The following is a 229,680-nucleotide window of genomic DNA, read 5'->3' as shown; positions in this document are numbered from 1 at the left end:
CCGGCCTGACCGGGGAACAGGTCCGTGCCGAGCTGGCGGAGCGCCTCCCGGAGTACATGCTGCCGCACGTGATCGCGCCCCTGCCGGCCCTGCCGCTGACCGCCAACGGCAAGGTCGACAAGGACCGGCTGCTCGCCCTGGCCGCCGAGCGGCATGCCGGCGCGGCGACAGGCGGCGAGGAGCCGCGCGGGCCGGTGGAATCGGCGATCGCCGCCATCTGGGCGGAGGTGCTGGGGGTGCCCCGGGTCGGTGCCGACGACGACTTCTTCGTCCGCGGAGGGTCCTCGCTGCTCGCCTTCCGGGTGGTCGCGCTGCTGCGTGAGAAGGGGGTGGCCATCCGCGCCGCGGACCTCCTGCAGGCCCGCACGGTGCGGGCCCTCGCCGAGCGGGCCACCACCGACGGGCAGCTCGCCGCAGCCGACGGGACCGACGCACCGGACGACGGCGCGGATGACATTGCGCTGCTGCCGGACCCCCGGCACGAGCTGGCGGACGACACGGGACAGCACCTCGACCTGCCCCCGGCCACCTCACTCGCTCTGCTCACAGGGGACACCGAGGACGTCGGCGACCACGCGGTCCTCACCCTCGGGCTGCCCCTGGACATCGATCCCGATGCTGTGCGCGAAGCACTCACCGAGGTCGTCCGACGCCACCCGCTGCTGCGGACGAGGCTCGACACGAGCCAGGCGCGGCTGCGGCTGCGGGCCCTGCACGTCGTCCGCTTCGACCTGCCGGTCCTGGAGGGGAACAGCCCGTCCCTGGTCGACCGGGTGCGTCCGCTCCTCTTCGGCCACACCGGGCTGCGCCGCCAACTGCCCGTGGCCGCCGCCCTGGTGAGGCTGCCGGGCGGAACGCGGCTGCTGCTGGCGGTGCGGCATCTGCTGGTGGACGGCAACGCCCTGCGCCGTATCTCCCGTGAACTCGCCGCCGAACTGGGCCTGGGGGCGCGGCCCACCGCGTCGGCGCCGCTCACCGAGCAGTTGGCTGAGCTGCGCGAGCGAGCCCGCGGCATGCGCCCCGTACGGCATCTCAACGCCTACCTGGAGGCGGAACGGCAGGCCCAGCGACGGCTGGCCCCCCGCCTCACCGCCGAACACACGGTGACCGAGGTGGCGGCCGGCGAGCTGCCGGCGTCTTTCCTCGACGGCGCCGGGGGCGCGCTGGAGCCGCGGCTGCTCGCGGCGGCAGCGCTCGCCGTGCGCCGGTGGCTGGGCCTGACGGCCGTACCGCTGAGCCTGCCGCGGCAGGGCTCCCCCGCAGAGACCGTGGCCAACCTCTCCGACGTGGTCCCGCTGTTGATCACCGCGGACGGCGACGGTGACGGCGAGGCGGGACGGGCGCTCGGCGCGGCCACCGCCGCGTGGGCCGAGCACGCACGGCCCGAGGCCCACTGGTCGGCGGCACTGCTGATGCACTGCCCCGGGCTCGCGCACCGCTGGCCCGGCCGGCGGGAGGTGCTCACCAGCTCGTTCCTGGTCGCGGTGGAGCTCGCGGAGGCGACCACCGCCGGCCTCGGCACCGCGGTACCGGGCACGGGAGGGCGGATGACCGACCACGACAGTCCCACCGCCGCCGACCCGGCGCGCTCGGGATCCGTCCAGTTCACGGTCGCAGCCGGTTCCGCGGGCCCTTCGCTGCGGCTCATCGGCTGGGACCTTCCCGCGGCGGTCCTCGAAGAGCTCGCCCCGCTGTGGCGTGCCGCGCTGGCCGATGTCGCGGATCTCCGGGTGAGCGGAGGAGAAGCAGTATGAGTGAGCTGACCGACACCCGGTGGCTGCGTCCGTGCGCGGGGCACTGGCGAGAGGGGACCGGGCCCGTGCTGCTGTGCCTGCCCCACGCCGGCGGTGGCGCCCTGAGCTATGCGGGATGGGACCGCCACCCGCTGGGCGGCTTCGAACCCGTGGCCGTGTGCCTTCCCGGCCGCGAGGACCGCTTCGCGGAGGATCCCGTCTCCGGCTGGGCGGCGTTGGTGTCCGCGATCGCCGACTCCCTCACGCCCCTGGCGCACCGCCCGTTGGCGGTGTTCGGCCACAGCATGGGTGCGCTGACCGGCTACGAACTGCTGCGCGAGCTGGCGCGGCGCAAGCGGCCGGCCCCCCTGCTTCTGGCCGTCTCCGCGCACCGGGCGCCGCAGGAGATGCCGACCGCGGCCGGACCGCCCCGCTCCCCGCGGGAGCTGCTCGACTACGTACGACGCCTCGACGACGGCGGCACGGCCGAGCTGCTCGACGACCCGGAGTGGCGCGATCTGGTGCTGCGGCCGCTCGGCGCCGACCTCCGGCTGCACGACACCTACCGGTCGTCCGCCGAACCCCCGGGACAGCCCCCGCTGGCCACGCCCTTCGTCGTGCTCACGGGCGAGGACGACCCCACCGTCTCCGACCGCACCTACGCGGGCTGGGCTGCGCTGACCCACGCGGTCAGCGCCCGAAGGGTCTATCCGGGCGGCCACTTCTACCTCAGGGAGCAGCGGGACCGGCTCCTCACGGAGCTGGGCCGGGACCTGGAGAACGCGATGAGAGGAGAACTGCGATGACGGCGATTCCGGGGAGCAGGTCACCGGCGGTCATGGACACCCCGGACGCCGCTGTCGCCCTGCTGGACACCACCAGCACGGCCCTGCGGGACGTGCTGGACCTCCATCGGATCGACCCCGAGGCCAACTTCTTCTCCCTCGGCGGGAATTCGCTGCTCGCGGTGCGGGTCGCGGGACGGCTGAGCCATGCGCTGGGTCAACGGATCCCCGCGACCGCGGTACTCAACCATCCGACGGCGCGGGGCCTGGCCCGCCACCTGGCGGAACTGGTGTCCGAACCTGCCTCCCCCGCGTCCCCCGCCCCGTCCTCCGCTCCCGCCGATGCCACCGGCACCGACCGGTTCCCGCTCTCCGCCGCGCAGCGACGCGTCTGGCTGCTGCACGAGGTCGATCCGGAGCGGCTGGACCATCTCGTCACGGTCTCCTTCGAGGTGACCGGCGAACTCGATCCCGTGGTGGCGCGCACCGCGTGGCACCGGGTGGCCGAACGGCACGAGGCGCTGCGAACCCGGTTCGAGCCCTCCGCCCCAGGGGGTGAGGAGCCTTGCCAGGTGGTCGAGAGCGAGCCGCTGACCGAGTTCACCTTCCTGGACACCGTCCGTTTCCCCGAGGCGGTGCGCGCCCGGATCGTCGATGAGCGCGTCGCGCTCCTGCGCCGCACCCCGCTCTCCCTGCGCACCGGGCCGCTGTCCCGGATCGCCCTGCTGCGCACGGCCCCCTCGCGCTACCGGCTCGAACTGATCGTGCATCACATCGTGTGCGACGGCTGGAGCCTGGCGCTCCTGTGGCAGGACTTCCTCGACGCATACCGCCGGGTCGCGGCGGGCGAGCCGGGCCCCGGCCCCTCTCCCCACCGCTTCCGCGACCACGTCCGCTGGGAACGCCGCACCGAGTCGGCCCGATGGCCGGCGCAGGCCGACCGGGTCACCCGCCGCTTCGCCGACCGGCCGGAGGAGCTGCCGCTGCCCATCGCTCCGGCTCCCGTCGACGAACACGACGACGGAGACGACGTCTCGCTGCCCCTGCCGGCGGGGCTGGGCACGGCGCTCGCCCGAGCGGGTGCCGAGGGTGGTCACACCCGGCTGACCCTCGCGCTGGCCGCGCTCGCCGTCCTGCTGCATCGGATCAGCGGTTCGGAGGACCTGGTGATCGCCGTACCGATGGCCGGGCGGGTACGCCCCGAGGACGAGGGGACCGTGGGTCTCTTCGTGAACACGGCGCTCGCCAGGATCCGCCTGGCCGGGGCCCGCGACGTGCCCACGCTGGTAGCCCGCGCCAGGGACGAGGCCGCGGAGGTGCTGGACTGCCAGACGTACCCCTTCGACCAGCTCGTCAGCAGGCTCGGGGTGCCCCGCGACGGCACGCGCATGCCGCTCGCCAGGGTGTCGCTGGCCGTCCAGGACTTCGCCGAGGCCCCCTTGCCCGACCCGGATCTCGGCTTCACGTGGGTCGAGCACGATCCGGCCGAACGGCAGAGCAAGCTGGACCTGGCGTTCAGCCTGACCAGTGGCGGCGCGGCCGGACAGCCGACGCTCACCGTCACGTACCGGCCCTCACTCTTCCGCCGTCGGACCGTGGACGCCTGGGCCGAGCAGTACCTGATCGCTCTGGAGAACGTCACCCGTGCGGTGACGGGGGGTGCGTCATGAGGCTGGACCGACACCATGAGCTCTTCCGGGCCTCGGTGCGCGCCGTACTGGAGCGGCTCTTCCTGCCGGAGCTGGAGGACTGGGAGAAGGCGGGAGAGATGCCCACGCACGAGCTCTACCGCTCACTGGGCGAGGAGGGCCTGCTCGGGCTGACGCTGCCCGTCGACGACGGCGGCCTCGGGCTCGATCTGGGCTACTCCCACGTATGGGCGCGGGAACTCGGCAGACTCCCGGCAGGCTCCCCGGCCATGAGCCTGTCGGTGCAGACCGACATCGTGCTGCCCCTGCTCGCCGAGGAGGGCGGGACGGGCGTCCGGGACGCCTACCTCCGGCCCGCGGTACGCGGTGAGCTGGTCGCGGCCCTGGCCGCCACCGAGCCCGGCGGCGGCTCGGACCTGGCCGCCGTGCGGACGACGGCCGTACGGGACGCCGACGGACTGCGGCTGACCGGCGACAAGGCGTTCCTCACCAACGGTTCCGTGGCCGACTTCGCCGTCGTGCTCTGCCATCTCCTTCCGTCCGGGGCGGACGAGGGCGGGAACCCGCCGGACGGACTCGACTCGCTGACCCTGGTGCTGGTCCCCACCGGGCTCCCGGGCGTGCGCCAGGAACGGCACACCGGCAAACTCGGCAACCGCGCGTGCGACCACGGTCGGCTGTCCTTCACCGACGTACGTGTGCCGGAGGAGAACCTCCTGGGCAAGCCCGGCTCCGGATACGAGGCGCTGACTCGCGTCTTCACCCGCGAGCGCACCTTCCTGGCCGCGGTCTGCACGGCACGTGCCGCGACCATGCTCGACAGGGCCACCACGTACGCGCGGGGCCGGGCGGTGCTCGGCAGGCCGTTGCTCCAGCACCAGGCGATCGCCTTCCGGCTGGCCGAACTCGACGCCGAGCTGGCGCTGATCGAGCAGTACACGGACGCGGCCTTCGAGCGACTCCAGGAAGACGCCGCCGCTCTGCGGCAGGCGAGCATCGCCAAGCTCCGCGCCAGCCGGCTGGAGCGCGAGTGCGCCGATCTCCTGCTCCAACTGCACGGCGGAGCGGGCTACCTGGAAGGCGGGCCGGTCGAGCGAGGCTACCGCGACGCCCGTGCCTACGCCTTGGCCGGCGGCGCGGACGAAGCGCTGCTGCATCTGATCGCCGGTCATCCGCGGACCGACGTCTGACCCGCCGACGACCGCACCCGCACCCGAGAGCGAGAGGACTCGCACCGACATGACCATCCAAGCCGTGCCCGAACCTGCCACCAGGACGGAGCACCTGCTGTTTCTCGACCGAGCCGCCGTGCGCACCTGCGCCGCGGGCATCGACCCCGTGGCGGCGGTGGAGGACGTGCTGCGCGCTCATGCGGCGGGGCACACCGCGCTCCCCGCCGAGGGCTATCTTCCCTGGGCCAACTCCCAAGGGGCGTACTGCCGTTCCATCGCGATGCTCGGCTCGGTCGGCGCCGCCGACCCGACCGTCCCGACGGCCTACGGGATGAAATTGATCAACGCCGCCACTTCCAACCCTGCCCAGGGCAGGGAGCGCGCGGGTGGGGTCAGCTTCCTGTTCGACCCCGAGACCGCGCGCCCGGCGGTCGTGGCCGAGGCCGCCTACCTGTCGGCGCTGCGCACCGGCGCGTACACCATGTCCAGCCTGCGCCACCTCGGTCCGGAGCGGTTCCAGGAAGTGACCCTCATCGGCTGCGGCGCCCAGGCGCGGACCCACGCCGAGCTGCTGGCCCGGTACTTCCCCGACGTCCGCACGCTGCACGTGCACGACCTGCTGCCGGAGCGCGCGTCCGCGTTCGCCTCCTGGGTGGAGGGCAGCGAGCTGCCGTTCACCGTGGTCCCGCACGGCCGGGCCGCCGAGGCCGCCGCGGCGAGCACGGTCGTCATCACCCTGACCATCACCGACACCGGCTATCTCTCCCCGGACCACCTGCGGCCGGGCACGTTCGTCGCCCACGTCTCCCTGGACGATCTGCTGCCCGAGGTGTTCGACCGGGCGCAGGCGCTGTACGTCGACGACGTCGAGCTGGTCCGTGACAATCCGCGCCGCGTCCTGGGCCGGCTGCTGGGCGAGGGCCGGGTGCTCGCCCCCGGCACCCCGAAACCCGGGACCAGCACCATCCGCGGCACCCTCGGTGACGTCCTCACCGCGGCCGTGCCGGCCGAGCGCCCCGGCACCGGGGTCGTCGTCAGCAACCCCTTCGGGATGGCCGTCCTCGACGTCGGTCTGCTGGCCCGGGTGTACGCCCGGGCCGCCGCCGACGGCCACGGCACCCGCCTCGACCTCCTCGGAGCAGACCGGTGACCGAACCCCGCGGCCTGTACTCCTTGGCCGACCTGGACGACGCGAGCGTCCAGCGCATCGTCCGCCGGACCATCGAACTCCACGCCGACCGCGACGCCCACACCCGCCCGCTGGCCGGGCTCGTCGCCGGGCTCCTCTTCACCAAGACCTCCACCCGCACCCGCACGGCGTTCACCTCGGGCGCCATCCGGCTCGGCGGGGCGCCGATCGCCTTCGGACCCACGGATCTGCAGACCAACACAGGGGAGTCCGCCGCCGACACCGGCAGGATGCTCGCCGGGATGCTCGACCTGCTCGTCGTGCGCACCGCGGGCCCGATGCGTGAACTGCGGGAGCTCTCGGGTGAGGGCGAACTCCCCGTGGTCAACGCGATGTCGGCGGAGGAGCACCCCACCCAGGGCCTGGCCGACCTGGCCACACTGATTCACCACTTCGGCGGGCTCGACGGCGTCCGTGTGCTGTACGTCGGCGAGGGCAACAACACCGCCGTCGCGCTCGCCCGGGTACTGTCCCGGCAGCCCGGCTGCCACGCCGTCTTCGCCTCTCCGGCCGGTTACGGGCTTCCGGACGCCGTGCTGGCCGAGACCGCGGCCATCGCGGATCGGCGCGGCGGCTCCGTCACCCAGGCGCACGCCCCGGGCGACGTGGTCGGCGAGGTCCACGCCGTGTACACCTCGCGCTGGCAGACGACGGGCAGTACCAAGCCCGACCCGTCCTGGCGGGACGTCTTCCGGCCCTTCCACGTCGACGCCGCGCTGATGAACCGCTGGCCGGACGCGGTGTTCCTGCACGATCTGCCCGCCCACCGGGGCGAAGAGGTCTCCGGCGAGGTGCTGGACGGCAAGTCCTCGCTGGCCTGGACGCAGGCAGGGCTGAAGGCCGCCGGCGCGATGGCCGTCCTGGAATGGGTGGTCACGACGTGAGGACGCGGATCGCGCTCCGTACCGAGCAGGTGGCCCCGCTCTCCCCCGCCCAGTACAGCCTCTGGTTCCTCGACCAGCTCACCGGACCCTCCAGCGAGTACGTCCAGCCGTACGCGTACCGGCTGCGCGGACCGCTGGACACCTCGGCGCTGGAGGACGCCCTGAACGCGCTGGTCGAGCGGCATGAGCCGCTTCGTACGCGCGTCGACCAGGTGGCGGGCGAACCCCGGCAGGCCGTCCGGCGCCACCACCCGCGACCGTTGCGGCGACTGGATCTCTCGCAGGACCCGGCACGGGCCGGGCGGGAGGCGGCAGCCTTCGCGCTGCGCCCTTTCGACCTGGCGGGTGAGGATCCCCTGCGCACTCTGCTCGTCCGGCTGGGCCAGCGGGACCACCTGCTGGTCTGCTCACTGCACCACATCTGCTGCGACGGGCTGTCCCTCGCGGTCCTCGGCGAGGACCTCTCCGCGCTGTACCGGGCGGCGGCGCACGGGCAGGATGTCGGACAGGCGCTGCCGCCGTTGCCGGTGCATTACCGCGACACCGTCCTCGCCCGGGCGCGGCAGGCCGACTGCCCCGCCGGGCGGCCGGCGCTGGCGCGCTGGCGCGCACGACTGGAGGGTGCCGCGCCGCTGCGGCTGCCCACCGACCGTGCCCGGCCCGAGGTCCGTACGGCGCGCGGCGACCGCGTCGAGGTCGTCGTCCCCGCCGACGTCACCTCGGCGGCTCGCGCGGCCGCGGCCCGTCACCGGGTGACCCTCTACATGGTGATGCTGGCGGTGTTCGCGATGCTGCTGCACCGCCGTGGCGGCGGCCGGGACCTCTGCGTCGGTACTCCCGTGTCCGGCCGGTCCGCCCCCGAGGAAGAGGCGCTGATCGGCCTGTTCACCAACACCGTGGTGCTCCGTCTGGACCTCTCGGACGACCGGGACCTGGCGGAACTGCTGCACCAGGTGCGCGGCCGGGCGCTGGCCGCATACCAGGACGGCCACGTCCCCTTCGAGCACGTGGTGGACGAACTGCGGCCGCCCCGCGACCTGTCACGCACCCCCGTCTTCCAGGTGATGTTCAGTTTCCAGGACTTCGAGGAGGACGCCCTGGCCCTCGACGGGCTGCGCTGCACGCCCTGGGAGATCCCGGTCGGCAGCAGCAAGTTCGACCTCGAACTCGAACTCGGCCGCGAGGGTGACCGGCTGCGCGGCTTCCTGGAGTACAGCACCGATCTGTACGAGGCCGGCACGGCCCGTGGGATGGCGGACGAGTACCTCGCCCTGCTGCGCGAGGCCCTGGGCCTCCCCGGCGACTCTCCCGGCGGAGCCGCCGATCCTGTTCGATCCTCCGATCCTTCTCCCGAGGAGCCCACACGATGAACGACACCCCTGCGGACACCGCGTACCAGGTCGTCCTGAACGACGAGGAGCAGTACTCCGTGTGGCCGGTGGGCCGGCCGCTCCCGGCCGGCTGGCGGGCCGAGGGCACTGTCGGTGGCCGCCAGGCGTGCCTGGACCACATCGAGACGGTCTGGACCGACCTGCGTCCGCTCAGCGCCCGCGCATGACCACCATGCCCACGACCGGCACGGCCGCCGACCGGAGCACCGACACCGTGCCCGCACTGCTCGCCGAGGTGGCCCGCCGCATGCCCGGCGCCCCCGCGCTCCTCACCCCGGACCGGACCCTCACCCACGACGAACTCGACGACCTCACCGCGAGGTTGGCCGGCCTGCTGCGCCGGCACGGCATCGGCAGGGGGCAGCGGATCGCCGTGCTCGCCGACCGTACCTGGCAAGGGGTCTGCTGCCCGCTGGCGGTGCTGCGGGCAGGCGCCGCCTATGTGCCGCTCGACCCGTCCGATCCGGAGGACCGCCTGCGCGAGGTGGTCGCGCTCACCGGTGCGCGGGCCGTCCTCGGCCGGGCCGAGTCGCTCGGCGAGTTGCCCGGCCTCGGCATCCCCGTGATCCCCGGCGACCTCGCGGCCGGGGCCCCGCCGGCCACGCGGGCCGATGCCGAGCCGCCGTTGCCGGACGACCTCGCGTACGTCATGCTCACCTCCGGCACCACCGGCACTCCCAAGGCGGTCCTGGTGCCGCACCGTGCCGTGACCCGCGCCGCCAGGTCTCTCGTCCCGCTGTTCGGCGTCACATCCACCGACCGGGTCCTGCACTGGACTTCGCTGATCTGGGACACCAGCGGCGAGGAAATCTATCCGGCTCTCCTCGGCGGTGCCGCCCTGGTGGTCGACGGACGGGTCGAGACTCGCTCCGTACCGGCCCTGCTCGCGGCGGTCCGCGAGCACCGCGTCACGGTCGTCGACCTGCCGACGGCGATGTGGAACGAGCTCGCGCACTATCTGGCCCTGGGCGGCGAGGAGTTGCCGCCCGCGCTCCGGCTGGTCGTCATCGGCGGGGAGGCGGCCCACGCCCGGACCGTACGGCTGTGGAGCGAACGCGTCCCGGACCGGGTTCGCCTGCTCAACACCTACGGACAGACCGAGACCGTGATGGTGACCCACGCGGCGGAGTTGGGAGGCCCGGCGGGCCGGGCGCTGCGGGACGGCGATCCCGTGCCCATCGGCCGTCCGTTGCCCCACATCCGCCAGGTCCTGGTCCCCTCAGATGACAGGCCGGATGAGCTGTGGACCGGCGGGCCCGGCCTCGCCTGGGGATACGCCGACCGTCCCGCCCTCACCGCGGCGGCCTTCGGACCCGCCCCCGGCGCCGGCGGACGGTTCTACCGCACCGGTGACCTGGTGCGAACCCTGCCCGACGGTTCGCTCGTCCACGCGGGCCGCGCCGACCGCCGGCTCAAGGTGCGTGGGGTTCGTGTCGAACCCGCCGAGGTGGAGCGGGCGATGACGACCTGTCCGGGAGTCGTGGCCGCCGCCGTCTTCCCCGTGGGGGACGACCCGGAACACCTGCGCCTGTACGGGGCGTTCGTCCCGTCGAAGAGCGGACCCGCCACCGAGCGGGAGGTGGCGGAGCACTGTGCGCGGCGGCTACCGCGCTCCCTGCTGCCGCACCGTATCGCCGTGGTGACCGCGCTGCCCCTGCTGCGCACGGGCAAGGTCGACCGGGCGGCGCTCCAGGCTCTCTTCACCGACGCCACCACGCCCTCCGAAGGGGCGTCGGCCGGGTCCGCGTCCGGGCCGTCGCTCACCGCGCGACTCGTGGAGCTCTGCGGCCGGGCACTGGGCGCTCCGTGCGGCGCCGGCGAATCCCTCTTCGCACGGGGCGGTGACTCCCTGACCGTGACCCGCCTCATCTCGCTCGTCCATCGGGAACTGGAGACCGATCTGACGTTTCAGGACGTGTTCGACCACCCGACCCCGCAAGAACTGGCGCAGCTAGTCGAAGTCTCCGGACCCTTCCGAGGAGAGCCCCAGTGACCAGGCCGACCGCCCCTCCCCCGCCCGAGCCGGCATCCTGCCCCCAGCCGTACGACTACCGCCGCCGGGAACTCGTGGAACCTGACTGGCGCAGACTGCCCGGCTGGCATGACGTCACCGCGGCCCAGTGGCACGACGTCCAGTGGCAACGGGCGCACTGCGTCAAGAACGCCCGCCAGTTACGGGCCGTGGTCGGCGACGGACTCGACGACAAGTTCTACGACGACCTCACGGAGGACCAGGAGCACATGGCCACCATGGCCATGCTGATCACCCCGCAGATGCTCAACACCATCGCGCCGGAGACCCCCGCCGACTCCGACGGTTACCACGACGCCTTCTACGCCGACCCCGTACGCCGGTACATGGTCCCGGTCCGTTCCGACCGCGACCTCCGGTGGCCGAGTCACCCGTTGTCGTCCCGGGACTCCCTGCACGAGGCGGAGATGTGGGTGGTCGAGGGACTGACTCGCCGCTACCCGACGAAGGTGCTCGCCGAACTGGTCGCCACCTGCCCGCAGTACTGCGGGCATTGCACGCGGATGGATCTCGTCGGCGGCTCCACCCCCAGTGTGGACAAACAGCGGCTGACGCTGCGCCCCGCCGACCGGCAGGAGGCGATCCTCGACCACCTGCGCCGCACACCGGGCGTCCGGGACGTGGTGGTCTCCGGCGGCGACGTGGCCAACGTGCCGTGGCCACGGCTGGAGTCCTTCCTGCTGCGCCTGCTGGAGATCGACTCCGTCCGGGACATCAGGCTGGCCAGCAAGGCGCTGGTGGGCCTGCCCCAGCACTGGCTCCAGCCGCAGGTCGTGTCAGGCCTGGAGAACGTCGCCGGTGTCGCCGCCCGGCGCGGCGTCCATCTGGCCGTCCACACCCACGCCAATCACGTCCAGTCGGTGACACCGCTGGTGGCGGAGGGGGCCCGGGCCCTGCTCGACGCCGGAGTCCGCGACGTGCGCAACCAGGGCGTGCTGATGCGCGGGGTCAACGACAGCACGGCGGCCCTGCTCGACCTGTGCTTCTCCCTGCAGGACGAGGCGGGCATCCTCCCGTACTACTTCTACATGTGCGACATGGTGCCCGGGGCGGAGCACTGGCGGACATCACTCGCCGAGGCCCAGGACCTCCAGCACGCGATCATGGGCTATCTGCCCGGCTACGCCACTCCGCGCATCGTCTGCGACGTGCCGTACGTCGGCAAGAGGTGGGTGCACCAGGCCGTCGAGTACGACCGGGAGCGCGGCATCTCGTACTGGACGAAGAACTACCGCACCGCGATCGAGCTCGACGACCCGGACGCGCTGACCCGCCGCTACCCCTTCCACGATCCGCTGTCCACGCTGCCCGAGAGCGGGTGGCGCTGGTGGGAACGGCAGGTCGCGGCGCGTGAGGGCCAGGCATGCGCCTGACCCCCCGGCCGGGTAGGTGCGCGGCCCAGCGGCCCCTACCGGTAGCCGCTGAGGCCGTCGGCGAGTTCCTCCTCGTCGCCGTCGCGCTGCGCGTAGAGAGCCTGCTGGAGTGCGAAGGTGCCTCGGATCGCCGAGATCCGCTCGGCCGTTCCGTTGTCGGCCCAGCCGCCGAGCGCGAGCACTCGGCCCAGCAGTTCCTCGCCGTAGCTCGCCCCGATGGCGGCCAGGTCCTCAGCCGGGTCGCCGATGCCGACCTCGTCCCAGTCGACGACGCCGCTCATGCGCGGCACTCCGTCCACCGTCTCCCACAGGACGTTCTCGCCGCCGAGGTCACCGTGGACCACCGCGGAGGTGAGATGGGGCAGGGCGTCGAGCGCGGCGAGCTCGCGCTCGGCACGCTCCCGGCCGCCGTCGGACATCAGCGGGAACAGTTCGGTACGCACCCCCGTGGCGAACTCCTGCCACTCGTTCGCGGGAGCCTCCGGCAGCGCGGCGCGCACCTTCTCCTCGTCGCCCGCCGCCGCGAGCCCGGACAGCAGGGTCGCGTACTGTCGGGCGACGGCCTCCGCCACCTCGGGGCTGGTGAGCACATCGTCCTCCAACGGTGCTCCGGGAATGCGGCTCAGCACCAGGTACGGCGGCTCGTCCGTGCCCTGGGCGCCTCCCTCGGACAGCGGCTGCGGCGTGCGGAACCCGAGGTCGATCCCGGCAAGAGCGCGCAGGACGTCCGCCCTGCCGGGCAGCCGATCGGCGGCCGCCCGGGTGCGGGCGAAGCAGACCACCCGGTGCGATCCGATCACCACATGGTGGAACTGCCCCTCGTGGACGGCGAGTCCGCCCACGGTGTCCCCGGGCAGGAGCCGGCTCAGCAGATCGCGGTGCGTCTCAATGATTCTCATGGTGGGCGAAGTCTCCACTTCTCAGATGTGTGCCGGCTGACGCCTGGTGCATGCCGACGTGTCGAGTCATCAGAAACTGGGGTGTGACGATGGATCCGGTCGAGTACGAGATGCTGCGGCACATGTGGTTCCCGGTCGCCCGGGTCGCCGACCTGAAGAACGGCGTCGCGAGCGGCAGCATCCTCGGCGAGGAACTCGTGGTCTACGGGGACGAGGGCTCCGTCACCGTCGCGCAGGGCTTCTGCCCGCACCGGGGCATGGCCCTACGACTCGGGCAGCTGCGCGACGGAGCACTGGAATGCCCCTACCACGGCTGGTTGTTCGAAACGGGCAGCGGGCGGTGCACGCGCATTCCGTCGCTCCCGCCGGGCCGGGGCAGGCCGCACACGGCGCTGCGCACCCATCCCGCCGAGGTCGCCTACGGCCTGGTGTGGAGTTGTCTGGGCGATCCGTTCCTGCCTCTGCCGCGGTTGCCCGAGTACGTCGACGACAGCTGGCGACTCGGCGCGGGCGAGCCGTACACGCTGAACTGCGGTATGCGGCTGCTGACCGAGAACTTCCGGGACAAGGCCCACTTCCCCTTCGTCCACGCGGACTCGATGGGCCATGTGGACAAGGTGGTGGAGCCCTATCGCATCAGCAGAGACGGCTGGCGGCTCGGCTGGTCCTCCTCGCTGGGCTCCGAAGGGGTGCCCGAGGACCTCGCGGAGGAGTTGAGCCATCGGCTGGACTACCACATCACCATGCCGGTGTTCGCCTCGATCTGCGTCTCCTCGCCGTCCGGTGGGCGCCGGCTGGTCGCGCAGGTGGCCACTCCCATCTCGGCGGACGGCAAGGCGGTACGGCAGTTCTGGCTGGCGGGCACGGACGCCGAGTCGACCGCACAGGGAGCCGTCCTGGCCGACGTACTCGGCTTCGAACGGCAGGTCTTCGAGGAGGACCACCCCATCGTGGAGAACCAGTGGCCCGTCGAGGCGCCTCTGGACGTTCACTCTCAGGTGCACACACCCGCGGACCGGTTCAGCATCACCTACCGGAAGGTGTACGGGGAACTGCTGATGAATTTCAAGGAAAGCCGGTGACGTGGGCAGTCGCGACATCGAACCCGCTCCGGGAGGTCTCAGGTCTGCGGAAGGAGAGACGGGGAGCCGAGGCCGAGCCGCCACACCAGTTGGGCGGCGTGGACCCGGTCGCGGAGTTCGAGCTTCGCGAGGACGCGTGAGACATGGCTCTTGACCGTGGCCTCGCTGACCCGGAGTGTGCGCGCGATCTCCCGGTTGCTCCGTCCGTCTCCGACGAGGAGGAGTACCTGCTGCTCCCGTTCGCTGAGCAGTTCCAGTTCCGCCGGTCTGTCCGTGCGGCGGGGCACCAGATGGAAGTTCCTGACGAGACGTCGGGTGACATGGGTCGGCAGGAAGCCTCCACCGGCAGCGACGGCCTGGATCGCCGCGTCGAAGTCCTCGCGCGGAGAGCTGAGCGGAACGTAGCCGTGCACCCCGGCCGCGAGCGCCGCCGACAGCAGTTCGTCGGTGTCCCGTTCGGCCGCCATGACGGTGTTCCCCGAGACAGCCTCGGGCAGCCGGCTCAGCGCAGGGAGGCCGTCGGGGAGCACCAGGGAGGTTCCGGCGACGACGACATCCGGCGACAACCGGGTCGACTGGTGAACCAACTCCTTTCGGTCCACCGCCGTGCCGACCACCTCGGCATTGGCGATCTCCGAGAGGAGGACGAACAACCCCTCCCGATAGACATCCCTGTCCTCCGCCAACAGGATCCGGACCCGGGCGCCTGGCTCATCCGCCGGGGGCGCACCGCACGGTCGATGCGGCACGAGCCACCCTGATGAGGTCTGCCCCATATTTCCCCCTTGCTCGCTTTACACACCCGTAATCGGCGCCGGGCCACGAGCAATAGTAGATCTAAAACTTCTTGGGCATCGCTTTACCGCTAATCGATTGACCGAAAAACAGTTTCAGTCAAAACAATTTGGCCACCGAGGATCATTCGCAGGGAAGGCACTCCACGGCGCCCAGGCAGTTCAGACACGACATGGAGAGCGGCAGGGGCACCCGTTTCAAGTCTTCCGAACACGGCTGGCTTGAGTCACTTGACAGAGGCATCCGGCATGCCGTATGCGCCATTACCTGCGTTATTAATTTCCCTGACACTGGCCAGAAAATGCCAGATATGAATTTAACACCACTGGAGGTTCGTGACTATGAAATGCAGGGTACTGGGGAGCGCCCCTTACACGCGGCAAGCCTTGGCGGGCGCCGCACTGCTCATCGCCGGCACCGTGATGGGGCCCGCCGCAGCGTCGAGCGGAGACGAACGGGACACCTCGCGGGCACGCAACGTGATCCTGCTGGTCGGTGACGGCATGGGCGACTCCGAGATCACCCTCGCGCGCAACTACACCGTCGGCGCGGGCGGGCGGCTCCACATGGACGGTTTCCCCATGACCGGGTCGTACACCACCTACTCGGTGGACCGCGACGGACGTCCCAACTACGTCACCGACTCCGCCGCCGGCGCCACAGCCTGGGCCACCGGCCACAAGACGGTGAACGACCGGATCTCCAAGACGGCCGAAACCGACCGCGCCGTGCCCACGATCCTGGAGCTCGCCCGGCAGGGCGGACTAGCCACCGGCAGCGTCACCAGCGCCGAGCTGACGGACGCCACCCCCGCCGCCCTCACCTCGCACGTCACCGACCGCAGTTGCCAGGGCCCAGCCGACATGGATCGGTGCCCGACGGACACGCGGGCGGCGGGCGGCCCGGGCTCCATCGCCGAGCAGACGGTCGCCCACCGCGTCGACGTCCTCCTCGGCGGTGGCAGGCAACGCTTCGACCAGACCATCACCCAGGGTCCGGAGCGTGGCTCCACGGTGCTGCAGCGTGCACGTCAGCACGGCTATCGCGTGGTGACGGACGCCAGGGGCCTGGACGCCGTCCGCCCCGGACGCCCGGTTCTGGGCCTTTTCGCACCGGAGGAGCTGCCGGTCGCCTGGACCGGAACGCCGGCCGCGGCCGGCGGCACCGCACCACAGCGCTGCGTGACCGACCGCGAACCCTCCGACGGCATCCCGAGTCTGGAGGTGCTGACGCGCAGGGCCATCGCGCTGCTGGATGCCCGAGCACGCCAGAAGGGCGCGGGGAAGGGGTTCTTCCTTCAGGTCGAAGGCGCCGCCATCGACAAGCAGAATCACGATGCCGACCCCTGCGGCCAGATCGGTGAGACCGTCGCCTTCGACCGAGCCGTCAAAGCCGCCAGGGAGTACGCCGCACGGCACCCTGACACCCTCGTCATCACCACCGCCGACCACGGGCACAGCAGTCAGATCGTGCCCATGGCGGCCAGGCCCTCAGGACTCTCCGCGACGCTGATCACGGACGAGGGCGCCCCGATGAAGGTCAGCTACGCCACGCACGCGGGCGAGGAGGGACAGGAGCACAGCGGCGTACAGGTACGCATCGCGGCCGAGGGGCCCGAGGCGCACAGAGTGCTCGGCACCACGGACCAGACCCAACTGTTCACCACTCTCCGCATCGGTCTCAACCTGCGGTGACCTGCAACAGCCCCTCGGCGGTCACTCGGCGCGCCTGTGGCAGGGAGGGCTTTCGTCTCGTCGGTACTGGTGGCGTCGGCTTTCCCCGGGGAGAAGCCGGAGATTATCCGCGCCGCTGGGGAGCGCCTGGGGAGAATCGGCCAGATAACGCGAGACGAGCCTGAAACCCGCCCTGCCGTAAGCGAGGGCGTGGAGCCACCCATCGCCGGTTGGCCGAACCGGCGTATCCGCAGATGAATGTTGTCCACCGTCCGCCCCCAGCACCGATGCGAATCAGTCCACCCGAGGAGACTCACTTCTTCCGGCGCACACGGAATCCAGCCGAATCTCCACCCTGCGGACTGCGTGCGCCTGTCGACGGCCGCTTTCCGCTGTATCCCTCTGGCGCTCTCCACCGCCGAATTTCCCGTCGGCTCCCAAAACTGATCGAGGGCCGGTTTCGGATTGCTCCGAAACCGGCCCTCGATCAACGACTGTCTCCAGTCGGGACGACAGGATTTGAACCTGCGACCCCTTGACCCCCAGTCAAGTGCGCTACCAAGCTGCGCCACGTCCCGCCGCGTTCCCTCCCGGTCTCCCGGGTGGCCGCGCAGGACAAACATTACCTCACTCGGAGGACCGGATCGACGCACGTGCCTGCTGGGCGCGGGCGGCCAGGCCCTCGGCACCGCAGGTCATCGCCTGCTTCTGCGCGCGGGCCAGCTCCCGGTGCGACCCGATCGCAGCGCCGTACTCGAACCGGGCGAGGGCGTGTTCGTAGCCGGAGGTCGATTTCTCCAGGTGGCCGACCGCTTCGGCGAGCAGTTCCGCGGAACGCTCCGGCGGGGCGAACAGAGCGACACAGCGCAGGGCCTCGCCCATGGCGGTGGGTGTGCCGAGCCGCTCGGCGTGCACACGGTTGCGGGCGGCGAGGTGAGCGGCGCGGGCCGGGTCCTCGTCGACCAGGGCCCGAGCGAGGTCGGCGGCCCAGGGAGCCCAGATGCCGTTGAAGCGTTCCCGGGCCTCCAGGGCGGCGCCCGCCGCTTCGAGTTCGGCGATCGCCTCCTTCGTACGCCCCTCGGCCAGCAGCAGACGGCCCCGGATGCACGGTCCGTCCGGCAGCACCATGGCGCTGGGGTAGGGCGGTCCGAAGTGGTAGCGGTCGGCGATGCTGCGTGCTTCCTCGGTCCGGCCGCGGGCCAGCAGGGTGTCGATGAGCAGACACGTCGCATCCCAGTGCACGGGCAGCCCGGAGCCGACGCGGTCGGCGAGGCGCAGCCCCTCGCGCAGGAAGCCCTCGGCCTCCGCGAGGCGGCCGCGACGGCGGTGGACCATGCCGAGCAGGGTGTGGGCGAACGCCAGGTGGGCCCCGCTCCAGCCGGAGATCTCGAAGGCCCGGACGGCTTCGCCGAAGAGGCTCTCGGCGCGGTCCAGCTGGTCCACGAAGCTGTACGTGATGCCGACCATGGTGGGGAGCTCGAAGCCCCACTCGGTGTCGGTCCAGCCGAGCCCGCGCGCCGGGCTGCCGTCGACCAGGGCGCGTTCGCAGAGGTCCACGATCAGCTGGGCGTTCTCGCCGCGCAGCATGCCGTCGAAGGCGCGCAGGGTGAGCAGTGCCCGCTCGGCGTTGTCACGGCCCTTGAGGTGGTCGGCGTTGCGGGTGAGCCGGCGGGAACGGGTCGGCCCGTCGTCCTCGACGGCCTGCATGCCCTCCCACATGAAGTGCGCGGCCTGGAGCCGCATCAGTCCGGGGCCCGGATCGGTCCGCGCGGCCTCGGCGGCCAGCGCGAGCGCCGCTTCCTTGAGCTGGTTGTTGTGGGCGAGCGCGGCGGCGAGCCGGAACGTGGCGTCGACCCGCAGTCCGTCGTCGAGCCCCGGCATGTCCAGCGCGGCGCGCAGGTGCTGGACCGTGGTGGGCGGTGAGCTGAGCAGGGTCGCGCAGCCCAGCTCGTACAGCAGGGCCGCCCGGTCCTTGGGGCGCGGCGGTTCCTCCAGCGCCCGTTCCAGGCAGCGCCGGGCCGCTTCGGGCGCACCGACGGCGAGGTGCTGCCGGGCGGCTTCCCGCAGTTGGGCGACCAGCTCCTGATCGTCGTCCGGGTGGACCTCCAGCAGATGTCTGGAGGCCGCGGCAGGCCCGAGCCCGGCCCGGGTGATCGCCCAGGCGGCTCGCCCGTGCATGGCGGTACGGGTGGCCGACGGGATCGAGCGGTAGACCGCGGACGCGATCAGCGGGTGGACGAACTCCAGCGGGTCGAATCCGCTGACGATACGGGCGTCGCGCAGCCGGGCCGTGCAGTCGGCGGCCTCCGCCGGGCTCATGCCGGCGAGGGTGGCGGCCAGTTCCTGGGAGATGTCGGTGCCGAGCACGGCCGCCGCCCAGGCGAACCGGTTGGCGTTCGTACCGAGCCGCTCCAGTCGGGCGACGAGCCCGCTGCCCCGGGCGGAGGCGCCGAGCGCGCGGAGTTCACCCGCGGACTCCTCCACGGGCGGCAGTTCGTGGTCCTGGACCTTGGCGACCAGTTCGACCGCCTCGTACGGGTTGCCGCCGGTGACCGCCCACACCTCACGGCAGAACGGGTCGTCGGCGTGCTCGCCGAGCGCCGACCGGACCAGTACGGCGGTGGCGTCCGGTGTCAGGGCGCGCAGCGCGACGCGGGTCACCTTCTCCTGGCCGTGGGAGTCACGCTCGGCCGCCCGGTCCGCGACGTAGCCGGCGTTGCGTTCGGCCATCTCCTGCGGACGGTGCGCCTGCACCACCAGGACCGGCAGTTCACCGAGGCGGGCGGTGAACGAGGCCAGCCAGGCGAGGGATTCACCGTCCGCCCAGTGCGCGTCGTCCACGATGAGCAGCAACGGGCGGTGGCTGAGCCGGCCGACGACGTAGTCCAGGCCGTCGCGCACACCTTGCGGGTCGGGCTGCGGTCCGCTCGGCTCGGCCAGCCCGAGGGCCGGGGCGATGATCTCGAACCAGTCGCCGAACAGGGCCCGGGTCTCGTCCGGCGGGAACTGGTCGAGGGCGGGCTGCAGCAACTGGCGTACGACGTGGAACGGTACGGAGGTGACGGTCTCGCCTCCCCGGCCGGACCAGACGGTGCAGCGGTCGGCGGCCATCGCCTGGATCTCGTCGAGCAGCGCGGTCTTGCCGATCCCTCCCTCTCCGCTGAAGACCAGGAACCCTCCGGCGGCCTGCGCGCCGCACAGGGCGTCCAGCGCCTCGGCAGCGACGGCGAGTTCCGGTTCACGTTCGTACAACGGCCGGGACGGCTTCATGCCCACCCTTCCCACAGAGGCTGTGTTCTCGGCCTCCGAGCCTAGTCGTGCGCGGGTGCTCACCGACAGAGTTCGCTCGATTCCCTGCAGGTACGGGGCACAATCGAGTAGTGAACGAGACGCGCAGGGACCGTGATGCCGAGGGCCGGGCGCACAACGCGCGCCCCCGAGACGGGCTGGGACGCCCCTTGCCGTACGGGACGCCCGGCGTCGCACGGCAGCCGGAGGGGATCGTGCGCACGCCCCGGGAGACGCTGGCGGAGGCGCAGCGGCTGCTGGACGAGGGGATGCCGTTCCACGCCCACGAGGTCTTCGAGGACGCCTGGAAGTCCGGGCCGGAGGGCGAACGCGAGCTCTGGCGCGGCCTGGCCCAGCTCGCGGTGGGGCTGACCCATGCCGCGCGCGGCAACATCACGGGCGGGCCACGGTTGCTGCGCCGCGGTGCGGGGGCGCTCGCCCCGTTCGCCGAAGCCGCGCCGTACGGGATCTCGATCGCCGGACTGTCCGCCTGGGCGCAGGAGTTGGCGGACCGGGTGGAGTCGGGTCCGACGGTCGACGCGGCGGCTGAAGCGCCCCGGCTGCGCGGGTGATCGTCGTGGCCGGTCGGGTCCGGTCGGATCGCCGGGCGCGGGTCCGGAAATCGGGGTCGCCCACAGCTACTACGATCCGGCTTCATGAGCACTTCTGACCAGGACCAGGAACAGCACCGGGACCAGCCCCGCGACCGGCGCGAGGGCGGACCGGACGACGAGCGGACCGACGAGGACCGCAGCACCGACACCCTCATAGCCGAGGACGCCCCGGCGAGCGGAACGACGCCGGGCGGCGGGGCGAAGCCGGACACGGCCGACGAAGCGGCCGGGGAAGCGGTCCCGGATCCGGCGGAGGCGGATGAGGCGCGGGGAGAGGCGGAGGCGCGGGCCGCCGAGCCGGTCGCGGCGCGGGCCGGAGGCGGCCTCGCCGGAGCCGGTGCCGCGAAGGACCGGGGCGTGTCGGCCGATGCGGCCCTCCCGGAAGGCGGGCACGGTCCGGACGGGTCGGCGGCCGAGGACGACTCCGCCGAGGCGGTGGTACCGAAGGGCGCGGCCACCCCCGCGGCACTGGAACGCACGGACGGCTCGGCGGCGCCGGCAGGCAAGAACGAGACGCCGGCCCCGGATCACGCGGACGAGACGGCGGCCCCGGGTCACGCTGACGAGACGGCGGCCCCGGCAGGCGCGGACGAGCCGGACGAGGCGGATGACCCGGGCGACAAGAGGCTGACCCCACGTCAGGCCCGCCGACTGCGGATCCTGCTCTCCGCCGTGGGCATGGTGGTGATGGCCGTCGTGCTCGCGCTGCGCATCGCGAGCCGTTCTTCGGTGCTGGTGGTCGGCGTCTACGGGCTCGCGCTCATCCTGTGCGGCGCAATGATCGAGCTGAGCAGGAACGGCCGTACCCGGCTGGCCAGTTGGCTGCTGGCCGCCGGGCTGCTGGCCGCCGTGGGCGCGGACTGGCTGCTGCTCCCCTGACGTGGTCGGCCCGGCGCCGACCGGATGAGGAAGATCGTGCCGTCTCGGCGCACCCGGCGGCCGATGCCGTGACCACCGCGTCCAGGCGGTCCAGCCGGTCGGCCGTGACCCCGTCGTCGTCCAGCCGCACCTCGCCCTCGTACTCCTCCAGCCGCTGAGCGGCGGCGGCCGCGAGATCGTCCCGTCGCGCCCCGCGACGATCCGGCCGAGGACGGACTCCTTCTGTGCCGCGGTGTACAGGGAGGGCCGGCGCATCACGGCGCCGGCCGCCTTCGCGGCCGGCTTCTCCAAGGTGGCTCCGGCCTGCTCGGTGTGCTGGTGGCGCGACTCCACCAGCAACGGCGGGATGTCGATCTTCACGGGGCAGGCGTCGAAGCAGGCTCCGCAGAGGGTGGAGGCATACGGCAGGGAGGCCGGGGGTGATGCATGCGGGCGCCACCCGAAAGGGGGACGCGGGTCGGGAGAACGAGGAAGCCGTGCGGCTCGGGGGCCGGGGAAGGCGGCTCCTTCAGCGGGTGCTCGGGATGTTCCGCCCGTGCTGACGCCCGCGCTGGGGGTCGAAGAGGTGGGCCGCCGCACCGGTCACCACGAGGCCCGTGGCGATCAGGAGCCCGTGGCCCGCGGCGATACCGATGCCCAGGACGGCGAGGCCGGCGACGAGCCACAGCCAGGCGCTGCGGCGACGGTACTCGCGCGGGGGACGCGGGGTGCCGCCGGACATCGCCTCGGCGAAGCCGGGGTCGTCGTGACGCAGCTGTTCCTCCAGCTCACGCAGCCGCTCGTCGTACGTGGGCATGGTGTCTCCCTCCCGGTACGGATACCCTCTCGGCCTCCGCGAGCCCCGGCCCCGCTTCGCGGTGCGGGGCAGGGCCCCCTGGGCCCTGGACCTCATGGTCGTCGGGGCGGCCCACCGGAGACCATCGGGGGCAGCACCCATATCCGGGGGTGCGCACCATGCAGAGCGGGCCGCGTCGACAGCGCACTGCGCCCACACCGCCCCGCAGTCCGGGCTGCGGGCTGCGGGCTGCGGGCTGCGGGCTGCGGGCTGCGGGCGATGTCATCCGACGGAGCGGCGATAGTGGAGGCTGTCAGCGCGCCCTGCTCCCCCGATCCCCCGAAGGAGCCGTTCGACCTTGTCCCTGTTCTGGCGGATCTTCCTGCTCAACGCGGCCGTGCTGGTCGCGGCCGGTGCCCTGCTGCTGCTCGGACCGATCACCATCTCCACCCCGGTCCTGCTCACCGAGGCCATGATCCTGACCGGCGGCATCGCGTTCATGCTCGCCGCCAACGCGGCACTGCTCCGGCTCGGCCTCTTCCCCCTCCAGCGCGTCACCCGCGCGATGACGACGACCGATCTGCTGCGCCCGAGCCCGCGCCCCGAAGTGGCGGGACACGGGGAGATCGCCGCGCTGATCGAGACGTTCAACACGATGCTGGACCGGCTGGAGGCCGAGCGGGCCACGAGCAGCGCCCGTGCGCTCTCGGCGCAGGAGGCCGAGCGACGCCGTGTGGCCCAGGAGTTGCACGACGAGGTCGGGCAGACGCTGACCGCGGTCCTGCTGGAGTTGAAGCGCGTCGCCGACCAGGCCCCGGAGCCGTTGCGCGAGGAGTTGCGGCAGGTCCAGGAGATCACCCGCGGCTCGCTCGACGAGATCCGCCGGATCGCCCGCCGGCTGCGGCCCGGCGTGCTGGAGGAGTTGGGCCTGGTGAGCGCGTTGACGGCCCTGATCACCGAGACGCCGACGCCGGACGGGCTGACGATCCGCCGGCAGATGGGCAAGGACCTGCCCGAGCTGGGCACGGACGCCGAACTCGTCGTCTACCGGATCGCGCAGGAGGCCCTCACGAACACCGTCCGGCACGCCCGCGCCACCCGGCTCGACCTCTCCTTGCGGCGAACCCCCGGCGGCGTGGAACTCCGCATCCGCGACGACGGCCGCGGCCTCGGCGACGCCCCGGAGGGGGCCGGCCTGCGCGGCATGCGCGAACGCGCTCTGCTGATCGGCGCGGAGGTCTTCCTCGGCCCGGGCCCGCTGGGCGGTACCGAAGTCCGGCTCGACGTACCCGTACCGAACGGAAACCAGTGACCATGCCCACCTCAACGTCCACCGCCGCCTCCTCCGGGCCCGCCGCCCCGACCCGCATCCTGCTGGCGGACGACCACGCGCTCGTACGGCGGGGCGTCCGGCTGATCCTCGACGGCGAACCGGACCTGACCGTCGTCGCCGAGGCGGGCGACGGCGCCGAGGCCATCGAGATGGCCCGGGCGGAACAGCCCGACCTGGTCATCCTGGACATCGCGATGCCCCGGCTGACGGGCCTCCAGGCGGCGCGCGAACTGTCCCGGGTCATGCCGGGCCTGCGCATCCTGATGCTGACCATGTACGACAACGAGCAGTACTTCTTCGAGGCGTTGAAGGCGGGTGCGGCCGGCTACGTGCTCAAGTCGGTGGCGGACCGGGACCTGGTCGAGGCCTGCCGGGCGGCCATGCGCGACGAGCCGTTCCTCTACCCGGGCGCGGTGACCGCGCTCATCCGCAACTTCCTCGACCGGGCCAAGGACGGCGAGGGCCTGCCGGCGCGGGCCATCACGGAGCGCGAGGAGGAGATCCTCAAGCTGGTCGCCGAGGGCCACTCCTCGAAGGAGATCGCCGATCTGCTGGTCATCAGCGTCAAGACCGTGGAGCGGCATCGCGCCAATCTGCTCCAGAAGCTCGGACTGCGCGACCGGTTGGAGCTGACCCGTTACGCGATCCGGGCCGGCCTGATCGAGCCCTGACCCGGTCCTGACCAAGCCCCGCCCTGGCCAGGAAACGGCCCCGCCCCGGTCCTGATCCAGCCCCGCCCTGGCCGGGAACGGCACCGACCCGACCCTGACCCGGCCCTGGTCCGTCCCGGAGCATCCGCCTTCCACCGGTCGTTTCATGTGATTCTCAGCCGGTCCGCATAGGGTGCCCCCGTGACCCAGATGACCCCGCCCGGCTGGCACCCAGACCCCGGGCACTCAGGCAAAGGCCCCGCCCAGGAGCGCTGGTGGGACGGTGCGCAGTGGACCGGCCATGTACGCCCGTCACCGGATGCGGCGCGCCGTCGCGGGCTGCGCGTCGGCGCCGCCGTGGTGACCGGCGCGGTGGTGCTCGCCGCCATCGGAGGCGGCGTGTACCTGCTGGGTGAGGACGACGGCGGCAAGCCGGGCGCCGCGGTCTCCTCGCCGTCCGGCGGCCCCGAACTCCCCGGTGCGCCGGACGGCGGCGGGAAGGACGGCGGAAAGGGCGGCAGCGGCGACGGTGAAGGCGACGACCGCGAGCGTGGTGCCGAGCCGCCGACCGAGCCGGGATTCGCCACGGACGTCGCCGCCGGGATCAGCCTTCCGGTACCCGAGGGGTGGAAGGGAACGTCCGGGATGGTCGGCGCCGGGCTGACGACGGGTGAGCACCCGTGCCCCGGCGACACCGCCGAGACCTGTGTACGCGGTGGGGTGTTCTCGGCTCCGGCGGCGGCCATGAAGCTGTCGGCGAAGACTCCGGAGGAAGCGGCGAAGAAGGACATCGCCGCGAACGCCACGGAGTCGTACGGCGGCAAGAGCTACGGGCGGATCACCTCGCACGACGAGCTGAGGTCCGAGGCCGTCACGGTCGCGGGCGGCAAGGGGTACGTCGTGCGCTGGAAGGTGGTGACGGAGAAGGGCGACGACGGGTACGTCGAATCGCTGGTGTTCCCCTCCCCCACGTCCAAGGGCATGCTCGTGGTCGTCCGGTCCGGGTTCGACATCAACGAGGACGCGCCCGGACTGACCGTCCTGGACGAGATCACCGGTGGGATCAAGGCCGCGTCCGGCGCGGGCTCGGGAGCCGGCGGAGCGGCCTGATCCGCTCGCACCGCACACGGCGGCGGGGCTCGGACCGGTCCCGGTCCGCGCCCCGCCGTCTCCCGTGGCCCCGCCCGCTTCCTCAGCGGGTGACGGTTCCGGGATCGCTGACCCCGGCCTCACCCGTCTCGACGTGCCCGGCGAAGCGACGCAGGAAGCCGGAGTCCCCCTCGGCGGTGACGGTCACGTCGTACCAGCGCTTCCCCGCCCGCAGGTCGATGGTGCGGGACACGGTGGCACCGGGCCGGACGGTGACGGCCTGTTCCGCTCCCCCGTACGCGTCGGCGTTGGCGAGGGTGAGGCGGACCTCGGCGTCGCCGGCGTTCCCGATGGTCAGGTCGAGGTTGCCGCTTCCCCCGTTGTGGCGGGCCGTGACCTCGGGTCCGGCGGTGGACCCCGGGCTCCTGAACGTACGCAGGAAGCCGTTGGGGCCGTGGACCGTCAGATCGTGGGAACCACCGGAGTAGGCGGAGTTCCAGGCGTCCGTGACCGTCCGGCCGGCTCCCGCGGTGTACGTCCACGGGGCGTCGGCGCGGTTCCCGGAGGTGACGTAGAACTGCGCGCCGGCCTCGGTCCCCGGACTGAAGGTGAGCGCGATCTTCCCGGTGCCGGTGTCCACGGCGGCGTCCACGTAGGGGGCGTACGGGAGCGGCCGCGCGGGGCGGCTTCCCGGCTCCTGCAGCGGCATCGCGCCGACGGCGGGAGGGGTGGGCCGGTAGACGGGGTGCCGTTCGCGGTCCGGCGGCTCGTACGCGGAGGTGTCCGGCAGGTCGCCGGGGGCCGGCTCGGTACGGGCGAAGTCGAAGGCGGAGGTCAGGTCGCCGCAGACGGCGCGCCGCCACGGCGAGATGTTCGGCTCGCGCACCCCGAAGCGCTGCTCCATGAAGCGCAGCACCGAGGTGTGGTCGAAGGTCTCCGAACAGACGTAGCCGCCGGTGCTCCACGGCGAGACGACCAGCATCGGGACGCGCGGCCCGAGCCCGTAGACGCCGGGACCGTACGAGGGGCCGCCCCCGTACACCTCGGTGGAGGTGTCGGCGGTGGACAGGCCCCGGTCGGCGGAGGTCGGCGGGTAGGGCGGTACGACGTGGTCGAAGAAGCCGTCGTTCTCGTCGTAGGTGATGAAGAGGGCGGTACGGCTCCACACCTCGGGGTCGGACGTCAGCGCGTCCAGCAGCCGGGCGATGTACCAGGCGCCGTAGTTCGAGGGGAAGTTGGAGTGCTCGGTGAACGCCTCGGGCGCGGCGACCCAGGAGATCCGCGGCAGCGTCCCGTTCCGCACGTCGGCGGCGATGCCGTCGAAGTAGTCGTCGCCCCCGGCCACGTTCGTACCGGTGCGCGCCTTCTCGTACAGCGGGTCGCCGGGCCGGGCGTCGCGGTAACGGTCGAAGTAGAGCAGCGAGTTGTCGCCGTAGTTGCCCCGGTAGGCGTCGTCGATCCAGCCCCAGCCGCCGGGCCCGTCCAGACCGTCGCCGATGTCCTGGTAGATCTTCCAGGAGATTCCGGCTTCCTCCAGCCTCTCGGGATACGTCGTCCAGCCGTAGCCGCGCTCCTCGTTGCCGAGGACGGGCCCGCCGCCGGTTCCGTCGTTGCCGGTGTGTCCCGACCAGAGGTAGTAGCGGTTGGGGTCGGTGGCCCCGATGAACGAGCAGTGGTACGCGTCGCACACGGTGAAACGGTCGGCGAGCGCGTAGTGGAAGGGGATGTCGTCCCGGGTCAGATGGGCCATCGTCGTCGGCGTCTTGGCCGGAATCCAGCGGTCGTAGCGCCCGTCGTTGTACGCCTGGTGACCACCGGCCCAGTCGTGGTTGAGGCCCTGGAGGAACTGCATCCCCAGGTCGTCGGCGGTCGGGTGGAACGGCAGCGTCTCCTTGCCCGACGCATCGGTCTGGTGCCAGACGGACCTGCCGCTCGGCAGTGTCACCGGGCGCGGGTCGCCGAACCCCCGGACGCCCTTGAGCGCCCCGAAGTAATGGTCGAAGGAGCGGTTCTCCTGCATCAGGACGACGATGTGCTCGACGTCTTCGATCGTTCCGGACGCGCGGTGGGCGGGGATGGCGGCGGCGCGCTCGATACTGCCCGTCAGCGCGGCGAATCCCGCGGTCGCACCGGCTATCTGGAAGAAGCGGCGCCGATTCATATCAGCCATGCGTGCAGAGCCTCTTGGAGTGGGGGGACGGTGGCACGTGCGGGGAACAGAAGCGAACAGGATGCTCCAAGAGAATCCAACAGAATGGAAGAGGCCGTGACGGATCGGTTAACAGCGGCGGTACGCGGGACGCGCCCGTCGGGGACTCCACCCGCTGCTCACCGTACGGAGCGCACTCATCCGCGCGGAACGCCGCCGGCGAGCAACTCCCGCAGGAGCTCCGCGAGAAGACCGGGTTCCCCCACGAACGGCGAGTGGTCCACCGGCCACTCCCGTACGTCCGTACAGCGCGTGGCCATCCGCCGTTGCAGCGCCGGGGCGAGGACGCGGTCCCGGCCGCAGACGACATAGGTGGCGGCCGTGTCCTTCCAGCCGTGGTGGAGGGGCACGCCGCGACCGCAGCCGGGCGCCTGCGCGCGGAGCAGACCGACCGCCCAGGCGGCGAGGGGTGCGGGACTGTCCTGGTAGAGGAGGTCGGCGGCCAGGTCGGGGCAGAGGGTGGTCGACCCGTCGGGTTCGGCCCTGACGGCCTCCTGGAGCCGTGAGGGCGATGTCGCGCTGAGCGCCGCCGCGCTCTCTCCGACGTCCGGGACGAAGGCGGCGAGGTAGACCAGCCGTCCCGCTCCGCGTACTCCGGTGATCACCGACCCGCCGTAGGAGTGCCCGAGCAGGAGCGGTGGCTCCGGCAGCGCGTCGACGACGGCCTGGACCACGGCGGTGTCGGCGGCCAGGGAGCCCCTGTGCAGTTCGGGGACGAGGACCTCGACGCCTCCCGCCCGCAGGAGTTCCGTCACCCGGTCGAAATGCTCGGGTCGGTGGTAGAGGCCGTGGACGAGTACCACGGTCCGCGTGGGGCACGCCTCCTCCCTCGGCCGCGAGGGCGCGACCCGGTGCGTCATACGGCCGGGCCCGGCGCGGAGGACCGCCGGGCGGTGTCCCTCCGGGAGACGGCGGCCGCCACCTCTTCGACGGCGGTGCGCAGGGAAGCGCCGTATGCGTCCTGCGAAAGGCGGGGCACGTGCTCCCTGGCCGCGTCGATGTGCTCGGCGGCCGCGTCGAACGACCCGAGCCGACGGTAGTCGTCGGCCAGATTGAGGTGGAGGGAGGGGTAGAACCCGGCGATGTGGAGCCCGGCGTGGTGCTCCTGGGCACGCTGTTCCGTCACGGCGTCGGCCGCGTCCAGGGCCCGGACGTCCCAGGCAAGGGCCTGCGCGGGATCTTCGTAGAGGTCCGCCAGGTAGTGGGCGAGCGAGCAACGGTGCAACGGGTCGCCGGTGACGCCGATCTCGGACCACAGGGCCAGAAGTCTGCGACGGGCCGAACGGACGTCTCCCGACCGGCCTTCGGTGACGGCTCCGCCGATGGCTTCCATGGTCGGATCGGGGCTTGCGGGCGTGGTGGACATGAGGTTCCTCGTCGTGCTTGCGGAGTCAGTGGTCGAACGTGACGGGCATGGTCAGGGTCGTGAGATCGCCGCGGTCGGCCGAGCGGATCGTGACGGGCTGGAGAGGTCCCCGCAGATCGAGCATGACGTCGGGGCCGATCGCCGTGCTCACGGCGGCGTAGAGCGTGGTCATCTCGAACCGGATCCGGAGGTCCTCCCCCGTCACGGCGGCGGGGAGCAGGATTCCGGAGAGCTCGTCGTCCGGCGCCTGGACCCGTACGCCGCGGTCGGTGAGACGCAGGACGGGACGGTCCCCGGGGTGTTCTTCCAGGGCTCGCAGCAGCGCGCCCTTCGCGACCGTCGCCCGGGTGGTGGCCTCGCCCAGGGAAGCGAGGAGCGACCGGTGGTCGGGGTACTCCTCGGGCAGCACCCGGCAGTGCCGGTCCTCCCGCCCGGACATGCGCAGCCAGATCCCGTGCGGAACCGCTTCGACCCGGACCAGCGCGCTGCGCCGCACATCGGCGACCGCGTTCCGGAGGTCGGCGCCGTCGACCGTGCCGGCCCACGTCCGCTCCCCCGTACGGACCGGCACCAGGGTCCGGGTGGAGAGCCGGTACCGGTCGGTCGCCGTCAGGGCGACTGCCTCATCGCTCGCCTCGATGTGCAGACCGGCGAGCACCGCCGACGCCGGTTCGTGCGTGGGCCCGGTGGCGGTGGCTGTCGCTGTGGGGTTGGGGGTGGCCGTGGCGGTCAGAACCTGCTCAACCGCTTCCGCCAGTACGGGGCCCTTCAGCACGGCGATCAGCGAGCCGGGGGCGTCGCCGCCGAGCGTAACCTTGATGGCCGCGGCCCGCTGCCGTGCCACCGCCGCGTCCCCCTCGATCCTGGCGACATGCTCGTCGAGCAGACGGGCCGCTTCCTCGGCCCCGGCCCCGAGGACCGCTGCGACCCCGGCCAGCGGCATGGCGATCTCACGGAGTCGGCGCAAGGTGACGGCCCGCTCCAGCTGGTGGACGCCGTAGGAGCGGTAGCCCGTGGCCGGGTCCACGTCGGCAGGGGGCAGGAGCCCGGAATCGGCGTAGAAGCGCAACGCGCTGGAGGTGAGGCCACTGCGCTGGGCGAAGGCCCCGATGGCCATGAGTTCGGAGTTCGGCACCCCGCCATCCTGAGGCTTCAACCAACTCGAAGGTCAACATGGCCGGGGCTCCGGGAACGCGGCCGGTCACGGCGTGGCCCTGTTCGCGGCCGCGACGCGGTCGGTTCCGCCGGCCGGGCCGCCACCGGCGCGGCCGGGCAGGGTGCCGACGAGAGCGGGCTGGCCGGGCCGCCATCGTCAAGGGCGGAGGCGGTACGTCACCGCATGTCAGGCCAGAAGGGCGGTCGCCTCGACCTCGACGAGCACATCCGGCTCGAAGAGGTAGTCCACGCCGATGAGCGAGGCGGGAGGCAGCGGGTTCGGGAGGCCGATCTCGTCCGCGACCGCCTCCACGCCCGCCATGAAGTCGCCGATCTTCTCCGGAGCCCATCGGGTCACGTAGAACGTCAGACGCAGCACGTTCGAGAAGGTCGCGTCCGCGCCGGCCAGCCCGACGGCGGTGTTGCGCAGGGCCTGGGCGACCTGACCGGACAGGTCGCCCGGGGCGACAGGGGTTCCGTCGGGCCGGCGTGCGATCTGGCCGCTGACGTGTACGTGCGTGGTGCCGGTGCCCACGGCGACGTGATGGTACGGAACCGGCTGGAGCATGCCTTGCGGAGTGAAGCGGCGCACAGTCATGGATCTCTCTTCCCTGGTAGGTATCGTGAAGCTACCTAATATCGGAAAGACACTTCAACGAGACCAGGTTTCACCATGGATACCGCCGACGAGGTCCGCCTCGACGCTCCGCACCGTGAACTGCTCGACCAGATACTCGACAAGTGGTCCCTGGCCGTCCTCAACGAGCTCTGCGAACGGCCGTGCCGCTTCAACGAACTGCGCCGGGCCATCCCTCAGGTCACCCAGAAGTCGCTGACCGCGACGCTACGACGTCTCGAACGCAACGGCGTGATCGACCGCGAGGTCGTCTCCACCCGCCCCGTGGCCGTCCGCTACCGCATCACGCCCCTCGGCAAGACGCTTCGGCACCCCGTCGACGTGCTCCTGGCCTGGACCGCCCGGCACCTGCCCGCCATCGAGCGCGCCCGCGAGGAATTCGACGAACGCGACGCCGGATCCCGGACCGGCCCCCAGACATGACCACAGGCCGGTCCCGGATCGCTCCGCAACCGGCCCTCGATCAACGGCTGTCTCCAGTCGGAACGGCAGGATGTGGATCCGCGCCCCCTCGACCCCAGGGGCGAGGGCCGTCGAACCAGCCGATGGCCACGAGCCGCCGGACGCTCGCGCCGCCGCGAGCCCCCCACTGCGAGGAGCGGCTCGCCGGTTACGAACGGTCCCGCTCCCTGGCTCCATCGCCGCCATGCCCCGCGACCCCGACGGCACGTTCCGCACACTGCGGCTGCGCGAAACGTACGGGGGCGAGCGGCCGCCGTAGCCGGAGCGGGTTGCGGGAGGGGCGTGCGGGCGGCGCGCCCCTCCCGGACGTGTGCTACCGCCGCTCGTGCACCCGCACCACCCTCAGGTCCGGCGAACGTGCGATGTCCTTCTCGCAGAACCGGGACGTCACCCAGCGCTCACCCGCGTACAGCCGGGTCTGGTCGCTGGAGTGCGGGGACTTCGGGTTCTCCGACTGGGAGTACGTCAGCAGCGTCCGTGCCACCGGGCAGCGGCTGTCGTCCCAGCCGACCGCCTGGATGTAGCTGGAGCCCGACGACACCTCCGTGTAGCCGCCGCCCGCCGCGTTCCACACCGGCTCGGTCTTGTTCCAGATGCCCAGCGACTCCGTCCCGCCCCCGATCGGAAGCCGCTTGCCGTCGCGGACGACGAACTGGTGCTTGCCCAGCGGCGCGTCCAGCGCGATGCCCGCCGCCCGCAGCTCCGCCACCGCGTCCGCCAGTGCCCTGCCCACGCCGGGCGCGGCGGTGTTGAGGTCGCGCGGGGTGCGCACCGGATCGGCCGGGTCGAACGGCGTCTTCCACAGCTCGGCCGCCGGCACCGCCGACGCCTTGCGCCAGAAGCGGTCGAAGAGCAGCGCGCCCCGGCTGTCGCTGTCCACGCTCCGGTCCCAGCGCCGCAGCACCGTGCAGGCATCGGACACGTCGACGGGCGTACCGCCGGTGCCCACCGCCGTACCGCCCGGCAGCGCGGCGCACCACTTCGCCACCTCCGACGCGGCCAGCTCGCCGGCCGGCGCCCGGTTGGCGAACTGCTGGCGCTGGAGGTCGGAGACCTTGAGGCGGCCCTTGTCCGCCATCGACGCGACGTCCTCGATCGCGCCGCGCGTCCGCATCGACCGGGGGGTCGCGATCGTGCCGAAGACCCGCTCGTACCCGGTGAGCGGCCGGTCCGCGTTGGTCAGCCACGCGCTGTCGTTGGAGTTCTCCACGTACGGCCGGTTCTTCAGCACCGGCATCCGGCCCGGGCCGAAGATCCCCGGCTGCACCGCGTCCCGGTCACTGCCCAGGGCGCAGTCCTTCCGCGAACCGTCGAGCACCGCGAGGCCGGAGGCGGGGTAGGTGGCCCGGCCCAGCGGGGTCGAACAGCGCTCCGCCAGGTCGTCCGTGATCCTCGGCAGCACCTGCGACTGGGCGAAGAAGGAGTGCCCCGCCCGGTCCGCCGCGATCGTGTTCACCCACGGCATGCCCTGATTCCGGTGCAGCGACCGTTCGACGTCCTTCGTACCCCGGGCCTTGCTGAAGCCGAGGCCCGTGTCCGCCATCCGCAGATTCGTCGCGTTCGGGTCGTTCAGCGCGTACGCCGTCGTCGCCGTCCACGGCAACGGGAGCGCCGCCCCCATCGACGTGGTCACAGGTCCGTAGCGGGTCCACCACTGGGTGCGGGTCACGTCGGCCGCGCCCTTCACCGGTACGCTCACCGTCCGCTTCGTCATCCGCTCCGGCTTCCCGTCCACCAGATAGACGGTCGGGTCGGCCGGGTCGAGGGTGAGCTGATGGAGATTCAGCGTGACGCCGGTGGCGACCGTATGGCTCCACGCCACATCCGCGTTGTGCCCGATCGAGATCGTCGTCGCGCCGAGCAGCGACGCCCCCGAGACGTTCAGCTCCCCGGGGATCGTCTGCTGCGACTGCCAGAAGCGGCGTCCGCCCTGCCACGGGTAGTGCGGGTTGCCCAGGAGCAGCCCGCGCCCGTTCACCGTGGTGGAGCCGTCGAACGCCACCGCGTTGGACCCCATGTCCGCGTTCTGCGCCGACAGCAGCCGCTTCGCCGCCGACGCCGCCTCCTCGGGGGTGACCCCGGCCGGCGGGGGAGCCGCGGTCGGCGGCTGCGCGGCGGTGATGCCGTCGGTCCCGCGCCCCTGGCCGCCGAGCACCGCCAGCGCGTACCCGCGCGCCGCCACGTCCAGCGCCGTCACCGGGCGCACCCAGGACGCGTCCCGGCAGGCCGGATCGGTGATCCGGTTCTGCGCGATCCACGCGTTGTAGCCGGCGGCGAACCCGCGCATCGTCTCCTTCACGTCCCGGCTCGGGCCGGCGGGCGCGGGGACCTTCAGCAGCTTCTCCACCGTGCCGCTGTCCCGCACGCCCCGGAAGTACAGGTCGCTGGAGAGATTCGTCGCCGCCGAGGACAGCGAGTAGTCCGTGGCCGCGTCCGGCCCGAAGAACCTCGACCGCTCCCCACGCACCGTGAGGAAGCCGTCCGCCAGCGTGCACACCTGGTCGGCGGCCTGCGCCCAGCCGGTACCGAAGCCGAGCTGCGCGTAGTCCTTGGCCACGATGTGCGGAATGCCGTACTCCGTGTACCGGACGACGGCGGAGAGCCCGCCGCCGGACGGGTGCCGTTCCCGCCCCGCCCCGGAGGCGGTGGCCGGCGGCAGCGACGCCGACACGGTGAACAGGGCGAGACCGGCAACCCCGAGCAGTCTCAGACGGTTTCGCAATCTCAAGGTGTTCCTCCCAACGGTGCGGGTGGCACGGGCGGTTGACCGGACCGTCCGGCCAGCCACGCGCCACTCAGCCAGGGAGCCCCGGCAACTGTCAACCGTCTGGTCGGTATCCGGCCTCTTGACCCCCGGGCCCGGCCCGCACAGGATCACGCCATGACAGGTGTACGCAGCAGCACATTGGACGGCGTCCTCACCCGCAGCGCCCGGCGCACCCCCGACCGGACCGCCGTACGGTACGCCGACCGGACCTGGACCTACCGCTCGCTGGACGCCGCCGTCTCCACGGCCGCCGCCGTCCTCACCGAGGAGCACGCGCTGGCCCCCGGCGACCGGGTGGCCGCCTACGCGCACAACTCCGACGCCTATCTGATCGGCTTCCTCGCCTGTGCCCGGGCCGGCCTCGTCCACGTCCCGGTCAACCAGAACCTCACCGGTGACGACCTGCTCTACCTCCTCGACCAGTCCGGCTCCTCCCTCGTACTGACCGACCCGGACCTCGCCGGCCGGCTCCCCGCAGGCCGCGCCGTGCGCGCCCTGCGGGACGCTCCCGGTTCGCTGCTCGACGCCCTGGGGACGGAACAGCCCTTCACCCCCCGGCGCCCGCCCGCCTCCGACGATCTGGTGCAGCTGCTGTACACCTCCGGCACCACCGCCCTGCCCAAGGGCGCGATGATGACGCACGGGGCCCTGGTCCACGAGTACGTCAGCGCGATCACCGCGCTCGGCCTCACCGCCGCCGACCGGCCCGTGCACTCCTTGCCGCTCTACCACTCGGCGCAGATGCACGTGTTCCTGCTGCCCTATCTGGCGGTGGGCGCGGAGAACACCATCCTGGACGCCCCGGACGCCGTCCGTATCTTCGACCTCGTCGAAACGGGCCTGGGCGACTCCCTGTTCGCCCCGCCCACCGTCTGGATCGCCCTCGCCAACCACCCCCAGTTCGCCACCCGCGACCTCGGCGGACTGCGGAAGGCGTTCTACGGGGCCTCGATCATGCCCGTCCCCGTCCTGGAGCGGCTGCGTGAACGCCTGCCACACCTGGCCTTCTTCAACTGCTTCGGGCAGAGCGAGATCGGTCCGCTGGCCACCGTCCTGGGCCCCGACGAGCACGAGGGCCGCCTGGACTCCTGCGGCCGGCCGGTCCTCTTCGTGGAGGCCCGCGTCGTCGACGAGAAGGGCGAGGACGTCCCCGACGGAACCCCCGGCGAGGTCGTCTACCGATCGCCCCAGCTGTGCACGGGCTACTGGGAGAAGCCCGAGGAGACCGCGGAGGCGTTCCGCGACGGCTGGTTCCGCTCGGGCGACCTCGCCGTCCGCGACGCCGAGGGCTTCCTCACCGTCGTCGACCGGGTCAAGGACGTCATCAACTCCGGTGGCGTCCTCGTCGCCTCCCGCCAGGTCGAGGACGCCCTCTACACCCACCCCGCCGTCGCCGAGACCGCCGTCATCGGCCTTCCCGACGACCGCTGGATCGAGGCCGTCACCGCCGTCGTCGTCCGGCGCGCCGAGGCGGGCGTGGACGAGGGTGAACTCATCGCCCACGCCCGCGAGAAGCTCACCGCCTTCAAAGCGCCCAAGCGCGTGGTGTTCGTCGACGAACTGCCGCGCAACGCCAGCGGAAAGATCCTCAAGCGGCAACTCCGGGACGAGCTGGCCTGAACCGTCTCCTACAGCCGCCCCGGCCTCCGGCGCACCGCGCTCACTGCCGGGCCCCGTCGTCATGACCCGCTGACCCGGTCAGGGACGTCGGCCCCCCCGGCTGGTCCCCAGAAACGATCGAGGGCCGGTTTCGGATTGCTCCGAAACCGGCCCTGATCTACGACTGTCTCCAGTCGGGACGACAGGATTTGAACCTGCGACCCCTTGACCCCCAGTCAAGTGCGCTACCAAGCTGCGCCACGTCCCGATGCCCGCCTGACCTGGGGTTTCCCCTTGGCCGAACGCGCATGAGAACAATACCGCACTCCACCGGGTGGTCACCAACACCATTCACCACTTGACCTCGACCAAGGTTGATGTTGAACGCTCGGTGTCATGACGAACACGACCGCCGTACCGGCCCACGGCCGCCACGCCGCTTCCGCGGCCACCCCCGACTTCGCGGGCCTGCCCCGGCTCATCGCGCTCATGACCGGGGACGAGAAGCACGCCCCCGCCGCCCACTCCACGCTCGACGCCCTCTGGGTCCTCTACGACCGCGTGCTCCGGGTCACACCCGACGCGGTCGACGATCCCGGGCGGGACCGGTTCCTGCTCTCCAAGGGCCACGGACCGATGGCCTACTACGCCGTCCTCGCCGCGCACGGCTTCTTCGACGAGAGCCTGCTGCCCGGCTTCGGCTCGTACGACTCCCCGCTCGGCCACCACCCGGACCGGCTGCTCGTGCCGGGGGGCGAGATCGGCAGCGGCTCCCTCGGCCACGGGCTGCCGATCGCGGTCGGGACCGTGCTGGGGCTGCGCGCCCAGGGGCTCACCGATCCCCGGGTATGGGTCCTGATCGGCGACGCGGAGCTGGACGAGGGCAGCAACCACGAGGCCATCGCCCACGCGGGCCCGGCCGGGCTCGAACAGCTGCACACGCTGGTGATCGACAACGCGTCCGCCACCCACGGCTGGCCGGGCGGCATCGCCTCGCGTTTCACATCCGCCGGCTGGGCCGCGGAGACCGTGGACGGCCGCGACCACGAGGCCCTGTACGCGGCCTTCACCGCACCCCACCCGGGCAGGCCGCTGGCCGTCGTCGCCCGCGTCGAACCCAAGGGCTGACCGTTCCGCCCGCCGCCGATCCGTCAGCCGCAGACCGCAGACCGCAAGCCCCGGGAGGGAACCCCATGGACTCCATGCGCGACCGATTCATCAGCACCGCTTCGCGGCTCCTGGACGAGGAGCCCCGGCTGGCCGTCGTGCTCGCCGACATCAGCGCCGACGGCTTCGCCCCGGCCGCGCGCGCCCACCCCGACCGTGTGATCAACGTGGGCATCCGGGAGCAGCTTCTGGTGGGGGCCGGAGCGGGCATGGCCCTGGCGGGGATGCGGCCGGTCGTGCACACCTTCGCCAGCTTCCTGGTCGAGCGCCCCTTCGAGCAGGTCAAGCTGGACTTCGGGCATCAGGGGGTCGGCGGGGTCCTGGTCAGCGCCGGTGGCTCGTACGACTGGCCGGCCGGGGGCTTCACGCACATGGCGCCCGGCGACGTCGCCCTTCTGGACACGCTCGACGGCTGGAACGTGCACGTGCCGGGCCACCCGGACGAGGCCGAGGCACTGTTGCGGGACGCGGTCGCCGGGGAAGGCCGCGTGTACGTACGCCTCTCGCTCCAGGCGAACCGCGAGGCGCGCCCGGTGAGCGGCGCAGGCGGGTTCATGCCGGTGCGCGAGGGGCGGCTGGGGACCGTGGTCGCGGTCGGCCCGATGCTCGACGGCGTCCTCGCCGCCACCGAGGGGCTGGACCTGACCGTGCTGTACGCGACGACCGTGCGGCCGTTCGACGCGGCAGGGGTGCGCCGGGCGGCCGGCGTGACGAACGCCGCCGACGTGGTGATCGTCGAGCCGTATCTGGCGGGCACCTCGGCCGCGGCCGCGGGCGAGGCGCTGGTGGACCTGCCGCACCGGGTGCTCGGGCTCGGTGTGGGCCGCGCCGAGTTGCGCCGGTACGGCACGATGGGCGAGCACCTCCGGGCACACGGACTGGACCCGGCGGGCCTGCGAGAGCGGATCACCGGTTTCCTGCGTCTCTGAGCGGGGCCGGGCGGACGTTCCGGGGCCGGGAGCGCGCGATGGGCGCGGAGCCGGCACAGTACGTCCGTGTCCAGGAGTTGAGCCCCGTACCCCTGCAGGTCAGAGGGGGTGGTGGCCTTCCCGGTCGCCGATCTGGCAGACGAGTTCACGGGCGAGCGACTTGATGGTGTCGAGCCCCGCCCTCCCCCAGGGGCGCGGCACGGTGTCGACGGCGCAGACGGTGCCGAGGGCGGTGCCCGTGCGGTCGATCAGCGGCGCTCCGAGGTAGGAGCGGATGCCTATGTCGTCCACCACCGGATTTCCCGCGAACCGCGGGTAGTCGCAGACGTCGTCCAGCACGAGGGCCTTGCGCCGGACGAGGACGTGCGGGCAGTAACCGTGGTCGCGGGCCATGTGGCGGCTGCCCCGGTTGCCGCGCGCGGCGGCCGAACCGAGCTCCCGTCCCCGGCAGGTGCCCGCCGGGGTGTGCAGCCCCGCGAAGAACTGCCGGTTCTCGTCGATGAAGTTGACCATCGAGAAGGGGCTGGCGGTGGCTTCGGCCACCTTGTCGGCGAAGGCGTCGAAGTCGTCGTACGAGGAGTCGGGGCGCTCGCCCAGGTCCAGCGCGCGCAGGCGCGCGGCGCGGGCCGGGCCGTGCCGGTCGGTGGGTGTCAGGAGCATCCTGCCGGTGGCGAAGGATGTCACGAAGGGGCTCCGAACGTCTGGAGTGGGGCGGGGGCCGAGGTGGCGTTGATGAGGTGCTGGACCAGGGTGACGAGGGTGCCCGTGCCGGAGCTGGCGATCCGGGCGTCGCACAGGACGACGGGCACCTCGGGGCCCAGGTCGAGCGCGGCCCTGACCTCGTCGGGCTCGTAGCGGTAGGCGCCGTCGAACTCGTTGACGGCGACGATGAATCCGATGCCGCGCCGCTCGAAGAAGTCCACGGCGGCGAAGCACTCGGCGAGGCGACGGGTGTCGGCGAGCACCACCGCGCCGAGCGCGCCCTGGGAGAGCTCGTCCCACATGAACCAGAAGCGCTCCTGACCGGGCGTGCCGAACAGGTAGAGGACGTGCTGTTCGGAGAGGGTGATGCGGCCGAAGTCCATGGCGACGGTGGTGGCCGTCTTGGACTCGACGCCCTCCAGGTTGTCGGTCCCCACGCTGCTCTGGGTCAGCAACTCCTCGGTGGACAGCGGCGCGATCTCGCTGACCGCGCCCACGAACGTCGTCTTGCCGACGCCGAACCCTCCGGCGACCAGCACTTTCAGGGCCACGGGAAAGAATTCGGGGGCTCCGGCGCGGTCAGAGCTGTCGTCGTAAACCATCGAGCACTGCCTCCAGCAGAGATCGGTCGGTGGGCATGTCGTGAAAGGCGGGGGCGTGTGCGGTGACCGCGCCGCAGGCGGCCAGGTCGGCGAGGATGACCTTGGCGACGACCGCGGGCAGTCGGAGGTGTGCGGCGATCTCCGCGACGGACATCGGCCCTTCGCAGAGGCCGAGGGCGATGGTGTGCTCGGGGCCGAGCGGGACGTCCGGCTCGATGCCCGTGGCCATGATCAGGGAGAGCAGGTCGAACGCGGTGGACGGCCGGGTCCGGCCGTTGCTGATCGTGTACGGGCGGATCAGCCGGCCGGCCGCGTCGTCGAGCAGGGGCCCGTCCTGCGGTGCCGGCACTCTCAGATCCCCGGAGTGAACGGCGCCCCGGCGGGCTGCCGCAGCGGGGTCGTCAGGTAGGGGCGGACGCTCTTGACCAGCATCGCCATCTCGTAGCCGAGCACGGCCGCGTCCGCCTCGCGCCCGGCCAGGACGGCGAGGCAGGTGCCCGATCCGGCGGTGGAGACGAACAGCAGCGTGGAGTCGAGTTCGACGACCACCTGCCGTACGTCCCCGTTGTCGCCGAAGCGGGCCCCGGCGCTGCGGCCCAGCGAGTACAGGCCGGCGGCCAGGGCCGCCATGTGGTCGGCGCTGTCCGGGTCCATGCCGTGGACGGATTTCACCAGCCCGTCGGCGGAGAGCAGGACCGCGCTGCGCGTGTAGGGCACGCGCTGGACCAGTCCGCTCAGCAGCCAGTCCAGGTCCGAGACCTGCCCGGACCGCATGTCGCTCGTCATGGTGTCTGCTCCTTGAAGGTGGTGTCTTTCCGGGGTTCCGGCACGGCCCCGCCCGGCAGGTACGTGGGGAGGTCGTGCGGGTACGCGTCGGGCGGGTAGCTGTCCGGTACGGGCAGGTCGGCGGCGGAGAGCGCGTGGTCCTGCCGGGGCCCCCGGGCCGGGTTGGGCCGCTCGTGCGGGGCGGTGGCTCCGCGTACGGGCAGGGGCGAGAGGGATTCCAGCGGGGCGTCGAGCGCGGTGTGCCCGCCGGTGTGTCCGAAGCCGCCCTCGGTGCTCTCCTCCTGGGCGGTCTGGGCCTCGGCGAGGTCGATGCCGCGCCGGAAGGCGGCCATGAGACCCGGGTCGTGCAGGGCGTGCTCGTCCTCGACGCGCGGGGTGGGCGCTTCCCGCAGCTGCGGTACGAGGTGCTCCTGGTTCGACCGCTTGGGCAGCGCGGGACGGGCGGGGGGCGCCGCTCGGTGTTCGTCGTGCTCGCCCGCCTCCTCCGGTGCGGGACCGCCGTCCCCCCCGGGCGGGGACGCGGACGGCGCGTTCCGGTCGACCCGCTCGGCGCGCAGCGGGAGGGGCGGCGCCTGCCCGGCGGGCGGTTGCGGCCTGTCGTCCCGCGCGGGGGCGGGCGGCTGACGATCGGCGTCCGCGGCCGCCCGGGCCGGGGGCACGGAGGCCGCGGGCCCGCTCTGCTGCGGCACGGCGGGGGCCGGTCCGCCGGCCTGCGGGGAGGCGACGGGTGCGGCCTCGACGGGCGGGCGGTGCACGGCCCCGGGGGGCGGTACGGGGGCGGCGTCGGCCGACAGCGGGGCGTCCGGGTCGTCTCCGAGCAGCGCCTGCGGGAGCACCAGGACCGCCTGCGTACCGCCGTAGATGTTGCTCTGGAGGCGGACCGCGATGCCGTGGCGGCGGGCCAGCGCGGAGACGACGAACAGGCCGATCCGGCCGTCCTGGAGCAGATGGGCGACGTTGACCTGGTCGGGGTCGGACAGCAGGGCGTTCATCCGCTTCTGCTCGTGCTCCGGCATGCCGAGGCCCCGGTCCTCCACCTCCAGGGCGAGCCCGGCGGTGACGTGCTGGACGCGCAGGAGGACCTGGGTGTGCGGGGCGGAGAACACCGTGGCGTTCTCGACCAGTTCGGCCAGCAGGTGGATGACGTCGGCGACGGCGTGGCCGCGCAGCGTGCCCTCCATCGGCGGGACCAGCTTGACCCGGGGGTACTGCTCGACCTCGGCGATGGCGGAGCGGAGCACCTCCGTCATGGTGACGGGGTTGCTCCACTGCCGGCGGGACACGGCGCCGCCGAGCACCGCGAGGTTCTCGGCGTGGCGGCGGATCCGGGTGGCGAGATGGTCGACCTGGAAGAGGCCCTTGAGGAGGTCGGGGTCCTCGACCTCGTGTTCGAGCTCGTCGAGGATCTGGATCTCGCGGTGCACGAGGGACTGCAGCCGACGCGCGAGGTTGACGAAGACCTCGACCTTCTGTTCGTTGCCGGCCCTGCTGAACATCTGGGACGCCTGGACGACGGCGGCGACGGCGGCCTCCTGGCCCCGCGCCATCTCCTGTCCGAGCAGGTCGAAGGCGTCGCCGCCGGCGGCCTGGGTCCGCCGGGGTGAGGCCGGGGGCACGGTCCCGCCGTCGCGCAGCTGCTCCATCACCCGCCGCAGCTCCGCCTGCCCCTGGGCGCCGGCCCGCCGGAGGGCGAGCGTCCGCTCCAGCACCTGGCCCGCCACCCGGCTGGCGCCCAGGTAGGCGGCGGCGATCGCGGCGACGGCCAGGGCCCCCGATCCGCCGAGCGCGGCCCACAGGCTGGGCGAGGGGGCGACGGCGCCGGCGCGGGCGGTGAAGATCACCGCCGCGGCCCCGCCGAGCACCGCGGCGACGGTCGGCAGCAGCGCGGTGCGCATCAGCTGGGGCCGGATGCGGACGTCGGGGGGCGGGCCCGCGGCACGCGGCCCGCTCGGGGCCGAGTGGGTGCGCGGTCCGGGGCGGCCGTGCCGCCCGCCGTCGCGGCGGTCCGGTCGCGCGTCGGGTGCGCGAAGTTGAGACATCAGCGTCCTCGGTACAGGGGGCACCGGGGAGCGGCGGTCGTGCCGGCGTCCATGCGGTGGCCCCTACGGTGGTCGGTCAGGCGCGGGTCATCGGTCGGGCAGGCCCGAACGTCATGAGCCCACCGCTGATCACCGGGCACACACGGTAGTCGTCAATGTCGTATGCGCGACGGGCAGTTGTCGAACTTGCCCGCCATCCGTCCCACTCTGGTATGAGCCGTCGCACGCGCGCCCGATTGCATCGCACCGACTCCGCGTCACGCCGCACCGATCCGGGCCGCCCACATGCTGGACACCGCGAGCACTCCACGCCCCTCCGGACGGCCGGAAACGTGGCCCTACCCGCAGGTAGGGCACCCCCTGACAGCCTCGGAAACCATCCGGTTACCATATGAGCGCCGCCTAGCTCGAAAGAGAAACCTGTGACTGTCAACGACGACTCGTTCACCAACTGGATGCACCGCGAGGAGATCGCGGAGTCGATGATCCCGATCATCGGGAAGCTGCACCGTGAGCAGGACGTGAACGTCCTGCTGCACAGCCGCTCCCTGGTGAACAAGTCGGTGGTCAGCATCCTCAAGACCCACCGCTTCGCCCGGCAGATAGCCGGTGAGGAGCTCTCGGTCACCGAGACGATGCCGTTCCTGCGGGCGCTCACGACGCTCGACCTCGGCCCGTCCCAGATCGACATCGGCATGCTGGCCGCCACCTACCGGGCCGACGGCCGCGGGCTCTCCGTCGAGGAGTTCACCGCGGAGGCCGTCGCCGGGGCGACGGGCGAGAACAAGATCGAGCGCCGCGCGTCGCGCGACGTGGTGCTCTACGGCTTCGGCCGCATCGGCCGGCTCATCGCCCGCCTGCTCATCGAGAAGGCCGGCTCGGGCAACGGGCTGCGCCTGCGGGCGATCGTCGTCCGCAAGGGCAAGGGCCAGGACATCGTCAAGCGCGCCTCGCTGCTGCGGCGCGACTCGATCCACGGCCAGTTCCAGGGCACGATCACCGTCGACGAGGCGAACGGCAAGATCATCGCCAACGGCAACGAGATCCAGGTCATCTACTCGGACGACCCGACGACGGTCGACTACACGGCGTACGGCATCGACGACGCCATCCTGATCGACAACACCGGCCGGTGGCGCGACCGCGAGGGGCTGTCGAAGCACCTCCGGCCGGGCGTCTCCAAGGTCGTGCTCACCGCGCCGGGCAAGAGCGACGTCCCCAACATCGTGCACGGCGTCAACCACGACACGATCAAGCCGGACGACCAGATCCTGTCCTGCGCGTCCTGCACGACCAACGCGATCGTCCCGCCGCTCAAGGCGATGGCGGACGAGTACGGTGTGCTGCGCGGGCACGTCGAGACCGTGCACTCGTACACCAACGACCAGAACCTGCTGGACAATTACCACGGCTCCGACCGCCGCGGCCGTTCGGCGGCGCTCAACATGGTCATCACCGAGACCGGCGCCGCCTCCGCCGTCGCGAAGGCGCTGCCCGACCTCAAGGCCCCGATCACCGGCAGCTCGATCCGCGTGCCGGTGCCGGACGTCTCGATCGCGATCCTCAGCCTGCGGCTGGAGCGCGAGACCACGCGCGAGGAGGTTCTCGACTACCTGCGCAACGTGTCGCTGGCCTCGCCGCTCAAGCGCCAGATCGACTTCATCAGCGCGCCGGACGCGGTCTCCAGCGACTTCATCGGCTCGCGCCACGCCTCGATCGTCGACGCGGGCGCCACCAAGGTCGACGGCGACAACGCGATCCTCTACCTCTGGTACGACAACGAGTTCGGCTACTCGTGCCAGGTCATCCGCGTCGTCCAGCACGTCTCCGGCGTGGAGTACCCGACCTTCCCGGCCCCGGCGGTCTGACCCCCGGTAGTCCCTTCCGCACGGCTCCCGGTGTCCGGCAGGTCCTCCTGCCGGACACCGGCGTCATGTGCGGGTGCCGGGCGCCGAGGGGCTGTCCGCCGGGCTCAGCCGTGCGGTGGGCCCGCCGAAGTCGAGGAAGAGCCGCCGTTCGGCGAGAAGCCACCTGCCGTCGCTCTCCCGGAAGGTGTCCTCGTAGCGCCCGACCTGGACGGGGAGGCGCGGCGGCAGCATGCCGCCGGTGTGGCCGTCCACGCGGTACGTCGTGAAGTACGTGCCGGCGGTCGCCGTCGAGGCGGACGTGAGGGTCACCAGGATGTTGGTGCACAGACGGCGCGAGAGCCGATCGGCGGGACGGCCCGCGAAGTAGGCACGCAGAGCGTCGCGGCCCTCGATTCGCCGCTCTCCCTCGGCCCACTCCCACACACCGTCCGGGGTGAACAGCTCCGCCACGTCGGCGGGATCCCCCAGATCCAGCCTGCGGACGAACTCGACGACCAGCCGCTCGCAGGCACGCTCGGCGATCAGGCGCCTCAGGGCGTTCCCATGGTCCAGGGGGTTCTGCGCATCCGTCTCCACAGCGCCTTCCTACCAAGCCGCCCCGAAGCCGGGCGACGGGTTTTCGGCGGACGCGGGGTGCTGCCCGACGCCGCCGCCCAGCCCGGTCGGCCGGGCAGGGCGCCCCCGAGGCCCGCCGGGTGTGCGGCCGCGAGATCCGCTCCCGTCTCGCCGCCTCCAAACCGTCCGCCGTACGGAGCCGCGGCAGGGCCATCACGCCGCCGCCCGTACGGCGACGGCTCAGACCTGGCCGAGGTCCGAGCTGACCCAGCGCTCGGGACGCAGCGTGATCACGATCTGTTCGCCGTGGTTCTCCCAGGCGAAGTCCACGTACCCGGCGACCTTCTCGGCGGGGAGGTAGCGCGCCGACATGCGCTCCAGGTCGGCGCGCGTGGCGGGCCGGGTGTCGACGACGGGCCCCTCGACGGAGACGTACCGGATGGTCGGCTCCAGCCGGTCGACCAGCAGCGTGAACCGGCCCGCCGCAGCGATCAGTTCGGCCTTGCGGGAGGTGCGGCCGGTGAGGACGCGGACGTCGCCGCCCGGTTCGTACGCGTACCAGATCGGCACGCTCAGCGGGGCCCGGTCGCCCTCCCCCGACGCCACGGACAGGGCGGCGACATGGGGGTCGGCGAGGAACCGTTCGCGCTCTTCACGGCTGAGTGCCACGGCATGCTCCTTCGTACGGGAATGCGGGTGGGCGCGGGAACGCGGAATGCGGGAGAGCCGCCCCAGTGTGCCCCGCCCGCGACGGAAGCGGCCCTCAGGCGGCGGTCGGCGTGTCCCGAGGCGGTCGCGGGGCCTCCCCGGAGCGTCGGACGACCGACGCCCCACGCCAGGCGACAGCGCACCAGACGGCCACCAGGAGCAGCCCGGCCGCGGCGAGACCGGCGACCTCCAGGGGTTCGGGCCGCCAGCCCAGCGACAGCCGCGTACCGATCATGACGACGCCGATGACCGCCGACTCCGGTTCGTACACCGGCACCCTGGCGGCGACGCACCGCAGGAGCGCGGCCGAAGCAACGCCGATCACGGTCCAGGCGAGCAGGTACGGCCAGAGGGCGCCGGGGGCGGCGGGCGGCAGGCCGAACTCCTCCGGTCCGATGCGGAACAGGGCGCCCACCCACCCGAGCGCCACTCCGGCGGCGGTGACGGCCACGACCCACAGCGCATGGCGCCGGAACGGGCCAGGCCGTACCCGCGCGTCCTCGTCGTCGATGTCGGCGGGGTCTTCAGGAAGATCCATCATGCCGGAGTAGACGCGCGTGGCGCGGTGATCGTTGCGTTGTGGGCCGCGGCAGGACGGCCCTCCGGCAGCGCGCACCGCCCCGACGGCCGGGAGCGGCGACACCCTAGGCTCGCCCCATGAGCCGGGACCGTGACGACGAGCCGATCATCATCCGTGAGAAGTGGGGGACGAATCGCTATGTCTACAATCCGAACAACCCGATCGGTGTGGCACTCATCATCGGCTCCCTGCTGTTCGCGGTCGGCGGCATCTACTACCTCCACGCGAGTTCCTCGTGGAGCGAGGGCGAGCTGAGCGACGCCGTGCGCGTGGCCGCCCGGGATCTGGAGGAGCATCCCCGCACCCTGGGTTCGTGGACCGGTGGATACGAGAGCCTGATCCGCGACGCGCTGAAAGACAGCGGCGAAGGCCCCTCGGCGGGCGGCGTGCTCCACGTCGACAAGAGGACCGCCACGTCCGCCACGCCCGCAGACAAGGCCGGTGACTCCGTCGAGCGGTTCGAGGTCTCGGCGAAGGACGTCGATGCGGCGTTCTGCCTGAGCGTGTCGCCGCCGGAGCCCGAACCGGGTCTGACGAGTGTCACGGTCAGCCTTTCCGTCTCCGTCGAGGAGGGCGGGTGCTGAGCCGCCGGTCCCGGCCCGGCGGGCAACGCCGCCGACCGGTGCGGCCGGAGGCTTGAAGTTGCCGCTGCGGCAGCTCCTACGGTCATGACCAGGGCCGGAGAAACCGGCCCGGTGAAGCGATGGTGAGGGAGTGAGGACGTGGCGGAGGACTGGCCGATCTCCGAGGTGGCCCGCATGTCGGGGGTGACCGCTCGGACCCTGCGGCACTACGACGAGATCGGCCTGCTGCCGCCGGCCCGGATCGGCTCGAACGGCCACCGCTACTACGAGGAGCACCAACTCCTGCTGCTGCAGCAGATCCTCGTCCTGCGCGCCCTGGGCGTCGGGCTGCCGGAGATCGGCCGGGTCGTGGCCGATCAGGTCGACACGGTGGAGGCCCTGCGGAGCCACCGCCTGCGGCTGGTCTCCGAGCGGGACCGGCTCGACGCCTTGGCCGCGACCGTCTCCCGCACGATCGCCGAACTGGAACAGTCCAGAAGGGACGGTACGACCATGACCGCCATCAACCGACCGGAGAACCTGTTCGAGGGCATCCAGCCCTCCCGGTACGAGGAGAACCTGCGCGACTTCCCCGGCCTCGCCGAGGAGACGCGGCGGCGGACCGCCGCCATGCCCCCGGCCGAGGTCGAGGCGGGACAGCGCGAGCGCACGGCGCTGATGATCCGGCTGGCCGAGCACATGGCCGGCGGTACCCCGGCCGACGCCGAGCCCGTGCAGGCGGAGATCGACGCGCAGTACCGGGCGCTGAACGACCTGCATGTCGCCTCGGCCGACGAGTACCGGGCCGTCGGGCGGTCCTGCGTGGAGAACGAGGAGTGGCGCGCGGCGTACGAGGCCATCGCACCGGGCCTGGCCGCCTACCAGCGCGACGCCATCGAGGTGTACGCGGTCCGGCTCGCCTGACCACCGGGACCGACCGCCCGGAACGGGTGGAGCCGCCGCCGGACGGCCCGGCGGCGGCTCTGCCGTGAGGTGCGTGTCGAGTGTCCGGGGTCAGCGCTCGCCGGCGAGGTCGAGGTCGCCCCGGGCCGCCGGTGCGGGACCGGCGGCCGCCTGGCCCTCGGCAGGGCGCCACGGCCGGGCGAGCGCGGGTGACAGCGGTCGCCACCACGGCTCCACGGGCAGGATCCCGGCCGGCTCGAACGGTTCGCCCGGCCGGGGGAACGCCAGCGGCTGGTCCGCCTCGTCGCCCGCGTCCTTCGTCCACTCGGCGGGCTCCGCCCAGGCGTGCGGGGCCAGGTTGAAGGTGCCCCAGTGGATCGGCAGCAGCACCCCGTGCGGGCTGCCGCCCTGGAGGTCCAGATGGGCGCGCATGCCCTCGGCGGGGGTCATGTGGATGTCGGGCCAGTACTCCGAGTACGCACCGATCTGGATCATGGTGGCGTCGAAGGGGCCGTGTTCGGCGCCGATGTCCCGGAAGCCGGGGAAGTAGCCGGTGTCACCGCTGTGGTAGATCCGGTGCTCCGGGCCGACGACCGCCCAGGACGCCCAGAGGGTGTGCTGCTGGTTGCGCAGCCCGCGCCCGCAGAAATGGCGTGCGGGGGTGGCGGTGAGCCGGATGCCGCCGACGGTCGCGGTCTCGTTCCAGTCGAGTTCGCGCAGCCGGCCGGCGGGGACGCCCCAGCGCTCCAGGTGGGCGCCGACCCCGAGCGGCACCGCGAAGACCGTGTCGGTTCCGGCCAGGGCGCGGATCGTCGGCAGGTCGAGGTGGTCGTAGTGGTCGTGGGAGATCACCACCACGTCGACGGGGCCGAGCGCGGCCAGCGGCACCGGCGTCGGGTGCAGGCGCTTGGGTCCGGCGAACGGGAACGGGGAGCAGCGCTGACCCCATACCGGGTCGAACAGGACGCGGCTGCCGTCGATCTCCGCCAGCACGCTGGAATGGCCCATCCAGGTCAGCCGTAGGCCCGAGACGGGTGGTGCGGCCAGATCGGCGAGGGTCGTGGGGTGCACGGGCACGGTGCCGTCCGGCGTCCGGCGGGCCCGCTGCTCCTTCTGGAAGTAGATCTTGGCGAACTCGACGGTCGAGCCGGAGGGCCGGGTCCGGGCCCCCACCGGGTTCTGGAAGGAACCGTCGACGAAATGGGGCGAGCGGCGGATGCGCTCCATCCGCGCTCCGGCCGGGTCGGCCCCGAAGGGCGCGGTGCGCAGGGAGCGCAGTTTGGTGCGGAGCGGAAGCAAGTGGTCAGCGCCGGTCACAACATCTCCTGAGGGAGTCGGTGTCGTCTCATTATGGTCGTGCTGTACGACAGGGCGACCAGAAGATGCTGAACGGGGCAGCCGCTCCGGTCGGCGGTGTCAGCCACGCGGCTGCCCGTAGACGTGCTCGATGTGCAGGGTGAGCAGTACCCGGCGGTCCTCGACCATGGCCCGTCGGTAGTCGTCCCAGTCGGGGTGCTCGCCCCGGAGGTCCCGGTAGAGGGCGATCAGGGCTTCCACGGTGTCGTCGTCCGGGGCCGCGGCGGGCGGGGTCAGCTCGGCGGTCCCGTCCACGACGGTCCAGGCCCAGCGGTCGTCGCTGGTGACGTGGTAGCTCGCCCGGGGATCGCGCCGGAGGTTCCGGGTCTTCGCCCGGTCCTCGGTGATGGAGACGCGGATGACCCGCTCGTCGGGGGAGAAGGCGTGGTTGACGTTCGACAGTTGCGGCCGCCCGTCCTGCTTCAGCGTGACGAGGACTCCCCCGTCGTGCTCGCCCATCAGGCGGAGCAGCCCTTCCTGTGCCTGTTCGCTTCGCGTCATGCAGTCTGCAACGTACGGGCCGGTCGCAGGATTCCGGAGCGGGCCGCACCGCCCGTCCGGACGGCCTTGCGGCGGGGGTCGCCGGCCTGACCGATTCGTTAGGGTGTCCCGGTGGCAAGAGTCCGGTTGAACGTGGCGGAGCGCCGTGAGGAGATACTGCGCGCGGCGGTCGGGCAGATCGAACTCCGCGGGGTCTCGTCCGTGCGGATCGCCGACGTGGCCTCCGTGCTGGGAGTGAGCAACGCACTGGTCCTCTACCACTTCTCGACCAAGGAGAAGCTGGTTGCGGCGGCGTTCGCGTACGCGGCCGAGGCCGATCTCGCGCACCTCCGGAAGCTGCTGGCCCGGCGCACCACCGCCGTGCGACGGCTCCGGGCGGCCGTTCGATGGTACGCGCCGACGGGGCAGGCCAAGGGCTGGCGGCTGTGGATCGAGGGCTGGGCCGCCTCCCTCCGCGACCCGGCGCTGCGTGAGGTCGCGGGCGACCTCGACCAGCGGTGGAAGGCGGAGCTGGCCCAGGTCATGGCGGAGGGCGCCGCGGCCGGGGAGTTCCGGTGCGAGGACCCCCGGTCGGCGGCCTGGCGGCTGACGGCCCTGCTGGACGGGATGGCGGTGCAGACGACCTCGTACGCGGGTCCGGTATCCCGGGCCACGATGCTGCGGTGGACCGACGAGGCGCTCGCCCGGGAGCTGGGACTCGGGCTCGCGGCGCTGACCGGCTCCCCGGTCCCGGGGCGGGCGGTCGCACCGTCGCGCGAGAGCGGCTGAACGGGCGGCCCGGCGGCCGGGACGACGACGCCCGCACCGGGTGGGCCCTCCCCCGGCTCCGCGCCGCCGGCCCGCCGGCTCCGCGCCCCTCAGGTCTGTCGCAGCGGTGCGTACGCCGCCCCTTCCAGCCCGAACGTCCAGGCGACCCCGTCCTTCGCGGTGCGGGTGGCGGGCGGCACGCGCAGCCAGTAGGTGCGGTACGTGCCGTCCGGCTCGGGGGTGGAGTTGACCACCTCGACCATGACCACGTCCTCGTCTCCGTCGAGCGCGATCCGCCACAGGACGCCGGTCTCGTCGCGGTGGACGGGCTGGGCGCCGGACTCGGTGAGGTAGCGGTCGTAGCCGTAGTACTCCAGCATCACCCGGCGCAGCTCGGCGTTCTCCTCGGCCCGGACGCGCTCGGGGGTCAGGGAGGGCAGCTCGGCCAGGAACGCGGCGGGCACGGGCATGCCGCGCCAGGCGTACAGGGAGAAGCCGTCCCCGTAGGCGAGGGCGGGGCCCTCCCCGTGGTCGAGCCGGCCCGCCTCGTCGCGGTGGAGGACGTCGGGCCGTTCGGTGATGACCACGGCGTGCTCGTAGGGCCACCACCAGCCGGCGTTGCGGGCCACCTCCGCGAGGCCCGCCAGCCGGTCGCCGCGCCCGTCGAACGCGGCGAGCCAGGCGGCGTCGTGCTGGCCGAGCACCGCGTCCAGGAGCACCAGCCGCACGGCTCCCTCCTCCCCGGTCCCGGAGGCCAGGTCGGCGGCGACGCCGGTCCGTATCCGCTCGGCGAGCGCGGCCGTCGTCTCCCACAGCTGGGCCCCGGTGGCGGACCAGAGCGCCGCCCAGCCCGAGGGGCCCAGCTCGTCGTACATCCGGCGGCGTTCCGCGGCCCAGGGCCGGGTGCGGACCTCCTCCCGTACGGACCGTCCGGCGTCCGTCAGCTTCTCCACCGTCTCGACGGCGGCCCGGGGCGACGCCGCCCAGATGATCCGGTCCGGCTCGGTCAGCCCGGCGGTCCGGTAGGCGCGCCGCACCCCCGCCTCGGCCGCCGCCCGGTCGGCCCGGCCCGTCGCCGCCGCCACGTTCCGCCACGCGTTCACGTCACTGCTCATCCGCTTGTCCCCGTCCCCTGCTGTGCTCGTTCTGATCTGTGTCTGTGGTGGGTGGTGCCCGGTGCGGCCGCCGCCCGAAGCCCGGCGCGGGCCGGGCCCCGGAGGGCCGCCCCCGGTCTCGGTCAGTCCGCCACGATGCGGACCGCGCCCGGCGCGTACTCGCGCTGGCGCACGACGCGGAACCAGCCCTTGGGGAGCGGGATCACCGCGTGCTCCTCGTGCACCACCCGCCCGCCCTCCGGGAGATGGAGCAGCATCGGGCCGAACGGCCCGGCTTCCCGGATCAGCCGTCCGGGCCCCTGCACGGCGTGCGCGTGCCCGGTGACCTCGCCCAGCGCGAGCACCAACCGTCCCCGTGCGTCGCGCTGTTCGCCCGGGGCCTCCAGGTAGGGGGCGGGCACCGCCGACTCGTCCAGTTCCATGATCAGTACATCGCCCTGCCGGTACACGGACGTCTCCCCTCGGTCGCGGCACCCGCTGTGCCGGCCACGGAAAAAACGCTACGGGCAGGGTCTGACAACGCCCCCGGGAGCGGGGCCGAACGGGTCCCGGTCGCGGCGCTGTCAGTGCGGCTTGATAGACCTTGCGGACATCAGCCGTTCCAGGATCAGGAGCTCAGGGCCATGTACGGTGCGCAGCATCTGCACGAGTTCGGCGGCCTTCCGGCCGTCGACTTCCAGCACACGGGCGACGGGGGCTCCCGGCCCGCCGCGGACGCCGCTGCCTGGCGCATCTCGGTCGATCCGTACGGGGACGACGACCTGACCTGGGAGGAGGCGTTCGCCCGCTTCCTGGAGACGGTGGATCCGGCCGGGGTCCGGGCCCTGATCATCGGTCAGTGGGGCGAGGCGTACGAGGAGAAGTCCTCGGTGCCGATCGGCCTCGTCATCGCCGCCGCCGACCGGCTGACCGCTCTGGAGGCGGTGTTCGTCGGTGATCTGGAGGCGGAAGAGGCCGAGATCACCTGGATCGAGCAGTCCGACGTGACGGCGCTGCTGCACGCCTTCCCCGCGCTGACGGAGTTCGGCGTGCGCGGTGGCACGGACCTGGTGTTCCCGCCGACGAAGCACGAGCGGCTGCGGGCTCTGACCCTTCAGGCGGGCGGGCTGCCCGTCGAGGTCGTGCGCGGGGTGCTGGACAGCGAACTACCCGCCCTGGAGCGCCTCGACCTCTGGCTCGGGGTGTCCGCGTACGAGGGGAACACCGACGTCGCCGACCTCGCTCCGCTGCTCTCCGGCACCCGTTTCCCCCGGCTGGTCCACCTGGGTGTGCGCAACAGCGAGATCCAGAACGAGATCGCCGCGGCCATCGCGTCGGCCCCGGTCGTCGCCCGGCTGCGGGTGCTCGACCTCTCGAACGGAACGCTGGGCGACGAGGGGGCGGCCGCCCTGCTGGAGGGCCAGCCCCTGACCCATCTGGAACTGCTCGACCTCCACCACCACTTCCTCACCGAGGCGATGGAGGAGCGGGTCCGCTCCTCACTGGAGCCGCACGGGGTGCGCGTCGACCTCTCCGAGCGGTGCGAGCCCTGGGGCGACCGGGGCGCCGAGGGCCGCTACACCGCCGTCTCGGAATAGGGAGCACGCCGCCATGACGCATATCGACATCGAACACCTCGAGCACTTCCACGGGCTGCCGGTGCACAACCCGGATCCGTCGTCCGGACCGCTCCCCGCCGCCGACTCCGTGGCCTGGCGGCTGGTGTGCGAATACGACGAGGAGACCGGTTTCGCCGACCTGTGGGAGCAGTTCCTGGAGACGGTGGACACGACCCGGGTCCGGGCGCTCGTCATCGGCCCCTGGTGGAACGACGAGTACACGCCGTTCGCCCCGGTGCTGGAGCTGATCGTCGCCCACGCGGACCGCTTCCCGGCGCTGCGCGGACTGTTCCTCGCCGATGTGGAGGGCGAGGAGTGCGAGATCTCCTGGCTGCGGATGTGCGACGTCACTCCGGTGCTCGAAGCGCTGCCGCTGCTGGAGGAGTTCGGCGTGCGCGGCTGCGGGCAGGAGGGGCTCGCGCTGCGTCCGCTGCGCCACCGGGCGCTGAAGTCGCTGCGCTTCGAGTCCGGCGGGCTGCCCGGTGAGCTGGTGCGCGCGGTCGCCGCGAGTGAGCTGCCCGCGCTGGAGCGGCTGGATCTGTGGTTCGGCAGCTCGTGGTACGGAGGCGACGCGACCGTCGAGGACGTGCGGCCGGTCCTGGCGGGCGGGCTGTTCCCCCGGCTGCGCCACCTGGGGCTGCAGAACAGCGAGATCCAGGACGAGATCGCCGCCGCCGTGGGCTCGGCGCCCGTGATCGCCCAACTGGAGTCGCTGGCGCTGTCGATGGGCACGTTGAGCGATACGGGCGGGGAGGCGCTGCTCAACGGTCAGCCGCTGAACCACCTCTCGCTGCTCGACCTGCGTCACCACTACCTCACCGAGCCGATGGTGGAGCGGATCCGGGCGGCGTGCGCGCCCGCCGTCGTCGAGGCGGGCGAGGCCGAGGAGGACTACGGGGACCCGGACGACGAACCGGAACGCTATGTCGCGGTCAGCGAGTAGCGCCGGGGGCGGTCCGGCGCCGCGTTTCGCGGTGGTCGGCAATCCGGACAACCGCCGGGTCGCCTTCTTCGAGGAGGCCGTGCGGGCCGCCGGTCTGCCGCCGGCCCGGGTGGTGCCCTGGATCCGGGTGCTGCGCGGCGAGGCGGAGTTCCGTCCCGGCGAGAGCGTTCGGCTCGATTCGCCCGGCGAGGACGCCGAGGTGGAACGGGCGCTGCGCGGGGTCGACGACCCGACCCGGGTGGAGGGTTCGGCCCGGTGGTACGCGCGCTTCACCGCGGCGGTGGAGGCGGTGGCGGGTGCGGCAGGGGGGGCGGGGGCCGAGGTGCTGGGCTCCCCCGCCGACATCGGCGTGCTCTTCGACAAGCGGCTGTGCCACGGTGTCCTCGACCGTGCCGGGGTCCCCGTGCCCGCCTCGCCGACGTCGGGCCCGGCGGCGCCCCCGGTCCGCGACTGGTCCGACGTACGCGAGCTGCTGCGCGACCACCGGATGCCGCGCGCGTTCGTGAAGCTGGCGCACGGCTCCTCCGCGTCGGGGGTGCTCGCCGTGGAGACGGCGGGGCCCGGCCGGATCCAGGCGAGCACGTCGGTGGAGCGGGACGGGTCGGGCCGGTTGTTCAACTCGTTGCGGGTGCGGCGCTACACCTCGGAGGCGGAGGTCGGCGCGGTCGTGGACGCGCTGGCGCCCGACGGGCTGCACGTCGAACGCTGGCTGCCGAAGGCGTCGCAGCGGGGGCGCGTCGCCGATCTGAGGATCGTGGTGGTCGGCGGCCGGGCGACGCACGCCGTGGTGCGCACCAGCACGAGCCCGATGACCAATCTGCATCTCGGCGGCGTGCGCGGCGACCTCGACGAGGTCCGGGCCGCCGTGGCCGCGGCCGGGGGCTGCTGGCGCGAGGCCCTGGCGATGTGCGAGCGGGCGGCGGCCTGCTTCCCGGCGACGCCCTGTGTGGGCGTCGATCTGCTGCCCGCCGTCGGCTGGCGGCGCTTCGCCGTCGGCGAGGTCAACGCCTTCGGCGATCTGCTGCCCGGACTGACCGGTCTGCCGGGCAGCGGCGCCGAGGGCCTGAACACCTATGCGGCGCAGGTCGCCGCCGTACTGGACCGAGCAAGGAACCACCGTGCAGTCACCGCTTCCTGACCCCGACCCCGCCCGCCCGGCCGACGGCTCGGGCCACCTCGACATGGGCGAGGTCGTGGGCAGCCACGATCTGCTGCTGGTCACCCTGGACACGCTGCGCCACGACGTGGCCGTCGAACTGGCGGCCGCCGGGCGCATCCCCCACCTGGCCCGGCATCTGCCCGGCGGCGTGTGGGAGGAGCGGCACGCTCCGGGCAGTTTCACCTACGCCTCGCACCAGGCGATGTTCGCGGGCTTCCTGCCGACGCCCGCGTCCCCGGGGCCCCATCCGCGGCTGTTCGCGGCGCGGTTCGCGGGCAGTGAGACGACGGCGGACGGCACGTTCGTCTTCGACACACCCGATCTGGTGTCGGGGCTGGCGGCCGAGGGCTACCGCACGGTGTGCGTCGGCGGCGTGGGTTTCTTCAACCGGCAGGGGCCGCTCGGCTCGGTGCTGCCCGGGATGTTCCAGGAGAGCCACTGGGAGCCCGGCTTCGGAGTCGCCTCGCCCACCTCGTTCGAGGAGCAGGTCGCCAGGGCCGAGGAGGTCGTCGCGGCGCTCCCGCGCGAGCAGCGGCTGTTCCTCTTCGTCAACGTCTCCGCCCTGCACCAGCCCAACTGGTTCCATCTGCCCGGTGCGACACGGGAGGCGGGCGACTCCCGTGCCACGCACGCGGCCGCCCTGGAGTACGTGGACCGGCACATCGGCCGCCTCTTCGCGGCGGCGAGCAGCCGGCGCCGCTGCTTCGCCGTCGTCTGCTCGGACCACGGCACCGCCTACGGGGACGACGGTTACACCGGCCACCGGCTCGGCCACCCGTCCGTCTGGACCGTCCCGTACGCCCACTTCTTCCTCGAACCGACCGGATCGACCGACTCGACCAAACTGACCGGACCGACCGAACAGACGGTGACCACCGAGCCGACCGGCTCCGCGAAACCGGCCGAGACGACCGGACCGGCCGATACCGCCGTACCCGCCGTACCCGTCTCACGTACCGCACCGCACGAACCGGGGGCCACCCGATGACGACGACCACGACCGCCGCCACCAGCGCCGGGGCGACCGCGCCCCCTCTCCCCGCCGTCCGGCCGTACGAGAGCTACGTCTACGCCTATCCACACAAGACGGCCTACCGGCCGCTGGAGGAACGGCCCCGGTTGCGGTCGCTCTGGGCGGCGGAACCGAAGGACGCCCTCTCGCTCTACCTCCACATACCGTTCTGCGAGGTCCGCTGCGGCTTCTGCAACCTCTTCACCCGGATCGGCGCGCCCGAGGAACTGACGACGCGCTATCTCGACGCGCTGGACCGCCAGGCCCGGTCGGTGCGCGAGGCGCTGGGCGACGAGGAGCCGGTGCGGTTCGCTGCGGCGGCGTTCGGCGGCGGGACGCCCACGTTCCTCACCGCCGGGGAGCTGGAACGGCTCTGCGACACGGCCGAGCGGCGGATGGGCGCCGACCTGCGCTCGATACCCCTGTCCGTGGAGACCTCGCCGTCCACCGCCACCGCCGACCGGCTGGCGGTCCTCGCCGACCGGGGCACGACGAGGGTCAGCATCGGCGTCCAGAGCTTCGTGGACGAGGAGGCGCGGGCCGCTGTCCGTCCGCAGCGCCGCGCCGACGTGGAGGCGGCGCTGGGCCGGATCCGCGAGGCCCGGATACCGGTGCTGAACATCGACCTCATCTACGGCATCGACGGGCAGACCGAGCGCACCTGGCTCACCTCTCTGGACGCCGCGCTGGCCTGGCGCCCGGAGGAGCTGTACCTGTATCCGCTCTATGTGCGCCCGCTCACCGGGCTGCACCGCATCGGGGCCCCGGCCGACGCGCCGGGACGGGCCGAGGAGGACGCCGCCTGGGACCGGCAGCGGCTGCGGCTGTACGCGGTGGGACGCGATCACCTCCTGGCGCACGGCTACGAGCAGGTGTCGATGCGAATGTTCCGGCGCGCCGACGCCCCCCGGGAGCAGGAGGGGCCCGAGGACTACGCCTGCCAGACCGACGGCATGATCGGACTCGGCTGCGGTGCCCGTTCGTACACCTCGGCCCTGCACTACTCCTTCGACTACGCGGTGGACATGCGGGAGATCCGGTCGATCATCGACCGTTTCACCGCCACCGAGGACTTCTCCCGGGCCGAGGTCGGCCGGTACGTCGACGCGGACGAGGCGCGCCGCCGGCATCTGCTGCAGTCGCTGCTCCAGGCGTCGGGGCTGCCGGTGGCCGACTACCGGGCCCGGTTCGGTACGGAGCCGGGCACGGACTTCCCGGCCGAGCTGGCGGGTTTCGCGGCGCGCGGCTGGCTGGACGCCTCGGCGCCGGACGGTCTGCTCCGGCTGTCCCCGTCCGGGCTCGCGCACTCCGACGCGCTGGGACCCGCGCTGTTCTCCCCCGGTGTACGGGCCGCGATGGCCGCGTACGAGCGGAAGTGACCGGGCCGTGGACCTGACGATCCTCTACCGGGGCCCGCTCGCCTCGTGCGACTACGACTGTCCGTACTGCCCGTTCGCCAAGCGGCGCGACAGCCGGGCGCAGCTGACGTCGGACCGGGCGGCGCTGGAGCGGTTCACCGGCTGGGCGGCGGAGCAGACCGACGACCGGCTGTCCGTGCTGTTCACCCCGTGGGGCGAGGGGCTGGTGCGCTCCTGGTACCGGCGGGCGCTGACCGAACTGTCGCACCTGCCGCACATCGGGCGGGTCGCGATCCAGACGAACCTGAGCGGCCGTACCGCGTGGCTGGCGGAGGCCGATCCGGAGCGGATCGCCCTCTGGTGCACGTATCACCCGGGGCAGACGCCGTACGAGCGGTTCCTGGGCAGGTGCCGGGAGCTGTCCGCGCTGGGGATCCGGTACAGCGTGGGCGTCGTGGGGTTCGACGAGCACCTCGGTGAGGCGCGGCGGCTGCGGGCGGCGCTGCCCGCGGAGGTCTACCTCTGGGTGAACGCCGCCGAGGGCCGTACGTACACCGACGAGGAGGCGGCGCGGTGGACGGAGCTGGACCCGCTGTTCCCCTACAGCCGTGATCCGCACCGTTCGGCGGGGCTGCCGTGCCGGACGGGCGAGTCGGTGATCTCGGTGGACGGTGAGGGCACGGTGCGGCGGTGCCATTTCGTCAAGGCGGAGCTGGGCAATCTGTACGACGGCAGCTACCGCCGGGCGCTCGGCCCGCGGGCCTGTCCGCTCGCCGTGTGCGACTGCCACATCGGCTATGTGCATCTGGAGTCGCTGCCGCTGTACGACGTGTTCGCCGGCGGTGTCCTGGAGCGGATACCGGCCGGCTTCGGCGCCTCGGGCGGAGCGCCGCGGGACGGGCTCGTCATGCCGGACCCGTCCCGTCGCGCGCTGCCGCTGCTGGAATCCTGAGGCCGCCCGCCGCGTGAAGGACCTCTACAGGGGCAGCAGGTCCGGGCGCTTCGCCTCGACGTGGTCGCCGGAGGACTCGCCGCGCAGTCGGCGGCCGATCCACGGCACCAGGTACTCGCGGGCCCACTGGATGTTGTCGCGCCGCGTGTCGTAGGGGGTGCGCTGGGCCTGCGGCGGCCAGGGCTGGTCGGGGTCGGCGGGCACCTGGTGGCCGAGGACCTGGGCGGCGCGCAGGGCGACGCGGGTGTGGCCCTCGGGCGACAGGTGCAGCCGGTCGGCGTCCCAGGCGCGCCGGTCCTGGACGGAGCGCAGCGACCACAGGTCGAGCACCGGGCACCGGTAGCGGTCGGCGATGGCCCGCAGGTGGACGTTGTACGTGGCGATCTTGCCGCGCATGTGGCGCAGGACCGGGACGCCCCGGGTGTCGAAGCCGGTGGTGACCATGACCGTGCCGACGGCGTCGCTCAGTTCGGCGACCGCCCGCTCGTAGCGCTCGGCGAGGTCGTCGGGGTCGGTGCCCGGCCGGATGATGTCGTTGCCGCCGGCGCAGAAGCTGACCAGGTCGGGGGCCAGCTCCTTGGCCCGGGGCACCTGCTCCGCCACGATCTGGTCGAGGAGGCGTCCGCGTACGGCGAGATTGGCGTAGCGGAAGTTCCCGTGCGGGGAGTCGTCGGGGCCGGCCGACGTTTCGGGGGCGGGGAGCCGGTCCGCGAGGAGTACCGCGAAACGGTCCGCCCAGCCGACGAAGGCCCCGTCCGGTCCGGGGTCGCCGACGCCCTCGGTGAAACTGTCGCCGATCGCCGCGTACGACCCGATGGTGTGCTGCTGGTTGTTTCTCGAATCGTCTGCCACAACCACGTATCCTGCACCGTTCGATGTGACCTACGCGACCGTAATATGGGGTTGACGGGTGGTGAGATAGACCACCCGGTCAGTTTTTGGTAAAGACGGAATAAGCGAGGGGCGATGTGCTGACGGCACATCGCCCCTCGCTCACTCCTTCCCGCGCCGGATCAGACGGAGACGCCGTGCTGACGCAGGTACGCGATCGGGTCGACGTCAGAGCCGTAGCTCGGGCCGGTGCGGACCTCGAAATGCAGGTGCGGTCCGGTGGAGTTGCCGGTGGAGCCGGAGAGGCCGATCTGCTGGCCGCCCGTGACGGTCTGGCCGACGGAGACGTTCAGCGAGGACTGGTGGGCGTACTGGGAGTACATGCCGTCCTCGTGCTTGATGACGACCTCGTTGCCGTAGGACCCGCTGTTGCCGGCCGAGACCACGGTGCCCGGGCCGATGGCCAGGACGGGGGTGCCGGAGGCGGCCTGGAAGTCCGAGCCGGTGTGGTAGCCGCTGGACCAGCTGGCGCCCGAAGCGCGGTACTGGGTGGTGACGTTGGGGTTGGCCAGCGGGGCGGACCAGCCGGAGCCGGTGGCCTCGGAGGAACCGGTCTGCGCGGACTTCTCCGAGCCCTCGGAGTCGTCGGCGGAGATCGTGTCGCCCTTGGGCGCCTGCTTCGGCGCGGCCTTCGGGGCCGGGGCCGCCTTCTTCGGGGCGGCCTCGGGGGCGGCGGACTTTTCGGCCGGGGCGGAGCCCTTGGCGCCGAGGGTCAGCTTCATGCCCGGGTGGATCAGGCTGGGGTCGCCGCCGACGGTGGAGCGGTTGTCCTGGTAGAGCTTCTCCCAGCCGCCCTTGATCTTGTGCTCGGCGGCGATCTTCGACAGGTAGTCGCCGGAGACGACGGAGTACGTCTTCGGGGCGGCCTTCGCCGGGGCGGCGGCCGGCGCGGTGTGCGCGGCGGCCACCGAGGCGGCGGCGGGCTTCGCGGCCGGGGCGGCCTGGTCCGCCGCGTTGGCGGCGGTGGCGCCGATCAGCGGGAGGGCGAGTACGGCGCCTCCGGTCCCGGCGGCGAGGACGCCGCGGGAGATCGGGCCGGACTTCGGACGGCGGTGCTTACCCTTTGCGGGCATGGGGAATTCCTCTCCGGCGCCTGCGAGGTGAGCTGTCGGGTTCGGGCTGGAGATGCCCGGTCGCGTTGCGGCGACTTCACCCCGAGCCGGCCCGGATCACTCCGGTCCGGCGGCTTACCTGGTTCCCCCGCTCCTGCCACGTCTGTGTGGATGGGTGCGAATTCCGGGCGGCGGCAGGATTAGGCGGTCCGTCCGGATTGACGGTGACCGTAAACCGGCCGGGACGAGCGGAACAAGCCATCGGTTGCGCACCGGAATCATCGATTCGGCATCGCCCGGCATTTCCCGTGACACTCCGTGGATTACGGATCTTGAATTTCCGCGCGAGCCATGGGAATACCCCTGGGCGCGTTCACCACGGACCGTCACGAATATGATCCCGCTCACCCCCGCATTCCCATCTCCCCCATTAGCGGGGCATGTTCTGCGAAATGCACCAATACGGACATGGGGTGCGCGGAACCACTGACGCGGGATCAGTTCCGGCGTTCGCGGCCCTCCTCACCGGGGTGCTCGACCGTGATGATTTCCGGGGGAATCGATGTCGTATCGTCACGGGAGCGCCCTCGCCGGCGAGCCGCGCCGGCGCCAGAGATCCCAGGAGCCCCCGTGACGCAGCAGGTGCCGCAGGTCCCGCCGACAGAGACCGTGCTGGCCGGAGTCCGCAACTTCCGCGACGTGGGCGGGCTGCCCACCACGGACGGGCGGCGCACCGCCTTCGGCCGCCTCTACCGCAGCGGCCACCTGGCGCACGCCACCGCCGAGGACGCGGCCTTCCTCGGCGGGCTGGGACTGCACACGATCTTCGACTTCCGCCACTCGGCCGACCACCGGCTCGACGGGTACGACGTGGAGCTGGCCGGTGTCCGCAACATCAGCATTCCGCTCTCGGACCCGGCCGACGGCGCGGAGTTCTGGCGGCTGGTGGGCGACGGGAACATCGAGCAGCTCCGCTCGGTCCTGGCGGACGGCCAGGGGGTGGACCGCATGCTCCGGATGTACCGCGCGACGATCGAGGAGCGCACCGCCGAGCACAGCCGGGTCCTGCACGCCCTGGCCGAGGACAGCGTGCCGGCGCTGATGCACTGTGCGGCGGGCAAGGACCGGGCCGGCCTCTCGATCGCGGTCGCCCTACTGGCGGTCGACGTCGAGAAGGAGGCGATCGAGGAGGACTACCTCAAGTCCAACGACCTCCACCGCCGCTATGCCGTCAAGCGCTCCGACACCACCGAGGCCGGCATGTCGCCCGAGGTCCTGGAGCTGCTGGACCCGCTCTTCGGAGCGCGGCCCGCCTATCTCGCCGCGGCCTTCGCGGCCATCGAGGAGAACTGGGGCACGACGGACCGCTACCTGTCCGAGGGCCTGGGCGTCTCCCCGGAGACCCGGGACCGGCTGCGCGAGCGCCTGCTCGACCGGGGCTGACCGCTCCGGCGGCGGCCCGCCCTCACTTGCTCCCGGCCACCACGAACAGCACGTAGAGGAAGGCGGCCACGACATGGCCCGCCACCAGATAGGCGAAGAGCCGGATGACGAGGCCGCGCGGCATCCGCTTCTCCTGCGGGTCCTCACCGACCCGGCGTCCGGGGCCCAGCGGGTCGTAGTGTTCGGAATCGGACATGACGGTCCTCTCTGTCGGCCTCACGGCCGGTGGAGTGAAGGGCGGACCCGGCGTATGGCGCCGGTCAGCGCGCGTGGAGTCCGCTGCCGAGGCAGAGCTCGGCGGCGGGGCTCTGCAGCAGCGAGTGGACGAAGAGCAGCTCCGCGCCGCAACGGTCGACCGCCGCGATCCGGTGCGGGGTGAGCGAGTCGAAATGGGCGCTGTCACCGGGACCGAGGTCGTGGACGGTGTCGCCGAGCCCGACCCGCAGTCGGCCCTCCAGGACGTACAGCCACTCCTCCCCCGGGTGGACCCGGACCAGGTCGCCCTGGGCCCCGTACGGGACGCGTACCCGCAAAGCCTGCATCGCGCGGCCGGAGCCGCCGGCCTGCCGGTACATCCAGCCGTCGGCCTCCGTCCCCTCGAAGGCGCCGCCGCGCACGATCGCGTCACGTTCGGGTGGCTGCTCGCCGAGAAGTTCGGAGACCGTCGTACCGTAGATGCGGGCGAGCCCGAGCAGCATGGGCAGCGAGGGCTGCCTGCGGCCGGTCTCCAGCCGGGAGAGATGGGCCGGGGAGAGCCCGGCCCGGCCGGCCGCGGTCTCCAGGGTGAGACCGCGGGCGCGGCGCAGGTCGCGCAGGCGGGGGGCGACGCCGGGGAGCTCGTCCGGCGCCCCTTCGTCCGGAGGGTTCATGGAACCATTGGGCCAGGATCTTTCCCCAGAGGCAAATAACTTGCCTCAGAGGTAAACCCTGGGGCTCTATCCCCCCGGCTCAGCGGTGGGCCATCGCCTGTCTGACGAGGGTCCGGCCGAAGTCCCACATCAGTCCGCCCCCGCTGTGCGCGTCGTCCATGACGGAGGTGAACGCCGTCACGAAGCGGTCCACCTCCGCGTCCCCGATGATCAGGGGCGGGATCAGCTTGATCACTTCCAGGTGGTCGCCGGAGACCTGGGTGAGGATGCGGTGATTCTGGAGCAGCGGCACCACGACCATCTGGGCGAAGAGCCCCTTGCGGGCCGCTTGGAGCATGGTCCAGCGGCTGCGCAGCTTCAGTGACGAGGGCCGGCCGAACTCGATGCCGATCATCAGCCCTCGGCCGCGGACCTCGTGCAGCAGCTCGTAGCGGTCCACCAGGGCGGCGAGGCGCTCGCGCAGCAGGTCCCCGGTGCGGCGGGCGTTCGCGGTGATCTCCTCGTCCTCCATGACCGCGAGGACGGCGAGCCCGGCCGCCATCGCCTGGGCGTTGGAGCCGAAGCTCGCCGAGTGGACGAGGACCCGGTCCATCGAGGAGTAGACCTTCCGGAAGATCCAGTCCTTGCCGAGGGTCGCGCCGACCGGCACATAGCCGCCGGAGAGCGCCTTGGCCACGCACACCAGGTCGGGCTCCACGCCCTCCTCGTGCTGGTAGGCGTAGAAGTCCCCGGTCCGGCCCAGGCCGGTCTGCACCTCGTCGGCGATCAGCAGCGCCTTGTACCGGTGCAGCAGCTCCTGGGCCGCGCGCAGATAGCCGGGTGGAGCCGCGTGCACGCCCTTGCCCTGGATCGGCTCGACGACCAGCGCCGCCACGTCCCCCCGCTTCAGCTCCCGGCGCAGCGCGTCCAGGTCACCGAGGGGTACGGCCGTGTCGGGCAGCAGCGGGGCGAAGCCGTCGCGGAAGCCGCGTTCCCCGTTCACGGACAGGGAGCCGGTGGTCAGACCGTGGAAGGCGTGGTCGCAGTAGAGGACGCGGGGCTTCCCGGTGGCGTACCGCGCGAACTTCAGGGCCGTCTCGACCGCCTCCGTGCCGCTGTTCCCGAAGAAGACCCGGTCCAGGTGCGGACTGTGGGCGAGCAGCCTCTCGGCGAGCAGGCCGGGCAGCGGCTGGCAGTCGAAGCGGGTGAGGTCGGCGAGCCGGGCGTCGAGCACGTCGTGCAGGGCCCGGCGGACGACGGGGTGGTGGCGGCCCAGGCCCATGACGCCGAACCCGGCGAGCATGTCGAGGTAGTCGTCGCCGTCCGCGTCCCAGAAGTACGCGCCCTCGGCACGCTCGTAGACCTTGTCGAAGCCGAGGGTGTGCAGCATGCGCGGCAGCTGGTGGTTGAGGTGGCGCGTGTGCAGGTCGTACCGCTCGGCCCCGCGCTCGGCGAGGAGCCGCGCCAAGTCGAAACCCCGGTTTCCGCCGTCCGTCATCGCCCGCTCGTCTCCTTCGTCTGCGCCGCCGTACGGCTTCTGTCCCGTGGAGCCGTACGGGTCCGGCCGCCCCGGGGAAGCCGGGACGGCCGGACCCGCCGCTTCGGTCACCGGGTCACCGGTTGCTGCTGACGGTCTCCCGCGCCGCGCGCAGGGACTCCTTGAGCGATCCCATGGTGGCCAGCACCGCCGTGGGTTCGTAGCCGCAGTGCGCCATGCAGTTGGCGCAGCGCGGGTCCTTGCCCCGGCCGTACTTCTCCCAGTCGGTCTCCTCGATGAGCTGGCGGTACGTGGGGACGTAGCCGTCGCTCATCAGGTAGCAGGGGCGCTGCCAGCCGAAGAGGGAGTAGTTGGGGATCGCCCAGGCGGTGCACGGGAAGTCCGCCTTGCCCTCCAGGAAGTCGAGGAAGAGCGGCGAGTGGTTGAGCCGCCACCGGGCCCGGTTGCCGCCCGCGAACGCCTTCTTGAACAGTTCGCGGGTCTGCTCGACGCCGAGGAAGTGCTCCTGGTCGGGGGCCTTCTCGTAGGCGTAGGCGGGCGAGATCATCATCTCGTCGACGTGCAGGTCGTCGTTGAGGTAGTTCAGGACCTCAATGATGGTCTGCGGGGTGTCGGTGTTGAAGAAGGTGGAGTTCGTGGTGACGCGGAAGCCGCGCCGCTTGGCCTCCTTCATCGCGGCGACGGCCTCGTCGAACACGCCTTCCTTGGCGACGGACTCGTCGTGCCGCTCCCGCAGTCCGTCGATGTGCACCGCGAAGGCGAAGTACGGGGACGGCGTGAACTTGTCGAGCTTCTTGCGCATCAGCATCGCGTTGGTGCAGAGGAAGACGTATTTCTTCCGTGCGACGAGCTGGCGCACGATCTCGTCGATCTGCGGGTGCATCAGCGGCTCGCCGCCGGCGATGGAGACCATGGGGGCCCCGGATTCGAGCACCGCGCCCACCGCCTGGGCGACCGGCATGCGCTGCTTCAGGACACCGGCCGGGTGCTGGATCTTCCCGCAGCCCTCGCACGCGAGGTTGCAGGCGAACAACGGCTCCAGCTCGACGATCAGCGGGAACTTCTCACGCTTGCGGAGCTTCTGTTCGAAGAGATACGTCGCGACCTTGATGGACTGACGGAGCGGCATGGCCATCTGGCTCACCTCCTGGGGAGCGTTGAGGATCGGTGCCATTCGTGGAAAGCCGGTAGGACGGCACGAAGAACGATGAACGCCGATATTCCACCGCGTACGGTGCCGATGCGGACGAGCTCATGCTCTGGAGCGTCCACGACCACCCGGACGGCCGCAACCGGGCGCGGTCCGTGGCACAGGGCGGTCCGCAGTGTCGCGGCGGACTCCATGTCGACGGCGATCGCCCCGCCCGCCCGCAGCTCGGCCCGCTCGGGGCCCCGGACGACGTGGTCGGAGCCGGTGAGCGGGCCGGTGTGGACCCTGCGGCCGGGGAGGGCGCGGGACAGGGCGGCGACCAGGACGCCGGTGCCCGTGCAGGGGGTGGTGCCGTCGGGGTCCCGGGTCTCCTCGGCGACGACGAGGTCGCCCGGGTGCATGCCCGGGGCGAGGCCCGCGCAGAAGCCGGAGGCGATCACGGCGGCGTCGGGCGCCCCGCCGGGGCGGGCCAGGGCCCGTGCCACGGCCGCCTCGGCCGCCCGGGGGCCCATCCCCGTCCGCAGCACGCGGACCGGGCCGGCGGCGCCCCGCCCGCTGCGCAGCGCCACCTGTTCGATACCGAGGGCACAGGCGATCAGCAGTGGTGTCCCGGCGCTCGCGGGGCCTCGCGGACGGCCCATCAGGCCCCCTCGACGGCGTCCGCGCGGTCGGCGAACGGGTCTCCGTGCACGAAGCGCCCGAGTGCGGTGAGGGGGAAGACCTGGCGGTAGAGGTGGTAGTTGATGGAGAAGTCCCAGGGGAAGCCGGTGCCGGTGAAGTAGGGCTCGTCCCAGGAGCCGTCGGCCCGCTGCGCCTCGGTCAGCCACCGGACGCCCCGGGCCACGGACGGGGTGTCCCGGCGGCCCGCGGCGAGGAGGGCGAGGAGCGCCCAGGCGGTCTGCGAAGCGGTGGACTCGCCGTGCCCGATCCACTTCTCCTCCTGGTAGGAGCGCAGGTCCTCGCCCCAGCCGCCGTCGTCGTTCTGGACGGACTCCAGCCAGGACACGGCCCTGCGGACGGCGGGATGCCCCGCGGGCAGTCCGGCGGCGATCAGGGCGGGCACCACGGCCCCGGTGCCGTAGACGTAGTTGACGCCCCAGCGGCCGAACCAGGCGCCGCACGCCTCCTGTTCGGCGAGCAGCCACTCGATGCCCTCGCGGGTACGGGGGTGACGCGCGAGCCCCTCGACGGCGAGCATCTCCACGACGTGGCCGGTGACGTCGGCCGAGGGCGGGTCGATGACCTCGCCGAAGTCGCAGAACGGGAGGCGGTTGGGGAGGCCGCTGGTGTTGTCGGCGTCGAACGCGCCCCAGGCCCCGTTGCGGGACTGCATCCCGAGGTTCCAGCGGACCCCGCGGGCGATGGCGGCCTCCACCCGGGCGGGGTCGGGGTGGCGCACCCGGCGCAGCGCCAGGACGACTTCGGCGGTGTCGTCGATGTCCGGGTAGTTGTCGTTGTGGAACTCGAACGCCCAGCCTCCGGGGGCGAGTTCGGGCTTGCGCACCGACCAGTCGCCGGGCCGGGTGATCTCCTCGGCCAGCATCCAGTCGGCGGCCTTCACCAGCGCGGGGTGATCGGGTCTGAGTCCGGCGTCGGCCAGCGCGATGGTGGCCAGGCAGGTGTCCCAGACGGGCGACTGGCACGCCTCGACCATACGGGCGCCGTCCTCGCGCCGGACGGCGAACCGGTCCAGGGAGTCCAGACCTGCCTTCATCACCGGGTGGTCGAGGTCGTAGCCGAGCAGGTGCAGGGCGATGATGGAGTACACGGCGGGCGGCTGGATCCCGCCCCAGCAGCCGTCGTTCTCCTGGCGCTCGATGATCCACCGGGCGGCCACGTTCATGGCGATACGGCGCAGGGGGCGCGGGGCGACCTTGTGGTAGAGGTGCAGTCCCTTGTCGAGGCGCTGGAAGAGCCCGTCCCAACTGGTGGGCGGGGCGAGCTTCCTGGGCGGGCTGGGGTGGTCCGGGTCGGTGTGCAGTTCGTCCAGGGCGAAGGGCGCGGGGCGCACCGGGCGCTTCGCGGAGACGATGGTGAGCGGCACGATGGTCTGCCGGGCCCAGCAGCCGAAGTCGTAGATGTTCAGCGGCACCCAGGTGGGGAGGAACATCAGCTCGGGCGGGAGTTCGGGCAGGTCGTCCCACTTCCACCAGCCGAACAGGGCGAGCCAGATGCGGGTGAAGACGCGGGCCGCGGCGATGCCGCCCTGCTCCCGGATCCAGCCGGCGGCGCGGGCCATGTGCGGTTCGTCGGGGCGGTCCCCGGCCAGCCGCAGGGCGACGTACGCCTCGATGGTCGCGGAGAGGTCGGAGGGCCCGCCGTAGAAGGTGTTCCAGGTGCCGTCGCCGAGTTGTTCGCCGCGGATGAAGAGGGCCGCCGCCCGGGTCGTGTCCGCGTCCTGGATTCCGAGGAACTGGCGCAGGAGCAGGTCCTCGGCGTCCATCGTGACGTTGGTGGCGAGGTCACCCTTCCACCAGCCCTGCTCGTCCTGCCGGCCCAGGAGGTGCTCGATCGAGCGTTCCGCGGCCCGTCGCGCGGCGGCGGTGACGTCGTCCACGCTGGTCGTCGTGTCGGTCGGACCGTGGGCCGTGGCCCTGGCGGGGTTCGCGGCCCCGGTCGATCCGTCGGTCGTCGCTGTCATGAGCTTCCCCTTACGTGCAGTCGGTTCTCTGCTGTGCTGGGGTCACCGTCGGCCGGCGCCCGGTGAGGGGCGCCGGCCGGCGACTGCGAGTCATATGCGAAGCGCGGTCATCTCTTGCGTACCACCACGAAGTCGGCGAGCTCGGTCAGCTGCTCGCGCACCCGGTGCGGCATGTCGACGGCGTGCAGCGCCTCGATGGCGACCGCGTGCTGACGACGGGCTTCCTGGGCGGTCCACTCGCGGCCGCCCGCCTCCTCGATGAGCGCCGCCCGGGCGGCGAACTCCTCCTCGGAGAAGCTGTCGAAGTCGTTGCTCTTGGCGTCGGCGGCGAGCAGTTCGCCCAGCCGCTCGGACGCCTCGCCTCCGGCGGCGAGCGCCGCGACGACGGGCAGGGACTTCTTGCGCTGGCGCAGGTCGCTCCAGGTCTGCTTGCCGGTGGACTCCGGGTCGCCCCAGATGCCCAGCAGGTCGTCGACGGCCTGGAAGGCGAGACCGAGGTGGTAGCCGTACGCCTCCAGGGTGTCGGCGGTGCGGTCGTCGGCGCCGCCGAGGACCGCACCGATGGAGACCGCGCAGGCCAGCAGGGCGCCGGTCTTGTTGCCCTCCATCTCCAGGCACTCCTCGACGGTGACCCGCTCGCGGTGCTCGTAGGAGATGTCCTGGGCCTGGCCGTCGATGAGCTTGCGGCTGGCGGTCGTCAGCCGGCGGGCGGCGCGGCCCGCCTCGACGGTGCCGAGCTCCAGCAGCAGGTCGTAGGCGAGGGCGAAGAGCGCGTCGCCGACCAGGATCGCCTGGGCGGGGCCGTGCACCTTCCAGACGGTGTCGCGGTGACGGCGCTGCTCGTCGCCGTCCATCAGGTCGTCGTGCAGCAGTGAGAAGTTGTGCACGAGTTCGACGGCCACCGCGCCGGGGATGCCGGCTTCGGCGGGGGCGCCCGCCGCCTCGGCGGACAGCAGCGCGAGCGCGGGGCGCACGGCCTTGCCGCCGTCGCCGTCCGAAGGCCGCCCGTCGGCGTCGATCCAGCCGAAGTGGTAGGCGGCGACGGTGTCCATGGGCGGCGCGAGCCGGTCCACGGCAGCCCGCAGGACCGGCGCTGACAGGGCTCGTCCGCGCTCCAGAAGCGCGGTGACGTCCGTGGTGTCCGCCACGGTGTCGACAGCCGGATTCGCCGGGGTCACAGACTCTCCTCTTGTTCCGGTGGTACTGCTCATGCCGCCTCCTGCAGCGGATGTCCTGGGGGGCGGCCGAGGTCGTGGAGGGCCGCGTCGGCGGCGGCGGCGCCGCTGCGCACGGCGCCCTCCATCGTCGCGGGCCAGCCGGTGTCGGTCCAGGCCCCCGCAAGCTGGAGGCCGGGCAGCCGGGTGCGGGGGCCGGGGCGCAGCCGTCCGACGCCCGGGGCGGGCGCGAAGGTGGCGGTGCGCTCCCGGGTGACGAAGAAGTCCCGGACGCCCGCGCCGCGCGCGGCGGGCAGCAGCCGCTCCAGCTCGGGCAGGTAGCGGGCGCGCAGGTCGGCGACGGGCAGGTCGATCTCGTCCTGGGCGGCCGACTGCGAGACGGCCACGTACTGGCCGGGGCCGGTGAGGCCCGAGGAGTGGGTGCGGTCGAAGACCCACTGGACCGGGGAGCCGATCGCGGCGAAGAAGGGCCTGCGCAGCACCTTGCGGTCGTAGACGACGTGCACGTTGAGGATGGGCGCGCTGTCGATGTCGAGCAGCAGTTCGGGCTCGTCGAGCGCGCCCGCGGGGAGCAGGTCGTGGGTCTCGGTCTGCGGCACGGCGAGCACGACGGTGTCGGCGGTGATCCGCTCCCCCGCGCTCTCCACGGTCCAGCGGCCGTCCTCGCCGCGGGTGACGGAACCCGCCTTGGCGCGCAGCTCGGTGCGGACGCCCGCGGTGTCCAGCGCCTTGCGAGTGAGGGTGTCGTGGAGGTCGCCGAGCGGTACGGCGGCCCAGCCGATGTCGGCGGCGCCGGGCTCGGAGAGCAGACCGGTCTTGAAGACCTTCGCCGCGAGCGCCATGGAGGCGTTCGGGGCGGTGGCGTTCAGGGTGGCGACGCCGACGAGGTCCCAGAGGGCTTCGACGGCCCGCTCGGACTGGCCGTTGCGCCGCAGCCAGGTGGCGAAGTCGATCCGGTCCAGCTCGGGGTCGGCGGGGTCCAGCCGGGCGAGGGCGAGGGCGGCCCGGCCCACGGCGGCCTTCTCGGCGAGCGAGAGGTGCGGATAGGCGGCGAGCCCCCCGGCCAGGTGCAGCGGGACGGGCAGGGAGGTGCGGCGCAGCCGTCCGAGGCGGGGTCCGGCGGCCCGGCCGACGTCCAGCACGGGCACGTCGAGGCGGTCCTGGAGCGGGGCCAGGTGCGCGCCGTCGATCCGGTCGAGGAACCAGCGGTAGCCGGTGCAGCAGCGCAGGTAGACGTGCTGGCCGTTGTCGACGGTCAGGTCGCCGCGCTGGAAGGAGAAGGCGAGGCCGCCGAGGCGGGGACGGCCCTCCAGGAGGGTGACGTCGAGTCCGGCGTCGGCGAGGCGGAGGGCCGCGGTGGTGCCGGCGAGGCCGCCGCCGACGACGACGGCGGTCGGGCGCGCGCTCTCGTCGCTCATGCCTGCCCCTCTCGCCGGGTGGTGGCCGGGCGCCGGGTGCCCGCCATGAAGATCGTCGCAGTCGGTGACGCGTAGGGCCACCGGAGGGTTGCCCGGGGGCCGGGGCCGTGCGGAAGCATCAGGCTCGCCCCCGGGCGGTGAGGCGGGAGACGTGGCGGGCGTCCAGTCCGGACAGGCCGCGCACCGCGACGTACGCCTTCTCGTGGCCGGGCAGCGAGACCCGGCCGCGCAGGACGGCCTCGGGATCGCGTTCGATCCGGTCGAGGAGGCGGCGGTAGATCCCGGCCATCGCCGCGACGCAGGCGCCGCTGCGGCGGTCGAGCATTGGCAGCAGCCGGTAGCCCTCGGCGAACAGGGCGCGGGCCCGGCGGACCTCGAAGTGGACGAGGCCGGCGAAGTCGGAGCCGGGGGACGGGGTGGTGCGGTGGAAGCCGGCCGAGCAGCCGAAGGCGGCCAGGTCGTCGGCGGGCAGGTAGGTGCGCCCGTTGGCGGCGTCCTCGCGGACGTCCCGGAGGATGTTGGTGAGCTGGAGCGCGAGGCCGAGGGTGTCGGCGTACTCCGCGGCGCGCTCGGCCCCGCGGGCGCCGGGCGCGGTGCCGAAGACGCCGAGGCTGAGGCGTCCGATGGCTCCGGCGACGCACCGGCAGTAGGCCTTGAGGTCGTCCCACGTCTCGTAGGTCGCGCCCCGCACGTCCATCAGGACGCCGTCGATCAGCTCGTCGAGGCCGCCGAGCGGGAGCGGGAAGCGGCGGGCGGCGTCGGCCAGGGCGACGGCCACCGGGTCGGTGTCGTCCTCGTCGACGGCGTCCTTGCGGACGCGCTCCAGCAGTTCGCGGGTGCCTTCCAGCCGGGCCAGCTTGGTCTCCGGGTCCAGCTCCCCGTCGCCGATGTCGTCGACCCGGCGGGAGAGGGCGTACAGCGCGGACATGGCCTGCCGCTTCTCGTTCGGCAGCAGCCGGATGCCGTAGGCGAAGTTGCGGGCCTGCTGTCCGGTGACGGCCTCGCAGTAGCTGTATGCGGCCTGCACCGGCGGCGACATGGGCGTCGTCTGTCCCTCCACGGTCCGGCTCACCTCTCTCCACGCGCTCTGTTCAGGACGGTTGCCGCTTCGCGCAGCAGGCGGGGCTTGGTGGGCCCGGGCGGTCCGGCCAGGACGTCGAACCGGGCGGCCGAGATCGCGGCCAGCGCGGCACGGCCGCCTCCGACGAACCCGGCGAGGAGCAGCCTCAGCCTGCCGTCGACGCTGCCCACCAGCGGGGGGCCCTCGTCCAGCAGCTCGCTCGCGCGCTGCGCCTCGTACGCGATCAGCGCGCGGACGGAGGCTCCGGCGGAGGGCGCGGCCAGGTCGGATTCGGTGACCCGGAAGCGTTCCATGTCCTCGGCCGGGAGGTAGATCCGGTCGCGTGCCAGGTCCTCGGCGACATCCTGGACGTGCTCGACGATCTGGAGCGCGGTGCAGACGGCGTCGGAGCGGCGGACGCGGTCCGGGCTCGTGGTGCCGGTGAGGGCGAGGACCAGGCGGCCGACGGGGTTGGCCGAGAGCTCGCAGTAGGCGGCCAGCTCGGCGTAGGTGGCGTAGCGGCGGATCTTCTGGTCCTGGCGGTTGGCCTCGATGAGGCCGAGGAAGGGCTCGGGGGTGAGCGCGCGGCGCCGGACCGTGGGGCGCAGACCGCGCAGCAGCGGGTGGCGCGGTTCGCCGGTGGCGGCGAAGGTCCGGTGGAGGTCGGTCTCCAGTGCGTCGAGCATGGCGAGGCGGTCGTCGGTCTGCTCCGGCTCCAGGCCGAGCCGGCGGGCGTCGGCTCCGCCGGGGGCCAGGTCGCCGTCGCCGATGTCGTCGACGAGCCGGGCGAATCCGTAGACCGCCATCAGGTCGTCGCGCCAGGCGCGGGGCAGGAAGAAGGGGGCCACGGGGAAGTTCTCGTCCGCGGCCTTGTCGAGGGTGGCGGCGCCGGTGCGCGCGTCGGGGGTGGAGGTCACTGCGTACCGCCCGGCGCGGGGACGGCGGAACCACGTCGGAGCTGGAGATCTTCCGTCAATGCCGTCACATCTCCCGTTCTACACTGCTGACCCAAAACAACCCTTTTCGGACACGCCGCTCATGCTTCCGAGTGCATTGCGGCAAAACGGGCGGTGCCGGGGCGATCCACCCCACTCGCCATGAATCAGCACCGCTACAGCCTACGTTGCCCAGCTCACAGGGGATCGGCGGGGTGGAAGCACCGCCCCCGCTTCCCGGCCGTACCTGTCAACTTTCCCCGGGCACGGCCGAGATGGCCTCATCCGCCGGGAGGAGATCGGCCCCCGGTGACGTACCGCGGGCGCCCGCGCCGGTGGCGGACACCGTGCGGCCCCCGCGGGAACGGTCCGGCGGGGGCCGCGGAGGGGGTGTCCGGCGCGGACCCGGTCACGGCCCGCCGGACACCCCGAACGCCCGGGCTACTTGCCCGTCTCGCGCTCGTAGGCCTTGAGGACCTCCTCGGTGGGACCGTCCATCAGGAGTTCCCCCTTCTCCAGCCACAGCGCGCGGTCGCAGGTGTCCCTGATCGTCTTGTTGTTGTGGCTGACCAGGAAGACGGTGCCCGCCTCCTTGCGCAGCTCGCGGATGCGCTCCTCGGAGCGGACGCGGAACTTGCGGTCACCGGTGGCCAGCGCCTCGTCGATCATGAGGACGTCGTGGTTCTTGGCGGCGGCGATCGAGAAGCGCAGCCGCGCCGCCATGCCGGAGGAGTACGTCCGCATCGGCAGCGTGATGAAGTCGCCCTTCTCGTTGATTCCCGAGAAGTCGACGATCTCCTGGTACCGCGCGCGGATCTCGTCCCGGCTCATCCCCATCGCCAGACCGCCGAGCACCACGTTGCGCTCGCCGGTGAGGTCGCTCATCAGGGCCGCGTTCACCCCGAGCAGCGAGGGCTGGCCGTCCGTGTACACATGGCCGGATTCGGCCGGCAGCAGACCGGCGATGGCGCGGAGCAGCGTCGACTTGCCGGAACCGTTGGTGCCGATGAGGCCGATCGCCTCGCCCCGGTAGGCAGTGAAGGAGACCCCGCGCACGGCGTGCACCTTCCGTACACCGCGCTCCTCGCCCTTGCCGCGCCGCAGCATGCGGCTCAGCGCGGCGGTGGCGCTGCCCCGGCCGCCGCCCGTGCCGTTGACCCGGTACACGATGTGCACGTCGTCGGCGATCACCGTGGGGATGCGCCCCTGTGCGTTGTCCTCAGCCACGGCCGTACCGTTCCTCTGCCTTCCAGAAGTACACGAATCCCACGATGCCCAGCAGCACCGCCCAGCCCAGCCCGGCCGCCCACACGTGGTCGGGCAGGTTCTCGGAGCCGTATCCGTCGATCAGGGCGAAGCGGACCAGGTCCATGTAGATCGCCGCGGGGTTGTACTGCAGGACGTCGGCGATCCAGGCCGGCTTATCCTTCAGCATCACCGGGATGGAGAACATCACGCCCGACGCGTACATCCAGGTCCGCATGATGAACGGCATCAGCTGCGCGAGGTCGGGGGTCTTGGCGCCGAGCCGGGCCATGACGAGGGCCAGACCGGTGTTGAAACCGAACTGCAGGATCAGGGCCGGGATCACCAGGAGCCACGACAGCGAGGGATAGCTGCCGAAGATCACGGCGACCGCGACCAGCACGATCATCGAGAACATCAGCTGCTGGAGCTGTTGGAGCGAGAAGGAGATCGGGAGCGAGGCCCGGGGGAAGTGGAGGGCCCGCACGAGTCCGAGGTTGCCGGAGATCGACCGGACGCCCGCCATCACGGAGCTCTGGGTGAAGGTGAAGACGAAGACGCCGGTGACCAGGAACGGTACGAAGACGTCGTGGGAGATTCCCTCCCTGGTCCCCAGGATCAGGCCGAAGATCAGGTAATAGACCGCAGCGTTCAGCAAGGGGGTGACCACTTGCCACAGCTGGCCGAGCTTCGCCTGGCTGTACTGCGCGGTCAGTTTCGCCCGGGAGAAGGCCAGGATGAAGTGGCGCCGCCCCCAGAGCTGTCGCATGTACGCGAGCAGCCCGGGCCGGGCGCCGCTCACGGTCAGGCCGTACTTGGCGGCCAGCTGGGCCGCGCCGAGGCCCTCGTCGGCGGACGGCGGGGTCCCGAGGGCTACCCCACCGTCGTGGGTCGTGTCACTCACAAGTTGAAACTCTCGTCTTCACGCGCAGCCAGGTGCGGGCGCGGCTCAGGCGGACAGGTTCCGGAAAGAAAATACGCCTCATGCTCTCAGAGGAAAGCCTCTCAGATGACCGGAGGTCGGCCCAGCCGCGTCAGCTGCCACACCGTACGCCACCTCATCGGACGGCGAGGTCCGCAGGGCGTCGACCAGCCTTCCCGGAATCCGCCGAACCACGCCCTGAGCGCGGGCGGCGACGGGCGGCGGAGCAGGGTCAGCAGCAGCCAGACCCCGAGGTAGAGGGGGATCAGCGGGGCGGGGAGGTTCCGGCGGGCGAGCCAGACCCGGTTGCGGGCCACCATGCGGTGGTAGACCGCGTGCCGGGACGGGGCGGTGGTGGGGTGGTTCAGCACCATGTCCGCGCGGTAGTCGATCATCCAGCCCGCGTCCAGCGCCCGCCAGGCGAGGTCCGTCTCCTCGTGGGCGTAGAAGAACTCCGCCGGCAGCGGGCCGACCTCGGCGATGACCCGGGTCCGCACCGCGTTGGCACCGCCGAGGAACGTCGTGACGCGCGAGGAGCGCATCGGGTCGGCGGCCCGCAGCCGGGGCACGTGCCGCCGCTGGGTGGCGCCCGTGTCGGGGTCGGTGATGCGGAAGGTGATGATCCCCAGCTCCGGGTCGGCCGCGAAGGCCCGGCGGCACAGTTCGGCGGTGTCCCGGTTCGGCAGGAGCCCGTCGTCGTCCAGGAAGAGCAGGGCGTCCACGTCCGCGCCGGCGGGCCCGAACGCCTCGATGCCGACGTTGCGGCCGCCGGGGATGCCCAGGTTCTCGGGCAGTTCCACCGTACGCACCCCGGCGGGCACGTCCGGGACCGGGGCGCCGTTGCCGACCACCACGACCTCGATCCGGTCGCCGTGCTGGGCTGCGACCGAATCGAGGAGGGCGCGGAGTTCGTCCGGGCGGTCGCCCATGGTGATGATCACCGCGCCCAGTCTCACGGGCAGGGTCACTTCAGCCTGCTGGACGCCAGGACGGAGACGAGGTGCAGCAGGGTCTGCAGCAGCGCGATGCCGGCCATCACGGCCACCGTGAGGCGGGTGTAGAACAGGTCGCCCCCGATCGCGTCCACGACGGCCACCACGAGGATCACCAGAGACGCCTCGATGCCGAGGATCAGCCGGTGGAACTTGAGCGCCGCCGCCGCCCTGCGGGCCAGCGCCATGCCGGACGAGCGCGGCTCGGAGGCCGCCTCCTGCACCGGAGGCATCCCGCCCTGGTGGCGGGCGACGCCGACCAGGTCCGTCTCCGCCTTGATCAGGATCGCGCCGAGGGCGGCGAGGGTCCCGAGGAAGGCCCAGAGCCAGTCGATCCGGCCCTCGCCCCAGATGTCGGCGGCGCGCAGGCCGAGGCCGACCAGCACCGCCGCGTCGCACAGGTAGGCGGCGACCCGGTCCAGGTAGACCCCGCTGAGCGAGTACTGCTTCTTCCAGCGGGCCAGCTCGCCGTCCACGCAGTCGAACAGCAGGTACAGCTGGACCATGACCACGCCCAGCACGGCGCCGGGGATGCCCGGCACCAGCAGCGCGGGGGCGGCCAGGGCGCCGGCCAGCGTCATCACGTACGTGACCTGGTTCGGCGTGACACGGGTGTTGACGAGGTAGCGGTCCACGCGCAGCGAGACCTCGCGCATGTACATGCGCCCGGCCCAGTGCTCGCCGCTGCGCCGGTCCTTCACCCCCGGCGGGTGGACGACCGGACGGAGTTCAGCTACTGATGGTCGTCGCATAGTCGGCGTACGCGTCCCTGATCTGGTCGGTGGACAGGCTGAGGTGTTCCAGGATCGTGAACCGTCCCGGACGGGTCTGCGGTGCGTAGGCCACGGCCTCGACGAACTCGTCGACGCTGAACCCGATCTCCTGGGGCAGGACCGGGAGGCCGTGGCGGCGCAGCACCGATGCCATCAGGAGGGACTCCTGGCGGGCACCGCGCAGATGCATGGCGAAGCAGGCGCCGAGGCCGACCTGTTCGCCGTGGCTGGCCGCGCGCTGGGGGTACAGCAGGTCGAAGGCGTGGTTGATCTCGTGGCAGGCGCCGGAGGCCGGACGCGAGTCGCCCGCGACCGACATCGAGATGCCGGTGAGCACGAGCCCCTCGGCCAGCACCTTCAGGAAGGCGTCGTCGCCGACGCCCCCGGGGTGGCGCAGCACGGCTTCCCCGGCCTGGCGGGCCATCGCGGCGGCCAGGCCGTCGATCTCCTCGCCGTCGACCTCGTGGGCCAGCTCCCAGTCGGCGACACAGGAGATGTTCGAGATCGCGTCGCCGATGCCGGAGCGGACGTACCGGGCGGGCGCCTCGCGGATCACGTCGAGGTCGATGACCACGGCGATCGGGGTGGGGACCCCGTAGGAGCCGCGGCCGTTGTCGTTGTCCAGCGTGGCGACCGGCGAGCACAGGCCGTCGTGCGAGAGGTTCGTCGCGACGGCGACCAGGGGCAGCCCGACCCGCGCCGCGGCGTACTTCGCCACGTCGATGATCTTGCCGCCGCCGAGGCCGACCACGGCGTCGTACCGGTTGCCCTTGATGCCGTCGGCGAGCTTGACCGCCGAGTCGATCGTGCCGTCGGGCACCGGGTACCAGTCGGCGCCCGGCAGGACCGGGGCGAGCCTCTCCTTGAGGGCGCGGCCGGAACCGTCGCTGATCGCGATGGCGAGCTTGCCCGAGGAGGAGATGCGCTGATCGGCCAGGAGACCCGCCAGATCGTCCATGGCACCGCGTCGGATGTCGACGACGACCGGGGACGGAATGAGACGGGTCAGTACCGGCACGCGATCTCCCGGCCCTTCTTCAGGTCGTCGTGGTTGTCGATCTCGACCCAGGTCACGGTGCCGATGGGGGCCACGTCGACGGTGAAGCCGCGGTTGACGAGCTCCTGGTAGCCGTCCTCGTAGTAGAGGTCGGGGTCGCGCTCGAAGGTGGCCTTCAGCGCGTCCGCCAGCTCCTCGGCGGCCTCGGCCTCGATGAGGGTGACGCCGATGTACTCGCCGGTGGCGGTGGCGGGGTCCATCAGCTTGGTGATGCGCCGGACGCCCTCGCCCTCCTCGGTGATGACCTTCATCTCCTCGTCGGCGAGCACCTTCTCGGTGTCCAGGGCGAGGATGATCCTCCGGCCCTCGCCCCGGGCGTCGAGGAGGGTCTTCTCGACGGAGACCGGGTGCACGGTGTCGCCGTTGGCGAGGATCACGCCGCGCTTGAGGACGTCACGGGCGCACCACAGGGAGTAGGCGTTGTTCCACTCCTCGGCCTTGTCGTTGTCGATCAGCGTGAGCGTGAGGCCGTACGTCGCCTCCAGCTCGGCCTTGCGGGCGTACACGGCCTCCTTGCGGTAGCCGACGACGATCGCGACCTCGGTGAGTCCGACCTCGGCGAAGTTGGCCAGCGTGAGGTCGAGGACCGTCTTCTCGCCGTCGACGGGGACGAGCGCCTTGGGGAGCGTGTCCGTGTAGGGGCGCAGACGTCGTCCTGCACCGGCTGCCAGCACGAGGCCGATCATGCGAGTTCTCCTTCGTCGTGTACGGCGGGAGCCGAGGAGGACACCCAGAAGCGGATGGACTCCACGAGCACCACCAGAGCCACGGCGGCCGCGAGCGCGGTGAGGGCCGTGGTGAAACCAGAGGTGTGGGTGAGTACGGCGGCGAGGACGGCCACCAGCGCGGTGCGGCCCTCGTGTCCACCGATCGTCCGCACCAGCCACTGGGGCGGCGCGCCGGTGCCTCCGCGGATGCGGTACACCGTGTCGTAGTGATGGTAGGCGACGGCCGAGACGAGCCCGAAGGCCGCCGGAACGGCGTGCGGGACGTCGCTGCGGGCCGCCAGGACCAGGATCGTGACGTACTCCCCCGCGCGGAAGAACGGAGGCACCAGCCAGTCGAGCGCGCCCTTGAGCGGGCGGGCGACGGCCAGGCCGGAGAGCAGCGCGTACACCGCCGCGGCGGCGACGGTGAGCCAACTGCCGTACGGGAGGAAGAGGGCCGCGCCGATCATCACGAGCGTGCCGAGCAGGGCGACGACCGGGGCCGTGAACCCGCCGCGGAGGCCGGGGGCGACGGCCGCGACGCCCTGCGCGAGGGGGCCGGAGTCGGCGAGGTCCGCGAGCGCCCGCGCGGCCCGGTCGGTGCGACGGGCCTTGCGGGTCAGCGAGCGCAGCAGCCGGCCCGCGGTGGTGTAGCAGGCGGCGAGGGAGCAGCCGACGAGCAGCGCGTAGAAGACGACGCGCGGGGTGGTGAGGGCGGTGAGCATCGCGATCATGGCCCAGCGCTCGCCGATCGGCAGCACGATCATCCGGCGCGCCCATACCGTCCAGCCGACGCTGTCGAGCTTGTCGGAGAGGGCTGCGGTGGGGCTGGTGTTGGCGACCGCGTCGTGGTTGGCCTCGTTGAACGAGAAGTCCACGACGTGGCGGCAGGCCTGGAGGACCATCGCGCCGAGCGCCAGCGTCCAGACGTCGTCGCCGCCGCGTACGGCGCCGATGACGAGGCCGGCGTAGTACGCGTACTCCTTGGCCCGGTCGAAGGTGGCGTCCAGCCAGGCGCCCATCGTGGAGTACTGGAGCGAGTAGCGGGCGAGCTGCCCGTCGGTGCAGTCCAGCACGAACGAGACGAGCAGCAGGATCCCGGCGGCGACGTAGCCGCCGCGCGTCCCGGTGGCCGCCGCGCCCGCCGCGATGAGCGCGGTGATCAGCGAGGCGGTGGTGACCTGGTTCGGGGTGAGGCCCCGGCGGGCGCACCAGCGGGCGATGTAGCGGGAGTAGGGGCTGATGCCGTACGTGGTGAAGAAGCCGTCGTGGGCCTTGACCGCGCTGCGCAGCCGTACCGCCTCGTCGTCCACCTGGTCGCGGGCGCTCTCGGCGGCCGCACGCGCTCCGGCGTCGGTGGGGACGGCGGCGGTGAGCGAGCCCAGCTCGGGGCGCTTGACGACGGTGCCCTCGGCCTCCAGCGCGACGGCTATGCGGCCGGGGACGGTGCGGTCCTCGGGCGCGGCGTCGGCGTCGGCGTCCGGTCCGGCGACGGGGGCGCCCGCGCCCACGGCGGCGGTGGCGCGTCGCAGCGCGCGCATCAGGGCTCCGCGCGCCTCCGGCTGGGCGGTGAGCGCGCCGGGGACCGCGGCGGCCGGGAAGCGCGGGTCGGTCAGGCCGAGCCGCAGCGCGTGGACGTGGCCGACGAAGCGCGGATCGACGAGGGCGACCCGGTGGCCGGCCGGGACGGCGGCGAGGCGGGCTGCGGCGTCACCGGCGTCGGCGGCTGTCTGCACGTCGAAGCCCAGGGACCGCAGGTCGTCCGCGAGCGACGACCCGGGTACCGGCGTACCGGTGAGAATGGCGGTCGACAGACGAACTCACTCCTTGGCACTGACGTGGACGACACACGGGGGCGCGGCCACGTGGCGGGCCTGCGGCGTGTCGGCTGAGGCTATCGGATGAACGGAAGGCCGAGTTCACGGCCCGTTCGGGTGAACCGGCGGGCTCGCCCGGCCTCGGCGATCATCATCATCGATCGGGGGCCCGGCCCACAAACCCGTGATGCGGACAGCCGGGGCGCGACCCTTAGGCTGGCGGTCATGACATGGCTGATCACAGGCGGGGCGGGTTACATCGGGGCGCACGTGGCACGGTCCATGGTCGCGGCGGGCGAGCGGGTCGTGGTGCTCGACGACCGCTCCAGCGGCCTGGTGGACCGGTTGCCGGAGACCGTCACGGTGGTGGAGGGCTCCGCCTCCGACCGGGCCCTGCTGGACCGGACGCTGGCCGGGCACGCGGTGAGCGGTGTGGTGCATCTCGCGGCGAAGAAGCAGGTCGGCGAGTCCGTGGAGAAGCCGCTGCTGTACTACCGCGAGAACGTCGCCGGGCTGACCGTCCTGCTGGAGGCCGTGGTCGCGGCGGGGGTCTCGCGCTTCCTCTTCTCGTCGTCGGCGGCCGTCTACGGCGTACCGGAGACCGGCCTCATCACCGAGGAGACGCCCTGCCTCCCGATCAACCCGTACGGCGAGACCAAGCTCGCCGGCGAGTGGCTGGTCCGGGCCGCCGGCCGGGCCCACGGCATCTCGACCGCCTGCCTGCGGTACTTCAACGTGGCGGGCGCGGCGGCGCCGGAGCTGGCCGACACCGGGGTCTTCAACATCGTGCCGATGATGTTCGACCGGATCACGCGCGGCGAGGCCCCGCGGATCTTCGGGGACGACTACCCGACGCCGGACGGCACCTGTGTCCGTGACTACATCCACGTCGCGGATCTGGCGGAGGCGCACCTGGCCGTGGCCCGGCGGCTGGACGGGGCGGGCGCCGGCGACCTGACGCTGAACGTCGGCCGCGGCGAGGGCGTCTCGGTGCGGGAGCTGGCGGAGGTGATCGGCGAGGTGACGGGGTTCGGCCCGAAGCCGGTCGTCGAGCCCCGGCGGGCCGGTGACGCCCCGGAGGCGGTGGCGTCGGCGGCGCGGATCGCCGACGAGGTGGGCTGGACGGCGCGGCGGGGGGTGCGGGAGATGGTGGAGTCGGCCTGGGAGGGCTGGTGCCTGCGCCACCCGGAGGCCCGTGCGGCGGAGCGCCCCTGACCGGGGCCGCGCCGAGGGGCCCTCGACCGTGTCGGCGCTCTGACCTGCGGAACGTTTCCGCAGGTCAGAGCAGATGACAACGGTGTTCAGTCCCGTGTTGCCCGATACCCCCCACCCGTAGTTCACTGGGCCTGGCCGGGCGGTTTCGCCCTGGCACGTCCTACGGACCTGGAGGCGTCTCGCATGGGGGCTGGCCACGATCACGGGCACGCGCACGGCGGGCCGCCCCCGACGGGCACGGCGGCCGCCGCGTACCGGGGCAGGCTCCGGGTCGCTCTGGCGATCACCCTGAGCGTGATGGTCATGGAGATCGTCGGCGGAGTGCTCTCCGACTCGCTGGCCCTGATCGCGGACGCCGCCCACATGGCCACCGACGCCCTGGGGCTCGGGATGGCGCTGCTGGCCATCCACTTCGCCAACCGCCCGGCCGCCCCGAACCGCACCTTCGGCTTCGCCCGCGCCGAGATCCTGGCCGCGCTCGCCAACTGCCTGCTGCTGCTCGGCGTCGGCGCCTACCTGGTCTACGAGGCGGTGGAGCGGTTCATCACCCCGGCCGAGACGAAGGGCGGGCTCGCCATCGCGTTCGCCGCGGTGGGCCTGGTGGCCAACGTCGTCTCCCTCTCGCTGCTGATGCGCGGGCAGAAGGAGAGCCTGAACGTGCGCGGCGCCTACCTGGAGGTGATGGCCGACACCCTGGGCTCGCTCGCCGTGATCGTCTCGGCCGGGATCATCATGGCGACCGGCTGGCAGGCCGCCGACCCGATCGCCTCCCTGGTGATCGGCCTCATGATCGTCCCCCGGACGATGAAGCTGCTGCGGGAGACCCTGAACGTGCTCCTGGAGGCCGCGCCGAAGGACGTGGACATGGCGGAGGTGCGGGAGCACATCACGGCGCTGCCCGGGGTCCTGGACGTGCACGACCTGCACGCCTGGACGATCACCTCGGGGATGCCGGTGCTCTCGGCGCACGTGGTGGTCCGCCAGGAGCTGCTGGACTCGATCGGCCACGAGAAGGTGCTGCACGAGCTGCAGGGCTGCCTGGGCGACCACTTCGACGTGGAGCACTGCACCTTCCAGCTGGAGCCGAGCGGCCACGCGGAGCACGAGGCGCGGCTCTGCCACTGAGGCGGCGCGGACACCCGGGCGGCCGTCGAGCGCCCGGTGACGGCCGCGCGGGCGGTGCTAGGGCCTGTCTGACCATTCCCGTCGTCGCCCGTAGGGCGGCCGCGCGGCGTCAGGTGCGTGCTCTCGGCGTGCCGGCAGGCCCTCGTACTGGACGTACTTGGGTCTACGGCCAGTGCGGCGAGAGTGCGTGCATGGCGTCGTGAGGCAGACGGGTATGGTCAGACAGGCCCTAGGCTGGCGCCGCTGAGACATTCACGTCTCACCGGACTTTTCAAAGGAGCTGAGGTTGATGACGGTCGCGACGACGCCTTCCCGGCGCACCCTCCGTGCTTCCCTCGTATCCCGGGCCTCCGGCTAGATCCCCTTCGCACGGATCGGCCCGGAGCCCTCTTCCCGAAGGTTCCCCTCATGACCGACCACACCCGCTCGACCGATCACACCGACGAGGCCCCGCGAACGGGCTCTCCGTCCCCCGCCCCCCGCTGGACCACCCGACCGGAGACGGCCGCCGACCGGGCGGCCGTGCACGCGGTCAACGCGGCGGCGTTCCCGACCCCGGACGAGGCGGATCTCGTGGACGCCCTGCGGGCCGACCCCGAGGCCTGGCTGCCGGAACTCTCCTACGTCGCCGAGGCCCCGGACGGCTCCGTGGCGGCGTACGCGCTGCTGACCCGCTGCCATGTAGGTGACGCCCCCGCGCTCGCCCTGGCCCCGGTCGCCACGCTCCCCCGCTATCAGCGGCAGGGCGCGGGGCAGGCCGTGATCCGGGCGGTGCTGGACGCCGCACGGCTGCGCGGTGAAGCGCTCGTGCTGGTGCTGGGGCACCCCGAGTACTATCCGCGCTTCGGCTTCGCACCTGCTTCGCGCCACGGCATCCGGCCCGGTTTCGAGGTGCCGGACGAGGCGATGACGGCCCTCGTCCTGGACGATTCGGTTCCTGTTCCGTCGGGCCTGATCCGCTATCCGGCGGCCTTCGGGGTCTGACGGGCCCTCCGTCCCGCCGCGCCCCGGCCGGCCCGGCGGGACGGACATACCCGGACCCGAAGTACGGACAAGCGGCTTTTGTACGGCAGACTTGACCGGACTCCAGGGGCGCGGCGCACCAGGCCGGGCACCAAAGCGAAGGATGGGTATGCCGACCACACCAGCCACCGCGACGCACAGCTCGTCGGACGGAACCGCAGACGCGATCATGCTCGAACTGGTCGACGAGAACGGCACCACCATCGGCACCGCGGAGAAGCTGGCGGCCCATCAGGCTCCGGGGCAGCTGCACCGCGCGTTCTCCGTCTTCCTCTTCGACGAGCAGGGGCGGCTGCTCCTGCAGCGCCGGGCGCTCGGCAAGTACCACTCCCCCGGTGTCTGGTCCAACACGTGCTGCGGCCACCCCTACCCGGGTGAGGCCCCGTTCGCGGCCGCCGCCCGGCGTACGTACGAGGAGCTGGGCATCTCGCCCTCGCTGCTGGCCGCGGCGGGCACGGTCCGCTACAACCACCCGGACCCGGCGTCGGGCCTGGTGGAGCAGGAGTTCAACCACCTGTTCGTGGGCATGGCGCAGGAGGCGCTGAAGCCGGACCCGGAAGAGGTCGAGGAGACGGCCTTCGTCACGGCGGCCGAGTTGGCGGAGCGGCACGCGCGGGCACCGTTCTCCGCGTGGTTCATGACGGTGCTGGACGCGGCGCGGCCGGCCGTCCGCGAGCTGACGGGCCCTTCGGCGGGCTGGTGAGCGTCGACCGTTCGTCCGGGCGGCGGTGTGCCGTCGCCCGGTCGGGGTGCGAGGCGGTCAGAGCCTCGGCTTCAACGGCAGCTCAGCCCAGATGATCTTGCCGCCGCTCGCGGTGTGCTCGACGTCGCAGGCGCCGCCCGCCTCCGTGGTGACCACCTTGACCAGCAGCAGCCCTCGGCCGCCGGTCTGCGCGGAGTCCGTCTCCAGGGCGGTGGGCCGGTAGGGGTGGCCGTCCTCGACCGAGACCCGGACCCGGTCGGCGGCGATGGCCACCTCGACGGCCAGCTCGGGCGAGAGCAGCGCCGCGTGTTTGACGGCGTTGGTGACCAGCTCCGAGACGATCAGCAGCAGCCCGTGGAGGACGTCTTCCTCGATCGGAGCCCCCTGCCGTCCGAGCAGGTCGCGTACGGCGTGCCGGGCGCCGGGGACGGAGGCGTCCACGGCGGGGGCGGTGAAGCGCCACACCCCCTCGTACGACACGGGGTCGGCGGGGGCACTCCCGGGGCTCTCCATCGTCCGGCACCAGCTCTCACTCGCACTGCACTGACCGTCGAGTAAAGAGTGTTGGGAATGGCCTGGTCCCTACCGTGCCACTGGCCGGAAGTAGCCAGGTATCGATGCCTCTTGACCAAACATGCGAACTCCCGCACGGTTCTGGACTATTTCTGCTTGCCTTCTGGTGACGTGCTCGTCCGGCCGGTGTGCGGTTGACCTCCGTCGCGCCGCCCCGCGACCATGCTGACGATGCGCCGGCCGCCGATGCCCAGGGCGATCAGGCCCAGCCCGTCGAACAGCAGCGCCAGCGAGAAGAAGCAGCCCAGGACGTACAGGCTGCTGTGCGGCCAGTCGAAGAGCACCAGCAGCCCCAGCAGCAGCCCGAAGGCGCCTTGCAGGAGCGTCCACCCCATCTGCGGGCCGCGCACCACGACGCTGCCGACGAGCCGGAAGACACCGCCCGTCAGGAAGAGCAGGGCGGCGAACATGGTCAGCGCCTCGGCCGTGCCCTCGGGGTGCTTGATGACGACGACGCCGGCGGCGATGTTGAGGGCCGCGACCACGACGCCGAGCCAGAAGTAGTTCGTGCCGCGCGACTCGATCGCGTGCAGCAGCCCGACCAGCCCGCCGACGAGCAGCAGCCAGCCGAACAGGAGCATCGAGGTGAGGGTGGCGACACCGGTGTAGACGAGACCGATCACGCCCGCGATCACCAGCAGGGCGCCGAGCAGGGTGAGCCAGCCGAAACTGCGGTTCAGCCTCCGGCCCTCGGCGGTGGGTTCGTTCATCGACAGCTCCTCACGGTGCGTGCCCGGATCGCGACCCCTTCTTGATCATAGGTTCGAACCGGGGGGATAGCATCCGGCGCATGGACCGTACGGAACCCCGGCTCGTCCCGGCCGTCGAGCACGGCGTCGCCACCGTCGTGATCGCGAACCCGGCCAAGCGCAACGCGATGACCCCCGCCATGTGGCGGAGCCTGCCGGAGCTGCTGGAGGGGCTGGCCGCCGACCCCGCGGTGCGGGTGCTGGTGCTGACCGGGGCGGGCGACACCTTCTGCGCCGGGGCCGACATCTCCACGCTGCGGGAGGGCGCGGACACCGCCCAGGAGCTGGCGGTCGCCGCCGAGGAGGCGCTCGCCGCGTTCCCCCGGCCGACGCTGGCGGCGGTGCGCGGCTTCTGCGTGGGCGGCGGCAGCCAGCTCGCGGCGGCCTGCGATCTGCGGTTCGCGGAGGAGGGGGCCTCCTTCGGGGTCACCCCAGCCAAGCTCGGCATCGTCTACCCCGCCTCCTCCACCCGGCGGCTGGTCTCCCTGGTCGGCCCGGCCACCGCCAAGCACCTGCTGTTCTCCGGCGAGCTCGTCGGTACGGAACGGGCGCTGCGCACGGGGCTGGCCGACGAGGTGCTGCCGGCGGGCGGCCTGGACAAGCGGGTCGAGGAGTACGTACGGACGCTGGCGTCCCGCTCCCGGCTCACCCAGGCCGCCGCGAAGGAGTTCGCCGCGGGCCGGACGGACCGGGACGCGCACTGGGCCGGCGAGGCGCGGAGCAGCGGCGACACGGCGGAGGGCGTCACCGCCTTCCTGGAGCGGCGCGCGCCCCGCTTCACCTACCCGGCGGGGTGAGGTCCGCCGGGGGCGTTCCCGTACACGGCAGCGCGGCGCCCGCCCCGGTCGTCCCCTCGGGCCGGGGCGGGCCCGCTCCCTACCGGGTGCTGTGCCGGCTCCGGGCCCGCCACTCCTCGACGAGGGCCGCCGGGGCCTTCTCGGGCGAGCCGCTGTCGTAGGGCGGCTGCGGGTCGTACTCCGTGAGCAGTTGCACCGAGCGCGCCACGTCGTCGCCGGCGATCCGGCCGAGCAGCGTCAGCCCCATGTCGATGCCGGAGGAGACCCCGGCGGCGGTGACGTACTTGCCGTCGAGGACGACGCGTTCCCCGGTGGGCTCGGCGCCGAACTCCTCCAGCGTCTCCAGCGCCAGCCAGTGCGAGGCCGCCCGGCGGCCGGTGAGCAGCCCGGCGGCGGCCAGCAGCAGCGATCCGGTGCAAACCGAGGTCGTCCAGGCGGTGGCGGCGTCGGCTGACCGCAGCCAGCCGAGCAGGGCGTCATTGTCCATCTGGTCGCTCTGGCCGGGGCCGCCCGGCACGATCACCACGTCGGGCGAGGGGACCTCGGCGAGCGTCTTCTCCGCGACCAGCGCGAGGCTCCCGGTGTCGTCGTGTACGGGGCCGGTCCGTTCGGCGACGAAGACGGTCTCGGCGCCCGGCGTCCGGCTGAGGATCTCGTAGGGGCCCACGGCGTCCAGGGCGGTGAAGCGGTCGAAGAGCACGATGGCGATCTGCACGGAAGCGGCCTCTCGGTCGGTGGGTCGGGCGAGCGGGTGGCGGGGCGGTCGGTGGGTGCGGTTCCGTCGGTCGGTTCAGGTACGGGGCGGGGGCGCGGCGGCCCGGAAACGGCGGCGGTATTCGGCCGGCGCGGTGGCGAGCGTCTTCACGAAGGCGCGGCGCATGGCCTCCGGGGTCCCGTAGCCGCTGGCGCGGGCGACCTGCTCGACGCCGACGGACGAGTCCTCCAGGAGGCGGCGCGCGTGCTCCAGCCGGACGCGCTCGACGTACCGCCCGGGTGTCGTGCCGGTCTCGGCCCGGAACGCGCGCGCGAAATGCCGGGGAGAGAGCCGGGCGCGGGCGGCGAGGGCGTCGACCCCGAGGTCGGCGGCGGGGTTCCGGTCGATCCAGAGCTGCACCTCGCGCAGAGGTGCGCGCTGGGCGGTCTGCGCGCTGAGCTGGGCGCTGAACTGGGCCTGGTTCCCGGGGCGGCGCAGGAACACCACGAGGTGGCGGGCGATGGTGAGCGCCAGCTCCCGCCCGTGGTCCTCCTCGACGAGCGCGAGGGCGAGGTCGATGCCGGCGGTGACGCCCGCGGATGTCGCCAGCCGCCCGTCCCGTACGAAGATCGGATCGGGATCGACGTGGACCGCCGGGAAGTCGCGGGCGAGCCGTTCGCAGGAGTTCCAGTGGGTGGTGACCCGGTGTCCGTCCAGCAGTCCCGCCTCGGCCAGCAGCAGCGCCCCGGTGCACACGGAGACGAGCCGCTCCGCGCGGGGCGCGTGCTCGCGCAGCCAGGCGGTCAGCTCCGGGTGGGCGCCGCGGGTGCCGCGGCCGCCGGGGACCAGCAGGGTGTGCGGTACGGGCGCGTCGGCGAGGCTGCCGTCGGGCACCAGGGTGAGACCGCTGGTGGTACGGACCGGGCCGCCGTCGAGCGAGGCGGTCCGCAGACCGTACGAGACACCCTTCGCCCGCGAGGCGCCGGCGAAGACCTCCATCGGGCCGGTCACATCGAGGCTCTGGACGCCGTCGAAGAGGACGGTGAGCACGGTTCGCTGCTTCACGTCCGCCATCCTGGGCGGCGGGCGGCGATGGCCGCAATGACGAACTCCCCACCTTTTCTGCCATCGTCCCGGTCCCGCACGCCCGGCCTCTTTCTTCGCCGGAGCGGGGGCCGGCCGTCGCCCCGGGTTCCCGCTTCGTACCGACCAGTCGGTAACGTGCTGCCATGACTACTCTCCCGGCCCGCGCGGAGCGGCGCTGCCACAACGCCGTCAACCCGCTGCACTCCTGCATCTTCTTCTCCCCCGACCTGGGCGCGGAGATGGGGAGGATCGGCATCGAGGACCCCTCCGCCGCCTACTTCGCCACCCGCGCCGCCGCCTTCGGCCCGGTCGGGGCGGGCGCCGTCACGGCCACCTTCCACAACTTCAACCCGGAGCTGGTGGCCCGCCATGTGCCCGCCGTCTGGAAGACCGCCTCCCCGGACACGGTCCTGGCCGCCCGGCTGCGCGCGGCGGACACGACGCTGCGCCGGCTGCTCGGCGAGGAGGCCGTCGCCTCCGACGCGATGGCGGAGGCGGCCCGGCTCGCGCTGCGCGCCACCGAGGCGTGCACCCCGCACGCCCGCCCGCTGTACGCCGCCCACGCGGACCTCCCGGTGCCCGAGGAGCCGCACCTGGCGTTCTGGCACGCGGCGACGCTGCTGCGCGAGCACCGGGGCGACGCGCACCTCGCCGCTCTGCTCGCCGCGGACCTGGACCCGCTGGAGTCGCTGGTCAGCCACACGGCCACCGGCAAGGGCATGGCGATCCGCTGGATCCTCTCCTCCCGCGGCTGGCGCCGCGCCGACTGGGAGGCGGCCTGCGAGCGGCTGCGGGAGCGCGGCCTGCTGGAGGCGGGCGAGCAGCCGGTGCTGACCGAGGCCGGCACGGCGTTGCGCGCGGAGATCGAGGAGGCGACGGACCGCATGGACGTCGCCCCGTACGCGCACCTGGGCGCGGACGGCGTGGAGCGGCTCACGGAGCTGGCGCGCGGCTTCCTCCGCACCGCCACGGCCGCCGGCGCCTTCCCGGCCTCCGCGACCGGCCGGGGCTGAACCGCCGGATCGGCCGCGACCGGATCAGCGGCGCCCGGGGCCCGGCCCACGCGGCCCGGCCCCGGGCGTGTTGCCCGAGGTCACGCGACACGGCCCCCGCCCACGCGGCACAATGCAGGCCCCGGGGGATGCCCCGGCACAGCAAGAACGTGCTCAGCGGGACCGAGCACGGCCAGCACAGCCAGTACGGGAAGGCGAGTCGGGAAAACCGTGACGACGTCCATCGAAGGCAGGATCGCCGAGGAGCTCGGCGTACGTGAACGACAGGTCAGGGCGGCCGTCGAGTTGCTCGACGGCGGATCGACCGTGCCGTTCATCGCGCGCTACCGCAAGGAGGCGACCGAATCCCTCGACGATGCGCAGCTGCGCACGCTGGAGGAACGGCTGCGCTATCTGCGGGAGCTGGAGGAGCGGCGTACCGCGATCCTCGAATCCGTACGCGAACAGGGCAAGCTCGACGAGGCGTTGGAGGCGAGCATCCGGGCCGCCGAGACGAAGGCGCGCCTGGAGGACATCTACCTGCCGTTCAAGCCCAAGCGGCGGACGAAGGCGCAGATCGCCCGGGAGGCGGGGCTCGCACCGCTGGCGGACGGCCTGCTCGGCGACCCGTCGGTCGACCCGCTCGCGGCCGCGGCCGCGTTCGTGGACGGCGACAAGGGCGTCGCGGACGCGCCCGCCGCCCTGGAGGGCGCCCGCGCCATCCTCACCGAGCGGTTCTCCGAGGACGCCGACCTGACCGGCGAGTTGCGCGAGCGCATGTGGACGCGCGGCCGGCTCGCGGCGAAGGTGCGCGACGGCCAGGAGGAGGCGGGCGCGAAGTTCGCCGACTACTTCGACTTCGCCGAGCCGTTCACCGCACTGCCCTCGCACCGGGTCCTGGCGATGCTGCGGGGCGAGAAGGAGAACGTGCTCGACCTGGTCCTCGAACCGGAGGAGCCGGAGGCCGCCGAGCAGCCGGGCCCGTCCGCGTACGAGAACATGATCGCCCGCCGCTTCGGCGTGGCCGACCGGGGCCGCCCCGGCGACAAGTGGCTGGCGGACACCGTGCGGTGGGCCTGGCGGACCCGCGTCCAGGTGCACCTCGGCATCGACCTGCGGCTGCGGCTGCGCACGGCCGCCGAGGACGAGGCGGTGCGGGTCTTCGCCTCGAACCTGCGCGACCTGCTGCTCGCCGCCCCGGCCGGGACGCGGGCGACGCTCGGCCTGGACCCCGGGTTCCGTACGGGGGTGAAGGTCGCGGTCGTCGACGCCACCGGCAAGGTGGTGGCCACCGATGTGATCCACCCGCACGTGCCGGCCAACAAGTGGGACCAGGCGCTGGCGAAGCTCGCGCGTCTCGCGAAGGAGCACGCGGTCGACCTGATCGCGATCGGCAACGGCACCGCGTCCCGCGAGACGGACAAGCTCGCCGGTGAACTGATCGACAAGCACCCGGAGTTGAAGCTCACGAAGGTGATGGTCTCGGAGGCGGGCGCCTCGGTGTACTCTGCCTCCGCGTTCGCCTCGCAGGAACTGCCCGACATGGACGTGTCGTTGCGCGGCGCGGTCTCCATCGCCCGCCGCCTCCAGGACCCGCTGGCCGAGCTGGTGAAGATCGACCCGAAGTCGATCGGCGTCGGCCAGTACCAGCACGACCTGTCCGAGGTAAAGCTGTCGCGTTCGCTGGACGCGGTGGTCGAGGACTGTGTGAACGGGGTCGGCGTGGACGTCAACACCGCCTCCGCGCCGCTGCTTTCACGGGTGTCGGGCATCAGCTCGGGGCTGGCGGAGAACATCGTCGCGCACCGGGACGCCAACGGCCCCTTCCGTTCGCGCAAGGCGCTCAAGGACGTCGCGCGGCTCGGCCCGAAGGCGTACGAGCAGTGCGCGGGCTTCCTCCGGATCCGGGGCGGCGACGACCCGCTGGACGGCTCCAGCGTGCACCCCGAGGCGTACCCCGTGGTGCGGCGGATGGGGAAGAGCGCGGGCGGCGAGGTCGCCTCGCTGATCGGCAACGCGGAGGCGCTGCGGGCGCTGCGCGCGGCGGACTTCGTGGACGACATGTTCGGGCTGCCGACCGTGACGGACATCCTCAAGGAGCTGGAGAAGCCGGGGCGCGACCCGCGTCCGGCGTTCCGTACGGCGACCTTCAAGGAGGGCGTCGAGAAGATCGGCGACCTGGAGCCGGGCATGGTGCTGGAGGGCGTCGTGACGAACGTGGCCGCGTTCGGCGCGTTCGTCGACGTCGGCGTCCACCAGGACGGCCTGGTGCACGTGTCGGCGCTGTCGAAGACGTTCGTGAAGGACCCGCGCGATGTCGTGAAGCCCGGCGACATCGTGAAGGTCAAGGTCATGGACGTCGATGTGCAGCGCAAGCGGATCTCGCTGTCGCTGCGGCTCGACGACGAGCCCGGGGCGGGCGGCGGCTCCGGCGGCGGCCAGGGGCGCGGTGAGCGGGGCGGCCGTCCGCCGAAGCAGCGCCAGGGCCAGGGGTCCGGCGGCGGCCAGGGCCGTCAGGGCGGGGGCGGCCGGGACCGGCACGGCGGCGGCGGTTCCCGGCAGGGCGGGCAGGGCGCGCCCGCTCCGGCCAACAGCGCCATGGCGGACGCGCTGCGGCGGGCCGGCCTCGCCGACCCGAAGCCGGGCGGCGGCCGGGGGCACTGAGCCGGACCGCGTCCGTAACCGGGCCGGCGGACTCCCCGCCCGGTCACCGTCGGTGCGACCGGGTCGCACCGGGTCCGTCACGACCCGGTCATGGGCGCGGTGCCCGTACGTCCGCGGTGGTCCTCGCGCTTCGCAAGGGCCACCGCGGACGGGAGCGGGCAGGGCGGCCGGGGTGCTGAGGGGGCGTCGACGTCACGCGGTCCGGCCGGAGGCGTCCCCGCCTTCCGAGCGCCGGCGCGCGAGATGGAGTGTGATGTCGGCGTCCATCTCGACCACCTCGGGCAGCACCCGTGCGATCCGCCCGAACAGTTCCTCCCGCCGGGCGGGGGCCAGCGCGATGTAGGCCGAGATGGTGGAGAGGTGGCCGAGGTAGTCGCTCGCGCTCAGCGCGTAGCGCCGCTCGACCACCGACTGCCGTACGTCGGTGAACCACGGTGCCTGCCGGAGTTCGGTCCCCGGCCACTGCAGGGCCTGGTCCAGGGGCGTTCCGTCGGGGGACGGGATCTCGTCACTGTCGAGGAACGGCGCCCGTACCGTGCGTACGGCCTCCTCGACGACCGGGTCGGCCGGGCGCAGGGGCCCGCCGAACGAGGCGAAGACGCCGCCCGGCTCCAGCAGTTCGGCCATGCGCGACCATCTGCCGTCCGGCTCGGTCCAGTGCAGCGAGGCCGCCGCGTAGACGAGGCCGTACCTCTCGCCCGGCCGCAGCTCCTCGAAGGCGGCCCGCTCCGTGCGGACGCCCGACGGTACGTGGTTGCGCAGCTCCGCGAGCATGGCCGGGTCGGGGTCGGTGGCGGTGACCTCCTACACCCGTCGGGCGAACAGGCGCGTCGCCTTGCCCGTTCCCGCGCCGATCTCCAGGGCGGTGGTCACCGGGCGCTCCGCGTGGGCCAGCACCCGGTCGAGGACGGCCGAAGGGTATCCGGGCCGAAACCGTTCGTAGGCTTGCGCCGTTGCTCCGAAACTCACCGCGCGACGGGTCATACCGGCCAGCCTGTCACCGGCTCCCCGGTTCCGCTCAGATTTCGCTGATCCGGCCGTCCGCCACCTCGACGCGGCGGGTCGTGCGGACCGCCTCCAGCATCCGCCGGTCGTGGGTGACCAGCAGCAGCGTGCCCGTGTACGTCTCCAGGGCCGCCTCCAACTGCTCGATAGCGGGCAGGTCCAGATGGTTGGTCGGCTCGTCCAGCACCAGGAGGTTGACGCCCCGGCCCTGGAGCAGGGCGAGGGCGGCGCGGGTGCGCTCCCCCGGGGAGAGACTGGTCGCGGGGCGCGTCACGTGGTCCGCGCGCAGGCCGAACTTGGCCAGGAGGGTGCGGACTTCGGCGGGCTGGGTGTCCGGCACGGCCGCGCAGAACGCCTCCAGCAGCGTCTGCGTGCCGAGGAACAGCCTGCGGGCCTGGTCCACCTCGCCGACGACGACGCCCGAACCGAGCGCGGCGTGACCGGAGTCCAGCGAAAGCCGCTCCAACAGGGCGGCCAGCAGTGTGGACTTGCCCGCGCCGTTGGCGCCGGTGATGGCGACCCGGTCCGCCCAGTCGATCTGGAGCGAGGCGGGGCCGAAGGTGAAGTCGCCGCGTTTCACCGTCGCTTCGCGCAGGGTCGCGACGACGGAACCGGAGCGCGGGGCGGAGGCGATCTCCATCCGCAGCTCCCATTCCTTGCGCGGCTCCTCCACCACGTCGAGGCGTTCGATCATGCGCTGGGTCTGGCGGGCCTTCGCGGCCTGCTTCTCGCTGGCCTCGCTGCGCGCGTTGCGACCGAGCTTGTCGCCGTCGGTGGCCTTGCGGCGGGCGTTCTTGACGCCCTTGTCCATCCAGGAGCGCTGCATGTGGCCGCGCGCTTCGAGGGACGCCTTCTTGTCGGCGTACTCCTCGTACTCCTCGCGGGCGTGCCGGCGGGCGGTCTCCCGCTCCTCCAGGTAGGCCGCGTAGCCACCGCCGTACAGGGTGATCTGCTGCTGCGCGAGGTCCAGTTCCAGCACCTTGGTGACCGTGCGCATGAGGAACTCGCGGTCGTGGCTGATGACGACCGTGCCCGCGCGGAGGCCGGAGACGAAGCGCTCCAGGCGTTCCAGTCCGTCGAGGTCGAGGTCGTTGGTGGGCTCGTCGAGGAGGAAGACGTCGTACCGGGAGAGCAGCAGTGAGGCGAGTCCGGCGCGGGCCGCCTGGCCGCCGGAGAGCGCGGTCATGGGCCGGTCCAGGCCCACGGTCAGTCCCAGCTCGGCGGCGACCTGCTCGGCCCGCTCGTCCAGGTCGGCCCCGCCGAGGGCGAGCCAGCGCTCCAGGGCCTCGGAGTACGCGTCGTCCGCTCCCGGGGCGCCCGCGACGAGGGCCTCGGTCGCCTCGTCCATGGTGCGCTGGGCGTCGGCGACCCCGGTGCGGCGGGCCAGGAACTCGGCGACGGTCTCGCCGTCGCGCCGCTCGGGCTCCTGCGGGAGGTGGCCGACGGTGGCGGTGGGCGGGGAGAGCCGCAGCTCGCCCTCCTCCGGGCGGTCGAGTCCGGCGAGCAGGCGCAGCAGGGAGGACTTGCCCGCGCCGTTGACTCCGACGAGACCGATCACATCTCCCGGGGCGACGACGAGGTCGAGCCCGGCGAAGAGCGTGCGGTCGCCGTGTCCGGCGGCGAGGTCCTTGGCGACGAGAGTGGCAGTCATCAGGGTGCCGATTCTAAGGGCTGTCCAGCAATTCCCCGCCGCCCGTCCTCCCCGCCCGATGGCCGCACCGGGCAGGGAGGACGCCGTGCGGACGGTCAGCTGAAACGGTCGAGCGTGATCAGCGCCTCCTGCGGGCTGCCGTCGTGGACGAGCGACTCGTGGGCGCCCACGTCGTCGAAGGCGAAGCCGTACGCCTTGCCGTCCATCATCTGCGCGTGGATGTGCCGGGAGTAGTGGTTGGTCACGGCGTCCTTGTAGAAGTTCGCCGCGTTGTTGTCGGGCTGGTTGGCGCTGGTCAGCAGGGTGGAGCGGTTGAAGCCGGCGCACAGGGTGCGGGAGATCGGCCCGCGCACCTGGTCGTTGGGGGCGTCGAGGTGCTTGTAGCAGCCGAAGACGCTGTCCGAGTCCGGCTTCTGGAACGAGGTCACGACCGCGCCCGCGCCGTTGGTGAAGTTCATGACGTTGCCGGAGACCCGGCCGTAGTACTTGGTGTTCGGCTCGTGCGCGAACGGCGTCACCGTCAGCACGGAACCGCTGTAGCGGCTCCAGACCCGGTTGATGTAGTCGTTCATGATCCCGGACGGCAGAGCGCCGCTGCCGACGCCGTGCCCCGGGGACAGGGCGCGGAGCACCGTTCCGTCGGACCGGGTCTGGATGAGGCCGGACCAGCCGCCGGACTGGTTCCTGAGGTTGTCGAACACCGCCTTGTAGCCGCCGGCCTTGAGCTTTCCGGTGCTCCTGACACTGCCGCCCGGGGCTCTGACGCCCACGGAGTACGGGGCGGAGAACATGTCGACCTGGGTGCTGTTGATCCACAGGCCCGCGTCGTTGAGCGTGTACTCGGTCCAGTTGAACAGGATGTTCCGGTTCGGGTCGCTCGGGTTCTGCACCGCGGGCTGGACGAGGCCGCCGGTGGTGACCTTGAAGACGAGCTTCTGACCGTACGAGAAGTAGACGCGCCCGGAGAACTTCGGCATCCGGATCGTCACCGACTGCCCGTTGCGCGGTCCGGCGATCGACGCGTCCGGGGCCGGGGAGGGCGGATTGCCCCCGGCCGGCCAGGGGTGGAAGCCGCCGTTCGCGTCCGCCCAGCCCTGGCGGCCGGTGGAGAGCTCCGTTCCGAGGTTGTAGACGTAGATCTGGTCGGCTCGTCCGGAGTCGTTCTTGATGGTCAGCGGGATGGTGGCGGGGACCGCGGCCTCGGCGGGCGCCTTGGCGACGGCGGTGGTGGGGCCGAGGGCGAGAGCCAGGGCTGCGGTCAGCGCGCCGAGACCTCTCCATGGTGCGGACATGCTCGTCCTCCTCGTCGGGCGGATGTGTGGGGGTGGAGCGGGAGGGCATATCGCGTGGAGCCTGAGAGCGCTCTCAGAATCCTGCGGGAGGTGACCGGTGTCAACGAGCCCGTCTCGACTTCTCGAACCGTTACGGAACTCGCCCCGCTCCCCGCCGATCGGTCCTCCCGCCCCCGGTGGCGGGATCCCGGATCTTTCGACCCGGGGCCCCGGCTTCCCTGGTCCGGGGATTCCGGTTTCGGTTAGCGTCCGGGCAGCGACGGACGTACCGAGGGACGGGAGTGGCCCATGGGGGCGGATGTGATCGTGGTGGGCGGCGGGGTCGTCGGGCTCACCACCGCCGTGACGCTGGCGGAGCGCGGGCTGCGGGTGCGGGTCTGGTCCCGCGATCCGGCCGGGGCCACGACGTCGGCGGTGGCGGGCGCGCTGTGGTGGCCGTACCGGATCGAGCCGGCCGAGCGGGTGGACGGCTGGTCGCTGGCGACGCTGGCGGTGTACGAGGAGCTGGCCGCCGCTCCGGAGGAGACCGGCGTACGGCGGGTGGCGGGGCTGCACGGCGGGGAGCGGCTCGCGGCGCTGGGCGGCTGGGCGGCCGGGCTGGGGGACGCCGCGGAGGTGCCCGAGGGGCTGCGGGTGACGTTGCCGCTGCTGGACATGCCGGTCCACCTGGCGTGGCTGGAGCGGCGGCTCGCGGCAGCGGACGGGACGGTGGAGCGCCGGGCCGTGTCGGGGTTCGGGGAGGCGGCGGAGGCGGGCGCCACGGTGGTGAACTGCACGGGGCTCGGGGCGCGCGAGCTGGTGCCCGACGCCGGGGTGCGGCCGGTGCGGGGGCAGTTGGTCGCGGTGGAGAACCCCGGGATCGAGGAGTGGTACACCGAGGCGGATCCGGCGTCGGCCGCGACGACGTACTTCTTCCCGCAGCCGGGGCGGCTGGTGCTGGGCGGTACGGCCGAGGCGGACGATCCGCGCACGGAGCCCGACCCGGGCACCGCCCGGGAGATCGTGGCGCGGTGCGCGCGGATCCGCCCGGAGATCGCCGGGGCCCGGGTGCTCGGCCACCGGGTGGGGCTGCGGCCGGCGCGGGAGGCGGGTGTGCGGATCGAGGCGGAGACGCTGCCGGGCGGCGGCCGGCTGGTGCACAACTACGGTCACGGCGGCGCGGGTGTGACCGTGGCGTGGGGCTGCGCCCGGGAGGCGGCGGCGCTGGTGGGGTGACGGCGGGTGGGAGCCGGTTCGACCACCGGCGGGCGGGGGCGGAGGCGACTTGAGGGGCCGGGGCGGCTTGAGCCGTGGCCCGGGCCGGCCGACCGAATCCGCGTGGTGTGCCCCGTACGTACGGCCCCACCGCGCTCCGCCCCGCCCCCGTCCCGTACCGCGTACGCGCTCGGAGCCCGCGACCGGTGTGCGGTCGCGGGCTCCGGAGGGCTGTGCCGCCGGGCGGCGGGCGGGGTCAGTCGGTGGGCCGCTCCTTCTCCTTGGAGAGGGTCGAGGTCGAGGCGGTCCCGGAGCCCGGGTCGCCGGACTCGTGCTTGTGGCGCTCGTCCGTGACCGGCGTGGTGCCGGGGCCGATCCGGATCTCGAAGTCGCCGTCGTACTTGGCGTGCCCCTCGATCACCGCGGACTCGACCGCCTCCACGCCGAACTCCTGGCGCACGATCTGCGGGTCCCTGCGCAGGTCCCGCATGAGGGCGACGCACATGCCGATCATCACGACGACGAAGGGCGCCGCCACCAGGATGGTGAGGTTCTGGAGTCCTTGGAGCGCGTTGTCCTTGCCCTCGCCGATGAGCAGCATGATCGCGGCGACGGCCCCGGTCACGACACCCCAGAAGATGACGACCCACTTGCCGGGTTCCAGGACGCCCTTCTGCGAGAGCGTGCCCATGACGATCGACGCGGCGTCGGCTCCGGAGACGAAGAAGATGCCGACCAGGATCATCACGAGGATGCACGTGACGGTGGCGATCGGGAACTCCTGGAGGACGCCGAACAGCTGCGCCTCGGGGGTGTCCGCGCCCTGGAGCTTGCCCGCCTCGTCCAGCTTCATGGCCGAGCCGCCGAAGACGGCGAACCAGATCAGGCTGACGGTGCTGGGGACCAGGATGACGCCGCCGACGAACTGGCGGATCGTCCGGCCGCGGCTGATCCGGGCGATGAACATGCCGACGAAGGGCGTCCAGGAGATCCACCAGGCCCAGTAGAAGACCGTCCAGCTGCCGAGCCAGTCGGCGACGTCGCCGCCGCCGGTGGCCTCGGTGCGCCCGGCGAGCTGTCCGAGGTCGCTGATGTAGGCGCCGATGGAGGTGGGCAGCAGGTCGAGCACAATGATCGTGGGACCGGCGACGAAGACGAAGACCACCAGGAGGAGGGCCAGCACCATGTTGATGTTGGACAGCCACTGGATGCCCTTCTCGACGCCGGAGACGGCCGAGAGGACGAAGCAGACGGTCAGCACGGCGATGATGGCGACCAGCAGACCGGTGCCGGTCTTCTCCATCCAGTTCAGCTCCTGGAAGCCGCTGCCGATCTGGAGGGCGCCGAGGCCGAGCGAGGCGGCGGAGCCGAACAGGGTGGCGAAGATGGCCAGGATGTCGATGACGCGGCCGAAGCCGCCGTAGGCGTGCCGCTTGCCGATCAGCGGCTCGAAGACCGCGCTGATCGTCTGCCGCCGGCGCCGGCGGTAGGCGCTGTACGCGATGGCCAGCCCGACCACGGCGTAGATGGCCCACGGGTGCAGGGTCCAGTGGAAGAGGGTCGTGGCCATCGCCGTCTGCTGGGCCTCGGCCGCGTCCGCTGGGTCGGTGCCGGGCGGCGGCGTACGGAAGTGGGCGAGCGGCTCGCTCACACCGTAGAACATCAGACCGATGCCCATGCCGGCGCTGAACATCATGGCGACCCAGGAGGTGGTCCGGAACTCCGGCTCCTCGCCTTCCTGGCCCAGGCAAATCTTGCCGTACCGGCTGATGGCCAGCCACAGAGCGAAGACGACGAAGCCCGAGGCGGCCAGCATGAACGCCCAGCCGCCGTTGTGGATCAGCCCTTCCAGGAGCGTGCTGGACACGCTCTCCAGGGAGTCGGTGGCGGTCGCCCCCCACACGACGAAGGCCAGCGTGAGGATCGCCGTGACGCCGAACACCACGCGATCGGTGGTGGGCCTCCTGGCACTGACCGGCTCGGGGGGAAGGTCGGCCGTCACCGCCAACCCTTCCCGCCCCTCCGCTGTCTGGTCGTCCTGGGACACAAATGGCACCTTTCAACGAGTCCGAAAAACGCTCTCCGTAGGCAGTACCACACCTGCCCAGGATCTCGAAGGATCAACAAGCCGTTCTGGCTTGACCGTTTGCGAGTTGATATGTCGCTCGCTGATCGAGGAGCAGGGGAATCAGGTTCCGAGCGGACTGCCGGAGGGGCACAAACACGCCATCTCGCTCCGGACGGACCGTGACCTCGTGGAGGGCCAGTCGGTCCTTCACCTCCGCGTACTGGGCGCCGTCCAGCCGGTAGCCGCACGGCGGGTCGGCGAGGATCTCGGAGGGCTCGGCCGGGTCGTTGTCCGCGCCGCCGAGGTACACGGGTCCCCGGTCGGCGAGACCGGCCAGCCGCGAGAGGGCGGTGGCCGTACGGAGGCGGGCGCGCTGCTCGTCGGTGAAGGCGCGGAGGCCGTCGAGCGCGGTGAGCTGGGAGTCCACCCGGCGGCGGTGGTTGAGGGCCGGGTCCGCCTTCTCCGCGTCGCTGAGCGCGTCGACCCGGGACTCGATGAGGAGGCCGACGGCGTGCTTGAGACCCGAGGTGTTGCGCAGGATCCGTTCCTGGCCGTCGCCGGCGACCTGCTTCACCGGCTCGCCGGTGGCGGGGTCGGTCCAGATGCCGTAGTGGCCGCTGGTGTAGCCGCCCGCCGTCGCGGCGGGGCGGACGTAGCGCTCGGAGAGGACGCGCGAGGCGTCGTGGACGCGGTCGTGGACGTTGAGGTTGCGCGGCCAGAGTGCGAACAGGTCCTTGGCGTAGTACGGCGGGGTCGCGCCGTACTCGTGCAAGTCGTAGATCACCTGCGGCCGTTCGTCGCGCACCACGGCCGCCACGGCTCGCGCCTCGGCGGTCTCCAGGGCGATGTGGTCGCGGTTGACGTCGGTCCCGGCCGCGTTGCCCCGGGTGTCGGCGGCGCGTCCGTCCGGGTTGGCCGTGGGCAGTACGAGCAGGGTCGTACGGGAGAGGAAGGCGCGGGTCGCCCGGTCCTCGGCGAACGCGAGGTCGCGGACCGTGGTCAGACACGCCTCGCGCCCGGCCGGCTCGTCCCCGTGCTGACTGCAGATCAGCAGCACGGTGGTGGCCCCGGGCCGCTCCCGTCCCACCCGTACGAGCCGCAGGGGGCGCCCCTGCTCGGTGGTGCCCACGCGGTCGACGGAGACCCGGTCGCTCTCCCGGTCCACCGCGGCCAGGAACTCCCGTTCCTCCGCCTCGCCGGTCCAGCGCTTGCCCTCGCTCGTCTCGAACCCGGTGCGGGGCGGGCGGTGCGCGGCCTCGGCGGGGGCGATGGCGAACGGGACGGCGAGCGAGGCGAGCGCCGCCGCCACGGCCGTCCGGCGCACCGCGCGGGCGCCCCGGGGAACGGGCGCGTGCCCCGCGACCGGCGCGAGCCACGGGTGCGGGCTGAGCATGCGGAGTGCGCGGGCGACGCGTGGGGTCATCGGCGGCTGCCTCCCGGGGCATGCGGGGGCGGACACCGTGACGCCCCGTCGGTCTGTCGGCGATGTGCGGACGTTACCCCGGTCAACTCCTGTGCGACAGGGGGCGATCACTGCCTTTCGCGGGTTCGCGCACATCGCGGCGCGTGACGGGGGAATGGCGATCGTGTGACAGAAGTACCCGGAACGGCCTGTACCGCTCCGGTGGCCGCATAGCCTCGTGCCGACCGGTCGAACGAGCATCCGTCCGAACTGTTTGGAGCTTGCGTGCACCGCAGATTCATCGTCCCCAGCGCACTTGCGGCCACCCTTTTGCTGGCGATCCCGGCAGCGGCCGCACCGGGCACCGTGGGCGCCCCGGGCATCGGCGACCCCTACTACCCGGCCAGTGGGAACGGCGGCTACGACGTCTCCCACTACGACCTGCGGCTGAAGTACCAGCCGAAGACCGACCTCCTGGAGGGTACGGCGACGATCCTCGCCACCACCACGCAGGAGTTGTCCCGCTTCAACCTCGACTTCGGGCTCGACGTCTCCGAGGTGCGGGTGAACGGCAAAAAGGCCGGGTTCGCCACCAGCGGCGACCACGAGCTGGAGGTCACCCCCGCCCAGCCGCTGGCGAAGGGCAGGGCGGTCTCCGTGGTCGTCCGCTACGCCGGAAAGCCCTCCGAGTTGAAGATCGGCGGCTGGACCGCCTGGGCCCGGACCCCGGACGGCGGGGTCGCCGCGCAGGAGCCGGACTCGGCCGTGTGGTGGTACCCGAGCAACGACCACCCGCTCGACAAGGCCACGTACGACATCTCGGTCTCCGTGCCGGACGGCACCCAGGCGATCAGCAACGGCGTCCTCCAGTCGCAGAGTTCGAAGCTCGGCTGGACCCGTTTCAACTGGCGCTCGGACAAGCCGCAGGCCACCTACCTCTCGACGCTGGCGATTGGCAGGTTCGACGTCACGACCGACCGGACGGCGGACGGCCTGCCGGTCCTCAACGCCTACAGCAAGGACCTCGGTCCCCACGCCGGGGCGGCCCGCGCCAGCATCGAGCGGACCACCGAGGTCGCCGAGTGGCTGACCGGGGTGTTCGGCCCGTACCCGTTCAACGCGCTCGGCGGGTACGTGCCGAACGTGACGAGCGGCTTCGCGCTGGAGACCCAGACGCGGCCCTTCTACAGCCCGAAGCAGTTCGCGAACGGCGCCAACGTCTCCGTCGTCGTGCACGAGCTGGCCCACCAGTGGTACGGCAACAGCGTGTCGGTCGACGGCTGGAAGGAGATCTGGATCAACGAGGGCTTCGCCCGCTACAGCCAGTGGCTCTGGTCGGAGAAGGAGGGCGAGGGCACCGCGCAGGAACTGGCGGACTACGTCTACGCCCAGCACCCGGCCGACGACCCGTTCTGGAAGGTGAAGCCGGGCGACCCCGGCCCGGACAAGCAGTTCGACATCGCCGTCTACGACCGGGGCGCGCTGGCGCTCCAGGCGCTGCGCAACGAGGTCGGCGACGAGGTGTTCTTCGAGCTGCTGAAGGGCTGGCCGACCGAGCGCGCCCACTCCAACGCGAACGTGGGCGACTTCCTCCGGTACGCCGAGCGCGTCTCGGGCAAGCCGCTCGCCGCCCTCTTCGACACCTGGCTGTACCGTCCCTCGCGTCCGGCCGGCCCGGCGGTGGCCGGGGCGGGCCTCGCCGGGAAGGCCCTGTCGGACGGGCGGGTCCAGCGTCCGGCGTCGTGGAAGAAGATCGCGGCGACGAACACCGTGCACGACCACGGCGACCGCGGCCACCGCCATGACGCGGCCGAGGGACGCCTGGGGCACGACCACCGCTGACGGCGCTCGGCGCCGGTGTGCGTCAGGCCGGCCGGGGGCGTCCGGCGGATCTCGACCGGGTCCGCCGGACGCCCCCTTGCCATCCGGAGACTTCGCGATGCGCGTGGCTACACCCGGCGATCCGCTGCGTACCTCTTCAGCGTTCAGCCGTTCCGGCGCGCCTCGGCTGCCCGCGCGGCCCGTGCCCTCGGCAGGTAGCGCAGCCGCTCGGGCAGGGCGGGGACCACGGCCCGCAGCACCGCGCACGTCCGGCGCAGCCGCCTCTCCTGGGCGGCGGTCCAGGGCAGGCCGATCGCCGCGCGGGCGTCGGGGGGCATGAGGCCGATGGTGACGAACCTCCGGAAGCGGGCCAGCGGCGGCAGGACGACCGGCCACAGCGCCCGCAGGAGGATCCGCAGCGGCCACGGGCCCCGGTCCGGCGGCGGTACGGGCTGGTCGGTGGCGACGAGTTCACGGACGACGGGGGTCGCCTCGACCTCCTCGGCGAGCATCTTCCTCCAGTACGGCCAGAACTCCTCGACGGTCTGCGGCATGTCCCGGTCGTGGATGCCGAGGATCCGGCCGACCTGGAGCCACTCCCGGTAGAGGGCGCGCTCCTGGGCGGGGGTCATGGGCCGGATCAGATAGCGGGCCGCGTGCCGGTAGACGGGGAAGCCGGTGGCGTGCACCCAGGCGTAGTTGGCGGGCGTCAGCGCGTGGTAGGGGCGGCCGCGGGTGTCGGTGCCCCGGATGGTGCGGTGCAGCACGCGCAGCCTGCGTCCTTCCTCGGCCGCCTCCGCTCCGCCGTACACCCAGAGCTGGAGCGAGCGCAGCGAGCGTTCGCCGCGTCCCCACGGGTCCGTACGGAAGACGGAGTGCTCGTCCACGCCCGCGCCGACTGCCGGGTGGGCGACCTGGAGCGTGAGGGCCGCGGGCAGCATCAGCAGGGCGCGGACGTCCCCGGAGAGGCTCCAGAGGACACCGCCGGGCGGGGGCGGCACGGGGTCGTCCGCGCCGCCCGTCCGGTGCCGCCGGTGGTCGAAGGCGTGCTCCGTCGCGCGTTCCGCGCCGCTCATCCGTGCTCCCGAGGTCCAGCCGGGCCTGCCGTGCGCAGCCCGTCCCCTGCCCCTCCATGGTCGCTCGCCCGGGGACGGCGGTGGCAGGCGGGGCGTCGAACACGGTGGGCGGGTGGGGCGGTCAGCCGTGGTCGTACACCGTCACCGGCAGGCCGGCGGCCGTCAGCCGGCGCTCGATCAGCGGCTCGATCCTGGCCCAGGAGCCGCCCGCGAGCCCGCAGCCGATCCGGGGCATGTGGACGGAGGCGCCCAGCTCCGCCGCCTTGAGCGCCACCGCGCCGAGCGCCGTGTCGATGGCCTCGTACCGGACCGGAACCCCCTTGCTGCCGGTGCGTATGCCGCGCTGGCCGATCATGTTGCCCACCCAGAGGTACGGATCCACCCGGACGAACTGGACGGCGCCGAGGGCGAAGTCGTTGCCCGCGCGTTCCCGGTGCCAGCGGCGGTACGCGGCCTCGGGCTCCGGCCGGCGGCGGGACAGCGCCAGCACGAAACCCCTGCCCCAGCCGCCCAGGTCGTTGCAGACGTGGACGATCAGCTTGACGCCCTTGCCCAGCGGGGCCGTGGCGTCCCCTCGTACGTACGTGATCTCCGCCATGCCCTCACCGTACGGGCGGCCACTGACAACGGGCCCGGGGTGGACGGACGGGGCCTCGGTGCCGGAGACTTTCACAGTAGTGGTGAGACAGCGGAACTGTCCGATCCGAGGATTCGACCGGCGGGAGCAGAGATGGCGACGGGGACCGACGGGCCGACCCTCACGGTCGACGAGTTGGCGGCGCGCGCCGGTGTCACCGTGCGGACGGTGCGTTTCTACAGCACCCGTGGTCTGCTGCCGCCCCCGGTCATCGGTCCGCGCCGGGTCGGTCACTACGGATCCGACCACCTCTCGCGGCTCGCGCTGATCGAGGAGCTCCAGCACCAGGGCATGACGCTGGCGGCGATCGAACGGTATCTGGAACAGCTGCCGTCCGACCTGAGCGCCAACGATCTGGCGATCCACCGGGCACTGGTGGCGTCCTGGGCACCGGACCAGACGGAGGGCTTCTCCCGGCAGGAGCTGGAGCGGCGGGCCGGGCGGACGCTGGCCGAGGAGGACGTGGAGCGGCTCGCGGCGATGGGGGTGCTGGTGCGCCCGCAGGAGCCCGACGGGGAGTTCCGGGTGGACGTGGGGCTGCTGCGGCTCGGGGTGGAGCTGCTGGACGTGCCGATCGCGCACGAGACGATCCTGGCGGCGCGCACCGTGCTGCTGGAGCACACCCGCTCGGCCGCGCAGGAGATGACCCGGCTGTTCCGGGACGAGGTGTGGAACCCCTACCGGGAGCGGGAGGCCGATCCGGAGCACGTGGCGGCGATGAAGTCGCTGTCGGCCCATATGCAGCCGATCGTCGTGCAGGCGCTGGTGACGGCGTTCCAGCGGTCGCTGAAGGAGGAGCTGCGGGCCGCGTTCACCGCCGAGTGACGGTGGACGCGGCCCGCCGGCGGCTCAGTCGTGGAAGGTCTCGCCCTTCTCCGCCTTCTCCACCAGCAGCGCGGGCGGCAGGAAGCGGTCGCCGTAGCGCTCGGCGAGTTCCCGGGCGCGGGCGACGAAGCCGGGCAGTCCGCCCTCGTACCCGTTGATGTACTGGAGCACGCCGCCGGTCCACGGCGGGAAGCCGATGCCCATGATGGAGCCGATGTTGGCGTCGGCGACGGAGATGAGAACGTTCTCCTCCAGGCAGCGGACGCTGTCCAGGGCCTCGGAGAAGAGCATCCGCTCCTTCATGTCCTCGAAGGGGACGTCCCCGTCGGCCTTGCTGGTGAAGTGCTCGCGCAGGCCCGGCCAGAGACCGGTGCGCTTGCCCTCCTCGTCGTAGTCGTAGAAGCCCGCTCCCCCGCTGCGGCCCGGGCGCTCGAACTCGTCGATCATCCGGTCGATGACGGCGTCGGAGGGGTGGCCGGGCCAGGTGCCGCCGGCCTCCTCCACCGCGCGTTTGGTCTCCTCGCGGATCTTGCGCGGCAGGGTCAGCGTCAGCTCGTCCATCAGGGAGAGCACCTTGGCCGGGTAGCCGGACTGGGCGGCGGCCTGCTCGATCGAGGCGGGTTCGACGCCCTCCCCGACCATGGCGACGCCCTCGTTGATGAACTGGCCGATGACGCGCGAGGTGAAGAAGCCGCGTGAGTCGTTGACGACGATCGGCGTCTTCTTGATGCGCCGTACGAGGTCGAAGGCGCGGGCCAGGGCCTCGTCGCCGGTGCGCTCGCCCTTGATGATCTCGACGAGCGGCATCTTGTCGACGGGCGAGAAGAAGTGCAGCCCGATGAAGTCGGCGGGGCGCGAGACGCCCTCGGCCAGCACGGTGATCGGGAGGGTGGAGGTGTTGGAGCAGAGCAGGGCGTCCGGCTCGATGACGTCCTGGATCTCCTGGAACACCTTGTGCTTGAGGGCGGTGCCCTCGAAGACGGCCTCGATGACCGCGTCGCAGCCGGCGAGGTCGGCCGCGTCGCCGGTCGGGGTGATCCGGGCCAGCAGTTCATCGCGCTTGGCCTCGGTCGTACGGCCCCGGGACAGCGCCTTGGCGAGCAGCTTCTCGCTGTACGCCTTGCCCTTGGCGGCGGCCTCGGTGGTGACGTCCTTGAGGACGACGTCGATCCCGGCCCTGGCGCAGGAGTAGGCGATGCCCGCGCCCATCATGCCGGCGCCGAGGACGGCGACCTTGCGGACCGGGCGCTCAGGGACGTCCTTGGGGCGGTTGGCGCCGGAGTTGACGGCCTGGAGGTCGAAGAAGAACGCCTGGATCATGTTCTTGGCGACCTGGCCGGTGACCAGCTCGGTGAAGTACCGGGCCTCGATGGTCAGGGCGGTCTCGAAGTCGACCTGGGAGCCCTCGACGGCCGCCGCGAGGATGTTGCGCGGCGCGGGCATGGGCGCGCCCGCGATCTGCTTCTTCAGGTTGGCCGGGAACGCGGGGAGGCTGGCGGCGAACTTGGGGTTCGACGGGGTCCCGCCGGGGATCTTGTACCCCTTGACGTCCCAGGGCTGCTGGGACTCGGGGTGGGCGTCGATGAAGGAGCGGGCCTTTTCGAGCATCTCCTCGCGGGTGGCGGCGACCTCGTGGACGAGGCCGTTCTCCAGCGCCCGGCGCGGGGTGTACTGGGTGCCCTGGAGGAGCACCTTGAGCAGGGCGTCGGTGATGCCCATGAGGCGTACGGTCCGGGTGACGCCGCCGCCCGCCGGGAGCAGGCCGAGGGTGACCTCGGGCAGGCCGATGCGGGAGCCCGGGGCGTCGAGGGCGACGCGGTGGTGGGAGGCGAGCGCGATCTCGTAACCGCCGCCGAGGGCCGCGCCGTTGATGGCGGCGACGACGGGCTTGCCGAGGGTCTCGATGCGGCGCAGCGAGTTCTTGATCGCGGTGCCGATCTCGAAGGCGGCCTGGGCGTTCTCCGGGCCGACCTTGATCATTTCCTTGAGGTCGCCGCCGGCGAAGAAGGTCTTCTTGGCGGAGGTGTAGATGATCCCGCGGATGGAGTCCTTCTCGGCCTCGGCGCGGTCCGCGACGGCGGCGATGGAGTCCTTGAACGCCTGGTTCATCGTGTTGGCGGACTGGTTCGGGTCGTCGAGGACGAGGGTGACGACGCCGGTCTCGTCCTGTTCCCAGCGGATGGTCGTGCTCTCGGTCATGTGGGTGTCTTCTCCGTTAGCAGAGGTGGGCCGGGGCGGATCAGATGCGTTCGACGACGGTCGCGACGCCCATGCCGCCGCCGACGCAGAGGGTGACCAGGCCGTACCGCTGGTCGCGGCGCTCCAGTTCGTCGATGACGGTGCCGAGGATCATCGCGCCGGTCGCGCCGAGCGGGTGGCCGAGCGCGATCGCGCCGCCGTTGACGTTGACCTTGTCCAGGGAGAGGCCCATGTCCTTGACGAAGCGCAGGACGACGCCGGCGAACGCCTCGTTGATCTCGACGAGGTCGATGTCGTCGATGGCCAGCCCGGCCTTGGCGAGCGCCTTGCGGGTGGCCGGGGCGGGCCCGGTGAGCATGATGGTGGGTTCGGAGCCGGAGACGGCCGCGGAGACGATGCGGGCGCGCGGGGTGAGCCCGTAGCGCTCGCCGACCTCCTTGGAGCCGATGGCGACGAGGGCGGCGCCGTCCACGATGCCGGAGGAGTTGCCCGCGTGGTGGACGTGGTCGATCTTCTCGACCCAGTGGTACTTCTGGAGCGCCACCGCGTCGAAGCCCCCCATCTCGCCGATGCCCGCGAAGGACGGCTTGAGGCCGGCGAGGGAGTCGGCGGTGGTGCCGGGGCGCATGTGCTCGTCGTGGTCGAGGACGAGCAGGCCGTTGCGGTCCCTGACCGGGACGACGGAACGGGCGAAGCGTCCGTCCTTCCAGGCCGCGGCGGCACGTTCCTGGGAGAGCGCGGCGTACTCGTCGACGTCGCGGCGGCTGAAGCCCTCGACGGTGGCGATGAGGTCGGCGCCGATGCCCTGCGGGGCGAAGCCGGTCTCGAAGCTGGTCATCGGGTCCATCGCCCAGGCGCCGCCGTCGGAGCCCATCGGCACCCGGGACATCGATTCCACGCCCCCGGCCAGGACCAGGTCCTCCCAGCCCGAACGGACCTTGGCCGCGGCCAGGTTGACCGCTTCCAGCCCCGAGGCACAGAAGCGGTTCTCCTGGACGCCGGCGACGGAGTCGGGCAGGCCGGCCGCGATGGCGGCGATCCGGGCGATGTCGGAGCCCTGGTCGCCGAGCGGGCTGACGACGCCGAGGACGATGTCGTCGATGGCGGCCGGGTCGAGGCCGGGGAAGCGGCCCCGGATCTCGTGGATGAGGCCGACGACGAGGTCGATCGGCTTGGTGCCGTGCAGGGCCCCGTTGGCCTTGCCGCGGCCGCGCGGGGTGCGGATCGCGTCGTAGACGAATGCTTCGGTACTCACGTCGGGTGCCTTTCGAGGGTGGTGGTCGGCGCGGAGGGGCGGGAAGCCGTCAGGCGAGCAGCGAGCGGCCGATGATCTCCTTCATGATCTCGGTCGTGCCGCCGTAGATGGTCTGGATCCGGCCGTCGGTGAATGCCTTGGCGACCTTGTACTCGCTCATGTAGCCGTATCCGCCGTGGAGTTGGAGGCAGCGGTCGGCCACGCGCTTCTGCAGTTCGGTGGCCCACCACTTGGCCATGGAGGCGTGCACGGCGTCCAGGACGCCGTCGGAGTGGTCGACGATGCAGCGGTCGAGGAAGGTCCGGGTGACGGCGCACTCGGTGGCCATCTCGGCGATCTCGAAGCGGATGTGCTGGAGCTTGGAGAGCGGGCGGCCGAACGCCTCGCGCTCCTTGACGTACCGGGTGGTGATCTCCAGCAGGTGCTCGGCGGCGGCGATCCCGGCGACCGCGATGCCCATGCGCTCCTGGGCCAGATTGGTCATGAGGTGGATGAAGGCGCCGTCGAGTCGGCCGAGCAGGTTCTCCTTGGGGACGCGGACGTCGTTGAAGAACAGTTCGGCGGTGTCCTGGGACTTCTGGCCGATCTTGTCGAGGTTGCGGCCGCGCTCGAAGCCCTCCGCGCCGCGCTCGACGACGATCAGGGAGAGCCCCTTGGCGCCGCCGTCCGGGGTGGTCTTGGCGACGACGATCACCAGGTCGGCGAGGATGCCGTTGGAGATGAAGGTCTTGGAGCCGTTGAGCAGCCAGTGGTCGCCCTTGTCCTCGGCGGTGGTGCGGATGCCCTGGAGGTCGGAGCCGGCGCCCGGCTCGGTCATGGCGATGGCGGTGATGGTCTCGCCGGAGCAGAAGCCGGGGAGCCAGCGGCGCTTCTGCTCCTCGGTGGCAAGGCCGGTGAGGTAGGGGCCGATGATGTCGTTGTGCAGGCCGACGGCGAGTCCGGCGGCCCCGGCCCGGGTGAACTCCTCGGCCAGGACGGCGCTGTAGCGGAAGTCGTCGCTGCCGCCGCCCCCGTACTCCTCCGGGACGGCGAGGCCGAGCAGCCCGGCGCGCCCGGCGGCGAGCCAGGCGTCGCGGGAGACGATGCCGTCCTGCTCCCACTGCTCGTAGTGCGGGAGGACCTCCTTGGCCAGGAAGGCCCGGACGGTCTCGCGGAACGCGTCGTGTTCCTCGGTGAAGATCTGCCGTTGCACGGGGTCTCCTAGTCGTGTGTGGTGGGCCGGAGCGCGGGGAGGCCCCAGTCGGCGGCGACGTCGTCCGTGTCGGCGCCCGGTCGCGCGGGTCCGCGCCGGACGGAGCCGGGGGTGGCCGAGAAGCGGGGAGCGGGGGCCGGCTGGGTCTGTCCGCCGTGCTCGACGAAGGTGGAGCGGGCGGCGAGGTGCGGGTGGTGCGGGGCCTCGGTGAGCGTCAGGACGGGGGCCACGCAGGCGTCGGTGCCGTCGAAGACCTCGGTCCACTCGGCGCGCGTACGGGTGAGGAAGCGCGCGGTGACGGCGGCGCGCAGTTCGTCCCAGCGGGCGAGGTCCCAGCGGTCGGGGAAGGCGTCCGCGATCCCGAGGAGCCGGACGAACTCCGCGTAGAACCGCCCCTCCAGCGGGCCGACCGCCATGTGGCCGCCGTCGGAGGTGGCGTAGGTGCCGTAGAACGGGCAGCCGCCGTCGAGCAGGTTGGCGCCGCGCCGGTCCTGCCAACTCCCGGCCGCCAGCATGCCGTGGATCATCGAGGCGAGGTGGGCGGCGCCGTCCACGATGGCGGCGTCGACGACCTGCCCCTCGCCGTGGGCGCGGGCGTGCTGGAGGGCGGCGAGGACGCCGACGACGAGGTAGAGGGAGCCGCCCGCGTAGTCGCCGACCAGGTTGGCGGGGACGGTGGGCGGCTCGTCCGGCTTCCCGATCATGGACAGGGTGCCGGTGAGCGCGAGGTAGGCGATGTCGTGCCCGGCGCGCTCGGCCAGCGGGCCGTCCTGGCCCCAGCCGGTCATCCGGCCGTAGACGAGGCGCGGATTGCGGGCGAGGCAGGCGTCGGGGCCGACGCCGAGGCGTTCGGCGACGCCGGGGCGGTAGCCCTCGATGAGGATGTCGGCGCGTTCGGCGAGGTCGAGGACGCGGTCCGGCCCTTCGCCGCTCTTGAGGTCCAGCAGGACGGAGCGCTTGTTGCGGTTGGTGATGTCGTACGCCGGATCGATGCCGAGCGTCGAGCCGCCGGGCCGGTCGACGCGCACGACGTCGGCGCCGAGGTCCGCCAGCAGCATCGCGGCGAACGGCCCGGGACCGATGCCCGCCAGCTCGACGACCCGGACGCCGGTCAGCGGACCGTGCGCGGGTGTTGGGCCTTTCGCCATCTGTGAGCCCCCAGAGGTGTGACACAAGCGATGTAACATCAGTGATGCTAAGAACGCGCCCGGCTCCGCACAACCCCTTGGGGCGAGCAAGCGCTTAGTCGGTCCCCGTTCCCTCCCGCCGGTCATTCCCATCCGGGCCCGCCCGGCCGGGCGTCGCCACGGCGCTCTCCGCTACCCTCTGCCTGCCACGTCGGCAACGGCTCCCAGCGGAGGTACTCGTGAACAGGCAGAACGACGCGACACGCCCCTTGGACGTGGTCCTCTTCGGCGCCACCGGCTTCGTGGGGACGCTGACCGCCGAGTACCTGGCCGCCCACGCCCCCGCCGGTCTGCGCTGGGCACTGGCGGGCCGCAGCCGGACCAAGCTGGAGGCGCTGCGCGAGCGGCTCACCGCGATCACCCCCGCCTGCGCGGAGCTGCCGCTGGTGGCGGCGGACGCGGACGACGCCGGGGCGCTGGCCGAACTGGCCGCCTCCACCCGGGTCGTGGCGTCCACGGTGGGGCCGTACATCCGCTACGGCGAGCAGCTCGTCACCGCCTGCGCGGAGGCCGGGACGGACTACGCGGACCTCACGGGCGAGGCGGAGTTCATCGACCGGATGTACCTGGAGAACGACGCGCGGGCGCGGGAGACGGGGGCGCGCCTCGTGCACGCCTGCGGCTTCGACTCCGTCCCGCACGACCTCGGCGCCTGGTTCACCGTCAAACAGCTTCCCGAGGGCGTACCGCTGAGCGTGGACGGCTTCGTCCGCACGAACGCCGTGTTCTCCGGCGGGACGTTCGCCTCGGCGCTCACGGCGATCGGCCGGGGGCCGCAGATGCTGGCGGCCGCCAGGGAGCGCCGGCTGCACGAGCCGCGCCTGGTGGGCCGCCGGGTCCGCACCCCTTCGGGTTCACCGCACTTCAACGGGGCGGTCGGCACCTGGGCGCTGCCGCTGCCGACGGTGGACCCGGCGATCGTGGGCCGTTCGGCGCGGGCGCTGGAGCGGTACGGCCCCGATTTCGCCTACCGCCACTTCGCCTCGGTCAGGACGCTGCCGATGGCCCTGGGAGCCCCGGTGGCGATCGGCTCGCTGGTGGCCGCCGCGCAGGTGGAGGGCGTACGGGAGTGGCTCATGGGGCGGTACGAGGCGGGTCAGGGGCCGGACGAGGCGCGGCGCGGGCAGAGCTGGTTCACCGTGCGCTTCGTCGGGGAGGGCGGCGGGCGGCGCGTCTTCACCGAGGTGTCCGGCGGCGACCCGGGATACGGCGAGACAGCGAAGATGCTGGCCGAGTCGGCGGTCTGCCTGGCGCTGGACGAACTGCCGGAGACCTCCGGGCAGGTGACGACGGCGGTGGCGATGGGCGACGCGCTCCTGGACCGGCTGACGGCGGCGGGGCTGCGGTTCCGGGTGGCGGCGGTGCGGTAGCCCCGCGCGAGCTCGTTCCGGTCGGGGGACCGGGGCTCGTGCGGCCGGGTCTCGGCGCGGCCCGGCGGCGTCAGAAGAGCCAGCCGACCAGCGTGTAGAGCATCGCGCCCAGCCAGGCGAGCCCGGCGGCGCTTCCGAGGAGCATGCCGAGGGCCATGCGGCGCTGGGCCGGGTCGAAGGGCACGGGGCGGACGGCTGTGCGAGTGGCGTTCATGTGTTCAGCCTGCCCAGCTGTACGGATCTATGCCATCCGTACACGTACTCAGTTGCAGGACTGTTCCACGCCCGCGACATCGGGCGATCGCGGGCAGCGGGGCGCGCACCCGGGCGCGCGAGCGGCCCGTCGCGTGCCCGGGCGGGGCGGCCCCACGCGGCGGACCCGTCAGCCCGTCGCCTCGCGCAGGGTCCGCCGGCAGAGGGCGTCCGCGCGGCGGGTGCTCTCCGGCTGGCGGTAGCGCCCGGCGAGGCGGAGCGTGTGGGCGCAGGCGTTGTCGAGGCGGACGCGGTGCCCCACCGAGACGAACACCGGGCTGGTGTTCTCCCGGGTGCGCAGTGCCCGGCCGACCACCTCCTCGCCGTCCAGCAGCGGGGAGGAGTCGCCGCGCCGGGGGCCGGGCGCCTCGTAGGTGAACGTGAACGGGTTCTTGCCGACGCCGATCACCGGCAGCCCGGTGATCACGCCCAGATGGCTGGCGAGCCCGAAACGGCGCGGGTGTGCCAGACCGTAGCCGTCGCAGACGACGAGTCCGGGGTCGACGCTGAGCTCCGCGAGGGCCTCCAGCACCGTCGGGATCTCCCGGAAGGCCAGCAGGCCCGGCACGTACGGGAAGGCGACCTTGCCGACGGCGGTGGCCTCCTCGACCGTCTCCAGCGTCGCGGCGTCCAGCACCACGGCGGCCGCGACGACGACGTCCCGCTCGTCGTCGTAGGCCACGTCCACCCCGGTGACCAGGCCGGTTCCGGGCTCCGGCCCCGTCTCGTCCAGGATCACCCGGCCGCGCAGCCGCTCCTGGACGGCCCGGCCCTCCGCTTCGTCGGCGGGGGTCTCGTGGGCGGGGGCGGAGAAGCTCGTCATACCGGCAGCCTATGCGGCTCCGGACCCGCGCCACGACCGGGTGCGGGCCCGAGGGCGTCCGACGGGGCGGCACGCGAGCGCCTCGCGGCGGGCGCGTAGCCTGACGATCATGTTCGTACTCGAATTGACCTACACCGCGCCGGTCGAGCGCGCCGACGCGCTGATGGCGGAGCACGTGACGTGGCTCGACGAGCAGTACGCCGCGGGCGTCTTCATCGCCTCCGGCCGCAAGAACCCGCGGGACGGCGGGGTGATCCTGGCGGTCGGCGAGGACCGGGCGGCGATCGAGGCGATCGCCGCGGCCGACCCGTTCGCCGTGCACGGGGTGTGCGCGTACCGGATCACCGAGTTCATCGCGACCAGGACCGCGCCCGGGCTCGCCCCGTACCGGCAGCGGCTGCCGTAGCCGACGCGGCGCCGTCGGCGCGGACCCGGCCGCCCGGAGGCGGGGGCACGGGGCGGACCCGGCCCGGCGGGTCGGGGATGTTCGGACCGCGCACCGATGAGTTCTCGCGGCGACGCCGGTCTGCACGGGTATGGATACCTACACCCTCACCACAGCCGCCGCCGACCTCGTGTACGACGTCCGCGGCCCCCTGCCCGCCGCCGACGGCCGTCCTCCCCTGGTCATGGTCGGACAGCCCATGGACGCCACCGGGTTCGCCGCACTGGCGGCACGCTTCCCCGACCGGACCGTGGTCACCTACGACCCCCGGGGGCTCGGCCGCTCCACCCGCAAGGACGGCCGGGCGGAGTACGCGCCCGAGAGCCTGGCCGACGACGTGCACGCCGTCATCGAGGCGCTCGGCGTCGGCCCGGTCGAGATGTTCGCCAGCAGCGGGGGCGCGGTCACGGCCCTCGCCCTGGTGGCCCGCCACCCGGAGGACGTGACGACCCTCGTCGCGCACGAGCCGCCGCTCATCACGCTCACCCCGGACGGCCCGGCGGCCGTCCGCGCACGGGCCGGGGTCCGGGACGCGTACGAGGCGCGCGGGTGGGGCGCGGGGATGGCCGCGTTCGTGGCGATGACCTCGTGGGAGGGCGAGTTCACCGACGCCTACTTCGCGCAGCCGCTTCCCGACCCCGCCGCGTTCGGCATGCCCACCGAGGACGACGGCTCGCGGGACGACCCGCTGCTGTCCGACCGGTCCTGGGCGGTCAGCGACCACCTGCCGGACGTCGCGGCGATCGAGGCGTCCGGCACCCGGGTGGTGATCGCCATGGGCGAGGAGTCGCGGACGGTGCAGACCGGGCGGACGTCCGCCGCCGCGGCCGGGTTGCTGGGACAGGCGGCGACCGTCTTCCCGAGCCATCACGCCGGTTTCGCCGACGGGGAGTTCGGCTACCCGGGCAAGCCCGACGAGTTCGCCCAGCGGCTGCGCGAGGTGCTGGACGCCTCGTAGGGCCCACCGGGCCGCCGATCCGGCGGGGCCGTGGCGCGGCGGGTCGATGGCCCGGTGGGTCAGTGGCCAGGTGGTCCGGTGGGTCGGCGGCCCGGTGGATCGATGGCCCGGCAGGTCCGTGGCCCGGCAGGTCCGTGGCCCTCAGCCCCCGGACACGCCCGGGAACCCCAGCCGGGCCACCCGTCCCTTCTCCCCCGCCGCCCAGCAGCCCAGGTCCGGGGTGCAGTCCACGGTGTCGTACGAGCCGTAGTCGACCGTGCGCCAGGTGCGCCCGGCGTCCAGGGTCAGGTCGGTGCCGGTCGGGCCGACGGCCAGGGCGGCGGTGCGGCTGTACGGCAGCCAGGCGACGCCGGAACGGTAGGCGGGCGGCGGGGTCGCCGCCTGCCGCCAGGAGCGCCCGCCGTCCCCGGTGACGGCGGCGGCCCGGGGTGAGGTCTGGTCGGGGCGGTAGTCGCCGCCGACCGCGATGCCGTGGCCCCGGTCGCGGAAGGCCGCGGCGAAGACGCCGCGCGCCGGGTCGCCCGCCGGGAGGGTCGACGGGCTCGCCGTCCAGGTCAGCCCGCGGTCCCCGGAGTGCAGGACACGGGCGGTATCGGCTCCCCCGGTGGTCAGCCAGACGTCCCTGGCGCCGGAGCTGACCAGGCACTGGCCGCTGGCGGCGAACCCCGCCTCGCCCGGCAGGGCGGCGGGCATCCCCGCGTTCGGCAGGACCCGCCAGGAGCGGCCGCCGTCCGCCGTGGTGAGGAGGCGGAACTTCCCGTCCACCGGGTCGCCCGCCGCGAGGCCGTGCCGGCTGTCGAAGAAGGTCAGGCAATTGAAGAAGGCGCGCGGATCGGTGTTGCGGAAGGACTCGGTCCAGGTCGCTCCGCCGTCCGCGGTGCGCAGGACCCGGGACGCCTCGCCCTCGCCGATGGCCAGGGCGACGGCCCGCCTTCCGTCGAACGCCTCGATGTCCCGCAGTTCGAGTCCGGCGGCGCCCCGCGGTGAGACGTCGCGCCAGGTGCGCCCGCCGTCGCCGGTGCGCAGGACCGTGCCCTTCGACCCGGCCACCCAGGCGGTGGTGCGGCTGACCGCGGCGAGGCCGCGGAAGCGGGAGTCCGTGCCGGTGTCGGTGAGCTTCCAGCCGGGCAGCGGCGCGCGGACGGCCGCCTCCCGGGAGGCGGTCTCGCCGTGCCGTCCCTCCGCCGCGTACGCGCCCGGTGCGACCAGTGCGGCGGCCAGGGCCGCCCCGCCGGTCACGAGTGCCGTCAGCCGTCTCGTCTTCCCCATGGCCTTCATGGCGCAGGAAGCTAGCCGACGGGTTCCGGCCCGTCCAGGGTGCGTCGCCGTCGAGCGGGCAGGAGGGGGGTGCGCGGAGGCGCGGCGGGCCGGCCGGAACCGGTGACGCAGCTCACGCCGCGCGCCGGTGCACGAAACGAGGGGTTCCGTCGTCTACTCCAGTGCCGGGAACCGTTCGCCCAGCCGTGAGAGGGAGCAGGTTTGTCCAGCGTTATCGAGCAGTCCGTGCAGGCTCGTATGGTCGCGTCCGCACCGCGGATGGAGACCCTGCCCGCCCTGCTCAGCTACGACCGTGCGTACCCCTTCGCCGTCCGCATGGTGTTCCCGGGCCCGGCGACCCTGGAGGGCACCGAGGTGTCCTGGGAGTTCGCCCGCGAGCTGCTGACCGCCGGGATGGACGACCCGGCGGGCCAGGGGGACGTACGGGTGCGGCCGTTCGGCTACGACCGTACGGTCCTGGAGTTCCACGCCCCCGAGGGCATCGCCATGGTCCATGTGCGCACCGAGGAGCTGCGCCGCTTCATCCAGCGGGCGCAGGAGCTGGTCCCGGCGGGTGAGGAGCACCTGTACCTGGACCTGGACCAGGGGTTGACCGACCTCCTCGGCGAGGACCACTGACCCGGCCGCAGGGGCGAGGACCGCCGCCCGGCCGTAAATCCGGTTGCCCGGCCCGCTCGCCGGCCCTACTTTCGTGGACGTCCCTGGTGTCGTCGATCGGAGTGGGACGTTGCTGATCTGAGGTCCTGTGCACACCGTGCAGCGCCCGCCGCGCCCTGTCGCGGCCGGAGCGCCCGTGTGCGATCTCAGTGTCCGGCCGTCCTCTTCCTCCTCGACGTTCACGGGAGTTCCGTATGTCCACCGACGCCCGCGTCAGCTGTGTCTCGCTCTCCTTCCGCCGGCCCGACGGCGGCGAGGTCTTCTCCGGCCTCGACTTCTCGGTGGGTCCGGGCCGCACCGGACTCATCGGTCTCAACGGCTGCGGCAAGTCCACCCTGATCCGGCTGATCGCCGGTGAACTCACCCCGCACGCCGGAACGGTCAGCGTCCGCGGCGGGCTCGGCCATCTCCCGCAGACCGTGGTCCCGGACACCGCGCTGCGGGTCGACCAGGTGCTCGGGATCGCGGAGAGGCGCGCGGCGCTGGACGCCGTCGAGTCGGGCGACGTCCGGGCGGAGCATTTCGCGGTGATCGGCGACGACTGGGACGTCGAGGAGCGCTCGCTCGCCGCCCTCGACGGGCTCGGTCTCGGGCACATCGGGCTCGACCGCGCCGTCGGGGAGATGTCCGGCGGCGAGTGCGTCCTGCTGCGGCTGGCCGCTCTGCTGCTGCGCGACCCCGGCGTGCTGCTGCTGGACGAGCCGACGAACAACCTTGACGCGTACGCCCGCAGGCGGCTGTACGACGTGGTCGACGCCTGGACGGGAACGCTCCTCGTCGTCAGCCACGACCGCGAGCTGCTGGAGCGGGTGGACCGGATCGCGGATCTGCGCGAGGGCGAGGTGACCTGGTACGGCGGGAACCTGCCGGCGTACGAGGAGGCTCTGGCCGTCGAGCAGGAGGCGGCCCGGCGCACGGTGCGGGCGGCCGAGTCGGACGTACAGCGCCAGAAGCGCGAACTGGCCTCCGCGCACGTGACGTTGGCCCGTCGTAGGCGCTACGGGCAGAAGATGTGGGACACCAAGCGGGAGCCCAAGGTGGTGATGGGGCAGCGCAGGCGCGCCGCCCAGGTGTCCGCCGGCAAGCACCGCGTCCTGCACACCGAACGGCTGGCGGCGGCAGAGGAGCGTCTGGGCGAGGCGGAGGCTGCGGTACGGCAGGACGAGGAGATCCGGATCAAGCTGCCGGGCACCCGCGTCCACCCGGGGACCGAGGTGCTGCTGCTGCGCGACCCCGTGCCGCCGTATGGCCCGCCGCTGCGGGGCGAGTTGACGGTGCGGGGGCCGGAGCGGATCGCGTTGACCGGGCGCAACGGAGCGGGCAAGACGGCGCTGCTGCGGACCGTGGCGGGCGAGTTGTCGCCCCTGTCTGGCGAGGCGGGTCCGCTGGTCGCGACGGGGTACCTGCCGCAGCGTCTGGACGTGCTGGACGACGACGCGTCGGTGGCGCGGAACGTGGCCCGCGCGGCGCCGGAGCGTACGGAGAACGCGGTACGGGCCCGGCTGGCCCGCTTCCTGTTCAAGGGGGCGGCCGCGGACCGCCCGGCGTCGACCCTGTCGGGCGGGGAGCGGTTCCGGGCGACGCTGGCGATGCTGCTGCTGGCCGATCCGGCGCCGCGTCTGCTGCTGCTCGACGAGCCGACGAACAGCCTCGACCTGGTGAGCGTACGGCGGCTGTCCGAGGCGCTGGCCGCGTACGAGGGGGCGCTGATCGTGGCGAGCCACGACGTGCCCTTCCTGGAGTCGATCGGGATCACCCGGTGGCTGCGGCTCGACGGCGAACTGCGGGACACGACGCCGGAGGCGGTGCGGGCCGGCCGCTGAGGGGGTCTCGTACGACGGCGGCGCGGCCGCGGACCCGGGCAGGATCGGCCGGACGCGCCCTACGGCCGGGGCTGACGGGGCCGTGCCGGACGGCGGCCCCGCCCGTCCCTCCCGGGCGGGTCCGCCGGCGGGGCCGGCCAGGCGACGTCGTCGATGGCGAGCCAGGGGGCCGCGGCCAGGGCCGTGGGCGTCATCCCGGTGAACGCCCTGACCTCGCGGTGGAGGTGGGGTTGATCGGCGTAGCCGGTGGACGCCGCCACCCGGGCGGCGGGATGCCCGGCCGCGAGGAGGCGGGCCGCGTGGTCGAACCGGACCAGCCGGGCGGCGTGCTTCGGGGCGAGGCCGAGCTGGGAGCGGAAGCGGGACCAGAGGCGCTTGCGGCTCCAGCCGACCTCGTCCGCCAGACTGTCGACGCCCACCCGGCCCCGGCCGGCGAGGATGAGCTCCCAGGCCGCGACCACCTCCGGGTCCGGTGAGCGCCGGGCGTCCAGCCGGCGGCCGAGGGCGTCCGCCGCGATCGCGAACCGCTCGTCCCAGGTGGCGGCCGCCCGCAGCCGGTCCTCGGTCCGCTCGGCGTCGCGGCCCCAGACGTCCTCCAGGGGGACGACGGCCCCGTCGAGATCGGCCGTCGCGCCGAGCACGGCGACCGCCAGGGGCGGTGGCAGCCGGATCTGCAGGCACTCGACCGCCCCGGCGTACCGGCCGCCGAGCCGCAGTTCTCCCGGTGCGAGCCCCGCGACCGAACTGCCGTGCGCGCGACCGCCGTCGGAGTCCCGGACGATACCGCTCCCCTCGCTCAGGTCCACCAACAGGGTGATCGACGGGTGCGCGACCATCGCGATGTCGCCCTGGACCGGGCCGAGTTGGCGGAATCCCGCCATGGCTGCCCCCGGCAGCCGGCCCGGGCGCCGCGGCCTCGCGACCTCGACTGCCGACCAGTCCGGGGATGATGCGGTGAGGCTCACAGCGCCAGGGTAGGGCGTGTCCGGCGGGTCGGGGGCCTGCCCAGGATCCGCCGGACGCGCCCCGAGGGCGGTGCGCGTGGGTCAGCGGTCCGCCGCCGCCAGGAAGCGCAGCAGCAACTCACCTGTCTCCTCGGGTGCTTCGAGCATGGGGAAGTGCCCGACACCGTCCAGTCGCTCGACCCGCGTGCTCGACGCCGTGTCGTAGAGGCGTACCGCGTCCGGGTCCCAGCGGGGGTCCGCGGCGCCGAAGACCACGAGCGCCGGGAGGCCGAGTGCGCCGAGGCGGGCGGGAAGGCTCCGTTCGGCGATGTACTCGGTGTTGCGGCGCAGCACCGTCCTGAAGGTGCGATAGCCGATGCCCCGTACGTCGTCGACCAAGTCGTCCGGGACGCTCACCGGCCGGCGGCAGACCGCGTTCACCCCTCGGCGGAGCATCGCGTCGGACCGGACGCGCCACAGCAGCGGTCCGAGCGGCGGGGCGATGAGCGCCCGGAGGAGGGCGGGCTGCGGGAGGAGCGCGTCGGGGCTCGGGCCGCTGCTGATCAGCGCGAGGGCTCCCACCAGGTCCGGGCGCCGCTCGGCGAGTGCGGTGGCGATGTATCCGCCGCTGGAGTGCCCCACCGCCGTCACGGGCCCCAGCGCCAGGTCGTCGAGCGCCGCGGCCACGACCGCCGCCTGTCCGGGCACGTCGTACGAGGCGGCGGGCGGGGACTGGCCGTGCCCCGGCAGGTCGATCCGGACGACGTGGTGCCGGCGGGCCAGCGCCGGCGCCACCGGGCCCCAGGAACTGCCCGCGGCGCCCGATCCGTGGATGAGGACGAGCGGCGGCGCCCCCCGCCGGCCGTGGTGGACCACGCGCATCCCGCGCACATGCGTACTGCCGTCGATATCCATGCGGGTGAGGATGGCCGAGCCGCCGCTCGACGGTCTTGTACGAATGTCGCCCGGGGCCGGCACGTGGGCCCCGGCGGCCGGCCGGGCCCGGCCCGTGGTCCACGATCGTCGCGGAAAAGGCGACAGAAGCTGTCCGGTATCCCTTCTAGCGTCGTGGCCATGGACCTCATCCCCGAGCGCGACACGGAGCCGGCCGCCCCCGGCTCCGCCCAGCGCGACATCGTCATCACCGGCGCGCGCGAGAACAATCTGCGCGACGTCTCCCTCCGCGTCCCCAAGGGCCGGATCACGGTCTTCACCGGGGTCTCCGGCTCCGGCAAGTCCTCCGTGGTCTTCGACACGATCGCCGTGGAGTCGCAGCGGCAGCTGAACGAGACGTTCACGTCGTTCCTGCGCAACCGGCTGCCGAAGTACGAGCGCCCGCACGTGGAGTCCGTCGAGGACCTGTCGGTGGCCATCGTGATCGACCAGAAGCCGCTGGGCGGCAACGTGCGCTCCACGGTGGGCACGGCGACGGACATCTGGTCGGTGATCCGGGTGCTGTTCTCGCGGTGCGGGACGCCGAGCGCGGGCGGGGCGACCGCGTACTCGTTCAACGACCCCGCCGGGATGTGTCCGGAGTGCGACGGGGTGGGGCGCACGGTCCACCTGGACCTCGACCGGGCGATCGACTGGTCGAAGTCGCTGAACGAGGGGGCGCTGCTGCTGCCCGGCCTGTCGGTGGGCAGTTGGGAGTGGAGTCTGTACGGCGGGTCGGGGCGGTTCGACAACGATCTGCCGCTGGCCGAGTTCGGCGAGGAGGATCGGCGACTGCTGCTGCACGGTTCGGGGTTCACCGTGCGCGTCGACATGCGGACCGCCTCGGCGGACATGCGGTTCGAGGGGGTCGTCACCCGCTTCGAGCGGCTGTACCTCAAGCGCGACACGGCCGCGCTGTCCGAGAAGCGGCGCGAGGCGGCCGCCCGGTTCACCGTGGAGCGGGTGTGCGGCGCCTGCGACGGGGCGCGGCTGAACGCGGCGGCGCTCGCCACCCGGGTCGACGGCCTCTCCCCCGCCGACTACGCCCGGCTGGAGATCTCCGAGCTCATCGGCGTGCTGGAGCGGATCGACGACCCGGTGGGCGGCCCCGTCGCCGCGGCCGCCCGGGAACGGCTGGAGCGGCTGGCCGGGATCGGGCTCGGCTATCTGAACCTGGGGCGGGAGACCACGACGCTCTCCGGGGGCGAGGGCCAGCGCCTGAAGATGGTCCGCCATATGGGCAGTTCGCTCACCGGGCTGACGTTCGTCTTCGACGAGCCGAGCGTCGGTCTGCATCCGCGCGATGTGGGGCGGCTGGGCGATCTGCTGGTCCGGCTGCGCGACAAGGGCAACACGGTGCTGGTCGTCGAGCACGACCCCGATGTGATGGCGGTCGCCGACCACGTCGTCGACATGGGGCCGCGGGCCGGTTCGGACGGCGGGCACGTCGTCTTCGAAGGGCCGTACGAGCGACTGCGCGAGGCCGACACGCTCACCGGCCGGTCACTGCGCCGCCGCACCCCGCTCAAGGGAGCCGTCCGCACCCCTACCGGCCGGCTCCCGGTGCGCGGAGCGGATCTGCACAACCTCAAGGGGCTGGACGTGTCGTTCCCCACCGGGGTGCTGACCGCGGTGACGGGGGTCGCGGGGTCGGGCAAGTCGACGCTGGTGTCGCGGGTGTTCACGGCGGCGTACCCGGAGGCGGTCGTCATCGACCAGAGCGCCATCGCCGCCTCGTACGTCGGGGCGCTCGACGCCATCCGCAGGGCGTTCGCCCGGGAGAACGGCGTGGACGCGGGGTTGTTCAGCTTCAACTCCTCCGGAGCGTGCGGGGGTTGCGCGGGGCGCGGGGTGATCTCGACGGATCTGGCCTTCATGGACCCGGTCACCACGACCTGCCCGGAGTGCGAGGGCCGCAGGTTCCACGACGAGGTGCTGCAGCACCGGGTCGCCGGCCGGTCGATCGTGGACGTGCTGGAGATGACGGCGGCCGAGGCCGAGAAGGTCTTCGACGACCGCGCGCTGCTGCGGAAGCTGCGGACGCTCGACGAGGTCGGCCTCACGTATCTGACGCTCGGGCAGCCGCTCAGCACGCTCTCCGGCGGGGAGCGCCAGCGCATCAAGCTCGCCACCCAGCTGCACCGCACCTCCGGCGTGTACGTCCTGGACGAGCCGACGACCGGGCTGCACCTGGCCGACACCGGCACGCTGGTCGATCTGCTGGACCGGCTGGTCGACGCGGGGAACACGGTGATCTGCGTCGAGCACAACCTGGAGGTGGTGAAGCGGGCGGACTGGGTCATCGACCTCGGACCGGACGGCGGCAGGCGTGGCGGCGAGCTGGTCTTCGCCGGAACGCCCGCCGGCCTGCTGGCGCATCCGACGTCCGTCACAGGCCGGTACCTGCGCCGGGATCCGGGGGTGGGAGCGGCATCCGCGAGCGGGTGAGGGGGCGGCCTCCCGGAGGCGCGAGCGGAGCACACACCCACCCTCACCTGCGGTCATGACGCTGCGCAACCGCTCACTGGCGGGGACGGGCTTGGATTTGGCCTTACGGTCGCCTTAACCTACGGTCACGTAACCTACGAAGCCGTAGGTAATTCTCCCGTCCCCAGGAGCTCCAAGTGACGATCGCCTCTCCCCACCTCGGCAGTTCGAAGGCGTGGACCGACGCCCAACTGCTGTACGCGCTGGAAGAGGTGGTGGAGAAGGAACTCAACCGCCATCTCAAGGTCGCCAAGGACTGGATGCCGCACGAGTACGTCCCCTTCTCCGACGGCCGGAACTTCCCCGGGATCTTCGAGGACGGCGAGGCGTGGGCGGCCGACCAGTCCAAGGTCACCGACATCGGCAAGATCGCCCTCGTGGTGAACCTCCTCACCGAGGACAACCTCCCCAGCTACCACCACGAGATCGCCTCCCTCTTCGGCCGCGACGGCGCGTGGGGCACCTGGGTGCACCGCTGGACCGCCGAGGAGGGCCGCCACGGCATCGTGATGCGCGACTACCTGCTCACCTCGCGCGCCGTGGACCCGGACAAGCTGGAGCAGTTCCGCATGGCGCACATGGCGGAGGGCTTCGAGTCGGACAACCGCCACTCGATGCTGCACTCCGTCGCGTACGTCGCCTTCCAGGAGCTCGCCACCCGCGTCTCGCACCGCAACACCGGCCACCAGTCCGGCGACCCGGTCTGCGACCGGATGCTGGCCCGCATCGCGACCGACGAGAACCTGCACATGGTCTTCTACCGGAATCTCCTGGGCGCCGCCTTCGAGCTGGCCCCGGACCTGACCATGCAGGCCGTACGCGACGTCGTCGTCAACTTCCGGATGCCCGGCCACGGCATGCCCGGCTTCGAGCGGGCCGCCGCGCAGATGGCGATCGGCGAGATCTACAACATGCGCATCCACCACGACGACGTGATCCAGCCCGTGCTGCGCTTCCTGAAGGTCATGCAGATCGACGGGCTCGGCCCGGAGGGCGCCAAGGCCCAGGAGGAGCTGGGTCTGTACATGGGCGGGCTGGACAGCGAGGCCGCGAAGTTCGACGAGAAGCTCGCCGCCCGAAAGGCCCGGATGGCGGCGCGCGGCCGCGCCTGACCGCAGGGGTTCACGGGCCGGGGACGCGACCGGGAGCGTTCAGCGTCGGTCGCGTCCGTCCCGGCGCAGCCGCTCGCGTTCCTTTTCGGACAGTCCGCCCCAGACGCCGAACCGCTCGTCGTTGGCGAGGGCGTACTCCAGGCACGCCTGCCTGCCTTCGCAGGCGTTGCAGAGCTGCTTGGCCTCGCGGGTCGAACTGCCAGGGGCGGGGAAGAAGAACTCGGGCCCGGCCTGCGCGCACAACGCGGTCTCCTGCCAGGCGAGTGCGTCGTCGGTCACGGTGTTGATCAGCATGGAGCACACGGTGCCCGGTGGCGATAAACAGCCGATCAACGATCCATCAACCGGCCGGTCGGCTACTGCCTCGGCTCGGGCCGCATGACCGCGAAGACGGCCCCGTACGGGTCGGCGACGTTGGCCATCGTGCCGACGCCGGGCACCTCCATCGCGGCCAGGGTCTCCGTGCCGCCGAGCCGCCGGGCCTCGGCCACGGTGGCGGCCACGTCGGACACGGCGAAGTACGGCAGCCAGTGCGGTCCGCGCGCGGCCTCGGTGGGGACGTCGCCCATCCTGACCAGACCGCCGAACGACGCGTCCGCGTCCGCCCCGGCCGGGTGGGCCGTGGTGTAGGTGTAGTCGGTGCCCTCGACCTTCAGCTCGTCGGTGCCCCAGCCGAACACGCTGGTGTAGAAGGCGGCCGCCGCAGGGACGTCGGGGGTGTAGAGCTCGGCCCAGAGGAACGAGTCGGGCTCCTGGATCACGCCGAAGCCGGGGTGGTCCTTGGGCTGCCACACCCCGAAGTACGCGCCGGCCGGGTCCGTGAAGCCGCCCATGGAGCCGAAGTCCAGGACGTCCATCGGCTCGAAGACGGCGCTTCCTCCGGCCCGTTGGACCGCGGCCGCGGTGGCGGCGACGTCCGGCGACTGGAACGAGACGGACCAGGCGCTCGGCGCCTGCTCCTCGGGCACCGTCATCACCCCGCCGACGTACCGGCCGTCCAGGGTGAGCATCCCGTAACCGCCGACCTCGGGGCCGCCGGGGATCAGGCCCCACCCGAACAGCTCCCGGTAGAAGCCGGTGGCGCCGTCGAGGTCGGGGGTGCCGAGGTCGACCCAGTTGGGCGCGCCGTCGAGGAAGATGGGGCTGATCATGGTGTGCTCCTCGGTCGGTCCGGGCGGGTCCGCACAAGGCGCGGCGCCGGAACGGTCCCCCTCGCTCCGAGTCTCGCACCGGGTTCCGGGAGCCGCAGTCCGCACGGGGCCGACCGGGGCGCGATCCACCGCAGCGGCCGCGCGGCGCCCGCTCCGGCCCCTGCGGCAGGGCGGCCGGGGCCGCGTCCGGCGGTCATCGCGTCGGTCATGCGGCCAGGCTAGACAGCGGACGGGAGCCGGGGCCAGGCGTTGCACCGGCGCGGCGCGGCGTGCGTCGCGGGCGCCGGAGTACGGCCGGTGTCGGGGGCCGGCCTCCCCGCGGACGTACGGCGCGGGCCCGGGGGTGTCGGCGGTGCGTGGGACGATGGCGGGGAGAACGGGGTGCCGGGGCCGGGGGCCGTCCGGGGAGCAGAGGGACGCGCATGAGGCGGAGCGGGACGGCGGGCACTACGGGCGCGCCTGCGGCGGCCGGTGACCCGGTGGCCGTGGGCGCGGCGGCGCGGGAGCTGCTGGCGCGGGCCGAGCGGCTGCTGGCGGGCGCCCGTGCCGTGCCGGCGGACCGGGCGGGCGCGGTGGACGCCGTACGGACCGTGCTCGACCCGCTCCTCGACTCCCTGGTGGGCCGGGAGCTGGCCCACATCCCCGTCTCCCGGCTCAAGGACGTCACGGAGGGCCGGCTGCGGCTCGGGGCCCTGGAGCAGGCCGGGTTCGGCACGGTCGGCCAGGTCCACGGCACCGACCGGTACGCGCTGCGGCAGCTTCCCGGGGTCGGGGCGCACACCGCCGACCAGGCGCTGGCCGCCGCCCGGCAGATCGCCCACGCCGTGCGCGACACCGTCTCGGTGCGGATCGACGTGGACGCCCCGGACGACACGAGCACCGCCCTGGTCACCGCCCTGCACCGGCTCGTCGAGGCGGGCCCGGGCGCGCGCCGGGCGGTGGACGCGGCCCGGCGGCTGACCGGACTGCTGGAAGAGCCCGTGGAGTCCGCCGCGCCCGCCGGGAGCCGGCTGCGCATGCTGCTCGCCGGGGCCGGGACGCGGGCGCGGGTGCGCGAAGCGCTCGGCGCGGTGCGGGCGGCGGTGGCGGACGCCGACGAGCGGGAGCTGCCGGTCCTGTTCGCGCAGGCGTCGGCCGACCTGCTGCGCTCCGACGCCTCCCCCGCCGAGGCGTGGGTGGACTTCGAGCTGCGGTCCGCCGAGTACTACAGCCTGCTCGCGGAGCTGTCCGGCAGCGGCCCGGACCGGGACGCGGCCGAAGGGTTCCTGCCCGCCGGGATCGCGGACCGGGTGCGGGCGCTGCGGCTGGACGACACGTTCCTGCGGGTGTCGCTGCGCGGCTACCAGGCGTTCGGAGCGCGCTTCGCGCTGGCGCAGAAGCGGGTGATCATCGGGGACGAGATGGGCCTCGGCAAGACCGTGCAGGCCATCGCCGCACTGGCCCACCTCGCCGCCGGCGGCGAGACCCACTTCCTCGTGGTCTGCCCGGCGAGCGTGCTGATCAACTGGACCCGCGAGATCCGGGCCCGCTCCACCCTGCGCGCCGTCCCCGTGCACGGTACGGAGCGGACCGAGGCGTTCGCGGACTGGCGGGAGGCCGGCGGGGTGGCGGTGACCACCTTCGACGCACTGCACCTGCTGCCCGGGGGCGCGGCGGCACGGGTACGGCCGGCCATGCTGGTGGTGGACGAGGCGCACTTCGTGAAGAACGCCGAGACGCGCAGGTCCCCTGCGGTGGCGGGGTGGGCGGAGCAGGTGGAGCACGTCCTGTTCCTCACCGGCACCCCGATGGAGAACCGGGTGGAGGAGTTCCGCAGCCTGGTGCGCCGGCTGAGGCCCGAGCTGGCCCCGGCGGTGAGCACGACGCACGGCGCGGCCGGGTCGCGGGCCTTCCGCCGGGCCGTGGCGCCCGCCTATCTGCGCCGCAACCAGGCGGACGTCCTCGCCGAACTCCCGGCGCTGGTCCAGGTGGACGAGTGGGAGGAGTTCGGGCCCGAGGACCGGGAGGCGTACCGCGAGGCGGTCGCCTCCGGCCGGTTCATGCGGATGCGCCGGGCCGCGTACGCCGTGCCCGCGACCTCCGCGAAGCTGGAGCGGCTGCGCGAACTGGTCGGCGAGGCGCGGGAGAACGGTCTGAAGGTGGTCGTGTTCTCCTACTTCCGCGAGGTTCTCGCGGCGGTCGGCGAGGCCCTGGGCCCGGACGTCGTCGGGCCCCTCTCGGGGAGCATCCCGCCGGCCGGGCGGCAGGAGCTGGTCGACGCGTTCTCCTCGGTGGAGGGGCACGCGGTGCTGCTGAGCCAGATCCAGGCGGGCGGCACCGGTCTGAATCTGCAGGCGGCCTCCGTGGTGATCCTGTGCGAGCCGCAGGTCAAGCCCACGCTGGAGCACCAGGCGGTGGCCCGTGCGCACCGGATGGGCCAGGTGCGCACGGTCCAGGTGCACCGGCTGCTCGCCGAGGACAGCGTGGACCAGCGGCTGGTGGAGCTGCTGGCCCGGAAGAACCGGCTGTTCGACGCGTACGCGCGGCGCAGCGATCTCGCGGAGACCACGCCGGACGCGGTCGACGTCTCGGACGCGGCGCTGGCGCGGCGCATCGTCGAGGAGGAGCAGCAGCGGATGGCGGGGGCGCCGAAGGGCCCTGACCCGGCGCCCGACGCGAACCCCGCGCCCGATCCGGACTCCACACCCGGGCCGGACCCCGAGCACAGTGCGAACCTCACGCCTGGGCCGGACCCCACGCCCAGCGCGAACCCCGCGCCCGGTCCGGCCCCCGCGCCACGGGGCGACCCCGACTGGGCGTGACTCCGACCGGATGTGGCCGACGGCGTTCGCTTCCGGCGCCCGCCGCCCCCTCGGGCCGGATCGGCGTCAGTGCTGGTGCCCGCCGGCTCCGGCGGCCTTCTCGCCCACCCCGTTCTCCGTCTTCTTCTCCTCCGCCCCGGCCGTGCTGTGATGCGGCTCGTACCCCGGGATCGTGCCGTCCGGCTTCTTGATCAGCAGCAGGCCCGCCATGCCCATGTCCGAGTGGCTCTGGACGTGGCAGTGGTACATCCACGCGCCCGCCCCCACGCGTTCGCCCGCGATGATCTGGAGGCCGAAGGAGTCCGCGGGACCGCAGATCTTGTTGTCGATCACCCGGCTGGGGTCGTCGGGGCCGGTGAGGAGGCCGGTCCGGTTGTCGGCCCAGCGGTGACCGTGGATGTGGAAGGTGTGGTAGTACTCGCCGTGCGTGATCATCACGAATTCGAGCCGGTCCCCCACCGTGGCCTCGAAGTTGACGCTGTTGTGGGCCGTCTTGTTGTTGATCATCATGTCGTTGAAGACGACCGTGCACGTCTGGTCCGGCAGGATGTCCCCCTTGCGGCGGACCACGACGGGTCCGTAGAGCCCCTTGCGGATGCCGCCGGTGCCGTGGTCCGTGCCGACGACGTGGTCGTGGTAGTGCCAGTAGCCCGCGCTGCCGGGCTCCCAGGTGCCGTCCTTGCGGCGGCCCGGGGCGTGGGTGCGCCAGGTGTACGTCCGGGTTCCGCCGGGCTCGACGTGGCTCTTGTTCATCCGGGTGCCGTCGTTGGCGATGTCGTAGTCCACGCCGTGGACGTGGAGACTGGCGTCGACGTCGGTGAGGTTCTCGAAGTCGATGTGGACCGTGTCGCCCTCGTTCAGCTCGATGAGGGGGCCGGGGATCGACGCCTTGCCCTTCTCGAAGCCGTAGCCGAGCTGACCGTCCGGCAGCTTCTCGGCGTACATCTTCAGTCGGCGCACCACTCCGCCGGCCGGAGCCGTACGGGGCGGCTTCTCGGCGGAGCTCGCTTCCACGGCCCCGAGCGACAACGATGTCACCCCCGTGGCGGCAGCGGCGGCTCCGCCGACCAGCATCCGGCGGCTGAAGGTCCTTCGGTCCATGTCGAACTCCCCACTGCGATAAGGAAACTGGCGGAACGGCCGCTACGGGGGCGGCCACTCGCGGGATCGCCGGAACGGGCCACACCGTAGCCGGGGCACCCCCGTTTATCCACACTCAGGACAAAGTTCGTTCGAATGCCGCCTCATCTCTTGGCGCGCCGCGAAAAGAGGTCTAGCTTCATGCGCTGTCGCGGTGAATCGAGAGGCACCGACGAAGAGCGAGCAAGCCACAGTCACCGAGAGGTGCAGTGACCAGAGAGGGGTGGGTGACCCCATGCAGCGCGCATCGCATCACCGGTCCAGATCACGACGCGGCCTCGCGGCGGCCGTGGCGGCCGGCGCACTGACCGTGTCCATGCTGGGCGCGGGCGGCCCGGCCAGCGCCGACACGTCGCCGGACCGGGCCCTGGTGGAGAAGATGGCGACAACGTTGTCCCTGCCGTCGCCGCCGGGTGCGAAGAACCAGGTCAAGGTGCTGGTGTTCCACGCGTCGGCGGGCGACGAGGCGCCGTACGCCGACGCCGGGATCGCGGCGATCGAGAAGATCGGGCTCTCCGGACCGGAGGGACAGCGGTTCACCACGGTGGCCACCAATGATCCGAAGGTCTTCACCAACGGCAAGCGGCTCGGCTCCTTCCACGCCGTCGTCTTCCTGACCGGCGGGGGCGACGTCCTCGACCCGGCGCAGGAGGCGGGTCTCGAGGCGTACATGGAGGCGGGCGGCGGCTTCCTCGGCATCCACGACGCGGCGCGGACCGAGCCGTACTCGGACTGGTTCACCGGTCTGGTCGGCGCCCGTCCGGCGGCGAACGGCCCGGCCCCGGTCCAGCGGGCGACGGTGGAGGTCGGGGACCGGATCCACCCGGCGACCAAGAACCTGCCGCTGGAGTGGAAGCGCCCCGACGCCTGGCTGAACTGGGCGAAGAACCCGTCCGGCGACGTCCACACCGTGGCACGCGTCCGGGAGTCGACGTACAAGCCGGGCGCGAACGCCAACGGCTGGGACCACCCGGTCTCCTGGTGCCGCGACTACGACGGCGGCCGGTCCTTCTACACGGCGATGGGCGGCACGGCGGACAGCTTCGCGGAGACCGACTTCCGCGACCACCTGCGCGGCGCGCTCGCCTGGACCAACCGGACCTCGCAGGCCGACTGCAAGGCGACGATCACCTCCAACTACGCGGCCGAGCGCGTCACCCGGCCCAACCAGCCGGGCCAGAACGACCAGATCGGCGAACCGCACGGCCTGGTGACCGCGCCGGACGGGCGGATCTTCTACATCGGGCGCGGCGGCACGGCCAGTTCGGTCCCGGTCGTCACCGACTGGAACGACCCGAACATCGGCAAGGGCAAGGGCGAGATCCACGTCTACGACCCGAAGACGAAGAAGGTCACCCTGGCCGGGGCGCTCGACGTCTTCGGCAACAAGGGCGGCGGCGACGAACTGGTCAAGGTCGAGGAGGGGTTGCTCGGCATCGAGCTGGACCCCGGCTTCGCGTCGAACGGGTGGGTGTACCTGCACTACACGCCGCACGCGAAGATCGACCGCGACAAGCGCATGGCGACCCGCCAGGTCTCGCGCTTCACCTTCGACCCGTCGACCGACAAGCTGGACCTGGCCTCGGAGAAGGTGCTGCTCGGCTGGCCGGTGCAGATCAACAGCTGCTGCCACGCGGGCGGCGGGATGGCGTGGGACTCCCAGGACAACCTGTACATCGCGACCGGTGACAACAACTCCTCCGGTTTCAGCGACGGTTACTCCGGCAACAACCCGCAGCCGAACTACAAGGGCGTCTCGTTCGCCGACGCCCGGCGCACCGCCGGCAACACCAACAACCTCAACGGGAAGATCCTGCGCATCCACCCGGAGGGCGACGGCACGTACACGCTGCCGTCGGGCAACCTCTTCACCGGCAAGGAGCCGGACGAGGGCGGCGGCAAGACGCGCGGCGAGATCTACGTGATGGGCGTGCGCAACCCGGCCCGCATCTCGATCGACCCGGCGACGGACACCCTGTACGCGGGCTGGGTCGGCCCCGACGCGGGCTCGCCCTCCACCACGTGGGGCCCGGCGAAGTACGACACGTTCGCCGCGATCACCAAGGCGGGCAACCACGGCTGGCCGTACTGCATGGGCAACAACCAGCCCTACCGGGACCGCAATCTGCCGGACCCGACGAAGCCTCTCGGCTGGTACGACTGCAAGGCCCCGAAGAACGAGTCGCCGAACAACGACGGCCTGGTCAAGCTGCCGCCGGTGACGCCGAACACCATCTGGTACTCCCCTCAGGGCGGCGGGGTCGACTACCCGCGCGACGCCAACGGCGTACCGAGCTACAAGACGGAGGAGGGCAAGCAGCTCCTGCCCTGGCTCAAGGGCGGCGGGCAGGCCACGATGAACGGCCCGGTCTACCGCTACGACGCGAGCAGCGAGTCCACCGCGAAGTGGCCGGCGTACTGGGACGGCAAGTGGTTCGTCGGCGACTTCTACGACGACACCCAGCCCCGGCACGCCGTGCTCACCGACCCGAAGACGGTCGGCAAGGGCGGACTGCCCACGCACGCCGAGTCGTTGAAGAAGATCATCCCGGTCGGGGCGGACGGCATCCGCAACCTGATGGACTGGAAGTTCGCTCCGGACGGTTCGCTGTACGTCCTCGACTACGGGCGCGGCTTCTTCACCTCGGACTCCAAGTCCGCGCTGTGGCGCGTGACGTACAAGGGCGGCGGCGCGACCCCGGCCGTCGCGGACCTCGTCGGAAAGGCGGCGGCGAAGTGAGACACCCCTCCCTCCCGGGACGGCGGAGGCGGCGCCGGCCGCCGCGCCTCTGGACGGCCCTGCTGGCCTCCCTGCTGATGGTCCTCGGGCTGACCTCGACGGCCGCGTACGGCAAGGGCGGCGACGCCCCCGCGGCCGAGGCGGCGGACCAGGTGCTCACCTGGACCGCGGGCGACCCGATCGACCACTACCTGACCGCGCCGGAGACGGCGGTGGCCGGCAAGGCGACCATCGTCTTCGAGAACAGCGCGGCCACCGGCAACACCACGAGCATGCCGCACACGCTGACGTTCAGCACATCGGACCCGGAGTACAACAGCGACGTCCAGCTGAACATCCTCGCCAATCCGAGCGACGCCGAGGGCGGCAAGCACAGCGTCGAGGTCACCCTCACGCCGGGGAAGTACTTCTACCACTGCACGATCCCCGGCCACGGTGAGATGAAGGGCGTCCTGACGGTCACCGAGGGCGGTGGCGGCGAGGACACCGAGGCCCCCGCCACCTCGGCGAAGGTCGACGGCGACAAGAACGGCGACGGCGCATACATCGGCCAGGCCACCGTCACCGTCGAGGCCAGCGACGCGGGCTCCGGCGTCGACACCGTCGAGTACGCGCTCGGGGCCGACGGCGCGTGGCAGCCCTACACCGCGCCCGTCGTGGTGGACGAGGTCGGCGACCACACCGTTCGCTACCGGGCCACCGACAAGGCCGGCAACGCGGCCGCGGAGAAGTCCGTCGACTTCGCGGTGGCGGCACCGCCGACCGACGACGAGACCCCGCCGGAGACCTCGGCGACCGTCACGGGCGAGAAGGACGACGCGGGCGCGTACCTGGGCATGGCCACGGTCACCGTCACCGCGTCCGACACCGGGTCCGGCGTCAACACCATCGAGTACGCGCTCGGCGCCGACGGCGCGTGGAAGGCGTACACCGCGCCGGTGATGGTCCACGAGACCGGCGAGCACACGGTCCGCTACCGGGCCACCGACCGGTCGGGCAACGTCGCGGCCGAGAAGTCCGTCGCGTTCACCGTGGTCGAGCCGCCGTCACAGGACCGGACGGCTCCGGAGACCTCGGCGAAGGTGGAGGGCGACCGGAACAGCGACGGCGCGTTCATCACCAGCGCCAGGGCGACCGTGACCGCGACCGACGACGACTCGGGCGTGGACAAGGTGGAGTACAGCCTCGACGGCGGACCGTACCTCGCGTACACCGCCCCGGTGATCGTGGACCGGGTGGGCCACCACATCATCGCCCACCGGGCGACCGACAAGGCGGGCAACACCTCCGCGGCGAAGAAGGCGTCGTTCACCATCGCCCGGGGCGGCGGGGTCCCCGCGCCGAACTGCGCGGAGTTCGACGAGCGGCACACCGTCTTCGTCGGCACGATCGACACGGGCGTCCCCAACCGCATCACCCGCAACCGCTGCACGATCAACGAGCTGATCGAGGACGAGAAGGACTGGTCCTCCAACGCCCTGTTCCTCAAGCACGTCACGGCGGTCCTCGACAAGCTCAAGACCGACGGCGTCATCGACCAGCGCGAGCGCAGGGCGATCAACCAGGCCGCCAAGCAGTCGGGCATCGGCAAGCCGGGCCAGTCCGAGGGCTACACCAAGCTCTTCGACGGCACGGCGGCCTCCCTCGCCAAGTGGGAGCAGGTCGGCGGCGGCAGGTTCGAGCTGAACGAGGAGGAGGGCTCGATCACCAGCTCGACCTCGGTGGACGGCATGGGCATGCTGTGGCTGCCGAACCGGGCCTACGGCGACTACTCGCTCAAGCTCCAGTGGCGGGACGACGCCCCCGGCTCCGGCAACGCCAACGGCGGGGTCTTCGTCCGCTTCCCGAAGGTCCACGACCACCCGGAGGAGTCCCGCCCCGAGTGGGTCGCCATCAAGTACGGCCATGAGATCCAGATCAACGACCGGCCCGACGGCGACATGTACAAAACCGGTTCGGTCTACGGCTTCGACCGGGTGGGGCTCGGCGGCGCCGGGGTCACGCCCAAGGGCACCTGGAACGACTACGAGATCAAGGTGGTCGACCAGACGTACGAGATCTACCGCAACGGTGTCCTGATCAACCGGTTCGACAACACGCGCGGTCAGCTCTTCGAGCCGCCGCGGGGCGACGACCCGGGCACCGACGGCCGGCGGTTCGCCTCCGGGTACATCGGGCTCCAGGTCCACGGCGTCACCGACGTCATCTCCTACCGCGACATCCGCATCAAGGAGCTGTAACCCGCGCGGAGAAGGTCTCAGGTGGCCGCGGCCGCATGCTCCGGCGTGCGGGCGCGGCCTCCCGGGTGCCGGTGCCGCCACACCCAGAACACCGTGCAGGAGACCAGCGCCCACGCGGCGAGGACCAGGTACGGGAAGACGAACTGGTGGCCCTGGTAGTAGACGGCGGTGTGCTGGGCGTTGACGGACGCGCCCGGCGGCAGCCAGCGGCCGATGTGGCCGAGCGCCGATGGCAGCAGCGGCCAGGAGACCGCGCCGCCGGAGGACGGGTTGCCGAGGAGCACCATGACGCCCCAGGTGGGGATCATCGCCCAGCGGCCCATCAGGGTGTTGAACATGGTGAAGACCATGCCGGAGGTGAACATCGTGAACGCCAGGATCAGCCAGGACTGGACGAACGGCAGGTCCACCGCCCCGAGCCACCAGTCCACGGCCGCCGCGATGGCGAAGCCGCCGAGCAGGGCGTAGGCGACGGTGAAGGCGATGCGCTCGGCCGGGTTGAGGCCGTGGGCGTGCACGCTGAGCTGGATCGCGCCGAGGAAGCCCATGATGACGGCGGCCAGCGAGATGTAGAACAGCGCGAGGCCGCGCGGATCGCCCCGCTGGAGCGGTTTGACGTCCCTGACCGTGACCTCGGTGCCGGTGGCGTCGCCCACCTCGACGCCGGCCTTGCCGAGGAGTTCGGCCACCGACGCACCGGACGCGCCTGCCACGTGGAGCGCCACCCCTCCCCCGGAGGCGCGCACGATCGCGAAGACCTTCTGCTCGTCCAGCGCTCGGCGGGCTCCGGCGGCGTCGGGATAGTCGCGCAGGTCGAGGGAGGCGTCGAGCGCCTTCTCCATCCCGAGGACGAACTCCCGCCCGCCGCGCACCTCGGGCTCGGTGACCAGGGCCGCCGGGATGCGGTGCGGGGTGGGGTTGGCCATGGCGTACGTGTAGGAGCCGGCGAAGAGTCCGGCCGCCGCGGCGACGATGAGGACGAGGACGGTCGCGGGGAGGAACGGACCGTTCTTGTACGCCTCCCAGCGCTCGCGGAGCGTCGGCGGGCGGCCGTGGGCCCCGTGCCGTTCGCTGCTCCCGCTCACTCCGTCCCGCCGCCGTTCGTGCCCCGGCCGTCGTCTTCCCCGTCGTCGTGGCGGGCACGGCTGGGCTGGACGCGCTTGGGCTCGCCGGGCATCTTCGGGTACTCCGGCGGATACGGCATGTCGCCGAGGCCGCGCTCCTTCTCGTCCCGGTCGGCCAGCTCCAGCAGCCCGTCGAGCCGGAACGCCTCCTGGTCCATGCCGGCGTGGACGTCGCCCACTTCGGCATAGCGCGCGGGCAGCGTGCGGATGTCGAAGTCGCGCGGTACGGCGTCGTCGATCTCCTCCCAGCGCAGCGGCGCGGAGACCGGGGCGTGCGGGAAGGGCCGTACCGAGTAGGCGGAGGCGATGGTGCGGTCACGGGCCGTCTGGTTGAAATCGACGAAGATCCGCTCCCCGCGCTCCTCCTTCCACCAGGCCGTGGTCACCCGGTCGGGCATCCGGCGCTCCAGCTCGCGCCCGGCGGCGATGGCGGCGCGTCGCACCTCGGTGAAGGTCCAGGCGGGTTCGATGGGGACGAAGACGTGCATTCCGCGCCCGCCGGAGGTCTTGGGCCAGCCGCGTAGGCCGTGGTCCTCCAGGACGGAGCGCAGCTCGTGGGCGGCGGTGACCGCGTCCGCGTAGCCGGTGCCGGGCTGCGGGTCGAGGTCGATGCGCAGTTCGTCCGGGTGGTCGGTGTCCCCGGCCCGCACCGGCCAGGGGTGGAAGGTGAGCGTGCCGAGGTTGGCGGCCCAGAGGACGGCGGCGAGTTCGGTCGGGCAGATCTCGTCGGCCGACCGTCCGCTGGGGAAGGCGATCCGCGCGGTCGGGATCCACTCGGGGAGGTTCTTCGGGGCGCGCTTCTGGTAGAAGAAGTCGCCCTCGACGCCGTCCACGAAGCGCTGGAGGGTGGTGGGCCGGTGGTTGAGGGCCCGGGTGATGCCGGGCCCCACGGCCAGGAAGTACTCGGCCACGTCCCTCTTGGTGTAGCCCTTCTCCGGGAAGTACACCTTGTCCGGGTTGGACAGCCTCACGGCCCGCCCGTCCGCGTCCAGCTCCACCGCTGCTCCCATGACGGCCACCGTAGGCCGGTCGCACATATGCCGCACATCGGGAGACACCGGTCGGTGCTGGGTGAACAATCGGGCCATGGACCTGCCGGTGATGCCGCCCCTGAAGCCGATGCTCGCCAAGTCGGTGGCGAGGATCCCGCCGGGCATGGCGTACGAGGCGAAGTGGGACGGCTTCCGGACGATCGTCTACCGGGACGGCGACGAGGTCGAGCTCGGCAGCCGTACGGGCAAGTCGCTGACCCGCTACTTCCCCGACCTGGTCGACGTCGTGCGGGAGAACCTTCCGCCGCGCTGCGTGATCGACGGGGAGATCGTCGTCGCCCACGAGGGCCGGCTGGACTTCGAGCGGCTCGGCGAGCGCATCCATCCGGCGGACTCCCGGGTACGGATGCTGGCCGAGCGCACTCCGGCGAGCCTGATCGCGTTCGACGTCCTGGCGGTGGACGAGACCTCGTTGCTCTCCACCCGGCAGGCGGACCGGCGGAAGGTGCTGAAGGCCGCGCTCGCCGGGGCATCGGCCCCCGTGTTCCTCGCCCCGTCCACCACGGACCTCGATGTCGCCCGGGGGTGGTTCGACCGGTACGAGGGGGCCGGGCTCGACGGGATCGTGGCCAAGCCGCTGGACCTGCCCTACCGGCCCGACACCCGGGCGATGTACAAGATCAAGCACGAGCGGACCGCCGACGTGGTGGTCGCGGGCTACCGCGAGCACAAGAGCGGGCCCGTCGTCGGCTCGCTGCTGCTCGGCCTGTACGACTCCGAGGGCGTGCTCCAGCACGTCGGGGTCTGCGCGGCCTTCCCGATGAGGCGGCGCGCCGAGCTGGCGGCGGAACTGGCCCCGCTGCGCTGCGCGTTCGCCGACCATCCGTGGGGCGCCTGGGCGCAGGCGGAGGCGCACGAGCAGTCCCGGCTGCCGGGGACGCAGAACCGCTGGTCGGGCAAGAAGGACCAGTCGTGGGTGCCGCTGCGCCCGGAGCGGGTGTGCGAGGTGGCGTACGACCACATGGAGGGCGACCGGTTCCGGCACACCACCCAGTTCCGCCGGTGGCGGCCGGACCGGTCCCCCGCGAGCTGTGTGTACGCGCAGTTGGAGGAGGTCGTCTCCTACGATCTCGCCGAGGTGCTGGCGGGCGGCTGAGAGCACGGGCGCGGCATGGACGGCGGCGGCGGGGGCACGTTCCGGTGCGGGAGAGGGCCCACCCGCGGCGGGGTGGGCCCTCTCCCGCACCGGTGGACGACGAGCGAGCGGGGAGACCAGGGCGATGACCGAAGGACCGGGAACCGATCCGGCGGAGCTGCTGAAGGGGCTGACCGTAGACGGCAGCCGCCCCGAGCAGCCCGTCCTGCTGGACGACCGCGGCCGTCCCATCGAGACGTGGCGGGAGAACTACCCGTACGACCGGCGGGTGCGGCGCAAGGAGTACGAGCGGGGCAAGCGGGTCCTCCAGATCGAACTGCTCAAGCTCCAGCGCTGGGTCCGGGAGAGCGGGCAGCGGCTGGTGGTCCTCTGCGAGGGCCGTGACGCGGCGGGCAAGGGCGGGACCATCCAGCGGTTCACCGAGCGGCTGAACCCGCGTGGCGCGCGCGTGGTCGCCCTGGAGAAGCCCACCGAGCGCGAGAGCGGCCAGTGGTACTTCCAGCGCTATGTGGCCCAGCTCCCGACCGCCGGCGAGATCGTCTTCTTCGACCGCTCCTGGTACAACCGGGCCGGGGTGGAGCGGGTGATGGACTTCTGCACCACGGAGCAGTACGAGCACTTCCTGCGGCAGGCGCCGCAGTTCGAGCGGATGCTGGTCGAGGACGGCGTGCTGCTGGTGAAGTTCTGGTTCTCGGTCTCCCGCAGCGAGCAGCGCACCCGGTTCGCGATCCGGCAGGTCGATCCGGTCCGCCAGTGGAAGCTGTCGCCGACCGACCTGGCGTCGCTGGACCTGTGGGACGAGTACACGGCCGCGAAGGTCGAGATGTTCCGGGCCACGGACACCGAGTACGCGCCGTGGACCGTGGTGAAGAACAACGACAAGAAGCGCGGCCGGCTGGAGGCGATGCGCAGTCTCCTGTGGCGGTTCGACTACGACAGCAAGGACGAGAAGGCCATAGGCAGCCCGGACCCGCTGATCGTCGGACCGGCGGACACCCTGCTGGAGCCGGGCGAGGAGCGGGCGGCCCTCTCGCCCACGCCTCTGACCGGGCGGGCGCACGGGCCGGGCAACCATCCCGGGCAGGAGTGAGGCGGGCTCCTCACGTCTTTCCCGTCAGGGGCCCTGAGCGGCGAAAGGGGCTCTTCCACCGGCCGGTGGAAGAGCCCCTTTCTCGATTTTCTCGATGATTCCACGAGAATCGGAGTGCGGAATTCCGCGCGCGAACACAGGTCGCAATCCGGTGACGTCCGTCGCTCCGGAAAGCGGAGTGCGTCAGGCGCCGACCTTCTTCAGGTCGACCACGTCCCCGGCGGCGGGTTCCTGGGCGTCGACCTTCTTGTTGTAATCGCTCAGCACCGTCTCGCTCGGCGCCTCGCCGCCCTCGGACACCGCCTTGAGAATGTAGGGCTCGCCTTCCGTGGCCACGTACAGGGTGATCTTCTCGCCGCTCTTCTGGTTCTTCTCCAGGACGAGCGCCGGCTTTCCGTCGACCTCGGTGGTGTCGCCCTTCTTCATCCCCTTGCGCTCGGACTTGTCGCTGTCCAGCATGGCGAGGGCGGCCTGCTTGTCGCACATCCCCTCGGTGCCGGACTGCGCCGGGTCGGAGGCCACCCACTTGCCCTGCACCTGCTCGACCACCTTCTCGGTGCCCGGCTTCCCCTTCAGCGTGTTCTGCCAGAACTTCTCGTCGCCCCGCACATACGCCTTCTGCCCGACCTGGACGACATCGGCCTTGGCGCCCTGCCCGGTCATGGTGCCCGTACAGTGATCCTGGTCGTCGACGTGGAAGTCGAGGCCGATCTCGTTGCCGTCCGGCTGCTTCGCCTTTCCGGCGATCCGCAGGGACTTCGCGTCACGCGTCGCCTTGACCGCGTCCGCAGCGATGGTGTCGGCGCTCTTTCCCTCGAACGCCTCATCCGATCCCTCACCGCCGCACCCCACCAGTGCCGCCGCCCCGAGCGACACCGAAACCGCAGCCAGGATGACCTTCTTCATCGCATTCCCTCCCTGAAATGGCGAGGGCCTCCCCGGGCCCTCACGAGCCCGGCTACCCAGGGAAAGCAGAAAGTCACTCACTTCTTTTCCGATGATTTCCCGAACGTTCCGGGAAGGGATCGAAATTCGGCCCGGTTGGCCGAAGGGACGCGTCGGGCGCGGCTCAGGCCGCGGTTTCCCCACCCGGCGCGCACGGGTCGTCGGGCTCTTCCTTCGCGCCGGTGGCCGATGCGGTCGGGTCGGGGTCGGCCGGGGACGGGGAGGGGGTTTCGCCGGGGCAGCCCGGTCCGGTCTCGCCGGGGTCGGGCGGGGTGGTGGGGCCGGTCGGGTCGGGGCTGGGACTCGGGCTCGGGCTCGGGCCCGGGTCGGTGGGGTTCGGGCTGGGGCTCGGCCCGGGATCGGTGGGACCGGGGCCCGGGTCCGTCGGGTCGGGGCTGGGGCTGGGCGAGCCCGGGCCCGTGGGGCGGGGCGTGGGGGTCGGGCTCGGCGGCTTGGTGGGCTGCGGGCCGACGACGACGCCTCCGCCGCCCTTGCCGGGCTTCTGCGGGGAGACGGGGCCGCCGACCGGGGCCTTCGGCCGGGTCTTGCCACCAGGTCCGGGGCTGCCCGGGAGGACGCCCTCGCCGTCGGCGACCGGGTGGCTGCCGCCGCGGTAGAACTCCAGCCAGGACAGGACCGTTCGCAGATAGGTGTCGGACCGGTTGTAGCTGAGGATCGCCCGGTCCAGATCGGCGCGGCGGGTCAGGTCGCGGGTCCCGGCGCAGAGGTAGCGGCCGGCGGCGAGCGCCGCGTCGTAGATGTTGTGCGGATCCCTGCGGCCGTCGCCGTTGCCGTCCGCGCCCCAGTTCGCCCAGGTGGAGGGGATGAACTGCATCGGCCCGACGGCCCGGTCGTAGGTGCCGTCCCCGTCGTACGCCCCGCCGTCGGTGTCCCGGATCAGGGCGAAGCCGTTCCCGTCGAGGGCGGGACCGAGGATCGGGGAGAGCGTGGTGCCGCGCTTGTCGACCCGGCCGCCGGACGCCTGGCCGGACTCGACCTTGCCGATCGCCGCGAGCAGTTGCCAGGGCAGCCCGCATCCCCGGTCGGTACGGCCCACGGCGCTCTCGGCCTTGCGGTAGGCGGCCAGCACGGTGGACGGGATGCCCGCCTCGGACCAGGCGCGGGCCACGACGGGATCGGGCTTCGCGCCGGGCTTCAGCGGCCGGGGCGGCTCCGGGGACCGCAGCGGCGGAAGTTCGGTGTGGTACGCGTCGTCGCCCGGCACCTCGGTCCACACGACGTCGTCCGAGGACGCCGCCTTCTCCTGACGTGGCTCGGGCAGCGGGATCCCGGGGGCCTGGGACGCGGTGAGCGCGGTCATCGCGGCCACGGCGGAGGCCGTGGTGCCGAGCCGGTGCCGCATCGTGCGGTTGAAGCTCATGTCGGTTCCCCTCGCTCAGCGGGTGAAGGTGTCGATGCCGGCGATCAGCCAGGTGTCGCCGCGGTGGACGGCGTCCACCGCGAACATGGCCGCCGCGTACGTCGTCTCCTCGGCCTTGCCGGTACGGGTGTTGCTCTGGTCGGCGAAGACCAGCAGCCGGGCGCGGTCGCCGTCGAGGAACTCGACCCCGCTCTCGGTCACGGTGGTGGTGAGGACCAGCTTCTGCCGGGGCGCCTGCTCCCGGACATCGGCGAGCATGTCCTTGTGCTGCCGCACGGCCCGGCCGGTCAGATAGGTGCGCGCGGCGCGGTCGGCCCGCTCGGGCGAGGCGTAGTCGTACGAGAACACCGCGCCGACCGCCTCGCTGATCCGGCCCTTCACCTCGCTGGTCCGGCCGATGTCGGTGAGCGCGCTGTTCTGCCGGGCGGGCTCGTCGCGGAGGCGGTCGGCGGAGGTGAACGCCCAGACGGCGAAGGCCCCCAGGAGCACGGTCAGCGCGCAGAGCACGGCGGGCAGGGTGACCCGCAGGCGGGAGGGCCGGGACGTCTTCGTGCGGGGAGTGTCCGTCGCGGTGTCGTCGCCGGGGCCGGCGGAGGCGCCGGTACCGGCCGCGTCCGAGTCCCGGCCGGCTTCCGATTCGCGGCCGGCCTCCGGGTCGCGGTCGGCGCCGGTGCTCACGGCCTCGCGCGGTGCACGGCCGGTGGCGGTCTCGCCGTCCGGGGCGGCGGTCCGCACGCCGCCCGGCTCCGTCTCGGCCTCCGCCGTGCGCGGGGGCGTCGTGGCCAGCCGGCGGCGGCGGTTGACGAGGTGGCGGGTCGTCGACATGGGGTGGGTCCTCTCCGGGGCGTGCGGGGTGGGGCGGGTGCGGTGCCGGGGTCAGCCGGCCGTGGCGCCGACGGGTGCCTGGCCCAGCGCGCTGAGCTTCCACCCTTCCGAGGTCCGGGTGAGGCTCCCGATCAACCGGCTCTCCTTCACCGCCGGTTCGCCCTCGGGCGCGGTGACGGTGACGCGCAGCGCGACCATCACCCCGGCGCGGCCCGCCCGTTCGTCGAGTTCGGTCACCGCGCCGGAGAGGACCTTCGCCGTGCTGACCGTCTTGGCCTCGGTGATCTGCCGGGCGAAGGCGTCACGCCCGTCCACGAGTTGGCGGTGCAGATCGCCCGTGGTGGACTGCTCCCAGCTGTCGAGCCCCTGCTCCAGCGTCTTGTGGTCCAGGGTGTTCATGTTCTGCACCGCCTGCTCCCCCGCCGCCAGCGCGTCGTCGCGCGCCTGCGCGAAGGAGGCGGAGTCGTCGTTCGCTGCCTGGTAGCGCTGCCAGCCGCCCCAGCCCGCCGCGCCGGCCGCGCAGAGGGCCAGGACCAGTGCCGCGAGCAGCAGCGGGTTTTTCGCTCTCGCCGCGCCGGGCCGTTCGGTGCGTCCGGAGGTCTCGGAGGTGGCGGCGCTCCCGCCGTCGCCGGTGCTCTCGTCGCGCTCGGTGGTGGCTGTCGCCGTCCGCTGCCGTGCCATGTGGTGCCTCTCCCCTGCCTGCCGAACCGGACCGGTGCGCCTGCGCCCGCCGTCCGCCGTCATATGGAGCCGATCTCGACGATCCACCAGCGTCCGTCGCGCAGTTCGGCGGTCACCGTGAGCTGCGCGGCGGCGGTGGTGGGGGCGCGGCCCTGCCGCTCGTAGACCTGGTCGAGGAAGACCAGGAGGTGGGCGCTGTCGCCGGTCAGCCGGGTCACACCGGCCCGGACGACCTCGCTGGTGAGGGTCAGCTTCTGGTCGGCTGCCTGCCGCTCCACCTGGCCGAACAGCGCCGCGTACTGCTGGAGCGCCTTGCCCGCCAGCACCTGTTTGGCCGCCGTCTGCGTGGTGGCGGTGGAGCCGGGGGCGTACGAGAAGACCTTCGTGAGCGCGCTGCTCACGTCGCCGGTGACGCGGGTGGTCGCCGCCGCGTCGGTGAGCGCGAGGTTCGCCGTGGCAGGGGTGTCCCGGAGCTGGCGGCCCTGCGCGTACAGGACTCCGCCGACGACGATCAGGGCAACCGCCAGCAGGGCGCCGAGGACGCGCGGCCACCGTCGGCGCGCCGTGTCCTCCGGGCCGTCCGCGTCCTCCTCTCCCCGGCCGTCCGCCGCGCCGTCCGGCTCGGCCTCCGTCCGGCCGTCCTGCGCCCGCTCGCGTTCCGGTGCCGCCGCCTCCCGCGCCTCGGCTTCGGCCACCGCCTCGCCGTCGACCGTGGTCGTTCCCGCGTGCTCTCTCATCGGCCGCCGTCCGTTCCTATCGCCGCGAGCGCCTTGACCTTCCAGCCGTCGGCCGTACGGGCGAGGGTCGCTCCGAACCGCTTGCGCTGGGTGCCGGCCGCGCCGGAGCGCGGGGTGACCTCGACGTCCACGGTGGCGATCAGCTCCGCCGTCCCCGTGCGCTCGTCCAGTGCGGTGAGCGCGGCCGACGTGACCTTGCCCCTGGCCGTGTCGCCCGCCGTCGCCAGGGACTTCGCGTCGGCCCCGCGGGTCCGCTCCAGCTCGTCGTGGAGCGGACCGGTGGAGGAGTCCAGCCAGGCCCGCAGCCCGGTGTCCACCCGCTTCGCGTCCGTGCCGTCCAGGCTGTTCAGCGTGGTCAGATGCCGTCGGCCGTCCGCCAGGGCGGCGTCCCGGGCCTTCGCGTAGGCGAGGGATTCGTCGCCGCGCGCCTGCCCGTACGACCAGGCTCCCAGTCCGCAGACGAGCGCGGCGACGAGCAGGACGGCCCAGCCGCCCAGCCGCCGGGTACGGGCCGTCACGAGGCGCCTCCCAGACCCAGCAGCCCCGCCATGCCCGCGGCCCGGCGCTCGCCGGTCGCGGGCGTGCCGTCCGCGGTTCCGGGCAGCTTCATCGAGCCCGGTACGGCCGGCTTCGGCACCGGACCGCCCTTGGGGGCGTTGGCGCTGCCCCGGACGTTGACGCCGGTGCCGGGCGAGGAGGTGCAGCGGGCGGCGCTGTTGACGGCGGGGCCGGCCGAGGTGTCCAGGCCGTTGCGGTAGACCGTGCCGCCGTAGCCGGCGGTGCAGGGCAGCGGTTCGAAGAAGGTGACGGCCATGCCGAACCGGGCGCCGTCCTCGTCGACCGCGCTCGCTCCGGCGGCGGCGACGGCGGGCAGCTTCACGAGCAGTTCCTCCAGGCCGCGTTGGCGGGTGACCGCCACCTCGGAGGTGGTGAGGAGATTGGCGACGACGACGCCGAACGCCGGGTCCACGTCGCGCAGCAGTCCGCTGATCTGGAGGGCGGCGTCCGGGGTGGCCGCGATGAGGCGGCGCAGGTCGGCGTCGGACCCCTTGAGTTCGGCGGCCAGCTCCTTGGCCCCCTTGGCGAAGCCCTTGAGCGCCCGCCCCTGTTCGGCCTGGGTGCGCAGGACCTTCTCGCCGTCGGCCATCAGCCGGGTGGTGACGGGCAGCGACCGGTCCGCGGCCTCGACGAAGTCGCCGCTGCTGTCCAGCAGGACCTGGAGGTCGTCGCCGCGCCCCTCGAAGGCGGCGCCGAACTCCTCGACGACGGTCCGCAGGCTTTCCAGGTTCACCGAGCTCGCCAGGTCGTCGATGCCGGTGAGGACGTCGGTGGGGGGCGCGGGGATGGTGGTGTCGGCCTCGTCGATCACCGAGCCGTTGCCCAGGTAGGGCCCCTTCGCGCGGGTGGGCCGCAGATCGACGTACTGCTCGCCGACCGCCGAGAGGTTGGCGACGACGGCGGTGAGGCTGTCGGGGATCGGCGGGGCGTCCTTCTCGATCCGCAGTTCGGCCTCGACGCCCTCCTCGGTCAGTTCGATCGGTCCGACGCGGCCCACCGAGACGCCCCGGTAGGTGACGTTGGAGTGGGTGTACAGGCCGCCGGTCTGCGGGAGTTGGACCTTGACGGTGTAGTAGCTGCGCAGGCCGACGTAGTGGCCGAGGTCGGCGTAGCGGACGCCCAGGTAGCCGAGGACCAGGACGGCGATGACGAGGAAGGCGAGGTTCTTCAGCCGGATGGCGAGAGTGATCACGGGGTCGCCTCCTTGTCGGGCTTCGGGGATCCGGACGCGGCCGGCCCGGAGGCGTCGGGCGCGGCGGACTTCGACGTGCCGGACGCGTCGGGCTTCGGCTTCGCGGAGCCGGTGGCCCCCGGTGTGGAGGTGGTCCGCGGGGTGCCGGAGACGGCGGGCAGCGGCAGCGGGAGGGCGCCCCGGGCCGCCGCGGCGGGCCCCTCGCCCCCGGCCGGGGGCTGCGGGATCCCCGGGGGGTCCGGGGTGAGCGCCGGGATGATCTGAGTACCGGGCACGGCCGTCACGTCCAGGTAGACGTTCAGGTAGTCGCCCTTGACGCCGCGCAGCACCTCGTCGGTGAACGGGTACGTCAGCAGCACCTGGAGGGAGTCGGGGAGGTCCTGGCCGGAGTCGGCCAGCGCCTTGAGGGTCGGGGCGAGCGCCTTGAGGTCGGCGATCATGTCGGCTTTGCTCCGGTTGATCGTGTCGACCGCCACCGTGGAGAGGGTGTCGAGGGAGCGCAGCATGGTCAGCAGGGAGCCGCGCTGCTTCTCCAGGACCTTCAGTCCGGGGCTGAGGCCGGTGAGGACCGTTCCCACGTCCTGTTTGCGGGTGGCGAGGGTGGCGGCGAGCCGGTTGACGCCGTCGAGCGCCTTGGTGATGTCGCCCTTGTTCGCGTCCAGGTTCGTGACGAGGGTGTCGACCCGCTTCAGTACGGAGCGGATCTGCGGTTCCTGCCCGGCGAGCGCCTTGTTCAGCTCGGTGGTGATGGTCTTGAGCTGGTTGACGCCGCCCCCGTTGAGGAGCATGGACAGGGCGCCGAAGACCTCTTCGACCTCCGGGTTCCGGTTGGTGCGGGAGAACGGGATGCGGCCCGCGCTCGCGAGCGTTCCCCGCGCGGTGCCCTCGGGTGGCGGGGCGAGCTGGATGTACTTCTCGCCGAGGAGGCTGGACTGTTCGAGCCGGGCGTAGGCGTTGGCGGGGAGTTCGACCCTCCCGTTGACCTGCATGGTGACCCGGGCCCGCCAGCCGTCGGGGGCGAGCGCGATCTTCGTGACGCGGCCCACGGAGACGTCGTTGACCTTGACCGATGACTGCGGGGCCAGGCTGAGGACGTCGCCGAATTCGGCAGTGACCTCGTACGGCCGGTCGCCCAGGTCCGCGCCGCCGGGCAGCGGGATCTGCTCGATGCCGGTGAAGGACGGGGCGTCGGGGCGGACCACCACCAGGGCGATCAGCGCGCCGGTGGCGAGCAGGGCCACGCCGGCGACGGCCGCCCGTGCGACCGGTCTGCGGCGGACGTCGTCGTTCATCCTTCCGCCCCCTTCTTCTTGCCCGGCTGGTTCTCGGGCGTTCCGTAGACCGTGCCGACCTCGGGCAGCGGCAGGACGGGCAGGACCTTGCGGCGGTTCTCGTCGACGGGGGCCAGGCCGGTGAGCCGGCCCGCGGCCTCGGCGGCCCCGGGCTCCACCAGCGGCCCGCCCATGGACAGTTCGTTGAGGTTCGTCCGGCCGTTGAGGGTGCGGTAGGCCGGGTCGTACGCGTTGAGCACGTTGCCCGCCGCGAGCGGCAGGGTGTCCATCGCCTCCGCGAGCGAGGCGCGCTGGTCGGCGAGCGCCTGGGTGACGGGGACCAGGGCCTCGACGTTCTTCTTGAGCGAGCCGCGGTTCTTGGCGATGAACGCCTTGACCTGGCCGAGGGCGGCGCCGAGCTCCTTGAGGGCGGCGCTGAGGTTCTTCTTGTCGTCCGCCAGGAAGCTGGTGACCGTGTTCAGCTGCTGCTCGGCGCTGCGGACGTTGCCGTCGTTCTCCTTGAGCATGGTGGTGAAGCCCTGGAGGTACTTCAGGGTGTCGAAGAGGTCGCCGCTGCTCTTGTCGAGGGTCTTGGTGGCCTTGCCGAACTGTTCGATGGAGTCCCCGATGGCCTTGCCGTTGCCGTCGAGGTTCTTCGCCCCGGTGTCCAGCAGCCGGGCCAGCGCCCCGTCGGCGTTGGCCCCGTTCGGGCCGAGCGCGGTGGAGAGTTCGGTGATGGAGGCGTACAGCTCGTCGACCTCGACGGGGGTGGCGTTGCGGACGGCGGGCAGGACCGCGTCGTCCGCGAGCCGGGGCCCGCCGTCGTAGGCCGGGGCGAGCTGGACGTAGCGGTCGGCGACGAGGCTGGGCGCGACGACCACGGCATGGGCGTCCCGGGGGACGTCGACGTCCCGGTCGAGGCGCAGCACGACCTTGACCTCCTCGCCGCGCGGTTCGACGGACTGGACGGTGCCGACCTTGACGCCGAGGATGCGCAGGTCGGACCCGGCGTAGACGCCGGTGGCGCGCTCGAAGTACGCGGTGACGGTGAGTTTCCCGTCCTCCTCCAGGGCGCTCACTCCGGTGGCCGCGGCGACCGCGACGAGCGCGAGTCCGACGGCGATGCCGGTGATGCGGGTGCGTCTCATGTCAGCGGCCCCCTTGCTGCCGGGGTGGCATGCATCCGGTCGCCGGGGGTGTTCCGGCGGGCAGGTAGTTCTTGGGCACGACGCCGCAGACGTAGTTGTCGAACCAGCGCCCGCTGCCCAGGGTGTTGCCGACGAGCCGGCTGTAGGAGCCGGCCGTGGCGAGGACCTTGTCCAGGCTCTTGCGGTTCTTCACCAGGACGGCGGTGACCCGGCTGAGGGAGTCGAGCGTGGGCCCGAGCTGCTTGTCGTTGTCCCGGACGAGCCCGGCGAGCTGGGTGCCGAGGTCGCGGGTGCCGGTGAGCAGCCGGTGGATGGAGTCGCGGCGGGCCTGGATCTCGCCGAGGAGCAGGTTCCCGTCCTCCAGGAGCGTCTCGAAGCTGCTCTTCTTGCCGTCGAGGGTCTTGGTCAGCTTCTTGCTGCTGCTGAGCAGGGTGGCGAGCTGGGCGTCGCGCTGGGAGACCGTACGGGAGAGCGCGGAGAGCCCGTCGGCGGCGCTGCGGACGTGGGGCGGGGAGTCCTTGAAGGTGGCGGAGATCGTGTCGAAGCTCTTGGCGAGCTGCGCGGTGTCGATCTCGCCGATGGTCTCCCCGAGCCCGTTGAACGCCTGGGTGACGTCGTACGGGGAGGTGGTGCGGCTCGCGGTGATGCGGGCGCCGGGGTCCTGCGGGGCGTTGCCGAGGGGGTCGACGGCGAGGTACTTCTCACCGAGGAGGGTCTTGATGGCGATGCCCACGGTGGAGGAGTCGCCGATCCACGCCTCCTTCACCCGGAAGTCGACCCGGACCTTGGGGCCGTCGAGCGAGACGCCGGTGACCTCGCCGACCTTGACGCCGGCGATGCGGACCTCGTCGCCGTCCTCCAGGCCGGCGGACTCGGTGAAGTCGGCGCTGTAGGAGGTGCCGCTCTCGACGAAGGGCAGGGAGTCGGCGCGCCAGGCGGCGAGGCCGACCAGGGCCAGGACGAGGAGTCCGACGACGGCGACGGCGACCGGGTTGCGTTCCCGGACGGGAGTGATTCTCATGCCAGGCACCTCGGTTGGGTGATCGCGATGCCGGTGGGCGGCTTGCTTCCGTCGTCGTGGGTGACGCCGCTGACCTTCGCCTCGCAGAGGTAGAGGTTGAGCCACGATCCGTAGGACGTGAGCCGGCTGATGGCCGCCATCTTGGCCGGAGTCTTCTGGAGGAAGTTCTCGATCTGCGGCGTGCCCTTCTCCAACTGGCCGCTGAGGCGCCCGAGCTGGCGGATGTCGTCCTTGAGGGGCTTCCTGCCGTCCTGGAAGAGGTCGGCCGTGACGGTGGTGAGCGCGCCCATCGCGGTGACGGCCTCGCCCAGCGGCTTGCGGTCGCCGGAGAAGCCGGTGACGAGCTTCTGGAGGGTGACGACGAGGTCGTCGAACCCGGCCTCCCGGTCGTTGACCGTCTTGAGGACCGTGTTGAGGTTGTCGATCACCTCTCCGATCACCTTGTCCTTCGCGGCGACGGTCGTGGTGAGCGAGCCGACGTGCCGCAGGATGCTGTCGACGGTGCCGCCCTCGCCCTGGAGGACCTGGACGATGGAGCCGGCGAGCTGGTTGACGTCGGGCGGGGACAGCCCCTCGAAGAGCGGCTGGAAGCCGTTGAAGAGCTGGGTGAGGTCGAGCGCGGGCGTGGTGCGGGAAAGCGGGATGGTCTCGCCGGGCCGGAACGTCCGGCCGACCGGTCCGGCGCCCTGGTCGAGGTCGACGTACCGCTGGCCGACCATGTTGAGGTACTTGATGGAGGCCGTCACCGAGGCGGGGAGGTCCCGCCCCTTGCGTACGGCGAAGGCGACCTCGGCCAGCCGCCGGTCGGCGACCCGCACGGATTGCACCTGACCGACCTTCACCCCGGCGATCCGGACGCTGTCACCGGGCATGAGCCCGGTGGCGTCGGTGAACCGCGCCTTGTACGTGGTGGTGTCGCCCACGCCCTTGTTGGCGATGGAGAGGCCGAGGACGGTGGTGGCCAGCACCGTGACGACGATGAAGACGAGGGACTTGGCGACCGGTCCCGCGAGCGAGCTGCGTTTCACTTGAGCTTCACCTCCGCACCGCGGAAGGCCGGGCCGATGAGCACGCTGCTCCAGTCGGGCAGGTCCCCCGGCGCCGTCTTCAGTGAGGGTGCGACCAGTTCGTTGACGAGCCGGGACTCCTCGGGAGAGTTGGGCAGTCCGAGCCCGGTGTCCGCGCCGCCGCTGCGGCCGGGCGGGGGCGCGGTGACATCGGCGATCCGGCGGGCGTCGGCGGTCGGGGCGTTCTTCCCGACGTACGGCACCGAGTAGCACTTCGGGCCGCCCGAGGCGTTGTAGACCGGCCGGTCCCGCCCGGGGACGTACTTGCCCTTGGAGGGGACGGGCTTCACCGACACGTGGAGTCCCGGTTCGTTCGTCCCCTTGCCCAGCGCCTTGTCCATGGCGGGGACGAACCCGGACATGGTGCGCAGGGTGCAGGGGAACGACTCGGCGTACTCGGCCAGGAGTTCGAGCGAGGGGCGGCCTGCGGCGGAGAGCCGGATGAGGTTGTCCTTGTTGGCGCGCAGGAAGGTGGTCATGTCCCGCGAGGCGGCGGTGGTGGAGCCGTAGAGGCCTGCGAGGCGCGCCTCCTGGTCGGCGAGGGTGGAGCTGGTGACCGTGGCGTCGGTCAGCGCGTCGAGTACGTCCGGCGCGGCGTCCGCGTACAGCGTGCTCACCTTGACGAGTTCCTTGATGTCGGCGTTGAGCGTGGGCAGTTGGGGGTTGAACTTCTTCAGGTGGCCGTCCAGCGTGGTCAGCGTCTCGCCGAGGCGTGCCCCGCGTCCCTCCAGCGCCTGGGAGACGGCGTTGAGGGTGGCGGAGAGCTTCTCGGGCTTCACGGCGGTCAGCAGCGGCAGGACGTTGTCGAGGACCTGTTCCAGCTCGATGGCGTTGCTGGAACGGTCCTGCGGGATGACGGCCCCGGCCCGCAGCGTGGTGCCGGCCGGGACGCGCGGCGGGACGAGGGCGACGAACCGCGCGCCGAAGAGGGTGGTCGGCAGCATCTGGGCGGTGACGTCGGCGGGGATGCTGTCCAGCTTGTCGGGGTCGATGGCGAGGGTGAGGCGGGCGCCGTCGCCGTCGGAGGCGATGGAGCGGACCTGGCCGACGACGACGCCGCGCAGCTTCACGTCGGCGTTGTCGTGCATCTCGTTGCCGACCGCGCCGGTGCGGACGGTGACGGTGGCTTCGTCGGTGAATTCCTTCTCGTAGACGGCGACCGAGACCCAGACCAGGACGGCGGGCACCAGGAGGAAGGTGACTCCGGTCAGCCGGCGGCGGACCGTGCGTGTGCTGGATGTGCGCATCAGCCGGCCACCTTCACGGTCGTCGTGGCGCCCCAGATGGCGAGGGAGAGGAAGAAGTCGGTGATGCTGATGAGGACGATCGCGTTGCGCACCGAGCGGCCGACCGCGACGCCCACCCCGGCGGGTCCGCCACTGGCGTGGAAGCCGTAGTAGCAGTGGGCGAGGATCACCAGGACGCTGAAGATCAGCACCTTGAGCACCGACAGCAGGACGTCCTGCGGGGAGAGGAAGAGGTTGAAGTAGTGGTCGTAGGTGCCCGCCGACTGGCCGTTGAAGAAGACGGTGATGAAGCGGGAGGCGGCGTACGAGGAGAGCAGTCCGATCGCGTACAGCGGGATGATCGCGACGACCCCGGCGATGATCCGGGTGGTGACGAGGTAGGGCATGGAGCGCACGCCCATCGCCTCCAGGGCGTCCACCTCCTCGTTGATCCGCATCGCGCCGAGCTGCGCGGTGAAGCCGGCGCCGACGGTGGCGGAGAGGGCGAGTCCGGCCACCAGGGGCGCGATCTCACGGGTGTTGAAGTAGGCGGAGACGAATCCGGTGAAGGCCGAGGTGCCGATCTGGTTGAGCGCCGCGTACCCCTGGAGTCCGACGACCGTGCCGGTGAAGAGGGTCATGGCGACCATCACGCCGATGGTGCCGCCGATGACACCGAGTCCGCCGCTGCCGAAGGAGACTTCGGCCAACAGCCGCTGCACTTCCCGCAGATAGCGGCGCAGGGTGCGCGGGATCCAGAGAAGGGCCTTGATGTAGAAGGCGAGTTGGTCGCCCGAACGGTCGAGCCTGCTGAGCAGCGCCATCGGTCAGCTCCCCTTCGCGGGGACGATCTGGAGGTAGATCGTCGTGAGGACCATGTTCACGAAGAACAGCAGCATGAAGGTGATGACGACGGACTGGTTGACCGCGTCGCCGACGCCCTTGGGGCCGCCGCGCGGGTTGAGCCCGCGGTAGGCGGCGACGATGCCCGCGATGAAGCCGAAGATCAGGGCCTTGAACTCGCTGATGTAGAGGTCCGGCAGCTGGGCGAGGGCGGAGAAGCTGGCGAGGTAGGCGCCCGGGGTGCCGTCCTGCATGATCACGTTGAAGAAGTAGCCGCCGAGCGTGCCGACCACGGAGATCAGGCCGTTGAGCAGGACGGCGACGAGCATGGTGGCGAGCACCCGGGGGACGACGAGGCGCTGGATGGGCGAGACGCCCATGACCTCCATCGCGTCGAGTTCCTCGCGGATCTTGCGCGAGCCGAGGTCGGCGCAGATGGCCGAGCCGGCGGCGCCGGAGATCAGCAGCGCCACGATGAGCGGGCTGGCCTGCTGGATCACCGCGAGGACGCTGGCGCCGCCGGTGAAGGACTGGGCGCCGAGCTGCTGGGTGAGGGAGCCGACCTGGAGGGCGATGACCGCGCCGAACGGAATGGAGACGAGTGCGGCGGGCAGGATGGTGACACTGGCGACGAACCAGAACTGCTCGATGAACTCCCGCACCTGGAAGGGCCTGCGGAAGACGGCGCGGGCCACGGCGACGGCGAGCGCGAACAGCTTCCCGGTCTCGCGGAGCGGGGCGAGCAGCCGGGAGGGGCGGCGCGCGGCCGGCGCGGGGCGGGCGGCCTTGTCCGGCTCGGCGGGGGGCGGGGGCTTCTCGGGCGGCTCGGGCGGCCGCACCGGCATCGGGGCGGTCACGCGCGCGCACCTCCCGCGGCCGGGGCGTAGCTGTTCAGGATGGCCGTACGGGCGGCCTCCGGCAGCTGGCCCATCATCGACATGACCCGCTCCCGGCGGCGCAGCGCGCCCTGGCGTACGGGCATCCCGGGCGAGGGCTCCAGCTGGGGGACGACCGTGCGGGGCCCGGTCAGGAGCGGAGCGGTGTCGAACTGCTGCTCGGCGGCGAGGGTGGCGGCGTCCTTCTCCTCGGACATGCCGATGGGACCTTCGCGGCGTCCGGCGAGGAACTGGGAGACGACCGGGGTGTCGCTGGTGAGCAGTACCTCGCGCGGGCCGAAGGTGACGAGGTTGCGGCAGAACAGCATGCCCATGTTGTCGGGGACGGTCGCCGCGATGTCGAGGTTGTGGGTGACGATGAGCATCGTCGCGTCGATCTGGGCGTTCAGGTCGATGAGGAGCTGCGAGAGGTAGGCGGTGCGGACCGGGTCGAGGCCGGAGTCGGGCTCGTCGCAGAGGATGATCTGCGGGTCGAGGACCAGGGCGCGGGCGAGGCCGGCGCGCTTGCGCATACCGCCGGATATCTCGCCCGGCAGCTTTCCCTCGGCGCCGAGGAGCCCGACGATGTCGATGCGCTCCATGACGATGCGGCGAATCTCGGATTCCTTCTTGCGCGTGTGCTCGCGCAGCGGGAAGGCGATGTTGTCGAACAGTGACATCGAGCCGAAGAGAGCGCCGTCCTGGAACATGAGGCCGAAGAGCTTCCGGGTCTCCATGATTTCGCGCTCGGGGCTGTTCACCATGTCGACGCCGTTGATGAGAACGCGTCCCTGCTCGGGCTTGAGCAGCCCGATGATGGACTTCAGAAAAACGGTCTTACCGGTTCCGGAAGGCCCGAGCATGACGCTGACTTCACCGGCGGGCAGGGTGAGGCTGACGTTCTGCCAGATGTTCTGCTTGCCGAAGGACTTCGTCAGACCTTCGACGACTACTTCGATTCCCATCGGCCCTCCCTCGAAATGACGGTGAACGTGTTCATCGTTGGCGCTCCGGCTCTGCTGAAAGCGATGGCGGCTCGTCACACATGCACCAGGAGGCGCACGCTATGTCCGCCGAAACCGCCACGGCAAGCCGTTGAACAGCGAAGATCGACGGACGCGGAGGTCTGTTCTGATCACTTGTCATTCAGTGACAAGGCCGGTTCCCGTCCTTGTCGGAATCTGCGCAAGGCCCCGGGCTTCTCGACCGGGGTGCCCCCGGACCGGAGCGGAGCGAACCGGGCCGGAGTGTGCCCGCCAGCAGGTGCGCAGGCGCTTTCGATCGGCACGTCTGGGACGCTACGGGCCGGTAACCTGACTTCGCAATACTGGGTACAGATTTTCCTCGGCGAGAATTCGCACGGGGCCCGGATTTATCGCCGGGTGAGCAATCCGGCGCCCAAACCTGTCGGATGATGAGGAATCACGTCGGCGGGGTTTCGCTCCGACGGGAAAAAAAGAGCCCTTCCGGTCCCCGGGGAACCGGAAGGGCTCACTCGTCTCTCAGCCGGCGGTGGCCCTGCGGCCGGCCGCGCTCACTTCTCGGGCTTCGGCTTCCGCGGCGGGCAGTCGGGGCCTTCCGGGTTGGTGGCCACGCAGAGGGGCGCCTGGGTCATCTTGGCGTAGTTGTCGGCCTTCTTGCCGGTGCTGGAGATGGCGGCGGTGAAGATCGGGTCGAGGTCCTCGTCCGCGCCGCAGTCCGTGAACGGCGGGATGTGGGCGTACCCGGTCAGGGTGCCGCCGTACGCCACCAGGTACCCGGCCGGCGGATAGCTCTGGCCGTATCCGCGCAGGACCTGTTCGAAGGGCCGCTCCGTGCGGCAGTCGGGGCCCACGTCCAGGGGCACCCCGTTCACCTCGACGTCGGAGAGCCGCATGACCAGTTGGGCGGTGACCGTGGTCTCCTCCGGGTAGGTCGGCGTGTTGGTGACCGTGTGGGTGTGGATGGCCGCCGGGGGGCCCACCTGTTCCAGCGTCATGGTCGCGGTCGTGGGCATGAATCCGTAGCTGAGGAACGTGGCCTTCGTCGGCGGGAGCTGGCGCTTGCCCTGGTAGTCGAAGTTCACCTCGGAGCTGACGTCGACGGTCGAGGCGCAGGAGTCGTTGATGTACCGCTTGTTCAGCACCACCTTCATGAAGGCGGGGCCCAGCGCGGCCGCCCCGTTCAGCTTGGCGGCGTTGGCGTAGCCCGCGGCGTACGTCTCGGCGGTGGTCATCACCCACTCGGGCGGGATCTCGATCGGGCAGCTGCCCGGGTCGTCCTCCAGGGCGTCGAGCCGCTTCTCGGTGAGGTCGTCGATCCTGTCCCGGGCGGAGGGCGGCAGCCCCTCGGCCGGGCGGCCGGGGGTCGGCTCCGGTGCGGGGTCGCTCCCGCCGGGCGTGGGCGCGGGTGAGGCGGGGTCCTCGTCGCCGCGGATGTCCACGGCGGCCAGTTCGGATTCCTGCCCGGGGACGGGTTCGCAGGAGACGTCGAGGCCGGGGGGCGTGGTCGGCTCTCCGTCCGCGGTCCGCGAGGAGAGGGAGAGGGCCAGCTCGGCCGGGGTCAGCGTCGCCCGCCCGGGGGAGCCGAAGGCGACCGTCGGGACCTCTCCGGTCGCGGCCAGGGTCAGACCGCCCTCCCCTTCGCCGGGCTCCGGAAGCGGTACGGGCTCGGCGGTCAGCTCCTGCCAGGAGGCGTCGGCCGCCGTGTCGCCGACCGCGTTGCGGACGGTGAGCCGTGCGGTGGCCGCCAGGGTGGCGGCGTCCAGGTCGCGGAACCGGGTGAGCGAGGTGGCGGGCAGGCCGACCTCGACGGAGACCTTCTCGGGGCGGATCTCCTCGCCGGTGCGGGCCGTGGTGGGGAGCACCGCCGAGACGACGACGTCCACCTCCTCGGTCCCGGAGGGGAGCGGGCAGGCGTAGCGGAGGGCGACCTCCGACTTCTGTTCCGCGGCGGCCGATTCGGCACTGGGGACGAGCGCGGTGGCGACGACGAGCGCACCTCCCACGGCCCAGTGGATCGGTCGTCTCGCCGCGGTGCGTGCATCGACGGTCATACGGATGTGTCCTTCCGGCGCGCGTGGGCCCAGAGGTGGGCGGCTGTGGAGCGGGTCCGGTTCTGGGCGGCGGCTGAGCGGGCGGGCCCGGGGCCGCCGACGGACGTCGGGCGGGGGCGTGCCGCGACCTGGCCGGCCGGGCTCCGTACGGCCCCTACTGACCGGTACGGTACGCACGCCGCCGACGCCTGGGAAGAGCCCGGTCCGGGTCCGGATCACCGGTGCGCGGACTTTGGCATCCGGTGACAATCCGGCGCGGCGGACCTTGTCGACACGTGCGTGGAAAGCGGGGCGGGTGGGGCCGCACGGCACTCGTCGTGCGGTCGGTCCCCGGGGTGTTCCTCGGAACATGCCGCCGGGGTCGGGGACTGCGGCGGGTCCTGGCGTGGTCGTGCCCGGCCGTCGGGTGCGCACGGCCGGGCACGACGTTCAGGTGGTGCGGCCCGTCATCGGCGCTGGATCAGCCGCTGATGACCGGGGACTTGCCCGTCGCCGCGCTGACGATGGTGTACAGACCCTGGAAGCTGGCGGTGGTGCCGACGATGCCGCAGCCGCCGCCGGTCTTGCCGGAGATGGCGAGGGTGAGCCCGCCGCCCGCCGTGTTCAGGGTGCCGTTGCTGCCGCCGGTGGAGGGGTTGTTGTACTTGGCGGCCACCTTGCCGGTGACGTTGAAGGTGCAGGGGCCGAGGACGCTGGTCCCGGTCACCTTCGCCTTGATCGCACGGATCTCACCGGTCACCTGGCCCGTGGAGTTGGTGCCGGCGCCCGCCGCGTAGTCCAGGCCCCAGATCTCCCACGGCGGCGCGGTCGTGGTGGTCACGGTCCAGGTGGAGCTGAACGGCCCGGTGCACGGCGAGTTGAACGAGATCGCCGAGATGTTCGCGAGCTTGGCCGGGCTGCCGGCAACCGGGGAGGTCGGCGCGTTGCCCGAGGCGGCCGAGGACGCGCACTGGATCTTGTTGCCGTTGTTGTCGGTCAGGACCGTCACCCCGGCGCTGCCGCTGAAGTTGCCGGTCGGGGTGATCGTCCAGCTGGTCGGCGCGGCGACGGCCGACGGGGCCGCCAGCACCACGGATGCCGCGGCGGCGCCGATCGCGGTCAGAACACCGGTTCGCTTGAACATGGGGGTACTCCCTTTTCTCGTCCCGTTGGGGAATGGACTGAACGTGAGTGGAGAGACGGCTGCGCTGTACCTGGCGGTGCCGGACGGTGCGGCACGCTCGGGGTCCGCGGACGGCGGCTTACGACGCGCGGACCGGGACTCGCGGGGTGGATCCCGCGTCACCTCCTCGTGTCGGAGGGCGGCCTACCGCTTCGCGGAGTGCCAGAACTCGGACAGCTTCCGGCCCTCGTTCGGCGCGAGGCCGGCGGGGTCGTAGGGGCTGCCGAAGTAGGTGGTGGTGGAGTTCAGCTTCACGCTGTTCTTGCCGGAGGCCGACGGGAGTCCGGTCTTGAGGTTCACGGCCCAGTTCAGGAGGCCGGCACCGCAGCCGCTGGCTCCCGGGACGGCGAACGCGGTGTCGCTCTGGTCCGCGCCGTCGAAGGTGTAGCGCCCCATCTCGCCCTCGTCGTCGTTCGGCGTCCCGTCGGCGGAGAAGCGCTGGAGCGAGAGGGTCGGAGCCGTCGCGTTCTGCGGCTTCAGGAGCACCGGTTCGGCGGTGGTCCCGATGTAGCACTTGTCACCCAGGAACGGATTCTTGAGGTGGATGCGGACCGGGATGGTGAGAATGGGCTCACCGGTGGAGAAAGCCGCCGCCATATTGAAGTCGCGGGGGGCTCCGGCCGGTTCGATGGTGGCCGTGACGCGGTTCAGATTGTTGTCCGTCAACTGCCGGCAGATTCCCGAGACCACCGGAATACCGCTGGGACACATCAGCCCGAGGAGCCCGCCCGGGATCTCCGCCGGGTCCGCGGTCAGCGCCCCCTCGGGCGGAGCCACCAGCGAGGTGGTGCCGTCGGGGCGCTGGATGACGCCGAGCTGCAGATCGGTGTTGCCGGTGGGAACGTGCGACTTGCCCAGGGTGATCGACCCGGAGGCCGAGCCGGAGGATACGCAGGTGGCGATGGTGTTGATGCCGTCCGCGGCCAGCATGGCGGGCGCGTCGACCGGGCAGCGGTCGAAGGGCGCCCAGTCGCCGTTGAGCTGGGTGGCGGCGGTGGCCGAGCTGGTGGAGAGCACCGCGCCGAACGCCGTGAGCGCCGCGAGCAGACCTACGCGGGTTCGATTGGAAACGGATCTCATGTCGTCCCCTCTGTCGGCCGCTGGGGCGCGGCCTCGTACACGAAAGGTGGGCGGTTCTGCAACGCATGCCCGCACCGTGACGACCGTCGACGGTGACAGGGCCTCGGGTGGGCCCGGGGGCGGAGGATCTGAGCATCAAATTTCGGGCAGATTTTGTGACCGAATTGATCGAGGCGTGATGTTACTCGCGGGAAACAGGGCGACACAATCCGTCCGTCTAAGATTCTTTCCAGCACCTTCTTTTTGATCCGGAAATGAGCATCGGGACACCGGACCCTTGTCACGGAATGCGCACCCCCGGCCCGGGAATTGCACACCGTAGGCCGGGGACCCGCGCCCGGCGCGCAGCCGGCCCGCCCGGGCCGGCCGTCGCGGAACTCCCGCCTCCGCTCAGCGGCCCATGCTCTGCGAATCAGCCAAGCGGCCGGAAATGCCCGCCCCGACACGACGGTTACCCCGGGTTCTCCGTGGTGAGCCGCCCGCCCCGGGAATCGGCAGGCGCTCCAACCGGCCCAGAGGAAACACCTCCGGGAGAGCGAAACGGGTTTGTTGTCACCACCGGAGCAGACGGCCGAAATTCATTGTCCGAAAGCGCGCAGTACCGTCCGACCTGCACGGAAGTCGCACAGCGCGGTCCAGATGTGTGGCCCCTGCACGTCGATCTTGCCCAAGTGGTGTGCACTGCCTGCCACTTGGTCTATCTTCGTCGCGGACTTGGTACGCACCTGTCGGTTCGTGGGAGCGCTTTCCCCCCACCGTCTCACCCCACCACCGGGCGCCGAGAGCAAGGGGACTTGTCATGGCACAACTCATACAGCCGCTGGATACCGACGACCCCCTGGGGCCCCTCCCTCAGGAATTCGCGGCGATCATGCGGCCCGAACTGCCGAGCCTCATCAAGGAAATCGGCGTCGAGGTCACCCGGGCGTATCCGGAATACGCCCGGCTGCTCGACGGGCCGAACGGCCAGGCCATCCGGGTGGGCGTGGAGCAGAGCCTCTCCTCGTTCGTCGACCTGGTGGCCGAACCGACCTCCTCCACCGCGCTCCGCGACGACATGTGCCGGCGCTTCGGACGGTTCGAGGCGTACGAGGGCCGGAGCATGGACACCCTCCAGGGGGCGTACCGGCTGGGCGCGCGGGTGGCGTTGCGGCGGGCGAAGAAGGTCGGCCAGAGCTACCACCTCTCCCCCACCCTGATGCTGAGCTTCGCCGACGCGCTCTTCGCCTACGTCGACGAACTGGAATCGCTTTCCCGGGAGGGCTTCCTGGAGGTGCAGTCCCAGTCCGGCGAGCACAGCGAGGCACTGCGCCGCCGGCTGCTCCACCTCATCCTCGCCGGGCGCCCCTCCCCCGGCAGCGCCATCGCGGAGCTCTGCGAGCAGGTGGCGTGGCCGCTGCCGAAGGAGGTGACCCTGATCGCCGTACGCGCCCCGGCGGAACTGGACCGGCTCCGCGCCGACCGCGATCTGCTCGTCGACCTCAGCGCCCCGCAGCCGCACCTGCTCATCCCCGGTCCGATGACCGACGCCCGAAGATCCATGCTGGAGCAGGCCCTTCCCGGCACCCGCGCGGCGATCGGGCTGACCGTCCCCGCGGCCCTGGCCTGCGAGTCGATCCGCTGGGCCCGCCGGGTCCTGGAGCTCGTCGACTCGGGCGTGATCGACGACGCCCCGCTGATCCGCTGCGAGGACCACCTCACCACCCTGTGGCTGCTCTCCGACCCCGCTCTCCTGGACCAGCTGGCCCAGCGGGAGTTGGCCGCCGTCGCGGGGATCAGCACCACCCGCCGGGAACGGCTGGTCGAGACGCTGCGGATCTGGCTCGACACCCGGGGCACCGCCGCGCAGATGGGCGCGCTGCTGGACGTCCATCCGCAGACGGTGCGCTACCGCATGCGCAGCCTGGAGACCATCTTCGGCGATCAACTCGTCGACCCCGAGAGCCGTTTCGCCACCGAGGCGGTGCTGCGGGCGCTGCGCCTGCGCTCCCGCGCCACCGGCACGTCCCCCTGATCCGGATCACGTCCGGCGCGATCGGTCAACTTACCGGCGCGTAACGCGAAAGAGACGGTCAGTCCCAAACGGTTGCGACACGGAGACGTATCCGGCGAGAAACCCGGAACCTCGTCCCGTAGACAGGAGGGGACCTGCCGCCCATCATGCGGCGGGCCCCGCACCGCCTCCTGGCCGACCCCCGAGAGGGACCCGATGACCGCCTCGCACCTCCTCGTCCCCGTGCCGATCCCGGACCGGGTCGCCGCACTGATCGGCTCGTGCATCCCGCCGCACATCCTCCAGGCGGAGTTCGACGCCGACTGCGCGGCCCGCGAGGTCCGCAGGTTCCGCGGCCCCCGGATGGGAGTGGAGGACCAGGCCGACCGCGAGCAGGCGCTGTCCGAACTCGCCCGTGCCAACAAGGTGCTGGCCGCGCACCACCCCCACCTCGCCGTCCTGCCGGACTCACCCTTCTGACCACCGCCGAGGCACGCCCGGCGCACCCGCCGGGAGAGCGGCGGGGCCCGGCCCGGCGGCCCTTGCGGGGCGATGACGACTGCCCGTACCTTACTCCAAAGTAAGTTTACTTCGGAGTAAGGATTCGGCGTGGACGGAACCAGCAGCGGCAAGCTCACCGACGACCTGGCCCGGCTCGACTTCGCGGCGGTCTCCCCCGAGGAGTTCGCCCGGATCGTCAAGGGCCTGTCCGCCCAGCAGATCGCCGAGGTCATGCGCGGGGAACTGCGCACCCGGATCCTCGGCGAGGTCTTCGGCCGGATGAAGCAGCAGTTCCGGCCGGAGGCGGCCGGCGGCCTCACCGCGCTGATCCGCTGGAAGGTCACCGGTGAGAGCGACGCCGTCTACGAGACCGCGATAGCGGACGGCGCCTGCGAGGTCACCCCCGGCCGGTCCGACGCCGAACCCCGCACCACCCTGGTGATGGGCGACGCGGAGTTCCTCAAACTGGTCTCCGGCAACGGCAATCCGGTCACCATGTTCATGATGCGCAAGCTGAAGGTGGCCGGCGACGTCGGCCTCGCGTCCGGTCTGACCCGCTACTTCGACATCCCGAAGGCGTGAGGTCATGAGCTTCTTCTCCCTGGCCCTGACCGAGGAGCAGCGGGACCTGCGCGCCTGGGTGCACGGCTTCGCGGCCCAGGTGGTCCGTCCGGCCGCCGCCGAGTGGGACGCCCGCGAGGAGACCCCCTGGCCCGTGATCCAGGAGGCCGCCCGGATCGGTCTGTACGGTTTCGAGTCCCTCGCCGACCTGTACGGGGACCCCACCGGGCTCTCCCTCCAGATCGCCAACGAGGAGCTGTTCTGGGGCGACGCCGGCATCGGCATGGCCCTGTTCGGCACCTCGCTCGCGGTCGCCGGGATCTTCGCCTCCGGCACCCCGGACCAGCTCGCCGAGTGGGTTCCGCAGTGCTACGGCGACGAGGACGACCCGAAGGTCGCCGCCTTCTGCGTCTCCGAACCGGGAGCCGGGTCCGACGTCTCCGCGATGACGACCCGGGCCCGGTACGTCGAGGCGCGGGACGAGTGGGTGATCTCGGGCCAGAAGGCGTGGATCACCAACGGCGGCATCGCCGAGGTCCACGTGGTCGTCGCGTCGGTCGACCCGGCGCTGGGCTCGCGCGGCCAGGCCGCGTTCATCGTCCCGCCCGGCACGAAGGGCCTGACGGCGGGCCGTACGGTGAAGAAGCTCGGCCTGCGCGCCTCGCACACGGCCGACCTCTTCCTCGACGAGGTCACCGTGCCGGGCCACTGCCTGCTCGGCGGCAAGGAGAAGCTGGACGCCCGCCTCGCCCGGGCACGCGAGGGCGGGCCCGCCAAGGGCCAGGCGGCGATGGCGACGTTCGAGGTCAGCCGCCCGACCGTCGCCGCCCAGGCCCTCGGCATCGCGCGGGCCGCGTACGAGTACGCCCTGGAGTACGCCGGAGAACGTGAGGCGTTCGGCAGGCCGATCATCGAGAACCAGTCGATCGCGTTCGCCCTGGCCGACCTCCGTACCGAGATCGAGGCGGTACGCCTGCTGATCTGGCAGGCCGCCTGGATGGCCCGTAACGACCGCACGTTCGACGCGGGCCAGGGCTCCATGTCCAAACTGCGGGCCGGTGAACTCGCCGTCGTGGCCACGGAGAAGGCGGTCCAGATCCTCGGCGGCGCGGGCTACAGCCGGGAGCACCCGGTGGAACGGATGTACCGCGACGCCAAGATCTACACCATCTTCGAAGGCACCAGCGAGATCCAGCGCCTGGTCATCGCCCGCGCGATCTCGGGCCGTCACATCCGCTGAGCGCGCGGCGGCCACCGCACCGGCGGACCGCCCTCGCCCGGCCCCGCCCGCACGCGCCCCCGCCGCGCGGACGGCGAAGCGATCCCGGGCGAGGGCGGCGGCCGAAGCCGGGGCGCGGAGGAGCGGCGGGGACGAGCGGTCAGTCGAGGGAGATCGGATTGGTCAGGGCGGCCATGTGCCCGTCGTGGGGACGGCGGACCTCGACGCGGACGTACGCCGAGTCCCCCGCGGTCGTGGTCCACCGCACCGTTCCCGCTCCGCGGCCCGGGAGGGAAGCGTGGTGGGCCTCACCCCGGTCGGTGAGGATACGGACGGTCCCCGCCGGCACGCCCCGTACCACCACGTGAACACGCACCCGTTCACCGCGTGTCGCGAGCCGCTCCCCCACTTTGGCGACGCGACCGTCGGCACGGGCGGTGAACGACACGTCCACGTCCGCCGACTCGGCGATCCAGCAGCGGCCCGTCCGGATGCCGGCCAGGACCGCCCCGGTGCTCAGCTCCTCGGCGAGGACCACGGTCTGAGGACTGCCGATCTGCCCGTCCAGATGGGCGTCGCTGTTGCCCACCGCCGGTCGCCAGGAGCCCGCGCGGAGCCCCGCCGCGAGACTCCGCCCCCACGCGGTCAGAGCCGCCTCGTTGTCGGCGTTCCAGGGCCGGTCCGAGGCCCACAGCCCGTTCCACACCTCCACCGCGTCGAAGCCGGCGAGCGGGAAGGCGAAGTCGCCCGAGGGGTAGGGCGCGTGCGGATGCGCGACGACACAGAGGCCACCGGCCCGGTGCACCTGCTCCAGGCAGGCGTCCACCCGCCCGTCCCCCGGCCGGTGGTCCCAGCCGACGACATCGCCGGGACCAAGGCCCAGGGCGAGCCAGTGCCCGGTGCGCGTGGTCACCTCCTCACCGAGAACGATCAAGAAGTCGTCGGCGGCCAGATGCCCCCAGGCGCCCGGGGCGGCGGGCGCGTTGTGCTCCGTCGTCGCGATGAAGTCGAGTCCGGACGCGCGGGCCCGGACGGCCAGTTCCTCGGGGGTGAGCTCCCCGTCCGAGTGGATCGAATGGACATGGCAGTCCCCCCGGTACCAGGCCGCCCCGCGTCCGATCGCCCGCACGGGCGGGTAGCCGAAGCTCGACACGCTTCTCCTCCCGGAGTCCTGTCGGACCAACGTGCCACCGGGGCCGCCCGTTCCATCGAGGGCGTGAGGCGGCGGGGTGCGGCGGCAGGAAGCCCCCCTGGACGCACCCCACCTCCGGGGGCGGCCGGCGGTGTCCGGGATAGTGGGCGCCCCGTCCCTCCCCGAGCGACCCCGGAGGTCCCCATGCCGCCCACGCCCGCCACCGGTACGGACTGCGGCCGGGTCCCGGAGCCCTCCCCGCGCCGGCCCTCGGTGCTGCTCGTCACCGATCTCGCGTACGAGGCACGGGGGCGGCGCTACTGCGACGAGGACATCCACCTCTCCTCCCGGCTGCGCGAGACGTTCGACGTAGCGCTCTGCCACCCCCGCGACGCCGCCGCGCTGCTGGAGCGGTTCGACCTCGCCCTCATACGCAACAGCGGGCCCGTGCTGCACTACCGCGCGGCGTACGACGCCTTCCGCGCGCGGGCGCTGGAGCTGGGGACGCCGGTCTACAACCCGCTGGCCGGGCGCGGCGACATGGCGGGCAAGGAGTACCTGGTCGCGATGGACCGGGCGGGCCTCCCGGTCATCCCCACCGTGGACCGGGCGGACGATCTGGCCCGGCTGCCCGACGTTCCCGCATACGCGCTCAAGCCGAAGCTGGGGGCGGACTCGGTCGGGCTGCGGTTCGTCACGGGGGCGGAGGCCCGGGCCGGGCTGGAGCGGGCGGCCGAGGGATCGCTGCTCGTCCAGCCCCGGATCGCCTTCCGCCACGAGGTGTCCTTCTACTTCGTCGACCACGATTTCCAGTACGCGCTGTACGCCCCCGATCCGGAGCGGCGCTGGGTGCTGGAGCCGTACGCGGCGAGCGAGGCGGACCTGGAGTTCGCCCGGAGCTTCATCGCCTGGAACTCCCTCGCCCACGGCATCCAGCGGGTCGACGCCTGCCGGACGGCGGACGGGGCGCTGCTCCTCGTCGAACTGGAGGACCTCAATCCGTACCTCTCGCTCGACCGGGTGACCGAGGACGTCCGGGAGGCGTTCGTGGCCCGGCTCACGCGGTCGATCGCCTCGCTGCTCCGCCGGGGCGCGTCCGGCGGATCGTGACCGGGTCCACGGCGTCTGCCCCCGTCCGGCCGGTCCCGGCATGCGGGGGCCCGGGGGCGGTGTGAGGGTGCAAGGGTGACCACCGCCGGCGAACAAGCCCCCGCAGCGCAGGACTCCGCCGCGCCGCCGCCCGTCCTCGACCGTCGGCGGCGCAACATCGTCTTCGCCACCATCGTCCTCGGCATGCTGCTCGCGGCGCTCGACCAGACGATCGTGGGCACGGCTCTGCCGACGATCGTCTCCGACCTGGGCGGCGCCTCGCACATGTCGTGGGTGGTGACCGCCTATCTGCTGGCCGAGACGGTGGCCACCGTCCTCGTCGGCAAGTTCGGCGACCTGTTCGGTCGGAAGTTGATCTTCCAGATCTCGGCGGTCATCTTCATCACCGGGTCGTTCCTGTGCGGCCTCGCCTCGGACATGCTCCTGCTGATCATCTGGCGCGGTATGCAGGGCATCGGCGCGGGCGGCCTCATGGTCACGTCGATGGCGCTGATCGCGGACGTGATCCCGCTGCGCGAACGCGGCAAGTACCAGGGGGCGATCGGCGCGGTCTTCGGCATCTCGACCGTGATCGGTCCGCTGCTGGGCGGGCTGTTCACCGACCATCTGACGTGGCGCTGGGCGTTCTACGTCAATGTGCCGATCGCCATCGTCGTGGTCATCGCCGCCGCCCGGAACATTCCCTCGGTGAAGGCGGCGGGCCGCCCGGTCATCGACTACACCGGGATCGCGCTGGTCACCGTCGGGGCGAGCGCGCTGATCCTCGCGACGAGCTGGGGCGGCAACGAGTACGCCTGGGGCTCGGCCGTGATCATCGGCCTGTTCGTCGGGGGCCTGGCCGCGCTCGCCCTGTTCTGCGTCGCGGAGACGCGGGCGCGGGAACCGATGCTGCCGATGCGGCTCTTCCGGAACCCGGTCTTCACCGTCTGCTCGATCCTCAGTTTCATCGTGGGCTTCGCGATGCTGGGCTCGATGATCTTCCTGCCGACCTATCTGCAGTACGTGGACGGGGACTCGGCGACGCTCTCGGGGGTGCGGACGCTGCCGCTGGTCGCGGGTCTGCTGGCCGCCTCGATCTTCAGCGGCAACGTGGTCAGCAAGACGGGCCGCTACCGGGTGTTCCCGATCGTGGGGACGCTGGTCATGGCGGCCGGGCTGTTCCTCCTGTCGCGGATGGGCCCGGACACCGGCGTCTGGCTGGAGTCCCTGTACATGGTGGTGCTGGGGATCGGCATCGGGCTGGCGATGCAGGTGCTGACGATCGCCGTGCAGAACACCGTCGACTACGAGGACCTGGGCACGGCCACCTCGGGCGTGACGTTCTTCCGTACGCTGGGCAGCGCCTTCGGCACGGCGGTGTTCGGCACCATCTACGCCAACGCGCTGAAGCCGAACCTGACCGACGGCGTGGCGCGGGCAGTCGCGGCGGGCGGCGATCCGGCGGCGCTGGCCGGCGCCTCGCAGAGCCCGCAGGCGCTGCACGCACTGCCGCCGGCCCAGTCGGAGCCGCTGGCGCAGGCGTACGCGGACACCCTGCACATGGTGTTCCTGTGGACGGTGCCCGTGGCGCTGCTCGGCTTCGTCATCGCGCTGTTCCTCAGGGAGGTGAAGCTGCGGGACTCGGCCCGGCTCGGCTCGACGGACATGGGCGAGGGGTTCGCCCAGCCGGGCAGCGGGGACTCGGCGAAGGTCCTGGAGTACTCCGTGGCCACGATCCTGCGGGACGCCGGACCGGAGACCGCCCGCCGGATCACCGCCGAGTCCGACACCCGGCTCGACATCGCGGGGGCCTGGGCGGTGATGCAGGTGGACCTCTTCACCCGGATGGTCGGCCATGCGGGCCTCCGGCTGATCGCGGCCCGGCACCGCATCCCGCCGGAGGTGCTCGTGCCCGTCTTCGACCGGATGATCGAGGAGGGCTACCTCACGGGCGACGGCCGGATCTTCTCGCACACGGCGGCGGGCCGGCGCGAGGCGGCGGTGATCTCCGACGCCTGGGGCCGCTGGCTCAACGACCGCCTGGCCGAGGACGGGGCCCGGCCCGACGACCGTCAGCTCCGGGCCACCGTCGATGTGATCGCCAAGCGGCTGCTGGCGGAGGACCTGGCCCAGGAACTCTCCCCCGCCGCCGTGTCGGGCGGCTCCTCACGGGTGGGCGCGCCCGCCTGAGGCGCGGAGGGACGCGCCCGCGCCGTCAGTGGTCCCAGGACCGGGGGCGGTCCAGCGCCTCCCACTCCGTGCGGAGCAGGCCCAGGATCGCGCAGTCGTAGCGTCGGCCCCGGTGCAGGCAGGAGGACCGGCGTACGCCCTCCTGGACGAAACCGGCTCCGCGCAGGGTCGCGAGGGCCGCCGTGTTGCCGGTGTGGGTGACCGCCTCGACCCGGTGCAGGGGCAGTTCTCCGAAGGCCAGGTCGGTGAGGGCGGCGAGTGCGTCGGCCCCGATGCCCCGGCGGCGGTGCTCGGGGGCGAGCAGGAGGTACGCCTCGGCGGTGCCGTCGACGAGGTCCTCCTCCATCAGGGCGATGTGACCGGCCGGTGTGCCGTCGGCCAGGAGCACCAGGTAGTCGTCGCGGTCGCGGTCCTCGACGTACGCCTCCAGGCGTTCGCGGAGCTGGTGGAGCGCGCCGGGCCAGACGCCGATCTCGTGGGCGGCCACCGGATCGGCGCGCCAGTGGTGGATCAGCTCGGCGTCATCGGGCTCCAGCGGGGTGAAGGCGATGTCGCGGCCCCGCCAGAACCGTTCCCGCGCGGCGTACGGCTTCGCGTCCTCGTCCATGCGCGGATCGTACGGTCGGGCGCGGGCGGCCGGGTAACGGTTTTGAGGGGTCCGGGAGCGTGGCTCACCTCGGGTCCGTGTGAGGCCGGGCCCGCCTCCGGGCGGCGCACGGCCGGATCCGTGCCCCCGCCCCCGTACGGCCCGGCTCAGTCGACGAAGACCGGCGTCGCGTAGACCCAGGCCCCCTCGTGCCGGACGAAGCGGCTCTTCTCGTGGAGGGAGTCGGGGCGCCCGTCGTCGGTGTAGTGGGCGCGGAAGGTGACCGTTCCGGTGGAGTGGAAGGCGCTGCCCTCGGTGGTGTCCAGGATCTCCAGGCGCACCCAGCGCATCGCGGGATCGAAGTCGACGCCGGGCGGCCGGGTCTCGGGGTGCCAGGTGCGGAGCAGGTACGGCGCGTCCTGGACGGCGAAGGCCGCGTACCGGGAACGCATCAGGGCCTCGCAGGTCGGCGCGGCGGCGCTGCCGGAGTGGTACCGGCCGCAGCACTCCCCGTACGCGGCGGGCAGGCCGCAGGGGCACGGGGAGGCGGGGGTGATCCGCGGGGCGGCGGTCGCCCGGGGCCGGGAGGTGCGTCGTGACATAGGTCCATTGTGACGCCTGCGTGAGGCGGGGCGGAGCGAGGGCGGGGCCCGCGGCCTCGCCCTCGGGCACGTCCGGCGGATTGCGGCCCGGGTCCCGTTCCGGCGGACGCGCCCTCGCCCCGCCCCCGTGCGTCAGGGCTTGCGGGCCACGCCGGCGTAACCGGGGATCGGCTCGTCGCCGGGGACGTCGATGACCTCGCCCAGCTCCGGGCGCCAATCGGCGGAGAGGGTGACGCCCGGCTCGACCAGTTCGAGGCCGTCGAAGAAGGCGGTCAGCTCGGCGCGGCTGCGGGGCCGCAGCGTCATCCCGCGCTCCTTGTACATGGCCCGCGCCTGGGCCGCGCCCTCCGGGTTGAAGTCGCCGGTGGTGTGCGAGAGCACCAGGTAGCTGCCGGAGGGGAGCTGGTCCACGAGCTTGTCGACCAGGTCGCCCGCGCCGTCCTCGTCGTCGATGAAGTGCAGCAGGGCCAGCAGCGACAGGGCGATCGGCTGCTCGAAGTCCAGGACCTTGCCGGCCTCCGCGAGGATGGTCTCGGGCTTGCGGGCGTCGGCCTGGATGTACTCGGTGACGCCCTCCGGCGTGGAGCGGAGCAGGGCCGCCGCGTGGGCGAGCACGATCGGGTCGTTGTCGCAGTAGACGACGCGGGCGTCGGGCGCGGCCTGCTGGGCGATCTGGTGGAGGTTCGGTTCGGTGGGTATGCCGGTGCCGATGTCCAGGAACTGGCGTACACCGCTCTCGGCGAGCCAGCGTGTGGCCCGGTGCATGAACGCCCGGTTGACCCGCGCCATGTCGCGTCCCCGCGCGTCCAGGGAGAGGAGTTGACGCGCCATCTGTTCGTCGACCGGATAGTTGTCCTTGCCGCCGAGGAACCAGTCGTACATCCGCGCCGGGTGCGGCTTGGAGGTGTCGATCTCGATGGAGTGGTGCGCGGGTCCGGTCATGGCGTGCTCCGTGGTCAGGGTCCGGTGGGTCGACGGTGGGGGGAACAGGTGCGAGGGTACGACGCGCGTGGGGCGGTGCTGGTCTCAGGTGAGCAGGAAGTCGGCCTGGCCGGCCTTGGCTCCCTGGATGAACGCGGCGATCTCGCCGTTGGAGTAGATGAGAGCCGGGCCGTCCGGGTCAGCGGACTGGCGTACGGCGACCCGCCCGTCGGCGAGCTTCATCGCCTCGATGCAGTTGCCGCCGTTGCCGCCGCTCCACGGCTTGTACCAGCCTTCGGAGCCGAGGTCACCGGCCGGCATGCCGTTGTATATGTGGTTCATCACAGCTCCTTGCGGAAGTCCCGGAGGATTTCCTTCGTGCGTTGTGCAGTCGCGGCCTGAGCCGCCATGCGGTCCATGACTTCGAGGTAGGAGGCCACCTCGGGACGCGCGTCGAAGTAGACGGCTCCGGTCAGGTACTCGCTGTAGACCATGTCTGGGAGTTCGGGGACGGCGAACCGGAAGAGGACGAACGGCCCGTAGGTGCCCGGGTGGTGTCCGGTGGCGAACTCCGCTATCTGCAGGGTGACATGGGAGAGCTCGGTCGCCTCCAGCAGCTTGTCGGCCTGCTCGCGCATCACCTGCGGGCTGCCGACGGGCCGCTTGAGCACGGTCTCGTCCATGATCACCCACAGCTTGGGCGCGTCGTCCTTGGTGAGCAGGGACTGGCGTTCCATCCGCAGCGCCACATGGCGCTCGATGTCCTCGGGGCGGGTCTGGCCGACCGCTCCGGTCCGCATCACGGAGCGGGCGTACTCCTCGGTCTGGAGCAGCCCGGGGACGAAGTGGGGCTCGTACATGCGCAGCAGGCTCGCCGCGCCCTCCAGGCTGACGTACATGCTGAACCAGTCGGGCAGGACGTCGTGGAACCGCTGCCACCAGCCCGGCTTGTTCGCCTCCTCGGCCAGCTCGACGAAGGCTTCGGCCTCCTGGTCGGCGATGCCGTACGCCTTCAGCAGCAGCTGGACGTAGGGGATCTTCAGCCCGACCTCGGCCGTCTCCATCCTGCGTATCGTCGCCGGGGCGACCCGGAGCACCTTCGCCGCCTGGTCCCGGGTCAGGCCGACACGCTCGCGCAGATCCTGCAGGCGCTTGCCGAGAACGACCTGGCCCACGGTCGGGGCGGACCGCGGTTCGCTCACTTCAGACCTCCCCATGCGCTGGTGTGCCAGCAGTGTGCCACGCGTGCGCCCCCGACGACACGGGCACTCTGCAATTTTCAGAGTGCCTCTTGCCAAGTGTCATCGTCAGGAGCAGAGTTGGCTTCCGAACCAGTTCGCTCAGTCATGCCCGCTCCCGATCACCCGGGGGGCGAAGCGTGACGCGGCCCCCACTGTGAGGAATCGGTCGTGGCACCTGGCAGTGCGCTCATCCCCCGGCTCGTGGATCTCAGCCCCGGGACGGAGAAGTTCCGCCACTGCTTCGCGCTGCCCGCGCACCCCGAGTCGGTGGCCGCGGCGCGCGAGCTGACGCGGGGTCGGCTGGACGCCTGGCGGACCGGCCGCGACACCGGTGAGGCGGCCGTCCTGATCGTCTCCGAGCTGGTGACCAACGCGGTCGTGCACACCGCGAGCACCCGGGTGGTGTGCGAGCTGAGCCGCCCCGGCGGACGACTGCGGATAGCCGTCCAGGACCAGGGCCGGCAGCCCGGCGGCCCGCGGCTGCGTCGCTCGTCCGACGACGAGCACGGCCGGGGGCTGCTGCTCGTGGACACGATGAGCAGCGCCTGGGGTTCGTACGACGCGGGGTACGCCTCGGGGCGCGTCGTCTGGGCCGAGCTGCCGTTCGACGCCGATCGGCACGCCGGTGGGGAGCGACCGTGTTGAGGAACGCGCTGGCCAGGCTGCGGCCGGCGCACCGGGAGCGGACGCCCGAGCAGACGCGCGGCGGCCGGGTGCGCCTCGCCCTGCCGGCCTCGATGTCGATCTCGCTGGGCTGCGACGCGGTCGGGGTGCCGGCCCGGCACGGTTTCCGCCTGATGTCCCATCTGCCGCGCACCGGCTGCGTCTTCGCCGACGCGGACCGCTGGTGGTGGATCGTCCCGGCCGGCTCCGACCTGGACCTTGACTGGCCGGAGCAGGTGACCTACGCGCGCGACGCCGACGTGCCCGGCGGCCGGCCCCGGCTGATCCACTCCCCGGAGAGCCTCACGCCGTACACCCCGCCCATCCCGCTCTTCCTGATGGTCTGCCAGGTGACCGGGGTGGCCCCGAGCTGGGCCGGAGCGGCGAACGCCGTACCGGCTCCCTGAGCGGACGGCCCCGCCGCGGGGTCAGGGCCGGTCGAGGCGGGCGAGCCCCGGGTGGACCTCGGTGTACCGGTCGAGCAGCCGCCGGGCCACTGTCACGGAGTCGACCAGCGGGTGCAGGGCGAACGCCTGGACGGCCGCCGCGCGCGACCCGCTCTCCACCGCCTCCAGCACCGCGCGCTCCACGGCCTTCACCGCGGCGACCAGACCGAGCGCGTGGTACGGGAGCGGCGAAACGGCCATCGGACGGGCCCCGTTGGCGTCGACGAGGCAGGGCACCTCGACGACGGCGTCCGCGTCCAGGGCCGAAAGGGCGCCGCGGTTGCGGACGTTGAGGATGAGGGAGGCGCGTTCGTCGCGGGCGACGGCCCGCATCAGGGCCAGCGCGACCTGCTCGTAGCCCCCGGACTCCAGGTCGTCCTCCTCCCGCTCCCCCGCCCCGGCGACCTCCCGGTTCTCCGCCATGTACGTGGCCTCGCGCTCGGCGCGGGTGCGGTCCCAGGTCTCCCACGCGGGTGTGCCGGGTTCGCGCATCCGGGCGTAGAAGCCCTGCTGCTGGTCCTGGAGGAAGGCGCCCCGGGTCTGCTCGGCCTCCTGGTAGGCGCGGACGGCTTCCCGGTTGAAGTAGTAGTAGTGCAGGTACTCGTTGGGGATCGCGCCCAGTGACCGGAGCAGCTCCGCGCCGAAGAGGCGGCCCTCCTCGAAGGAGGTGAGGAGCTCGGGGTCGGCGAGCAGCCGGGGCAGCTCGTCCCGCCCGTCCACGTACAGCCCCCGCACCCAGCCCAGGTGGTTGAGGCCCGCGTAGTCGATGCGGGCGCGGTCCGGGTCGACCCCCAGGACGCGGGCGATGCGGCGCCCCAGGCCGACCGGTGAGTCGCAGATGCCGATGACCCGGTCGCCCAGGTACCGGGACATGGCCTCGGTGACGAGTCCGGCCGGGTTGGTGAAATTGATCGTCCAGGCGTCGGGCGCCAGCCGGGCGATGCTCCGGGCGAGGTCGAGGGCGACGGGAACGGTGCGCAGCCCGTACGCGATGCCTCCGGCGCCGACCGTCTCCTGGCCGAGGACGCCCTCGTCCAGGGCGACGCGTTCGTCGGCGGCACGGCCGGCCAGGCCGCCGACCCGGATGGCGGAGAAGACGAAGTCGGCGCCGCGCAGCGCCTCGTCCAGCTCGGTGGTGGCGACGACGGCGGGCGCGTCCGCGACGCCCCGGCCCTGCTCGGCCAGGACGCGGGCGACGGCGGTCAGCCGGTCGGCGTCGGTGTCGTACAGGGTGACCCGGGAGACGCGGCCTTCGGCGTGGTCGCCGAGGAGGGCCCTGTACACGAGGGGCACCCGGAACCCGCCACCGCCAAGAATTGTCAGCTTCACGCTGCTCGATGGTACGGGCAGGCTCCACGCGCGCGCGTGGGCCGCGCCCGCCGGCGTACGCGCGCGCGTAGGCCGCGCCCGTCGGGCGGCGCGCGGCGCGGCGGCCCCGGGGCCGTGGGCGTGATCCGGGGCCGCCTCGGCGGCGGGACGGCCGGCCGGGCCGTCGGGGGTGGGTCGGTGGCCGTGGGTCAGTGGCCGTTCCACCAGCGGGTGACCGCCCGCCAGAGCCGGACGGGGGCGGCGGGCCTGCGCTGTCGCGGGATCGCCGCCGCCGGGGCGGGCTCGACGGGCACGGGTACCGGTGCGGGCGCCGGCGGCGCGGGAGGGGGTACGGCGCCGGGGGCGTGGGCGGGCTGCGCCCCGGCCGCCTCGTGCCGGGGCTCGGGGACGGACCTGGCCGGGGAGGAGATCTCCCAGGCGTCGACCGGGCGGGAGGTGCGGGACATCAGCGAGAGCGGGTCGGCGTCCAGCTTCTGCTGCGGGCAGGGGGCGAACTTCACCGGCAGCTCCACCAGGTGGCGGGACATGATGTTGCCGACCCAGCGCAATTCGCTCTCCGCAACGCCGAGTTCCAGGTCGGGCAGACGCATCAGGAGCGCGTCGACGCCGACGTCGGCGATGGCGCGGCCGATGTCCTGGCCCGGGCACTCGTGGGGGCCGCCGCTGAAGGCGAGGTGGGCGCGGTTGCCGCCCATGTCGGCGCCGAGGTCGGGGCGGACGGCGGGGTCGGTGTTGGCGGGGGCGATTCCGACGAGCAGGGCGTCGCCGGCCTTGATCCGCTGACCGCCGAGCTCGGTGTCGCCGACCGCCCAGCGGCCGAAGACGGCGGTGAACGGCGGCTCGTCCCACAGGGTCTGCTCCACCGCCTCGGGGACGGTCATGTGGCCGCCGCTGAGCCGGGCGCGGAAGCGCGGGTCGGTGAGGACCATCCGCAGCACGTTGGCGATGAGGTTGGCGGTGGACTCGTAGGCGGCGATCAAAGTGAGCCGCAGATGCTCGACGACCTCGATGTCGGTCATCTCCGCGGGATGTTCCACCAGCCAGCTCGCGAAGTCCGGTTCGGGGGCGGCGCGGCGGCGCTCCACGAGGCGGGTCAGGACGGACACGACGTGGGCGTTGCTGGTCACGGCGGTCTCGGTACCGCGCGTCATGTCCCGGGCCGCCTGCACGAGGCGCTCGTCGTACTCCTCCGGCATGCCGAAGATCGCGCACATGACCATCATCGGCAGGTGCTCGGCGAACTGGCCGACCAGGTCGGCGGTGCCCTTCTCGCAGAAGTCGTTGACAAGCCGGTTGCTGAAGCGGTTGATGTGGCGGCGGACGCCCCGGGTGTCGATGCGGGCCATGCTGTCGGTGACGGCGCCGCGCTGCCGTTCGTGCTGGGAGCCGTCGGCGAAGACGCAGACGGGCTGCCAGGTGAAGATCGGGGCGAGCGGGTGGTCCGGGGCGACGCTGCCGTCCTGGAGGGCGCGCCAGCGCCGCGAGTCCCGGGAGAACTGGGACGGCGTACGGGTGAGGTGGAGGTTCTCGCTGTGGCCGAGCACCAGCCAGGCGGGGACGTCGCCGTGGAGCAGGACCGGGGCGACGGTGCCGTGTTCGGCGCGGAGCTTGTCGTAGAGGCCCGCGGGGTCGTTCTCGGCCTCGGGGCCGTAGAGGCGGCGCAGTCCGCCGGGGCCGACGTCGAGGTTGTGGGCCGGGCACTGGGGCGGGGGGACGGCGCCGGGTTCGTGGTGGAAGGGGGTTGTCACAGGGTCTCCAGGGATCAGGATTCCGGGGCTGGTGCGCGAGCGGTTCCGGGGCCGGCGCGCGGCCGGGGGGCGTACGCCGCGGGATGGCGTACGCCCCGGGCCGGAGGCCGGTCGCGGGGCTCCGGCGGGTACGGCGTCAGGCGAGGGGGACGGCCAGGCTGTGCAGGTAGCGCATCAGGGTCATCAGCACATCGCGGCTGGAGGTGCGCAGCCGCGCGTCGCAGTCGATCATCGGTACCTCGTCCGGCAGGTCGAGGGCCCTGCGCAGGGCCTCGACCGGGTGGTGCGGTGCGTTGGGGAAGGTGTTCACGGCCACCACGAAGGGAACGCCGCGCTCCTCGAGCCGTCCGATGACGTCGAAGCTGACCTCCAGCCGCCTGGTGTCGATGAGGACGACCGCGCCGAGAGCGCCTTCGAAGAGGCCGTTCCACAGGAACCAGAAGCGTTCCTGGCCGGGGGTGCCGAACAGGTAGAGGACCAGTTCCTCGCTGAGGCTGATCCGGCCGAAGTCCATGGCGACGGTGGTGGCGGTCTTCGTCTCCACCCCGGCGTTGTCGTCCACGCCGACGCCGGCCTGGGTCATGGTCTCTTCGGTCGTCAGCGGCCGGATCTCGCTCACCGAGCCGACCATGGTCGTCTTGCCGACCCCGAACCCTCCGACGATCACGACCTTCACCGCGGCGGTGGCCGTGGTGGGCAGGACGTCCTCGCTGCGGGGTCCGGTGATCGTGTCAGAGCTTCTGAAGTCCATGCATCACCGCTTCGAGAAGGGACCTGTCGGGGAGCGTGGCGCGCACGATCGGGGCGCGCGACTCGATGAGTTCGGTCGCGAGGAGATCGCTCAGGAGCGAGGTGACCACGCTGAACGGCAGGCCGAGGTAGGCCGAGATCTCGGCGACGGACAGGGGGGACTGGCAGAGCCGCAGGATGGCCGCCTGTTCGGGCTGGAACGTCGGCGAGGGTTGCGCCTGCGCGACGACCATGGTGACCAGGTCGAGCGCGTCGCGGCCGCCGGTGTCGAGGTCGCCCGTGATCACGTACAGCCGTTCCGGATCATGAAGGTCCGGATCGGCCTTGCGGCGCTCCCGTCGGGCTCCGCTCATCCGGACTGCCCGCCGTGGCGGGGCGGACTGGTCAGGTGGGCTCCGATCCGCACGACCATGTCCCGCATGCGGGCTCCGACGAGTCCGGCGTCGACGGTTTCGCCGGCCAGGACGGCGAGGTAGGCGCCGGTTCCGGCCGCCATGAGGTAGAAGAACCCGCCGGTCACCTCGATGACGACGAGCTTCATCAGGCCGTCGCTGTACGGGATCTCGGTGGCCACGGCGGCGGCCAGGCTCTGCAGTCCGGCGCAGGCCGCCGCGAGCCGGTCGGCGACGTCGGGGTCGCCGCCGTGCATGGCGATGCGCAGACCGTCCGACGAGAGCACCACGATCTGGTGGATGCTGGGGACGTCGTCGGCCAGCTCCTTGAGCATCCAGTCCATGTTTCCCCGCTGCTGGATCACTTCAGGTCTCCCTTGTCCCACGCGTCATCGGAGTCTTCGCCGTGCTTGCGTTCCTGCGGTACGCCGTTGACGGCCTTGGTGAACGCCTCCAGCCAGAGGCCCGGAGGCTTCTCGCCGCCGCCCTGGTCGCCCGCGCCCTGGTCCCGGCCGGGCTGGGTGCCGTTGGCGTGGACGGGGGCCGGCGGGGGCTGCTGCGGGAGGTTGTGCGAGCCGAGCGGGGCGCGGCCCCGGCTGCGGCGCTGCGGCAGCCCGTTCTCGGTCCACTCGGTGACCACGGGAACGTCGTCCTCCATGGCCGCCGCGGGGACGGCCGGGCGCGGGGCGGCAGCGGCGGCTCCGGTGGGGACCGGGGCGGCCACGGACGGCACGGGGCCGGTGGCGGGCTTGGGCTTGCGCTTTCCGGGCGGCGGCACCACGTGCTGGAGCTGCGACATGTCCAGCGAGCTGGTGGGCCGGGAGGTGGCGCCGATGCCGTGGGCGATGCCCGGGGCGGGGCCGGTGGTGATCATGTCGCGCGGGACGATGAGGACGGCGCGGACGCCGCCGTACGCCGACTGACGCAGCGACACCTGGAGCTGGTACATCCGGGAGAGCCGACCGACCACGGCCATGCCGAGGCGCGGGGATTCCCCGAGGTCGTTCATGTTGATGCCGGCCTGGGCCTGGGCGAGCATGTTCTCGGCGCGGGCGCGGGCCTCCTCGCTGAGGCTGACGCCGCCGTCCTCGATCTCGATGGCGATGCCGGTCTGCACCTCGACCGCGGTGACGTGCACCCGGGTCTGCGGTGGCGAGTAGCGGGTGGCGTTGTCGAGGAGTTCGGCGCAGGCGTGGATGAGCGGTTCGACCGAGGTGCCGACGATGGCGACCTTGGCGATCGAGTGCAGATCGACGCGCTGGTACTCCAGGATGCGGGACATGGCCCCGCGCAGGACGCTGTACAGCGGTACGGGCTTGGGCCACTGGCGGCTGGGGCGGGCGCCGCCGAGCACCGCGATGGAGTCGGCGAGGCGGCCGATCAGCGCGGTGCCGTGGTCGATGCGCAGCAGGTCGTCGAAGACCTCGGGGCTGCGCCCGTAGTGGTCCTCCATCTCCCGCAGTTCACTGGCCTGGCGGTGGACGATCGCCTGGACGCGCCGGGCGACGCTGACGAAGGCGCGCTGGGCGGAGTCGCGGCGCGCCTCCTCGTTGTCGATGACTTCGAGGACCTGGCGGATCTGCTCGCGCAGCGCCTTGGGCAGATGGCGGTTGGCCACGTCCGCGTCGACGATGTCGCGCATCACCTCTTCGGGCGAATTGCCCACGCTCAGCCGCTTGATGGCGGCCGGCATGACTTCCTTGGTCAGCCGCACCGTCTCGGCGTCGTGCGACAGGATCCGGTGGTCCAGGTAGGCGATGCGCTGCTCGTACTCCGCCCGCTGCACGCGCATGGCGTGGCGGCGGCGGTGCAGCGCCACGGTGAGTACGGCGACCAGGAGCGCGGTGATCGCACCGCACACGGCGACCGGTATCCGCGCGGCCGGGGCGACCAGGGCCGACCCGGCGGCGGTCGCGCCGAGGATCAGCACCACGGGGAGCAGGACTACGCGGACGACGGGTACTTCTCTGTCGGTCGGCGGTGATTCAACACGGACCATCTAAAACCCTCTGGCGGTTGATTCCGGGATGTATGCGCACACGAGCGGAGACTCAGGAACAAGTGCTCGAATTCATCTCAACTCGACTTCACTGCGCGTGAGCTTAGCCAGATCAGAACAGTGCTTCGGCATATTCACCCAACCCCCTGCGGAAGCGCGCGGAGAGGAATACACTCGCCAGTTTTCACACTGAGCGCTTCCGCGCGTGTGCGGTGAGTGAGGATGGCTGGAATGCACTTCTCATGGCGCTTCCACGCGGCGCTTTCTGCACTGATTGCCCGTGCAGAAACGGGTAAATCGCCACAGAGGTCGGGGTTTTACCGTACGGAACCAGACAACGACACACATGCTCGAATGGGATCGAAAGGCACAGATTCGTGGTCGCCGGAAGGGTGACGGACCGGTTGGCCGCTCTGACGCGTACGTGTGGACCCCGGCTCCGGTCCGCGTACGCGGTCCGGCCGCTCCGCCGCGCGGCCCGGATCACCGACTGCGGCGCGTGACGCGGGGCCGGGGTGCGGCACGCGACCCGCGCCGGGGCGGGGGCGGGTCACGCGGTCGGGGGCGGGCTCAGCGGCGGACTCCGCCGAGCCGTCCCTCCAGTTGGACGAGCAGTTCGCCGAGCCGGGCGCCGAGTTCCCCGCGGCCGTCGTCGTCGAGGCCGGCGAGCACGGTGCGTTCGTAGGCGAGTTGCCGGGGCAGCAGGCGGTCCACCAGGTCGCGGCCCTCGTCGGTCAGGCGGACGTGGGCGACCCTGCGGTCGCGGTCGTCGCCCCGGCGGTCGACCAGGCCGCGCTCCTGGAGTGCCCGCAGCCGCTTGGTGACGGCGGCGCCCGAGGAGAAGGTCTCGCGGGCCAGTTCGCCGGGGGTCAGCTCCCGGTCGGTCCGGCGTACGGCGCCGAGGAGGTCGAATTCGGCGCGGGTCAGGCCGGCGGAGCGCAGCGGTGCGTCCTCCGCCTGCTGGAGCAGGGCGGCGCAGCGGTTGATCCGGCCGATGATCTCCATCGGCCCGGTGTCGAGCTCGGGGTGGACGGCCTGCCACTGCCGGACCACCGAGGCAACGATGTCGTCGGTCACGCCGCTCCGTTCGAAGGGGCGTGGGCCGTGGAGGTCGTGCCGTCGACTGACCCGCGCCGGTGTGCTGTCGCGGCGAGCGTACGGTGTCCGGCGCGCTCGACCGCGAGCAGGCGCTGCTCGGGCAGGGCCCGCTGCCACCATTCGCCCGCGGCGGTGTCGCCCGCCTCGCGCAGTTCGACGAGCCCGGCGGTGAGCGTGCGGCGCGCCCGGTCCCGGTCGGCGGGCGCGGACGCGGGGTCGGCGCAGGTCCGTTCGGCTTCGGCACGGGCCCGCTCGGCGGCGTCGAGAGCCCGCTCGACGCGTCCCGTCGCCCGCCGGTTGGTGACGAGCACGGCGGCCAGGAAGCCCGCGACCGCGCCGAGGACGGTGTCCAGGACCCGGTCCCCGATCAGTTCCCCGGCGGGGTGGGCCCCGCCGAACTCCAGGACGAGGAGCGCCATCGGCGTCACCGCGACGGAGCCGAGCCAGTAGTTGCGGGTGATGAGTGCCTCGGCGGCGAAGCTGAAGAAGAGGCAGCAGCAGACGAGGGCGAGCGGGCCGGTCCGGGACAGGGGCAGTACGGCGGCGAAGACCAGCACGCCCACCAGGTTGCCGAGGGTGCGCTGGAGGGTCCGGTTCCACGACAGGGTGACGTTGGCCTGGTAGAGGGAGGCGGCGGTGACGATCGCCCAGTAGGGGCGGCCGACGCCGAGCGCGGCGCAGAGGTAGCCGGCGAGCGCGCAGCCGGCCAGGGTGCGGACGGCGACGGGCAGCAGCGGCGAGCCGGGGCCGAGGCGGCCGAGCAGGGCGCGGCGGGCGGCGCGGCGGCCGTCGGGGCCGCGCATGGCGGCGCGTTCGGCGTCGATCCCGTACAGCTCGGCGGCGGTGCCGGGCGCGGGTGGCGGCACGGGGACGGGCCCCCGTGCCCTGGGCCGGGCGGCCCAGTCCCGCAGCAGGTCCGGCTCCGCTCCCCCGGCGCCCGGCCCCGGGGTGGCGAAGGCCGCTTCGGCGTGCACCACCAGGCGCTCCAGCGACCGGCGTACGGGGGTGGGGCGGCCGGAGGCGAGCAGGCACTGCCAGGCGGCGTGGACGGCGGCGGCCGCGGCGCCCCGCGTACGGGGCCCGGGATCGGCCGCGCACGCGGCGGCAGCCTCCAGGGCGCGGGCGACGGCCCGGCGTTCGGGGCCCTCGCGGCGGACCAGGGCGGGCGCCAGGGCGACCAGCCAGGCGAACGCGCCCGCGCCGAGGGTCAGGGCGAGGTGGCCGGGTATCTGCTCGGGGCGCTGGGGGGCGAAGAGCGCGGCGGAGCTGACGAACGTGAAGATCACATGGCCGGGCGGGCCGATGCGGGTGGCGTCGCACACCGCCTTCTGGGCGGCGGCGAGCAGCGCACCGACCGCGATGAGCACGGCGGTCGATCCGGTGAGCGACGCGGTGGTCAGGGAGACGGCGAGGCCGGCCGCCATGCCGAGCACCACGCCGGCGACCGCCCGCGCCCGCCGGACGTACGGCAGGCCGTGGCCGTAGAGGGCGCAGAGCGAACCGGCCATCGTGTAGATCACGAGATCGAGCCGGCCGAGGGCCAGAAGCGTCAGGTGGGGGACGGCGGAGGCGACGACCACGCTCAGGGCCGGCTTGAACCAGGTGTCCGACGGCCGCGAGAGCCGCAGGGCCGGGGCCACCGGGAGCCGGCGGACCGCCGGTGGGGCGGGACGGCGGGAGGGGCGCGCCGGACGGGTAGGTGTATCACTCACCCATATACGTTAGCAGGTATTACACCCGTAAATTAATTGGCCTCTGTTCGCACGGCGGCGACTCGGGCACACTGTCCCGCGAACAGCGCGACCCACGTTCTTTGAACTTTCATGCACCTACTACGATGACGGGCGATGACCAGGGTGAGCAGGCGGAGCGACCAGCGGTGGTTCCGCTCCCGCACGCCCCTCGCCCTGGGCTGGGTCTTCTTCCTCCTGGCCATGCTCTTCTGCTGCTCGGCCACCTCGGCGTCGGCCGCCGTGCCGGTCGCGGCCGGGTCCGGCACGACCGCCGTGCGGGCGTTCACCCCCGTCCCCGGGACGGCCTTCGAACCCGTCGTACTGGCGTCCCCGGGCGACCGCGGGCTCGGTACGTCGTGCCACGGCGGCTCGACGCACTCGGTGGCGGTCGTGCTGCCGGTGTCGTCCGCCCCCGCGGCGCTCCCCTCGCCCGTGGCGTTCGTCCCCGCCGTCCCGCTCACCGGAGCGGCGGCCATCAGGGGGCCCGCGCACGACGGCGTGCGCTCCGTCGATCAACTGCGCCTCCAGGTTCAACGGGTCTAGAAACAGGGTCCCGCTCCCCCGCCGCGCCCCGGCGCCGGTTCACCGGGAGCGGTGTTCCGCATGCCCCGCACCCCTTTCCCCTCATGCATCGCCCCCGTATGCATCGGTTGAACGACGAGGACTTCCCATGGCTTCCGCCAAGAACCCGAACAACCCCGCCGCGGCACGCCGCGCCAAGCTCGAAGAGGCCCGCCGCAAGGAGCGCGCCCGTGAGCGCCGGGGCCGCATCATCACCATCGGCGCCTCGGTCGCCGTGGTCGCGGCCCTGGTCGCCGGCGGCGGCTACCTGATGGCGCAGGCGGACGAGAAGGAGAAGAAGGACCAGCAGGCCAAGACCTCTCCCGTCACCGGCGAGCGGAGCTGGGACAAGCTGACGCAGGAGCACGTGGCGACCAAGGTCGACTACCCGATGAATCCGCCCGTCGGCGGCGACCACAACCAGGTGTGGATGAACTGCAACGCGGACGTCTACACCCACGAGTTGCCGAAGGAGAACGCCGTGCACTCGCTGGAGCACGGCGCGGTCTGGGTCACGTACAACGACAAGGCGTCGGACGCCGACGTCGAGGCGCTCGCCAAGAAGGTCAAGGCGACCCCGTACTCGCTGATGAGCCCGGTCAAGGACCAGAAGGACCCGCTGATGCTCAGCGCGTGGGGCAAGCAGGTCACGGTCGAGAGCGCGTCCGACGACCGCGTCGCGCAGTTCTTCACCAAGTACGTGCAGGGCCCGCAGACCCCCGAGCCGGGGGCCGCCTGCACCGGCGGGCTGGACAAGTGACCGCCCTCGCCCCGGCCCGCGCCACCCGCCGGATGGTGATCGCGGGGGCCGGTGTGCTGCTCGTCGCGCTGGGGCTGGTGGCGCTGATGGTCGTACGCCCTTCCTCGGCGTCCCCGTCCGGGGGGTCCTCGTCGCTGTCCGCCCCGGCGGAGGACTCCGTGGACGCGGGCTTCGCCCGGGACATGGCGATCCACCACCAGCAGGCGGTCGAGATGTCGTTCATCGTGCGGGACCGCACCGACGACGAGGACGTGCGGCGCCTCGCGTACGACATCATCAACACCCAGGCCAACCAGCGCGGCATGATGCTGGGCTGGCTGGAGGTGTGGGGGCTGCCGAAGAGCGCGGCCGGGCCGCCGATGGAGTGGATGGGGCACACCGTCGCGCCGACCGGCGACGGCGCGCTGATGCCCGGCATGGCCACCGACGCCGAGTTGGCGGCGCTCACCGCCGCGAAGGGCGAGAAGGCCGAGGTGCTGTTCCTGCGGTTGATGACCGTGCACCACCGCGCCGGAGCGGACATGGCGCGGGCCGCCGCCGACACGGCGAGGACGGACGCCATCCGGGACCTCGCGGCCGGCATGGTCCGCGGCCAGCGGTCGGAGATGGGACTGATGGCGGACATGCTGGAGGAACGGGGCGCCAAGCCCTGAGCACCGCGCCCTGAGCACGCCCGGGGACCGCGGGGGGGGGCGGTCGTGGCCGGAAGGCCGCGACCGCCCCCTGCCGTGCCCGGCCATCACATAGGCTCGGCGACGATATGAAGAGCATCCTCACGCCGCTGGGGCCGAAGGCCGACAAGGACACCGTGCGACGGCACAATCTGAGCCTGGTCCTGCGCGCCGTGCGGGACGAGGGCGAGCACGGCGAGGCGACCCGCGCCGGGGTGGCCGCCCGGGTCGGGCTGACCCGGGCGGCGGTGTCCTCGCTCGTCGAGCAGTTGATGGCCGGCGGGTTCCTCACCGAGTCCGGCAAGACGTTCAGCGGGCAGGCGGGCCGCCCCGGCACCGCGCTCAAAGTCGCCCGAACCGGTCCGGCCGGGCTCGGCGTGGAGATCAACATCGACTACGTCTCGGTCTGCGTGGTGGACCTGGCGGGCGCTGGACGGATCCGGCGGACCGAACACCTCGACAACCGGGGCGCGCCCGCCGACGAGGCTCTGGCGCGGGCGGCCCGGATCGCCGCGCGCACCCTGGATGCGGCGTGCGAGCAGGAGTTGCGGCCGGTGGGCGCGACGCTGGCGCTGCCGGGCCTGATCTCCGGCGGCTCGGTGCGGCAGGCCCCCAACCTCGGCTGGAACGAGGTGCCGGCGCAGGAGCTGTTCGCCGACGCGCTCGCCGCCCTGCGGCCCGGCCGCCCGGCGCTCCCGGTCGCGTCGGAGAACGAGGCCAACCTCGCGGCCCTGGCCGAGCTGTGGTTCGGCGCCCTGGACGACGTACGGAGCTTCCTCTACCTGTCCGGGGAGATCGGGGTCGGCGGGGCGCTCGTGCTGAACGGTGAACTGCTGCGCGGGGCGCACGGGTTCGCCGGGGAGATCGGCCATGTGGTGGTGGACCCGGCGGGCCCGGCGTGCCGGTGCGGATCGCGGGGGTGCCTGGAGCAGTACGCGGGGCAGTCGGCGCTGTTGCGGGCGGCCGGGATCGAGGGCCCGGGCGGCGCCCCCGGGATGGCGGAGCTGGAGCGGCGGGCGGCGGCCGGGGACCCGCGCGCGGTGGACGCGATCGGCGGGGCGGGCCGGATGCTGGGCCGGGTGCTGTCGGGAGCGGTGAACCTGGTCGACCCGGACGCGGTGGTGCTCGGCGGGATCTACCGGGGTCTGATGCCGTGGCTGTCGCCGCCCGCCGCCGAGGAGTTGTCCGGCCGGGTGGTGTCGGGGCTCTGGTCCCCGGGAGGTGGCCGTCTCCGCGCGTCGTCGGTGGCGGGTGACGCGGCGCGGGGGGCGGCGGCGCTGGTGGTGCAGGACGTCCTGGACGACCCGGTGGCATACGCGGAACCGGTGGGTGCGGCCGGCGCGTGAGGCGCTCGGACGTGCGGGTGGGGCGGTCAGGGCGTGGGGGGACCTGGCCGCGGTGGCCGTGCGGGGCCCGGGCCGCGTCGGCCGCGCGGGCCCGGGCCTCGGAGACCGCGCTTGCCGGGGCCGGGGGCCGGTGAGCACGCTCTGATCCACGGGCCGCGGGCCGCCGTGGCCACCGGGGGCGGGCCGGGGCCGCCGTCGGTCCCGGCCCGCCCCCGGTGGGGTCAGCGCACGGCGAGCAGGTGGTCCATCGCGAGCTGGTCCAACGCCTCGAAGGCCATACCGCGTGTCGCGGCGGCGTCCACGTCGAAGTCCTCGTACGCGGTGCGGTCGGCGAGCAGGCCGGCCAGTCCGTCCCCGGCGGTGGGACGGGCCAGTTCGTCCAGGCGGGAGGCGCGCAGGGCCGCCCGCACCTCGGGATCGGCGCGGAAGGCGGCGGCGCGCTCCTTGAGGATGAGGTAGTTGCGCATGCAGCCGGCGGCCGAGGCCCAGACCCCGTCGTGGTCCTCGGTGCGCGGGGGCTTGAAGTCGAAGTGGCGGGGGCCCTCGTACCCGCTCTCCAGCAGGTCTACGAGCCAGAACGCCTGCCGCAGATCGCCCGCGCCGAAGCGCAGGTCCTGGTCGTACTTGATGCCGGACTGGCCGTTGAGGTCGATGTGGAAGAGCTTGTCGGCCCACATGGCCTGGGCGATGCCGTGCGGGAAGTTGAGCCCGGCCATCTGCTCGTGCCCGGTCTCCGGGTTGACGCCGACGAGTTCGGGGCGCTCCAGGCGTTCGATGAAGGCCAGGGCGTGGCCGATGGTGGGCAGCAGGATGTCGCCGCGCGGCTCGTTCGGCTTGGGCTCGACGGCGAAGCGGAGGTCGTACCCCTGCTGGACGACGTACTCCCCCAGCAGGTCGAACGCCTCCTTCATGCGGTGCAGGGCCAGGCGGACGTCCTTCGCCCCGCCGGACTCGGCGCCCTCACGGCCGCCCCAGGCCACGAAGGTCCTCGCGCCCAGTTCGGCGGCGAGGTCGATGTTGCGCAGGGTCTTGCGGAGCGCGTACCGGCGTACGTCGCGGTCGTTGGCGGTGAACCCGCCGTCCTTGAACACGGGGTGCGTGAAGAGGTTCGTCGTCACCATGGGCACCACGAGTCCGCTGTCGTCCACCGCCTTCCGGAAGCGCTGGACGAGCCGCTCGCGCTCCGTCTCCGGCGAGCCGAAGGGGATCAGGTCGTCGTCGTGGAAGGTCACGCCCCAGGCGCCCAGCTCCGCGAGCCGCCGCACCGATTCGACGGGGTCGATGGCGGCGCGGGTCGCGTCGCCGAAGGGGTCCCGGCCCTGCCAGCCCACGGTCCACAGGCCGAAACTGAACTTGTCCTCCGGAGTGGGGGTGAAGCGCTCCGTCATGGTCCGACCGCCTTCGCCTGCCGTCGGGGCACCCGGCCGACGCCCGGAACCCCTATTTGTTCAGTGTCATGACTAATCAAGCACACGGCCCCCGGGACGCGGAAGCCCCCTGCCGTGCGGAGCGACCGGCGCATGCGGCGAGGGGCGCCATCGGGCCCCTGTGCAGGGACGTGGGCATCCCGTAATTTGTTCGTGCCGCGACCGAATGCGCGGCCGTCCCCGACCAGCACCCGCAGCGCGAAAGAGGCTCCCATGCCGTCACCCGCCGTCGTCATCGGCGTGGACAGCTCGACCCAGTCCACCAAGGCCGCGTTCATCGACGCCGGGACCGGCGAGCAGCTCGCCGTGGGGCGCGCTCCGCACGTGGTCACCGGGGAGGGCGGGGCGCGGGAGAGCGACCCGGAGACCTGGTGGCGGGCGCTGGGCGACGCGGTGGCCGCCGGACTGAAGGAGTCGGGCCTGCCCGCCCGCGCGGTGACCGGCATCGCGGTCGCCGGGCAGCAGCACGGGCTCGTCGTGCTGGACGGCGCGGGCCGTCCGCTGCGGCCCGCGCTGCTGTGGAACGACACCCGCTCCGCTCCGCAGGCCGCCGCCCTCACCGAGGAGTTCGGCGGGCCCTCGGCCTGGGCGGAGCGGACCGGTTCGGTGCCGGTCGCCTCGATCACCGCCTCCAAGTGGCGGTGGCTGCGCGAGACGGACCCGGCGAACGCCTCGGCCGCGGCGGCGGTCCGGCTCCCCCACGACTTCCTGACCGAGCGGCTGGCGGGCGTCGCCGCCACCGACCCCGGGGACGCCTCGGGCAGCGGCTGGTACTCCACCGCCGGCGGCGCGTACGACCCCGAACTGCTGGACCTCCTCGGCCTCGACGCCGCCCTGCTCCCGGAGGTCGCGCCGACCGGGGCGGCGCGGATCGGCTCGCTCACCGAGGCGGCGGCACGGGCGCTGGGGCTGCCGGCGGGCATCGCGGTGGCGGCCGGGACCGGCGACAACATGAGCGCGGCCGTGGGCCTCGGGCTCGGCGGCGACGGACTGCTGGACCACCCGGTCCTCAGCCTCGGCACCTCCGGCACGGTGTTCGCGGCCTCCCGTACCCGGCCCACGTCCACCGCGCTGAACGGGTTCGCCGCCGCCGACGGCACCTACCTCCCGCTGGCCTGCACCCTCAACTGCACGCTCGCCGTGGACAAGGTGGCCGAACTGCTGGGCGTGGACCGCGAGGACGCGGCGCCCGGCGGCGAGGCGGTCCTCCTCCCCTACCTGGACGGCGAGCGGACCCCCGACCTGCCGACCGCCGCCGGGCTGCTGACCGGGCTGCGCCACGACACGACCCGGCAGCAGCTCCTGGGCGCCGCCTACGAGGGTGCGGCCGTCACCGTCCTGCGGGCGCTGGACGCCCTGCTGTCGGCCTGCGGCCTCGACCCCGGCGCGCCCGAGGTCGCGGCCCGCCCGCTGCGGCTGATCGGCGGCGGGGCGCAGGGGCGGATGTGGGTGGAGACGGTGCGCCGCCTCTCCGGCCGGCCGCTCGTGCTGCCGGACAGCGGGGAACTGGTCGCCCTCGGCGCGGCGGCGCTCGCCGCGGCGGCGGCGGGCGGCGGCGATCCGGTGGCCCTGGCGGCGGCCTGGCGGGCGGCGGGCACGGACCGCCGGCTGCCGCCGGTGGAGCGGGACACCGAGACCTGGGAGCGGGTCACCTCGGTCCTGGACCGGGCGTCGGGGCCGCTGCTCGGCGGTACGTGACGGTCGCGGCCGTCCGTCGCTCCCGTACGGTCGGGACCGTCAGGCGCCCCCCACGGGCTCCAGCATCTCCTCGATGAGGCGCACGGCTCGCGGAGTGCCGCCCTCGCTCAGAGCCTCGGTGCGCAGCCGTGCGGACCGGCGCGCCGGTTCCGGGTCGTCCAGCACGTCGTTCAGCGCCGCCCAGAGGCTTTCGGCGGTGGCGTCCGGGGTGTCGAGACGGCGGGCGACGCCCAGCTCCACCAGCCGGTCCGCGTTCATGAACTGTTCGGCGCCCTGGGGCACGGCGATCATCGGGACGCCCGCGCGCAGCCCGTCGCCGCAGCCGCCCATGCCGGCGTGGGTGACGAAGGCGTCCGCCTGATCCAGCACGGCCCGTTGCGGCACCCAGGAGTGCACCTCCACGTTGGGCGGGATGTCGCCGAGTTCGCGCGGGTCGGTGTGCCTGCCGATCTGGAGCACGACGTGCAGGCCGGGCCGGTTCCCGTACGCGGCGATGCAGCGGCGGTAGAACTCGGGGCGGTGGGTGTAGGCCGAACCGAGGGAGACCAGTAGCACGGTCCCGGCCCCCTCCGGCCGGGTCCAGGTGCCGGGGTCGGCGTCGGCGCAGGGTCCGACGAAGGCGGTCCTCGCTGTGTCGACCTTCTCCGCGCTGGGCTGCATGGCGCGGGGGATCAGCGCGAGCGACCGTGCGGGAGGACCGGAGAAGGCGTCCACGCCGAGGGTGGTCGCCCCGCAGCCGGCGAGCCAGCGGGCGAACCTCTCCCGGTACGCGGTGGCGCCGGGCAGCCGCCGCAGGTGCGCGCCGACCTCCTCCTCGTACCCGTCCCACGCCACGAACGACGGGGACAGCTGCATCAGGGGCCGTCCCTGGGCTTCGGCGAGGGCCCGTGCGGCGTAGGCGCCGATGTCGTACAGGTACAGGTCGGCGGGGTCCTCGTCGTAGACGGCGCGCAACCGGGGCAACGCCTGGACGGCGTCGTCGAGGAAGAGGTTCATCGCGGCGACGGGGTCGGCGGGCCAGGCGTCGTCGGCGACGGGCAACGTCGAGGCACAGGGCACGAGTTCGGCCCCGGTGGCGGTGATCCGGTCGGCCACGGCGAGGTCGTTCGCACAGGTGACCCGGTGGCCGCGCGCCACCAGCTCGCGGACGATGCCGAGGGCGGGCAGGACGTGGCTGATGATCGGTACGCCGATGACCGCGATGTGGGAGCGGACGTGGGACAAGAGTGATCACTCGTTTCGGGTGGCGGTGGAGGGGCTCGGGCGAGGACGGGGCGGCGAGGAGTCAGTGCGCGCGTACGGGTTCCCGGGCGGCGGCCCGCAGGGCGATGCGGCTGCCCCGCCAGCGTTGCCGGAGCAGCCGGTCGTGGCTGACGAGGACGACGGTGCCGGTGAATCCGGCCAGGGCGCTCTCCAACTCCTCGGCGAGGGCGGGAGAGAGGTGATTGGTCGGCTCGTCGAGGAGGAGGACGTCGGCCGGCCGGGAGACGAGCCGTGCCAGTGCGAGCCGCTGTCGCTGGCCGGTGGAGAGCCGGGCGACGGGCACGGACAGCCGGGCGCGGTCGAACAGTCCGAGTGCCAGCAGTTCTCCGGCGTGCTCGTCCGGCTCCCCCGGCAGCCCCCGGGCGTAGGCGGCCAGCAGGGTCTCGTGCGGTGTGCCGGGCGCGGGGTCCTGCGGGAGGAAGCCGATCCGGCCCCGGCGGACGACCTGCCCCCGGTCGGCGGCGAGTTCGCCGGCGAGGACGCGGAGCAGGGTGCTCTTGCCCGCGCCGTTGCCGCCCGTGACCAGCAGGTGTTCGCCCGCCCGTACCGTCAGGCCGACCGGGCCGAGCCTGCCCGCGACGGAGACCCGCGCGGCGTCGAGCACGGTACCGGTCAGGGGCGCGGCCCGCAGGACGGGCTCGAAGCGCAACGGTTCAGGCGGGGCCGGCACGGGGTCGGCCAGCAGCCGGCGCAGCCGTTCCTCGGCGTTGCGCACGCGTCCGGCCAGCGTCTGCTGCACCCGGGCCCCGGCCTGGTTGTACGAGAGCTTGTCGCCGTCCTTCATCGGCCGGCCGGGGGCCACCCGACGGGCACTGCCCGCGATGGCCTCGCGCAGCCGGTCGGCCTCTTCGCACCAACGTTCGTGACGCTGCCCCAGGCGCACGCGAGCCGCCGCCTTCTCCGCGAGGTAGCCGGCGTAGCCGTTGCCGTACCGGACGACGTCGTGCCGGTCCCCGTCCACCTCCAGCAGGCTCGTCGCGACCCGTTCGAGGAAGCCGCGGTCGTGCGAGACGACGACGGTGGTGCCCCGGCGGGCGCGCAGATGCTCCTCCAGCCAGGTCAGGGCGGCCGCGTCGAGGTGGTTGGTCGGCTCGTCGAGGAGCAGCACCTCGGGGGCTGCCGCCAGGACCGCGGCGAGCCGCAGCCGGGCCCGTTCGCCGCCGGACAGGGCGTCCACGGTGGCGGCCCGGTCCACCCGCGGCAGGCCGAGGCCGTGCAGGGCGCGTTCCAGGCGGGCGTCGGCGTCGTAGCCCCCGCGCAGCTCGAACGCCGAGACGGCGTCGGCGTACGCGTCGAGCGCCGACGCGTCCCCGTCGGCCATCGCCTTCTCCAGGCGGCGCATGCGGGCCTCGATCGCCCGGAGGTCGCTGAGCGCGCGGTCGACGACCTGGTGCGCCGTCGTGCCGGCGGGCAGCTCCTCGTCCTGGGCGAGGTAGCCGATGCCGCCCTCGGCCCGGGCGACGATCCGCCCCTGGTCGGGGCTCTCCCGTCCGGCGAGCAGGCGCAGCAGGGTGGTCTTGCCGGATCCGTTCTCGCCGACGATTCCGGTGCGCTCACCGCGGGCGAGCGAGCACGTCACCGAGTCGAGGACGGTCCTGCCGTCGAATGCCTTGCTGACGTCGAGCGCGGTGATCTGGGTGGGCATACGGAGGTCTCCGAAGCTGTCGTGGACGGGGCGGTGGCGGTGGACCGCGAGGCCGGGGCGAAGCTTCGGAGGATCATCGGCGTCTCCACTAATGCGACAACTGTTGCTTTAAGATACTGCCATGACCATCACCGCCGGGCAACCGGATTCCCGATGACCCCGCCGCCGGAGGGCACGCCGGGCCGACGGCCGGGCGGCCGGAGCGCGCGCGTCCGCGCCCAGGTGCTCGAAGCGGTCCGCGCCGAGCTCGGCGAACACGGTTACGAGGGGCTGACGATGGAGGCGGTCGCGGCCCGCGCCGGCGTGCACCGCGCCACGGTGTACCGGCGCTGGCAGGACGTGGGCGGCCTGCTCGCCGACGTCCTGGACGCGGCGGGCGAGGACGACTGGGGGCCGCCGGACACCGGCTCGCTGCTCGGGGACCTGACCGCCCTCAACGAGGAGATCCAGGAGTCCCTGGTCGTACAACCGTCCGTTCCGCAGGCGCTGATGGCCGCCGCGTTCCGTTCCGCCCGGGCGGCCGAGGCCCAGCAGCGGCTGTGGGAGGACCGGTACGCCCGCTGCGAGGCCGTCGTCGAGCGCGCCGTCGCACGCGGCGAACTCCCACCGGACACGGATGCCCGAGAGCTGCTGATCGCCGCCACCGCACCCCTCTACCACCAACTGGTGCTGCTACGGACGCCCGTCGCCCCTCGGGCGGCCGTGCGGGCGGCGACCGCCGCGGCGCTGGCCGCCGGCGCCGGCGCGTTCGGCCGGTCCGAAAGGGGACCAGCGGGACGGCCCCCGGCGGGCGGGCGGTCCGTCCCGGGGTAGCGGCGTTCCAGCGAGGCGTTCCAGGGACGCGCCGTCCGCCCAGGCCACCGGGTGTGCGCGCGTTCCGGTGTCCCGCGATGCCGGGAATCCCTGGCTGTGCGGACGCGGTGCCCGGCATGCTCGGTGCCGACCACGTCATCCCAGCTCAGCACCAGCGTCCCAGGGGGCCTTCTCATGTTCCGTTCCACCACCCGTACGCGTCGCCGCGCGGTCGGCATGGCCGCCGCCGCCCTTCTGTCCTCGGGGCTGTTGACCGCGTGCGGCTCCGGGTCAGCGGACTCCGGACCGTCGCGTTCCAGCGCCTCCCAGCAGGCCGAGGCGCCCACGGACACGCCCGGAGCCGGCGCGAAGGGGTCCCCGAAGCCGTCCCAGGGCGATGTCGGCAAGATGAGCATCTTCGGGGGTGAGCCCCTCACCAGCCGCCAGCTCCGGCTGAGCGTCGACGGGGGCAGCGAACTCCTCGCCGACGTCAGTGGACTCACGATGGACCAGCCCACGCAGCAGTCCCCCGGCGAGGGCTTCCGGCTCATCCCCGGGGAGCAGACGTCGGGCACGGTGACCGTGGTCCGGGGTTCCGAACAGTCCCAGCAGTTCACCGACCTGATCGACGGCAGGACCCAGCCGGGGACGGCGTCCCTCGACCAACTGGACTACGCGGGCAATCCGACGAAGCATTTCACCTTGCAGGAGCCCAGGGTCATCAGGGTCGAGAACGGCGGCGCCCAGAGCGTCACGATCCGCTTCACGAGCCTCGCGGTCGGGTGACCGGCCCGGTCGGGTGACCGACCGGTGTCCGGGGGCCCGGCGGGCCGGGGTCTCGGACACCGGCGGTCGGCAACGGCGGGCCGGGAACTCCGACACCGGCGGTCGGCAGCGGCGGGCCGGGAACTCCGACACCGGCGGCCGGCAGCGGCCGCACCGGCTCGGAGCAGCACGAACGGACCTGGCGCGCGTCGGCGGCGGGCCCCGAACGGCCCGGTTGGGAATACGAACTGATTTTCCATAGGATCCGGCGATGATCACTAGTAAACGGCTGACGACCGGGGTGGCCATAGCGCTCGCCACCCTGGCCGCCGGGCTCGGCACCGCGATCCCCGCCGCCGCCGACGAAGCCCCCGCCGCCCCCTCTCCCAAGGTCGAGCTGGTGCTCGACGTCAGCGGCTCCATGCGCACCCGCGACATCGACGGGCAGTCCCGGATGGCCGCCGCCAAGCAGGCGTTCAACGACGTCCTGGACGCGGTGCCCGAGCAGGTGCAGCTCGGCATCCGGACGCTCGGCGCCAACTACCCGGGCGAGGACCGCGAGGTCGGCTGCAAGGACACCCGCCAGCTCTACCCGGTGGGCCCGCTGGACCGCACCGAGGCGAAGACCGCCGTCGCCACCCTCGCCCCCACCGGTTTCACCCCCATCGGCCCGGCCCTGCTCGGCGCGGCCGACGACCTGGAGGGCGGCGAGGGTTCGCGCCGGATCGTCCTCATCACGGACGGCGAGGACACCTGCGGGCCGCTCGACCCGTGCGAGGTGGCCCGCGAGATCGCCGCGCGCGGCACCCATCTCGTCGTGGACACGCTGGGCCTGGTGCCCAACGCCAAGATCCGCCAGCAGCTGACCTGTATCGCCGAGGCCACGGGCGGCACGTACACCGCCGTGCAGCACAAGGAAGAACTCTCGGGCCGGGTCAAGCAGTTGGTGGACCGCGCCGCCGAGCCGACGGTGACCCCGGTGGCCACCGAGGGCGCGAAGAGCTGCTCCGCCGCACCCGCGCTGAAGCCGGGTCTCTACACCGACCGCGCGAAGATCGCCCAGCACCGCTGGTACCGCGTGGACGTCCTGCCGGGCCAGGAGCTGCGCGCCTCCGCGAGCGTCGCGGCCGACCGCGCCGTGGACGAGGACTACGGGGTGCTGCTGCGCGCGGTGACCGTGCACGGACGGGAGATCGTCCGGGGCTCCGAGGCCGGGGCGGGCCGCACCGACGTGATCTCGTCCGGGCTGCGCTACCCGAAGGCCGAGGTGGCGGACGGTGACGACGGCGACGGCAAGCCCGCCGCCGAGACCGTCTGCCTCCAGCTCGCCCACTCCTTCTCCGCGCCCGCCTCCGTGAAGCGGTCCCCCGGTCTGCCGGTCGAGCTGACCGTGGACCTCGTGGACGGTCCGGGCGACGCTTCCGACGTGGCGGCCTTCGGGCTCGGCCGCGGCTGGTGGCTCCTCGGCGCACTCGTCCTGACCGGCCTGGTCGCGGGCCTGCTGACCGGCTGGCTCTCGCGCTGGCGCGTCGCCGTCTGGAGGACCAACTGATGCGTACCCCCATCCGCCGCGCCCGCGGCGTACGACGCGCGCTCACCGGGGCGCTGCTCGCCGGGCTGACGCTCCTCACCACGGCCTCGCCGGCCTCCCCGGCCTTCGCGGACGGCCCGTCGGCCGGTGCCGGCCCGTCCGGTGACTCGGCGGGCCCCACCGAGGCCGGCACCACCTTCCGGACCGCGACCGCCCTGGCGCAGGGGCAGACCGGCACCGCTCAGGCTTCGACCGGCGACTACCTGTACTGGGTGTTCCCGGCCGACGCCGGTCAGCGGCCGACCGTCGAGGCCACGGTGAAGCTGCCCGAGAACGCGGCCCGGCGCTCGGCGTCCACCTGGCAGATCGACGTGTACGACGGACTGCGCCGCCGCCAGGCGTGCGCGTACGGGCACCAGACCCGCAAGGCCGGCGCCGAGGCGGCCACCGTCGAGCTGTCCTGCGCCCTGCGGCCCGTGCGGGCGTGGTCCGATCCGTGGGCGAACGAACCGCTGCCGGGGAGCTACTACGTCCGGCTGACCGTCGTCGACCTGCCCGCCGACCAGCTCGGGCTGCCGATCGGCGCCGAGGTGCGGCCGACCGTGAAGGAGGTGGGCGGGGCCCACGACGTGGACGGCACGCTGTCCGAGCCGCTGGTGCCGGGCGTCTCGGTCGCCTCGGCCGGTGACGACGACGGCGCGGGCGCGTCGGCCGCGCCCCGTACGGTCGCCGCCGGCGAACCGGAGGACGGCTGGGCCTCGGGCCGGTGGACCGACCGCTGGCTGTGGACCGTGGGCGGCGGCGTACTCGCCGCGCTGGCGGCCGTGTTCGGCTACTCGCTGACGCGGGGCCGCGGCCGCCCGTCCCACGTTCCGCCGGGCGTCTGACGGACACGTGACGCGCGGCACCGGGGACACGCGCCCCGGTGCCGCGCCGCGTCTCCCAGGGGTATCCGGGCCTTCCGCCCCGCGCACACGGCGCGGCCGGACACCCCCTACGCTGACCCTCGGCCGCGGTGGACGGGACGACAGGGTGGGCGAGTTGGCGTACGTACGGTTCCAGAGTCCGGACCGCAGTCCCCGCGGCCACTTCCCCGGCATCTTCGCGCTGGCCAACGGGCTGGCCCGGGACGGCCGCCTGACCGAGGAGCAGCACCGGTTCTGGCGGGCGGCGAACGACTGGTACGACGCCGCGTACACCGACCCCTCGCGGATCGACCCGAGCGTGTACGACCCCGAGGTGAACCCGGGGGCCGTCGCCTGGTTCAAGGCGTCCGCCGTCCATCTGCTGGACCGCGTCCCCGGCTACCTCGCGCTGCTCGCCGCGCACCAGGTGGCGTGCGAGCGGCTGGAATCCGCCGATCCCGGGCGGATCGTGTACGAGGACGAGGACCAGGTCGTCGTGGTGCCCCACGGCCGCGGGGCGCGCCCGCGACCCGATCCGACCGCGACCGTCACCGTCACCGGCCCCGACCCCGGCAACTCTCCCTCTCCGTAAGGGAATCCGGCATATTCCCGGCCATGCCGGTCGCCGCCCTGGCGAAGCACTCCCCCATCCTGTTCGATTGAGTTCGAACGTGCGCGCGTCGTCGGTGGCGCGCCCCAGGAAGCGGAGTCCTTCGATGTCCACCCAGACCGGTCCGGCGCTCGACACCCCAGCACGCGGCCACGCGTTCGTCCCGGGGCCCAAGGGGCTGCCGCTCGTGGGGAATCTGCCGCAGTTCGGCAAGAACCCCCTTGCCTTCTTCGAACTCCTGCGTGGGCACGGCGACATGGTGCGCTGGCGGTTCGGACGGAACCGGTGCGTCTTCCTCGCCGACCCGGACTGCATAGGCGAGTTGCTCACGGAGACGGAGCGCACCTTCGACCAGCCGAACCTCGGCATCGCCTTCCGGACGGTCCTGGGCAACGGCATGCTCGTGGCGCGCGGCCGGGACTGGCGGCGCAAGCGCTCGCTGGTCCAGCCTTCGGTGCGGCCCAAGCAGGTCAGGGCCTACGCGGCGACGATGGCGGGCTGCGCGGTGGAGCTCGCGGACCGGTGGTCGGACGGCCAACGGGTGGACGTCAAAAGGGAGATGTCCGCGCTGACCCAGCGGATCGCGGTGCGCACGATCTTCGGCGTCGACACCCCGGCGGACTCCGAGGCGATGGGCCGGGCGATGGACGTCGCCCAGATGGAGATCGGCAAGGAGTTCGCCGGGCTCGGCGCGCTGCTGCCCGGCTGGGTGCCCACACCGGGCCGGGCGCGGATCAGGAAGGCCGCGGCCGTCATCGACGCCGAGGTGCGCCGCGTCGTCGCCCGGCATCGGGACGGCGGGGAGGAACGGCCGGACCTGCTCAGCCGGTTGCTCACGGCCGTGGACGAGAGCGGGGCGCGGCTGACCGAGGAGGAGATCCGCGACGAGGCGGTCACGCTGTACATCGGCGGTCACGAGACGACGAGCACGACGCTCGTGTGGGCGTGGTACCTGCTCGCCCGCAACCCCCGTGTCCGCGAGGCGCTGGCCGAGGAGCTGGACCGGGTGCTCGGCGACCGGGAGCCCGGTATGGAGGACTACGCGCGACTGACGTACGCCCAGGCCGTGGTGAAGGAGACCCTGCGGCTGTACCCGGCGATCTGGCTGATCACCGGGATCGCGAAGGAGGGGGCGACGATCGGCGGGCTGCCCGTCGAGAAGGGCACCCGGGTGTGGAGCAGCCAGTGGGCCACGCACCGGGACCCGCGCTGGTTCCCCGAGCCGGAGGAGTTCCGGCCGGAACGCTGGGACGCGGAGGGCGGCGACGCGATCCACGAGTACGCGTGGTTCCCGTTCGGCGGCGGCCCCCGGGTCTGCATCGGTACGCGCTTCGCGATGGTGGAGTCCGTCCTCCTGCTCGCCGTGCTGGCCCGCCGCTTCACCCTGGACCTCGATCCGGGCGAGATCACGCCGCTGACGGGGCTCACGCTCCAGCCGGACCGGGACATGCCGGCGACGGTCCGGGCGCGGTAGCGGTCCGGCCCGCAAACACCTCGGTGCCCGGACCCTTCACGAAAGGGCCGGGCACCGAGCATCTCTGATGAGTGATCAGCTCTTCTTCAGCCACTTCTTCCAGACGTCCGGGTGGCGGTCGATCCAGCGCTCCGCCGCCTCCTGGGGGGTGAGCTTCTGCGAGGCGATCAGCTCGGAGACCTCGTTCTGGTCCTTCTCCGACCAGTGGAACTTCTTCAGGAACGCGGCGGCGTCCCCGCCGCGTTCGGCGAAGTCGGCGTTGAGGAACTTCTGCAGCGGCGTCGTCGGATAAGCGCAGTCGATGTCCTTCGGGTCCTTCGCCGCGCACTCCTCGGTGTACTCGGGGAGCTTGACCTCGACCATCGGCACCTCGTTGAACAGCCACTGCGGCTGGTACCAGTAGCTGAGGAAGGGCTTCTTCTCCTTGGCGAACTGCTGGATCTGGGTGATCTGCGCGGCCTCGGAGCCGGCGAAGACGACCTTGTAGTCCAGGTCGAGGTTCTTCACCAGGGCCACGTCGTTGGTGACGTAGGACGGCGAGCCGTCCATGAGCTGGCCCTTGCCGCCGCTCTCGGCGGTCCTCAGCTCGTCCGCGTACTTGTCGAGGTTCTTCCAGTCGGTGACGTCGGGGTTCTCGTCGGCCCAGTACTTCGGCACGTACCAGCCGATGTGGCCGGTGACGCCGAGGTCGCCGCCCCGGACGATGGTCTCCTTCTCGTCGATGTACAGCTTCTCCTGCTCCGGGTGGCCCCAGTCCTCCAGGATGGCGTCGACGCGGCCCTGGCTGAGGGCGTCCCAGGCGGGTACCTCGTCGGTCTGGACGAGGTCGACGCGGTAGCCCAGCTCCTCCTTGAGGAGGTGCTCGGCCACGGCGACGTTGGCCTGGGCGCCGACCCAGGACTGGACGGAGAGCGTGACGGTCCTGACCCCGGCGGGGGCCGCGAACGGGGACGCCTGCCTGGTCATGTCGGCGGCGCCGCAGCCGGCCGTGGCGAGCAGGGTCCCGGCCGAGGCGAGCGCCACGAGCAGGCGGGTGCGGGAGCGGTTCATCTCAGCTCTCCTGTCGCTGGCGGCGGGTGGTGGGCTGGGTGACCCGGTCGAGCATCAGGCCGAGGCAGACGATCGCCGCTCCGGCGACGAGGCCGGTGGCCAGGTCGCCCTGGGCGAGCCCGAAGACGACGTCGTAGCCGAGGGCTCCGGAGCCGACGAGTCCGCCGATGATGACGACGGCGAGGACCAGCACGACCGCCTGGTTGACGGCGAGCAGCAGCGAGGGCCTGGCCAGCGGGATCTGGACCTGGCGCAGTTGCTGGCCCGGGGTGGCCCCGAGTGAGCGGGCGCACTCCATCGCGGCCGGGTCGACGCCCCGCAGTCCCTGGGTGGTGATGCGGATGACGGCGGGAAGCGCGTAGACGACCGCCGCGGCGGCGGCCGGGGCGCGGCCGACGCCGAAGAGGGCGACGACGGGGATCAGGTAGACGAACTGCGGCATGGTCTGGAAGACGTCCAGGACCGGGCGGAGCAGCCGTTCCAGGCGTTCGCTGCGCGCCGCGCCGACGGCGACGCCGAAGCCGATGACCAGGGTGACCGCGACGGCGGCGATGACCTGGCTGAGGGTGTCCATGGAGGGCTCCCACACGCCGAGGACACCGATCGCGGCCATGGCGAGGACGGCGGTGGCGGCGGTGCGCCAGGTGCCGATGGTCCAGGCGAGGGCGGCGACGATCAGCAGCACCGACCACCAGGGCAGCCCGGTGAGTCCGCCGCGCAGCGGATTGAGAACGCCGCTGGTGAAGTGGGAGGCGAGGTCGGCGGTGCCGCCGACGACGGGCACCCCGGTGTACAGGTGGTCGACCATCCAGTCCTTGGCGGTGTTGACCGGTCCGGCGATCGCGACGGTCAGGTCGTCGGGCCAGACCTGGCCGCCGGCGACGCGCCCCGCGACGGCCGCGGCCGCGGTGACGGCGGCGGCCAGGGTCCAGCCGCGCCATCCGCGCAGGAGGGCCGGGCCGGTGGGCTCGGCGCCGATGCGGCGCCCGGCCGCCTCGGTCGTGCGGTCCAGGACGACGGCGAGCAGGACGATCGGGATGCCGGCGGCGAGCGCCGCGCCGACGTCCACGGAGGAGAGCGCCTGGTAGACGCGGTCGCCGAGGCCGCCCGCGCCGATCACGGAGGCGATGACGGCCATGGAGAGCGCCATCATGATGGTCTGGTTGAGGCCGAGGAGGAGTTCCTTGCGCGCCAGCGGGAGCCGGGCGCTCAGCAGCCGCTGGCGTCCGGTGGCGCCGAGCGAGGTGACGGCCTCCATGACGCCGGCGTCCGCCCCGCGCAGGCCGAGCGCGGTGAGCCGGGCCATCGGCGGAGCCGCGTACACGACGGTGGCGAGGACGGCGCCGGGGACGCCGATGCCGAAGACCAGCACCACCGGGAGCAGGTACGCGAAGGCGGGCAGCACCTGCATGGTGTCCAGGACCGGCCTCAGGACGCGGAACACCCGGTCGGAGAGTCCGGCCGCCAGGCCCAGGAGCAGTCCCAGGACGACGGAGGCGAGGACGGCGACGGTCATCAGCGCGAGGGTCTGCATGGTCGGCACCCACATGCCGAGCAGGCCGCAGACCAGGAACGAGACGGCAGCGGTGAGGGCCAGCCGGATGCCGGCCGCCCGCCAGGCGACGGCGGCGGCGAGCACGGTGACGCCGGCCCAGCCGAGCGCGAGGAGCACCAGGTAGACGCCGCGTACGGAGAGCACGATGGCGTTGCTGATGTGGCCGAAGAAGTAGAGGAACAGCGGGTGGCTGTCGCGGTTGGAGACGATCCAGTCGGTGACGTCGCCGAGCGGCCCGGAGAGGTCGGCGGTCAGCGCGGCGGGCCAGATGCCGCCGCCCCAGCGGCCGTGGACGAGGGGGACAGCGACGGCGGCGACGAGCGCGAGCAGCAGGAGCTTCGCGGCGGCGGGGCGGGCACGGAGGGCGGCCAGCGGTCCCCGACGGGCGCGCGCGGCGGCGGGGCGGGGCGGGCCGGCCTGGGCGGTGGCCATCAGGCGGTCACCTCGCGGGGGCCGTCCGGCGCGTCGGGGGCCGGGGCCGTCACGGCGGGTTCGGCCGTTCCGGCGACGACGTCGAGCAGGCAGGCGCGGTCGACGACGCCGACGAGCCGGCCGGCGTCCATCACCCGGGCGGCGGGGTCGCCGGAGCGGGAGACCGCCTCGATGGCCTCGGCGACGGTGGCGTCGGGGCGTACGGCCGGTCCGCGCTCGCTCTCCCCGGCGAGCGCGGGCCGCATGGCGGTGGCGACGGTGAGGACCTGTTCGCGGGGGACGTCGCGGACGAACTCGCGGACGTAGTCGTCGGCGGGCGAGCCCACGATCTCCTCGGGGGTGCCGAGCTGGACGATGCCGCCGTCGCGCATCAGGGCGATGCGGGTGCCCAGGCGCAGGGCCTCGCTGAGGTCGTGGGTGATGAAGACCATGGTGCGGCCCTCCTCGCGGTGCAGCCGGACCACCTCGTCCTGCATCTCCCGGCGGATCAGCGGGTCCAGCGCGCTGAACGGCTCGTCGAAGAGGAGGACCGACGGGTCGACGGCGAGCGCGCGGGCGAGCCCGACGCGCTGCTGCTGGCCGCCGGAGAGCTGCGAGGGCCGGCGGTCCTCCATGCCCGCGAGACCGACCTTGGCGACCAACTCGGCGGCCTTGGCGCGGCGTTCGGACTTGCTGAGGCCCTGGATCTCCAGGCCGTAGGCCACGTTGTCCACCACCGTGCGGTGCGGCAGCAGTCCGAAGTGCTGGAAGACCATCGCGGCGCGGTGGCGGCGCAGTTCGCGGAGCCGGGAGCGGTCCATCGCGAGGACGTCCTCGCCGTCGATGGCGAGGGTGCCGCTGGTGGGTTCGATCAGCCGGGTGAGGCAGCGGACGAGGGTGGACTTGCCGGAGCCGGAGAGACCCATGACGACGAACACCTCGCCCTTGCGGACGTCGAAGGAGACGTCGCGCACGGCGGCGGTGCAGCCGGTGGCCTCGCGCAGTTCGGCGGGCGGGAGGGCGGCGTGCTCACCGCCGGGGACGCGGTCGGCCTTGGGGCCGAAGACCTTCCAGAGGTTGCGTACGGAGAAGACGGCCTCGTCGGCGCTCCTCACAGCGGCTTCGGGTGCCTGGGTCGCGGTCATCGGACATCGCCTCCGGTGCTGGTGCTGGTGACCGGCACGGCGTCGCGCGCCGCGCCGGAGAGGAGTTCGGCGCACTTCTCGCCGACCATGAGGACGCCGATCATCGGGTTGACGGCGGGCATGGTCGGGAAGACGGAGGCGTCGGCGATCCGGATGCCGTCGAGGCCCCGGATCCGCAACTGCGGGTCGACGACGGCCTCGTGGTCGTCGGCCGCGCCCATCCTGCAGGTGCCGGCCGGGTGGTACACGGTGTGGGCGACCTTGCGGGCGTACTCGCTGATCTCCTCGTCCGAGGTGATCTCCGGTCCCGGGCAGACCTCGCGCGCCAGCCAGTGGGCCAGCGGTTCGGTGCCGGCGATCTCGCGGGCGAGTTTGATGCCGTCGACCAGGGTGCGGCCGTCGTAGTCGTCCTCGTCGGTGAAGTACCGGAAGTCCAGGGCGGGTTTGACCTCGGGGTCGGCGCTGGTGAGGTAGAGGCGGCCGCGGCTGCGGGGCTTGGGGATGTTCGGCGTCATCGACACCCCGTGCTCGGGCTTCTCGTAGCCGAGGCGCTCGGGGTTGTCGGTGAACGGGATCTGGTAGAAGTGGAACATCAGGTCCGGGCCCCGGGATCCGGGGTCGCGGCGGACGAAGAGTCCCGCGTCGGAGTCCATCGCGGAGTTCTCCGGGATGGGTCCGTCGGTCTCCCAGACGATGACGGACTCGGGGTGGTCGAGCAGGTTCTCGCCGACGCCCGGAAGGTCGTGGCGCACGTCGATGCCCAGCGCCTCCAGGTCCGCGCGCGGGCCGATCCCGGAGTGCAGCAGCAGCCGGGGCGTGTCCACCGCGCCCGCGCAGACGATGACCTCGCGGGCGGCGCGCAGCAGGATCTCCTCGCCGTCCTTCGTCCGGACGTGGACGCCGGTGGCGCGGGTGCCGTCGAACTCCAGGCGGTACGCCCACGTCTCCAGCAGGATACGGAGGTTGGGGCGGTCGCCGGCCTCGATGTGCGGGTGGAGGTAGGCCACCGAGGCGGAGGAGCGCTTGTTGTTCTCGGGGTGGTAGGCGAGGTCGAAGAAGCCGACGCCCTCGTGGAACGGCTCGCGGTTGAAGCTCTCCACGCGCGGGACCCCGGCGGCCTGCCGGGCGGCGTCCACGAAGTCGCGGGCGATGGCGTTGCGGTCCTTCTCGTCGACCGGGACGATGTTGTTGCGCAGCTTGGCGAAGTACGGGTCCATCGCGGCGGCGTCCCAGCCCTCGGCGCCGGCCTCGGCCCACTCGTCCCAGTCGCCGGGCAGCGGCTTGAAGCTGATCAGCGTGTTGTGCGAGGAGCAGCCGCCGAGGACCCGGGCGCGGCTGTGCCGGATGTGGGAGTTGCCGCGCGGCTGCTCGGTGGTGGGGTAGTCGTAGTCGAGGTCGCCGCCGAGCAGGCCGAGCCAGCGGCGCAGCGTCAGCACGTCGTCGCGGTCGATGTCGGTGGGGCCGCCCTCGATGACCGTGACGGTGGTGCCGGGGTCCTCGGTGAGCCGGGAGGCGATGACCGACCCGGCGGTGCCGCCGCCGACGATCACGTAGTCGGAGACGGGGGCTTCGGGGTCGGGGACCGCGGTGCTGCGCGGGGTGGAAGACATCGGTCACTGCTCCTTCTGCAAGGTTCGTGCGTGTGCGTGGTGCTGCGAACAGCCGGGCGGGGCCCGTGGTTCGGCGGCTCCGGGCCCTGGTTCCTGGTCCTGTCGTCACGTTCCCGTCGCCGCCGGGAAGCCGCGCGGGGAACCGCCGGGAAGCGGCCGGGCGGCGCGGGGTGCGCGGCCCGTGGTGCGTGGTACGTGCGATCGCGAGGCGCCGGAGCGCTCTCGTGGCGCAGCCGCCCGGCCGTGCCGGCGACGCCGCGAGCGTGTGCGCCGGGCGCCGGGCGGGCGGAAAGGTGACGGCTGGGCCCCGTGGGTGTCAGCCGGCGAACCAGCGCTGGGGGCGCGGGTTGAGGTTCTGGTAGATGTGCTTGGACTCGCGGTACTCGGCGAGTCCGGTCGGGCCGAGTTCGCGGCCGGTGCCGGACTTGCCGAAGCCGCCCCATTCGGCCTGCGGGAGGTAGGGGTGGTAGTCGTTGATCCAGACGGTGCCGTGGCGCAGCCGTCCGGCGACCCGGCGGGCCCGGCCGGCGTCGGTCGTCCAGACGGCGCCCGCGAGGCCGTAGTCGGTGTCGTTGGCCAGGGTGACGGCCTCTTCCTCGGTACGGAAGGTCTCGACGGTGAGAATCGGGCCGAAGGTCTCCTCGCGGACCACCTTCATCTCCCGGTGGCAGCCGTCCAGGACGGTCGGCCGGTAGAAGTAGCCTCCCTCGGGCCGTACGTCGCAGGGCTCGGGGCGCGCGCCGCCGGCCCGGACGATCGCGCCCTCCTCGCGGGCGGAGGCGACGTACGCCTCGACCTTGGCGAGCTGCTGGGCGGAGACGAGGGGGCCGCACTCGACGCCGTCGAGGGTGCCCCGGCCGAGGCGGATGGCGTCGGCGCGGCGGGCCAGCTCGGCGACGAACCGCTCGCTGACGCTCTCCTCGACGATCAGGCGGGCGCCGGCGGAGCAGACCTGGCCGCTGTGGAAGAACGCGGCGTTCAGCGCCTGGTCGACGGCGGTGTCGAAGCCCTCGTCGGTGGCGCAGGCGTCGGCGAAGACCACGTTGGGGTTCTTGCCGCCGAGCTCCAGGGCGACCTTCTTCACGGTGGGCGCGGCCGCCTGGGCCACCTTCGTACCGCTGACCAGGCCGCCGGTGAAGGAGACCAGGTCCACGTCCGGGTGTTCGGCGAACCGGGCGCCCACGGGGTCGCCGGCGCCGGTGACCAGATTGGCCGTGCCGTCGGGCAGCCCCGCCTCGGCGAGCAGCCTGACCAGGTGGACGGTGGAGAGCGGGGTGACCTCGCTGGGCTTGAGGACGAAGGTGTTGCCGGCGGCGAGGGCCGGGGCGATCTTCCAACTGGCCTGGAGGAGGGGGTAGTTCCAGGGGGCGATCAGGGCGCAGACGCCGACCGGTTCGTGGACGACGATGCTGTGGATCTCGGGGTCGCCCGCATCGACGACCCGGCCGCCGCTCTCGTTCATCACGAGGTCGGCGAAGTAGCGGAAGGCGTTGGTCACGTCGTCGACGTCGACGCGGCCCTCCTCCAGGGTCTTGCCGGTGTCGCGGCTCTCGGTGATCGCGATCTCCTCGCGGTCCCGCTGGAGCAGGTCGGCGACCCGGCGCAGCAGGGCGGCCCGCTCGGCGACCGGCCTGTGCGGCCAGGGGCCGTCGTCGAAGGCGCGCCGGGCCGCCGCGATCGCCGCGTCGGCGTCGTCCGCCCCGCCCTCCGCGACGACGGCCAGGACCGTGGCGTCGGCGGGGTCGATGACCTCGCGGGTCGCCCCTGATCCGGCGGCCCGCCAGGTGCCGTCGATGTGGATGGTACTGAGCGCCGACATGTCGTTTTTCGCCTTCCGTGCCTGAAATGCCCCCTCCCGTTCGGCGGGGGCATGGTGCGCGGCGGGCCGGGGTGCGGCCGCGCCGACGACCTGGACCCCTCCCCGGACCGGCGGGATTCATGCCGAGAACTTCACACGGAGTGACGCGCCTCACGCGGGGCGGCGGCGTCGCGTGGGGCGGCCTTACGCGGGGCGGCGGCCACACGCGGGGCGGCGCCGGTGGAGTGCTCCCTGCGGAACGGCCGGTCCCGTTCCCCGAGCAGGGCGGCGGGGCCCGCCGAGCGCAGCACCACGTCCAGGGCGCGCTCGGGGTCGGCGGCGTACACGGTGCTGAACCAGGCCATATTGGCCTCGACGACGGCCCAGACGGCGGCGCGGCCGGGCGCCCTCATGCGTCCGACGTCCACGACCACGCCGCCGGGCAGGGTGTGGCCGCACTCCCTGGTGAGATCGCGCACGAAGGCGCGCACGGCGGCCTCCCGGGGGTGGCCCGCCAGCGGGGCCGGGTCGAGCCGCCCGTAGCGGGCGTAGCGCGAGCCGGTGCGGACCTCGCCGTCGAGCAGGAAGATCCTGAACTCCTCCTCCCAGTCGACGACCTCACTGATCTGGACGAACGGGTCGCCGGTGCCGGGCGGAGGCGGCGGCAGGGTGGACCCGTCGCGGTGGACGGCGGCGGGGAAGCTCTTGTCGGTGGGCGGTTTGGCGAAGAACGGTCCGGTACGCCGGCGGGCCTCGGAGAGCGGCACGCGGCTGACGGCACGGCCGGTGAAGGCGGCGGGGAGGGCGTCGAGCCATCCGTCGTCCGGTTCGAGGAGCGCCACCCCGAGCGGCCCGGCGACCCGGGCGGCGAAGCGCGGACCGCCGTAGTAGTGCGTGTCCCCCCGCCGCCGCATCGGTTCGGGCACTCCGTCGACGGGCAGTACGGCCACCTCCATGCCGCGTCGGCGCGCGGCATCGGACAGGAGGGCGGCCGTGCCGGAGCGGTGCGGCGCGAAGGCCAGCAGGCCCGGTGCCGATGCCATGAGCCCCCCTTTCCCGGCCGGTGCCGATGCCATGGGTTCCCCTCCCCCAGCCGGTGCCGATGCCACAGGTTCCCCTCCCCCAGCCGGTGCCGGTACCGCCGGGGAGCCCATCCGCCTGCCGCCCGTCAGTCCAGGAGGACGGGGAACGCCGCCATGTCGTTCTGCGTCATCACCGGAAGCTTGGTGATCTCCTCGTCCGGGACGGCGAGCCGCAGCCCGGGGAACCGGCCGAACAGCGCGGGCAGCGCCGTCGCGGCCTCGACGCGCGAGAGGGCCGCGCCGGGGCAGATGTGCGGGCCGTGGCCGAACGTCATGTGCCGGTTGCGGGTGGGCCGGGTGATGTCGAAGGCGTCGGCGTCGGGGCCGTGCTGCTCGATGTCGCGTCCGATGGCCCGGTAGGAGATGACGACGCCCTCGCCCTCGCGGATCACCTCGTCGCCGACGGTGATGTCCTCGGTGGCGAACCGCATCAGCAGGTGGGTGGTGGGGGTGTCCCAGCGCAGCGTCTCCTCGATCACCGCGTCCCAGTCGGCCTCGCCGTCGAGCACCATGCGGAGCTGGTCGGGGTGGGAGAGCAGGGCGCGCACGGCGTTGAGGACCAGGCCGATGGTGGTCTCGTGCCCGGCGGCGACCATGGCCTTGAGGTTGCCCACGACCTCCTCCTCGGTGAGCGGCTCGCCGCCCTCCTCGGCCAGGATCAGGGCGCTGGTGAGGTCGTCGGCGGGCCGCGCCGTCCTCTCCCGCACGAGTTCGGCGTAGAAGACGTCCAACTCGGCCAGCAGGGCGAGGCGTTCGTCCTGCGGGGTGAGCATCGAGAAGAACGCCTTGTACTGCCGGGTCAGCATGGCGTGCTGGGACTCGTCGACGCCCATGAGCATGCCGACGACCTTCATCGGGAGCGGCTGGGCGAAGACGGCCTTCAGATCGACGACGCCGTTCTCGTCCCGGCCCGCCTCCAGTTGGTCCAGCAGCTCCTCGGTGAACTCCTCGATGGCGGGGCGGATCGCTTCGAGGCGGCGCGGGGTGAGCGCCTGGGACGTCTTGGTGCGCAGCCGCCGGTGCTCGGCGCCGTCGACGGTGAACATGGAGCGGCCCGCGTCGATCATGCCGATGAGCGGCCATGCACGTGTCACCACTCCGCTCCGCCAGAGCTCCCACGCGTCGATGTCCTTCACCAGGCGCTGGTCGAGCAGGAGTCGACGGGCTTCGGCGTGCCGGGTGACCGTCCACGCCGGTACGCCGAGCAGGTCGATCCGGGCGAGGACCCCGGCGTCGCGCAGTCGGGCGGTCTCGCCGTCGAGGTCCTGGACCATGGGGTCGATGACGACGGCGCCGGTGCTCCGGCCGGCCGGCGCGGCGGCAGTGTGCGGGCAGTTCACAACGCGTCTCCTGTCGTACGTACGGGCGTGAAGCGGACGGGCAGGGCGGTCGTGCCGCGCAGGAACGCGGACGGCCTGCGGACCAGTTCGGAAGCGGGGACGGAGAGTTCGAGGTCGGGTAGCCGGTCCATCAGCACTTCGATGCCGGTTCGGGCGATGGTCTCGGCGATCTCCTGGGCCGGGAAGGGGCAGCGGTACTCGCCGTGGCTGAACGCCAGGTGCGCGCTGTTGCCGCCGTGGCCCGAACGGACGGCGTGGGCGGAGACCTGCTGCCGGATGTGCGGGTCGGCGTTGGCGGCGCCGAGCCCGAGGAGCAGCAGGTCGCCGCGCGCGATGTTCCGGCCGCCGAGCCGGGCGTCGCGCGCCGCCCACCGTCCCGCGAGGATCTGGGTGGGGCCCTCCTCCCACAGGACCTCGTTCATCGCTTCGGCGACGCTGTGGCGGCCACCGGCGAGTGAGTCGGCGAACTGGTCCTCGGTGAGCATCAGCCGGGTGGAGTTGCCGATCCAGTCGGCGGTGGTCAGGTGGCCGGCCGCCGTGATGGCCATCAGGTCGAGGGCGTACTCCTCGTCGGTGAACGGCTCGGGGTGGGCGAGCATCCGGGAGGTCACGTCGTCCCCCGGCAGCTCCCGCTTGGCGGCGACGAGGCGGTGCATGTGCTCGCCGAAGCGCTGGTGCGCCTTCTGCGCCCCGGGGCCGCCGTCCGCGAGGTCCTTGAGCACCCGGGCGATGTCGGCGCCCTCCTCGTCGGGGAAGCCCACGAGGCGCGCGAGCACGAGGACGGGCAGCGGCTCGGCGTATTCGGCGACGAGGTCGGCGGTGCCCCGCGTGCACACGGCGTCGATGAGCCGGTCGGCCAACTGCTCGCAGTGCTGGCGGATTTCGAAGGGGTCCATCGCTTCGAGCGCGGGGACGACCATGTCGACGTGGCGGCGGTGCTCGGCCCCCGCGGTGAAGTAGATGGACGGCATGGGCGTCCCGACCATGGGCAGGAGCGGCCAGTCGGCGGGGATGTTCTCCCACTGGTTCCAGAGGGAGACGTCCCGGGGGAACAACTCCCCGTCGCTGGTGACCTGGTGGAGCTCCCGGTAGCCGATCACCAGCCAGGCGGGGACGCCGCCGTGCAGCTCGACGGGGACGACGGGCCCGTGCTCGCGCCGCATCCGCCGGTACAGCTCCTGCGGTTCGGTGTGGAAGCCGGGTCCGCTGAGCGCGACGGCCCCGGTGCCGCCGACGGGGCAGCCGCCTGCGGCGGACGAGGGCGTGGCGGACGAGGGGTGCGTCATCGTACGGACTCCAGGGGCAGCGGATTCGCGCGTTGGGAACCGACGATCAACGCGGCACCACTATAAGGAGATTGAGTGAACGCGGGGGCGGTTCGCGCTCATTCCCGGCCGCTTTTCGAGAGGTAAGCGCTCACTTGACGATCGCTTCCGTACGACATCTGCGCAACATTGGCCACAAGATCGGCATCAGGACCGTCCACCGCCCGGGCGATCACCTCCCGGACGGGGCCGGTGGAGTGAAGGCCACCCGCACGCTCCACTCGCCGGTGCGGAGCGTCAGACCGTCCGCCAGGTCCGCCGACCGCTCCGGATCGGTCAGCCGGATGTTGACGGCCGACCCCAGGAGCACCGGGTCGAGCGGAGGCCGGCGGGCGCCCCAGGCGCGTTCGGTGCGGGCCTCCAACTGCCCTCCCCCGCGCAGCCGGACGAGGCACCGGGTCTCGTCCAGCCGGGCGACGAGGACGTTGAGGTTCTCGTACCTCGAAGCCGCGTCAGCGATCCAGTCGAGTGCGGCCACCTCCGCGTCCGCGACCGTACGGGCCAGGACCTCCGCCGCGTGCGGCCAGTGCGGGTGCGTCTCCTCGGTGGTGACCGCGTAGAAGCCGAGGGCGCGGGTGTGGTGCCCGGCGACGAGGGGCCGCCGCCGGACCTCGACGGCGCCCCGCGGGTCGTGCGCGCCCGTCACGTCGTACGCCGTGACCGACGGCCCGCGGACCGGTTCGGGCGGCGGTACGGGGAGCGGCCGCGGCGCCTGCGACGGCGGGCGGACCCCGCGACCGGCGAGAAACGCGTACATCCGGGCCCGCGTCACCTCGCCGGAGGTGTCCACCGAGCGGAGCTGCCCGTCGACCACGGGCCGCAGCGCCGCCGGGTCGTGCCGGCCCGCCGCGTCCAGCAGCTGGGCGAGCAGGTCGCCCTCGGGGTCGAGCCGGGGCGCGCCCCGGCCGAACGCGGCGGCGGGCGAGAGCGGGTCCAGTTCGTCCAGGCCGGTCGCCGCGAGCAGCGTGACGCGGTCCGCGGCGGCCGAGTAGAACGACGTACTGCCGTGGTCGCCGACCACCCAGTCGCCGGCCACCACCGCCGCCCGCCAGCCCTCCTGCGGCGGGATGATCATGAGCCCGGCGTCCATCGCGGCCCCGAGCCGTTCCAGCACACCGGCAGGGGTGTGCCGGGCCCACACGTTGGGGTGGAGGACGGCCGCGACGGCGAACTCGTCGGCCGGGAGCGAGGTCACCAGCCGCAGCGGCAGCTCGGGGTGGCGCCCGAGCAGCGAATGCTCGCTCCAGGTGGAGTGGACGACCACCAGCCGCCGCCCGTCGACCGCGCCGAGCCGGGACCGGTACCGGTCCCGGTGGGCCATGCTCGCGGTGATGCGCTGGAAGCACCAGTCCCCGACGGGCACGGCGTACGGAACCGCCTCGGGGCAGGACTCGGCGAGCCGGTCGATCTGCTCCCGGTGGGAGACGCCGATCGCCTTCGGCACGACCTTCCCCCGCCACATCAGCTCCCGGCGCGACAGCCCGGCCGGAACGGCGGCCTCACCGGTCGACTCGGTGACGAGGCGGTTGTACCCGGCGCCGTGCGGCAGCACCATCAGCGGGGCGCGGAGCCGTCGCATCGTCGGATGCACCGAACAGCTCACCGCCAGATCGAAGGAGCGCCGGGTCGCCTCCTCCCAGCTCAGGACGTTGATGCCGAGCCCGGACAGATAGGAGTCCAGCCCGTCCGCGAACGCCGATCCGGGGTTGACCGTGTAGTACTTCTCGATCCCGTCCTCGCTCCGCAGCAGATGCATCACGTCCACCACCCGCGTGGCGGACGTGAGCGTCCGGGCCACCCCGAGCACGTCGGCCCTCGGCGGCTCCCAGGTGTTCCAGCGGGACGGCCCCGGCCGGCCGGCCCGATGGAACCAGGTGGCGGGGCGGCTCAGCAGCGATGACACCGAGGACAAGAGGGCTCCGGGAAGAGGGGGCGGGGCGGAGGGGGAACCGGACGACGGACGGGGCGGCGGCGTGCCCGGTGGGGCCGTGCCGGGCGTGGAGCACGGGTGGCCGGGCGCGATCGGAGAGCCGGAAGGGGCTCGGGGTCAGTCCGCGACGCTCGGCGGCTTCAGCCCCATCACCTCCCGCAGCTCTCGCAGCTTCTCCTCGTACGCGGCCCGCAGCGGCGCCTCGTCGGCCCGCTCGGCCAGCGAGGCGAGCAGCGTGAGCGCCTGGTCGACCTTGGCCAGTTGTCCGAGTTCCGCCGCACCGTCGGCTGCCGCGACCGCCCGGTCCAGTTCGCCGCGTCCGCCGAGGGCTCGGGCCCGTACCAGCTCGATACGGGGGAGCATGGGGTCGTCGCCGGCGGTGCGGGCGGCCTCGGCCGCCGCGTCCAGTACGTCGAGGGCCTCGGACCACCGCCCTCCCGCCACCAGCGCCTGCCCCACGTTGTAGCTCTGCACGACGACGCCGTGCCGGTCCGGCACCGCGCGGTTGGCCGCCAGAGCCCGTTCGAAGAGATCGCGGGCCTCGGCCGCCCGGTCCCGGGCCAGGGCGATGAGCCCACGGGTCTCCCACACCACGCCGCTGAGCCGGGGATCACCCGCCAGCCCCAACAGCTCCGTGGCCGAGGTGAGTTCGGAGTCCGCGTGATCGAGGTCGCCCAGCTCGTACGCGGCACGGGCCACCTGGTTCCGCATCCGGACCTCCACGTCGGGGCGGGCCTCGTGCTGGGCCGCCTCGATGGCCAGGCGGCCGGTGGCGACGCACTCCGCCAGGTGCTTGCGGCTGTGGTACAGCGACCACAGCGACTCGTACAGCCGCCACACGTCGTCGTGCCACCCGTGTTCCGCCGCGGCGCGGATCACGTGCTCCAGGTTGACGCGCTCCGCGTCCAGCCAGTCCAGCGCCCCAGGCCGTCCCGTGAACAGCGGTTGTTTCGCCGAGAGTTCGGCGAGGGCGCGGCTCGGTGGCGGCTGGATCCTGAAACGGTCGCCGAGCACCAGGGCGTCGGCGTGGGCGGCCGCGTCCCGGTAGAAGTCCACGACGCTCCGCAGGACCGACCGCCGCTCGCCTCCGGTCGAGGCACGTGCGCGCAGCCGGGCGTGGGCGCGCGCCACATCGTGCAGGCGGAACCTCCGGGGGCGGTCCGGCGACTCCACCAGGATCGCGAGGCGCGAGGAGAGCAGTTCGCCGAGCGCCTCGTCCACCCGGACAGCGCCGGCAGCCCGCAGGAGGTCCGTGGTGGTCGTCGTGCCGGGAAGCGTGCCGAGGAGGTCGTAGATCCGGCGGGTGTGTTCCGACACCTCGGCGAGGACCGAGTCCAGCACCGTGTCGACCGCCTCGCCCACGCCGGCCTCGCCCCGCTGGGGCTCCTCGCCCTCGCCCACCACCGTATGCGCCCCCTCCATGTCCACGCCGCCCGTTCCGTGCCGTCCGGCCGCCGTCAGATCGCGCACCACGTCGTCGAGGGTCAGGTGCGGCCGCGCCGCCAGCCACTCCACCGCCGCCCGCAGCGCCAGCGGATGGCCGGCGCACAGCCGTACGACCTCCGCTGCCGTCCCGTAGTCGGCGTCGGCGTGCCAGCGGCGTACGAGCTCCGTGCCCGCCGCCTCGTCCAACGGGTCCACGCCGATCAGCACGGCCCCGTCCATCAGGAGCGAGGGCAGGGCCCGGCGGCCGATCGCCACGAGCAGCCCGCGCGGAGGCAGGAGCGTCCGCGCCTCCGGGGCGTGCTGGACGTTGTCCACCACCACGAGCAGGCTCTTCCCGGCGGCGAGGCTGCGGAAGAGGGCCCCGCACTCCGCGACCCCGGCGGGCACGAACTCCTTGCCGACACCGAGCGCGCGCAGGAACCCGCCGAGCACCGCGACGAGATCGACGACGCCGTCGCGCCGCAGATCCTCCAGGTCGACGTAGAGCCGCCCGTCCGGGAAGAGCTGCTCCAGTTCACGGCTCACGCTCTGGGCGACAAGCTGCGTCTTGCCGACCCCGCCGACGCCGACCACGTGCAGCATCCCGGGCCCCGGCTCACCGGCCAGGGCCACGGCGGCGTCCCGGAGACCGGCGAGCTCCTGCACCCGGTTGACGAAGACCCGGCTGGGAGGCGGACCCTGGCTCGGCGGCACGTCGGGGGCCCGCTCCGGCAGCCGCAGTCCCTCGATGTGCTGCGCCATCAGCACGGGCCCGAGGATGACGGCGTCCCCCGACACCGTGTTGTACGCCGTTCCGCCGCCGTCGGTACCGAGGCTGCTCAACCCGTCTCCTTCCGCCGGTGCGGCCACCCTCGCGGTGGTGGACGCGCCGGTCCCCTTCCCGGCTTCCGTGGACCGGAACCCGCCCCGGCCTCGCACTGTAGTCCCGCCGCTCTACGATCGGGGGCGTGTGCGCAGACGTCATGGTCGCCGAGGACGACGACAAACAGGCCGAGCTGGTACGCCGCTATCTGGAACGGGAGGGTCACACCGTACGGATCGTGGGCGACGGCCTCGCCGCGCTCGACGCCGTCCGGCAGCGGGAACCCGATCTGCTCGTACTCGATGTGATGATGCCCCGGGCCGATGGCCTGGACGTGGTACGGGTGTTGCGGGCCGAGACCCGTGAGCTTCCGGTGCTCATGCTGACCGCGAGGTCGACCGAGGACGATCTGCTGCTCGGTCTCGACCTCGGCGCCGACGACTACATGACCAAGCCGTACAGCCCGCGCGAGCTGATGGCCCGTGTCCGCACCCTGCTGCGGCGTGCCCGGCGGCCGGTCTCCCCGGAGCCGCCGGCCGAGGACCCCGTCCTGCGCGTCGGCGCCCTCGTGGTCGATCCGGAGCGGCACGAGGTGTCCGTGGACGGCGGGACGGTGGAGTGCACTCCGGGTGAGTTCCGGATTCTGGCGGCACTGGCGGCCGGCCCGGACCGGGTGTTCAGCCGGCAGCGGCTGCTGGAGGAACTGCACGGGTTCGACCGCTACATCAGCGCCCGGACCGTCGATGTGCACGTCATGAACCTGCGCAAGAAGATCGAGCGGGCGCCGAGGCGGCCGGAGCGGCTGCTCACCGTCTTCGGCGTCGGCTACAAGCTGACCGACCCGGCGAAGGCGTCGCGGCGTGCGTAGGGGGCGGGCGGCGGGTTACGGAAGCGGGAACGGTCGCGGCGGCGTCCCGGGCGGGCGCGGGGCCGGTGCCGGTGCCGGTGCCGGCGGGGAGGGTCACGAGCGCGACGGGTCGCGCGCGGCGCGGCGGGCGGCGGGGCGGGTGCCGTTGCGGCGGAGTCTGCTCGGGCGGCTGCTCGCCGTCTCGGCGCTGGTGGCCGCGTGTTCGGTGGCGGCCACCGCGTGGATCGCCGTCCAGACCACCTCGGGCGCGATCAAGCAGGAGCAGGGGCAGAACCTCACGGCGGACGCCCGCATCTACGACACCCTGCTGGAGTACGCCGCGCGCAACCCCACGTGGGACGGGGTGGACGCCACCGTACGGGAGTTGGCCCGGGAGTCGGGCCGCCGGGTCGCGCTGACCACGCAGAGCCGGCAGCCGCTCGCCGACTCCGCCACCGCAGCGCATGCCCCGGCCCTTCCGCCGCAGGCGTCCGCCGTGGTGGACCCGTTGTCCGTGGACACCGTTCTGGCGGCGCGCGGTGCGGACGGCCAAGGCGCGGCAGCCGACCGGATCGACCCCCGCGCCGTGGGGCCGTTCCGGCTGTCGGCGGCGGACAGTTCGGCGCTGCGGCGGAAGGCCGACGACAAGGTCGCCTGTCTGAACCGGGCCGGGATCGCCTCCGACGTGGTGGTCGGCGCCAGCGGCCGCCCCCGGGTGCAGGTCGTGGGCAACGACCCCGAGCGCGCCCAGGGCACCCGCTGCGATCTCGCGGCCCTGGACGCCCCCACCCGGTCGGAGCGAAAGGCGCTGGACGCGCTCACCGGGCTGGCCGACGCCTGCCTGAAGCGCCAGGGCCGCGAGGGCGTACGGCTCAACAACGACCTGTCGTGGGGCGACCCCGTACCGGTGGCCGTGCCGGCCGAGCCCGGACCGGTCGCCCCGCAGCCGGTGCCCGCGCCGGGTGCTCCGCAGGAGGCCCCGCCGTCGGTGACGGGCCCGGAACGCACCGGGGAGAACGACCGGGCCATCGCCTCCTGCGTGGGCACGGCCCGCAGCGAGCAGCTCAGTTCGTACGTGGCCTCGCCCGCCCTCCTCTTCATCGGCGACGAGGGCGGCGCCACCCTGCCCGGCTTCGACCTCTCCCCCGCGAACAGCGCCAGGATCGCCGGGGCGGCGGCGCTCGTGCTCGCCCTCACCGTGGGCGCCTCGGTCTTCGCGGGCACGCGGCTGGTGCGCCCGCTGCACGCGTTGACCGGGGCGGCGCAGCGGATGCGGGACGGGGAGGAGCCCGCGTCGGTGCCCGTCTCCGGGGACGACGAGGTCGGACGGCTCGCGGCGGCGTTCAACGACATGTCCGCGCACCGGGCGCGGCTGGAGGCGCAGCGCAAGGCCATGGTGAGCGATGTCGCCCATGAGCTGCGGACCCCGTTGAGCAACATCCGGGGCTGGCTGGAGGCCGCGCAGGACGGGCTCGCCGATCCGGACCCGGCGTTCGTCTCCTCGCTGCTGGAGGAGGCCGTGCTGCTCCAGCACATCATCGACGACCTCCAGGACCTGGCGGAGGCCGACGCCGGGGCGCTGCGGCTGCATCCCGAGCCGGTCGAGGTCCGGGAGCTGCTGGGCCAGGTGGCCGCGGCCCACCAGGCGCGGGCGGAGGGCGCGGGCGTCACGCTCGTCGTCGAGGCCGCCGCCCCGGGTCCGGAGCTGTGCGCGGACCCGGTCCGGCTCCGGCAGGCGGTGGGCAACCTGGTCTCCAACGCCGTACGGCACACACCGCGGGGCGGCCGGGTGACGCTGCGCGCGTACGCCGTGGATGCGGGCGGCGGGACGGTGCTCGTCGAGGTGGCGGACACCGGTTCCGGCATCCCGGCCCGAGACCTGCCCCATGTCTTCGACCGGTTCTGGCGCGCCGAGAAGTCCCGCAGCCGCCGCACGGGCGGCAGCGGTCTGGGGCTGGCCATCGTCCGCAAACTGGTCGAGGCGCACGGCGGCACGGTGGAGGCGGCGAGCACGGAGGGCGAGGGCTCGACGTTCGTCCTCCGGCTGCCCGCGACGCCCCCGGACGGGACGACCTGACGGGATGACCTGACGGTGCGTCCTGACGGACCGACCTGACGGCGTGACCTGACGGGGTGACCTGACGGACGGACGTGACGGGGCGGCCTGACGGTGCCTGATGAGGTGCCCTGATGGGATGACCACAGCGGTCTGACAGCTTCTTCATATCTCCACGCCAGCCTGGCGGCACGCCCCGCTCCCGGTGCGCACCGGCATCCGGGACCGTCACGGGGCCGAGTATGGAATGGAGCAATCCGTATGACCGCTTTCACCTCCCGCCGCACACTGCGTGGGGCCGTGCTCGCCGCCGTCGCGGCCGGCGCGGTGCTGGTCCCGTCCGCCGCCGCCTTCGCCGACTCCTCGCCGAAGCCGGTGGCGTCGGCGCCGGCCGCGGCCGCGCCGTCCCCGGAGCGGAGCGAGGCCGCCCCGGAGGCCCCGAGGGAAGCCGCCCCGGCCCCCGCCCCGCGCGGCGGAGTCGCGGCCGGCGAGGCCCCGACGCCCGCACCCAAGGCGGCCGAACCCGAGGTCGCCGCCCCGAAGGCCGCGCCGCGTGGCGGGGTCGCCGCCGGGGAACGCCCCGTCGCCGACGGCGGCACCACCGGCACCACGGTGCTGGCCGGCTCGGCCGTCGGGGCCGTGCTGCTCGCGGGTGTGGGAACGATCGTGCTGCGCCGCCGCTCGGCGGCCGGGCACGCCGCCTGACCCGTACCGCTTCCCACCGATGACCGTGGCGCCGCCCCGCACCGGGGCGGCGCCACGCCCGCACACCCGGCCCCCGCCCCCGCAGCCGCAGCCGCAGCCGCAGCCGCAGCGAAGCCTGCGGCATTCCCGCGCCCCGGCCCGCCCGGCCTCCGCTCACCGACCCTGTTCCGGAGTTCTCCGTGTCGTCGTCCCGTACGTCCCACCGCCCCCGGCGGACCGTCACCCTGCTGACCGCGCTCACAGCCTGCGCGGTCCTGGCCGGATGCTCGTCCGCCACCCCCTCTTCGTCCTCGTCCGCCGCGTCCGGCGGGGCGTCCGCCACCGCCCCCGCCGAACAGGGCGACGCGCGCCCCCGGGCCACCGCGTCGGCCGGGTCGGCGGGAGCCACCGGACAGGACACCGCGTCCCGGTCGCTCCCCGTCGAGGTCTCGATCCCCTCGATCGGCGTGCGGAGCACCCTGATGAAGCTGGGGCTCAACACGGACGGCACGGTCGAGGTCCCGCCCGCGGACAAGGGCATGACCGTCGGCTGGTACCGCGGCGGTTCCGTGCCCGGCGCGCCGGGGCCGGCCGTGCTGATCGGCCACAACGACACCCGATTCGGCCGCGCCGTCTTCCACGACCTCAAGACCGTCCGCGAGGGCGCCGAGGTGCTGGTGCGCAACGAGGCGGGGAAGATGCTGCGTTACACGGTCACCGGAAAGGAAGCGGTCAGCAAGAAGGCGTTCCCCACCCAGAAGGTCTACGGCCCGTCGAAGGACAGCACGCTGCGGCTCATCACCTGCGACGGCGAGTTCGACGCCGAGGGCCACACGGTCGACAACCTCATCGTGTACGGGTCCCTGAGCTGAAGGAGATGCCGCCTCCTCGGCCGGTGGGCGCCGTGGGCGGGCCGGTGATCCGGATGGCAGCCGACCGGACAGACTGGTGCCACCCGATGTCTACCCGTGGGTAACTGCCGCTGCTTGGATGGGGACCGCCCGGTACGCCCCCTCGACCCCAGGAGACCTCGTGCCGAACACCGCGTTCCGCCGCCTGACCGGCGTGGCCCTGTCCGCCGCGCTCGCCACCGTCACCCTCGCCGCGAACGCCCCGCAGGCGGCGGCAGCCGAGACGCCGTCGCTGCGGGTGCTCTCGTACAACGCGTTCCTCTTCAGCAAGAACCTCTACCCCAACTGGGGGCAGGACCACCGCGCGGCGGAGATCCCGAAGACGTCGTTCTTCCGGGGCAACGACGTCGTGGTGATCCAGGAGGCGTTCGACAACGGGGCCTCCGACGCGCTCCTGCGCGACGCGGCCGCCCAGTACCCGTACCAGACCCCGGTCGTCGGCCGGAGCAAGAGCGGCTGGGACGCGACGGGCGGCTCGTACTCGGCGACGACGCCGGAGGACGGCGGCGTCACCGTCCTGAGCAAGTGGCCGATCGTGCGCAAGGAGCAGTTCGTCTACAAGGACGCCTGCGGCGGCGACTGGTTCTCGAACAAGGGCTTCGCCTATACGGTGTTGAACGTCAACGGCGCCCGGGTCCACGTCGTCGGCACCCACGCGCAGTCGACCGACCCCGGCTGCTCGGCCGGCGAGGCGGCACAGACGCGCAGCCGGCAGTTCAGGCAACTGGACGCGTTCCTCGACGCGAAGAACATCCCGGCCTCCGAACAGGTCGTCGTGGCGGGCGACTTCAACGTGGACGGGCACTCCGCCGAGTACGCGTCGTTCCTCGCCGACGCCGGCCTCTCCGCACCGGAGTCCCGGACCGGCCACCCGTACTCGTTCGACACCCGGGACAACTCCATAGCCTCCGAGCGCTACCCGGACGACCCGCGCGAGGACCTGGACCACGTCCTGCACCGCACGGGCCACGCGAAGCCGGCCGGCTGGAAGAACGATGTGGTCAAGGAGGAGAGCGCCCCGTGGACGGTGTCCAGCTGGGGCAAGAAGTACACGTACACCAACCTGTCCGACCACTACCCGGTGATCGGTTCCGCCCGCTGAGGCGACCGGTGACCGGTTCCGCCGGCTGACCCGGCGGATGGGACAATCGGGGCTCCCGGCCCGCCTGGAGTGCGTCCGGCGGGCCCGGTCACGATCCGCCGGACACCCCCCGAGTCCGCCCCACCCATGAAGGACCCGCTCCATGAGCACCGCCGCCCAGCCGCCGTTCCGCCTCCTCCCCGGACGCCCCGACTCCCCGGTACTGCTGCACGTGCCGCACGGGTCCCGGGCGATCCCCGAGGGCGTACGCGACGGCATCCTGCTGGACGACGGTGCTCTGGAGCGGGAGCTGGACCACATCACCGACTCCCACACCGCCGAACTGGCGGGACGCGCGGCGGACGCCTGCGCCGTCCGGCCCTGGAGTCTCGTCAACGGCCTCTCGCGTCTGGTCGTCGACCCCGAGCGCTTCCCGGACGAACGGGAGGAGATGCGCGCCGTGGGCATGGGAGCGGTGTACACGCACACCACCCACCGCGAACGGCTGCGCGGCTCGGAGACCGACCCGGAACCGCTGCTGGCGACGTACTTCCGCCCGTACGCCGAAGCGATGACGGAGGCGGTCGACGCCCGGATCGCCGCCGCCGGCCGTGCGGTGGTCATCGACGTCCACTCGTACCCGACCGCGCCCCTCCCGTACGAACTCCACGGCGCCGGTCCCCGCCCGCCCGTCTGCCTGGGCACCGACCCGTTCCACACACCGCCGCGACTGCGCGCGGCCGCGGCGGACGCGTTCGCCGGCTTCGGGGGCACGGCCTTCGACACCCCTTTCGCCGGTACGTACGTCCCGCTGAAGCACTTCGGCACGGACCGGCGGGTCACGGCCCTGATGATCGAGATCCGCCGCGACACGTACATGACCGAGCCGGGCGGGCCCGCGGGACCGGGGCTCGACGCACTGGCGAGCGCGCTGGCGGAGCTGGTGGCGACCTGCTGACCGACGGGCCGAGCGGCCGGCCGCGGAGGCCGGTCCGGGGCCGGCCTACCCGATGTCCACCACCCGCGCCCACTCCGGCGGCCTCTCCGGCACGTAGTCGGGGTCGCTCTCGTCGTACGACCGGCCCGCGCGCGGGAACAGGCCGACGACCGTACGGCAGGCCGGTCGCGCCGAGGGCCACGGCGTCTGACCGTCCGTCAGGACCACGAGGGCGTCGGGGCGCGGGCGGGACCGGAGCGCCCTGGCGAACCCTGTCCGGAGATCCGTCCCGCCGCCGCCCTCCAGCGGAATGCCCTCGGCGCGGCACAGCGCGTGGACGACTCTCGTCGCCGCGTCGCACGCGATGACGGTCACCAGGTCCCGACGGCCGCCCACCGCACGGGAGATGGCGGCGACCTCCAGGAGGGCGCTGCCCAGTTCGGCGTCGCTGACCGAGCCCGAGGTGTCGATCACGACGGAGACCCGGGGCGGCCTGCGCCGCAGGCTCGGCAGGACGATCCCGGGCAGCCCGGTGGAGCGGCGCGATGGGCGGCCGTAGCTGTAGTCCTCTCCCGCGCCGGAACCCGAGGCCGCGGACCGTACGGCAGCGCCCAGCAACTCCCGCCAGGGCTGCGGAGGATGGAACGCCTCCTCCGCCCACCGCTTCCATCCCTTCGAGGCGCTGCCCGGCCTGCCGATGATGCCCTGCGCCACCCGGAACATGACGGCATCCTGTTGGTGGGCGCTCAGGCCGTGGGCGCCGTCCGGCCCCAGGTCCCATTCCCTCTCCAGCCCGTCCGCGCCGCTTCCGCAGTCCAGCCAGGCGCAGTCCCGGGTGCGCGGGCCGAGGCGGAACTGGTACAGGTAGTCCTCCATCAGCTCGCCGGGCCGCATGTGCAGCGACGACGGATATACGGCTCCCTCCGGCGGGACCAGCCCGTCGCCGTACACGTCGTCGTTGATCTCGCAGTCCGCGGCGATGTTCATGCGCAGCCGCTCCCCCGGTCCGGTCAGTCCGCGCTGCCGGGCGACCCGGTCGCCGCGGCCGTGGTGGTCCCGGAGCAGGTGCGACACCTCGTGGACCCAGACCCCGGCCAGCTCCTCCACCGGAGTACGGGCCACGAACGCCGGCGAGACGTAGCACCGCCAGTACCGGTCGACGGCCATGGTCGGCACGTTCCGGGACTCCACGGTGTGCAGGGCGAACAGGGCCGTCGCCAAGTAGGGGCGGACACGGGCCGCGTGCAGGCGGGCGGCGAACAGCTTGTCCCGGTCGAGCGCGCCGGGGGCGTCCGGGGTCGTCACCTGCCCGCCTCGGCGTCGGCCGCGCGCCGGGCCACGCGCTCCGCCGCCCGGTCCGCCCGCCGGGACAGGGAGACCACGCCCGCCAGGTGCTCGATGGCCGCGGGTACGTCCCAGTCCTCCTGGCGCACGGCGGCGAGGGTGGTCGCGGGGACGACCACCAGGTCCGGGGCGCCGGTCTCCAGCGCGCGGACGAGCAGCGCCCAGGCGGCATCCCACCGGGCCCGGTCCGGGCGGGTGCGGACCGCCGTGACGACACCGTCGAGTGCGGCCTGCCGGAGATCGCCGCGCTCGGGCAGGACGGCGCCTGCCGGGTCCGCGAGCAGCGCTTCGGGGTCGGGGAGGTCCATCCGGTCGAGGCTCGCCAGCAGCTCAAGCCCGGGCCCGTCCCCCACCGTGCCCCGGACCAGCAGCGACAGCACCTCCCTGGACGATCCGGCGGCGGTCGCGAAGGCGAGGAGGCTCAGCGCCATGTCCCAACTGCGCGGCGAGGGCCACGGACCGCCGCGACGGGTCTCCGTGGTGGGCAGCCGATGGACGAGCGCGGGCCGGGCGGAGAGGAGGCCGCACACCGCGCGCCGGGCGAAGTCGACGGCTCCGGACAGCTTTCCGGGGTCGAGCCGGGGCAGGGTCGCGCGGGGCCAGGTGCCGCCGAGTCCGCGGACGACGACCTCGTGGTCGTGGGCCCATCGGAGGTGGACGAAGCGGTTGGCGAGGGGCGGGCTCAGCTCCCAGCCGTCGGCCGCCGACGAACGCGGGTTGGCGGCGGCCACGATCCGGACACCGGGCGGGAGCCGGAGGGCGCCGATGCGCCGCTCCAGTACGAGACGGAGGAGCGCGGCCTGGACGGCGGGCGGCGCGGTGGACAGCTCGTCGAGGAACAGCAGCCCCTTGCCTGCCCGTACCAGGCGGACGGCCCAGTCCGGCGGTGCCATCGGCACGCCCTGTACGGCGGGGTCGTCGCCGACGACGGGCAGACCGGAGAAGTCGGACGGTTCGTGCACGCTGGCGATGACCGTCGTGAGCGGCAGCCCCAGGGAGTCGGCGAGCTGGGTGAGCGCCGCGGTCTTGCCGATCCCCGGCTCGCCCCAGAGGAGGACGGGCAGGTCGGCGGAGACGGCGAGGGTCAGCGCCTCCAGCTGGGTGTCGGGGCGCGGCTCGGTGGCGGTGTCGCGGAGCAGACTCATCAGCTCCTGTGCCACCGCGAGTTGGGAGCCGGGAGCGGGTTCCGTGGGAGCGGAGGACGGGGGCGTGGAGTCCGTGGGCGCGGAGTCCGTGAGCGCGGAGTCCGTCCATGCTGAGGACGGGGTGTTCGTGAGCATGGGTGATCACCTGGGCGTGTGCGAAGGGGTGGGTGAGGTCGAGGGCGGGGCTCGACGGGCAGGGCGGAGCCGCCTCGGAGCGGAGACCGGGGGACGGTGTACCCGGTCCCGGCGGTCAGCGCGGCTGTGCGCGGCGTGGCCGACGAGGTCGGCGCGGCCGGGGATCGACCGGACGGAGCGGGTCGGTACGGCGGCGGAGGTGGCCGGGGCCGATGAGGTCGGCGCGGAACAGTCCGTAGGTGATCCGCCGTCGGGCGGCGGCCTCCAGTTCGTCCCGCAGCGGACCGTCGCGCAGGACCGCCTCCGGGCCGAGGAGCCCCTCCACGACGGCCAGGGCCCCGGCGATGTCTCCGTGGTCGAGGCGTTCCCGTACACCGGTGAGGCAGTCCGGCCGCCGGTGCGCCTCGTCGATGGCCTGGAGGCAGGGCAGCGGAGTACCGCCCAGCGCGACCAGCAGCTCTTCGCGGCGGATCTCGGCGGCGTCGTGGTCGAAGGGCGCGAGAACGCCGTCGACCAGGCCGATCCGGTGCCGCGCTCCCCGGCATTCCACCGGGCGCTCCGGTGCCGCCCCCTCTCCCGTGCGGGGCAGGGCCGGGCCCGGACCGGGCGGCGCCGGATCCGGTACGAGGGCCCGCGCGACCAGCGGATGCAGCCGATCGGGCTCGATCGCCCCGGTACGGAGCAGATCGAGGTCGGGCAGCACCCAGGTGGCCGCGTCCGGCAGGACGGGCGCCGGGGACGTCCCCGGGTCCGCCGTCACCGCCGCGATCCGGGGCGTCGGGCTCTCTTCGGCTTCCAGGTGCAGGAGCAGCCGTCGCCGTCTCCCCATCCGTACGCCGACCGTTCCCCCCGGCCCCCGCCCCTCGGCGCGGAGCAGGATCGCCGCCTCGGCCGCCCATCGGTCGACGGCGAGGCGGTGGTCGCCCCGCTCCGTCCCGGGAACGTCCGGAACGGACGGCGGTCCGTTCCCGTCGTGCGGCGGGAACGCCCCTGCCCGGTCGCCCAGTTCACCGGTCCGGCGTGCGTCCCAGAGGTGGCGGTGCAGGTCGAGGCGGAAACGCCGGCTCGGATGCGGGTGGGGGTGGCGGCGGGCGGTGGGTTCGGTGTGCGAGCCGTCCCACAGGGCGAGGCTGATCCGCTGGCCCGCGTCCGCCCAGGCGGGCGGGGTCCGGACGACCAGATGCAGCGGGGTCCGGTCGCCGTGCCCCGGTGGGTGGTAGCGGGCCAGCGCGATCGTCAGGCCCGGGCGCAGCAGCCCGTGCGGGGCGATCCTCGGCAGGTGCCAGCGCAGCAGGTCGGGGGCCAGGTGGCGAAGGTCCGCCCGGAGGCGGGTGGCGAGGTCGCGGCCGTGGTCGCGGGCCACGGAACGGAGGTGGAGATCGACGTCGACGCCTGCCGCGGCGCACGCGCCCGCCCAGTCACCGGCCTCTCGGCGGGCGGTCGCGGTCTCGATCATGGAGGCCGGCACGGCGAACTCGCGCACGCGCGGCCAGAAGGACAGGAGGGAGGAGCGGGAGTCCCGGTTCGCGGAAGAGGTGAGCATCAGCACTCACCTTGCGCGGTCGGGTCCCCCAATCTGTTCGTGGAGTGGGTCACGGCGGGGAGCCTAGCCCCCCGCCGTGACGTATCGCCAGGTCTTTTCCCGGCCGCGGTCTTCAGCGGGTGCGCCAACCGTTCAACCGGCCGGCGACGTTCAGAAGAAGACGCCGCAGCGCAGCAGGACGTTCGCGTACGGCCGCGCCTCCCCGGTGCGGACGACCAGCCGGGCTTCGGGGGTGAGCGCCTTCACCTCGTCGTGCGGGACCAGTTCCAGCCAGGGGAAGTGGTGGTCCAGAAGCGCGGCGGCCTCCGGGTTGGCCTCGCGGATCTCCTCGGCGGCCGTCGCGCCCTCGACGACCAGCTCGTCGAGCAGGCCGTCCAGCACCTCGGCGAACGACGGGGTGCCGGCGCGGAAGGCGAGGTCGACGACGCGGGGGCCGGGCGGGATCGGCATGCCGGCGTCGCAGACCAGGACGCCGTCGCCGTGGCCGAGTTCGGCGAGCGCGCCCGCCAGGTGACGGTTGAGGATGCCCGACTTCTTCACAGCGCGTCGACCTCCTCCAGCGTCGGGAACGATTCCTGCGCGCCTCGTGCGGTGACGGCCGCCGCCCCCACCCGCACCGCGAAGGCCGCCGCCTCCCGCAGGGCGTCGCCCCGGCCCAGACGCCAGGCGAGGGCCGCCGTGAACGCGTCTCCGGCGCCCGTGGTGTCGACGGCCTCGACCTCCGGGCTCACCAGGTGGTCCAGGGAGTCCGTACGGCTGTCCGCCACCAGTGCGCCGGCCGCGCCCAGGGTGATGACGACCGAGCGCGGGCCGAGCGCGAGCAGGGCCGGCGCCCAGTCCTGCGGGGTTCGCCCCGCGCCGTCGCCCAGGATGTAGCGCGCCTCGTGCTCGTTGACCACCAACGGGTCGCAGGCGGCGAGGACTTCGGCGGGGAGCGGGGCGGGTGGTGACGGGTTCAGCACGAGGCGGGTCTCCGGCCCCCGGCGGCGTACGGTCTCGGCCACCGTGGCCGGCGGGATCTCCAGCTGTACGGAGATCACGCGGGCGGCCGCCAGCAGCGGGGCCGCCGCCCGGACGTCCTCGGGGGTGAGCCGGCCGTTCGCCCCCGGGGAGACGACGATGCTGTTGTCGCCGGAGGGGTCCACGGTGATCAGGGCGACGCCCGTGGGGGCTCCACCGACCAGGACGCCGTCCGTGTCCACGCCCGCCGCCCGCTGGCTCTCCAGCAGGAGACGGCCGTGGCCGTCGTCGCCGACCCGGGCGAGCAGGGCCGTCCTGGCGCCGAGGCGGGCCGCGGCCAGCGACTGGTTGGCGCCCTTGCCGCCGGGGTGGACGGCGAGGTCGGAGCCGAGGACCGTCTCGCCGGGGGCGGGGCGGCGCTCGACGCCGATCACCAGGTCGGCGTTGGCCGACCCGACGACCAGCAGGTCGTACCGGTCGTCGGGGGCGTTGTCGTGCATGGGCGTGCTTCCTGCTTTCGTCGGTCCGGGGACGTTGGGTGGCGCGGGGCGGTCAGGAGAAGTCGGCGACATTCTTCCGGGTGACCACCTTGACCGGCACCTTGACCGTGTCCTCGACCTTCTCGTCCTTCGCGGCCTTGATGGCGTTGCGGACGGCGATCCTGCCGAGTTCGGCGGGCTGTTGGGCGACCGACGCGTAGAGCGTGCCGGCCTCGACCGCCGTCAGCCCGTCCGGGGTGCCGTCGAAGCCGACGACCGAGACGGACGTACCGGCCTTGCTGCCGAGCGCCTTGACCGCGCCGAGCGCCATCTCGTCGTTCTCGGCGAAGACGCCGGTGACGCCGGGGTGGGACTGGATGAGGTTCGTCATGACGTCCAGGCCCTTGGTGCGGTCGAAGTCGGCGGGCTGCTTGGCGACCACCTTGATGCCCGGGTACGCCTTGATGCCCTCGGCGAAGCCCGCCCCCCGCTCGCGGCTGGCGGAGGTTCCGGCCGTGCCCTGGAGGATGACGATGCTGCCCTTGCCGCCGAGCTTGTCGGCCAACGCGTCGGCGGCGAGCCTGCCGCCCGCCACGTTGTCGGAGGCGACGAGCGTGGCGGTCTCCGCCTTGTTGACGCCGCGGTCCGCGGCGACCACGGGGATGTCCGCCTTGTTGGCGCTGCGGACGCCGGGCCCGACGGCGTCGGAGTCCACCGGGTTGACGATGATGGAGGAGACGCCGGAACTGGTGAAGTTCTGGAGCTGGTTGGCCTGCTGGGAGGCGTCGTTCTGCGCGTCGGTGACGGTGAGGTCGACGCCGGCCTTCTCCGCCTCCGCCTGCGCGCCCTCCTTCATCTGGACGAAGAAGGGGTTGTTGAGCGTGGACAGCGACATGCCGACCTTCGTCGTGCCGCCGGACGAACCGGAGTTGAGGAGCGAGACCGCGCCGACGACGATCACCGCGCAGAGCGCCGCGCCACCGAACTTCAGCGCGTTCCGCCGCCCCGAGCCGGGAGCGCCGGGGGCGGTGCCCGCCGAGGAGGCCGCACCCGAACCGGCCTTGCGGCGCAGCGTGTCGAGCAGGACGGCGAGGGCGATGACGACGCCGATGACGACCTGCTGCCAGAACGCCGACACGGAGAGGAGGTTGAGCCCGTTGCGGAGCACGGCGAGGATGAGCGCGCCGATCAGGGTGCCGGACGCCTTGCCGACGCCGCCGGCCAGGCTGGCCCCGCCGATGACGACGGCGGCGATGGCGTCGAGTTCGTACCCCTGCGCGGCCTGCGGCTGCGCGGAGACGAGGCGTGAGGCCAGGACGATGCCCGCGACGGCGGCGAAGAGGCCGGACAGGGCGTAGATGACGATCTTCTGGCGCTTGACGCGGAGCCCGGAGAGCCGGGCCGCCTCCTCGTTGCCGCCGATCGCGTACATCGACCGGCCGATGAAGGTGCGGCCGAGGACGAGCGCCGTGACGAGGCCCATGGCGATCATGACGAGGACCGGTACGGGGAGCCAGCCGCCGAGCGTGTCGCCGAGCCGCGAGACGGAGTCGGGGAACGCGATCGGGCTGCCCTGCGAGATGACGAGCGAGAGCCCGCGGGCGATCGAGAGCATCGCCAACGTCGCGATGAACGGCGGGAGTTTGCCGTACGAGACGAGGGCGCCGTTCACGAAGCCGCAGGCGATGCCGGTGAGGATCGCGAGGACGACCGCGAGGACGACGGGTACCCCGGCGGAGGTCGCGGACCAGGCGAGGACCGTCGCGGAGAGGGCGGCGACCGAGCCGACGGACAGGTCGATGCCCGCCGAGACGATGACGAAGGTGACGCCGAACGCCAGGATGGCGGTGACGGCCGCCTGGACGCCGACGTTCAGCAGATTCTGGGTGGTCAGGAAGTCGCCGGACAGCAGCGACATCGCCACCACCAGGACGACCAGGGCGCTCAGCGCCCCGTTGTCGAGCAGGACGCGGCGTATCACGGAGACTCCGCCCGTACCCGTGTCACTCCTGGCTGTCTCAGTGGCCACGGGGGCCCTCCTCTTCGTTCTTCGGTGCGGGGTGTTCGGTGGGGGTGCCTCCCCGGCCGGTGGCCGGGGCCTCGGTGGAGGGCGGGGCCTCGGTGGGGGGCCGGGTCGCGGTGGAGGGCGGGGCCTTGGTGAGCGGGACCTCGGTGGAGGGCCGGGTCGCGGAGGGCGAAACCTCGGTGGAGGGCGGGGCGCCGACCGCGAGGGCCATCACCGCGTCCTGGGTGGCCTCACCGGCGGGGAGTTCCCCGGCGATGCGCCCCTGGGCCATGACGAGCACCCGGTCGCTCATGCCGAGCACTTCGGGCAGATCGCTGGAGATCATCAGGACGGCGTGGCCGGAGGCGGTCAGCTCGTTGATGAGCTGGTAGATCTCGACCTTGGCACCGACGTCGATGCCCCGGGTGGGTTCGTCCAGGATGAGCACCCGGGTGTCGGCCAGCAGCCATTTGCCGATGACGACCTTCTGCTGGTTGCCGCCGGACAGGGTGCGCACGTGCTGGCCGAGGCCGGACATGCGGACGCCGAGCTGCCGCGCGATGCGGGCGGCGGCGGTGCGCTGGCCCTTCAGGTCCACGAGCCCGGAGCGGGTCGCGGAGCGCAGGGTGACCAGGCCCAGGTTCTCCTGCACGGAGGCGTCGAGCACGAGGCCCTGGCCCTTGCGGTCCTCCGGGACGAGGCCGAGCCCGGCGCCCATGGCGGCGGGCACGTCGTGCCGGGCCAGACGTGCGCCGCGTACGTCGACGGTGCCGGTGTCGTACGGGTCGGCGCCGAACACCGCGCGCGCCACCTCCGTACGGCCGGCGCCGACGAGTCCGGCGAGGCCGACGACCTCGCCCGCGTGGACGTCGAAGCTGACGTCGTGGAAGACGCCGTCGCGCGTGAGTCCGCGCACGGACAGCAACGCGTCGCCGGTGTCGGGGCGTTCGCGCGGGTACTGCTGCTCGATGCTGCGGCCGACCATGAGCTGGACGAGTTCGTCCTCGGGCGTCGAGGCCGGGACCTGGTCGACGCTGCGGCCGTCGCGCAGGACGGTGACCCGGTCGCCGAGCGCCGCGATCTCCTCCAGGTGGTGGGTGATGAAGACGATCCCGACGCCGTCCTCGCGCAGCCGGCGGACGATCGCGAAGAGCTTGTCGACCTCCTCGGAGGTGAGGACGGCGGTCGGCTCGTCCATGATCAGGACTCGGGCCTCCAGGCTGAGCGCCTTGGCGATCTCCACCATCTGGAGCCGCGCGATGCCCAGTTCACGGACCTTCGCCTCGGGCCGCACGTCCACCCCGACCCGGTGCAGGAGCCGCTCCGCGTCCTGCCGCATCCGGCGGTGGTCGACGAGTCCGAAGCGGCGCGGCTGGCGGCCCAGGAAGATGTTCTCGGCGACGGTGAGGTCGGGTACGAGGTTGAACTCCTGGTAGATGGTGGCGATGCCGAGCCGTTCGGCGTCCTGCGCGCCGTCGATGCGCACCTCGCGGCCCTCCGCCAGGATGCGGCCGCGGTCGGGACGGTAGGCGCCGGAGAGCATCTTGATGAGGGTGCTCTTGCCCGCGCCGTTCTCGCCGAGCAGGACGTGCACCTCGCCTCTGCGGAGGTCGAAGTCGACGTTGTCGAGCGCCACGACGCCCGGGAAGGTCTTGCGCAGACCTTCGATGCGCAGCAACTCGTCCGGGGCGGTGGCCCGTTGCTCCTTCGGGGCGGTCAACGGTCGCTCCTCTCGTTCGGTGCGGCCTCGCCGCACGAGCGGCGTACGACGAGGCGGGCGGGCAGGGTGACGGACTGCGGGGTCCGCCCTTCGATCCGGTCGGCGAGCGCGCGTACGGCGGCCCGCGCCAGGTCGGCGGTGGGCTGGGCGACGGCGGTGATCGGCGGACCGGTGTGGACGAACCACGGGATGTCGTCGAAGGCGGCGAGCGCGATGTCGTCCGGGACCCGCAGGCCCCGGGCCCGGATCGCGTCCAGCGCCCCGAGGGCCATCAGATTGTCTGCGGCGAAGACGACCTCGGGCGGTTCGGCCAGCTCCAGGAAGCCTTCGGTGGCCCGGCGTCCGCTGGCGGCCTGGAAGTCGCCCTGCCCGATGTAGGCGTCGGGCAGAGCCAGCCCGTGGTCCCGCAGCGCGCCGCGGAACGCCTCGACACGCTCGTCGCCGGTGGTCGTGGCGGCGGGCCCGGCGATGATGGCGAGCCGGCGGTGGCCGAGACCGTGCAGATGTGCGACGAGGTCCCTGACCGCTCCCGTCCCGTCGGCCCGGACGACGGGGACGTCGATGCCGGGGATCCAGCGGTCGACGAAGACCATCGGGGTGCCGCTCAGGGCGACGTCCCGCAGGAGCGGGGTGCCGCCGTCGGCGGGCGAGACGAGGAGGCCGTCGATCCTGCGGTCGATGAGCGTGCGGACGTGGTGGTCCTGGAGGTCGGGCCGCTCGTCGGCGTTGCCGATGATGACGCTGTAGCCGAGGGCGCGGGCCTCCTCCTCGACGAAGCGGGCCAGCTCGGTGAAGTACGGGTTGAGCACGTCGCTGATGACCAGGCCGAGCGTGCGGGTCTGGGCGGTGCGCAGCGATCGGGCCACCGCGTTGGGCCGGTAGCCGAGGGCCTCGACGGCGGCGAGGACGCGGGTACGCGCCTCCTGGCTGACGGACGGATGGCCGTTCAGCACACGCGACACCGTGGCGACGGACACCCCCGCCTCGGCCGCGACATCCTTGATGCCCGCCATGTCCGGACCACCTCCTTGTGTTTTCCGTACACCTCGAAACCTGGGAGCCGACCGGTGGGGACCGGACCACGACGCCGTGGAATCGATTACACGGATGATTGGAATCGATTACATGGCTCGAAGCAAGACCCCTCCCGTGGCCGATACCTGATCGTGACGGGAGAGGTGGGGGTGACGGGAGGGGTGCGGTGCGTGATGGGCCGGTGCACAGCGTGACGTGTAGGGGCGGTTCCACGAGGGGCGGCGGCACCGCGCGTTCCGGTGCCGCCGCGCTGCACTCCGCACTCCGCGCTAGATCGCCGGCTCCGCACTCCGCGCGACATCGCCGCGGGAAAGGGCTCCGGTCGACCGGAGTCAGGTGCGGCGACGCGCGCGGGACGGGGGGCCGGTTCTCAGAACGCGTCCTCCGGGAGGTCCATCAGCGAGAGGTCGGCCTGCTCCACGATCGTCCGCTGCGGGGGCACGAGCGGCAGGACCTCGCGGGCGAAGAAGCGCGCGGCGGCCACCTTGCCCCGGTAGAACGCCTGGTCCCGGGCGGAGGCGGTCGGCAGCTTCCGCAGCGCCACTTCCGCCTGCCGCTGGAGCAGGTACGCCACGACGACGTCCCCGGCGGCGAAGAGCAGCCTGGTGGTGTGCTGCCCCACCCTGTGCATGTTGCGCGGCTCCGACTGGGCCTCGGTGAGCTGCCCCAGCATCGCCCCGAGCATCCCTTCGAGACCGTCCAGCGCGGCGGTCAGCAGCTCGCGCGCGGCTTCCGTCTCCGTACCGCCGGGCTCCCGCCCGACGAACGCGCGGATCTCCTCGACGAGAGCGGTGAACGCCTGACCGGAATCCTTGACGATCTTCCGGAAGAAGAAGTCCATGCCCTGGATGGCCGTGGTGCCCTCGTAGAGGCTGTCGATCTTGGCGTCCCGGATGTACTGCTCGATCGGGTAGTCCTGGAGGTAGCCCGAGCCTCCCAGGGTCTGGAGGCACTCCGTCAGCTGGTCGTACGACTTCTCCGAGCCGTAGCCCTTGACGATCGGCAGCAGCAGGTCGTTCATGCCCCGCAGCCGGTCGACGGGTTCCCCGCGGTGCTCGGCCTCGGCGATCCGGTCCTGGACGGTGGCGGTGTGGAGCATCAGGGCCCGCATGCCCTCGGCGTACGCCTTCTGTCCGAGCAGTGAGCGCCGCACGTCGGGGTGGCGGGTGATCGCGACCCGGGGCGAGTCCTTGTCGGCGAAGGCGGCCAGGTCCGGGCCCTGCACCCTGGACTTGGCGTAGTCGAGTGCGTTGAGGTAGCCGGTCGAGAGCGTGGCGATGGCCTTCGTCCCGACCAGCATCCGGGCGAACTCGATGATCGTGAACATCTGCCGGATGCCGTCGTGCCGCTCGCCGAGCTGCCAGCCCTTGGCGGGCCGGTCGGCGCCGAAGGTCAGTTCGCAGGTGGTGGACGCCTTGAGGCCCATCTTGCGTTCGACGTTGGTGGCGTACACCCCGTTGCGCTCGCCGAGCTCACCGGTGTCCCAGTCGAACGTGAACTTCGGCACCAGGAAGAGCGAGAGCCCCTTGGTCCCCGCGCCCGCGCCCTCGGGGCGCGCCAGGACGAAGTGGACGATGTTCTCCGCGAGATCGTGCTCACCGCCGGTGATGAAGCGCTTGACGCCCTCCAGGTGCCACGACCCGTCGTCCTGGCGGCGGGCCGTCGTGCGAGCGGCGCCGACGTCCGATCCCGCGTCCGGTTCGGTGAGGACCATCGTCGCGCCCCAGCGCCCGTCCACCATCCGCCGGGCGATCTTCCGCTGCTCCTCGGTTCCCAGGCGGAAGATCACCGAGGCGAAGGACGGGAAACCGGTGTACATCCACAGCGCCGGGTTGGCGCCCAGGACCAGCTCCCCCATCGACCAGAACAGCGACGGGGGGCAGGGTTCGCCGCCCAGCCCTTCCGCCAGGCCGAGCCGCCACCATTCGGAGTCGAGGAACGCCTTGTAGGACTTCTTGAACCCCTCGGGAAGGCAGGCGGAGCCGGTTTGCGGATCGAAGACCGGAGGCGTGCGGTCCGCGTCGGCGAAGGAGTCGGCCAGTTCGCCGGCCGCCAGCCGCTCCACCTCGACCAGGACGTTCCGTGCGGTGTCCTGGTCCATCTCGGCGAACGGACCGACTCCGTAACGCTCCTGGGCGCCGAACACCTCGAAGAGGTTGAACTCCAGGTCGCGCAGGTTGGACTTGTAGTGCCCCATGGTTCCTCCGACACCTCGGAGCGCTGCCCTGCGCAGCACCCCTACCGACAGGTAGCTTTCTCGCTACCCAGCAGTAGCACAGCGGCGGACCACTGTCCCGGCCCGTGTCCGCTTCCTGCCACGGCCCGGTCCGGGTACGGGAGTCGGCGGCACGAGCGGGTGTGGGGAGCCGACTCGGCGGCACGAGCGGGGCGTGGGTCGCGGGGCCGACGGCAGGAGCGGGCGTACCTGGCGCAGTCGCCACGACCGGGCGTGGGCAGCCACGTCGGCGGGCCGACCGGGCGCGCGTCGCGGGGCCGGGGGCTCAGCCGCGCTTCGACCTGAACGAGAACCAGATGACGACGGCGCCGAGGAACGCCACGCCGGCTCCGACGACGGAGGTCACATGCATGGCGTACAGGAAGCTGTCGTTCGCCGCGCCCACCAGTTCGGGCAGCGACGCCTCCGCCGCCACCTGGCGGGTGGCCTCGGCGGACTGCTCCGCCGTCTCCTTCACCGGGGCGGGGAGGGCCTCCAGGTCAGGGGCGACGTCGGCCGCGTACACGCTGCTGAGCAGGGATCCCAGGATCGCGACGCCGAGCACGCCGCCGATCTGGCGCATGGAGTTGTTGACCGCCGATCCGGCCCCGGTGCGGTCGGGCGGCAGCACCGCCATGATGGCTTCCGTGGTCGGCGCGACGGCCGACCCCATCGCCAGGCCCTGCGCCGTCAGGAGCAGCCAGAACCACGGCATGGCGGTGGTCAGGTCGAGCCAGGTGTAGGCGAGGAAGGTGAGCGCCGCCACCATCATCGCCGTGGCCACCACGGGTCCGAGCCCCAGCTTGCGGACCAGGGCCGCCGAGACGGGGGCGCCCAGCAGGACCCCGACCGCCACCGGGATCAGGTTCAGCCCCGCCTCGAACGGCGTCTGCCCCAGCGCCCCCTGCAGGTAGAAGGAGGTGTAGAACATCGAGCCGCTGAGGCTGAAGAAGGTGAGCATCACCGCGACGCTGGCCCCCGTGAACTTGCCGCTGCGGAAGAGCCGCACGTCGAAGCTCGGGTTCTCCACCCGGAGTTCGATCCGTACGAACACCACCAGCACGAGCAGTCCGCCGACCAGGGAGCCCACGACGAGCGGGCTGGTCCACTCGTTGCGGTGCCCGCCCTCGATCAGGCCGTAGACCAGGGCCAGCAGACCGATCATCGACAGGAGGACGCCGAGCGGGTCGAGTTTGACGCGGTTCACGCTCCGG

Annotated in this window: 200 protein-coding genes, 2 tRNA genes, 1 pseudogene and 1 riboswitch (2 of these 204 cut by a window edge); of the genes and pseudogenes, 79 read left to right on the top strand and 124 right to left on the bottom strand. The window is 72.7% G+C overall.

Going from position 1 to position 229,680, the window contains the following annotated elements:
* The 10 genes in view from IF19_RS1000000135330 to IF19_RS0104225 are tightly spaced (at most 49 nt apart) and all read left to right on the top strand, a layout consistent with a single transcriptional unit that may run on beyond the window.
* Positions 1-1,754: the 3' portion of a non-ribosomal peptide synthetase gene (locus tag IF19_RS1000000135330; RefSeq protein ID WP_030275967.1), read on the top strand. It extends 1,513 nt beyond the left edge of the window; only the last 1,754 of its 3,267 coding nucleotides appear in the window; its start codon lies beyond the left edge, outside the window; its stop codon occupies positions 1,752-1,754.
* Positions 1,751-2,539, top strand: coding sequence for a thioesterase II family protein (locus IF19_RS0104265; RefSeq protein WP_050493680.1), 789 nt, complete (start codon positions 1,751-1,753; stop codon positions 2,537-2,539). The genes IF19_RS1000000135330 and IF19_RS0104265 overlap by 4 nt, the downstream gene beginning before the upstream one ends.
* On the top strand, positions 2,536-4,188 hold the full coding sequence (locus tag IF19_RS0104260) for a condensation domain-containing protein (protein WP_078580452.1): 1,653 nt from the start codon (positions 2,536-2,538) through the stop codon (positions 4,186-4,188). Before IF19_RS0104265 ends, IF19_RS0104260 begins: the two co-directional genes overlap by 4 nt.
* Complete coding sequence (locus IF19_RS0104255; protein ID WP_030275965.1) at positions 4,185-5,357, top strand: acyl-CoA dehydrogenase family protein; 1,173 nt, start codon at positions 4,185-4,187, stop codon at positions 5,355-5,357. The genes IF19_RS0104260 and IF19_RS0104255 overlap by 4 nt, the downstream gene beginning before the upstream one ends.
* Before the next feature lie 49 nt (positions 5,358-5,406).
* Positions 5,407-6,489: an ornithine cyclodeaminase family protein gene (locus IF19_RS0104250; RefSeq protein ID WP_030118094.1), complete on the top strand. Its 1,083-nt coding sequence runs from the start codon at positions 5,407-5,409 to the stop codon at positions 6,487-6,489.
* Entirely contained in the window at positions 6,486-7,412 is a 927-nt protein-coding gene (locus tag IF19_RS0104245) for an ornithine carbamoyltransferase (protein WP_030118093.1), read from the top strand. Before IF19_RS0104250 ends, IF19_RS0104245 begins: the two co-directional genes overlap by 4 nt.
* Positions 7,409-8,782, top strand: a complete 1,374-nt coding sequence (locus IF19_RS0104240; RefSeq protein WP_050493679.1) for a condensation domain-containing protein — start codon at positions 7,409-7,411, stop codon at positions 8,780-8,782. The genes IF19_RS0104245 and IF19_RS0104240 overlap by 4 nt, the downstream gene beginning before the upstream one ends.
* Positions 8,779-8,970: an MbtH family protein gene (locus IF19_RS0104235; RefSeq protein ID WP_030118091.1), complete on the top strand. Its 192-nt coding sequence runs from the start codon at positions 8,779-8,781 to the stop codon at positions 8,968-8,970. Before IF19_RS0104240 ends, IF19_RS0104235 begins: the two co-directional genes overlap by 4 nt.
* A complete protein-coding gene (locus IF19_RS0104230) occupies positions 8,967-10,796 on the top strand; it encodes a non-ribosomal peptide synthetase (RefSeq protein WP_050493678.1) in 1,830 nt (609 codons plus the stop codon). The genes IF19_RS0104235 and IF19_RS0104230 overlap by 4 nt, the downstream gene beginning before the upstream one ends.
* Positions 10,793-12,208 carry a KamA family radical SAM protein gene (locus tag IF19_RS0104225; protein ID WP_050493677.1) on the top strand — a complete coding sequence of 472 codons (1,416 nt, stop codon included), beginning with the start codon at positions 10,793-10,795 and terminating at the stop codon, positions 12,206-12,208. Before IF19_RS0104230 ends, IF19_RS0104225 begins: the two co-directional genes overlap by 4 nt.
* Before the next feature lie 35 nt (positions 12,209-12,243).
* On the opposite strand, the gene vph is transcribed toward IF19_RS0104225, so the two are convergent.
* A complete protein-coding gene (gene vph / locus IF19_RS0104220; protein ID WP_030275963.1) occupies positions 12,244-13,107 on the bottom strand; it encodes a viomycin phosphotransferase in 864 nt (287 codons plus the stop codon).
* An 89-nt stretch (positions 13,108-13,196) separates the two neighbouring features.
* Here vph and IF19_RS0104215 point away from each other — a divergent pair, with 89 nt between their 5' ends.
* Positions 13,197-14,189 (top strand): aromatic ring-hydroxylating oxygenase subunit alpha, encoded by a 993-nt coding sequence (locus IF19_RS0104215; protein ID WP_030118087.1) that lies wholly within the window; start codon positions 13,197-13,199, stop codon positions 14,187-14,189.
* A gap of 38 nt (positions 14,190-14,227) precedes the next feature.
* On the opposite strand, the gene IF19_RS0104210 is transcribed toward IF19_RS0104215, so the two are convergent.
* Positions 14,228-14,842, bottom strand: a complete 615-nt coding sequence (locus IF19_RS0104210; protein WP_050490699.1) for a LuxR C-terminal-related transcriptional regulator — start codon at positions 14,840-14,842, stop codon at positions 14,228-14,230.
* 483 nt (positions 14,843-15,325) lie between these two features.
* Here IF19_RS0104210 and IF19_RS0104205 point away from each other — a divergent pair, with 483 nt between their 5' ends.
* The gene (locus IF19_RS0104205) at positions 15,326-16,678 is read left to right on the top strand and encodes an alkaline phosphatase (protein ID WP_030118085.1); all 1,353 of its coding nucleotides are present in this window, start codon (positions 15,326-15,328) and stop codon (positions 16,676-16,678) included.
* 483 nt (positions 16,679-17,161) lie between these two features.
* Here the strand turns inward: IF19_RS0104205 and IF19_RS0104200 are convergent.
* Positions 17,162-17,235: transfer RNA gene (locus IF19_RS0104200), tRNA-Pro, on the bottom strand.
* Positions 17,236-17,284: 49 nt separating this feature from the next.
* Positions 17,285-19,927 carry an ATP-binding protein gene (locus tag IF19_RS0104195; protein WP_030114037.1) on the bottom strand — a complete coding sequence of 881 codons (2,643 nt, stop codon included), beginning with the start codon at positions 19,925-19,927 and terminating at the stop codon, positions 17,285-17,287.
* A 110-nt stretch (positions 19,928-20,037) separates the two neighbouring features.
* Here IF19_RS0104195 and IF19_RS0104190 point away from each other — a divergent pair, with 110 nt between their 5' ends.
* Together IF19_RS0104190 and IF19_RS1000000135855 are read left to right on the top strand one after the other, a co-directional pair.
* Positions 20,038-20,517 (top strand): DUF309 domain-containing protein, encoded by a 480-nt coding sequence (locus IF19_RS0104190; protein ID WP_030114036.1) that lies wholly within the window; start codon positions 20,038-20,040, stop codon positions 20,515-20,517.
* A gap of 477 nt (positions 20,518-20,994) precedes the next feature.
* Positions 20,995-21,438: a hypothetical protein gene (locus tag IF19_RS1000000135855; protein WP_106973590.1), complete on the top strand. Its 444-nt coding sequence runs from the start codon at positions 20,995-20,997 to the stop codon at positions 21,436-21,438.
* 508 nt (positions 21,439-21,946) lie between these two features.
* On the opposite strand, the gene IF19_RS0104180 is transcribed toward IF19_RS1000000135855, so the two are convergent.
* Positions 21,947-22,234, bottom strand: coding sequence for a DUF3040 domain-containing protein (locus IF19_RS0104180; protein WP_030114033.1), 288 nt, complete (start codon positions 22,232-22,234; stop codon positions 21,947-21,949).
* Positions 22,235-22,571: 337 nt separating this feature from the next.
* Between IF19_RS0104180 and IF19_RS0104175 the strand changes: the two genes are divergently transcribed.
* From IF19_RS0104175 to IF19_RS0104165, 3 genes are all read left to right on the top strand, one after another.
* Positions 22,572-23,525 carry a HAMP domain-containing sensor histidine kinase gene (locus tag IF19_RS0104175; protein ID WP_030114032.1) on the top strand — a complete coding sequence of 318 codons (954 nt, stop codon included), beginning with the start codon at positions 22,572-22,574 and terminating at the stop codon, positions 23,523-23,525.
* Positions 23,526-23,527: 2 nt separating this feature from the next.
* Positions 23,528-24,217 carry a response regulator gene (locus IF19_RS0104170; protein WP_032747264.1) on the top strand — a complete coding sequence of 230 codons (690 nt, stop codon included), beginning with the start codon at positions 23,528-23,530 and terminating at the stop codon, positions 24,215-24,217.
* Between the two features lie 189 nt (positions 24,218-24,406).
* Positions 24,407-25,306 carry a DUF2510 domain-containing protein gene (locus IF19_RS0104165; protein ID WP_078580484.1) on the top strand — a complete coding sequence of 300 codons (900 nt, stop codon included), beginning with the start codon at positions 24,407-24,409 and terminating at the stop codon, positions 25,304-25,306.
* Between the two features lie 82 nt (positions 25,307-25,388).
* Here the strand turns inward: IF19_RS0104165 and IF19_RS0104160 are convergent, their stop codons facing one another.
* The 5 genes from IF19_RS0104160 to IF19_RS0104140 form a co-directional block, all read right to left on the bottom strand.
* Complete coding sequence (locus IF19_RS0104160) at positions 25,389-27,455, bottom strand: phosphocholine-specific phospholipase C (protein WP_030275957.1); 2,067 nt, start codon at positions 27,453-27,455, stop codon at positions 25,389-25,391.
* Between the two features lie 176 nt (positions 27,456-27,631).
* Positions 27,632-28,354, bottom strand: coding sequence for an alpha/beta hydrolase (locus IF19_RS0104155; protein WP_078580448.1), 723 nt, complete (start codon positions 28,352-28,354; stop codon positions 27,632-27,634).
* Complete coding sequence (locus IF19_RS0104150) at positions 28,351-28,860, bottom strand: hypothetical protein (protein WP_030114026.1); 510 nt, start codon at positions 28,858-28,860, stop codon at positions 28,351-28,353. Before IF19_RS0104150 ends, IF19_RS0104155 begins: the two co-directional genes overlap by 4 nt.
* A 25-nt stretch (positions 28,861-28,885) precedes the next feature.
* On the bottom strand, positions 28,886-29,995 hold the full coding sequence (locus tag IF19_RS0104145; protein ID WP_032747262.1) for a MerR family transcriptional regulator: 1,110 nt from the start codon (positions 29,993-29,995) through the stop codon (positions 28,886-28,888).
* A gap of 207 nt (positions 29,996-30,202) precedes the next feature.
* A complete protein-coding gene (locus IF19_RS0104140) occupies positions 30,203-30,613 on the bottom strand; it encodes a RidA family protein (protein WP_030114024.1) in 411 nt (136 codons plus the stop codon).
* 75 nt (positions 30,614-30,688) lie between these two features.
* Between IF19_RS0104140 and IF19_RS0104135 the strand changes: the two genes are divergently transcribed.
* Complete coding sequence (locus IF19_RS0104135) at positions 30,689-31,075, top strand: winged helix-turn-helix transcriptional regulator (protein ID WP_030114023.1); 387 nt, start codon at positions 30,689-30,691, stop codon at positions 31,073-31,075.
* Positions 31,076-31,427: 352 nt separating this feature from the next.
* On the opposite strand, the gene IF19_RS0104130 is transcribed toward IF19_RS0104135, so the two are convergent.
* The gene (locus tag IF19_RS0104130; protein ID WP_030114022.1) at positions 31,428-33,842 is read right to left on the bottom strand and encodes an acylase; all 2,415 of its coding nucleotides are present in this window, start codon (positions 33,840-33,842) and stop codon (positions 31,428-31,430) included.
* 153 nt (positions 33,843-33,995) lie between these two features.
* On the opposite strand from IF19_RS0104130, the gene IF19_RS0104125 reads away from it, so the two are divergent.
* Positions 33,996-35,501: an acyl-CoA synthetase gene (locus tag IF19_RS0104125; RefSeq protein ID WP_030119703.1), complete on the top strand. Its 1,506-nt coding sequence runs from the start codon at positions 33,996-33,998 to the stop codon at positions 35,499-35,501.
* Positions 35,502-35,674: 173 nt separating this feature from the next.
* Here the strand turns inward: IF19_RS0104125 and IF19_RS0104120 are convergent.
* Positions 35,675-35,748: transfer RNA gene (locus IF19_RS0104120), tRNA-Pro, on the bottom strand.
* A gap of 128 nt (positions 35,749-35,876) precedes the next feature.
* On the opposite strand from IF19_RS0104120, the gene IF19_RS0104115 reads away from it, so the two are divergent.
* Positions 35,877-36,608 carry a thiamine pyrophosphate-dependent enzyme gene (locus IF19_RS0104115; RefSeq protein ID WP_030114020.1) on the top strand — a complete coding sequence of 244 codons (732 nt, stop codon included), beginning with the start codon at positions 35,877-35,879 and terminating at the stop codon, positions 36,606-36,608.
* 65 nt (positions 36,609-36,673) lie between these two features.
* On the top strand, positions 36,674-37,576 hold the full coding sequence (locus IF19_RS0104110) for a transketolase family protein (RefSeq protein ID WP_030114019.1): 903 nt from the start codon (positions 36,674-36,676) through the stop codon (positions 37,574-37,576).
* Positions 37,577-37,675: 99 nt separating this feature from the next.
* Here IF19_RS0104110 and IF19_RS0104105 read toward each other — a convergent pair whose 3' ends face one another.
* Genes IF19_RS0104105 through IF19_RS0104085 form a run of 5 tightly spaced genes read right to left on the bottom strand, consistent with a single transcriptional unit; the run spans position 37,676 to position 41,705 of the window.
* Complete coding sequence (locus IF19_RS0104105) at positions 37,676-38,260, bottom strand: GAF domain-containing protein (protein WP_030114018.1); 585 nt, start codon at positions 38,258-38,260, stop codon at positions 37,676-37,678.
* On the bottom strand, positions 38,257-38,880 hold the full coding sequence (locus IF19_RS0104100; RefSeq protein ID WP_030114017.1) for a GTP-binding protein: 624 nt from the start codon (positions 38,878-38,880) through the stop codon (positions 38,257-38,259). The genes IF19_RS0104105 and IF19_RS0104100 overlap by 4 nt, the downstream gene beginning before the upstream one ends.
* The gene (locus IF19_RS0104095) at positions 38,858-39,229 is read right to left on the bottom strand and encodes a DUF742 domain-containing protein (protein ID WP_030114016.1); all 372 of its coding nucleotides are present in this window, start codon (positions 39,227-39,229) and stop codon (positions 38,858-38,860) included. The genes IF19_RS0104100 and IF19_RS0104095 overlap by 23 nt, the downstream gene beginning before the upstream one ends.
* Before the next feature lie 2 nt (positions 39,230-39,231).
* Positions 39,232-39,666, bottom strand: coding sequence for a roadblock/LC7 domain-containing protein (locus tag IF19_RS0104090; protein WP_030114015.1), 435 nt, complete (start codon positions 39,664-39,666; stop codon positions 39,232-39,234).
* Positions 39,663-41,705, bottom strand: coding sequence for a sensor histidine kinase (locus tag IF19_RS0104085; RefSeq protein ID WP_030114014.1), 2,043 nt, complete (start codon positions 41,703-41,705; stop codon positions 39,663-39,665). The genes IF19_RS0104090 and IF19_RS0104085 overlap by 4 nt, the downstream gene beginning before the upstream one ends.
* A 422-nt stretch (positions 41,706-42,127) precedes the next feature.
* On the opposite strand from IF19_RS0104085, the gene IF19_RS0104080 reads away from it, so the two are divergent.
* The gene (locus IF19_RS0104080) at positions 42,128-43,573 is read left to right on the top strand and encodes a glyceraldehyde-3-phosphate dehydrogenase (protein WP_030114013.1); all 1,446 of its coding nucleotides are present in this window, start codon (positions 42,128-42,130) and stop codon (positions 43,571-43,573) included.
* Between the two features lie 63 nt (positions 43,574-43,636).
* Here IF19_RS0104080 and IF19_RS0104075 read toward each other — a convergent pair whose 3' ends face one another.
* From IF19_RS0104075 to IF19_RS0104065, 3 genes are all read right to left on the bottom strand, one after another.
* Positions 43,637-44,149: a nuclear transport factor 2 family protein gene (locus tag IF19_RS0104075; protein ID WP_030114012.1), complete on the bottom strand. Its 513-nt coding sequence runs from the start codon at positions 44,147-44,149 to the stop codon at positions 43,637-43,639.
* Between the two features lie 219 nt (positions 44,150-44,368).
* The gene (locus IF19_RS0104070; RefSeq protein WP_030114011.1) at positions 44,369-44,797 is read right to left on the bottom strand and encodes a pyridoxamine 5'-phosphate oxidase family protein; all 429 of its coding nucleotides are present in this window, start codon (positions 44,795-44,797) and stop codon (positions 44,369-44,371) included.
* Positions 44,798-44,891: 94 nt separating this feature from the next.
* Positions 44,892-45,377: a hypothetical protein gene (locus tag IF19_RS0104065; protein ID WP_050493676.1), complete on the bottom strand. Its 486-nt coding sequence runs from the start codon at positions 45,375-45,377 to the stop codon at positions 44,892-44,894.
* A gap of 116 nt (positions 45,378-45,493) precedes the next feature.
* Here IF19_RS0104065 and IF19_RS0104060 point away from each other — a divergent pair, with 116 nt between their 5' ends.
* Positions 45,494-46,000, top strand: coding sequence for a hypothetical protein (locus IF19_RS0104060; RefSeq protein WP_030114009.1), 507 nt, complete (start codon positions 45,494-45,496; stop codon positions 45,998-46,000).
* A gap of 138 nt (positions 46,001-46,138) precedes the next feature.
* A complete protein-coding gene (locus IF19_RS0104055) occupies positions 46,139-46,903 on the top strand; it encodes a MerR family transcriptional regulator (protein ID WP_030275956.1) in 765 nt (254 codons plus the stop codon).
* A gap of 90 nt (positions 46,904-46,993) precedes the next feature.
* On the opposite strand, the gene IF19_RS0104050 is transcribed toward IF19_RS0104055, so the two are convergent.
* Both IF19_RS0104050 and IF19_RS0104045 read right to left on the bottom strand, forming a co-directional pair.
* A complete protein-coding gene (locus tag IF19_RS0104050) occupies positions 46,994-48,199 on the bottom strand; it encodes an MBL fold metallo-hydrolase (RefSeq protein ID WP_030275955.1) in 1,206 nt (401 codons plus the stop codon).
* A gap of 99 nt (positions 48,200-48,298) precedes the next feature.
* Positions 48,299-48,739, bottom strand: coding sequence for a PPOX class F420-dependent oxidoreductase (locus tag IF19_RS0104045; protein WP_030114006.1), 441 nt, complete (start codon positions 48,737-48,739; stop codon positions 48,299-48,301).
* Between the two features lie 111 nt (positions 48,740-48,850).
* On the opposite strand from IF19_RS0104045, the gene IF19_RS0104040 reads away from it, so the two are divergent.
* Positions 48,851-49,507 carry a TetR/AcrR family transcriptional regulator gene (locus IF19_RS0104040; protein WP_030122096.1) on the top strand — a complete coding sequence of 219 codons (657 nt, stop codon included), beginning with the start codon at positions 48,851-48,853 and terminating at the stop codon, positions 49,505-49,507.
* Positions 49,508-49,596: 89 nt separating this feature from the next.
* Here the strand turns inward: IF19_RS0104040 and IF19_RS0104035 are convergent, their stop codons facing one another.
* Positions 49,597-50,601, bottom strand: coding sequence for a DUF6745 domain-containing protein (locus tag IF19_RS0104035; protein ID WP_030114004.1), 1,005 nt, complete (start codon positions 50,599-50,601; stop codon positions 49,597-49,599).
* Between the two features lie 122 nt (positions 50,602-50,723).
* Entirely contained in the window at positions 50,724-51,050 is a 327-nt protein-coding gene (locus tag IF19_RS0104030; RefSeq protein ID WP_030114003.1) for a hypothetical protein, read from the bottom strand.
* A 174-nt stretch (positions 51,051-51,224) separates the two neighbouring features.
* Between IF19_RS0104030 and IF19_RS0104025 the strand changes: the two genes are divergently transcribed.
* The 6 genes and pseudogenes from IF19_RS0104025 to IF19_RS0104000 all read left to right on the top strand — a co-directional run bounded on the left by IF19_RS0104025 (position 51,225) and on the right by IF19_RS0104000 (position 57,623).
* Positions 51,225-52,178, top strand: a complete 954-nt coding sequence (locus IF19_RS0104025) for an STM4015 family protein (RefSeq protein WP_030114002.1) — start codon at positions 51,225-51,227, stop codon at positions 52,176-52,178.
* 13 nt (positions 52,179-52,191) lie between these two features.
* A complete protein-coding gene (locus tag IF19_RS0104020; protein WP_030114001.1) occupies positions 52,192-53,142 on the top strand; it encodes an STM4015 family protein in 951 nt (316 codons plus the stop codon).
* A complete protein-coding gene (locus IF19_RS0104015; protein WP_030114000.1) occupies positions 53,123-54,280 on the top strand; it encodes an STM4014 family protein in 1,158 nt (385 codons plus the stop codon). Before IF19_RS0104020 ends, IF19_RS0104015 begins: the two co-directional genes overlap by 20 nt.
* Positions 54,281-54,323: 43 nt before the next feature.
* A pseudogene (locus tag IF19_RS0104010) lies at positions 54,324-55,130 on the top strand (STM4013/SEN3800 family hydrolase); the annotation flags it as partial.
* 155 nt (positions 55,131-55,285) lie between these two features.
* On the top strand, positions 55,286-56,692 hold the full coding sequence (locus tag IF19_RS0104005) for an STM4012 family radical SAM protein (RefSeq protein ID WP_030113997.1): 1,407 nt from the start codon (positions 55,286-55,288) through the stop codon (positions 56,690-56,692).
* 7 nt (positions 56,693-56,699) lie between these two features.
* Positions 56,700-57,623 (top strand): STM4011 family radical SAM protein, encoded by a 924-nt coding sequence (locus tag IF19_RS0104000; protein WP_030113996.1) that lies wholly within the window; start codon positions 56,700-56,702, stop codon positions 57,621-57,623.
* Between the two features lie 24 nt (positions 57,624-57,647).
* Here the strand turns inward: IF19_RS0104000 and IF19_RS0103995 are convergent, their stop codons facing one another.
* Complete coding sequence (locus IF19_RS0103995) at positions 57,648-58,475, bottom strand: SGNH/GDSL hydrolase family protein (protein ID WP_030113995.1); 828 nt, start codon at positions 58,473-58,475, stop codon at positions 57,648-57,650.
* 161 nt (positions 58,476-58,636) lie between these two features.
* On the bottom strand, positions 58,637-59,587 hold the full coding sequence (locus tag IF19_RS0103990) for a LysM peptidoglycan-binding domain-containing M23 family metallopeptidase (protein WP_030275950.1): 951 nt from the start codon (positions 59,585-59,587) through the stop codon (positions 58,637-58,639).
* 4 nt (positions 59,588-59,591) lie between these two features.
* Positions 59,592-59,754: riboswitch (cyclic di-AMP (ydaO/yuaA leader) on the bottom strand.
* A gap of 442 nt (positions 59,755-60,196) precedes the next feature.
* On the opposite strand from IF19_RS0103990, the gene IF19_RS0103985 reads away from it, so the two are divergent.
* A complete protein-coding gene (locus IF19_RS0103985) occupies positions 60,197-61,009 on the top strand; it encodes a tyrosine-protein phosphatase (protein WP_030113992.1) in 813 nt (270 codons plus the stop codon).
* Between the two features lie 22 nt (positions 61,010-61,031).
* Here IF19_RS0103985 and IF19_RS1000000137545 read toward each other — a convergent pair whose 3' ends face one another.
* From IF19_RS1000000137545 to IF19_RS0103900, 17 genes are all read right to left on the bottom strand, one after another.
* On the bottom strand, positions 61,032-61,205 hold the full coding sequence (locus IF19_RS1000000137545) for a DUF6126 family protein (RefSeq protein ID WP_167345045.1): 174 nt from the start codon (positions 61,203-61,205) through the stop codon (positions 61,032-61,034).
* 64 nt (positions 61,206-61,269) lie between these two features.
* On the bottom strand, positions 61,270-61,878 hold the full coding sequence (locus tag IF19_RS0103975; protein ID WP_030113991.1) for a helix-turn-helix domain-containing protein: 609 nt from the start codon (positions 61,876-61,878) through the stop codon (positions 61,270-61,272).
* 79 nt (positions 61,879-61,957) lie between these two features.
* On the bottom strand, positions 61,958-63,355 hold the full coding sequence (locus IF19_RS0103970) for an aspartate aminotransferase family protein (RefSeq protein WP_030113990.1): 1,398 nt from the start codon (positions 63,353-63,355) through the stop codon (positions 61,958-61,960).
* A 115-nt stretch (positions 63,356-63,470) separates the two neighbouring features.
* On the bottom strand, positions 63,471-64,490 hold the full coding sequence (gene hpnH, locus IF19_RS0103965) for an adenosyl-hopene transferase HpnH (RefSeq protein WP_030113989.1): 1,020 nt from the start codon (positions 64,488-64,490) through the stop codon (positions 63,471-63,473).
* Between the two features lie 5 nt (positions 64,491-64,495).
* The gene (locus tag IF19_RS0103960; protein ID WP_030113988.1) at positions 64,496-65,146 is read right to left on the bottom strand and encodes a phosphorylase family protein; all 651 of its coding nucleotides are present in this window, start codon (positions 65,144-65,146) and stop codon (positions 64,496-64,498) included.
* Positions 65,146-67,146 (bottom strand): squalene--hopene cyclase, encoded by a 2,001-nt coding sequence (gene shc / locus IF19_RS0103955; protein ID WP_030113987.1) that lies wholly within the window; start codon positions 67,144-67,146, stop codon positions 65,146-65,148. Before shc ends, IF19_RS0103960 begins: the two co-directional genes overlap by 1 nt.
* Positions 67,147-67,253: 107 nt before the next feature.
* On the bottom strand, positions 67,254-68,357 hold the full coding sequence (locus IF19_RS0103950; RefSeq protein WP_030191040.1) for a polyprenyl synthetase family protein: 1,104 nt from the start codon (positions 68,355-68,357) through the stop codon (positions 67,254-67,256).
* The gene (gene hpnE / locus IF19_RS0103945; RefSeq protein WP_030275947.1) at positions 68,354-69,739 is read right to left on the bottom strand and encodes a hydroxysqualene dehydroxylase HpnE; all 1,386 of its coding nucleotides are present in this window, start codon (positions 69,737-69,739) and stop codon (positions 68,354-68,356) included. Before hpnE ends, IF19_RS0103950 begins: the two co-directional genes overlap by 4 nt.
* Positions 69,740-69,857: 118 nt before the next feature.
* A complete protein-coding gene (hpnD, locus tag IF19_RS0103940; protein WP_172674265.1) occupies positions 69,858-70,778 on the bottom strand; it encodes a presqualene diphosphate synthase HpnD in 921 nt (306 codons plus the stop codon).
* A 29-nt stretch (positions 70,779-70,807) separates the two neighbouring features.
* Complete coding sequence (gene hpnC / locus IF19_RS0103935; RefSeq protein ID WP_030113983.1) at positions 70,808-71,716, bottom strand: squalene synthase HpnC; 909 nt, start codon at positions 71,714-71,716, stop codon at positions 70,808-70,810.
* A gap of 459 nt (positions 71,717-72,175) precedes the next feature.
* Positions 72,176-72,961, bottom strand: a complete 786-nt coding sequence (locus IF19_RS0103930; protein ID WP_030113982.1) for an ABC transporter ATP-binding protein — start codon at positions 72,959-72,961, stop codon at positions 72,176-72,178.
* Positions 72,954-73,883 (bottom strand): ABC transporter permease, encoded by a 930-nt coding sequence (locus tag IF19_RS0103925; RefSeq protein WP_030113981.1) that lies wholly within the window; start codon positions 73,881-73,883, stop codon positions 72,954-72,956. Before IF19_RS0103925 ends, IF19_RS0103930 begins: the two co-directional genes overlap by 8 nt.
* Before the next feature lie 101 nt (positions 73,884-73,984).
* On the bottom strand, positions 73,985-74,857 hold the full coding sequence (locus IF19_RS0103920; protein WP_030113980.1) for a glycosyltransferase family 2 protein: 873 nt from the start codon (positions 74,855-74,857) through the stop codon (positions 73,985-73,987).
* A gap of 8 nt (positions 74,858-74,865) precedes the next feature.
* Positions 74,866-75,645, bottom strand: a complete 780-nt coding sequence (locus tag IF19_RS0103915) for a CDP-alcohol phosphatidyltransferase family protein (protein WP_078580483.1) — start codon at positions 75,643-75,645, stop codon at positions 74,866-74,868.
* Positions 75,623-76,684 carry an iron-containing alcohol dehydrogenase family protein gene (locus tag IF19_RS0103910; RefSeq protein WP_030113978.1) on the bottom strand — a complete coding sequence of 354 codons (1,062 nt, stop codon included), beginning with the start codon at positions 76,682-76,684 and terminating at the stop codon, positions 75,623-75,625. The genes IF19_RS0103915 and IF19_RS0103910 overlap by 23 nt, the downstream gene beginning before the upstream one ends.
* Positions 76,672-77,409: a phosphocholine cytidylyltransferase family protein gene (locus IF19_RS0103905; protein ID WP_030113977.1), complete on the bottom strand. Its 738-nt coding sequence runs from the start codon at positions 77,407-77,409 to the stop codon at positions 76,672-76,674. Before IF19_RS0103905 ends, IF19_RS0103910 begins: the two co-directional genes overlap by 13 nt.
* Complete coding sequence (locus IF19_RS0103900) at positions 77,406-79,166, bottom strand: DUF5941 domain-containing protein (protein ID WP_030113976.1); 1,761 nt, start codon at positions 79,164-79,166, stop codon at positions 77,406-77,408. Before IF19_RS0103900 ends, IF19_RS0103905 begins: the two co-directional genes overlap by 4 nt.
* A 306-nt stretch (positions 79,167-79,472) precedes the next feature.
* On the opposite strand from IF19_RS0103900, the gene galE reads away from it, so the two are divergent.
* The 4 genes from galE (at position 79,473) to idi (ending at position 83,313) form a co-directional block, all read left to right on the top strand.
* Positions 79,473-80,462 (top strand): UDP-glucose 4-epimerase GalE, encoded by a 990-nt coding sequence (gene galE / locus IF19_RS0103895; RefSeq protein ID WP_030113975.1) that lies wholly within the window; start codon positions 79,473-79,475, stop codon positions 80,460-80,462.
* Between the two features lie 183 nt (positions 80,463-80,645).
* The gene (locus IF19_RS0103890) at positions 80,646-81,587 is read left to right on the top strand and encodes a cation diffusion facilitator family transporter (protein ID WP_030113974.1); all 942 of its coding nucleotides are present in this window, start codon (positions 80,646-80,648) and stop codon (positions 81,585-81,587) included.
* A gap of 408 nt (positions 81,588-81,995) precedes the next feature.
* The gene (locus IF19_RS0103885; RefSeq protein ID WP_050490697.1) at positions 81,996-82,571 is read left to right on the top strand and encodes a GNAT family N-acetyltransferase; all 576 of its coding nucleotides are present in this window, start codon (positions 81,996-81,998) and stop codon (positions 82,569-82,571) included.
* Between the two features lie 148 nt (positions 82,572-82,719).
* Positions 82,720-83,313 carry an isopentenyl-diphosphate Delta-isomerase gene (gene idi, locus IF19_RS0103880; protein WP_030113972.1) on the top strand — a complete coding sequence of 198 codons (594 nt, stop codon included), beginning with the start codon at positions 82,720-82,722 and terminating at the stop codon, positions 83,311-83,313.
* A 57-nt stretch (positions 83,314-83,370) separates the two neighbouring features.
* Here the strand turns inward: idi and IF19_RS0103875 are convergent, their stop codons facing one another.
* Both IF19_RS0103875 and IF19_RS0103870 read right to left on the bottom strand, forming a co-directional pair.
* The gene (locus tag IF19_RS0103875; RefSeq protein ID WP_030113971.1) at positions 83,371-83,826 is read right to left on the bottom strand and encodes an ATP-binding protein; all 456 of its coding nucleotides are present in this window, start codon (positions 83,824-83,826) and stop codon (positions 83,371-83,373) included.
* A 146-nt stretch (positions 83,827-83,972) separates the two neighbouring features.
* On the bottom strand, positions 83,973-84,596 hold the full coding sequence (locus IF19_RS0103870; RefSeq protein ID WP_030113970.1) for an HdeD family acid-resistance protein: 624 nt from the start codon (positions 84,594-84,596) through the stop codon (positions 83,973-83,975).
* Positions 84,597-84,676: 80 nt separating this feature from the next.
* On the opposite strand from IF19_RS0103870, the gene IF19_RS0103865 reads away from it, so the two are divergent.
* Positions 84,677-85,432, top strand: coding sequence for an enoyl-CoA hydratase/isomerase family protein (locus IF19_RS0103865; protein ID WP_030122266.1), 756 nt, complete (start codon positions 84,677-84,679; stop codon positions 85,430-85,432).
* A gap of 79 nt (positions 85,433-85,511) precedes the next feature.
* Here IF19_RS0103865 and IF19_RS0103860 read toward each other — a convergent pair whose 3' ends face one another.
* Positions 85,512-86,147: a DJ-1/PfpI family protein gene (locus tag IF19_RS0103860; protein ID WP_030113967.1), complete on the bottom strand. Its 636-nt coding sequence runs from the start codon at positions 86,145-86,147 to the stop codon at positions 85,512-85,514.
* 75 nt (positions 86,148-86,222) lie between these two features.
* Complete coding sequence (locus IF19_RS0103855) at positions 86,223-87,191, bottom strand: GlxA family transcriptional regulator (protein ID WP_032747260.1); 969 nt, start codon at positions 87,189-87,191, stop codon at positions 86,223-86,225.
* Positions 87,192-87,355: 164 nt separating this feature from the next.
* Here IF19_RS0103855 and IF19_RS0103850 point away from each other — a divergent pair, with 164 nt between their 5' ends.
* Complete coding sequence (locus IF19_RS0103850; RefSeq protein WP_030275943.1) at positions 87,356-88,225, top strand: SCO6745 family protein; 870 nt, start codon at positions 87,356-87,358, stop codon at positions 88,223-88,225.
* Between the two features lie 210 nt (positions 88,226-88,435).
* The gene (locus tag IF19_RS0103845; RefSeq protein ID WP_030275941.1) at positions 88,436-90,868 is read left to right on the top strand and encodes a Tex family protein; all 2,433 of its coding nucleotides are present in this window, start codon (positions 88,436-88,438) and stop codon (positions 90,866-90,868) included.
* Between the two features lie 192 nt (positions 90,869-91,060).
* Here IF19_RS0103845 and IF19_RS01000000134505 read toward each other — a convergent pair whose 3' ends face one another.
* The 4 genes from IF19_RS01000000134505 to IF19_RS0103830 form a co-directional block, all read right to left on the bottom strand.
* Complete coding sequence (locus IF19_RS01000000134505; RefSeq protein ID WP_234313150.1) at positions 91,061-91,642, bottom strand: class I SAM-dependent methyltransferase; 582 nt, start codon at positions 91,640-91,642, stop codon at positions 91,061-91,063.
* 30 nt (positions 91,643-91,672) lie between these two features.
* The gene (locus IF19_RS1000000138075) at positions 91,673-91,852 is read right to left on the bottom strand and encodes a hypothetical protein (RefSeq protein WP_234313149.1); all 180 of its coding nucleotides are present in this window, start codon (positions 91,850-91,852) and stop codon (positions 91,673-91,675) included.
* 34 nt (positions 91,853-91,886) lie between these two features.
* Positions 91,887-93,524 carry an ABC-F family ATP-binding cassette domain-containing protein gene (locus IF19_RS0103835; RefSeq protein ID WP_030113960.1) on the bottom strand — a complete coding sequence of 546 codons (1,638 nt, stop codon included), beginning with the start codon at positions 93,522-93,524 and terminating at the stop codon, positions 91,887-91,889.
* A 95-nt stretch (positions 93,525-93,619) separates the two neighbouring features.
* Positions 93,620-94,816 carry a glycoside hydrolase family 64 protein gene (locus IF19_RS0103830; RefSeq protein ID WP_030113959.1) on the bottom strand — a complete coding sequence of 399 codons (1,197 nt, stop codon included), beginning with the start codon at positions 94,814-94,816 and terminating at the stop codon, positions 93,620-93,622.
* A 288-nt stretch (positions 94,817-95,104) separates the two neighbouring features.
* Here IF19_RS0103830 and IF19_RS0103825 point away from each other — a divergent pair, with 288 nt between their 5' ends.
* Positions 95,105-96,031 (top strand): NAD(P)/FAD-dependent oxidoreductase, encoded by a 927-nt coding sequence (locus IF19_RS0103825; RefSeq protein ID WP_030275940.1) that lies wholly within the window; start codon positions 95,105-95,107, stop codon positions 96,029-96,031.
* A gap of 235 nt (positions 96,032-96,266) precedes the next feature.
* Here IF19_RS0103825 and IF19_RS0103820 read toward each other — a convergent pair whose 3' ends face one another.
* Complete coding sequence (locus IF19_RS0103820; protein ID WP_030113957.1) at positions 96,267-98,057, bottom strand: BCCT family transporter; 1,791 nt, start codon at positions 98,055-98,057, stop codon at positions 96,267-96,269.
* Positions 98,058-98,130: 73 nt separating this feature from the next.
* Positions 98,131-99,501, bottom strand: a complete 1,371-nt coding sequence (locus tag IF19_RS0103815; protein WP_030275938.1) for a M14 family metallopeptidase — start codon at positions 99,499-99,501, stop codon at positions 98,131-98,133.
* A gap of 264 nt (positions 99,502-99,765) precedes the next feature.
* Between IF19_RS0103815 and IF19_RS0103810 the strand changes: the two genes are divergently transcribed.
* Positions 99,766-101,322: a M1 family metallopeptidase gene (locus tag IF19_RS0103810; protein ID WP_030113953.1), complete on the top strand. Its 1,557-nt coding sequence runs from the start codon at positions 99,766-99,768 to the stop codon at positions 101,320-101,322.
* 143 nt (positions 101,323-101,465) lie between these two features.
* Here the strand turns inward: IF19_RS0103810 and IF19_RS0103805 are convergent, their stop codons facing one another.
* Positions 101,466-102,377 (bottom strand): oxygenase MpaB family protein, encoded by a 912-nt coding sequence (locus IF19_RS0103805; protein ID WP_030113952.1) that lies wholly within the window; start codon positions 102,375-102,377, stop codon positions 101,466-101,468.
* A 121-nt stretch (positions 102,378-102,498) separates the two neighbouring features.
* Complete coding sequence (locus IF19_RS0103800; protein ID WP_030275936.1) at positions 102,499-102,975, bottom strand: macro domain-containing protein; 477 nt, start codon at positions 102,973-102,975, stop codon at positions 102,499-102,501.
* 132 nt (positions 102,976-103,107) lie between these two features.
* Between IF19_RS0103800 and IF19_RS0103795 the strand changes: the two genes are divergently transcribed.
* Entirely contained in the window at positions 103,108-103,839 is a 732-nt protein-coding gene (locus IF19_RS0103795; RefSeq protein WP_030190980.1) for a MerR family transcriptional regulator, read from the top strand.
* Positions 103,840-103,863: 24 nt separating this feature from the next.
* Here IF19_RS0103795 and IF19_RS0103790 read toward each other — a convergent pair whose 3' ends face one another.
* Genes IF19_RS0103790 through IF19_RS0103775 form a run of 4 tightly spaced genes read right to left on the bottom strand, consistent with a single transcriptional unit; the run spans position 103,864 to position 109,633 of the window.
* Positions 103,864-106,038 (bottom strand): 3-hydroxyacyl-CoA dehydrogenase NAD-binding domain-containing protein, encoded by a 2,175-nt coding sequence (locus IF19_RS0103790; RefSeq protein ID WP_030113949.1) that lies wholly within the window; start codon positions 106,036-106,038, stop codon positions 103,864-103,866.
* 40 nt (positions 106,039-106,078) lie between these two features.
* Positions 106,079-107,293, bottom strand: a complete 1,215-nt coding sequence (locus tag IF19_RS0103785) for an acetyl-CoA C-acetyltransferase (RefSeq protein WP_030113948.1) — start codon at positions 107,291-107,293, stop codon at positions 106,079-106,081.
* 49 nt (positions 107,294-107,342) lie between these two features.
* Complete coding sequence (locus tag IF19_RS0103780; protein WP_030113947.1) at positions 107,343-108,485, bottom strand: acyl-CoA dehydrogenase family protein; 1,143 nt, start codon at positions 108,483-108,485, stop codon at positions 107,343-107,345.
* A gap of 8 nt (positions 108,486-108,493) precedes the next feature.
* Entirely contained in the window at positions 108,494-109,633 is a 1,140-nt protein-coding gene (locus IF19_RS0103775) for a CaiB/BaiF CoA transferase family protein (protein WP_030113946.1), read from the bottom strand.
* A 218-nt stretch (positions 109,634-109,851) separates the two neighbouring features.
* Here IF19_RS0103775 and IF19_RS0103770 point away from each other — a divergent pair, with 218 nt between their 5' ends.
* A complete protein-coding gene (locus IF19_RS0103770; protein ID WP_030275934.1) occupies positions 109,852-111,042 on the top strand; it encodes a saccharopine dehydrogenase family protein in 1,191 nt (396 codons plus the stop codon).
* Positions 111,043-111,112: 70 nt separating this feature from the next.
* Here the strand turns inward: IF19_RS0103770 and mmpA are convergent, their stop codons facing one another.
* Positions 111,113-111,256 carry a morphogenic membrane protein MmpA gene (gene mmpA, locus IF19_RS1000000137540; RefSeq protein WP_169749606.1) on the bottom strand — a complete coding sequence of 48 codons (144 nt, stop codon included), beginning with the start codon at positions 111,254-111,256 and terminating at the stop codon, positions 111,113-111,115.
* A 168-nt stretch (positions 111,257-111,424) separates the two neighbouring features.
* Positions 111,425-112,117 (bottom strand): endonuclease V, encoded by a 693-nt coding sequence (locus IF19_RS0103760; protein WP_030113945.1) that lies wholly within the window; start codon positions 112,115-112,117, stop codon positions 111,425-111,427.
* A gap of 109 nt (positions 112,118-112,226) precedes the next feature.
* On the opposite strand from IF19_RS0103760, the gene IF19_RS0103755 reads away from it, so the two are divergent.
* Both IF19_RS0103755 and IF19_RS0103750 read left to right on the top strand, forming a co-directional pair.
* Positions 112,227-112,523: a YciI family protein gene (locus IF19_RS0103755; protein WP_030275932.1), complete on the top strand. Its 297-nt coding sequence runs from the start codon at positions 112,227-112,229 to the stop codon at positions 112,521-112,523.
* A gap of 130 nt (positions 112,524-112,653) precedes the next feature.
* On the top strand, positions 112,654-113,520 hold the full coding sequence (locus IF19_RS0103750) for an alpha/beta fold hydrolase (protein WP_030120337.1): 867 nt from the start codon (positions 112,654-112,656) through the stop codon (positions 113,518-113,520).
* Between the two features lie 141 nt (positions 113,521-113,661).
* On the opposite strand, the gene IF19_RS0103745 is transcribed toward IF19_RS0103750, so the two are convergent.
* Entirely contained in the window at positions 113,662-114,798 is a 1,137-nt protein-coding gene (locus IF19_RS0103745; protein WP_030275930.1) for a WD40/YVTN/BNR-like repeat-containing protein, read from the bottom strand.
* A 201-nt stretch (positions 114,799-114,999) separates the two neighbouring features.
* On the opposite strand from IF19_RS0103745, the gene ssgD reads away from it, so the two are divergent.
* Both ssgD and IF19_RS0103735 read left to right on the top strand, forming a co-directional pair.
* Positions 115,000-115,416 carry a spore wall synthesis regulator SsgD gene (gene ssgD, locus IF19_RS0103740; RefSeq protein ID WP_030113940.1) on the top strand — a complete coding sequence of 139 codons (417 nt, stop codon included), beginning with the start codon at positions 115,000-115,002 and terminating at the stop codon, positions 115,414-115,416.
* 233 nt (positions 115,417-115,649) lie between these two features.
* Positions 115,650-117,278, top strand: coding sequence for an ABC-F family ATP-binding cassette domain-containing protein (locus IF19_RS0103735; protein ID WP_030113939.1), 1,629 nt, complete (start codon positions 115,650-115,652; stop codon positions 117,276-117,278).
* 59 nt (positions 117,279-117,337) lie between these two features.
* Here the strand turns inward: IF19_RS0103735 and IF19_RS0103730 are convergent, their stop codons facing one another.
* On the bottom strand, positions 117,338-118,243 hold the full coding sequence (locus IF19_RS0103730) for a helix-turn-helix domain-containing protein (RefSeq protein ID WP_234313148.1): 906 nt from the start codon (positions 118,241-118,243) through the stop codon (positions 117,338-117,340).
* An 81-nt stretch (positions 118,244-118,324) separates the two neighbouring features.
* Positions 118,325-119,137: an alpha/beta fold hydrolase gene (locus IF19_RS0103725; RefSeq protein ID WP_032747258.1), complete on the bottom strand. Its 813-nt coding sequence runs from the start codon at positions 119,135-119,137 to the stop codon at positions 118,325-118,327.
* A 159-nt stretch (positions 119,138-119,296) separates the two neighbouring features.
* On the opposite strand from IF19_RS0103725, the gene IF19_RS0103720 reads away from it, so the two are divergent.
* Positions 119,297-121,603 (top strand): ATP-binding cassette domain-containing protein, encoded by a 2,307-nt coding sequence (locus IF19_RS0103720; protein ID WP_030275927.1) that lies wholly within the window; start codon positions 119,297-119,299, stop codon positions 121,601-121,603.
* 176 nt (positions 121,604-121,779) lie between these two features.
* On the top strand, positions 121,780-122,754 hold the full coding sequence (locus IF19_RS0103715; protein WP_030120330.1) for an acyl-ACP desaturase: 975 nt from the start codon (positions 121,780-121,782) through the stop codon (positions 122,752-122,754).
* 39 nt (positions 122,755-122,793) lie between these two features.
* Here the strand turns inward: IF19_RS0103715 and IF19_RS0103710 are convergent, their stop codons facing one another.
* Positions 122,794-123,048 carry a WhiB family transcriptional regulator gene (locus IF19_RS0103710; RefSeq protein ID WP_030113933.1) on the bottom strand — a complete coding sequence of 85 codons (255 nt, stop codon included), beginning with the start codon at positions 123,046-123,048 and terminating at the stop codon, positions 122,794-122,796.
* A gap of 62 nt (positions 123,049-123,110) precedes the next feature.
* Positions 123,111-123,905 (bottom strand): VOC family protein, encoded by a 795-nt coding sequence (locus tag IF19_RS0103705; RefSeq protein WP_030275925.1) that lies wholly within the window; start codon positions 123,903-123,905, stop codon positions 123,111-123,113.
* Positions 123,906-124,327: 422 nt separating this feature from the next.
* Here IF19_RS0103705 and IF19_RS0103700 point away from each other — a divergent pair, with 422 nt between their 5' ends.
* Positions 124,328-126,706 carry a DEAD/DEAH box helicase gene (locus tag IF19_RS0103700; RefSeq protein WP_234313147.1) on the top strand — a complete coding sequence of 793 codons (2,379 nt, stop codon included), beginning with the start codon at positions 124,328-124,330 and terminating at the stop codon, positions 126,704-126,706.
* Positions 126,707-126,772: 66 nt separating this feature from the next.
* On the opposite strand, the gene IF19_RS0103695 is transcribed toward IF19_RS0103700, so the two are convergent.
* On the bottom strand, positions 126,773-127,807 hold the full coding sequence (locus IF19_RS0103695) for a multicopper oxidase domain-containing protein (RefSeq protein ID WP_030120328.1): 1,035 nt from the start codon (positions 127,805-127,807) through the stop codon (positions 126,773-126,775).
* Positions 127,808-128,081: 274 nt separating this feature from the next.
* Here IF19_RS0103695 and IF19_RS0103690 point away from each other — a divergent pair, with 274 nt between their 5' ends.
* Both IF19_RS0103690 and IF19_RS0103685 read left to right on the top strand, forming a co-directional pair.
* Positions 128,082-130,586, top strand: a complete 2,505-nt coding sequence (locus tag IF19_RS0103690) for a ThuA domain-containing protein (protein ID WP_234313146.1) — start codon at positions 128,082-128,084, stop codon at positions 130,584-130,586.
* Complete coding sequence (locus IF19_RS0103685; RefSeq protein WP_030113929.1) at positions 130,583-132,826, top strand: OmpL47-type beta-barrel domain-containing protein; 2,244 nt, start codon at positions 130,583-130,585, stop codon at positions 132,824-132,826. Before IF19_RS0103690 ends, IF19_RS0103685 begins: the two co-directional genes overlap by 4 nt.
* Positions 132,827-132,843: 17 nt before the next feature.
* Here the strand turns inward: IF19_RS0103685 and IF19_RS0103680 are convergent, their stop codons facing one another.
* Together IF19_RS0103680 and ligD are read right to left on the bottom strand one after the other, a co-directional pair.
* Entirely contained in the window at positions 132,844-133,911 is a 1,068-nt protein-coding gene (locus IF19_RS0103680; RefSeq protein WP_030113928.1) for a membrane protein, read from the bottom strand.
* On the bottom strand, positions 133,908-134,960 hold the full coding sequence (gene ligD, locus IF19_RS0103675; RefSeq protein WP_234313145.1) for a non-homologous end-joining DNA ligase: 1,053 nt from the start codon (positions 134,958-134,960) through the stop codon (positions 133,908-133,910). The genes IF19_RS0103680 and ligD overlap by 4 nt, the downstream gene beginning before the upstream one ends.
* 76 nt (positions 134,961-135,036) lie before the next feature.
* On the opposite strand from ligD, the gene IF19_RS0103670 reads away from it, so the two are divergent.
* Together IF19_RS0103670 and ppk2 are read left to right on the top strand one after the other, a co-directional pair.
* Entirely contained in the window at positions 135,037-136,098 is a 1,062-nt protein-coding gene (locus IF19_RS0103670; RefSeq protein ID WP_030113926.1) for an ATP-dependent DNA ligase, read from the top strand.
* 124 nt (positions 136,099-136,222) lie between these two features.
* Entirely contained in the window at positions 136,223-137,188 is a 966-nt protein-coding gene (gene ppk2 / locus IF19_RS0103665; RefSeq protein WP_030113925.1) for a polyphosphate kinase 2, read from the top strand.
* 183 nt (positions 137,189-137,371) lie between these two features.
* Here the strand turns inward: ppk2 and IF19_RS0103660 are convergent, their stop codons facing one another.
* The 18 genes from IF19_RS0103660 to IF19_RS0103575 all read right to left on the bottom strand — a co-directional run bounded on the left by IF19_RS0103660 (position 137,372) and on the right by IF19_RS0103575 (position 156,234).
* Positions 137,372-138,094: a hypothetical protein gene (locus tag IF19_RS0103660; protein WP_030113924.1), complete on the bottom strand. Its 723-nt coding sequence runs from the start codon at positions 138,092-138,094 to the stop codon at positions 137,372-137,374.
* A 163-nt stretch (positions 138,095-138,257) separates the two neighbouring features.
* A complete protein-coding gene (locus IF19_RS0103655; RefSeq protein WP_030113923.1) occupies positions 138,258-139,514 on the bottom strand; it encodes a lytic transglycosylase domain-containing protein in 1,257 nt (418 codons plus the stop codon).
* A gap of 15 nt (positions 139,515-139,529) precedes the next feature.
* Positions 139,530-140,339, bottom strand: a complete 810-nt coding sequence (locus IF19_RS0103650; RefSeq protein WP_030113922.1) for a hypothetical protein — start codon at positions 140,337-140,339, stop codon at positions 139,530-139,532.
* Between the two features lie 51 nt (positions 140,340-140,390).
* Positions 140,391-140,888 (bottom strand): nuclear transport factor 2 family protein, encoded by a 498-nt coding sequence (locus IF19_RS0103645; protein ID WP_030113921.1) that lies wholly within the window; start codon positions 140,886-140,888, stop codon positions 140,391-140,393.
* A 191-nt stretch (positions 140,889-141,079) separates the two neighbouring features.
* Entirely contained in the window at positions 141,080-141,757 is a 678-nt protein-coding gene (locus IF19_RS0103640) for a hypothetical protein (RefSeq protein ID WP_078580446.1), read from the bottom strand.
* The gene (locus tag IF19_RS0103635; protein WP_030113919.1) at positions 141,754-142,275 is read right to left on the bottom strand and encodes a hypothetical protein; all 522 of its coding nucleotides are present in this window, start codon (positions 142,273-142,275) and stop codon (positions 141,754-141,756) included. Before IF19_RS0103635 ends, IF19_RS0103640 begins: the two co-directional genes overlap by 4 nt.
* Positions 142,272-143,507, bottom strand: a complete 1,236-nt coding sequence (locus IF19_RS0103630) for an MCE family protein (RefSeq protein ID WP_030113918.1) — start codon at positions 143,505-143,507, stop codon at positions 142,272-142,274. The genes IF19_RS0103635 and IF19_RS0103630 overlap by 4 nt, the downstream gene beginning before the upstream one ends.
* On the bottom strand, positions 143,504-144,799 hold the full coding sequence (locus IF19_RS0103625) for an MCE family protein (RefSeq protein ID WP_030120326.1): 1,296 nt from the start codon (positions 144,797-144,799) through the stop codon (positions 143,504-143,506). The genes IF19_RS0103630 and IF19_RS0103625 overlap by 4 nt, the downstream gene beginning before the upstream one ends.
* The gene (locus IF19_RS0103620) at positions 144,796-145,926 is read right to left on the bottom strand and encodes an MCE family protein (RefSeq protein WP_030113916.1); all 1,131 of its coding nucleotides are present in this window, start codon (positions 145,924-145,926) and stop codon (positions 144,796-144,798) included. The genes IF19_RS0103625 and IF19_RS0103620 overlap by 4 nt, the downstream gene beginning before the upstream one ends.
* A 1-nt stretch (position 145,927) precedes the next feature.
* Positions 145,928-146,947, bottom strand: a complete 1,020-nt coding sequence (locus IF19_RS0103615; RefSeq protein ID WP_030113915.1) for an MCE family protein — start codon at positions 146,945-146,947, stop codon at positions 145,928-145,930.
* Entirely contained in the window at positions 146,944-147,975 is a 1,032-nt protein-coding gene (locus IF19_RS0103610) for an MCE family protein (RefSeq protein ID WP_030113914.1), read from the bottom strand. Before IF19_RS0103610 ends, IF19_RS0103615 begins: the two co-directional genes overlap by 4 nt.
* Positions 147,972-149,261, bottom strand: coding sequence for an MCE family protein (locus tag IF19_RS0103605; RefSeq protein WP_030113913.1), 1,290 nt, complete (start codon positions 149,259-149,261; stop codon positions 147,972-147,974). Before IF19_RS0103605 ends, IF19_RS0103610 begins: the two co-directional genes overlap by 4 nt.
* A complete protein-coding gene (locus IF19_RS0103600; RefSeq protein ID WP_030113912.1) occupies positions 149,261-150,064 on the bottom strand; it encodes an MlaE family ABC transporter permease in 804 nt (267 codons plus the stop codon). The genes IF19_RS0103605 and IF19_RS0103600 overlap by 1 nt, the downstream gene beginning before the upstream one ends.
* Positions 150,065-150,067: 3 nt before the next feature.
* Complete coding sequence (locus IF19_RS0103595) at positions 150,068-150,940, bottom strand: MlaE family ABC transporter permease (RefSeq protein WP_030113911.1); 873 nt, start codon at positions 150,938-150,940, stop codon at positions 150,068-150,070.
* Complete coding sequence (locus tag IF19_RS0103590; RefSeq protein ID WP_030113910.1) at positions 150,937-151,923, bottom strand: ABC transporter ATP-binding protein; 987 nt, start codon at positions 151,921-151,923, stop codon at positions 150,937-150,939. The genes IF19_RS0103595 and IF19_RS0103590 overlap by 4 nt, the downstream gene beginning before the upstream one ends.
* Before the next feature lie 569 nt (positions 151,924-152,492).
* On the bottom strand, positions 152,493-153,992 hold the full coding sequence (locus IF19_RS0103585; protein ID WP_030113909.1) for a DUF6801 domain-containing protein: 1,500 nt from the start codon (positions 153,990-153,992) through the stop codon (positions 152,493-152,495).
* Positions 153,993-154,452: 460 nt separating this feature from the next.
* On the bottom strand, positions 154,453-155,115 hold the full coding sequence (locus tag IF19_RS0103580) for a hypothetical protein (RefSeq protein WP_030113908.1): 663 nt from the start codon (positions 155,113-155,115) through the stop codon (positions 154,453-154,455).
* Positions 155,116-155,298: 183 nt separating this feature from the next.
* On the bottom strand, positions 155,299-156,234 hold the full coding sequence (locus tag IF19_RS0103575; protein ID WP_030113907.1) for a hypothetical protein: 936 nt from the start codon (positions 156,232-156,234) through the stop codon (positions 155,299-155,301).
* A gap of 799 nt (positions 156,235-157,033) precedes the next feature.
* Between IF19_RS0103575 and IF19_RS0103570 the strand changes: the two genes are divergently transcribed.
* From IF19_RS0103570 to IF19_RS0103555, 4 genes are all read left to right on the top strand, one after another.
* A complete protein-coding gene (locus IF19_RS0103570) occupies positions 157,034-158,248 on the top strand; it encodes a PucR-like N-terminal domain-containing protein (RefSeq protein WP_030120324.1) in 1,215 nt (404 codons plus the stop codon).
* 195 nt (positions 158,249-158,443) lie between these two features.
* Positions 158,444-158,707, top strand: a complete 264-nt coding sequence (locus tag IF19_RS0103565) for a hypothetical protein (protein ID WP_030113905.1) — start codon at positions 158,444-158,446, stop codon at positions 158,705-158,707.
* Positions 158,708-158,836: 129 nt separating this feature from the next.
* Entirely contained in the window at positions 158,837-159,310 is a 474-nt protein-coding gene (locus IF19_RS0103560; protein ID WP_030113904.1) for an SCP2 sterol-binding domain-containing protein, read from the top strand.
* 4 nt (positions 159,311-159,314) lie between these two features.
* Positions 159,315-160,529, top strand: a complete 1,215-nt coding sequence (locus IF19_RS0103555; RefSeq protein WP_030113903.1) for an acyl-CoA dehydrogenase family protein — start codon at positions 159,315-159,317, stop codon at positions 160,527-160,529.
* Between the two features lie 139 nt (positions 160,530-160,668).
* Here IF19_RS0103555 and IF19_RS0103550 read toward each other — a convergent pair whose 3' ends face one another.
* Positions 160,669-161,661, bottom strand: coding sequence for a CehA/McbA family metallohydrolase (locus IF19_RS0103550; protein WP_030113902.1), 993 nt, complete (start codon positions 161,659-161,661; stop codon positions 160,669-160,671).
* A gap of 183 nt (positions 161,662-161,844) precedes the next feature.
* On the opposite strand from IF19_RS0103550, the gene IF19_RS0103545 reads away from it, so the two are divergent.
* Positions 161,845-162,750 (top strand): ATP-grasp domain-containing protein, encoded by a 906-nt coding sequence (locus IF19_RS0103545; protein ID WP_050493675.1) that lies wholly within the window; start codon positions 161,845-161,847, stop codon positions 162,748-162,750.
* A 75-nt stretch (positions 162,751-162,825) separates the two neighbouring features.
* The gene (locus IF19_RS0103540; RefSeq protein ID WP_030113900.1) at positions 162,826-164,919 is read left to right on the top strand and encodes an MDR family MFS transporter; all 2,094 of its coding nucleotides are present in this window, start codon (positions 162,826-162,828) and stop codon (positions 164,917-164,919) included.
* 25 nt (positions 164,920-164,944) lie between these two features.
* Here the strand turns inward: IF19_RS0103540 and IF19_RS0103535 are convergent, their stop codons facing one another.
* The 5 genes from IF19_RS0103535 to IF19_RS0103515 form a co-directional block, all read right to left on the bottom strand.
* Positions 164,945-165,526: a GNAT family N-acetyltransferase gene (locus tag IF19_RS0103535; protein WP_030113899.1), complete on the bottom strand. Its 582-nt coding sequence runs from the start codon at positions 165,524-165,526 to the stop codon at positions 164,945-164,947.
* Positions 165,527-165,672: 146 nt separating this feature from the next.
* Positions 165,673-166,107 (bottom strand): YchJ family protein, encoded by a 435-nt coding sequence (locus tag IF19_RS0103530; RefSeq protein WP_030113898.1) that lies wholly within the window; start codon positions 166,105-166,107, stop codon positions 165,673-165,675.
* Positions 166,108-166,239: 132 nt separating this feature from the next.
* Complete coding sequence (locus IF19_RS0103525; RefSeq protein ID WP_030113897.1) at positions 166,240-167,049, bottom strand: SAM-dependent methyltransferase; 810 nt, start codon at positions 167,047-167,049, stop codon at positions 166,240-166,242.
* Positions 167,050-167,133: 84 nt separating this feature from the next.
* Positions 167,134-167,370, bottom strand: coding sequence for a DUF397 domain-containing protein (locus IF19_RS0103520; RefSeq protein WP_010058136.1), 237 nt, complete (start codon positions 167,368-167,370; stop codon positions 167,134-167,136).
* Positions 167,370-168,230 (bottom strand): helix-turn-helix domain-containing protein, encoded by an 861-nt coding sequence (locus IF19_RS0103515; protein ID WP_030113895.1) that lies wholly within the window; start codon positions 168,228-168,230, stop codon positions 167,370-167,372. The genes IF19_RS0103520 and IF19_RS0103515 overlap by 1 nt, the downstream gene beginning before the upstream one ends.
* A 207-nt stretch (positions 168,231-168,437) precedes the next feature.
* Here IF19_RS0103515 and IF19_RS0103510 point away from each other — a divergent pair, with 207 nt between their 5' ends.
* Both IF19_RS0103510 and IF19_RS0103505 read left to right on the top strand, forming a co-directional pair.
* Positions 168,438-168,914: an ATP-binding protein gene (locus IF19_RS0103510; protein ID WP_030113894.1), complete on the top strand. Its 477-nt coding sequence runs from the start codon at positions 168,438-168,440 to the stop codon at positions 168,912-168,914.
* Positions 168,908-169,339 carry a hypothetical protein gene (locus tag IF19_RS0103505; protein ID WP_030113893.1) on the top strand — a complete coding sequence of 144 codons (432 nt, stop codon included), beginning with the start codon at positions 168,908-168,910 and terminating at the stop codon, positions 169,337-169,339. Before IF19_RS0103510 ends, IF19_RS0103505 begins: the two co-directional genes overlap by 7 nt.
* A gap of 21 nt (positions 169,340-169,360) precedes the next feature.
* Here IF19_RS0103505 and IF19_RS0103500 read toward each other — a convergent pair whose 3' ends face one another.
* The 8 genes from IF19_RS0103500 to IF19_RS0103465 form a co-directional block, all read right to left on the bottom strand.
* Positions 169,361-170,707 (bottom strand): 6-phospho-beta-glucosidase, encoded by a 1,347-nt coding sequence (locus IF19_RS0103500; protein WP_030113892.1) that lies wholly within the window; start codon positions 170,705-170,707, stop codon positions 169,361-169,363.
* 188 nt (positions 170,708-170,895) lie between these two features.
* Positions 170,896-172,455, bottom strand: a complete 1,560-nt coding sequence (locus IF19_RS0103495; protein ID WP_030120321.1) for a cytochrome P450 — start codon at positions 172,453-172,455, stop codon at positions 170,896-170,898.
* A 136-nt stretch (positions 172,456-172,591) separates the two neighbouring features.
* A complete protein-coding gene (locus IF19_RS0103490) occupies positions 172,592-173,206 on the bottom strand; it encodes a GTP-binding protein (RefSeq protein ID WP_030113890.1) in 615 nt (204 codons plus the stop codon).
* Positions 173,187-173,558 carry a DUF742 domain-containing protein gene (locus IF19_RS0103485; protein WP_030113889.1) on the bottom strand — a complete coding sequence of 124 codons (372 nt, stop codon included), beginning with the start codon at positions 173,556-173,558 and terminating at the stop codon, positions 173,187-173,189. Before IF19_RS0103485 ends, IF19_RS0103490 begins: the two co-directional genes overlap by 20 nt.
* Complete coding sequence (locus IF19_RS0103480; RefSeq protein ID WP_006128841.1) at positions 173,555-173,962, bottom strand: roadblock/LC7 domain-containing protein; 408 nt, start codon at positions 173,960-173,962, stop codon at positions 173,555-173,557. Before IF19_RS0103480 ends, IF19_RS0103485 begins: the two co-directional genes overlap by 4 nt.
* Positions 173,959-175,596, bottom strand: a complete 1,638-nt coding sequence (locus tag IF19_RS0103475) for a sensor histidine kinase (protein ID WP_030113888.1) — start codon at positions 175,594-175,596, stop codon at positions 173,959-173,961. Before IF19_RS0103475 ends, IF19_RS0103480 begins: the two co-directional genes overlap by 4 nt.
* Positions 175,597-176,166: 570 nt before the next feature.
* Positions 176,167-176,673, bottom strand: a complete 507-nt coding sequence (locus IF19_RS0103470) for a MarR family winged helix-turn-helix transcriptional regulator (protein WP_030113887.1) — start codon at positions 176,671-176,673, stop codon at positions 176,167-176,169.
* Positions 176,670-178,406, bottom strand: coding sequence for an FUSC family protein (locus IF19_RS0103465; protein WP_030275921.1), 1,737 nt, complete (start codon positions 178,404-178,406; stop codon positions 176,670-176,672). Before IF19_RS0103465 ends, IF19_RS0103470 begins: the two co-directional genes overlap by 4 nt.
* 135 nt (positions 178,407-178,541) lie before the next feature.
* Between IF19_RS0103465 and IF19_RS0103460 the strand changes: the two genes are divergently transcribed.
* The 4 genes from IF19_RS0103460 to IF19_RS0103445 all read left to right on the top strand — a co-directional run bounded on the left by IF19_RS0103460 (position 178,542) and on the right by IF19_RS0103445 (position 181,765).
* A complete protein-coding gene (locus IF19_RS0103460) occupies positions 178,542-178,970 on the top strand; it encodes a hypothetical protein (protein WP_030113883.1) in 429 nt (142 codons plus the stop codon).
* Between the two features lie 127 nt (positions 178,971-179,097).
* The gene (locus tag IF19_RS0103455) at positions 179,098-179,748 is read left to right on the top strand and encodes a thioredoxin-like domain-containing protein (RefSeq protein ID WP_030113882.1); all 651 of its coding nucleotides are present in this window, start codon (positions 179,098-179,100) and stop codon (positions 179,746-179,748) included.
* Positions 179,745-180,401, top strand: a complete 657-nt coding sequence (locus IF19_RS0103450) for a DUF305 domain-containing protein (protein ID WP_030113881.1) — start codon at positions 179,745-179,747, stop codon at positions 180,399-180,401. The genes IF19_RS0103455 and IF19_RS0103450 overlap by 4 nt, the downstream gene beginning before the upstream one ends.
* 107 nt (positions 180,402-180,508) lie before the next feature.
* Positions 180,509-181,765, top strand: coding sequence for an ROK family protein (locus tag IF19_RS0103445; protein WP_030113880.1), 1,257 nt, complete (start codon positions 180,509-180,511; stop codon positions 181,763-181,765).
* A gap of 221 nt (positions 181,766-181,986) precedes the next feature.
* Here the strand turns inward: IF19_RS0103445 and xylA are convergent, their stop codons facing one another.
* Positions 181,987-183,153, bottom strand: coding sequence for a xylose isomerase (gene xylA, locus IF19_RS0103440; RefSeq protein WP_030113879.1), 1,167 nt, complete (start codon positions 183,151-183,153; stop codon positions 181,987-181,989).
* A gap of 252 nt (positions 183,154-183,405) precedes the next feature.
* On the opposite strand from xylA, the gene xylB reads away from it, so the two are divergent.
* The gene (gene xylB / locus IF19_RS0103435) at positions 183,406-184,890 is read left to right on the top strand and encodes a xylulokinase (protein ID WP_030275919.1); all 1,485 of its coding nucleotides are present in this window, start codon (positions 183,406-183,408) and stop codon (positions 184,888-184,890) included.
* A 39-nt stretch (positions 184,891-184,929) separates the two neighbouring features.
* Here xylB and IF19_RS0103430 read toward each other — a convergent pair whose 3' ends face one another.
* Both IF19_RS0103430 and IF19_RS0103425 read right to left on the bottom strand, forming a co-directional pair.
* Positions 184,930-186,114, bottom strand: coding sequence for a macrolide family glycosyltransferase (locus IF19_RS0103430; RefSeq protein ID WP_030113877.1), 1,185 nt, complete (start codon positions 186,112-186,114; stop codon positions 184,930-184,932).
* A 61-nt stretch (positions 186,115-186,175) separates the two neighbouring features.
* Positions 186,176-187,798, bottom strand: coding sequence for an ABC-F family ATP-binding cassette domain-containing protein (locus IF19_RS0103425; protein ID WP_030120319.1), 1,623 nt, complete (start codon positions 187,796-187,798; stop codon positions 186,176-186,178).
* A 153-nt stretch (positions 187,799-187,951) separates the two neighbouring features.
* Here IF19_RS0103425 and IF19_RS0103420 point away from each other — a divergent pair, with 153 nt between their 5' ends.
* The 6 genes from IF19_RS0103420 to IF19_RS0103395 all read left to right on the top strand — a co-directional run bounded on the left by IF19_RS0103420 (position 187,952) and on the right by IF19_RS0103395 (position 193,875).
* Entirely contained in the window at positions 187,952-188,611 is a 660-nt protein-coding gene (locus tag IF19_RS0103420; protein ID WP_050493193.1) for a TetR/AcrR family transcriptional regulator, read from the top strand.
* Between the two features lie 174 nt (positions 188,612-188,785).
* Positions 188,786-189,376, top strand: coding sequence for a hypothetical protein (locus IF19_RS0103415; protein WP_128647600.1), 591 nt, complete (start codon positions 188,786-188,788; stop codon positions 189,374-189,376).
* 250 nt (positions 189,377-189,626) lie between these two features.
* Positions 189,627-190,907 (top strand): VWA domain-containing protein, encoded by a 1,281-nt coding sequence (locus IF19_RS0103410; RefSeq protein WP_030113873.1) that lies wholly within the window; start codon positions 189,627-189,629, stop codon positions 190,905-190,907.
* Complete coding sequence (locus IF19_RS0103405; RefSeq protein ID WP_030113872.1) at positions 190,907-191,773, top strand: hypothetical protein; 867 nt, start codon at positions 190,907-190,909, stop codon at positions 191,771-191,773. Before IF19_RS0103410 ends, IF19_RS0103405 begins: the two co-directional genes overlap by 1 nt.
* A 145-nt stretch (positions 191,774-191,918) precedes the next feature.
* Complete coding sequence (locus tag IF19_RS0103400; RefSeq protein WP_063751420.1) at positions 191,919-192,383, top strand: hypothetical protein; 465 nt, start codon at positions 191,919-191,921, stop codon at positions 192,381-192,383.
* A gap of 124 nt (positions 192,384-192,507) precedes the next feature.
* The gene (locus IF19_RS0103395; RefSeq protein ID WP_030113870.1) at positions 192,508-193,875 is read left to right on the top strand and encodes a cytochrome P450; all 1,368 of its coding nucleotides are present in this window, start codon (positions 192,508-192,510) and stop codon (positions 193,873-193,875) included.
* 75 nt (positions 193,876-193,950) lie between these two features.
* Here IF19_RS0103395 and IF19_RS0103390 read toward each other — a convergent pair whose 3' ends face one another.
* From IF19_RS0103390 to IF19_RS0103345, 10 genes are all read right to left on the bottom strand, one after another.
* Positions 193,951-194,925 carry an ABC transporter substrate-binding protein gene (locus tag IF19_RS0103390; protein WP_030113869.1) on the bottom strand — a complete coding sequence of 325 codons (975 nt, stop codon included), beginning with the start codon at positions 194,923-194,925 and terminating at the stop codon, positions 193,951-193,953.
* A 1-nt stretch (position 194,926) separates the two neighbouring features.
* The gene (locus tag IF19_RS0103385; protein ID WP_030113868.1) at positions 194,927-196,912 is read right to left on the bottom strand and encodes an ABC transporter permease; all 1,986 of its coding nucleotides are present in this window, start codon (positions 196,910-196,912) and stop codon (positions 194,927-194,929) included.
* Positions 196,912-198,036, bottom strand: coding sequence for a quaternary amine ABC transporter ATP-binding protein (locus IF19_RS0103380; protein ID WP_030120317.1), 1,125 nt, complete (start codon positions 198,034-198,036; stop codon positions 196,912-196,914). Before IF19_RS0103380 ends, IF19_RS0103385 begins: the two co-directional genes overlap by 1 nt.
* Positions 198,033-199,646: a GMC family oxidoreductase gene (locus tag IF19_RS0103375; protein WP_030113865.1), complete on the bottom strand. Its 1,614-nt coding sequence runs from the start codon at positions 199,644-199,646 to the stop codon at positions 198,033-198,035. The genes IF19_RS0103380 and IF19_RS0103375 overlap by 4 nt, the downstream gene beginning before the upstream one ends.
* A 316-nt stretch (positions 199,647-199,962) precedes the next feature.
* The gene (locus IF19_RS0103370) at positions 199,963-201,465 is read right to left on the bottom strand and encodes an aldehyde dehydrogenase family protein (protein WP_030113864.1); all 1,503 of its coding nucleotides are present in this window, start codon (positions 201,463-201,465) and stop codon (positions 199,963-199,965) included.
* A gap of 131 nt (positions 201,466-201,596) precedes the next feature.
* Positions 201,597-202,487: an ATP-grasp domain-containing protein gene (locus IF19_RS0103365; protein WP_078580445.1), complete on the bottom strand. Its 891-nt coding sequence runs from the start codon at positions 202,485-202,487 to the stop codon at positions 201,597-201,599.
* A 125-nt stretch (positions 202,488-202,612) separates the two neighbouring features.
* Positions 202,613-203,866 (bottom strand): cytochrome P450 family protein, encoded by a 1,254-nt coding sequence (locus tag IF19_RS0103360; protein ID WP_030113862.1) that lies wholly within the window; start codon positions 203,864-203,866, stop codon positions 202,613-202,615.
* A complete protein-coding gene (locus IF19_RS0103355) occupies positions 203,863-205,152 on the bottom strand; it encodes a cytochrome P450 (RefSeq protein ID WP_030113861.1) in 1,290 nt (429 codons plus the stop codon). Before IF19_RS0103355 ends, IF19_RS0103360 begins: the two co-directional genes overlap by 4 nt.
* 211 nt (positions 205,153-205,363) lie before the next feature.
* On the bottom strand, positions 205,364-207,103 hold the full coding sequence (locus IF19_RS0103350; protein WP_030113860.1) for a hypothetical protein: 1,740 nt from the start codon (positions 207,101-207,103) through the stop codon (positions 205,364-205,366).
* 135 nt (positions 207,104-207,238) lie between these two features.
* A complete protein-coding gene (locus IF19_RS0103345; RefSeq protein ID WP_063751419.1) occupies positions 207,239-209,389 on the bottom strand; it encodes a tetratricopeptide repeat protein in 2,151 nt (716 codons plus the stop codon).
* A 140-nt stretch (positions 209,390-209,529) separates the two neighbouring features.
* On the opposite strand from IF19_RS0103345, the gene IF19_RS0103340 reads away from it, so the two are divergent.
* The 6 genes from IF19_RS0103340 (at position 209,530) to IF19_RS0103315 (ending at position 215,906) form a co-directional block, all read left to right on the top strand.
* Positions 209,530-210,237, top strand: a complete 708-nt coding sequence (locus tag IF19_RS0103340) for a response regulator transcription factor (RefSeq protein WP_030113858.1) — start codon at positions 209,530-209,532, stop codon at positions 210,235-210,237.
* Between the two features lie 145 nt (positions 210,238-210,382).
* Positions 210,383-212,293, top strand: coding sequence for a sensor histidine kinase (locus tag IF19_RS0103335; protein ID WP_030113857.1), 1,911 nt, complete (start codon positions 210,383-210,385; stop codon positions 212,291-212,293).
* Between the two features lie 240 nt (positions 212,294-212,533).
* Positions 212,534-212,977: a hypothetical protein gene (locus tag IF19_RS0103330; protein ID WP_030113856.1), complete on the top strand. Its 444-nt coding sequence runs from the start codon at positions 212,534-212,536 to the stop codon at positions 212,975-212,977.
* A gap of 179 nt (positions 212,978-213,156) precedes the next feature.
* The gene (locus IF19_RS1000000135840; protein ID WP_030113855.1) at positions 213,157-213,828 is read left to right on the top strand and encodes a class F sortase; all 672 of its coding nucleotides are present in this window, start codon (positions 213,157-213,159) and stop codon (positions 213,826-213,828) included.
* 160 nt (positions 213,829-213,988) lie between these two features.
* On the top strand, positions 213,989-214,969 hold the full coding sequence (gene sph, locus IF19_RS0103320; RefSeq protein ID WP_030113854.1) for a sphingomyelin phosphodiesterase: 981 nt from the start codon (positions 213,989-213,991) through the stop codon (positions 214,967-214,969).
* A 142-nt stretch (positions 214,970-215,111) separates the two neighbouring features.
* Entirely contained in the window at positions 215,112-215,906 is a 795-nt protein-coding gene (locus IF19_RS0103315; protein ID WP_030113853.1) for an N-formylglutamate amidohydrolase, read from the top strand.
* Positions 215,907-215,951: 45 nt separating this feature from the next.
* On the opposite strand, the gene IF19_RS0103310 is transcribed toward IF19_RS0103315, so the two are convergent.
* The 10 genes from IF19_RS0103310 to IF19_RS0103265 all read right to left on the bottom strand — a co-directional run.
* The gene (locus IF19_RS0103310) at positions 215,952-217,190 is read right to left on the bottom strand and encodes a vWA domain-containing protein (RefSeq protein WP_030113852.1); all 1,239 of its coding nucleotides are present in this window, start codon (positions 217,188-217,190) and stop codon (positions 215,952-215,954) included.
* Positions 217,187-218,374 carry an AAA family ATPase gene (locus IF19_RS0103305; RefSeq protein WP_050493695.1) on the bottom strand — a complete coding sequence of 396 codons (1,188 nt, stop codon included), beginning with the start codon at positions 218,372-218,374 and terminating at the stop codon, positions 217,187-217,189. The genes IF19_RS0103310 and IF19_RS0103305 overlap by 4 nt, the downstream gene beginning before the upstream one ends.
* 250 nt (positions 218,375-218,624) lie before the next feature.
* Positions 218,625-220,052, bottom strand: coding sequence for a hypothetical protein (locus tag IF19_RS0103300; RefSeq protein WP_030113850.1), 1,428 nt, complete (start codon positions 220,050-220,052; stop codon positions 218,625-218,627).
* Positions 220,053-220,202: 150 nt separating this feature from the next.
* Positions 220,203-220,592, bottom strand: coding sequence for a D-ribose pyranase (gene rbsD, locus IF19_RS0103295; RefSeq protein ID WP_030113849.1), 390 nt, complete (start codon positions 220,590-220,592; stop codon positions 220,203-220,205).
* A complete protein-coding gene (locus IF19_RS0103290) occupies positions 220,589-221,512 on the bottom strand; it encodes a ribokinase (RefSeq protein WP_030113848.1) in 924 nt (307 codons plus the stop codon). The genes rbsD and IF19_RS0103290 overlap by 4 nt, the downstream gene beginning before the upstream one ends.
* A 52-nt stretch (positions 221,513-221,564) precedes the next feature.
* Positions 221,565-223,520, bottom strand: coding sequence for an ABC transporter permease/substrate-binding protein (locus IF19_RS0103285; RefSeq protein ID WP_030113847.1), 1,956 nt, complete (start codon positions 223,518-223,520; stop codon positions 221,565-221,567).
* On the bottom strand, positions 223,510-225,216 hold the full coding sequence (locus IF19_RS0103280) for a sugar ABC transporter ATP-binding protein (RefSeq protein WP_050493673.1): 1,707 nt from the start codon (positions 225,214-225,216) through the stop codon (positions 223,510-223,512). The genes IF19_RS0103285 and IF19_RS0103280 overlap by 11 nt, the downstream gene beginning before the upstream one ends.
* On the bottom strand, positions 225,213-226,229 hold the full coding sequence (locus tag IF19_RS0103275) for a LacI family DNA-binding transcriptional regulator (RefSeq protein WP_030113845.1): 1,017 nt from the start codon (positions 226,227-226,229) through the stop codon (positions 225,213-225,215). The genes IF19_RS0103280 and IF19_RS0103275 overlap by 4 nt, the downstream gene beginning before the upstream one ends.
* Before the next feature lie 392 nt (positions 226,230-226,621).
* Positions 226,622-228,448, bottom strand: a complete 1,827-nt coding sequence (locus IF19_RS0103270; protein WP_030113844.1) for an acyl-CoA dehydrogenase — start codon at positions 228,446-228,448, stop codon at positions 226,622-226,624.
* A 304-nt stretch (positions 228,449-228,752) separates the two neighbouring features.
* Positions 228,753-229,680, bottom strand: partial view of a DHA2 family efflux MFS transporter permease subunit gene (locus tag IF19_RS0103265; protein ID WP_030113843.1) — the 3' portion only. Its footprint extends 623 nt past the window's final position; only the last 928 of its 1,551 coding nucleotides appear in the window; its start codon lies beyond the right edge, outside the window; the stop codon is at positions 228,753-228,755.

The sequence above is a fragment of the Streptomyces californicus genome (assembly GCF_000717645.1).
In the GTDB taxonomy this organism is placed as follows: Bacteria; Actinomycetota; Actinomycetes; order Streptomycetales; family Streptomycetaceae; genus Streptomyces; species Streptomyces californicus.
Note: the sequence above shows the minus strand (reverse complement) of the source record. Positions and strands in the feature narration are given on the sequence as shown.

Excerpts from the sequence above, each read along its gene's own strand:
- IF19_RS0103380 (WP_030120317.1), bottom strand. The coding sequence starts at position 198,036 with ATGACCGCGACCCAGGCACCCGAAGCCGCTGTGAGGAGCGCCGACGAG.
- IF19_RS0103585 (WP_030113909.1), bottom strand. The coding sequence starts at position 153,992 with ATGACCGTCGATGCACGCACCGCGGCGAGACGACCGATCCACTGGGCC.
- IF19_RS0103315 (WP_030113853.1), top strand. The coding sequence starts at position 215,112 with ATGAGCACCGCCGCCCAGCCGCCGTTCCGCCTCCTCCCCGGACGCCCC.
- vph (WP_030275963.1), bottom strand. The coding sequence starts at position 13,107 with ATGAGAATCATTGAGACGCACCGCGATCTGCTGAGCCGGCTCCTGCCC.
- IF19_RS0103850 (WP_030275943.1), top strand. The coding sequence starts at position 87,356 with ATGACTACTCTCCCGGCCCGCGCGGAGCGGCGCTGCCACAACGCCGTC.
- IF19_RS0104115 (WP_030114020.1), top strand. The coding sequence starts at position 35,877 with ATGACGAACACGACCGCCGTACCGGCCCACGGCCGCCACGCCGCTTCC.
- IF19_RS0104255 (WP_030275965.1), top strand. The coding sequence starts at position 4,185 with ATGAGGCTGGACCGACACCATGAGCTCTTCCGGGCCTCGGTGCGCGCC.
- IF19_RS0103395 (WP_030113870.1), top strand. The coding sequence starts at position 192,508 with ATGTCCACCCAGACCGGTCCGGCGCTCGACACCCCAGCACGCGGCCAC.
- IF19_RS0104110 (WP_030114019.1), top strand. The coding sequence starts at position 36,674 with ATGGACTCCATGCGCGACCGATTCATCAGCACCGCTTCGCGGCTCCTG.
- IF19_RS0103970 (WP_030113990.1), bottom strand. The coding sequence starts at position 63,355 with ATGACGGACGGCGGAAACCGGGGTTTCGACTTGGCGCGGCTCCTCGCC.
- IF19_RS0104020 (WP_030114001.1), top strand. The coding sequence starts at position 52,192 with ATGACGCATATCGACATCGAACACCTCGAGCACTTCCACGGGCTGCCG.
- IF19_RS0103415 (WP_128647600.1), top strand. The coding sequence starts at position 188,786 with ATGTTCCGTTCCACCACCCGTACGCGTCGCCGCGCGGTCGGCATGGCC.
- IF19_RS0103735 (WP_030113939.1), top strand. The coding sequence starts at position 115,650 with ATGTCCACCGACGCCCGCGTCAGCTGTGTCTCGCTCTCCTTCCGCCGG.
- IF19_RS1000000137545 (WP_167345045.1), bottom strand. The coding sequence starts at position 61,205 with ATGTCCGATTCCGAACACTACGACCCGCTGGGCCCCGGACGCCGGGTC.
- IF19_RS0103330 (WP_030113856.1), top strand. The coding sequence starts at position 212,534 with ATGACCGCTTTCACCTCCCGCCGCACACTGCGTGGGGCCGTGCTCGCC.
- IF19_RS0103620 (WP_030113916.1), bottom strand. The coding sequence starts at position 145,926 with ATGAGACGCACCCGCATCACCGGCATCGCCGTCGGACTCGCGCTCGTC.
- IF19_RS0104260 (WP_078580452.1), top strand. The coding sequence starts at position 2,536 with ATGACGGCGATTCCGGGGAGCAGGTCACCGGCGGTCATGGACACCCCG.
- IF19_RS0103670 (WP_030113926.1), top strand. The coding sequence starts at position 135,037 with ATGGACCTGCCGGTGATGCCGCCCCTGAAGCCGATGCTCGCCAAGTCG.
- IF19_RS0103525 (WP_030113897.1), bottom strand. The coding sequence starts at position 167,049 with ATGACCGGACCCGCGCACCACTCCATCGAGATCGACACCTCCAAGCCG.
- IF19_RS0103640 (WP_078580446.1), bottom strand. The coding sequence starts at position 141,757 with ATGAGAGAGCACGCGGGAACGACCACGGTCGACGGCGAGGCGGTGGCC.
- xylB (WP_030275919.1), top strand. The coding sequence starts at position 183,406 with ATGCCGTCACCCGCCGTCGTCATCGGCGTGGACAGCTCGACCCAGTCC.
- IF19_RS0103750 (WP_030120337.1), top strand. The coding sequence starts at position 112,654 with ATGGATACCTACACCCTCACCACAGCCGCCGCCGACCTCGTGTACGAC.
- IF19_RS0103745 (WP_030275930.1), bottom strand. The coding sequence starts at position 114,798 with ATGAAGGCCATGGGGAAGACGAGACGGCTGACGGCACTCGTGACCGGC.
- IF19_RS0103600 (WP_030113912.1), bottom strand. The coding sequence starts at position 150,064 with ATGGCGCTGCTCAGCAGGCTCGACCGTTCGGGCGACCAACTCGCCTTC.
- hpnD (WP_172674265.1), bottom strand. The coding sequence starts at position 70,778 with ATGTCGCCGCCGGTGCAGGCCGCATACAGCTACTGCGAGGCCGTCACC.
- IF19_RS0103270 (WP_030113844.1), bottom strand. The coding sequence starts at position 228,448 with ATGGGGCACTACAAGTCCAACCTGCGCGACCTGGAGTTCAACCTCTTC.
- IF19_RS0104215 (WP_030118087.1), top strand. The coding sequence starts at position 13,197 with ATGGATCCGGTCGAGTACGAGATGCTGCGGCACATGTGGTTCCCGGTC.
- IF19_RS0104165 (WP_078580484.1), top strand. The coding sequence starts at position 24,407 with ATGACCCCGCCCGGCTGGCACCCAGACCCCGGGCACTCAGGCAAAGGC.
- IF19_RS0103710 (WP_030113933.1), bottom strand. The coding sequence starts at position 123,048 with ATGCTGATCAACACCGTGACCGACGACGCACTCGCCTGGCAGGAGACC.
- IF19_RS0103425 (WP_030120319.1), bottom strand. The coding sequence starts at position 187,798 with ATGCCCACCCAGATCACCGCGCTCGACGTCAGCAAGGCATTCGACGGC.
- IF19_RS0104045 (WP_030114006.1), bottom strand. The coding sequence starts at position 48,739 with ATGACGCGAAGCGAACAGGCACAGGAAGGGCTGCTCCGCCTGATGGGC.
- IF19_RS0103405 (WP_030113872.1), top strand. The coding sequence starts at position 190,907 with ATGCGTACCCCCATCCGCCGCGCCCGCGGCGTACGACGCGCGCTCACC.
- IF19_RS0103570 (WP_030120324.1), top strand. The coding sequence starts at position 157,034 with ATGGCACAACTCATACAGCCGCTGGATACCGACGACCCCCTGGGGCCC.
- IF19_RS0103760 (WP_030113945.1), bottom strand. The coding sequence starts at position 112,117 with ATGACGAGCTTCTCCGCCCCCGCCCACGAGACCCCCGCCGACGAAGCG.
- IF19_RS0103365 (WP_078580445.1), bottom strand. The coding sequence starts at position 202,487 with ATGGCATCGGCACCGGGCCTGCTGGCCTTCGCGCCGCACCGCTCCGGC.
- IF19_RS0104235 (WP_030118091.1), top strand. The coding sequence starts at position 8,779 with ATGAACGACACCCCTGCGGACACCGCGTACCAGGTCGTCCTGAACGAC.
- shc (WP_030113987.1), bottom strand. The coding sequence starts at position 67,146 with ATGACAGCGACGACCGACGGATCGACCGGGGCCGCGAACCCCGCCAGG.
- IF19_RS0104125 (WP_030119703.1), top strand. The coding sequence starts at position 33,996 with ATGACAGGTGTACGCAGCAGCACATTGGACGGCGTCCTCACCCGCAGC.
- IF19_RS0103720 (WP_030275927.1), top strand. The coding sequence starts at position 119,297 with ATGGACCTCATCCCCGAGCGCGACACGGAGCCGGCCGCCCCCGGCTCC.
- IF19_RS0103905 (WP_030113977.1), bottom strand. The coding sequence starts at position 77,409 with ATGATCGGCCTCGTGCTGGCAGCCGGTGCAGGACGACGTCTGCGCCCC.
- IF19_RS0103755 (WP_030275932.1), top strand. The coding sequence starts at position 112,227 with ATGTTCGTACTCGAATTGACCTACACCGCGCCGGTCGAGCGCGCCGAC.
- IF19_RS0103300 (WP_030113850.1), bottom strand. The coding sequence starts at position 220,052 with ATGCTCACCTCTTCCGCGAACCGGGACTCCCGCTCCTCCCTCCTGTCC.
- IF19_RS0103960 (WP_030113988.1), bottom strand. The coding sequence starts at position 65,146 with ATGGGCCGTCCGCGAGGCCCCGCGAGCGCCGGGACACCACTGCTGATC.
- IF19_RS0103915 (WP_078580483.1), bottom strand. The coding sequence starts at position 75,645 with ATGCGACGACCATCAGTAGCTGAACTCCGTCCGGTCGTCCACCCGCCG.
- IF19_RS0104100 (WP_030114017.1), bottom strand. The coding sequence starts at position 38,880 with ATGGTTTACGACGACAGCTCTGACCGCGCCGGAGCCCCCGAATTCTTT.
- IF19_RS0103490 (WP_030113890.1), bottom strand. The coding sequence starts at position 173,206 with ATGGACTTCAGAAGCTCTGACACGATCACCGGACCCCGCAGCGAGGAC.
- IF19_RS0104065 (WP_050493676.1), bottom strand. The coding sequence starts at position 45,377 with ATGATGGATCTTCCTGAAGACCCCGCCGACATCGACGACGAGGACGCG.
- IF19_RS0103545 (WP_050493675.1), top strand. The coding sequence starts at position 161,845 with ATGCCGCCCACGCCCGCCACCGGTACGGACTGCGGCCGGGTCCCGGAG.
- IF19_RS0104155 (WP_078580448.1), bottom strand. The coding sequence starts at position 28,354 with ATGACGCACCGGGTCGCGCCCTCGCGGCCGAGGGAGGAGGCGTGCCCC.
- IF19_RS0104180 (WP_030114033.1), bottom strand. The coding sequence starts at position 22,234 with ATGCCCACGTACGACGAGCGGCTGCGTGAGCTGGAGGAACAGCTGCGT.
- IF19_RS0103625 (WP_030120326.1), bottom strand. The coding sequence starts at position 144,799 with ATGAACGACGACGTCCGCCGCAGACCGGTCGCACGGGCGGCCGTCGCC.
- IF19_RS0103775 (WP_030113946.1), bottom strand. The coding sequence starts at position 109,633 with ATGGCGAAAGGCCCAACACCCGCGCACGGTCCGCTGACCGGCGTCCGG.
- idi (WP_030113972.1), top strand. The coding sequence starts at position 82,720 with ATGCCGACCACACCAGCCACCGCGACGCACAGCTCGTCGGACGGAACC.
- IF19_RS0104150 (WP_030114026.1), bottom strand. The coding sequence starts at position 28,860 with ATGTCCACCACGCCCGCAAGCCCCGATCCGACCATGGAAGCCATCGGC.
- IF19_RS01000000134505 (WP_234313150.1), bottom strand. The coding sequence starts at position 91,642 with ATGCTCGCGGAGCTGCGCAACCACGTACCGTCGGGCGTCCGCACGGAG.
- IF19_RS0103800 (WP_030275936.1), bottom strand. The coding sequence starts at position 102,975 with ATGGCGGAGATCACGTACGTACGAGGGGACGCCACGGCCCCGCTGGGC.
- IF19_RS0104035 (WP_030114004.1), bottom strand. The coding sequence starts at position 50,601 with ATGAGCAGTGACGTGAACGCGTGGCGGAACGTGGCGGCGGCGACGGGC.
- IF19_RS0103615 (WP_030113915.1), bottom strand. The coding sequence starts at position 146,947 with ATGAGAATCACTCCCGTCCGGGAACGCAACCCGGTCGCCGTCGCCGTC.
- IF19_RS0103890 (WP_030113974.1), top strand. The coding sequence starts at position 80,646 with ATGGGGGCTGGCCACGATCACGGGCACGCGCACGGCGGGCCGCCCCCG.
- IF19_RS0104265 (WP_050493680.1), top strand. The coding sequence starts at position 1,751 with ATGAGTGAGCTGACCGACACCCGGTGGCTGCGTCCGTGCGCGGGGCAC.
- IF19_RS0104250 (WP_030118094.1), top strand. The coding sequence starts at position 5,407 with ATGACCATCCAAGCCGTGCCCGAACCTGCCACCAGGACGGAGCACCTG.
- IF19_RS0103290 (WP_030113848.1), bottom strand. The coding sequence starts at position 221,512 with ATGCACGACAACGCCCCCGACGACCGGTACGACCTGCTGGTCGTCGGG.
- xylA (WP_030113879.1), bottom strand. The coding sequence starts at position 183,153 with ATGACGGAGCGCTTCACCCCCACTCCGGAGGACAAGTTCAGTTTCGGC.
- IF19_RS0103950 (WP_030191040.1), bottom strand. The coding sequence starts at position 68,357 with ATGAGCAGTACCACCGGAACAAGAGGAGAGTCTGTGACCCCGGCGAAT.
- IF19_RS0103650 (WP_030113922.1), bottom strand. The coding sequence starts at position 140,339 with ATGTCGACGACCCGCCACCTCGTCAACCGCCGCCGCCGGCTGGCCACG.
- IF19_RS0103475 (WP_030113888.1), bottom strand. The coding sequence starts at position 175,596 with ATGGTCCGTGTTGAATCACCGCCGACCGACAGAGAAGTACCCGTCGTC.
- galE (WP_030113975.1), top strand. The coding sequence starts at position 79,473 with ATGACATGGCTGATCACAGGCGGGGCGGGTTACATCGGGGCGCACGTG.
- IF19_RS0103375 (WP_030113865.1), bottom strand. The coding sequence starts at position 199,646 with ATGTCTTCCACCCCGCGCAGCACCGCGGTCCCCGACCCCGAAGCCCCC.
- hpnH (WP_030113989.1), bottom strand. The coding sequence starts at position 64,490 with ATGGCCATGCCGCTCCGTCAGTCCATCAAGGTCGCGACGTATCTCTTC.
- IF19_RS0103390 (WP_030113869.1), bottom strand. The coding sequence starts at position 194,925 with ATGAACCGCTCCCGCACCCGCCTGCTCGTGGCGCTCGCCTCGGCCGGG.
- hpnE (WP_030275947.1), bottom strand. The coding sequence starts at position 69,739 with ATGAGCGACGAGAGCGCGCGCCCGACCGCCGTCGTCGTCGGCGGCGGC.
- IF19_RS0104230 (WP_050493678.1), top strand. The coding sequence starts at position 8,967 with ATGACCACCATGCCCACGACCGGCACGGCCGCCGACCGGAGCACCGAC.
- IF19_RS0103565 (WP_030113905.1), top strand. The coding sequence starts at position 158,444 with ATGACCGCCTCGCACCTCCTCGTCCCCGTGCCGATCCCGGACCGGGTC.
- IF19_RS0103420 (WP_050493193.1), top strand. The coding sequence starts at position 187,952 with ATGACCCCGCCGCCGGAGGGCACGCCGGGCCGACGGCCGGGCGGCCGG.
- IF19_RS0103580 (WP_030113908.1), bottom strand. The coding sequence starts at position 155,115 with ATGTTCAAGCGAACCGGTGTTCTGACCGCGATCGGCGCCGCCGCGGCA.
- IF19_RS0103700 (WP_234313147.1), top strand. The coding sequence starts at position 124,328 with ATGAGGCGGAGCGGGACGGCGGGCACTACGGGCGCGCCTGCGGCGGCC.
- IF19_RS0104205 (WP_030118085.1), top strand. The coding sequence starts at position 15,326 with ATGAAATGCAGGGTACTGGGGAGCGCCCCTTACACGCGGCAAGCCTTG.
- IF19_RS0103590 (WP_030113910.1), bottom strand. The coding sequence starts at position 151,923 with ATGGGAATCGAAGTAGTCGTCGAAGGTCTGACGAAGTCCTTCGGCAAG.
- IF19_RS0104195 (WP_030114037.1), bottom strand. The coding sequence starts at position 19,927 with ATGAAGCCGTCCCGGCCGTTGTACGAACGTGAACCGGAACTCGCCGTC.
- IF19_RS0103455 (WP_030113882.1), top strand. The coding sequence starts at position 179,098 with ATGGCTTCCGCCAAGAACCCGAACAACCCCGCCGCGGCACGCCGCGCC.
- IF19_RS0103655 (WP_030113923.1), bottom strand. The coding sequence starts at position 139,514 with ATGAGCTTCAACCGCACGATGCGGCACCGGCTCGGCACCACGGCCTCC.
- IF19_RS0103865 (WP_030122266.1), top strand. The coding sequence starts at position 84,677 with ATGGACCGTACGGAACCCCGGCTCGTCCCGGCCGTCGAGCACGGCGTC.
- IF19_RS0104170 (WP_032747264.1), top strand. The coding sequence starts at position 23,528 with ATGCCCACCTCAACGTCCACCGCCGCCTCCTCCGGGCCCGCCGCCCCG.
- IF19_RS0103535 (WP_030113899.1), bottom strand. The coding sequence starts at position 165,526 with ATGGACGAGGACGCGAAGCCGTACGCCGCGCGGGAACGGTTCTGGCGG.
- IF19_RS0104090 (WP_030114015.1), bottom strand. The coding sequence starts at position 39,666 with ATGACGAGCGACATGCGGTCCGGGCAGGTCTCGGACCTGGACTGGCTG.
- IF19_RS0103555 (WP_030113903.1), top strand. The coding sequence starts at position 159,315 with ATGAGCTTCTTCTCCCTGGCCCTGACCGAGGAGCAGCGGGACCTGCGC.
- IF19_RS0103795 (WP_030190980.1), top strand. The coding sequence starts at position 103,108 with ATGGCGACGGGGACCGACGGGCCGACCCTCACGGTCGACGAGTTGGCG.
- IF19_RS0103835 (WP_030113960.1), bottom strand. The coding sequence starts at position 93,524 with ATGACTGCCACTCTCGTCGCCAAGGACCTCGCCGCCGGACACGGCGAC.
- IF19_RS0104005 (WP_030113997.1), top strand. The coding sequence starts at position 55,286 with ATGACGACGACCACGACCGCCGCCACCAGCGCCGGGGCGACCGCGCCC.
- IF19_RS0103830 (WP_030113959.1), bottom strand. The coding sequence starts at position 94,816 with ATGTCCGCACCATGGAGAGGTCTCGGCGCGCTGACCGCAGCCCTGGCT.
- IF19_RS0104140 (WP_030114024.1), bottom strand. The coding sequence starts at position 30,613 with ATGACTGTGCGCCGCTTCACTCCGCAAGGCATGCTCCAGCCGGTTCCG.
- mmpA (WP_169749606.1), bottom strand. The coding sequence starts at position 111,256 with ATGAACGCCACTCGCACAGCCGTCCGCCCCGTGCCCTTCGACCCGGCC.
- IF19_RS0103885 (WP_050490697.1), top strand. The coding sequence starts at position 81,996 with ATGACCGACCACACCCGCTCGACCGATCACACCGACGAGGCCCCGCGA.
- IF19_RS0103370 (WP_030113864.1), bottom strand. The coding sequence starts at position 201,465 with ATGTCGGCGCTCAGTACCATCCACATCGACGGCACCTGGCGGGCCGCC.
- IF19_RS0103385 (WP_030113868.1), bottom strand. The coding sequence starts at position 196,912 with ATGGCCACCGCCCAGGCCGGCCCGCCCCGCCCCGCCGCCGCGCGCGCC.
- IF19_RS0103875 (WP_030113971.1), bottom strand. The coding sequence starts at position 83,826 with ATGGAGAGCCCCGGGAGTGCCCCCGCCGACCCCGTGTCGTACGAGGGG.
- IF19_RS0103815 (WP_030275938.1), bottom strand. The coding sequence starts at position 99,501 with ATGACCCCACGCGTCGCCCGCGCACTCCGCATGCTCAGCCCGCACCCG.
- IF19_RS0103305 (WP_050493695.1), bottom strand. The coding sequence starts at position 218,374 with ATGAGTCTGCTCCGCGACACCGCCACCGAGCCGCGCCCCGACACCCAG.
- IF19_RS0103485 (WP_030113889.1), bottom strand. The coding sequence starts at position 173,558 with ATGAGCGGAGCCCGACGGGAGCGCCGCAAGGCCGATCCGGACCTTCAT.
- IF19_RS0103355 (WP_030113861.1), bottom strand. The coding sequence starts at position 205,152 with ATGACGCACCCCTCGTCCGCCACGCCCTCGTCCGCCGCAGGCGGCTGC.
- ppk2 (WP_030113925.1), top strand. The coding sequence starts at position 136,223 with ATGACCGAAGGACCGGGAACCGATCCGGCGGAGCTGCTGAAGGGGCTG.
- IF19_RS0103725 (WP_032747258.1), bottom strand. The coding sequence starts at position 119,137 with ATGGATATCGACGGCAGTACGCATGTGCGCGGGATGCGCGTGGTCCAC.
- IF19_RS0103575 (WP_030113907.1), bottom strand. The coding sequence starts at position 156,234 with ATGAGATCCGTTTCCAATCGAACCCGCGTAGGTCTGCTCGCGGCGCTC.
- IF19_RS0104015 (WP_030114000.1), top strand. The coding sequence starts at position 53,123 with ATGTCGCGGTCAGCGAGTAGCGCCGGGGGCGGTCCGGCGCCGCGTTTC.
- IF19_RS0103340 (WP_030113858.1), top strand. The coding sequence starts at position 209,530 with ATGGTCGCCGAGGACGACGACAAACAGGCCGAGCTGGTACGCCGCTAT.
- ligD (WP_234313145.1), bottom strand. The coding sequence starts at position 134,960 with ATGGGAGCAGCGGTGGAGCTGGACGCGGACGGGCGGGCCGTGAGGCTG.
- IF19_RS1000000138075 (WP_234313149.1), bottom strand. The coding sequence starts at position 91,852 with ATGACCCGTCGCGCGGTGAGTTTCGGAGCAACGGCGCAAGCCTACGAA.
- IF19_RS0103825 (WP_030275940.1), top strand. The coding sequence starts at position 95,105 with ATGGGGGCGGATGTGATCGTGGTGGGCGGCGGGGTCGTCGGGCTCACC.
- IF19_RS0103445 (WP_030113880.1), top strand. The coding sequence starts at position 180,509 with ATGAAGAGCATCCTCACGCCGCTGGGGCCGAAGGCCGACAAGGACACC.
- IF19_RS0104135 (WP_030114023.1), top strand. The coding sequence starts at position 30,689 with ATGGATACCGCCGACGAGGTCCGCCTCGACGCTCCGCACCGTGAACTG.
- IF19_RS0104085 (WP_030114014.1), bottom strand. The coding sequence starts at position 41,705 with ATGTCTCAACTTCGCGCACCCGACGCGCGACCGGACCGCCGCGACGGC.
- IF19_RS0103660 (WP_030113924.1), bottom strand. The coding sequence starts at position 138,094 with ATGAAGAAGGTCATCCTGGCTGCGGTTTCGGTGTCGCTCGGGGCGGCG.
- IF19_RS0103790 (WP_030113949.1), bottom strand. The coding sequence starts at position 106,038 with ATGACCGAGAGCACGACCATCCGCTGGGAACAGGACGAGACCGGCGTC.
- IF19_RS0104025 (WP_030114002.1), top strand. The coding sequence starts at position 51,225 with ATGTACGGTGCGCAGCATCTGCACGAGTTCGGCGGCCTTCCGGCCGTC.
- IF19_RS0103275 (WP_030113845.1), bottom strand. The coding sequence starts at position 226,229 with ATGGCGGGCATCAAGGATGTCGCGGCCGAGGCGGGGGTGTCCGTCGCC.
- IF19_RS0103695 (WP_030120328.1), bottom strand. The coding sequence starts at position 127,807 with ATGGACCGAAGGACCTTCAGCCGCCGGATGCTGGTCGGCGGAGCCGCC.
- IF19_RS0103460 (WP_030113883.1), top strand. The coding sequence starts at position 178,542 with ATGACCAGGGTGAGCAGGCGGAGCGACCAGCGGTGGTTCCGCTCCCGC.
- IF19_RS0103530 (WP_030113898.1), bottom strand. The coding sequence starts at position 166,107 with ATGTCACGACGCACCTCCCGGCCCCGGGCGACCGCCGCCCCGCGGATC.
- IF19_RS0103705 (WP_030275925.1), bottom strand. The coding sequence starts at position 123,905 with ATGATCAGCCCCATCTTCCTCGACGGCGCGCCCAACTGGGTCGACCTC.
- IF19_RS0103805 (WP_030113952.1), bottom strand. The coding sequence starts at position 102,377 with ATGAGCGGCGCGGAACGCGCGACGGAGCACGCCTTCGACCACCGGCGG.
- IF19_RS0103605 (WP_030113913.1), bottom strand. The coding sequence starts at position 149,261 with ATGCGCACATCCAGCACACGCACGGTCCGCCGCCGGCTGACCGGAGTC.
- IF19_RS0103520 (WP_010058136.1), bottom strand. The coding sequence starts at position 167,370 with ATGAACCACATATACAACGGCATGCCGGCCGGTGACCTCGGCTCCGAA.
- IF19_RS0103975 (WP_030113991.1), bottom strand. The coding sequence starts at position 61,878 with ATGAACCCTCCGGACGAAGGGGCGCCGGACGAGCTCCCCGGCGTCGCC.
- IF19_RS0103870 (WP_030113970.1), bottom strand. The coding sequence starts at position 84,596 with ATGAACGAACCCACCGCCGAGGGCCGGAGGCTGAACCGCAGTTTCGGC.
- IF19_RS0103990 (WP_030275950.1), bottom strand. The coding sequence starts at position 59,587 with ATGCCCGCAAAGGGTAAGCACCGCCGTCCGAAGTCCGGCCCGATCTCC.
- IF19_RS0104060 (WP_030114009.1), top strand. The coding sequence starts at position 45,494 with ATGAGCCGGGACCGTGACGACGAGCCGATCATCATCCGTGAGAAGTGG.
- IF19_RS0103410 (WP_030113873.1), top strand. The coding sequence starts at position 189,627 with ATGATCACTAGTAAACGGCTGACGACCGGGGTGGCCATAGCGCTCGCC.
- IF19_RS0103690 (WP_234313146.1), top strand. The coding sequence starts at position 128,082 with ATGCAGCGCGCATCGCATCACCGGTCCAGATCACGACGCGGCCTCGCG.
- IF19_RS0104160 (WP_030275957.1), bottom strand. The coding sequence starts at position 27,455 with ATGGCTGATATGAATCGGCGCCGCTTCTTCCAGATAGCCGGTGCGACC.